General features: G+C 41.8%; 220 protein-coding genes, 21 tRNA genes, 3 rRNA genes, 2 riboswitches and 4 other annotated features (2 of these 250 only partly in view). Of the genes, 63 read left to right on the forward strand and 181 right to left on the reverse strand.

Features of this window, described 5'->3' with window-relative positions; all coding sequences use genetic code 11:
* The 15 genes from H7F25_RS11605 to zapA form a co-directional block, all read right to left on the reverse strand.
* Window positions 1-436, reverse strand: partial view of an aspartate kinase gene (locus tag H7F25_RS11605; RefSeq protein WP_185853746.1) — the beginning only. 800 nt of this gene lie to the left of the window's left edge; only the first 436 of its 1,236 coding nucleotides appear in the window; it begins with the start codon at window positions 434-436; the stop codon falls past the left edge of the window.
* A gap of 133 nt (window positions 437-569) precedes the next feature.
* Window positions 570-747, reverse strand: a riboswitch (Lysine riboswitch).
* A 61-nt stretch (window positions 748-808) separates the two neighbouring features.
* Entirely contained in the window at window positions 809-2,581 is a 1,773-nt protein-coding gene (gene uvrC, locus H7F25_RS11610; protein WP_024423216.1) for an excinuclease ABC subunit UvrC, read from the reverse strand.
* A 139-nt stretch (window positions 2,582-2,720) separates the two neighbouring features.
* Window positions 2,721-3,035: a thioredoxin gene (trxA, locus tag H7F25_RS11615; protein ID WP_007501629.1), complete on the reverse strand. Its 315-nt coding sequence runs from the start codon at window positions 3,033-3,035 to the stop codon at window positions 2,721-2,723.
* Between the two features lie 246 nt (window positions 3,036-3,281).
* Entirely contained in the window at window positions 3,282-4,760 is a 1,479-nt protein-coding gene (locus H7F25_RS11620; protein WP_073206871.1) for an alpha-N-arabinofuranosidase, read from the reverse strand.
* Between the two features lie 75 nt (window positions 4,761-4,835).
* Window positions 4,836-5,813: an electron transfer flavoprotein subunit alpha/FixB family protein gene (locus H7F25_RS11625; protein WP_073206874.1), complete on the reverse strand. Its 978-nt coding sequence runs from the start codon at window positions 5,811-5,813 to the stop codon at window positions 4,836-4,838.
* A 43-nt stretch (window positions 5,814-5,856) separates the two neighbouring features.
* On the reverse strand, window positions 5,857-6,630 hold the full coding sequence (locus tag H7F25_RS11630) for an electron transfer flavoprotein subunit beta/FixA family protein (protein ID WP_024427173.1): 774 nt from the start codon (window positions 6,628-6,630) through the stop codon (window positions 5,857-5,859).
* Between the two features lie 31 nt (window positions 6,631-6,661).
* Window positions 6,662-7,441 (reverse strand): enoyl-CoA hydratase, encoded by a 780-nt coding sequence (locus H7F25_RS11635; protein WP_025092456.1) that lies wholly within the window; start codon window positions 7,439-7,441, stop codon window positions 6,662-6,664.
* A gap of 26 nt (window positions 7,442-7,467) precedes the next feature.
* Window positions 7,468-8,052 carry a fatty acid metabolism transcriptional regulator FadR gene (locus H7F25_RS11640; protein WP_024427175.1) on the reverse strand — a complete coding sequence of 195 codons (585 nt, stop codon included), beginning with the start codon at window positions 8,050-8,052 and terminating at the stop codon, window positions 7,468-7,470.
* A 168-nt stretch (window positions 8,053-8,220) separates the two neighbouring features.
* Window positions 8,221-9,939 (reverse strand): AMP-binding protein, encoded by a 1,719-nt coding sequence (locus H7F25_RS11645; protein ID WP_185853747.1) that lies wholly within the window; start codon window positions 9,937-9,939, stop codon window positions 8,221-8,223.
* A 99-nt stretch (window positions 9,940-10,038) separates the two neighbouring features.
* Window positions 10,039-10,494, reverse strand: a complete 456-nt coding sequence (locus H7F25_RS11650) for an Imm63 family immunity protein (protein WP_185853748.1) — start codon at window positions 10,492-10,494, stop codon at window positions 10,039-10,041.
* Window positions 10,495-10,657: 163 nt separating this feature from the next.
* Window positions 10,658-11,062 (reverse strand): DUF350 domain-containing protein, encoded by a 405-nt coding sequence (locus tag H7F25_RS11655; RefSeq protein ID WP_007501637.1) that lies wholly within the window; start codon window positions 11,060-11,062, stop codon window positions 10,658-10,660.
* Window positions 11,063-11,076: 14 nt separating this feature from the next.
* Window positions 11,077-13,434: an endonuclease MutS2 gene (locus tag H7F25_RS11660; RefSeq protein WP_024423224.1), complete on the reverse strand. Its 2,358-nt coding sequence runs from the start codon at window positions 13,432-13,434 to the stop codon at window positions 11,077-11,079.
* 21 nt (window positions 13,435-13,455) lie between these two features.
* On the reverse strand, window positions 13,456-15,168 hold the full coding sequence (gene polX / locus H7F25_RS11665; protein ID WP_185853749.1) for a DNA polymerase/3'-5' exonuclease PolX: 1,713 nt from the start codon (window positions 15,166-15,168) through the stop codon (window positions 13,456-13,458).
* A 114-nt stretch (window positions 15,169-15,282) separates the two neighbouring features.
* On the reverse strand, window positions 15,283-15,816 hold the full coding sequence (locus tag H7F25_RS11670; RefSeq protein WP_024423226.1) for a CvpA family protein: 534 nt from the start codon (window positions 15,814-15,816) through the stop codon (window positions 15,283-15,285).
* Window positions 15,817-15,823: 7 nt separating this feature from the next.
* The gene (gene zapA, locus H7F25_RS11675; RefSeq protein ID WP_012010831.1) at window positions 15,824-16,081 is read right to left on the reverse strand and encodes a cell division protein ZapA; all 258 of its coding nucleotides are present in this window, start codon (window positions 16,079-16,081) and stop codon (window positions 15,824-15,826) included.
* Between the two features lie 179 nt (window positions 16,082-16,260).
* Here zapA and rnhC point away from each other — a divergent pair, with 179 nt between their 5' ends.
* Both rnhC and H7F25_RS11685 read left to right on the forward strand, forming a co-directional pair.
* Entirely contained in the window at window positions 16,261-17,139 is an 879-nt protein-coding gene (rnhC, locus tag H7F25_RS11680) for a ribonuclease HIII (protein WP_044335331.1), read from the forward strand.
* Between the two features lie 111 nt (window positions 17,140-17,250).
* A protein-coding gene (locus H7F25_RS11685; protein ID WP_185853750.1) for an IS3 family transposase occupies window positions 17,251-18,401 on the forward strand; the annotation gives its coding sequence in 2 pieces (ribosomal slippage) (window positions 17,251-17,524 and window positions 17,524-18,401; 1,152 coding nt in all).
* A 64-nt stretch (window positions 18,402-18,465) separates the two neighbouring features.
* Here the strand turns inward: H7F25_RS11685 and pheT are convergent.
* The 3 genes from pheT to H7F25_RS11700 form a co-directional block, all read right to left on the reverse strand.
* On the reverse strand, window positions 18,466-20,880 hold the full coding sequence (gene pheT, locus H7F25_RS11690; protein WP_185853751.1) for a phenylalanine--tRNA ligase subunit beta: 2,415 nt from the start codon (window positions 20,878-20,880) through the stop codon (window positions 18,466-18,468).
* 15 nt (window positions 20,881-20,895) lie between these two features.
* Window positions 20,896-21,930 (reverse strand): phenylalanine--tRNA ligase subunit alpha, encoded by a 1,035-nt coding sequence (gene pheS, locus H7F25_RS11695; protein ID WP_034624184.1) that lies wholly within the window; start codon window positions 21,928-21,930, stop codon window positions 20,896-20,898.
* Window positions 21,931-22,306: 376 nt separating this feature from the next.
* A complete protein-coding gene (locus H7F25_RS11700) occupies window positions 22,307-23,050 on the reverse strand; it encodes a TrmH family RNA methyltransferase (protein WP_185853752.1) in 744 nt (247 codons plus the stop codon).
* Window positions 23,051-23,163: 113 nt separating this feature from the next.
* Here H7F25_RS11700 and sspI point away from each other — a divergent pair, with 113 nt between their 5' ends.
* Window positions 23,164-23,385, forward strand: coding sequence for a small acid-soluble spore protein SspI (gene sspI / locus H7F25_RS11705; RefSeq protein ID WP_024425725.1), 222 nt, complete (start codon window positions 23,164-23,166; stop codon window positions 23,383-23,385).
* A gap of 43 nt (window positions 23,386-23,428) precedes the next feature.
* On the opposite strand, the gene cstA is transcribed toward sspI, so the two are convergent.
* The gene (gene cstA, locus H7F25_RS11710; RefSeq protein ID WP_024425724.1) at window positions 23,429-25,225 is read right to left on the reverse strand and encodes a carbon starvation protein CstA; all 1,797 of its coding nucleotides are present in this window, start codon (window positions 25,223-25,225) and stop codon (window positions 23,429-23,431) included.
* Between the two features lie 346 nt (window positions 25,226-25,571).
* A complete protein-coding gene (locus H7F25_RS11715; RefSeq protein WP_073206890.1) occupies window positions 25,572-26,660 on the reverse strand; it encodes a M42 family metallopeptidase in 1,089 nt (362 codons plus the stop codon).
* A gap of 179 nt (window positions 26,661-26,839) precedes the next feature.
* On the opposite strand from H7F25_RS11715, the gene H7F25_RS11720 reads away from it, so the two are divergent.
* Complete coding sequence (locus H7F25_RS11720; protein WP_024426127.1) at window positions 26,840-27,244, forward strand: hypothetical protein; 405 nt, start codon at window positions 26,840-26,842, stop codon at window positions 27,242-27,244.
* Between the two features lie 17 nt (window positions 27,245-27,261).
* Here the strand turns inward: H7F25_RS11720 and H7F25_RS11725 are convergent, their stop codons facing one another.
* The 8 genes from H7F25_RS11725 to H7F25_RS11760 all read right to left on the reverse strand — a co-directional run bounded on the left by H7F25_RS11725 (window position 27,262) and on the right by H7F25_RS11760 (window position 32,837).
* Window positions 27,262-27,528, reverse strand: a complete 267-nt coding sequence (locus H7F25_RS11725; RefSeq protein WP_034279690.1) for a DUF1294 domain-containing protein — start codon at window positions 27,526-27,528, stop codon at window positions 27,262-27,264.
* Between the two features lie 63 nt (window positions 27,529-27,591).
* Window positions 27,592-27,951, reverse strand: a complete 360-nt coding sequence (rplT, locus tag H7F25_RS11730) for a 50S ribosomal protein L20 (protein WP_007501659.1) — start codon at window positions 27,949-27,951, stop codon at window positions 27,592-27,594.
* Window positions 27,952-27,982: 31 nt separating this feature from the next.
* Complete coding sequence (rpmI, locus tag H7F25_RS11735; RefSeq protein WP_003216324.1) at window positions 27,983-28,183, reverse strand: 50S ribosomal protein L35; 201 nt, start codon at window positions 28,181-28,183, stop codon at window positions 27,983-27,985.
* Between the two features lie 24 nt (window positions 28,184-28,207).
* On the reverse strand, window positions 28,208-28,723 hold the full coding sequence (infC, locus tag H7F25_RS11740; RefSeq protein WP_024425720.1) for a translation initiation factor IF-3: 516 nt from the start codon (window positions 28,721-28,723) through the stop codon (window positions 28,208-28,210).
* Between the two features lie 71 nt (window positions 28,724-28,794).
* Window positions 28,795-28,926 (reverse strand) — a sequence feature (ribosomal protein L20 leader region).
* A gap of 128 nt (window positions 28,927-29,054) precedes the next feature.
* Entirely contained in the window at window positions 29,055-29,750 is a 696-nt protein-coding gene (gene lrgB / locus H7F25_RS11745) for an antiholin-like protein LrgB (protein ID WP_024425719.1), read from the reverse strand.
* A gap of 14 nt (window positions 29,751-29,764) precedes the next feature.
* Window positions 29,765-30,208 (reverse strand): antiholin-like murein hydrolase modulator LrgA, encoded by a 444-nt coding sequence (gene lrgA, locus H7F25_RS11750; protein WP_024425718.1) that lies wholly within the window; start codon window positions 30,206-30,208, stop codon window positions 29,765-29,767.
* A 137-nt stretch (window positions 30,209-30,345) separates the two neighbouring features.
* A complete protein-coding gene (locus tag H7F25_RS11755; protein ID WP_176966884.1) occupies window positions 30,346-31,083 on the reverse strand; it encodes a LytR/AlgR family response regulator transcription factor in 738 nt (245 codons plus the stop codon).
* On the reverse strand, window positions 31,080-32,837 hold the full coding sequence (locus tag H7F25_RS11760; RefSeq protein WP_041115033.1) for a sensor histidine kinase: 1,758 nt from the start codon (window positions 32,835-32,837) through the stop codon (window positions 31,080-31,082). The genes H7F25_RS11755 and H7F25_RS11760 overlap by 4 nt, the downstream gene beginning before the upstream one ends.
* A gap of 176 nt (window positions 32,838-33,013) precedes the next feature.
* Between H7F25_RS11760 and H7F25_RS11765 the strand changes: the two genes are divergently transcribed.
* Window positions 33,014-33,793, forward strand: coding sequence for an HAD family hydrolase (locus H7F25_RS11765; protein WP_024426132.1), 780 nt, complete (start codon window positions 33,014-33,016; stop codon window positions 33,791-33,793).
* A 53-nt stretch (window positions 33,794-33,846) separates the two neighbouring features.
* On the opposite strand, the gene H7F25_RS11770 is transcribed toward H7F25_RS11765, so the two are convergent.
* The 20 genes from H7F25_RS11770 to H7F25_RS11865 form a co-directional block, all read right to left on the reverse strand.
* Window positions 33,847-34,767 (reverse strand): methyl-accepting chemotaxis protein, encoded by a 921-nt coding sequence (locus tag H7F25_RS11770; RefSeq protein WP_185853753.1) that lies wholly within the window; start codon window positions 34,765-34,767, stop codon window positions 33,847-33,849.
* A 156-nt stretch (window positions 34,768-34,923) separates the two neighbouring features.
* A complete protein-coding gene (thrS, locus tag H7F25_RS11775; RefSeq protein ID WP_024426134.1) occupies window positions 34,924-36,864 on the reverse strand; it encodes a threonine--tRNA ligase in 1,941 nt (646 codons plus the stop codon).
* 45 nt (window positions 36,865-36,909) lie between these two features.
* Window positions 36,910-37,156: a binding site (T-box leader), on the reverse strand.
* Between the two features lie 43 nt (window positions 37,157-37,199).
* The gene (gene ytxC, locus H7F25_RS11780; RefSeq protein WP_024426135.1) at window positions 37,200-38,069 is read right to left on the reverse strand and encodes a putative sporulation protein YtxC; all 870 of its coding nucleotides are present in this window, start codon (window positions 38,067-38,069) and stop codon (window positions 37,200-37,202) included.
* A gap of 60 nt (window positions 38,070-38,129) precedes the next feature.
* Complete coding sequence (locus tag H7F25_RS11785; RefSeq protein WP_025092250.1) at window positions 38,130-38,768, reverse strand: TVP38/TMEM64 family protein; 639 nt, start codon at window positions 38,766-38,768, stop codon at window positions 38,130-38,132.
* Window positions 38,769-38,801: 33 nt separating this feature from the next.
* Entirely contained in the window at window positions 38,802-39,731 is a 930-nt protein-coding gene (dnaI, locus tag H7F25_RS11790; protein ID WP_024425710.1) for a primosomal protein DnaI, read from the reverse strand.
* Between the two features lie 16 nt (window positions 39,732-39,747).
* Window positions 39,748-41,172, reverse strand: a complete 1,425-nt coding sequence (locus H7F25_RS11795) for a replicative helicase loading/DNA remodeling protein DnaB (protein ID WP_024426137.1) — start codon at window positions 41,170-41,172, stop codon at window positions 39,748-39,750.
* A gap of 101 nt (window positions 41,173-41,273) precedes the next feature.
* The gene (nrdR, locus tag H7F25_RS11800; protein WP_003216720.1) at window positions 41,274-41,732 is read right to left on the reverse strand and encodes a transcriptional regulator NrdR; all 459 of its coding nucleotides are present in this window, start codon (window positions 41,730-41,732) and stop codon (window positions 41,274-41,276) included.
* Between the two features lie 4 nt (window positions 41,733-41,736).
* A complete protein-coding gene (locus tag H7F25_RS11805) occupies window positions 41,737-42,123 on the reverse strand; it encodes a hypothetical protein (protein ID WP_024425708.1) in 387 nt (128 codons plus the stop codon).
* Window positions 42,124-42,306: 183 nt separating this feature from the next.
* On the reverse strand, window positions 42,307-42,687 hold the full coding sequence (gene speD / locus H7F25_RS11810) for an adenosylmethionine decarboxylase (RefSeq protein WP_003216492.1): 381 nt from the start codon (window positions 42,685-42,687) through the stop codon (window positions 42,307-42,309).
* A 235-nt stretch (window positions 42,688-42,922) separates the two neighbouring features.
* Window positions 42,923-43,945, reverse strand: coding sequence for a glyceraldehyde-3-phosphate dehydrogenase (locus tag H7F25_RS11815; protein ID WP_024425707.1), 1,023 nt, complete (start codon window positions 43,943-43,945; stop codon window positions 42,923-42,925).
* A gap of 172 nt (window positions 43,946-44,117) precedes the next feature.
* The gene (gene coaE / locus H7F25_RS11820) at window positions 44,118-44,723 is read right to left on the reverse strand and encodes a dephospho-CoA kinase (protein WP_107163245.1); all 606 of its coding nucleotides are present in this window, start codon (window positions 44,721-44,723) and stop codon (window positions 44,118-44,120) included.
* A gap of 13 nt (window positions 44,724-44,736) precedes the next feature.
* On the reverse strand, window positions 44,737-45,369 hold the full coding sequence (gene ytaF / locus H7F25_RS11825) for a sporulation membrane protein YtaF (RefSeq protein WP_034279660.1): 633 nt from the start codon (window positions 45,367-45,369) through the stop codon (window positions 44,737-44,739).
* A gap of 174 nt (window positions 45,370-45,543) precedes the next feature.
* Window positions 45,544-46,377, reverse strand: a complete 834-nt coding sequence (gene mutM / locus H7F25_RS11830; protein WP_185853754.1) for a DNA-formamidopyrimidine glycosylase — start codon at window positions 46,375-46,377, stop codon at window positions 45,544-45,546.
* Window positions 46,378-46,403: 26 nt separating this feature from the next.
* Window positions 46,404-49,043 (reverse strand): DNA polymerase I, encoded by a 2,640-nt coding sequence (gene polA / locus H7F25_RS11835; RefSeq protein WP_185853755.1) that lies wholly within the window; start codon window positions 49,041-49,043, stop codon window positions 46,404-46,406.
* 255 nt (window positions 49,044-49,298) lie between these two features.
* Window positions 49,299-51,041 (reverse strand): two-component system histidine kinase PnpS, encoded by a 1,743-nt coding sequence (gene pnpS / locus H7F25_RS11840; RefSeq protein WP_185853756.1) that lies wholly within the window; start codon window positions 51,039-51,041, stop codon window positions 49,299-49,301.
* A complete protein-coding gene (locus H7F25_RS11845; RefSeq protein WP_024426141.1) occupies window positions 51,034-51,762 on the reverse strand; it encodes a response regulator transcription factor in 729 nt (242 codons plus the stop codon). The genes pnpS and H7F25_RS11845 overlap by 8 nt, the downstream gene beginning before the upstream one ends.
* Before the next feature lie 185 nt (window positions 51,763-51,947).
* Entirely contained in the window at window positions 51,948-52,886 is a 939-nt protein-coding gene (mdh, locus tag H7F25_RS11850; protein WP_008356047.1) for a malate dehydrogenase, read from the reverse strand.
* 34 nt (window positions 52,887-52,920) lie between these two features.
* Entirely contained in the window at window positions 52,921-54,192 is a 1,272-nt protein-coding gene (icd, locus tag H7F25_RS11855; protein ID WP_024424789.1) for an NADP-dependent isocitrate dehydrogenase, read from the reverse strand.
* Between the two features lie 147 nt (window positions 54,193-54,339).
* The gene (citZ, locus tag H7F25_RS11860; protein WP_024424790.1) at window positions 54,340-55,458 is read right to left on the reverse strand and encodes a citrate synthase; all 1,119 of its coding nucleotides are present in this window, start codon (window positions 55,456-55,458) and stop codon (window positions 54,340-54,342) included.
* Between the two features lie 376 nt (window positions 55,459-55,834).
* A complete protein-coding gene (locus tag H7F25_RS11865) occupies window positions 55,835-56,299 on the reverse strand; it encodes a DUF441 domain-containing protein (RefSeq protein WP_024424791.1) in 465 nt (154 codons plus the stop codon).
* A gap of 100 nt (window positions 56,300-56,399) precedes the next feature.
* Between H7F25_RS11865 and ytvI the strand changes: the two genes are divergently transcribed.
* On the forward strand, window positions 56,400-57,518 hold the full coding sequence (gene ytvI, locus H7F25_RS11870; protein ID WP_024426142.1) for a sporulation integral membrane protein YtvI: 1,119 nt from the start codon (window positions 56,400-56,402) through the stop codon (window positions 57,516-57,518).
* 26 nt (window positions 57,519-57,544) lie between these two features.
* On the opposite strand, the gene H7F25_RS11875 is transcribed toward ytvI, so the two are convergent.
* The 7 genes from H7F25_RS11875 to dnaE form a co-directional block, all read right to left on the reverse strand.
* Window positions 57,545-57,934, reverse strand: coding sequence for an FxsA family protein (locus H7F25_RS11875; RefSeq protein WP_024424793.1), 390 nt, complete (start codon window positions 57,932-57,934; stop codon window positions 57,545-57,547).
* 98 nt (window positions 57,935-58,032) lie between these two features.
* Window positions 58,033-59,793, reverse strand: coding sequence for a pyruvate kinase (gene pyk, locus H7F25_RS11880; RefSeq protein WP_024426143.1), 1,761 nt, complete (start codon window positions 59,791-59,793; stop codon window positions 58,033-58,035).
* 27 nt (window positions 59,794-59,820) lie between these two features.
* On the reverse strand, window positions 59,821-60,780 hold the full coding sequence (gene pfkA, locus H7F25_RS11885; protein WP_024424794.1) for a 6-phosphofructokinase: 960 nt from the start codon (window positions 60,778-60,780) through the stop codon (window positions 59,821-59,823).
* A gap of 341 nt (window positions 60,781-61,121) precedes the next feature.
* The gene (gene accA, locus H7F25_RS11890; protein ID WP_024424795.1) at window positions 61,122-62,099 is read right to left on the reverse strand and encodes an acetyl-CoA carboxylase carboxyl transferase subunit alpha; all 978 of its coding nucleotides are present in this window, start codon (window positions 62,097-62,099) and stop codon (window positions 61,122-61,124) included.
* A complete protein-coding gene (gene accD, locus H7F25_RS11895; protein ID WP_024424796.1) occupies window positions 62,084-62,959 on the reverse strand; it encodes an acetyl-CoA carboxylase, carboxyltransferase subunit beta in 876 nt (291 codons plus the stop codon). Before accD ends, accA begins: the two co-directional genes overlap by 16 nt.
* Before the next feature lie 303 nt (window positions 62,960-63,262).
* Entirely contained in the window at window positions 63,263-64,495 is a 1,233-nt protein-coding gene (locus H7F25_RS11900; protein WP_025092260.1) for an NADP-dependent malic enzyme, read from the reverse strand.
* Window positions 64,496-64,636: 141 nt separating this feature from the next.
* Entirely contained in the window at window positions 64,637-67,972 is a 3,336-nt protein-coding gene (gene dnaE, locus H7F25_RS11905) for a DNA polymerase III subunit alpha (RefSeq protein ID WP_185853757.1), read from the reverse strand.
* A gap of 137 nt (window positions 67,973-68,109) precedes the next feature.
* Between dnaE and H7F25_RS11910 the strand changes: the two genes are divergently transcribed.
* The 3 genes from H7F25_RS11910 (at window position 68,110) to H7F25_RS11920 (ending at window position 69,245) form a co-directional block, all read left to right on the forward strand.
* Complete coding sequence (locus H7F25_RS11910) at window positions 68,110-68,451, forward strand: sporulation membrane protein YtrH (protein WP_024424798.1); 342 nt, start codon at window positions 68,110-68,112, stop codon at window positions 68,449-68,451.
* The gene (ytrI, locus tag H7F25_RS11915; protein ID WP_003216226.1) at window positions 68,448-68,951 is read left to right on the forward strand and encodes a sporulation membrane protein YtrI; all 504 of its coding nucleotides are present in this window, start codon (window positions 68,448-68,450) and stop codon (window positions 68,949-68,951) included. The genes H7F25_RS11910 and ytrI overlap by 4 nt, the downstream gene beginning before the upstream one ends.
* Before the next feature lie 108 nt (window positions 68,952-69,059).
* Complete coding sequence (locus tag H7F25_RS11920) at window positions 69,060-69,245, forward strand: YtzJ family protein (RefSeq protein WP_003216400.1); 186 nt, start codon at window positions 69,060-69,062, stop codon at window positions 69,243-69,245.
* Between the two features lie 51 nt (window positions 69,246-69,296).
* On the opposite strand, the gene H7F25_RS11925 is transcribed toward H7F25_RS11920, so the two are convergent.
* Window positions 69,297-70,238 (reverse strand): DHH family phosphoesterase, encoded by a 942-nt coding sequence (locus H7F25_RS11925; protein WP_185853758.1) that lies wholly within the window; start codon window positions 70,236-70,238, stop codon window positions 69,297-69,299.
* A gap of 147 nt (window positions 70,239-70,385) precedes the next feature.
* Between H7F25_RS11925 and H7F25_RS11930 the strand changes: the two genes are divergently transcribed.
* Window positions 70,386-70,688 carry a YtpI family protein gene (locus H7F25_RS11930; protein WP_003216665.1) on the forward strand — a complete coding sequence of 101 codons (303 nt, stop codon included), beginning with the start codon at window positions 70,386-70,388 and terminating at the stop codon, window positions 70,686-70,688.
* A gap of 37 nt (window positions 70,689-70,725) precedes the next feature.
* Here H7F25_RS11930 and H7F25_RS11935 read toward each other — a convergent pair whose 3' ends face one another.
* From H7F25_RS11935 to sppA, 14 genes are all read right to left on the reverse strand, one after another.
* Window positions 70,726-72,048: a CBS domain-containing protein gene (locus H7F25_RS11935; protein WP_034279630.1), complete on the reverse strand. Its 1,323-nt coding sequence runs from the start codon at window positions 72,046-72,048 to the stop codon at window positions 70,726-70,728.
* A 152-nt stretch (window positions 72,049-72,200) separates the two neighbouring features.
* Complete coding sequence (locus tag H7F25_RS11940; protein WP_025092262.1) at window positions 72,201-72,884, reverse strand: metal-dependent hydrolase; 684 nt, start codon at window positions 72,882-72,884, stop codon at window positions 72,201-72,203.
* Window positions 72,885-72,949: 65 nt separating this feature from the next.
* Window positions 72,950-73,705, reverse strand: coding sequence for an SDR family oxidoreductase (locus H7F25_RS11945; protein WP_034624202.1), 756 nt, complete (start codon window positions 73,703-73,705; stop codon window positions 72,950-72,952).
* Between the two features lie 95 nt (window positions 73,706-73,800).
* Complete coding sequence (locus tag H7F25_RS11950) at window positions 73,801-74,706, reverse strand: aminoglycoside phosphotransferase family protein (protein ID WP_172881097.1); 906 nt, start codon at window positions 74,704-74,706, stop codon at window positions 73,801-73,803.
* 118 nt (window positions 74,707-74,824) lie between these two features.
* A complete protein-coding gene (gene argH, locus H7F25_RS11955; protein WP_034624205.1) occupies window positions 74,825-76,198 on the reverse strand; it encodes an argininosuccinate lyase in 1,374 nt (457 codons plus the stop codon).
* On the reverse strand, window positions 76,195-77,406 hold the full coding sequence (locus H7F25_RS11960; RefSeq protein WP_024424806.1) for an argininosuccinate synthase: 1,212 nt from the start codon (window positions 77,404-77,406) through the stop codon (window positions 76,195-76,197). Before H7F25_RS11960 ends, argH begins: the two co-directional genes overlap by 4 nt.
* A 172-nt stretch (window positions 77,407-77,578) precedes the next feature.
* A complete protein-coding gene (locus tag H7F25_RS11965) occupies window positions 77,579-78,094 on the reverse strand; it encodes a MogA/MoaB family molybdenum cofactor biosynthesis protein (RefSeq protein WP_024426150.1) in 516 nt (171 codons plus the stop codon).
* Between the two features lie 105 nt (window positions 78,095-78,199).
* A complete protein-coding gene (locus tag H7F25_RS11970) occupies window positions 78,200-79,384 on the reverse strand; it encodes an acetate kinase (protein WP_024424808.1) in 1,185 nt (394 codons plus the stop codon).
* Between the two features lie 412 nt (window positions 79,385-79,796).
* On the reverse strand, window positions 79,797-80,771 hold the full coding sequence (locus H7F25_RS11975; protein ID WP_185853759.1) for a class I SAM-dependent methyltransferase: 975 nt from the start codon (window positions 80,769-80,771) through the stop codon (window positions 79,797-79,799).
* A gap of 88 nt (window positions 80,772-80,859) precedes the next feature.
* Window positions 80,860-81,360 (reverse strand): thiol peroxidase, encoded by a 501-nt coding sequence (gene tpx / locus H7F25_RS11980; RefSeq protein ID WP_024424810.1) that lies wholly within the window; start codon window positions 81,358-81,360, stop codon window positions 80,860-80,862.
* A gap of 112 nt (window positions 81,361-81,472) precedes the next feature.
* Window positions 81,473-81,925: a GerW family sporulation protein gene (gene ytfJ / locus H7F25_RS11985; RefSeq protein ID WP_007501733.1), complete on the reverse strand. Its 453-nt coding sequence runs from the start codon at window positions 81,923-81,925 to the stop codon at window positions 81,473-81,475.
* A 14-nt stretch (window positions 81,926-81,939) separates the two neighbouring features.
* Window positions 81,940-82,647: a DUF2953 domain-containing protein gene (locus H7F25_RS11990; RefSeq protein WP_185853760.1), complete on the reverse strand. Its 708-nt coding sequence runs from the start codon at window positions 82,645-82,647 to the stop codon at window positions 81,940-81,942.
* A gap of 98 nt (window positions 82,648-82,745) precedes the next feature.
* Complete coding sequence (locus H7F25_RS11995; protein ID WP_024424812.1) at window positions 82,746-83,270, reverse strand: RDD family protein; 525 nt, start codon at window positions 83,268-83,270, stop codon at window positions 82,746-82,748.
* Window positions 83,271-83,284: 14 nt separating this feature from the next.
* Window positions 83,285-84,286, reverse strand: a complete 1,002-nt coding sequence (gene sppA, locus H7F25_RS12000) for a signal peptide peptidase SppA (RefSeq protein WP_024424813.1) — start codon at window positions 84,284-84,286, stop codon at window positions 83,285-83,287.
* Between the two features lie 446 nt (window positions 84,287-84,732).
* On the opposite strand from sppA, the gene H7F25_RS12005 reads away from it, so the two are divergent.
* The 10 genes from H7F25_RS12005 to H7F25_RS12050 all read left to right on the forward strand — a co-directional run bounded on the left by H7F25_RS12005 (window position 84,733) and on the right by H7F25_RS12050 (window position 95,903).
* The gene (locus H7F25_RS12005; RefSeq protein ID WP_024424814.1) at window positions 84,733-85,536 is read left to right on the forward strand and encodes an NAD kinase; all 804 of its coding nucleotides are present in this window, start codon (window positions 84,733-84,735) and stop codon (window positions 85,534-85,536) included.
* 113 nt (window positions 85,537-85,649) lie between these two features.
* Entirely contained in the window at window positions 85,650-87,092 is a 1,443-nt protein-coding gene (locus H7F25_RS12010) for a DEAD/DEAH box helicase (protein WP_185853761.1), read from the forward strand.
* A 190-nt stretch (window positions 87,093-87,282) separates the two neighbouring features.
* On the forward strand, window positions 87,283-88,338 hold the full coding sequence (locus H7F25_RS12015) for a Delta(5) desaturase DesA (RefSeq protein WP_024424816.1): 1,056 nt from the start codon (window positions 87,283-87,285) through the stop codon (window positions 88,336-88,338).
* Between the two features lie 118 nt (window positions 88,339-88,456).
* Window positions 88,457-89,593, forward strand: coding sequence for a sensor histidine kinase (locus H7F25_RS12020; RefSeq protein WP_024424817.1), 1,137 nt, complete (start codon window positions 88,457-88,459; stop codon window positions 89,591-89,593).
* On the forward strand, window positions 89,590-90,189 hold the full coding sequence (locus H7F25_RS12025) for a response regulator transcription factor (RefSeq protein WP_024424818.1): 600 nt from the start codon (window positions 89,590-89,592) through the stop codon (window positions 90,187-90,189). Before H7F25_RS12020 ends, H7F25_RS12025 begins: the two co-directional genes overlap by 4 nt.
* 196 nt (window positions 90,190-90,385) lie before the next feature.
* Window positions 90,386-91,306, forward strand: a complete 921-nt coding sequence (locus tag H7F25_RS12030) for an iron-hydroxamate ABC transporter substrate-binding protein (protein ID WP_024424819.1) — start codon at window positions 90,386-90,388, stop codon at window positions 91,304-91,306.
* Window positions 91,307-91,415: 109 nt separating this feature from the next.
* Window positions 91,416-92,105 carry a response regulator transcription factor gene (locus H7F25_RS12035; protein ID WP_056768201.1) on the forward strand — a complete coding sequence of 230 codons (690 nt, stop codon included), beginning with the start codon at window positions 91,416-91,418 and terminating at the stop codon, window positions 92,103-92,105.
* Window positions 92,105-93,109, forward strand: a complete 1,005-nt coding sequence (locus tag H7F25_RS12040) for a sensor histidine kinase (RefSeq protein ID WP_185853762.1) — start codon at window positions 92,105-92,107, stop codon at window positions 93,107-93,109. Before H7F25_RS12035 ends, H7F25_RS12040 begins: the two co-directional genes overlap by 1 nt.
* 105 nt (window positions 93,110-93,214) lie before the next feature.
* Complete coding sequence (locus H7F25_RS12045; protein ID WP_024426158.1) at window positions 93,215-93,976, forward strand: ABC transporter ATP-binding protein; 762 nt, start codon at window positions 93,215-93,217, stop codon at window positions 93,974-93,976.
* Window positions 93,966-95,903, forward strand: a complete 1,938-nt coding sequence (locus H7F25_RS12050) for an ABC transporter permease (RefSeq protein ID WP_185853763.1) — start codon at window positions 93,966-93,968, stop codon at window positions 95,901-95,903. Before H7F25_RS12045 ends, H7F25_RS12050 begins: the two co-directional genes overlap by 11 nt.
* Before the next feature lie 38 nt (window positions 95,904-95,941).
* On the opposite strand, the gene H7F25_RS12055 is transcribed toward H7F25_RS12050, so the two are convergent.
* The 11 genes from H7F25_RS12055 to H7F25_RS12105 form a co-directional block, all read right to left on the reverse strand.
* Window positions 95,942-97,294 (reverse strand): amidohydrolase family protein, encoded by a 1,353-nt coding sequence (locus tag H7F25_RS12055; RefSeq protein WP_185853764.1) that lies wholly within the window; start codon window positions 97,292-97,294, stop codon window positions 95,942-95,944.
* Window positions 97,295-97,470: 176 nt separating this feature from the next.
* Window positions 97,471-97,647, reverse strand: a complete 177-nt coding sequence (locus tag H7F25_RS12060; protein ID WP_166644691.1) for a hypothetical protein — start codon at window positions 97,645-97,647, stop codon at window positions 97,471-97,473.
* Window positions 97,648-97,663: 16 nt separating this feature from the next.
* On the reverse strand, window positions 97,664-98,416 hold the full coding sequence (locus H7F25_RS12065) for a hypothetical protein (protein ID WP_044334904.1): 753 nt from the start codon (window positions 98,414-98,416) through the stop codon (window positions 97,664-97,666).
* Window positions 98,417-98,669: 253 nt separating this feature from the next.
* Window positions 98,670-99,284, reverse strand: coding sequence for a LysE/ArgO family amino acid transporter (locus H7F25_RS12070; protein WP_185853765.1), 615 nt, complete (start codon window positions 99,282-99,284; stop codon window positions 98,670-98,672).
* A gap of 185 nt (window positions 99,285-99,469) precedes the next feature.
* Window positions 99,470-101,299 carry a DUF2357 domain-containing protein gene (locus tag H7F25_RS12075; RefSeq protein WP_185853766.1) on the reverse strand — a complete coding sequence of 610 codons (1,830 nt, stop codon included), beginning with the start codon at window positions 101,297-101,299 and terminating at the stop codon, window positions 99,470-99,472.
* The gene (locus H7F25_RS12080; protein WP_185853767.1) at window positions 101,283-103,217 is read right to left on the reverse strand and encodes an McrB family protein; all 1,935 of its coding nucleotides are present in this window, start codon (window positions 103,215-103,217) and stop codon (window positions 101,283-101,285) included. The genes H7F25_RS12075 and H7F25_RS12080 overlap by 17 nt, the downstream gene beginning before the upstream one ends.
* Entirely contained in the window at window positions 103,214-104,239 is a 1,026-nt protein-coding gene (locus H7F25_RS12085; protein WP_185853768.1) for a hypothetical protein, read from the reverse strand. Before H7F25_RS12085 ends, H7F25_RS12080 begins: the two co-directional genes overlap by 4 nt.
* A 284-nt stretch (window positions 104,240-104,523) precedes the next feature.
* A complete protein-coding gene (mbcS, locus tag H7F25_RS12090) occupies window positions 104,524-106,101 on the reverse strand; it encodes an acyl-CoA synthetase MbcS (RefSeq protein ID WP_185853769.1) in 1,578 nt (525 codons plus the stop codon).
* A gap of 226 nt (window positions 106,102-106,327) precedes the next feature.
* Entirely contained in the window at window positions 106,328-106,540 is a 213-nt protein-coding gene (locus tag H7F25_RS12095) for an alpha/beta-type small acid-soluble spore protein (protein WP_024424829.1), read from the reverse strand.
* Between the two features lie 89 nt (window positions 106,541-106,629).
* On the reverse strand, window positions 106,630-107,835 hold the full coding sequence (gene thiI, locus H7F25_RS12100; RefSeq protein WP_185853770.1) for a tRNA uracil 4-sulfurtransferase ThiI: 1,206 nt from the start codon (window positions 107,833-107,835) through the stop codon (window positions 106,630-106,632).
* Window positions 107,836-107,839: 4 nt separating this feature from the next.
* Entirely contained in the window at window positions 107,840-108,982 is a 1,143-nt protein-coding gene (locus H7F25_RS12105) for a cysteine desulfurase family protein (protein WP_044335693.1), read from the reverse strand.
* 206 nt (window positions 108,983-109,188) lie between these two features.
* Between H7F25_RS12105 and brnQ (H7F25_RS12110) the strand changes: the two genes are divergently transcribed.
* On the forward strand, window positions 109,189-110,532 hold the full coding sequence (brnQ, locus tag H7F25_RS12110; protein ID WP_024424832.1) for a branched-chain amino acid transport system II carrier protein: 1,344 nt from the start codon (window positions 109,189-109,191) through the stop codon (window positions 110,530-110,532).
* A gap of 213 nt (window positions 110,533-110,745) precedes the next feature.
* Window positions 110,746-112,089: a branched-chain amino acid transport system II carrier protein gene (gene brnQ, locus H7F25_RS12115; protein WP_073206996.1), complete on the forward strand. Its 1,344-nt coding sequence runs from the start codon at window positions 110,746-110,748 to the stop codon at window positions 112,087-112,089.
* A gap of 40 nt (window positions 112,090-112,129) precedes the next feature.
* Here brnQ (H7F25_RS12115) and ezrA read toward each other — a convergent pair whose 3' ends face one another.
* Window positions 112,130-113,833, reverse strand: coding sequence for a septation ring formation regulator EzrA (ezrA, locus tag H7F25_RS12120; protein ID WP_024424834.1), 1,704 nt, complete (start codon window positions 113,831-113,833; stop codon window positions 112,130-112,132).
* Between the two features lie 341 nt (window positions 113,834-114,174).
* Between ezrA and hisJ the strand changes: the two genes are divergently transcribed.
* Entirely contained in the window at window positions 114,175-114,990 is an 816-nt protein-coding gene (gene hisJ / locus H7F25_RS12125) for a histidinol-phosphatase HisJ (RefSeq protein WP_149126379.1), read from the forward strand.
* Here the strand turns inward: hisJ and refZ are convergent.
* Complete coding sequence (gene refZ / locus H7F25_RS12130; protein WP_024426169.1) at window positions 114,960-115,625, reverse strand: forespore capture DNA-binding protein RefZ; 666 nt, start codon at window positions 115,623-115,625, stop codon at window positions 114,960-114,962. The two genes, hisJ and refZ, sit on opposite strands and share 31 nt — an antisense overlap.
* 126 nt (window positions 115,626-115,751) lie before the next feature.
* Here refZ and H7F25_RS12135 point away from each other — a divergent pair, with 126 nt between their 5' ends.
* Together H7F25_RS12135 and rpsD are read left to right on the forward strand one after the other, a co-directional pair.
* A complete protein-coding gene (locus tag H7F25_RS12135) occupies window positions 115,752-116,249 on the forward strand; it encodes a GAF domain-containing protein (RefSeq protein WP_024424837.1) in 498 nt (165 codons plus the stop codon).
* A gap of 303 nt (window positions 116,250-116,552) precedes the next feature.
* Window positions 116,553-117,155 carry a 30S ribosomal protein S4 gene (gene rpsD / locus H7F25_RS12140; RefSeq protein WP_024424838.1) on the forward strand — a complete coding sequence of 201 codons (603 nt, stop codon included), beginning with the start codon at window positions 116,553-116,555 and terminating at the stop codon, window positions 117,153-117,155.
* An 884-nt stretch (window positions 117,156-118,039) separates the two neighbouring features.
* On the opposite strand, the gene H7F25_RS12145 is transcribed toward rpsD, so the two are convergent.
* From H7F25_RS12145 to H7F25_RS12155, 3 genes are all read right to left on the reverse strand, one after another.
* Complete coding sequence (locus H7F25_RS12145; protein ID WP_185853771.1) at window positions 118,040-118,606, reverse strand: cysteine hydrolase family protein; 567 nt, start codon at window positions 118,604-118,606, stop codon at window positions 118,040-118,042.
* A 388-nt stretch (window positions 118,607-118,994) separates the two neighbouring features.
* Entirely contained in the window at window positions 118,995-119,543 is a 549-nt protein-coding gene (locus H7F25_RS12150) for a hypothetical protein (protein WP_024424843.1), read from the reverse strand.
* Window positions 119,544-119,939: 396 nt separating this feature from the next.
* Window positions 119,940-120,581, reverse strand: a complete 642-nt coding sequence (locus tag H7F25_RS12155) for an esterase/lipase family protein (RefSeq protein ID WP_024424844.1) — start codon at window positions 120,579-120,581, stop codon at window positions 119,940-119,942.
* A 207-nt stretch (window positions 120,582-120,788) separates the two neighbouring features.
* Between H7F25_RS12155 and H7F25_RS12160 the strand changes: the two genes are divergently transcribed.
* The gene (locus H7F25_RS12160; RefSeq protein WP_122631869.1) at window positions 120,789-121,145 is read left to right on the forward strand and encodes an antibiotic biosynthesis monooxygenase family protein; all 357 of its coding nucleotides are present in this window, start codon (window positions 120,789-120,791) and stop codon (window positions 121,143-121,145) included.
* Window positions 121,146-121,228: 83 nt separating this feature from the next.
* On the opposite strand, the gene tyrS is transcribed toward H7F25_RS12160, so the two are convergent.
* Window positions 121,229-122,497, reverse strand: coding sequence for a tyrosine--tRNA ligase (tyrS, locus tag H7F25_RS12165; RefSeq protein ID WP_025092286.1), 1,269 nt, complete (start codon window positions 122,495-122,497; stop codon window positions 121,229-121,231).
* Between the two features lie 52 nt (window positions 122,498-122,549).
* Window positions 122,550-122,781: a binding site (T-box leader), on the reverse strand.
* Window positions 122,782-122,839: 58 nt separating this feature from the next.
* Window positions 122,840-124,564, reverse strand: coding sequence for an acetate--CoA ligase (gene acsA / locus H7F25_RS12170; protein WP_024424847.1), 1,725 nt, complete (start codon window positions 124,562-124,564; stop codon window positions 122,840-122,842).
* A 155-nt stretch (window positions 124,565-124,719) separates the two neighbouring features.
* Here acsA and H7F25_RS12175 point away from each other — a divergent pair, with 155 nt between their 5' ends.
* From H7F25_RS12175 to H7F25_RS12185, 3 genes are read left to right on the forward strand one after another with little or no spacing between them, the layout of a single operon-like run.
* On the forward strand, window positions 124,720-125,352 hold the full coding sequence (locus tag H7F25_RS12175) for a GNAT family N-acetyltransferase (protein ID WP_185853772.1): 633 nt from the start codon (window positions 124,720-124,722) through the stop codon (window positions 125,350-125,352).
* A gap of 39 nt (window positions 125,353-125,391) precedes the next feature.
* The gene (locus H7F25_RS12180) at window positions 125,392-126,033 is read left to right on the forward strand and encodes a CBS and ACT domain-containing protein (protein ID WP_024424849.1); all 642 of its coding nucleotides are present in this window, start codon (window positions 125,392-125,394) and stop codon (window positions 126,031-126,033) included.
* Complete coding sequence (locus H7F25_RS12185) at window positions 126,030-127,190, forward strand: acetoin utilization protein AcuC (protein WP_024424850.1); 1,161 nt, start codon at window positions 126,030-126,032, stop codon at window positions 127,188-127,190. The genes H7F25_RS12180 and H7F25_RS12185 overlap by 4 nt, the downstream gene beginning before the upstream one ends.
* A gap of 44 nt (window positions 127,191-127,234) precedes the next feature.
* Here the strand turns inward: H7F25_RS12185 and ccpA are convergent, their stop codons facing one another.
* The 11 genes from ccpA to H7F25_RS12240 all read right to left on the reverse strand — a co-directional run bounded on the left by ccpA (window position 127,235) and on the right by H7F25_RS12240 (window position 138,790).
* Complete coding sequence (ccpA, locus tag H7F25_RS12190) at window positions 127,235-128,236, reverse strand: catabolite control protein A (RefSeq protein WP_024424851.1); 1,002 nt, start codon at window positions 128,234-128,236, stop codon at window positions 127,235-127,237.
* Between the two features lie 452 nt (window positions 128,237-128,688).
* Window positions 128,689-129,765, reverse strand: a complete 1,077-nt coding sequence (locus H7F25_RS12195; RefSeq protein WP_056768228.1) for a bifunctional 3-deoxy-7-phosphoheptulonate synthase/chorismate mutase — start codon at window positions 129,763-129,765, stop codon at window positions 128,689-128,691.
* Window positions 129,766-129,986: 221 nt separating this feature from the next.
* A complete protein-coding gene (gene ytxJ, locus H7F25_RS12200; RefSeq protein WP_024426177.1) occupies window positions 129,987-130,310 on the reverse strand; it encodes a bacillithiol system redox-active protein YtxJ in 324 nt (107 codons plus the stop codon).
* A gap of 34 nt (window positions 130,311-130,344) precedes the next feature.
* The gene (locus H7F25_RS12205) at window positions 130,345-130,815 is read right to left on the reverse strand and encodes a YtxH domain-containing protein (RefSeq protein ID WP_185853773.1); all 471 of its coding nucleotides are present in this window, start codon (window positions 130,813-130,815) and stop codon (window positions 130,345-130,347) included.
* A 26-nt stretch (window positions 130,816-130,841) separates the two neighbouring features.
* Window positions 130,842-131,261 carry a DUF948 domain-containing protein gene (locus tag H7F25_RS12210; protein ID WP_024424855.1) on the reverse strand — a complete coding sequence of 140 codons (420 nt, stop codon included), beginning with the start codon at window positions 131,259-131,261 and terminating at the stop codon, window positions 130,842-130,844.
* 222 nt (window positions 131,262-131,483) lie between these two features.
* Window positions 131,484-132,782, reverse strand: a complete 1,299-nt coding sequence (gene murC / locus H7F25_RS12215) for a UDP-N-acetylmuramate--L-alanine ligase (RefSeq protein ID WP_025092288.1) — start codon at window positions 132,780-132,782, stop codon at window positions 131,484-131,486.
* 303 nt (window positions 132,783-133,085) lie between these two features.
* Window positions 133,086-135,803, reverse strand: a complete 2,718-nt coding sequence (locus H7F25_RS12220; RefSeq protein WP_282102151.1) for a DNA translocase FtsK — start codon at window positions 135,801-135,803, stop codon at window positions 133,086-133,088.
* Between the two features lie 196 nt (window positions 135,804-135,999).
* Entirely contained in the window at window positions 136,000-136,605 is a 606-nt protein-coding gene (ytpR, locus tag H7F25_RS12225) for a YtpR family tRNA-binding protein (RefSeq protein WP_185853774.1), read from the reverse strand.
* A gap of 16 nt (window positions 136,606-136,621) precedes the next feature.
* Window positions 136,622-137,434, reverse strand: a complete 813-nt coding sequence (locus H7F25_RS12230) for a DUF1444 domain-containing protein (protein ID WP_185853775.1) — start codon at window positions 137,432-137,434, stop codon at window positions 136,622-136,624.
* 20 nt (window positions 137,435-137,454) lie between these two features.
* Complete coding sequence (locus H7F25_RS12235; protein WP_024424860.1) at window positions 137,455-137,775, reverse strand: thioredoxin family protein; 321 nt, start codon at window positions 137,773-137,775, stop codon at window positions 137,455-137,457.
* Window positions 137,762-138,790 carry a PTS sugar transporter subunit IIC gene (locus tag H7F25_RS12240; RefSeq protein WP_044332407.1) on the reverse strand — a complete coding sequence of 343 codons (1,029 nt, stop codon included), beginning with the start codon at window positions 138,788-138,790 and terminating at the stop codon, window positions 137,762-137,764. Before H7F25_RS12240 ends, H7F25_RS12235 begins: the two co-directional genes overlap by 14 nt.
* 200 nt (window positions 138,791-138,990) lie before the next feature.
* Here H7F25_RS12240 and H7F25_RS12245 point away from each other — a divergent pair, with 200 nt between their 5' ends.
* A complete protein-coding gene (locus tag H7F25_RS12245) occupies window positions 138,991-139,437 on the forward strand; it encodes a YtoQ family protein (protein ID WP_024426182.1) in 447 nt (148 codons plus the stop codon).
* Window positions 139,438-139,483: 46 nt separating this feature from the next.
* On the opposite strand, the gene H7F25_RS12250 is transcribed toward H7F25_RS12245, so the two are convergent.
* Window positions 139,484-140,557 carry a M42 family metallopeptidase gene (locus H7F25_RS12250; protein ID WP_024426183.1) on the reverse strand — a complete coding sequence of 358 codons (1,074 nt, stop codon included), beginning with the start codon at window positions 140,555-140,557 and terminating at the stop codon, window positions 139,484-139,486.
* Between the two features lie 199 nt (window positions 140,558-140,756).
* On the opposite strand from H7F25_RS12250, the gene H7F25_RS12255 reads away from it, so the two are divergent.
* Window positions 140,757-141,071 carry a PepSY domain-containing protein gene (locus H7F25_RS12255; RefSeq protein WP_003217759.1) on the forward strand — a complete coding sequence of 105 codons (315 nt, stop codon included), beginning with the start codon at window positions 140,757-140,759 and terminating at the stop codon, window positions 141,069-141,071.
* A gap of 41 nt (window positions 141,072-141,112) precedes the next feature.
* On the opposite strand, the gene H7F25_RS12260 is transcribed toward H7F25_RS12255, so the two are convergent.
* The 3 genes from H7F25_RS12260 to trmB all read right to left on the reverse strand — a co-directional run bounded on the left by H7F25_RS12260 (window position 141,113) and on the right by trmB (window position 144,490).
* Window positions 141,113-142,756, reverse strand: coding sequence for an NAD-dependent malic enzyme (locus tag H7F25_RS12260; RefSeq protein ID WP_044332427.1), 1,644 nt, complete (start codon window positions 142,754-142,756; stop codon window positions 141,113-141,115).
* 128 nt (window positions 142,757-142,884) lie between these two features.
* Window positions 142,885-143,733: a YtnP family quorum-quenching lactonase gene (locus tag H7F25_RS12265; protein WP_185853776.1), complete on the reverse strand. Its 849-nt coding sequence runs from the start codon at window positions 143,731-143,733 to the stop codon at window positions 142,885-142,887.
* A gap of 115 nt (window positions 143,734-143,848) precedes the next feature.
* Window positions 143,849-144,490 carry a tRNA (guanosine(46)-N7)-methyltransferase TrmB gene (gene trmB / locus H7F25_RS12270; protein ID WP_024424866.1) on the reverse strand — a complete coding sequence of 214 codons (642 nt, stop codon included), beginning with the start codon at window positions 144,488-144,490 and terminating at the stop codon, window positions 143,849-143,851.
* A 188-nt stretch (window positions 144,491-144,678) separates the two neighbouring features.
* Between trmB and H7F25_RS12275 the strand changes: the two genes are divergently transcribed.
* Complete coding sequence (locus H7F25_RS12275) at window positions 144,679-144,954, forward strand: YtzH-like family protein (RefSeq protein ID WP_024424867.1); 276 nt, start codon at window positions 144,679-144,681, stop codon at window positions 144,952-144,954.
* Here the strand turns inward: H7F25_RS12275 and H7F25_RS12280 are convergent.
* From H7F25_RS12280 to thpR, 4 genes are all read right to left on the reverse strand, one after another.
* Window positions 144,951-145,751, reverse strand: a complete 801-nt coding sequence (locus H7F25_RS12280) for a phosphotransferase family protein (protein ID WP_024424868.1) — start codon at window positions 145,749-145,751, stop codon at window positions 144,951-144,953. The two genes, H7F25_RS12275 and H7F25_RS12280, sit on opposite strands and share 4 nt — an antisense overlap.
* A gap of 284 nt (window positions 145,752-146,035) precedes the next feature.
* Window positions 146,036-146,965: a YegS/Rv2252/BmrU family lipid kinase gene (locus H7F25_RS12285; protein ID WP_185853777.1), complete on the reverse strand. Its 930-nt coding sequence runs from the start codon at window positions 146,963-146,965 to the stop codon at window positions 146,036-146,038.
* A gap of 48 nt (window positions 146,966-147,013) precedes the next feature.
* Entirely contained in the window at window positions 147,014-147,949 is a 936-nt protein-coding gene (locus H7F25_RS12290; protein WP_024424870.1) for a hypothetical protein, read from the reverse strand.
* Window positions 147,950-147,974: 25 nt separating this feature from the next.
* Window positions 147,975-148,526 carry an RNA 2',3'-cyclic phosphodiesterase gene (gene thpR / locus H7F25_RS12295; protein WP_185853778.1) on the reverse strand — a complete coding sequence of 184 codons (552 nt, stop codon included), beginning with the start codon at window positions 148,524-148,526 and terminating at the stop codon, window positions 147,975-147,977.
* Window positions 148,527-148,620: 94 nt separating this feature from the next.
* Between thpR and cysK the strand changes: the two genes are divergently transcribed.
* Window positions 148,621-149,550 (forward strand): cysteine synthase A, encoded by a 930-nt coding sequence (cysK, locus tag H7F25_RS12300; RefSeq protein WP_370880801.1) that lies wholly within the window; start codon window positions 148,621-148,623, stop codon window positions 149,548-149,550.
* 48 nt (window positions 149,551-149,598) lie between these two features.
* Here cysK and H7F25_RS12305 read toward each other — a convergent pair whose 3' ends face one another.
* On the reverse strand, window positions 149,599-150,225 hold the full coding sequence (locus H7F25_RS12305; protein WP_185853779.1) for a Type 1 glutamine amidotransferase-like domain-containing protein: 627 nt from the start codon (window positions 150,223-150,225) through the stop codon (window positions 149,599-149,601).
* A 29-nt stretch (window positions 150,226-150,254) separates the two neighbouring features.
* On the reverse strand, window positions 150,255-151,655 hold the full coding sequence (pepV, locus tag H7F25_RS12310; protein ID WP_125587174.1) for a dipeptidase PepV: 1,401 nt from the start codon (window positions 151,653-151,655) through the stop codon (window positions 150,255-150,257).
* A gap of 94 nt (window positions 151,656-151,749) precedes the next feature.
* On the opposite strand from pepV, the gene H7F25_RS12315 reads away from it, so the two are divergent.
* Window positions 151,750-153,048 carry an NCS2 family permease gene (locus tag H7F25_RS12315; protein WP_024424875.1) on the forward strand — a complete coding sequence of 433 codons (1,299 nt, stop codon included), beginning with the start codon at window positions 151,750-151,752 and terminating at the stop codon, window positions 153,046-153,048.
* Between the two features lie 370 nt (window positions 153,049-153,418).
* The gene (locus H7F25_RS12320; protein WP_008356419.1) at window positions 153,419-153,640 is read left to right on the forward strand and encodes a DeoR family transcriptional regulator; all 222 of its coding nucleotides are present in this window, start codon (window positions 153,419-153,421) and stop codon (window positions 153,638-153,640) included.
* Window positions 153,641-153,709: 69 nt separating this feature from the next.
* Here H7F25_RS12320 and H7F25_RS12325 read toward each other — a convergent pair whose 3' ends face one another.
* Together H7F25_RS12325 and H7F25_RS12330 are read right to left on the reverse strand one after the other, a co-directional pair.
* The gene (locus tag H7F25_RS12325) at window positions 153,710-154,426 is read right to left on the reverse strand and encodes a pseudouridine synthase (RefSeq protein ID WP_024426193.1); all 717 of its coding nucleotides are present in this window, start codon (window positions 154,424-154,426) and stop codon (window positions 153,710-153,712) included.
* Window positions 154,427-154,442: 16 nt separating this feature from the next.
* Window positions 154,443-156,065, reverse strand: a complete 1,623-nt coding sequence (locus H7F25_RS12330) for a putative polysaccharide biosynthesis protein (protein ID WP_087977673.1) — start codon at window positions 156,063-156,065, stop codon at window positions 154,443-154,445.
* Between the two features lie 175 nt (window positions 156,066-156,240).
* On the opposite strand from H7F25_RS12330, the gene H7F25_RS12335 reads away from it, so the two are divergent.
* The 4 genes from H7F25_RS12335 (at window position 156,241) to H7F25_RS12350 (ending at window position 160,035) form a co-directional block, all read left to right on the forward strand.
* Window positions 156,241-157,512 carry a BaiN/RdsA family NAD(P)/FAD-dependent oxidoreductase gene (locus H7F25_RS12335; RefSeq protein ID WP_103132343.1) on the forward strand — a complete coding sequence of 424 codons (1,272 nt, stop codon included), beginning with the start codon at window positions 156,241-156,243 and terminating at the stop codon, window positions 157,510-157,512.
* Entirely contained in the window at window positions 157,509-157,706 is a 198-nt protein-coding gene (locus tag H7F25_RS12340; protein WP_024424878.1) for a hypothetical protein, read from the forward strand. The genes H7F25_RS12335 and H7F25_RS12340 overlap by 4 nt, the downstream gene beginning before the upstream one ends.
* 198 nt (window positions 157,707-157,904) lie before the next feature.
* Window positions 157,905-159,380: a glycine betaine transporter OpuD gene (locus tag H7F25_RS12345; RefSeq protein ID WP_232624233.1), complete on the forward strand. Its 1,476-nt coding sequence runs from the start codon at window positions 157,905-157,907 to the stop codon at window positions 159,378-159,380.
* Window positions 159,381-159,510: 130 nt separating this feature from the next.
* On the forward strand, window positions 159,511-160,035 hold the full coding sequence (locus tag H7F25_RS12350) for a CbrC family protein (protein ID WP_185853781.1): 525 nt from the start codon (window positions 159,511-159,513) through the stop codon (window positions 160,033-160,035).
* Between the two features lie 44 nt (window positions 160,036-160,079).
* On the opposite strand, the gene H7F25_RS12355 is transcribed toward H7F25_RS12350, so the two are convergent.
* From H7F25_RS12355 to H7F25_RS12385, 7 genes are all read right to left on the reverse strand, one after another.
* Window positions 160,080-160,262, reverse strand: coding sequence for a sporulation protein Cse60 (locus H7F25_RS12355; RefSeq protein WP_185853782.1), 183 nt, complete (start codon window positions 160,260-160,262; stop codon window positions 160,080-160,082).
* 100 nt (window positions 160,263-160,362) lie between these two features.
* Window positions 160,363-160,674, reverse strand: coding sequence for a rhodanese-like domain-containing protein (locus H7F25_RS12360; RefSeq protein WP_044332369.1), 312 nt, complete (start codon window positions 160,672-160,674; stop codon window positions 160,363-160,365).
* A 54-nt stretch (window positions 160,675-160,728) separates the two neighbouring features.
* Entirely contained in the window at window positions 160,729-161,412 is a 684-nt protein-coding gene (locus H7F25_RS12365) for a YesL family protein (RefSeq protein ID WP_044332366.1), read from the reverse strand.
* 20 nt (window positions 161,413-161,432) lie between these two features.
* On the reverse strand, window positions 161,433-162,722 hold the full coding sequence (locus H7F25_RS12370; protein ID WP_044332364.1) for a Gfo/Idh/MocA family protein: 1,290 nt from the start codon (window positions 162,720-162,722) through the stop codon (window positions 161,433-161,435).
* Between the two features lie 17 nt (window positions 162,723-162,739).
* Window positions 162,740-163,264: a hypothetical protein gene (locus tag H7F25_RS12375; protein WP_044332361.1), complete on the reverse strand. Its 525-nt coding sequence runs from the start codon at window positions 163,262-163,264 to the stop codon at window positions 162,740-162,742.
* Window positions 163,261-164,373, reverse strand: a complete 1,113-nt coding sequence (locus H7F25_RS12380; RefSeq protein ID WP_185853783.1) for a glycoside hydrolase family 88/105 protein — start codon at window positions 164,371-164,373, stop codon at window positions 163,261-163,263. The genes H7F25_RS12375 and H7F25_RS12380 overlap by 4 nt, the downstream gene beginning before the upstream one ends.
* 18 nt (window positions 164,374-164,391) lie before the next feature.
* The gene (locus H7F25_RS12385; RefSeq protein WP_024424886.1) at window positions 164,392-165,357 is read right to left on the reverse strand and encodes an ABC transporter permease; all 966 of its coding nucleotides are present in this window, start codon (window positions 165,355-165,357) and stop codon (window positions 164,392-164,394) included.
* Between the two features lie 231 nt (window positions 165,358-165,588).
* On the opposite strand from H7F25_RS12385, the gene H7F25_RS12390 reads away from it, so the two are divergent.
* Window positions 165,589-167,889, forward strand: a complete 2,301-nt coding sequence (locus H7F25_RS12390) for a helix-turn-helix domain-containing protein (RefSeq protein ID WP_103132380.1) — start codon at window positions 165,589-165,591, stop codon at window positions 167,887-167,889.
* Window positions 167,890-167,927: 38 nt separating this feature from the next.
* Here H7F25_RS12390 and H7F25_RS12395 read toward each other — a convergent pair whose 3' ends face one another.
* Complete coding sequence (locus H7F25_RS12395) at window positions 167,928-168,299, reverse strand: winged helix-turn-helix transcriptional regulator (RefSeq protein ID WP_003217763.1); 372 nt, start codon at window positions 168,297-168,299, stop codon at window positions 167,928-167,930.
* Window positions 168,300-168,454: 155 nt separating this feature from the next.
* On the opposite strand from H7F25_RS12395, the gene H7F25_RS12400 reads away from it, so the two are divergent.
* Together H7F25_RS12400 and H7F25_RS12405 are read left to right on the forward strand one after the other, a co-directional pair.
* The gene (locus tag H7F25_RS12400) at window positions 168,455-169,642 is read left to right on the forward strand and encodes an MFS transporter (RefSeq protein ID WP_345734160.1); all 1,188 of its coding nucleotides are present in this window, start codon (window positions 168,455-168,457) and stop codon (window positions 169,640-169,642) included.
* A 10-nt stretch (window positions 169,643-169,652) separates the two neighbouring features.
* A complete protein-coding gene (locus tag H7F25_RS12405) occupies window positions 169,653-170,495 on the forward strand; it encodes an aldo/keto reductase (protein ID WP_034279459.1) in 843 nt (280 codons plus the stop codon).
* Between the two features lie 45 nt (window positions 170,496-170,540).
* Here H7F25_RS12405 and H7F25_RS12410 read toward each other — a convergent pair whose 3' ends face one another.
* The 6 genes from H7F25_RS12410 to H7F25_RS12435 form a co-directional block, all read right to left on the reverse strand.
* Window positions 170,541-172,040 carry an extracellular solute-binding protein gene (locus H7F25_RS12410; RefSeq protein ID WP_073207075.1) on the reverse strand — a complete coding sequence of 500 codons (1,500 nt, stop codon included), beginning with the start codon at window positions 172,038-172,040 and terminating at the stop codon, window positions 170,541-170,543.
* A 25-nt stretch (window positions 172,041-172,065) separates the two neighbouring features.
* Window positions 172,066-172,926 (reverse strand): carbohydrate ABC transporter permease, encoded by an 861-nt coding sequence (locus tag H7F25_RS12415; RefSeq protein WP_087976618.1) that lies wholly within the window; start codon window positions 172,924-172,926, stop codon window positions 172,066-172,068.
* 219 nt (window positions 172,927-173,145) lie between these two features.
* On the reverse strand, window positions 173,146-173,898 hold the full coding sequence (locus H7F25_RS12420; protein WP_185853784.1) for an NAD-dependent epimerase/dehydratase family protein: 753 nt from the start codon (window positions 173,896-173,898) through the stop codon (window positions 173,146-173,148).
* Window positions 173,899-173,944: 46 nt separating this feature from the next.
* On the reverse strand, window positions 173,945-174,847 hold the full coding sequence (locus H7F25_RS12425) for an alpha/beta hydrolase family protein (protein WP_122631850.1): 903 nt from the start codon (window positions 174,845-174,847) through the stop codon (window positions 173,945-173,947).
* A gap of 130 nt (window positions 174,848-174,977) precedes the next feature.
* Window positions 174,978-177,392: a leucine--tRNA ligase gene (gene leuS / locus H7F25_RS12430; RefSeq protein ID WP_024424893.1), complete on the reverse strand. Its 2,415-nt coding sequence runs from the start codon at window positions 177,390-177,392 to the stop codon at window positions 174,978-174,980.
* A gap of 97 nt (window positions 177,393-177,489) precedes the next feature.
* Window positions 177,490-177,711: a binding site (T-box leader), on the reverse strand.
* 103 nt (window positions 177,712-177,814) lie between these two features.
* Window positions 177,815-178,144 carry a DUF4257 domain-containing protein gene (locus tag H7F25_RS12435; protein ID WP_008343006.1) on the reverse strand — a complete coding sequence of 110 codons (330 nt, stop codon included), beginning with the start codon at window positions 178,142-178,144 and terminating at the stop codon, window positions 177,815-177,817.
* Between the two features lie 422 nt (window positions 178,145-178,566).
* On the opposite strand from H7F25_RS12435, the gene H7F25_RS12440 reads away from it, so the two are divergent.
* Together H7F25_RS12440 and H7F25_RS12445 are read left to right on the forward strand one after the other, a co-directional pair.
* Entirely contained in the window at window positions 178,567-179,370 is an 804-nt protein-coding gene (locus H7F25_RS12440) for a YtvA family blue-light photoreceptor (protein ID WP_024424894.1), read from the forward strand.
* Window positions 179,371-179,456: 86 nt separating this feature from the next.
* Window positions 179,457-180,155: a sunset domain-containing protein gene (locus H7F25_RS12445; RefSeq protein ID WP_044332343.1), complete on the forward strand. Its 699-nt coding sequence runs from the start codon at window positions 179,457-179,459 to the stop codon at window positions 180,153-180,155.
* Between the two features lie 65 nt (window positions 180,156-180,220).
* On the opposite strand, the gene H7F25_RS12450 is transcribed toward H7F25_RS12445, so the two are convergent.
* From H7F25_RS12450 to H7F25_RS12480, 7 genes are all read right to left on the reverse strand, one after another.
* Entirely contained in the window at window positions 180,221-181,531 is a 1,311-nt protein-coding gene (locus tag H7F25_RS12450) for an ABC transporter permease (RefSeq protein ID WP_024424896.1), read from the reverse strand.
* Window positions 181,521-182,219, reverse strand: coding sequence for an ABC transporter ATP-binding protein (locus tag H7F25_RS12455; protein ID WP_044332340.1), 699 nt, complete (start codon window positions 182,217-182,219; stop codon window positions 181,521-181,523). Before H7F25_RS12455 ends, H7F25_RS12450 begins: the two co-directional genes overlap by 11 nt.
* A 21-nt stretch (window positions 182,220-182,240) precedes the next feature.
* Window positions 182,241-183,227 carry an ABC transporter permease subunit gene (locus H7F25_RS12460; protein ID WP_044332338.1) on the reverse strand — a complete coding sequence of 329 codons (987 nt, stop codon included), beginning with the start codon at window positions 183,225-183,227 and terminating at the stop codon, window positions 182,241-182,243.
* Window positions 183,221-184,099, reverse strand: coding sequence for an ATP-binding cassette domain-containing protein (locus H7F25_RS12465; RefSeq protein ID WP_024424899.1), 879 nt, complete (start codon window positions 184,097-184,099; stop codon window positions 183,221-183,223). The genes H7F25_RS12460 and H7F25_RS12465 overlap by 7 nt, the downstream gene beginning before the upstream one ends.
* The gene (locus H7F25_RS12470; RefSeq protein WP_024424900.1) at window positions 184,092-184,484 is read right to left on the reverse strand and encodes a GntR family transcriptional regulator; all 393 of its coding nucleotides are present in this window, start codon (window positions 184,482-184,484) and stop codon (window positions 184,092-184,094) included. The genes H7F25_RS12465 and H7F25_RS12470 overlap by 8 nt, the downstream gene beginning before the upstream one ends.
* 17 nt (window positions 184,485-184,501) lie before the next feature.
* Entirely contained in the window at window positions 184,502-184,681 is a 180-nt protein-coding gene (locus H7F25_RS12475; protein ID WP_024424901.1) for a hypothetical protein, read from the reverse strand.
* A gap of 142 nt (window positions 184,682-184,823) precedes the next feature.
* A complete protein-coding gene (locus H7F25_RS12480) occupies window positions 184,824-185,099 on the reverse strand; it encodes a YtzC family protein (RefSeq protein ID WP_024424902.1) in 276 nt (91 codons plus the stop codon).
* A 152-nt stretch (window positions 185,100-185,251) separates the two neighbouring features.
* Here H7F25_RS12480 and H7F25_RS12485 point away from each other — a divergent pair, with 152 nt between their 5' ends.
* Window positions 185,252-186,217: a tRNA modification radical SAM protein MnmL/YtqA gene (locus H7F25_RS12485; protein WP_017358356.1), complete on the forward strand. Its 966-nt coding sequence runs from the start codon at window positions 185,252-185,254 to the stop codon at window positions 186,215-186,217.
* Window positions 186,214-186,789, forward strand: coding sequence for a tRNA 5-(aminomethyl)-2-thiouridylate-methyltransferase MnmM (locus H7F25_RS12490; protein WP_087977693.1), 576 nt, complete (start codon window positions 186,214-186,216; stop codon window positions 186,787-186,789). The genes H7F25_RS12485 and H7F25_RS12490 overlap by 4 nt, the downstream gene beginning before the upstream one ends.
* Before the next feature lie 15 nt (window positions 186,790-186,804).
* Here H7F25_RS12490 and H7F25_RS12495 read toward each other — a convergent pair whose 3' ends face one another.
* Together H7F25_RS12495 and H7F25_RS12500 are read right to left on the reverse strand one after the other, a co-directional pair.
* Window positions 186,805-187,884: a tetraprenyl-beta-curcumene synthase family protein gene (locus tag H7F25_RS12495; RefSeq protein WP_024424905.1), complete on the reverse strand. Its 1,080-nt coding sequence runs from the start codon at window positions 187,882-187,884 to the stop codon at window positions 186,805-186,807.
* Between the two features lie 30 nt (window positions 187,885-187,914).
* A complete protein-coding gene (locus H7F25_RS12500) occupies window positions 187,915-188,694 on the reverse strand; it encodes an alpha/beta hydrolase (RefSeq protein ID WP_024424906.1) in 780 nt (259 codons plus the stop codon).
* Between the two features lie 45 nt (window positions 188,695-188,739).
* Between H7F25_RS12500 and H7F25_RS12505 the strand changes: the two genes are divergently transcribed.
* Window positions 188,740-189,255, forward strand: a complete 516-nt coding sequence (locus tag H7F25_RS12505; RefSeq protein WP_024426216.1) for a gamma carbonic anhydrase — start codon at window positions 188,740-188,742, stop codon at window positions 189,253-189,255.
* Between the two features lie 142 nt (window positions 189,256-189,397).
* On the opposite strand, the gene asnB is transcribed toward H7F25_RS12505, so the two are convergent.
* Both asnB and metK read right to left on the reverse strand, forming a co-directional pair.
* A complete protein-coding gene (asnB, locus tag H7F25_RS12510) occupies window positions 189,398-191,296 on the reverse strand; it encodes an asparagine synthase (glutamine-hydrolyzing) (protein ID WP_024424908.1) in 1,899 nt (632 codons plus the stop codon).
* Between the two features lie 148 nt (window positions 191,297-191,444).
* Complete coding sequence (gene metK / locus H7F25_RS12515; protein WP_024424909.1) at window positions 191,445-192,647, reverse strand: methionine adenosyltransferase; 1,203 nt, start codon at window positions 192,645-192,647, stop codon at window positions 191,445-191,447.
* Window positions 192,648-192,842: 195 nt separating this feature from the next.
* Window positions 192,843-192,977: riboswitch (SAM riboswitch) on the reverse strand.
* 226 nt (window positions 192,978-193,203) lie between these two features.
* Here metK and pckA point away from each other — a divergent pair.
* Entirely contained in the window at window positions 193,204-194,790 is a 1,587-nt protein-coding gene (gene pckA / locus H7F25_RS12520; RefSeq protein WP_024424910.1) for a phosphoenolpyruvate carboxykinase (ATP), read from the forward strand.
* A 41-nt stretch (window positions 194,791-194,831) separates the two neighbouring features.
* Here pckA and H7F25_RS12525 read toward each other — a convergent pair whose 3' ends face one another.
* From H7F25_RS12525 to H7F25_RS12550, 6 genes are read right to left on the reverse strand one after another with little or no spacing between them, the layout of a single operon-like run.
* The gene (locus tag H7F25_RS12525; RefSeq protein ID WP_025092385.1) at window positions 194,832-195,074 is read right to left on the reverse strand and encodes a DUF2584 domain-containing protein; all 243 of its coding nucleotides are present in this window, start codon (window positions 195,072-195,074) and stop codon (window positions 194,832-194,834) included.
* 39 nt (window positions 195,075-195,113) lie between these two features.
* The gene (locus H7F25_RS12530; RefSeq protein WP_185853785.1) at window positions 195,114-195,908 is read right to left on the reverse strand and encodes an alpha/beta hydrolase family protein; all 795 of its coding nucleotides are present in this window, start codon (window positions 195,906-195,908) and stop codon (window positions 195,114-195,116) included.
* Window positions 195,905-197,416, reverse strand: coding sequence for a phytoene desaturase family protein (locus H7F25_RS12535; RefSeq protein WP_185853786.1), 1,512 nt, complete (start codon window positions 197,414-197,416; stop codon window positions 195,905-195,907). Before H7F25_RS12535 ends, H7F25_RS12530 begins: the two co-directional genes overlap by 4 nt.
* Complete coding sequence (locus tag H7F25_RS12540; protein ID WP_044332309.1) at window positions 197,413-198,540, reverse strand: glycosyltransferase family 2 protein; 1,128 nt, start codon at window positions 198,538-198,540, stop codon at window positions 197,413-197,415. Before H7F25_RS12540 ends, H7F25_RS12535 begins: the two co-directional genes overlap by 4 nt.
* On the reverse strand, window positions 198,525-199,271 hold the full coding sequence (locus H7F25_RS12545) for a lysophospholipid acyltransferase family protein (protein ID WP_044332307.1): 747 nt from the start codon (window positions 199,269-199,271) through the stop codon (window positions 198,525-198,527). Before H7F25_RS12545 ends, H7F25_RS12540 begins: the two co-directional genes overlap by 16 nt.
* Complete coding sequence (locus tag H7F25_RS12550; RefSeq protein ID WP_024424916.1) at window positions 199,240-199,968, reverse strand: carotenoid biosynthesis protein; 729 nt, start codon at window positions 199,966-199,968, stop codon at window positions 199,240-199,242. The genes H7F25_RS12545 and H7F25_RS12550 overlap by 32 nt, the downstream gene beginning before the upstream one ends.
* A 174-nt stretch (window positions 199,969-200,142) precedes the next feature.
* Here H7F25_RS12550 and H7F25_RS12555 point away from each other — a divergent pair, with 174 nt between their 5' ends.
* Genes H7F25_RS12555 through H7F25_RS12565 form a run of 3 tightly spaced genes read left to right on the forward strand, consistent with a single transcriptional unit; the run spans window position 200,143 to window position 202,711 of the window.
* Complete coding sequence (locus H7F25_RS12555; RefSeq protein WP_024426224.1) at window positions 200,143-201,144, forward strand: ABC transporter substrate-binding protein; 1,002 nt, start codon at window positions 200,143-200,145, stop codon at window positions 201,142-201,144.
* 15 nt (window positions 201,145-201,159) lie between these two features.
* The gene (locus H7F25_RS12560) at window positions 201,160-201,930 is read left to right on the forward strand and encodes an ABC transporter ATP-binding protein (protein ID WP_024426225.1); all 771 of its coding nucleotides are present in this window, start codon (window positions 201,160-201,162) and stop codon (window positions 201,928-201,930) included.
* Window positions 201,931-201,964: 34 nt separating this feature from the next.
* Entirely contained in the window at window positions 201,965-202,711 is a 747-nt protein-coding gene (locus H7F25_RS12565) for an ABC transporter permease (protein ID WP_370880888.1), read from the forward strand.
* Between the two features lie 32 nt (window positions 202,712-202,743).
* On the opposite strand, the gene ytkD is transcribed toward H7F25_RS12565, so the two are convergent.
* Window positions 202,744-203,220: an RNA deprotection pyrophosphohydrolase gene (gene ytkD / locus H7F25_RS12570; protein ID WP_185853787.1), complete on the reverse strand. Its 477-nt coding sequence runs from the start codon at window positions 203,218-203,220 to the stop codon at window positions 202,744-202,746.
* A gap of 248 nt (window positions 203,221-203,468) precedes the next feature.
* Here ytkD and H7F25_RS12575 point away from each other — a divergent pair, with 248 nt between their 5' ends.
* Window positions 203,469-204,080, forward strand: coding sequence for a TerD family protein (locus H7F25_RS12575; protein ID WP_241258030.1), 612 nt, complete (start codon window positions 203,469-203,471; stop codon window positions 204,078-204,080).
* A 22-nt stretch (window positions 204,081-204,102) separates the two neighbouring features.
* Window positions 204,103-204,888, forward strand: coding sequence for an AIM24 family protein (locus tag H7F25_RS12580; protein WP_024424922.1), 786 nt, complete (start codon window positions 204,103-204,105; stop codon window positions 204,886-204,888).
* Window positions 204,889-204,916: 28 nt separating this feature from the next.
* On the opposite strand, the gene H7F25_RS12585 is transcribed toward H7F25_RS12580, so the two are convergent.
* From H7F25_RS12585 to H7F25_RS12600, 4 genes are all read right to left on the reverse strand, one after another.
* Window positions 204,917-205,225, reverse strand: a complete 309-nt coding sequence (locus H7F25_RS12585; RefSeq protein WP_024425787.1) for a hypothetical protein — start codon at window positions 205,223-205,225, stop codon at window positions 204,917-204,919.
* 43 nt (window positions 205,226-205,268) lie between these two features.
* On the reverse strand, window positions 205,269-205,673 hold the full coding sequence (locus H7F25_RS12590; protein ID WP_149126353.1) for a phage holin family protein: 405 nt from the start codon (window positions 205,671-205,673) through the stop codon (window positions 205,269-205,271).
* Between the two features lie 153 nt (window positions 205,674-205,826).
* On the reverse strand, window positions 205,827-206,018 hold the full coding sequence (locus H7F25_RS12595; RefSeq protein WP_024424925.1) for a hypothetical protein: 192 nt from the start codon (window positions 206,016-206,018) through the stop codon (window positions 205,827-205,829).
* 125 nt (window positions 206,019-206,143) lie between these two features.
* Window positions 206,144-206,581, reverse strand: a complete 438-nt coding sequence (locus tag H7F25_RS12600; protein WP_025093663.1) for a Dps family protein — start codon at window positions 206,579-206,581, stop codon at window positions 206,144-206,146.
* A gap of 131 nt (window positions 206,582-206,712) precedes the next feature.
* Here H7F25_RS12600 and ytzI point away from each other — a divergent pair, with 131 nt between their 5' ends.
* Window positions 206,713-206,859 carry a YtzI protein gene (gene ytzI, locus H7F25_RS12605; protein WP_003217544.1) on the forward strand — a complete coding sequence of 49 codons (147 nt, stop codon included), beginning with the start codon at window positions 206,713-206,715 and terminating at the stop codon, window positions 206,857-206,859.
* An 8-nt stretch (window positions 206,860-206,867) separates the two neighbouring features.
* Here ytzI and H7F25_RS12610 read toward each other — a convergent pair whose 3' ends face one another.
* On the reverse strand, window positions 206,868-207,305 hold the full coding sequence (locus tag H7F25_RS12610) for a FixH family protein (protein ID WP_024425786.1): 438 nt from the start codon (window positions 207,303-207,305) through the stop codon (window positions 206,868-206,870).
* Window positions 207,306-207,423: 118 nt separating this feature from the next.
* On the reverse strand, window positions 207,424-207,897 hold the full coding sequence (locus H7F25_RS12615; protein WP_003217624.1) for an S-ribosylhomocysteine lyase: 474 nt from the start codon (window positions 207,895-207,897) through the stop codon (window positions 207,424-207,426).
* A gap of 126 nt (window positions 207,898-208,023) precedes the next feature.
* Here H7F25_RS12615 and yidD point away from each other — a divergent pair, with 126 nt between their 5' ends.
* Window positions 208,024-208,248: a membrane protein insertion efficiency factor YidD gene (yidD, locus tag H7F25_RS12620; protein ID WP_039180891.1), complete on the forward strand. Its 225-nt coding sequence runs from the start codon at window positions 208,024-208,026 to the stop codon at window positions 208,246-208,248.
* A gap of 1 nt (window position 208,249) precedes the next feature.
* Here the strand turns inward: yidD and H7F25_RS12625 are convergent, their stop codons facing one another.
* Window positions 208,250-208,816: a beta-class carbonic anhydrase gene (locus H7F25_RS12625; RefSeq protein ID WP_024424929.1), complete on the reverse strand. Its 567-nt coding sequence runs from the start codon at window positions 208,814-208,816 to the stop codon at window positions 208,250-208,252.
* A gap of 214 nt (window positions 208,817-209,030) precedes the next feature.
* On the opposite strand from H7F25_RS12625, the gene H7F25_RS12630 reads away from it, so the two are divergent.
* Window positions 209,031-210,014, forward strand: coding sequence for a metal ABC transporter solute-binding protein, Zn/Mn family (locus H7F25_RS12630; protein WP_103132322.1), 984 nt, complete (start codon window positions 209,031-209,033; stop codon window positions 210,012-210,014).
* Window positions 210,015-210,091: 77 nt separating this feature from the next.
* Here H7F25_RS12630 and H7F25_RS12635 read toward each other — a convergent pair whose 3' ends face one another.
* Window positions 210,092-210,334 carry a type B 50S ribosomal protein L31 gene (locus tag H7F25_RS12635; protein ID WP_024424931.1) on the reverse strand — a complete coding sequence of 81 codons (243 nt, stop codon included), beginning with the start codon at window positions 210,332-210,334 and terminating at the stop codon, window positions 210,092-210,094.
* A 176-nt stretch (window positions 210,335-210,510) separates the two neighbouring features.
* Between H7F25_RS12635 and H7F25_RS12640 the strand changes: the two genes are divergently transcribed.
* The 4 genes from H7F25_RS12640 to H7F25_RS12655 all read left to right on the forward strand — a co-directional run bounded on the left by H7F25_RS12640 (window position 210,511) and on the right by H7F25_RS12655 (window position 213,355).
* A complete protein-coding gene (locus H7F25_RS12640; RefSeq protein ID WP_024425783.1) occupies window positions 210,511-211,842 on the forward strand; it encodes a cytochrome ubiquinol oxidase subunit I in 1,332 nt (443 codons plus the stop codon).
* A 22-nt stretch (window positions 211,843-211,864) separates the two neighbouring features.
* Window positions 211,865-212,911, forward strand: a complete 1,047-nt coding sequence (locus H7F25_RS12645) for a cytochrome d ubiquinol oxidase subunit II (protein ID WP_185854548.1) — start codon at window positions 211,865-211,867, stop codon at window positions 212,909-212,911.
* Window positions 212,912-212,979: 68 nt separating this feature from the next.
* On the forward strand, window positions 212,980-213,138 hold the full coding sequence (locus tag H7F25_RS12650) for a DUF1540 domain-containing protein (protein WP_008360682.1): 159 nt from the start codon (window positions 212,980-212,982) through the stop codon (window positions 213,136-213,138).
* Window positions 213,139-213,163: 25 nt separating this feature from the next.
* Window positions 213,164-213,355, forward strand: coding sequence for a hypothetical protein (locus H7F25_RS12655; protein ID WP_024424934.1), 192 nt, complete (start codon window positions 213,164-213,166; stop codon window positions 213,353-213,355).
* Window positions 213,356-213,461: 106 nt separating this feature from the next.
* Here the strand turns inward: H7F25_RS12655 and menC are convergent, their stop codons facing one another.
* The 6 genes from menC to H7F25_RS12685 form a co-directional block, all read right to left on the reverse strand.
* A complete protein-coding gene (gene menC / locus H7F25_RS12660; RefSeq protein WP_056766985.1) occupies window positions 213,462-214,586 on the reverse strand; it encodes an o-succinylbenzoate synthase in 1,125 nt (374 codons plus the stop codon).
* Entirely contained in the window at window positions 214,573-216,033 is a 1,461-nt protein-coding gene (locus H7F25_RS12665; protein WP_149126351.1) for an o-succinylbenzoate--CoA ligase, read from the reverse strand. The genes menC and H7F25_RS12665 overlap by 14 nt, the downstream gene beginning before the upstream one ends.
* Before the next feature lie 71 nt (window positions 216,034-216,104).
* Window positions 216,105-216,923, reverse strand: coding sequence for a 1,4-dihydroxy-2-naphthoyl-CoA synthase (gene menB / locus H7F25_RS12670; protein WP_024424937.1), 819 nt, complete (start codon window positions 216,921-216,923; stop codon window positions 216,105-216,107).
* Window positions 216,924-216,943: 20 nt separating this feature from the next.
* The gene (menH, locus tag H7F25_RS12675; protein ID WP_122632228.1) at window positions 216,944-217,765 is read right to left on the reverse strand and encodes a 2-succinyl-6-hydroxy-2,4-cyclohexadiene-1-carboxylate synthase; all 822 of its coding nucleotides are present in this window, start codon (window positions 217,763-217,765) and stop codon (window positions 216,944-216,946) included.
* Complete coding sequence (gene menD, locus H7F25_RS12680; protein ID WP_185853788.1) at window positions 217,747-219,492, reverse strand: 2-succinyl-5-enolpyruvyl-6-hydroxy-3-cyclohexene-1-carboxylic-acid synthase; 1,746 nt, start codon at window positions 219,490-219,492, stop codon at window positions 217,747-217,749. Before menD ends, menH begins: the two co-directional genes overlap by 19 nt.
* Entirely contained in the window at window positions 219,485-220,903 is a 1,419-nt protein-coding gene (locus H7F25_RS12685) for an isochorismate synthase (RefSeq protein ID WP_185853789.1), read from the reverse strand. Before H7F25_RS12685 ends, menD begins: the two co-directional genes overlap by 8 nt.
* 380 nt (window positions 220,904-221,283) lie before the next feature.
* Between H7F25_RS12685 and H7F25_RS12690 the strand changes: the two genes are divergently transcribed.
* The 3 genes from H7F25_RS12690 (at window position 221,284) to H7F25_RS12700 (ending at window position 223,638) form a co-directional block, all read left to right on the forward strand.
* Window positions 221,284-222,222, forward strand: a complete 939-nt coding sequence (locus H7F25_RS12690; RefSeq protein ID WP_185853790.1) for a 1,4-dihydroxy-2-naphthoate polyprenyltransferase — start codon at window positions 221,284-221,286, stop codon at window positions 222,220-222,222.
* A gap of 118 nt (window positions 222,223-222,340) precedes the next feature.
* On the forward strand, window positions 222,341-223,075 hold the full coding sequence (locus tag H7F25_RS12695; RefSeq protein WP_041107397.1) for a TraR/DksA C4-type zinc finger protein: 735 nt from the start codon (window positions 222,341-222,343) through the stop codon (window positions 223,073-223,075).
* Between the two features lie 86 nt (window positions 223,076-223,161).
* Window positions 223,162-223,638: a TspO/MBR family protein gene (locus H7F25_RS12700; RefSeq protein ID WP_044332218.1), complete on the forward strand. Its 477-nt coding sequence runs from the start codon at window positions 223,162-223,164 to the stop codon at window positions 223,636-223,638.
* 76 nt (window positions 223,639-223,714) lie between these two features.
* Here the strand turns inward: H7F25_RS12700 and H7F25_RS12705 are convergent.
* From H7F25_RS12705 to H7F25_RS12820, 24 genes are all read right to left on the reverse strand, one after another.
* Window positions 223,715-223,786: transfer RNA gene (locus H7F25_RS12705), tRNA-Glu, on the reverse strand.
* Window positions 223,787-223,793: 7 nt separating this feature from the next.
* Window positions 223,794-223,884 (reverse strand) — tRNA-Ser (locus H7F25_RS12710).
* Window positions 223,885-223,887: 3 nt separating this feature from the next.
* Window positions 223,888-223,962, reverse strand: a tRNA-Asn gene (locus H7F25_RS12715).
* 6 nt (window positions 223,963-223,968) lie between these two features.
* A tRNA-Ile gene (locus H7F25_RS12720) sits at window positions 223,969-224,045 on the reverse strand.
* A gap of 17 nt (window positions 224,046-224,062) precedes the next feature.
* A tRNA-Gly gene (locus H7F25_RS12725) sits at window positions 224,063-224,136 on the reverse strand.
* Window positions 224,137-224,147: 11 nt separating this feature from the next.
* Window positions 224,148-224,223 (reverse strand) — tRNA-His (locus H7F25_RS12730).
* A 25-nt stretch (window positions 224,224-224,248) separates the two neighbouring features.
* Window positions 224,249-224,321, reverse strand: a tRNA-Phe gene (locus tag H7F25_RS12735).
* Window positions 224,322-224,339: 18 nt separating this feature from the next.
* Window positions 224,340-224,416: transfer RNA gene (locus H7F25_RS12740), tRNA-Asp, on the reverse strand.
* 4 nt (window positions 224,417-224,420) lie between these two features.
* A tRNA-Met gene (locus tag H7F25_RS12745) sits at window positions 224,421-224,497 on the reverse strand.
* Between the two features lie 22 nt (window positions 224,498-224,519).
* Window positions 224,520-224,612, reverse strand: a tRNA-Ser gene (locus H7F25_RS12750).
* Window positions 224,613-224,619: 7 nt separating this feature from the next.
* A tRNA-Ile gene (locus tag H7F25_RS12755) sits at window positions 224,620-224,696 on the reverse strand.
* 4 nt (window positions 224,697-224,700) lie between these two features.
* Window positions 224,701-224,774: transfer RNA gene (locus tag H7F25_RS12760), tRNA-Met, on the reverse strand.
* Window positions 224,775-224,799: 25 nt separating this feature from the next.
* A tRNA-Ala gene (locus tag H7F25_RS12765) sits at window positions 224,800-224,872 on the reverse strand.
* Between the two features lie 8 nt (window positions 224,873-224,880).
* A tRNA-Pro gene (locus tag H7F25_RS12770) sits at window positions 224,881-224,957 on the reverse strand.
* A gap of 7 nt (window positions 224,958-224,964) precedes the next feature.
* Window positions 224,965-225,041 (reverse strand) — tRNA-Arg (locus H7F25_RS12775).
* Window positions 225,042-225,051: 10 nt separating this feature from the next.
* Window positions 225,052-225,137: transfer RNA gene (locus tag H7F25_RS12780), tRNA-Leu, on the reverse strand.
* 12 nt (window positions 225,138-225,149) lie between these two features.
* A tRNA-Gly gene (locus tag H7F25_RS12785) sits at window positions 225,150-225,221 on the reverse strand.
* A gap of 30 nt (window positions 225,222-225,251) precedes the next feature.
* Window positions 225,252-225,334: transfer RNA gene (locus H7F25_RS12790), tRNA-Leu, on the reverse strand.
* An 8-nt stretch (window positions 225,335-225,342) separates the two neighbouring features.
* Window positions 225,343-225,418, reverse strand: a tRNA-Lys gene (locus tag H7F25_RS12795).
* Between the two features lie 37 nt (window positions 225,419-225,455).
* Window positions 225,456-225,531 (reverse strand) — tRNA-Thr (locus H7F25_RS12800).
* Between the two features lie 33 nt (window positions 225,532-225,564).
* Window positions 225,565-225,640: transfer RNA gene (locus H7F25_RS12805), tRNA-Val, on the reverse strand.
* Between the two features lie 520 nt (window positions 225,641-226,160).
* Window positions 226,161-226,276 (reverse strand): 5S ribosomal RNA (gene rrf / locus H7F25_RS12810).
* A gap of 61 nt (window positions 226,277-226,337) precedes the next feature.
* Window positions 226,338-229,268 (reverse strand): 23S ribosomal RNA (locus H7F25_RS12815).
* A 182-nt stretch (window positions 229,269-229,450) separates the two neighbouring features.
* Window positions 229,451-230,686 (reverse strand): 16S ribosomal RNA (locus H7F25_RS12820); it runs 313 nt beyond the window's last position.
* The 16S, 23S and 5S rRNA genes sit together here, the layout of an rRNA operon.

Consider the following 230,686-nt stretch of genomic DNA (forward strand, 5'->3'; position numbering starts at 1 on the left):
TGATATGTAAGTCATCTGCAATTCCTTGGAAGCCTGCCACAACAACGACTTTCCCCGCACTTAATTCCTCTTTTATTCTTGATTCATCAATGTCCACGATTCTTGCATTTCCGTGTACATGCTCTGTTTTCATACCAGCCTGCCAGCCTGTAAAGGAAATGGCATCATAACCTCTTGCTTGGAGCGCCATCGCTAATAATGAAATGGTCACCTGCTCACCCGTTGCGAGCAGCATATCCATTTCTCTTTTGCTTGGATCGTCTGTGAGTTCTTTCGCTAGGTCTACTAGAACATCCGTTGATTTGCCCATCGCTGATACAACCACAACTACATCATGTCCTGCCTCGCGTTCAGCGATCACTCTCTCTGCGGCATTACGAATTTTTTCTGTCGACCCAACGGAAGTTCCGCCAAATTTTTGTACAATTAGTCCCATGTCTACCACCCTTTTTCAAAAGTTCACGTGTGAGAGAAGAGGCAGCTTTGGAGACTGGCCGCTCACTGCAAATAAAAAAGCAATGAGAGAACAAATCTCCCATTGCTTTAAAATCATCATTAAACGATGCAAACAATGAGATAGCCCTCCAAGAAATGAATTCTTGACAGCCCTACATTTCTTCAATGTACAGCCAGCGAATAAAATGAGTGGATTTTATTCACTTCGGCGACGCTCCCCTTTCAGCCCTCTTCTTAGATCCCATCGATCTCCGAAGGCTTACTCTTGAAGTTCGCACCTCTATCTTCAACAAACAACACGTTCATTTATTAAATTAGTCACATCTTAACAGACTTTTGGTAAAAGTACAATCTATTTTTTTAATGCTTCCATTAAAAGTTCAGCCGTCTGTTTCGGAATGCCAGCCTCCTGAAAGTCTTGGATAGAGGCTTCTTTCATCTTTTTCACAGAGCCAAAATGTTTGAGGAGCTGCTTTTTACGCTTCTCTCCGATACCTGGTACATCGTCTAAAATAGACTGGAATGCATTTTTTCCGCGCAGCTGCCGGTGAAAGCTAATGGCGAAGCGGTGCACTTCATCTTGGATGCGCTGCAATAAGTAAAAGGCCTGACTATTTCTCTCCAGCGCAACAATTTCAAGTGTATCTCCCATCATGAGATTTGAAGTCCGGTGTTTTTCATCTTTTACAAGACCTGCGACCGGGACAGACAGATTCAATTCATTTTCAAGCACATCGATAGCTGCGTTGATCTGTCCTTTTCCTCCGTCAATTAAAATTAAATCTGGCAGCGGCAGTTCATCCTTTAACACGCGGGTATATCGTCTTCTAATGACTTCACGCATGGATGCATAATCATCTGGCCCTGAGACGGTTTTTATTTTGTATTTTCGGTATTCCTTTTTATAGGGTTTCCCGTCCTGAAAGACGACCATGGCAGAAACCGGATCTGCTCCTTGAATATTTGAGTTATCAAATGCCTCGATTCTGTATGGCATATAAATATTAAGCGCATCCCCGAGCTGCTTCACCGCACCAATTGTCCGCTCTTCATCACGCTCAATGAGCGAAAATTTTTCTTTTAAGGCGATTTTGGCATTTTGATGCGCAAGTAAAAGCAGATCCTTTTTCTTTCCTTTTTTCGGCTGGTGAACGTTCGTCTCAAGCAATTGCTCAATCATCTCTTGATCGACACTGTCCGGCACCAGAATTTCCTTCGGCAGAAAATGGTTGTTCTTTTCATAAAATTGCCCCATGAACGTGAGGAACTCCTCTTCAGGGTCCTGATACATTGGAAACAGGCTCACGTCACGTTCAATCAATTTCCCCTGTCTGATAAAGAAAACCTGGACACACATCCAGCCTTTATCATAGGCATAGGCAAAGACATCTCGATCTGATAAATCACTCATCGTCATTTTCTGTTTTTCCATCGTTGAGTCGATATAAGCGATTTGGTCTCTCAGTTCTTTTGCCCGTTCAAACTCTAAATTTTCAGCGGCTTCCTGCATCTTTTCGGTGAGTTCTTTTTTGATTTGCTGATGCCCTCCGTTTAGAAACCTTGTGATTTCGTCCACGAGCTGCTTATTCGTTTCCTCGGAAATGTCATACACACATGGCGCAAGACATTGTCCAAGATGATAATAAAGACAGACGCGGTCAGGAAGGGTAGCGCATTTTCTCAGTGGATATAAGCGGTCGAGCAGCTTTTTTGTTTCTCGAGCTGCTTGTACGTTTGGGTATGGACCGAAATATTTTCCTTTGTCCTTTTTTACATTGCGGGTGACGATCAGCTTAGGATGGCGTTCATTCGTAATTTTTATAAAAGGATACGTCTTGTCATCTTTGAGCATGACATTGTATTTTGGGTCATATTTTTTGATTAAATTCAGCTCTAAAATAAGCGCCTCGATATTAGAAGAGGTGACAATGTATTCAAAATCTTCAATTTCACTGACAAGCCGCTGCGTTTTGGCGTCATGTGATCCAGTGAAATAAGAGCGCACCCTGTTTTTTAAAACCTTTGCCTTTCCCACATAAATGATCGTATTTTGTCTATCTTTCATTAAGTAACAGCCTGGTTGATCCGGCAGGACTGACAGCTTTTCTTTGATTAGTTTGTTCATATTTTCATCCGTCCTTGTTTTCCTCTTTCACTCCTTCTAGTGTATCACGAACATTTGTTTTATACCATGCTGAAAGAAAAGCGGCTCTCGTCTTTACGAGAACCGCTTCAATGATTATGCCGCTTGGACATAGATCGGTTTATAGATGTTTGTTGACAAGTTCAGCAAGTGCTTCTTTTGGTTTGAAACCAACAGAAGTTTCTACAACTTCACCGTCTTTTAAAACAAGAAGTGTTGGGATACTCATAACGCCGTATTTACCAGCAGTTTCTTGGTTATCGTCTACATCAATTTTTACGATTTTCATTTTGTCGCCCATTTCTTGATCAAGTTCTTCAAGAACTGGAGCAATCATTTTACAAGGTCCACACCATGGTGCCCAAAAGTCTGCAAGAACAACACCTTCTGCAGTTTCTTGTGAAAATGTTGCGTCAGTAGCTTTTACGATTGCCATTATTCATTCCTCCAATGTAAATTATGCTTTTTAGTATAGCATCTACCAATGTGACTTGCGAATGAAATGCTTACGAATCATTTTTTAGGAAATGAATTAAAAAACAAACCGTATAATCGCACCAATAACAACAATCGCACCGATGATCATTAGAATGGTTCTAAGCATATGACATGACACCCTTTCCGCTTCATTTACAATGTATGATGCCCCAACATTCTTCTCATCAAACATCGAAATATGCAATTAAGCGAGGTCGACAGTTATCATGACCACTGACATTGGCGGCAGCTCCACTGTTAATTCGCCGGACTTTACAGTCATTTGCTGAAAGTCTTTTGGCTGAACAGAATGAGGTTCATCGAATGTATTATGGGCATTCATGCGATCGGCCGTCAGCACACGTCCAGTGACTTTCGTTTGTTCATCAATCCCTGCAATGGCAAGGGATATCTCTGTTTGTTCATGCGGATTCAAGTGACAGTAGCTAATATGCATCTTCCCTGATGAACGCGAGGCTGACACACTGACCTGAGGAATTTTTTCACCTCTTCGTTCATACGGCGGTGAAACGAACTCCACTTCAAGCGCTTCTTCCTCTTGATGCACTTGAAACATGTGAAATACATGATACGTAGGTGTCAGAAGCATCTTTTCGTCCTTTGTTAATACCATCGCTTGCAGCACATTGACCGTCTGAGCAATATTTGCCATATGAATCCGCTCGCAATGGCGATGAAAAATATGAAAATGGAGGGCGGCCACAAGGGCGTCTCTTAGCGTGTTTTGCTGATATAAAAACCCAGGATTTGTTCCTGGCTCTGGGTCATACCATGTCCCCCATTCATCAATAATCATCCCGATTCGCTTGTCTGGGTCATAACGATCCATGATTTCTCCATGGTCTTCGACAAGCCGTTCCATCTCATAAGCCTTTTTCAGCGTGATAAACCATTCATCTTCATCAAATTCAGTCGCTGACCCCTTTTTCTCCCATGTACCAGGTACGGTGTAATAATGTAAACTGAGCCCATCCATCCACGGTGCAGCCCGCTCCATCAATACTTTTGTCCAATTCACGTCATTAGAGTTCGCACCGCAGGCGATTTTATAAATACGCTGCCCTGCAAATTCTCTTACGTACGTTTGATAGCGTTTATATAAATCTGCATAGTATTCAGGCGTCATATTCCCGCCGCAGCCCCAGCTTTCATTGCCTACACCAACATAGGTCAGCTTCCAAGGTTCTTGTTTTCCATTTTGAATGCGCCAGTCTGACATAGGTGTCCCTTTTGGAAATGTCATGTATTCGACCCAATCGGCTAATTCTTGAACAGACCCGCTTCCCACATTGCCGCAAATGTAAGGCTCACATTCAAGCAGCTCACACAATGTCATAAATTCATGTGTCCCAAATGCATTAGATTCAACCGTACCACCCCAGTGGGTATTGACCATCGGCTTTCGTTCACTGAGATCACCTACACCATTTGCCCAGTGATACTCGTCTGCGAAGCAGCCCCCCGGCCACCTCAGCACCGGAATATGTAATGCTTGAAGCGCCTTTAGCACATCGGTACGAATCCCTTCAATATGATCAATCTCTGAGTCTTTTCCTACCCAAATCCCGTCATAAATCCCTCTTCCTAAATGCTCTTGAAAGTGCCCATAAATGTGTTTAGAAATGCGTCCGATCACGTCATTGACTTTTACTGTCCCCTTCACTTGTCAACCGCTCCTTTTCTGCTTGATCACATACAAAAAAACCCAGAATACCTAGGCATTCTGAGTGTATGAGCGTTACGAGTGGATATTCATCTTTTTTAACTCTTCATTCAAAAGCGGTACCACTTCAAACAAGTCACCAACGATTCCATAATCGGCGATTTTGAAAATTTCCGCTTCTGGGTCTTTGTTGATTGCCACAATGACTTTACTGTTAGACATTCCCGCTAAATGCTGAATCGCTCCTGATATCCCGCATGCAATATAAAGATCAGGTGTGACCACTTTTCCCGTCTGACCAATTTGCAGGGCATAATCACAATAGTCAGCGTCACAGGCTCCGCGCGAGGCTCCGACTGCTGCCCCCAGCGTCTCAGCGAGTTCATTCAGCGGTTCAAAGCCTTCCTTGCTCTTAACCCCGCGCCCTCCAGCAACAATGACCTTTGCTTCCGATAAATCTACACCTTCTGACGTTTTTTTAATGACTTCCTTCACGATCGTCCGAAGGTTCTGAATATCGACAGAAACCGGCGTGACTTCTCCGCCTCGTGACGCATCACGCTCAAGTGGTGCCACGTTGTTTGGCCGGATGGTTGCTAGAAGCAGGCGGTCTGTCGAAATGACTTTTTCAAAAGCTTTTCCAGAGTAAATCGGTCTAGTGAAAACAAGATGTTCACCGGTAACGCTTACATCGATCGCATCTGAAATCAAGCCAGTCTGGAGACGTGCAGCTATTTTCGGCGACAAGTCTTTTCCGATCGACGTATGGCCAAAGAGCACAGCATCCGGATCGACCTGATCTAATATGGCTTGAAGTGCCTGCGCAAAACCATCTGACGTATAATATGAAAGGTGCGGATGCTCCACAATCATGACATGATCCGCTCCATAGTAAAGCAGTTCATCTGCTAGGTCTTTGACGTCATCCCCTATTAACACGCCAATGACCTCACCGCCATCTGCCACTTTGTGAGCGGCAGCAATGGCTTCAAATGTCACATTTCTTAATTTACCGTCACGACTTTCTCCAAGTACAACAACTTTTTTACTCATCTTTAAGCTCCCCCTTGTTCTCGTGATATCGTAAAGTGGATGTTTAGATGACTTTTGCTTCATTTCTGAGTAGATCTGTCAGTTCTTTGACTTGATCCTGAAGCTCGCCGCTCAGCACCTTGCCACCCTCTTTTTTCTCCGGTAAGAAACGTTCAATTGTTTTGATTTTATATGGTACATCGTCTTCATCCAGATCTAAATCATCAAGTTCCAATTCTTCTAAAGGCTTTTTCTTTGCCTTCATAATGCCTGGTAATGATGGATAGCGAGGCTCATTGAGTCCTTGCTGAGCTGTGACGACAAGCGGGAGTTCGGCAGAAATGACTTCCACATCCCCCTCTGCATCTCGTTCAATCGATACAGAGCCGCCGTCAATTTGAATACTTGTTATCGTTGTTACATATGAAAAGCCAAGTAATTCAGCAAGACGCGGTGCTACCTGTCCAGAGCCGCCGTCAATTGCTACATTCCCTGCTAAGATCAAGGAAGCCTCTTTGTCTTTTAAATAGTGATAAAGAATGGTAGAAGCTGAATATTGGTCCCACTCTTCTAAGTCATCTTCGACGTTTAATAAGACGGCCCTGTCACAGCCCATAGCAAGCGCTGTTCTCAGCTGTTTCTCTGCATCCTCACCGCCAACTGTCACAACGGTCACTTCTCCCCCGTGCTCATCGCGAAGCTGAATGGCTTCTTCAATGGCATACTCGTCATAAGGATTAATAATGAACTCTGCTCCATCTTCTTGAATTGCACCAGACTGAATCGAAATTTTCTCTTCCGTGTCAAACGTACGCTTCATCAAAACAAATATATTCATTTATTTCTCCCCCTTGTGTCGTACTTATCCCTTATTCCCCTTTAAAGTTCGGTTTGCGCTTTTCTATAAAGGCCTGGATGCCTTCTTTGGCGTCATTTGATTGGAAAACCTCACCAAACTTTTTGGCTTCCAGCTTCATTCCGCCATCATATGAATACAATTTTGTGGCGTTCAATAAATCAAGCACATATTCAAGTGATTTTGGGCTTTTCGCGGCAAATTTCCCCGCAAGTGTTTTAGCCGCTTCGAGCGCTTCTTCCTCTGTTTCTGCCAGCTTTGTAACAAGGCCGCACGTAAATGCTTCTTCACCTGTAATCGGTTCAGCTGTTCCCATCATTTCAAGCGCTTTAGCAGAACCAACGTAGCGAGGGAGGCGCTGCGTGCCGCCGAATCCTGGAATAATGCCGAGGTTTAGTTCTGGCAGTCCAAGCTTTGCATCTTTTGTTGCGATTCGGATATCACAAGACATAGCAAGCTCAAGGCCTCCGCCTAATGCTGCTCCGTGAATCGAGGCAATGACTGGCTTTGGACACTGTTCAATCCGTTCAAAGACTTGCTGTCCTCTATCAGCGAGGCTTGCATAATCAGACTCTTCCTGTAAAGTCGTAAATTCTTTAATATCAGCACCTGCTGAGAAGAATCTGCCTTCTCCGTGAATCACAATCGCTCTTACTTCTTCATTCTGTTCGAGCTTATCGAACATGTCATTAAGCTCAGTGAGCAGCTGAGAGGATAAGGCATTTGCAGGCGGGTTCTGAATCGTGATGAGCGCTGTCTGTCCTTCATGATGTAAGCTGAGTATTTTTTCCATGTCAATCATCCTTTTTCACATTGTCTTTAGGATTGATGTATTCCGTTTAACAGCAGATCATGTACACTTTCTGCGAGTGCAGGCAGATCATATTTTTGATCATTCATGACCCATGTTGTTGCGGTTTCATCAATCGTCCCAAATACCATTTGTCTTGCTAAGCGGACATCTAAATTTTGTCTGAATTCTCCTGTTTTCTTTCCTTCTGTTAAAATCGACTCGAGCATATTTAAATACCCTTTTAGCACCTCATTGATTTTTTGCCGCAGCTCAAGGTTTGACTGCCTGAGTTCAAGCTGTGTCACAAGAGCCAAATGATGATTTTGCGCCAGCATGCGAAAATGCTCCTCAATCAACAGTAGAAGCTTTTCTTTTGCAGACGGCTTCTTTTGAATATCTGTCTCCATCCGTTCGATGAATTGTCCCATTTTTTCTTTGAACAATGAGATGAGAATATCCTCTTTGTTTTTGAAATAAAGATAAATGGTTCCGTCTGCTACCCCTGCTTGTTTCGCAATCTTTGAAACTTGTGATTGATGATAGCCGTTCTCCGCAATCACCACAACTGCTGCATCAATAATTTGCATGTACTTCGGTCTTTTCTGCTTCAATGTGCTTCGTCCCTTTCTAAATTGAATGAGCATTCATTCATAACTTTATGTTAAAAAGAAACGGGTGATTTGTCAAGAGATCTTCTTCCTTCTTTTCAACCTTTATCATACCAGAGCAGACAGTCATCATTCAAATCATCCGGCCGCTCGACCGGATGATGAAGGTCGTTATTTCTTCAATTGATCGACAGGTGTCTCAGATGATGAAGCTTGCTTTCTTTTTTCTTCTTCAATTAATACTCTGCGCAAAATTTTTCCGACAGCCGTTTTAGGCAGTGATTCTTTAAATTCATACACGCGCGGTACTTTAAATGAAGCAATTCTCGTTCTGACAAAGCGATCGAGTTCATCCTCTGTTAAATAAGCATCCTTTTTCGGTACAACAAACGCTTTTACTGTTTCGCCTCTATAAGGATCTGGTATACCTGCGACAACGACTTCTTGTACAAGCTCATGCTCATATAGGGCTTCTTCGACCTCTCTTGGGTAAATATTATAACCGCTCGCAATAATGACATCTTTTTTCCGGTCAACGATATAGAAAAAACCGTCCTCATCCATATACCCAATATCTCCGGTGAAAAACCATCCATCCCTTAATACAGCTGCTGTCTCCTCTGGCTGATTCCAGTAGCCTTTCATAATCTGCGGCCCTTTGACGATAATTTCTCCGTGCTCATACGGCTCTTTAAGACCACCCGTTTCCTCGCAATAAATGCCTGCGTCTGTCCCAGGCCACGGACAGCCAATGCTGCCTATTTTGTTCGCTCCCCATAAAAAGTTAGAATGGGTCACTGGCGAAGTTTCTGAAAGACCATACCCCTCTACTAATCGCCCTCCTGTTAATTTCTCAAAGCTCTGTTTGACTTCAACAGGAAGAGCCGCCGAGCCGCTTAAACATGCAGTGATGGACGACAGGTCATATTTTTCAATGTTCGGATGATGCAGCAAGGCGATATACATGGTGGGTGCACCTGGAAAGAGTGTCGGTTTCTGTTTTTCAATCGTTTTGAGGGTATCAGCTGCGTCAAATCGCGGAAGGAGAATCATTGAATGCCCTTCTTTGACAGCAAGATTTAATACGGTCGTCATTCCGTATACATGAAAAAACGGAATGATGCCAAGGATTCGTTCTTTGCCTCTTGTCGTTTTATACATCCAAGAAGCGCACATTTCAGTATTCGCTAAAATATTTTCATGCGTCAGCATGACCCCTTTTGGTAAACCAGTCGTTCCTCCTGTATATTGCAAAACAGCGACATCCTCTTTCGGTTCAAAGGCAAGCGCCGGAATCTGTTCTTCTGACGATTCTTTCATGATTTGTGAGAAGTGATGAATGGTCTCACTTTTCTCGACTTCGATGACCATTTTATTTTTTCTTTTTTGGACAATAGGAAACAGAATGTTTTTCGGAAATGGTAAATAATCCTGTAGTTTGGTGATGATCAAGTGCTCCATACTTGTCAGCGCTTTCATTTTATAGGCCTTTGGATACAATAAATCCAGTGTAATCAGCACTTTTGAGCCACTGTCCTCCATTTGATATGCCAGTTCTTTCTCCGTATAAAGCGGGTTCGTTTGAACAACGATGCCGCCTGCAATTAAAACAGCATAATAAGAAATGACAGATTGAGGACAGTTTGGCAGCATGATCGCTACTCTGTCGCCTTTTTTCACGCCAATTTTCATCAGGTGACCAGCTAGTTTCAATGCTTCTTCCTGGAGCTGTTCATAGGTGATGTTTTTTCCTAGAAAATGAATGGCTGTATGCTCAGGTGCAGCCTCTGCGGAGCTGAATAAGTAAGATTGTAACGTCTCATTTGGGATGGTGAGTTCGTGGGGAATTTGATTCGGGTAATGCAGAAGCCAACGTTTATCTGACTGCATAAAAACCCTCCTTCCTGAACTTTCGTACTATTTTATTATAGCAAACTTTTCCTTAAGGCAGTTTGCTTTTTTCAAATAGAGCTTGGTTCCATGCCATCTTTATTTCTTCGCTGGTGTTTCGATCGATGCTCTTTTTCCTTCATGATGCCACTGTTCATATAATCCACCAATTGCTCGAAATGACTCATTTACTCTCTCCACGATCTGTTGATGGATACTCGGGTCATTAGGTAAATGCGTCTGGATGTTGTCGACTTGATACTGCCTCATCATGTCTATGTAGACTGTAAGAAAGATCGTGTCTTCTAAAATCCAGTAAATGACTTCACCCGCCGCTTTTGTTCTTTTGTGAAGCATTTGGATTCCTCGTTCATATTGAATGAGAATATAGCCGCTCGAATCGATTTGAATATATGGGCTCAAATCATCAAAAAATCCAGTCGTTTGAAATGGGCGTGCAATATACGGTTCATATATGTCTCTTGGCAGGGATGTCATTTGGAGACATGTATCAATGCGCTTTATGAGTTCGTCTTTTTGCAGAATTTTCTTCATGTGATTCGCCCGCCTTTGGGTGAGATAAAAGCTGCCAAGGAATCCCTGACAGCTTTCTCACTTTGTCTTCTTCATTTCACAGGAACATGTAAACGGCACCAATGACCGCAAAAGTGCAGGCAACTACGATTAATACTTTTGCTAGCTTTTCCATGTCGTCTCCTTAAATGCCGGCTGCTACTACGTAAGACAGCCCAACTGAAATAATGAGTGAAATAAACCCGACCGCTCTATTATCATTCTCAATCTCTTTGTCTACTTTAAATCGCGGTGTTAAAAATTCAAAAATGAAATAGCTGACAAGCAGCATCACAAAGCCGTATACGCCCCATCCAACCATTTGCAGAAGGGAATTGTGCTGTGCGATTGAATGCTGAAACACATTCGCAATCCCAAAAATCTTTCCACCTGTTGCCATGGCAACAGCTAAGTTCCCACGCTGGATCTCTTCCCAGTTTTTATAGGAGGTAACGAGTTCAAAAATGGTTAGAAATAAGACAAGACATAGGACGGCCACGCTGTAATAGGCGGCAATTTCCACAAGTTCATTTTCCCAAAAGGCTTTCATGCGTTTTCTCCTTTTTACTTTAATTCGACGATGGTAACGCCTGATCCTCCCTCGCCTTGTTCCCCAAAACGAGCATTTTTCACACTTCGGTGCTGTTTCAGTAATTCCTGAACCCCTTTTCTAAGGGCGCCAGTTCCTTTTCCGTGAATGATTGACACTCGCGGATAACCAGCTAAGACAGCATCATCTAAATATTTCTCGACTCTGCTTAAGGCATTTTCATAACGCTCGCCCCTTAAGTCAAGCTCAAGCGATACATGATAGTCTTTTCCCTTGACTGCCGTAATGGCTTTTTCCTGCTTAAATTCAGGTGCTGATTTGATAAATTCCATGTCTTTTTCTTTTACTTTCATTTTCAGAATGCCCATTTGGACACTCCATTCTTTGTCACCTGTTTGTTCAAGCAGCGTTCCTTTTTGCCCGAAGGTGAGCACTTTCACTTCGTCGCCTGATTTTAGCTGTCTTGCTGCTTTTTTCACCGGCTCTGGCTTTTTCTTCCGGTCAAACTCAGGGACTGCTTCTTCAAGACGCTTTCTCGCATCGATGAGTTCATGTTCTTTGAATGAGCGATGCTCATTTTTTATCGACCGAAGCTCTTGAATAATATCTTCTGCTTCTTTTGAGGCTTGTTCAATTTTTTCTGCCGCTTTTTGTTCAGCTTCTTCTAGCAGTTTGTCCTTTTGCTCATTCCATTCAAGAATTTGTCTCTGCAATTCTTTATGAAGCTTTTCTGCTTCTTTTCTATAGATTTCTGTCTCATGCAGCTCTTCTTCTGCTTGTTTCTTGCTGTCTTCTAATGAAGCAATCATTTGGTCTACTTCATTATGTTCGGCATGCATATCCGCTTTTGCCCGGTCAATGAGGTGATCTGGCAAACCAAGACGTTTAGAAATTTCAAATGCATTACTTCGTCCGGGCACACCGATGAGCAAGCGGTACGTTGGTGATAAGGTTTCAATGTCAAACTCCACACTCGCATTTGTGACACCTTCTCGGTTATATCCGTAAGCCTTCAGCTCAGGATAGTGAGTCGTTGCGATGACGCGTGCATTTGTTTGATGCACTTCATCTAAGATACTCATGGCCAGCGCGGCACCTTCAGCAGGGTCTGTTCCTGCCCCTAATTCATCAAATAACACGAGTGAGTTAGATGTCAAATTCTTTAAGATATCCACAATATTGACCATATGAGATGAGAATGTACTCAAGCTTTGCTCAATCGACTGTTCATCTCCAATATCAGCAAAGACTTGGTCAAATACCGCCACTTCTGATCCTTCTTCAACTGGAATATGAAGGCCTGACTGCGTCATCAGCGTCAGAAGACCAAGCGTTTTTAAAGTAACTGTCTTACCCCCTGTATTTGGGCCAGTAATGACGATGGTTGAAAAATCTTTACCGAGCTCAATGTCGTTTGCCACAACCTGATCACGAGGCAATAGAGGATGTCTTGCCCGTTTTAAATAAATCTCCCCTTGATCGTTCACAGCAGGCTTTGTGGCTTTTTCTGCCTTTGCATATTTTGCTTTAGCAAAAATAAAATCTAACGTCTGAAGCTCCTTTACATTGTGAAGCAGTTCCTCAATGTGTTCTGACACACTCTCTGTCAGCATTTGCAGGATCTTTTCGACCTCTTGTTTTTCTTTTAAACGGGTTTGCTGCAAGGTGTTATTTAAATCCACGACCACTTGCGGCTCGATAAAAAGGGTTGCCCCAGATGATGACTGATCGTGAACAATTCCGCCGTAATTCGAGCGGTACTCCTGCTTTACCGGAATCACAAACCGATCATTACGAATAGTGACAATCGTGTCTGACAGCATTTTCGAAGCAGATTGTGAGCGAATCATGGATTCTAATTTATCTCGAACTTTTGATTCAAGTGAACGTAATTGTATGCGCAATGAACGAAGTGCCGGGGTGGCATGGTCGAGAACTTCTCCATTATCACCAATACAGCTTTCGATTTCTTTTCTGACTTCAGGCAGTAAAATCAGTGTCTCTGCATATGTATGAAGTCGTGGTATGTCTACACCATCTTCATACATGGACTTGAGAAAATGCTTCATATTCTTCACAGCATATAATAGTCCTGCAATTTCCATGAGCTCAGACGGGCTTAATGTACTGCCGATTTCTGCCCGTTTGACCCCGCGTCTAATATCCGTTAGCCCGCCAAATGGCGCCGATCCCTTTAAGCGGATAACATCCTGTGCTTCTGCTACCTCTTCCAGCAAATGCTGAATGGTTTCTATATCCGTCAGCGGCGTTAAATCCTGCGCTCTTTCTTTTCCTAATGAGGATGCGGTATAGGACATGACTTTTTCTTTTACTTTATGAAATTCTAATGATGCTAACACTTTTTGTTGCAGCATGGTCCAGCCTCCTAACGACTACCTGTCACGCGTTAAAAACTTTTTGATCTCGTTTAGAGAAAAAGTATTCACGACATTTGCTTTTGGTGTCCAGCCTTTTCTTGCAGCTGTTACACCAACTTCCATATGATCCAGCATGGTGATATTGTGTGCATCTGTATTGATCATGATGTTTACACCTGCTTCGTTTGCTTTCATTAAATGCTCTGTTCTCAAATCAAGTCTTGACGGGTTGCTGTTGAGCTCTAGTGCAGTTCCCGTTTTCTTCGCAAGCTCTATAAGCTGATCTATATTTAAGGCATAGCCGTCCCGTCTGCCGATCAAACGGCCTGTTGGATGTGCAATTAAATCCACATGCTGATTCCGCAGCGCATTTTCAAGGCGCTCCATTATGACTTCCTCTGGCTGAGAAAAGCTCGAATGGATAGACGCAATCACAAAATCCATGTCTGATAAAAAGTCATCATCATAATCTAATGATCCATCCGGGAGAATATCCATTTCGACCCCTTTGAAAATGTGAAAATGCTCAAATTCTTGATTCAGCTTGTCAATTTCTTTTTCTTGCAGACGTAAACGTTCTTTTGTTAAACCGTTTGCTACTTTTAAATATTGCGAGTGGTCTGTAATCGCCATGTATTCATAGCCTTTTGCGATACATGCCTCTGCCATTTCGCGAATAGAAAATGCGCCGTCACTCCAAGTCGAGTGCATATGAAGGTCGCCTTTGATATCTTTTAACTCTACAAATTGCATACTTTCTTTATACGTATCAATCTCCGCTCCGGTTTCACGAATTTCTGGCGGAATGAGCGGAAGTTCAAAATGCGCATAAAAAGCGGCCTCGTCTTCAAACGTTTTGACTTCTCCAGTTTCAATTGTTTCCACACCATATTCACTAATACGCTCTCCGCGTTCCTTCGCCAGCTGGCGCATGCGAATATTGTGATCTTTTGAGCCGGTGAAATGATGCAGCGTTGTGGCAAATTGATCTGTTGTCACAAGCCGGAAGTCTACACTGATCTCAAAATCAAGGGCAAGAATGACAGATACCTTCGTATCACCGCTTGCGATAACGTCTTTGACATCATCGAGTGCAACGAGCTGCTCTCTGACTTGTTCAGGATCGCTGGTTGCAATGATATAATCTAGATCTTTGACAGTTTCCCGTGCACGTCTTAAACTGCCAGCTCTTGAAAAACGAAGAATACCCTTCATCTGTTCAAGCGCATGATCAATTCGCTCTGCCACATCTAATGCAAAGCCAATTGGCAGTCGTTCTGGCTGCTTTCCGGCCTCCTCAAGAGCAGCGAGAATCTTTTCTTCTGTTTTTTTACCGAAGCCTGCAAGCGCTTGTACTTTTTCCTTTTCACATGCTTCCTTTAATGACTGTGCATCATGGACTCCAAGCTCTTGATAAAGCTTAGCAATCTTCTTCCCGCCAAGTCCTTGCAATTTTAAGAGCGGGACAAGTCCTTCAGGCACTTCCTTTTTTAATTGTTCAAGTGTTTCTGATTGTCCTTTTTCGATATACTCTGTGATCACAGCAAAGGTTCCTTTTCCAATGCCGGGTAATGCTAATAGATCATCTATTTGAGAAAGGCTGCGGTCGTCTTGTTCCAGTGCCGCTGCTGCTTTACGAAAGGCAGAAATTTTAAAAGGATTATCTCCTTTTAGTTCCATATATACTGCAATTGTTTCAAGAAGTTTGATAATATCTTTTTTATTCATCTCTCATCCTCCAGCCGCTTTGGCATCTTCCTATATTAATATACAAACTTTCCCTTCATCCTACAACTTTCTGTCATGGAATGAGAAAAAACTTCTCCAGGAAAGGAGAAGTTTTTAAACTCCATACGTCGACCAGAGGTCTTTGACAAGACCGGACAGGTAAGGGGTGTTGTTTACGATCACATCTGCTAACATTGATTTGCTCATCATTGTTTGCAGCGCATCTACTGGAAGTAATGCAGCGACAAACAATAGAATAAACACAAATAAATAGGTTTCAAGAAATCCTAAAACACCGCCAAGCAGTTTGTTCACCTGTTTAATCACAGGTATACTTGCAATGGTTGTGAGCAATCCGCCAATGATGGCGAGCAGGATTTTGGTCAAGATAAACAGAATGATAAACGCAATGGTATTATAATAAGCTGTTTCTAGATTCCCGCTAAAGAAAGCGAGCTGCGGTTGACCGCCGCTAAAATTAGGTGCCGGAATCCACGTAAGCTGTGGTGCCAGTGACTGATAAAACATGGACGCCACTAAGATAGAAACAACAAAGCTGATCAATTTAATAAATTGAAGAATAAACCCGCGTTTTAGACCGACAAGCGTTCCCATAAGAAGCAAAAACAAAATGATGATATCGATCACGGTAATTTCATTCCTTTTCTTTTAGCTGAATCTCTAATTTTTCGTATTGCTCTTTTAATTTCAAGTAGTCGTGGACGACATTGACTGCTGTCAGTACAGCTAATTTGTTTATATCAAGGTATGGATTTTTTTCATTTATTTCTCTCATTTTATCATCAACAATTGACGCAACATGCCGCATATGCATCTTCGTTTCTTGACCGATGATCGTATAGGACTGTCCGTATATCTCAACTGTTGTTTTCGTTTTACCGCCGTCAGACAACGTTTCTCCTCCATTCCACGAGAATCCTAGTCTCTATCATAACATGTTTAGACATTGAATGGAAAGACGAGCCCTTACCTGTTATGGTACACTTTAGAAATCAATGATATCAAGGTAAAAAGGAGTTATCCACTGTGCCCCAATCCGTTTTAAAAGCAACATCAGAAGACCTCAAAAAAATGAAGAGCGCGTATGCGCACCATTTAACAGACACTTTGCCGCCAGGCGCCCTATTTCAAGCAAAAGTCCCTGGCTGTACGATTACAGCTTATCGATCTGGAAAAGTGCTCTTTCAAGGACAAAAGGCAGAAGCTGAAGCCAGTCAATTCAGCCATTTACAAGCAGCTGATACGAAAAGTCAAAAATCACCTGCTGTCACAAAATACAGTCCGCCGCCTGGCATTGCTTCCATGTCGGTCGTCGGTTCAGATGAAGTAGGTACAGGTGATTATTTCGGACCGATCACAGTCTGTGCGGCCTATGTTGATGCCAGCCAGCTTGCTTTAATGAAAGAGCTTGGCGTAAAAGACTCAAAAGGATTAAAGGACCCGCAAATTATCAACATTGCCAAGGATCTCATCAAAACCATTCCGTTCAGTCTTCTCGTTCTCCGAAATGAAAAGTACAATACGATGCAGGAAAAGGGCATGAGTCAAGGAAAAATGAAGGCACTGCTTCATAACCAAGTCATCACCTCTGTGCTAGAAAAACTCGATGGAAAGCAGCCTGAAGCCATTTTGATTGACCAATTTGCAGAACCAGGCATTTATTTCAAGCATCTGGCCGGGAAAAAAATTATCCGGGAGCGGACGTATTTTAGTACAAAAGCAGAAGGCATCCATTTGTCAGTCGCTGCAGCTTCCATTATCGCAAGGTACGCCTTTTTAATTGAAATGGACAAATTATCACAGGCTGCAGGCTTTGACATCCCAAAAGGGGCCGGTCCTCATGTAGATAAGGCCGCCGCCAAGCTCATCAAAATGCATGGTGAAGATGCTTTACGTCAATTTACAAAGCTGCATTTTGCCAACACACAAAAAGCGAAAAAAATGCTATAAAAAAAGCTAGGGCCCAGGGACTGACCCCATAAGATGAGACAAATAAAAAACACCTTCAAGTTTGAAAACAGATCGTTGTGATCCGAAATAAAACATGGAGGTGTTTTTTCTATGGGGACAAGAGTGAGTTATCCGGTTGAAGTCAAACAGAAGGCTGTAGAAATGAGATTGGCAGGCGTATCAATGAAAGAGATCTTGCGGGAATTGAATATCAAAAATAAAACGCAGGTTCAGACATGGGTGAGGTGGCATAAGGCTGGGGATACACACCGGTTCGAACAGCCTGTTGGAAAACAATATATCCATAGAAAGGGTCCCGAGTACTCTTCCGAATTAGAGAGACTGCAGGCAGAAAATCGCTATCTGAGTCAACAGAATGAAGTTTTAAAAAAGTACAACGAATTGGAAAGGAAGTTGATAAGGAAACGTCAATCAAACTGGTAGAAGAATTGTGCAAAACAATGACAGTACAGGACATCTGTGTCCATTTAGGCGTCTCACGCGCTTCGTACTATAGATGGAAAAAGAATCTGAATCAGAATCATTCTAAAAGACAACTAGAGAAACAAATCGGCACGTTGTGCCGAGAGCACAAGTATCGATATGGATACCGAAAAATCACAGCCTTACTAAAAGTGAGAATGCGTATTAACCATAAAACTGTTCAACGTATCATGCAGAAAAACCAGTGGCAGTGCCGGGTTAAAATGAAAAAGCGTAAGAAAAATGGGCAGCCCTATGCTGTGGCTGGTAATATACTGGATCGGAACTTTCAGTCTGATCGCCCTCTTGAAAAACTAGTAACGGACATCACGTATTTGCCTTATGGACAGAAACAATTGTACCTTTCCAGTATATTGGATTTATATAATGGAGAAGTGATTGCGTTTACGATTGGTGATAAGCAGGACACAGACTTTATTTTAAACACACTTGATCAGCTCCCAGCACTGCCTGAAAACTGTGTGTTACATAGCGACCAAGGTTCTGGGTATACATCTTACGAGTATCAGAAAGCTGTTCATATAAAAGGCATTACCATGAGCATGTCCCGTAAAGGGACGCCCGCTGATAATGCCTCCATCGAATCGTTTCATTCCTCGCTAAAGTCTGAAACGTTCTATCTTAACAGCATTGATCGAACTACGACCACCATCGTAGAACGCACTGTCAAAGAATACATTTATTATTATAACAACATTCGTATTCAAACAAAACTAAACAACCAATCACCGATCAACTATCGGCAATTGGCTGTATAAAGGTGTTTTGATCCCTGTCTCAAAAACGGGGGTCAGTCCCCCATGAGGCCATAGCTTTTTTTCTTTAACCGCGTAAGACGGCTTGATACGTATCTTCTAGTGCTTTCAATACTTTTGTATGAACAGCTGTGACTTCTTCCTCGGTCAACGTTTGTTCAGGGTTTAAATATTGAAGAGAGAATGCCACAGATTTTTTGCCTTCTTCCATATGTTCCCCTTCATATACATCAAATACAGATAGGTCTGTGAGTAATTGACCGCCTGCTTCATAGATCACACGCTCCAGCTGTCCGCTTGAGATATGCTGATCGACAACAAGTGCAATATCTCTTGTCACAGCAGGGAATCTCGGAATCGCTGTATATTTCATATCCTTCGTTTCAGACGTCATCACATCTGTTAAATCAAACTCGAACACATACGTTTCTTTTAGATCCAATTCTTTTTCAACGACTGGATGCACTGCGGCAACAAAGCCAATGACTTGACCATTTAAGTGAACATCTGCTGTTCGCCCTGGGTGAAGACCCTCACGCTCTGCTTGAACATATGTGATTTGGTCTGACACACCAAGCTTTTCAAACAATCCTTCAGCAATTCCTTTCGCTACATAAAAGTCGACAGCTTTTTTCTCGCCCTGCCAAAGATTCTTATGCCATAAGCCTGTCAGCGCACCAGCGACATGTTCTTTTTCCACTGGTTTTGCCCCTTCAGCTTCTGCTAAGAAAACTGAGCCCGTTTCATAAAATCCGAATGAATCAGCTTGTCTTGCCAAGTTATATGCTACAGAATCAAGTAAGTTTGGCAGAAGACTTTGTCTTAGCACACTGCGTTCCTCACTCATTGGCAGAGAAAGTCTCGTTTTATAAGCTGGATGCAGGGCAAAAGCTGTGGACTTATGCTGATTCGTCAATGAATACGTAATCGCTTGAGAAAGTCCTGCGCCCTCTAAGAAACGTCTGACCTTTCTCCGCTTTACTTGGTATGGTGTGAGACCGCCAACAGTGCCGGCTGTCGCAGGCAGTGTAGATGGAATATTATCGTAGCCATATAATCTTGCAACTTCTTCAATGAGGTCTTCTTCAATCGTAATATCCATTCTGCGGGAAGGAACCGTTACGACAAGAACATCATTTGATTCGCCTACTGTAAAGCCTAGTTTGTTGAAAATCTGAATCATATCTTCTTTTGAAATGCTCATTCCAAGCACCTTGTTCACACGCTCAGTTGATACGTGAATGACATTCATACTTGCTTCAAGGTGATTTTCCTCAACTGTACCACTTAGCACTTCACCGCCTGCATACATACTGATCAATTGAGCTGCTCTTTCTGCTGCCGGTTTCGTACGCTGCGGATCGAGTCCTTTTTCAAATCGTGTGCTTGATTCACTGCGAAGCCCTAAGTCTCTAGATGCTTGACGGACTGTTTGACCGTTGAAATATGCCGCTTCTAAAAGAATCGTCGTTGTCTCATCACGCACCTCTGATTCAAAGCCGCCCATGACGCCAGCTACCGCGTGCGCTTTCGTTCCATTCGTGATGACAAGATGCCTTGATGATAATGTACGCTCTTGCTCATCGAGTGTTTGAATGATTTCGCTATCAGACGCTTTACGTACAACCACCTGCTTTGAACCAAAGCGGTCATAATCAAAGGCATGAAGCGGCTGGCCGTATTCAAGCAGTACAAAGTTTGTAATATCCACGACGTTGTTAATTGGACGGATGCCTGCATTCATCAATCTTGTTTGCATCCAAAGCGGTGCTGGTCCAACCTTTACATTTTTAATGATCTTCGCTGCATAAAGTGGATTCGCTTCTTGATCCTCAATTTTAACAGAAATATAGTCTGCTGCTTTTTCGGAAGAAGTGTCATGTGCTGTATCAGGAAGCTTGATGTCTCTCCCTAAAATGGCGGCAACCTCATAAGCGACACCCAGCATATTCAGGGCATCGGCACGGTTTGGTGTTAAGCCAAGCTCAAGCACCGCATCATCTAATTGAAGTGCTTGGAGGGCATCATCCCCTGGTTTCACGTCATTCGGGAAAACAAAAATCCCTTCTGCATATTCCTTTGGTACGAGCTTGCTCTCTACGCCTAATTCTTGCAGAGAACAAATCATGCCATGAGACTCTTCACCGCGCAGTTTTGCTTTTTTAATTTTAAAGTTGCCAGGAAGGACTGCACCAACCGTTGCGACGGCCACATACTGTCCTTTCTCCACATTCGGAGCCCCGCAAATAATTTGCACCGGTGCGTCTTCGCCGATATCAACAAGACATTTGTTTAATTTATCCGCATTCGGATGCTGTTCACGCTCAATGACGTGTCCAACGACAACTCCTTTGATGCCTTCGCCTTTATATTCAACGGCTTCCACTTCAATTCCGCTTCTTGTGATTTTTTCTGCTAGTTCAGCCGGCTTGATGCCTTCTAAATCGACATAGTCTTCTAACCATTTATATGAAACAAACATGTTGATTTCCTCCTCTTAGTCCTGCTTGAATTGCTTTGTGAATCTAATGTCATTTGTGTAGAAATGGCGAATATCATCAATGCCGTATTTCAGCATCGCAATCCGTTCCACACCCATTCCAAAAGCAAAGCCTTGGTAAGTTTCTGGATCAAATCCGCTCATTTTCAGGACATTCGGATGAACCATTCCTGCACCTAAAATCTCAATCCAGCCTGTTCCTTTACATACAGAGCAGCCCTTCCCGCCGCATTTAAAGCAAGACACATCGACTTCGACAGATGGTTCTGTGAATGGGAAAAAGCTTGGACGCAGTCTAATTTCACGATCTTCCCCAAACATTTTTCTTGCGACTGTCTCCAGCGTTCCTTTTAGATCACTCATGCTAATATTGTGATCGACGACAAGCCCTTCAATTTGCATAAATTGATGTGAATGAGTCGCGTCATCACTGTCACGTCTATATACTTTCCCAGGACAGATGATCTTCACAGGACCTTGTCCTTTATATTTCTCAAGTGTACGTGCTTGTACTGGTGATGTTTGTGTTCTCATCAGTGTATCTTCGGTAATATAGAAACTGTCCTGCATATCACGTGCCGGATGCTCCTTTGGAAGATTCAATGCTTCAAAGTTATAATAATCTGTTTCCACTTCAGGACCTTCCTCAACGGTATAGCCCATTCCGATAAATAAATCTTCAATATCTTCGACAACTATCGTTAATGGATGTCTTGCTCCCATTTTGATTGGACTTGCCGGCAAAGTAACATCGATCGTTTGAGAAGCAAGTTTTTTCTTCACTTCTTCTGCTTCCAGCTGTTCATTTTTTTCAGCAATGGCACTAGCAATCTGCTCTCTTACTTCGTTTGCAAGTGCACCCATTTTCGGCCTTTCTTCTGCGGAGAGCTTGCCCATTCCGCGAAGTACTTCTGTAATCGGTCCTTTTTTCCCTAAATATTGAACACGAATGTCATTGACCTCTTTGAGCGAGCTGGCTGCTTCAACCTTTGCTATCGCCTCTGTTTCAAGCTGTTTTAACGTTTCTTGCATGAGTGTGATCCTCCTTTTGATATACAAAACCGCTCGGATAAACGGCTGTTTGATCGTTTGAAGACAATAAAAAAACTCGTTCCTCCATAAAAGAAGGGACGAGTTGTGGTCGCGGTACCACCCTTGTTAAGCACAAATGCATGTGCGAATAAGCTTCATTGACATAACGGAATCAAACGAATCCGGTTCACCTTTACGCAAAACCTGCGGTCCCGGTGACAACTCCAGAGGTGAATTCCTGTTTCAGCATTCCTTAAATGCACTTTCAGTCTACGATGCATTCTCCCTAAAAGGCCGCTTCTTGAAACAATCTTCCTCTATCATGGTTTTTAAAATATTAGTTTTATTATAGTGAAAATAAACGCATGTTGCAACATTATCCACGCAAATGATAGACAAGAACAGCGGCTGCAACAGCTACATTTAATGATTCTGCCTGCCCATACATTGGCACATATAAATTTTGGTCTGTCATTTGCAGAATCTCTGGATCAATACCTGCTCCTTCATTTCCAACAATTAATGCAAAAGGACCTTCTGCCGTTACGCTTTTATACTCTTTCGCATCTTTTAAGGCACTTCCGTATACAGGTATGCCTCGTTCTTTCAGCTCCGTGATCGCCTGTTGAAGGGTTTGCTTCAAGATAGGCAGGTGAAAATGAGACCCTTGTGCCGAACGGAGCGTTTTTCCGTTAAACGCATCAACTGTTCCTTCTCCTAAGATCACAGCATCAAGACCAGCAGCATCTGCTGTTCGAATGAGTGTGCCTAAATTCCCCGGGTCCTGCACTGCGTCTAATAAAAGAAGCCGTTCAACCTTCTTTTTTTCAAAAACAGGAACTGTACAGACTGCGGCAATGTGCTGAGGCGTTTCTGTTTCTGTCATGGCAGAAAAAGCCTCTTCGCTCAGTTCATAAAGCTCAATGTCAGGCTGGATATGAGAAGGAAGCATATCGGGCGAGGTGACCATTAATTCCTTCACGATCCCGCTCTTTAATGCTTCTTCTACTAAATGTATTCCCTCCACGAGAAACAGCCCCGTTTTCGTTCGTTCTTTTTTCGTATGGAGCTTCTTCCAATGTTTAATGTTTGTGTTTTTAGCTGATTCTATATATTTCAAGCGACGTTAACTCCTTTAATTATCATGAATTTATTATATCTCATGCACACTACATAATAAACCTGTCTTTGAGACAGAATAGGGCTATTACCATCAAAAAAGGAGTGTGGGCAATGGATTTTAATTTAAGAGGCGCAGTCATTCAAAACATTACTGGCCATAATCAAGAACAGCTTGAACATACGATTTTAGATGCTATTCAAAGCGGCGAGGAAAAAATGCTGCCAGGCCTTGGCGTGTTGTTCGAAGTGCTATGGCAAGAAGCATCAGAAAACGAGAAAAATGAGATCCTTGAAACATTAGAACAAGGCTTAAAGCCTCAGCAGCAGCAATAAAAAGAAGCCGGTTTGCTTATAAAAGCAAGCCGGCCTTTTTCATTTAGCCAGTGATAGGCGTTTCCATTCGAAGCGCTGGATCACGCCAGATTTCGACCCATTTTTTTATCGCAAACACAATAATCACAAAACCTAAGATCAGCATGATGATCGACAGCACCGCATTCAGCACGCTGTAACCGGATGCTTCAGGATTGAGATATACATTTGCTACCATCCAATAGCCTGCATAATTCACCGTCACATATAAGTAAGCAAGCGGAATTAAACAAGTCAGCATATATCGCCTTTTATCTGCAATTTTTAATACAACGGTTGCCCCGATGATTAACCCAACCGAGGCCATTAACTGATTTGAAACCCCAAACAGCGCCCAAATAGACCCGATGTCCCCTGAGTAAAGTAAGTATCCCCACATAAAACAAGCAAGCGCACTTGCAAACACCGAACCAGGTACCCAGTCAGTTCGTTTAAGCGGTTTATATGCTTCACCTAAGAAGTCTTGAATCAAATAGCGTGCCACACGTGTCCCCGCATCAATAGCAGTTAAAATAAAGACAGCCTCAAACATAATGACGAACTGGAAGAAGTAAGAAGCCAAATGACTAAAGAACGGAATCCCCGTAAAGATATACGCCATCCCTACCGCTAATGTTACGGCACCACCCGTTCTTCCTTCTAAGTCGAGGCCGATTTCCTTACTCAGCTGCGGAAGGTTTTCGACACTCATACCAAGTGTACGGAACACTTCTGGCGTACTGTTTATCGCAAAATAATCTCCTGGATGCAGAGCAGTAGCCGCAATTAAAGCCATAATCCCAACTAAGCATTCCACAAGCATTGCCCCAAACGCAACAGGCTTCATATCACTCCATCGGTCCAGCATCTTAGGTGTTGTCCCTGAACCAACAAATGCGTGGAAACCAGAAATGGCACCGCAAGCAATGGTAATTGAAATAAATGGCCAGACAGGACCAGCTAATACAGGTCCTCCTCCATTCACAAACTCTGTAAATGCCGGGAATTGAATGGACGGATTCACGACAAAGATTCCGGCAATCAGCGCAATGAATACACCAATTTTCATAAAACTACTTAAATAGTCCCTCGGAGCAAGCAGCAGCCAAACTGGCAGAGCCGCAGCAAAAAAGGCATAGATCGGCAGGGCAAGAGCAAGCGTTTTTGTATCAAGTGTTAAAAAATCACCTAGTGCCGTTCCTTGAATATTTGGCCCAAGGAATACACCAAACATCAGCAAAATAAATCCCGCAGATGTCGCCAGCTTTAAATTGCCTGTTTTTTTATAATACAGACCAACCCCCATTGCAATCGGAATCGTGATTCCAACTGCAAATGTCCCCCAAGGGTTACGTTCTAAAGCGTGAAGCACAACCATAGACAAACCTGCCATTGTGATGGTAATAATAAACAGCATCGCAAGCCCTGTACAAAACCCGGCAACAGGTCCCAGCTCTTCCTTCGCCACCTCTGATAATGATTTCCCCTTTTTTCGCATCGACGCAAATAAGACGACTAGATCATGTACAGCTCCGCCTATGACTGCACCAATTAAAAGCCAAAGGAGACCAGGTAAATATCCAAATTGAGCGGCTAAAATCGGACCCACTAACGGACCAGCAGCTGCAATCGCAGCAAAGTGATGCCCAAATGTGACCCATTTATTTGTCGGCACATAATCTTTCCCGTCCTCTAGCGTGTGAGCCGGTGTAGGATGATCATCTGTGACCTTTAATACCTTGACCATCATAAATGTGCCATAAAGACGATAGGCAATCGCTAAAATACACATAGATCCTATTACAATTGTAACCGCATTCATTTAACCATCCCCTTTGTATAAACAATTTGTTACAAATATAACATAAATTGATTGATTTTTCTTTCTTTTAAAACCAAGTTGACAAATAAGAATAATGTGTTTATTCTTAAGGTAGCTTCACCTACTTCCATAAACTCTCTTTTGACAGGGCATTCTATGGCTCTGTCCTTTTTATTGCTTTCATCTTACAAAAATAAACGCTCGATCACATGTGCCTTATTCACTAGCAAACACTCTCTTCTTTTACCAAAAACAGTTCTTTTGGCTCAACTTGAACACACCGTTCATTTCCTGGGAAATTCAATAAAAAAAGCCTTTCCCTTGTACTGAGGAAAGGCATTCTTACTTAAGAACCGTACGTAATCTGTTCAACGGTTTTTTGATCAAGTCTTTTGATCACTTCTGTTAAAAGCTTCACTGCATTTTCATAATCATCTCGGTGAATCATTGCAGCATGGGTATGAATATATCTGCTCGGAATCCCGATAGATAGTGATGGAACTCCATGACCTGTTAAATGAATACCGCCAGCATCTGTCCCACCGCCAGGCATTGAGTCATATTGATAAGGAATGTTCAGCTCATCAGCTGTTTGGACAACAAAATCACGAAGTCCTTTATGAGAGACCATTGAAGCATCAAATACAACAATCGTTGGGCCTTTGCCAAGTTTGCTAGTTGCTTCTTTCTCAGTGATGCCTGGTGTATCTCCTGCTACACCTACATCAATGGCAAATCCAATATCGGGCTGAATTGTAGCCGCTGCTGTTTTGGCTCCGCGCAGGCCTACTTCCTCTTGGACAGTTGCGACGCTGTAAGCAATATTCTCATGCTGAGCATTGTGTAAGTTTTTCATGACATCAATGGCCACTGCACAGCCAATGCGGTTGTCCCATGCTTTTGCAAGGAGCATTTTTTCATCATTCATGATTGTAAACTCAAAGTAAGGAACGATTTGATCTCCAGGCAGCACGCCCCACTCCATTGCCTGTTCTTTGCTTGACGCCCCAATATCAATAAACATATCCGTAATCTCAATTGACTTTTTACGAGCTTCAGGTGACAAGACGTGTGGTGGCTTTGAACCAATTACCCCAGTGATCTCTCCCTTTTTCGTCACAATGGTGACACGCTGGGCGAGCATGACTTGTGACCACCAGCCGCCGACTGTTTGAAAACGAATGTAGCCTTTGTCATCAATTTTTGTCACCATGAATCCTACTTCATCTAAGTGACCAGCGAGCATAATTTTAGGTCCGTTTGCTTTTCCTTCCTTTTTAGCGATCAAGCTGCCAAGGCGGTCTGTAGAGACTTCATCTGCATATGATTCTATGTATGTCTGCATGACTTTTTTGACATCACGTTCATTTCCTGGAATCCCTTTTGCATCCGTTAGGTCTTTCAGCATAGTTAATGTTTGATCGAGCTTTGTCATTTCATTTATCCTCCTTTATCTTCATGGTGCATTCTTATTATACAAAACCTCTTTCGTTCAATACGATCTTTTTATGAATATTTTTTCGTTTTACGAAATATTTTTTTAAAAAAAGTTGAAACCTTTTGGCGTTTTCATTCGTAGTACATCAGATAACGGTATTGGAGGTGCATCCTGTCATGTTTGTAATCCTCATGAGACTAGCTCTTGTTGCACTGCTTGTCTACATCTTCTACATGGCGGTAAAATTCTTCTCAAACCCGAGAAGAAAGCTGAAACAAGCACAATTAAAAGAAGGCTTTTATTTTATGGACGAACAGCAAAATGCGCGCAAAAATTTTAATTTCGTCTATAAAGGTGTCTTGTTTGAAGGGGAGAAGCATGTTCCTTCTAAGGATCATCCTCTGTTTGTCCACTCCATTTACGTTTGGACGGAGTCACCTGAGAAGCTGAGTGAATTTACATTAGAAGACTTTGAAAAACTGGAGGAAAACATTATCGAGCGTTATCCTCAAACAAAAATTGATTGGGATCAGCCTATTAAAAAAATCAAACAAAAAAAAGGAGCAGACACGCCGTCCTAATGGCGTCTGCTCCTTTTTCAAATAACTTGGATATATCCCAATAGAATCAACTGCAAAATAATTAATAAAGGCATGCCGATTTGAAAGGCAGGATGCTTTGTTTTATGCCGGAAATACTGCATTCCTAGATACGATCCGGCAGCGCCAAAAAGAACCGCAGCACTCCATAAATGCGCCTCTGAAATTCTCCATTTATGTGCTTTCGCCCGGCGTTTGTCCTCGCCCATGAGAAAAAAGCCGTAGCCATTCACTAAAATAAGCAGCAGGATTAAAGCCATATTCATTCATTTCACCTCACATGATGAGAAAAAAAGATCACCCCTCGAAGGAATGATCTTTTATAAAACTTACTTGTCTAGTTGTGCTTTTGCAGCATCAGCAAGCTGATTGAATGCATTTAGGTCATTCACAGCAAGGTCAGCAAGCATTTTGCGGTTTACTTCGATACCAGAAAGCTTTAAGCCATGCATTAAACGGCTGTAAGAAAGACCGTTCATACGAGCTGCAGCGTTGATACGAGTGATCCATAGTTTACGGAAGTCACGTTTTTTCTGACGACGGTCACGGAAAGCGTAGTTTCCAGATTTCATCACCTGTTGGTTTGCTACTTTGTATAATCTATGTTTTGAACCGAAATAACCTTTTGCTAATTTAAGAACCTTTTTACGACGCTGACGCGACACAGTTCCGCCTTTTACTCTTGGCATTGTAATTCCCTCCTATGATTCCTATTCCAAATTACTTGATGTTTGCAAGTTGTTGTTTGATACGTTTGAAATCTCCAGCACTTACGATTGCGCTCTTACGCAATTTACGTTTTTGCTTTGTAGATTTGTTAGCGAACAAGTGACTTGTGTACGCATGAGAACGTTTAAGTTTACCAGAACCTGTTTTTTTGAAACGTTTAGCAGATCCACGGTGAGTTTTCATTTTTGGCATTGGATGTTTCCTCCCTCTGTTACTTTACTTTTCGACTTTTGGTGCAAGCATGAGGAACATGCTGCGTCCGTCCATCTTAGGTTTTGTTTCTACTGTTGCTACTTCAGCGCAAGCTTCAGAGAAACGGTCTAACACGCGCTGTCCGATTTCTTTATGCGTAATCGCACGGCCTTTAAAGCGGATAGAAGCTTTCACTTTATCTCCCTTTTCAAGGAATTTGATTGCATTACGGAGCTTCGTGTTAAAATCATGTTCATCGATTGTCGGGCTCAACCGAACTTCTTTTAAGCTAATGATTTTTTGATTCTTACGTGCCTCTTTTTCCTTCTTCTGCTGTTCGAATCGGAACTTACCATAGTCCATGATTCGGCAAACAGGTGGTTTTGCATTTGCAGCAACTAACACAAGGTCAAGATTAGCTTTAGCAGCAATTTCCAGAGCTTCCTGGCGGGTTTTAATCCCAAGCTGATCGCCATTTTGTCCGATCAAACGAACTTCACGCGCACGAATACCTTCATTAACTAATTGATCTTTGCTAATAGTGAGCCACCTCCATGAGATTTTGAATTGAGTTCACAATTCATTTTGACCATTTCGTTGTATGTTTTACAGGCAAACAAAAAGTGTGGGCATATAAAACACCCACACTGCGAACATTTGCGTGAAAAAATAAATGTACGGTCAACCTGTCAACTACAAACATGTGTCAATCAGGTGAGAAGCGGGTGCTTCTGCTTGTGATATCTATTCAATTCGTTAACTATTCTACACAATTTTCATTTGTCCGTCAAGTAACCGAACTCTTGAAACAACTTTTTCAGTTTAACATGATGAGACGAATTGGGCAAGACTTTTTCACACCATGACGGCATCAAAGAATTAACTGCATAAAGATTGGGATGACGATAACGGTCACAACTCCTACGACTACAACGGCGATACTTGCCATCGCTGCTTCTACTTCTCCCATCTCAATTCCAACAGAAACCCCAAGCGCATGTCCTGATGTACCAAGTGCAAGACCTTTTGCAACTGGGTTTTTAATGCGAAACAATTTTAAGAAGAAGGCACCTAGTGCATAGACAATGACTGCGTTAAATATGACCGCAAAGGCTGTGATATCTGCGATTCCGCCAATATCCTTTGCAATTGGAAGAGCAATCGCTGTTGTCGCTGCTTGTGGAAGCATGCTTTTCATCACAGCCGCATCTAAATGAATTCCTTTTGCTACGAGATATACGATCGTAATGGAACAAAGTGAACCTACAAAAATAGCAGATAAAATTTGCCACCAATATTTTTTAAGCAAGGCTCGCTGCTTATAAAGCGGGATAGCGAAAGCAATCGTTGCAGGCTCTAAGAAAAATTTGATAATCTTGCCGCCCTCATTATAATCTGCGTAGGAAAAACCGCCAACTTTCAAAAATAAAATGCCTAGTACCATCGCCACAAACAGCGGGGTGAACAAGAAGAAGCCTTTTGATTTTTTAAATAAGAATGTCCCTATTCCAAAAGCGACCAATGAGACGACAATGCCAAAATAAGGGCTCATCGTACTTGTACCCATTTTGCATCTCTCCTTTAATGCGTACTTGAAGCTGGTTTATTTGAATGAGAAGGAGCAGATTTACTCTCCTTTGTCTCTTTACGTTTCTGCGGTCTTTCTGATAATTGCATGAGAAGCTGCGAAAACAGCCCTGTCGCTGCAAGTAGCATAATGGTTGCAATGATAATGACACCGACGACTTGCACACCTACTTCTTGCATGACACCTAATGATTGAATAACGGAGATCCCAGAGGGAACAAATAGAAAGCTAATGAGTCCTGTCAATGATGTACCTAATTGCTCCACCTGCTCTAGTTTGACGATTTTCGTTGTTAACAAAACAAATAATAGAACCAAACCAATGACGGATGCGGGCATCGGAATCGGTAAATACATTGAAATGAGATTAGAAACGAACATTACGGTTGCAAAAATAAATGCTTGAGATAGAAATCCATATACTTTCGTGGCACTCATGCCCCTTCACCTCTTTCTTCGACTGCCCTCAGTATAAGGCATGAAATAAACGAATGAAGCGTTTACAATAAAACTCGCTGGATTCAATGACTGAAATGCAAAAAACGAGTATTGAAATACAAACAAAAAAAGCCCTCCTACTCTAGCAGGAGCGACTTCTTTAATTCTTTCGCATATGTACGGCTGACAGGAATGATGGACCCGTCTGTCATATGCAGGTTATATGTCGAATTAAACCACGGCTGGACTTCTTTCATATGAGAGGTATTCACGATATAGCTGCGATGGACCCTCATAAAGTAAGCCTCAGGAAGTTTCTTTTCAATGACCACAAGCGGTTCTGTGACCTCATACATGTGATCCTTTGTTTTCACGACCTTTTTCCCCTCGCTGAGTCCTACATACATGATCTCTTCAACTTGCAGGATCACAATTGAGTCATCGACTGAGATCGCTAATTTTTGCTGGCGGGGCGCTTTCTCATCTGACAGCTGGTGCTCTTGCGTCTCAACAGATTTCCATTTTTTAAACTTCTGGATAGTCTGGAGCAGCCGCTCTTCATCAAATGGTTTTGTTAAGTAATCAAGTGCACTTACCTCAAACGCCTTCAGCGCATATTGATCAAAGGCTGTCGCAAATACAACCGCTGGCGGATCAGACATCCGGTTAAGCCTTTTGGCAATATCAAATCCGTTCTCACCAGATAAATCAATGTCTAAAAAGAGCAGATCCGGCTTATGGTCGACCATCCGGTCAAAAGCAGATTCTATATTTTCTGCTTCCTCTATTTGAACATCCTCTTTCGTTCTTCGTAATAAGTATTTTAATTCATCTCTTGCTAACACTTCATCATCTACGATTAATACTTTCATCAACGAGAATCATCCTTTTTTACATAGTCCATCGGAATGCGAAATGAGATGTCAGTGCCTTGGTCACTATGAATGGATAAAGCGGCTTGTCTGCCAAAAATTCCTCTTAACCGCTGATCTAAATTAAAAAGGGCTGTCCCTGTTCCTTCTAGTGATTTGACAGGCGCTTTTAATAGCTGAGCCATCTTATCATCTTCAATCCCCTGTCCATTATCTGTCACTTTCATATAAACATGCCCATCTTTCATCAAAGCGGATACGATGACTTCACAATTCGTTTGATGTTTAGGAAAAGCATGTCTTACTGCGTTTTCAACAAGCACCTGAAGCACAAAGGGAGGAATCATCACCTGCTCCAGCTCCTTTTCAATTTGAAAGGTCACATGGTACTTATTTGGAAACCTTGCTTGTTCGAGTGATAAATATGCCTCCACATGCTGAATCTCTTTATGCATTGGAATCAGCAGCTGCCGGGCACCTTGCATATTTGAACGAAAATAAATACTTAGCTGCAGCAGCAGCTTCCTTGCCATCTCCACATTGGTTCTGCATAAAACAGAGATGGTATTAATGGCGTTAAATAAAAAGTGCGGGTTCACTTGTGCTTGAAGTGCTTTGATCTCTGCATCTTTTAGCAGGCGGCTTTGGGTTTCCGCCTCCCCAAGCTCAAGCTGTGTGGAAAACAGCATCGCCAAACCTTCTGCAAGCTCCTCTTCCACCCTGCTTAATCCGACCGGAGAATTGAAATACATTTTTAACGTTCCAATCGTTTGACCGTTAGAAGTGAGCGGCAGCACGATTGCGGCTTCAAGAGGGCAATGGGCGACTGAACAATTGATTTCGTCCTTCGAATGTGCCTTCATAATCTTGCCGCTCATCAATACTTGTTTCGACAGCCCCGTAATCAGGCTTTTAGATGGAATATGATGATCTGTTCCATCTCCGACATGCGCTAAAATCTTTTCTGTGTCTGTTAAGGAGACCGCATCTGTTTCAGTCAACCGATGAATGATCTCCGCCACACTTTTACATGACTGTTCATTTAACCCTTGGCGGAAAAAAGGCAGTGTTTGATCGGCGATCGAAAATACACGATGTGTCTGCATCGCTTTTGCCTGCTCTTCTTGCCGAATGACAGACTGTAAAATAGATAAAAAGATAAAGCTGCCGATTCCATTCACAAAGATCATCGGCAAAGCGATGATACTGACAAGCCCCCATGCATCCGCAAATGGCTTTGCAAACAGAAGGATGATGATCATCTGTAATGATTCCATCGCTACACCAAAAAGGGCTGCTTGGCGAGGAGTCACCATTCGATTCCTCCGCTTAAACCTGCTGCCGACATAGCCTGCAATGACACCCGCTAAAATGGAAGAAATCGCACAGCTGAGCGCAGTGCTTCCTCCTAGGGAATAACGATGAATTCCAGCTAAAAGCCCTGCACCAATCCCTACAAACGGCCCCCCGATCAAACCACCCATTTCGATCCCCATAATTCTCGTATTGGCGATAGAGCTTGACGAGCCGAGATGATAAGAAAACTCATGATTCATGACAATTTGCTGCTGGATTTCAATTCCTGTGTAATTGCTGATAATACTAAAAGAAGCAAAAATGAAGACAAGGATTGCCTTTTTCCGAAACCCTTGATTATGTAGCAATAGATTGCGAAAGCCCTTCACATGAGCAAGCACAAATCCTAAAATAACGATGATCCCCACACGCTCGATCATCATGATAATTAAATGAAGCAAACCGGCCACCTCAAATGATGTATGTCATATCTACTGTCTTTCTATTCTATCATGTGCGGTCAATGATCAAAGATCTCTCAAATCTTTTCTTTATTGGCCCCTTCTTCTATTGTAAAATGAACTTGAGCCTGTCACTTGCAGTTGAAGGTAACACATACATAACAAGGGAGAAGATCATGAAAGCCGTATTTTTCGATTTAGATGATACTTTGCTTTGGGACGAAAAAAGCATTCATACAACTTTTCAAGAAACTTGCCGGGAAGCGGAAAAGAAATATGGACTTGATCCAGAATCGTTTGAACAGATTGTACGTGAAGAAGCAAGAAAGCTGTACTCTTCCTATGAAACATATGACTATACTGTCATGATCGGCATTAATCCTTTCGAAGGACTGTGGTCCAATTTTAGTGAACCGATTAGCGAAGGCTTTCAAAAGCTGAACGCCATTGCACCAGAGTATCGTAAAAATGCTTGGACCAACGGCTTAAAGACAGCGGGAATTGACGATGAGGCATTTGGACAATATTTGGCTGATTTCTTTGCAGCAGAACGCAGAAAACGCCCATATGTCTATGAAGAAACATACCCTGTTTTAAACCGCCTGAAAGGCAGCTACGAATTGCTCCTTTTAACAAACGGAGATCCTAGCCTTCAAAAGGAGAAACTGGCAGGTGTTCCTGAGCTTGCCCCTTATTTTAACGAAATCGTGATTTCAGGAGATTACGGGAAAGGCAAACCTGACCCGGGTATCTTTGAGCACTGCCTTCAGCTGTTAAACTTAACAAAAGACGAAGTGATCATGGTTGGAGATAATCCGAAAACAGATATTCTCGGCGCATCTCGCGTTGGCATCCAAACCGTTTGGATCAATCGCCATGGCAAGAAAAATGAAACAGATGTGACGCCTGATTATGAAATCAAAGACTTACATGAATTGTTTGATATATTAAAATAGAACAAAAAAACACCCTTCTCCTGACGAGATTGGGTGTTTTTGTATTTTTAGAGCTATATGATTGCCGCTAGACTTTTCGCTTGCCGGTCTAAGCCGCGTGCTGCTTCTCCTACAACGATGAATTCCTCACTTGCCTGCTTTACAAGATCCCGGTTTGTAAACACGGTTGTCTTTGCCCGGCTTGTTCCGCTGCTGACTTTCTCTACTTCTGCATGGATCGCCTTCACATATTGATCTACCTTGACGATCGCTTCTTTTGAATTTGTCGCAAGCTTTCGAATCTCTGCTGCCACTACACTAAAGCCATTTCCATAGGAACCCGCATGTGCCGCTTCTATTGCTGCATTTAAGGCGAGCAGCTGGGTTTGTGAAGAAATGCTGTTGATGGTTGCCGCAATGGAGCTGATGGACTCTACCTGCTCCGTTAATCCTTTTAACAAGCTCATATTTTGATCGGTTTCGTTTGCTATATGATCAAAGGAGGCATTGACACTTTGACTATGCTGAATGCCAATTTCTGCTCGTTCCATTAATTTCGCAGACATCTCCTTTAGGTCTTCTACGACTTGCTTCATTGTATGTTCTCTCTCCGTAATATCTGTTGCCACTTTCACAACACCCACTACAGTTCCTTCTTCATCATGAACAGGTGAATATGTCGCTTCAAGCCATAAGCTGCTGCCGTTTTTTGTGATCCGCTGCACTTTTTCCTGAAAGACTTGACCTTCTCTCAAACGCTTCCAAAACATGTGATAGCTCGTGTGTTCTATAATATGCGGAGGACAGAACTGTCTATGTTTAAGACCGATCATCTCTTCTTTAGAATATCCCATGGCTTTTGCAAAAATATCGTTCACCCATAGAACTTCACCTGTCACATTAAATTCAATCATTGCCAGCGAGTGCTCTAATGCACGAAGAACAGCTGATTGCTCCAATATATGTGACGAAAAATTGTTTGTTGTTTGCATCATCGCTTTCATTCCCCCAATTTGTCTCGAACCAATAGTACATACTTACCCTTACTTTTGTACTATCTAAACGTCTCTTTTTAGAAATTGGATCACTAGTGGAAGTGTTCTCCAAAAAGAAAAAGCCAGTGATCTAAAGAGAATCACTGGCTGTGCTTATTATTTCTTTGCTTCTGCTACTGCATGTTTCACAAAGGCTTCAAGATCCATTGTTTCTGAATCTTGTTCCCCGTATTTTCTTACATTGACAGCGCCATTTTCTGCTTCTTGATCTCCGACGACAAGCATGTACGGAATCTTTTGCATTTGCGCTTCTCTAATTTTGTACCCAATTTTTTCATCGCGGCTGTCAAGCTCTACACGAAGACCTTCAAGCTGCAAACGTTCTTGTACTTTTTTCGCATAGTCTAAATGAACAGACGGTGAAACTGGGATGACTTGGAATTGTACAGGTGCCAGCCATGTTGGAAGGGCTCCTTTGTATTCTTCAATTAAGAAGGCAACGAAGCGTTCCATTGTAGAAACAACACCTCTATGAATCACGACTGGACGATGGTGCTTTCCATCTTCTCCGATATATGTGAGATCAAAGCGTTCTGGAAGTAAGAAATCAAGCTGTACAGTGGATAATGTCTCTTCTTTTCCAAGAGCTGTCTTCACTTGTACATCAAGCTTCGGCCCATAAAATGCCGCTTCGCCTTCTGCTTCATAGTAGTCGTGACCAAGCTCGTCCATTGCATCCTTCAGCATCGATTGTGCTTTATTCCACATCGCATCGTCATCGAAATACTTCTCAGTATCTTCTGGATCACGATAAGACAAGCGGAATGTGTAGTCATTCAAGCCAAAGTCTTGATACACTTCTTCAATTAAACGAACTGTACGGATGAACTCGTCTTTGATTTGATCTGGACGAACAAAGATGTGTGCATCGTTTAAGGTCATACCGCGAACACGCTGAAGGCCGGATAAGGCACCTGACATTTCATAGCGGTGCATTGTACCAAGCTCTGCAATACGAATTGGCAATTCGCGATAGCTGTGCGGCTCGTTTTTGTAAATCATCATATGGTGCGGACAGTTCATCGGACGAAGAACAAGATCTTCGTTGTCCATTTCCATTACTGGGAACATGTCTTCTTGATAATGCGCCCAATGTCCTGATGTTTTATACAATTCAACACTTGCAAGAACTGGTGTGTACACATGTTCATAGCCAAGACGCACTTCTTTATCGACAATGTAACGCTCAATGACGCGGCGGATTGTAGCGCCTTTTGGCAGCCAAAGCGGAAGTCCTTGACCAACCTTTTGGGAATTCGCAAACAGTTTCAGCTCTTTTCCAAGCTTACGGTGATCGCGTTCTTTCGCTTCTTCCAGCAGACGTAAGTGTTCATTTAAATCTTCTTTGCTGAAGAAAGCTGTTCCGTAAATACGCTGAAGCATTTGGTTGTTACTGTCACCTCTCCAGTATGCACCGGCAAGGCTTAACAGTTTAAACTCTTTGATTTTCCCTGTAGACGGCAAGTGAATCCCGCGGCAGAGGTCAAAGAATTCACCCTGCTCATAAATCGTCACAGCTTCACCTTCTGGAATCGCCTCTAACAGCTCAAGCTTCAATTCATCACCAATCGCTTCAAAGCGCTTTTTCGCTTCTTCTCTTGATACTTCAATTCGCTCAATTGGCAAATTGCTGTTAATGATTTTCTTCATTTCTTTTTCAATCTTTGGTAAGTCTTCAGGTGTGATGGCAACATCGATGTCTACATCGTAGTAGAAGCCATTTTCGATGACAGGACCTACGCCAAACTGAACGTGATGCTCTTTTCCATACAGACGTTTGATTGCCTGCGCTAGCAAATGAGCTGTGCTGTGGCGCATAATGTCGAGTGCTTCTTCACTTTTATCTGTGATGATCTCGATTGTTCCACTTTCTAATAGCGGCGTACGCAGATCTATTTCTTTACCGTTCAATTTACCGGCAAGTGCTTTTTTCTTTAGGCCCGGGCTAATTGATGCCGCGATGTCTTCTGTTGTAGCTGTTTTGTCAAACTCCTTGACTGCTCCATCTGGAAATGTAAGTTGAATTTGTTCTGACATCTCTGGTCACTCCTTTTTTTGGCAATATAAAAACCCCGCCCCCTGGAAAGGGACGAGGTTGAATAAACGGAATCGTGGTTCCACCCTTTTTCCCGTATTTGCAGCTTGCTTTTTCATAAGCAAATACGGCTTGCGGTTCGATAACGGGAATTCCCGTCAGCCATTACTAAAATTTCACAGCTGATGTTCAAAGGTGGTAAAGCAAATGGTCCTCTGCTAGGAAGCTTTCAGCCGCGGCTTCCCTCTCTTTAAGCGGGTGTTCATTTGTTCATGTCCTTATCAATACGGTCTCTGTATGAAGTTACACCGTATTATAAAACGTTTTTTCGTGAAAATCAAGAAAGCTTTTCACTTTTCTTGTTGAAATGAGCATGTACAAATTGAACATTCTGCTCTTGGAATGAATGAGACGGGAACACCTCGACCCTTTCTTGAAAAATATTTTGAATGGTTTGCACCATCGAGTGACCTGTATCATTTGTAAATAGGTCAATTTTTTGCGGTGCAATGGAGACAAGCGGTGCAATCAGCTGCGAATCAATATACATTGGATGCTCTCTTACAAACTGTCTGTCTATGTATTGTTTTTGATCACGCTCAGAAGCGTAGCGAAATTCCCAAATCACCAGGCGGTCCTGATGCACAACATGTACTTTTTCGAGCCTAGGCTCTCTTGCCATCACATAGTCTCGAAGCGATTGAATGAAATTTTGATACTCTTGCTCCATTTTGTATTCTTCAATGGACACTTCAACATAGTTCTTCAGCCTTCGGTCATACTCTGACAGTCTAAATGTCATAAATGAACCAATTGAAAAAACGCCTTGCTGTAAAGAAATCGCATCAAGCTCCTTTTTTAAAAGGGCTTCTCTTGACGGGTCTTGCTGAATGCCGGGAATATCATCTAAATCCCCGTTCATGATACTGTGTGCGATGGAAAGAATTTGGTGCTGCTCTTCAGGATCTTTAAACAAATAGGTGTTTTCAAGGATGCTGCGCATGCGCTCATTTTCTTTGCATTCCAAAAAAAAGTGAACCAATAATGGCCGCACAATGTGCTCAAGTGCTTCTTCGGATTCCTTCGCCTCTATGAGAAGCCGGTCTTTCCCTTGTTGAATTGACATGTGATGCCGACTGTCTAAGTGTTCAGCAAGATGTAAAAAAGCGGCGGTATCATATTCATCTTCAAAGATTATTTCAAGCATGTTTGTCCCCCCTAACGACATCTGTTACATATATATGGGGGGAACATAAAAAATAGACGCCTAAAATAAATCAGGCATCTTTCTTTTTAAAATGAGTGGAACAGAGATAAAGATCAAATAAATCAAACAAACAACCACTAAGGCGGCATAATTTCCGCTGACAAAGCTTGAGCCGAGAACATTTAACGCAATTGTCCCCGGTATTAAGCCTAAAAAGGTGGCTGTCACAAATGCACGATAATTTGCACGTGAAGCAGCTGCCGCATAGCTGACAAAATCAAAGTGAATCGGTGCAATACGCAATAACAAAATATAAAGAAATCCATGCTCCTGAATGCGGGACGTCACCGCTTTCAGCTTTCGGCTGTTTGATTCCGTTTCCTTCTTTTTTGCACGAAAGGTTGAAGCAATCATGAAAGAGCCTGTTGCCCCGGCTGTCGCTCCAATGAGGGCATAAATCGTCCCAAGGACACTGCCGAATGCCAAACCTGCCGCCAAAGAAAAGACCGTAATCGGGACGAGAACAAACGGGCGGAAAAGAGATAAGAAAAGAAAAACAAAGGGAGCCAGCATTCCAAATTGAAGCACCCAATTCTTCACATCTTTTGGCGCCAGCTGAAGATGCTGTTTATTCAGCCACCACAGCGCAGCAGCAAGAATGCCAATCCCAAGAAAAAGCAGCCATTTTCTTTTGTTCATTTCATTTGCTCCTCCTTCAGGTGACATACGCTTTTATAAATGACGGCGGTTTTCTCCTTCGAGCAACACTGGCTCTGCTAAATAGAGAATCCGTTCCATTAAACGAGCGGCTTTGACCTCTTCTTTTTCTCCCCGCTGTGAGTACGTAAAGTGATGCTTCAGCTCGTTTGGTGAGAAATTAGAAGAGAAAAATGTCGGCAGCTGCTCTGCCATACGGTATTGTAAGATCGTACCGAGCAGTTCATCCCGCACCCAGCTTGTCATCGATTCTGCCCCAATATCATCAAGCATTAAAATAGGAGTGGACTTGACCATATTCAGCTTTTCTTCTAGCGTATGATCGGCTAATGAATTTTTTAACTCTCTTACAAATTCAGGCACGTAAACAAGGAGAGATGGGTATTCTTTCTCCGCTAGCTGCTGCGCAATAGCTGCCAGTATATACGTTTTTCCTACTCCAAACTTTCCGTGTAAATACAAGCCTTTTCCTTTTCCAGTCTCATCATAGCTTTGGAGGAATTGACCTACTTTTTGAATGACCTCTTGTCTCCCCACAACGTTCAGATCAGCGAACGTCGCTTGAAGGACATTTTGCGGAATATACATGCTTTTCATCAGCTCTTGCTGTTTCTTCTGTCTATCGAGCCGCAGCTTGACTGGGCAAGGAGAATATTCAATATCAATACTCTGACCTTTGATCACAAGCTTCGGGTGATACCCATCTAAAATCGCATTAACGTTTTCGTCATCTAAGCAGTAAGAGCAGCCCTTCGACTGCTGCACATATTCAAAGAGCCGGTTCAAGCTGCGATTGATCATGTCTTCATGTATCTCTTCTTGATGCTTCTGTAAAAAAGCCTTCACATCTTCATCAGATAACACACTTTCTTTAATCTGATTGTATCTCACGCGAAAATCTACTCGTCCTTTTAGCTGTTCAAATGAACGACCGATCGGTTTCATCCCATCTCACCTCACCTTAATGTGCATTGTACTTTTTCATATTTTTAAACTGATCTAACAGTTTTTCTTTTTCTCGTTCGAGGTCTTCTGTAGACAGATTGTCCGTTTGCTCTTTTGCCGGCTGTTCTTTTGTTTCGGTTTCTTTCATCCAGTCAGGCAGTTTCTCTTCCCGGACAACTTTTCCTGTACCATATGGGCTGCGCTGCTTTTTCTGCTGCGCCCACTCTGTCATTTGTCTGTTCTCTTCTTTGGCAATTTTCATGGCCGCTGCTACGGTTTTAATTTTCTTCCTCACCCAATGAGCGGCGATTTTTTGCATATATGTTTTTGACAGCTTCATATCTGTTTTGAGTAATGTATAGTAGATGAGAACATTCATGACACCTGGCTCTAGCTGCTGCTCGAGCATGATATCTTCGACAATTCTTAAGTCGGCATACGTTGGCTCAATACCATCTGCCATGTCTTTTAGCAGCTCTCTAGGCGAAATATGATCCAGTTTTTCAATCAATTTTGCATCTGGAGTATCAGCCGCCGGCGTCTTTGAAGCATCTTGGCGCAAGTGTCTTGGCTGTTTTTGATCAATCAGCTTTGGCTGTTCGCCTCTGTATTCAATTTGGTACCAGTCTCTTGCTGCTTTTCTCAGCTCTTCTGTTGAGATCATTTGATCCGAACCGCATGCACCTGCTACAATATTTTGCATTTGAAGCGGGGTGATGCCGTATACAACAGCTAACTTCTTAATTGTTTCTTTTACCTGCTTTGTCAAAGCCTTTCTTGGAATCATCATGTCAGACATACCTGCTAATAATAGATCGAAATCAAAGGATTCGTCTGAGAGCGGTGCCGGCTGACTCGATCCAACGGTCACATATTCATAGCCTTGATCAAGCGATGACGCCTGATGAATTTCTTCTGTCATCTTGCGCTCGCCTGGCTGCAATACGTGAAAGACTTCTTCAAACGACCGTGAAATGTTCTTTGCTTCTGCAGGAACACCTGGATAGGAGAAATAATCACGCAGCTGCATATATTTTGCTTTCTCAACCCGATGGTACAGCAGGACATTCAGCATACCATCTTGGAAAAACTCATCTGGTCTTAGCGGCGGTACAAGCTCATATGTAAACAGTCTGCCTTCTTCCGTTTCCTGTTCATATGTGCGGAGTAAGCCGATCGCTTCAAGCTTTAAACGTTCCTCAAAAATATCATTTAAATTCGTCTGCAGCATGACCATGAGCTGCCGATGAGGTGCAGGTTTCCCCCACATACGATTTTGTTCCAGCTCACCCCACAGCGTCATGTATAAGCTGAAAGCGGACATGCCAATAAGCGGCTGATATAAAAGAGTGATGAGCTGTCTATCGATGTCACCGAGCAATGAAGCGCTTTTGACGACATACGGATCGACGGCTAGCACTTCCTTCCAATGCTCTGTCATATGCTGATCCTCCCCATGAATTGCGATTGTTTCCATTGTACACTCTTTTTACGTTTTACGCTTTACGCAGGAAAAAGAGCATGAAGAATCTCCAGCTCTTTTTAGCGTTCTTTCTTTAATAGATCTTTTAATTCATCAATAAAAACATTGATGTCTTTAAACTGCCGATAAACCGAGGCAAACCTGACGTAAGACACTTCATCAATTTTCGCCAGCTCGTCCATGACCATTTCACCTACAAGCTCGCTTTTCACCTCTGACATGCCTTGATTGCGCAGTTCTTTTTCGATATTAAAGCAGACATCCTCCAGCTGCTTTAAAGCGACAGGACGCTTTTCACACGCTTTGATGAGTCCTCTCAGCATTTTTTCCCGGCTGAATTCTTCTCGAATCCCTTCTTTTTTCACCACAATCAGCGGTAATTCTTCTAATTTTTCAAACGTCGTAAAGCGATATTGGCAGCTTTCGCACTCTCTTCTACGACGGATGGATTTCCCTTCATCTACTGGTCTTGAATCAAGCACCCTTGTGCCAAGGTGCTGACATGTGGGACATTTCATTTCATCAGCTCCGATCTATTCTTGGAAGTTGTTTGTCTAGTTCATCATAAAGGGACAGAACGGTCTTTTGACTATAGCCGAAATCTGTTGGCAGGGCCGTTTCTGTTGTCACATTAAAATCGACAGCTGTTTCAAAAGGACGAATTGAAATGACAGTCGCCACGAGAAAGGCTTTTTTCGGCAATCGTATGTTTGCGCTGATTTCACCTCGTTCTGCTGAAACAGATGTCACTTGATAAGAATCGCTTCGGGAAAGAATGGTTTCCACCGCTTGAAAAACTTGTGCATTCGTCGATTTGTAGTAATGGCTTTTCAGTTCTGACACTGGATGCTCGTCAGATGTTTCTGTATGGTTTGACATGAATCGCTTAAACTTTTGTCTTAAAGTCATACACGTATCCCCTTTGCCATAATGCCTCTTTCTTTATTTTATAAAAAAAACCTTTGTTTTCCTAGAACAAAAGTATAGACAAGCTGGGGAATGTTGGATTTTTATCAAAAAAAATATAAAAAGGAGCATAACACAAAGGCATTCAATGCTTTTGGCCAGCTCCCATTGCAATCTTTTTTAAGTTTACAGTGCTTTGGCTTGTGCCTGTTTTACTTGTACAGGACCCATGCCTCGAGGAATTTCGATGTTTTCTCTTGTTTCAGCACCTAATTCATCTCCGATATGATCTGCTGCAATATTCGGATCTAGGTCGCCGCAAGTATAAACATCTATGCTCGCATAACCATGTTCAGGAAAGCTGTGAATTGTCAGATGAGATTCAGAAATAATGACAACTCCACTTACTCCTTGAGGTGCAAATTTGTGAAAAGCAACCTCTCTTACCTCAGCTCCTGATTTCAAAGCTGCATTTACAAACGTTTTTTCAATAAAATCCATGTCGTTCAGTTTATCACAGTCGCATCCCCATAGCTCGGAGATAACGTGACGTCCGATTGTTTCCATCATGGACCCCCCTTTAAACAAGAATGAAAGAGTGAAGTTCTAAGCAGCCGGACCGGACATATACCACGGGGGAAAGTTAGTCCTAAGAGGTCCTAACCCTTTAAGTATACCCGAATGAGTCTGCGAACAAGAAGTTCACGAAAAATAGTATACTTTGTTTAGACCCATTTTGCAAGCTGTGTTTTTAGTGGGATTTTCTCTCATTTCTTGAAAAGGGACGATCGTCTTCTTCATTTCAAACAGCAGACAGCTCTTTCATCTGTGCGCCGACAAATTTCACAAGGTCAACCACTCGGCATGAATAACCCCATTCATTGTCATACCATGCAAGAACTTTTACTTTTCTCCCTTCCATTACCATCGTTGTCAATCCATCAACGACTGCTGAGTAAGGGTTCGTGTTAAAGTCCGTAGAGACAAGCGGCTCATCTGTGTAATCTAAAATACCAGCAAGAGATGTTTTAGATGCATTCGAGAAGGCTGCATTGACTTCTTCTGCTGTGACATCTTTTTTTAAGTCTACAACAAGATCAACCATCGACACATTGGAAACCGGCACGCGGAGTGCAAGCCCATGCAATTTCCCTTTCATGTGCGGAAGCACTAAAGAAAGCGCTTTAGCGGCACCCGTCGTAGTTGGAATAATGGACTGAGCACATGCTCTTGCCCGGCGCAGATCCTTATGCGGGTTATCGATATTTTTTTGATCATTTGTATAAGCATGAACCGTTGTCATTAACCCGTTGTCGATGCCAAATTCATCATCTAACAGTTTCACAACTGGTGCTAAACAGTTTGTTGTACAAGATGCGTTTGAAATAATGACGTGCTTTTCAGGATCAAGATCATCCTCATTGACACCCATCACAATCGTAATGTCTTCATTTTTACCTGGAGCTGTTAGAACGACTTTTTTCGCTCCAGCATCTATATGGCCCATCGCTTGATCTTTTGAATTAAATTTACCTGTTGCTTCAATGACGATATCAATCCCAAGCTCTCCCCATGGAAGCTGCTTTGGATCTCTATTATTAAGCAAAAGCACTCTTTTGCCATTTACAATCAAGGCGTCATCTTCTGCAGTCACATCACATTCGTAACGTCCATGATTTGTGTCATATTTAATTAAATGTGCTAGCGTTTCGGCAGGATAGCTTGCGTTCACCGCTACAATTTGAATTTGATCATCAAGCATTGCTTTTCTGAAGACCATGCGTCCAATTCTGCCAAACCCATTGATCGCTGCTTTTACCTTCATGAACAGGTCACTCCTCTATTATGTGTTATACTCAATAAATTTATTTATGAAATTAGTATATCACATTAGAATGTAATTGCCAGTATATAAACGTATATTTTCTAAAAAGGGCTGTTCTTTTCAAAGGAAATAAGAATAAAGCATAAAAAAAGAAGAGTACGTATATGTACTCTTACTTATCTGTATGTTCCCATTCATTTAATATGTTCTGCAATTGCTTTCTGATAAACGCGAGATCTTGTGTGTTCTCTATCACGTGGTCTGCTTTTTTACATTTCTCCTCAAGAGACTGCTGAGAGTGAATACGATTCAGTGCTTCTTCCTCGCTGAGGTCATTTCGATTCATGAGCCGCGACAGCTGCAATTCAGGCGTTGTATACACCACAATGATGCGGTCGACGAGGCTTTCCAGCTGACTTTCAAATAAAAGCGGGATATCGAGGACAACGAAGGTTTCTTGCTGACTAACTCCTTCATCTCTCTGTTTGAGCATTTCCTTTCTCACTTCAGGATGAACAATCGCATTCAGCTGCTTTCTTTTCTCTTCATCAGAAAAAATGATGGCTCCAAGCTGCTGCCGGTTCAGCTCCCCATTTGGCAGGAGAACATCCTCGCCAAAGGTTTGAACGATTTGTTGAAGAGCTGGTGTACCTTTGGCAACCGCTTCTTTTGCAATGACATCTGCGTCCACGACCCGGATGCCCTGCTCTTTTATCATTTGCGAGACGGTGCTTTTTCCACTAGCAATCCCGCCTGTTAATCCAATGACAAGCGTCAATTGATTTCCTCCTTTACAGCTTCCACACCCCAATTAAAATGAGCAGAAGCCCTGGTAAGCATGCAAGTTTATCGATCCAGCGCCAATTTGCCAAGTAATGACCGGAACGAAGCCCTATACACACAAAGAGAGAGCTCATCACGGCCACAGTGATACTCATGACAATTGGTGAAAAGCCTAGAATCGCAGCGCCAATCCCTGCGCCAAATGCATCAATGGATAAAGCAATCCCAAGAAGCACCGCTTCTATTCCATTAATCGTCCCAGAACGGTCAATATCTGCACTTGTCGGCTTGCGCAAAATTTGAATGACAAGACCAAGTGACTGCACTTCCACATTAAGCAATGTCTTTTCATGAAGTAGCAAATCACGCTCTTTCGCTGGTTTGTAAAATTGATAAAGGACCCAAAGTCCAATGGCAATCAAAATGCCTCCACCAAGTTTATCTGTCACTGAGACAGGGAGGAATGTCGTCAGCAGGCTGCCAATCAGCATAGAAATGAGCAGCACAATCCCTGAACAGCATGCAATAATGACAATCGCTTTAAATGGAATCTTCATTTTACGAAGTCCATACGTAAAGCCTACAGAAAAGCTGTCAATGCTGACTGCAATAGCTAAAAACAGGAGCGAAATCGAAATCATACCTGAACTCTTCCTTTCTGTTCATGCAACGATGATCAAGAGTCTCTAGGCGTCCTTAGACTCTTCTTCACTATATGAAGAGCAGGTGGGCTGTGTGTCAGTCTACACCTTGCTGAAAAATGAATGTTTTTTATCGTATGCACAGTAAAAAGGAAGCATGCTGATGGCTGATTTTTATTGAGGACGTTTTTGGCAGGTTACACAAAAATGTGTGCCGCGCCCTCCGACTACTGTTTTCTCAATGATGCTTCCGCATGTTTGACAAGGCTCTCCCCGCCGGTCATACACAAGAAGCTGCAGCTGAAATGTTCCAATATCACCTTGTGAATTGATATATGAGCGAATCGTGCTTCCTCCTGCATCTACCGCTACTTGAAGTGTATCGATAATATGCATGTGAAGCACTTTACACGATTCAAGGCTGAGCTGATTCGCTTTTGTTTCTGGATGAATGCCTGCTTTAAACAAAACCTCATCTACATAAATATTACCTAGTCCCACGACAATCTTTTGATCAAGCAGCGCTGTTTTGACCACACGAGATGTTTTTTTCAATTGCTCCCATAAATATTCCGGAGTGAATTGATCATCAAAAGGCTCATACCCCAGCTGTGAGAGCGGGAGTTCCTTTTCCTCTTCCCCCGGCTGAAATAAATGCATCGTGCCAAATTTACGCACATCATGATACCGAAGCTCAGTACCATCTGTAAAAGTAAAGACGACGTGTACATGTTTATCGTATGGCTCATGCGCTTCATGTACACGGTATTTCCCTTCCATCCTTAAATGGGAGACCATTACGTAGTGGTCTAAATGAAAGAGCAGGAACTTTCCTCTTCTTTCAATGGTTTGTATCGTTTCTCCTACCATCCTTCTTGCGAACTCTTCCGGCTCCCCAGGACGTTTGATGATATTCGGCCATTTGATATTGACCGTTTCAATCGTTTTTCCTTCGACTAACCGCTTGAGTGTGCGCCGGACGGTTTCAACTTCTGGTAATTCCGGCATGCTCCTCGCTCCTTTTTCTCTCTCTATTATTTTGCGTCGTACCAAGATGGGCCTGAAGCAAAATCAACTTTTAACGGCACATCTAGCTGAAGTGCATTTTCCATGACTTCAGGGACAATTTTTTCGAGTATGGCAATTTCTTCTTTCGGCGCTTCGAAGATCAATTCATCGTGCACCTGTAATAAAAGATTTGCCTGCAAGTTTTCTTCTTTTAACTTACGCGCCATATCAATCATGGCTTTTTTAATAATATCAGCTGCACTGCCTTGGATCGGTGTGTTCATGGCTGTTCTTTCCGCAAAGCTTTTGATATTAAAATTGCGGCTGGTGATATCCGGGATATACCGTCTGCGTTTGAGAAGTGTCGTGACATATCCTTTTTGTTTCGCTTCCTGCACAATCTCTTCCATATAGGTTTTCACGCCTTTAAAGCTTGTTAAATAGCGTTCGATAAAGGCAGCTGCTTCTTTTCTTGTGATCCCAAGATTTTGAGATAATCCATAGTCACTGATTCCATATACAATTCCGAAGTTGACAGCCTTGGCTTGTCTTCTCATAGAGGAAGTCACTTCTTCTTCTGAGACATGGAACACGTCCATCGCTGTTTTCGTGTGAATATCCATATCTTGCGTAAACGCTTCGATCAAATTCTCATCCTGAGAAATATGAGCGAGAACACGCAGCTCAATTTGTGAATAGTCAGCAGCAAACATAAGCCAGCTTTCTTTTGATGGAACGAATGCTTGACGAATCTTCCGTCCTTCCTCTAAACGAATTGGGATGTTTTGCAAGTTGGGATCTGTTGAGCTTAGTCTTCCTGTTTGCGTGAGCGCTTGATTAAATCGTGTATGCACTTTATGGGTATCCTTGCGCGTTACCTTCATTAAACCTTCCACATAGGTCGATTGGAGCTTTCCAATTTGGCGGTAATGCAGAATAGACCGAATGATTTCGTGCTTATCTTCAAGCTTTTCAAGAACATCCGCAGATGTCGAGTAACCTGTTTTTGTTTTTTTAATAATCGGCAGACCTAACTTTTCAAAAAGAATCACGCCAAGCTGTTTAGGAGAATTGATGTTAAACGTTTCACCTGCTAAGCGGTGAATGGTTTCCTCATATTCTTTCAGCTTTTTCGCTAACTCTTCACCCATCTTCTCTAGGCGCTCAATATCTACCTTTACGCCAAGTGATTCCATTTCACCTAAGATGAGGGCAAGCGGCAGCTCTAAGTCTTCATACAGTTCATGTTGATCATTTTTTTCTAGTGCTTCAAGTGTTAAATCATGCAGAGCAGAGATCGCCGCTGCTTTTCGTCCAAGATGTTCCTTCAGTTCATCTTCAGGTGGGATCGCCTGCTTTGCTCCTTTTCCGTACACTTTTTCATCAGAAAATGCGATGTTAAGACCGTATTCCTTCGCCACACTTGCGACGTCCTCATAGGATTTCTGAGGATTGACGACATAGGAAGCGAGCAGGACATCGTTATCGACACCTTTTAGATCGACATCGTGCCATCTGAGAGCGACAACTGCTCTTTTTGAATCGAAGACCCATTTCTTCTTCGTTTCATCCTGTACCCATTGTTTAAATGCATCTGATTGAAGTGCATCTTCTTTCGTGATAAAAAACGCACCATTTTCATTATGGATCGCAAAACCAATCAAATCTGCTTCATGATAATTATCTCCAAGCTGTTCTACCACAAGGGCGGCATGATCTGTCAGCATCTCATCCGTTACTTCGGTCATTTTTTTCACTTCTAATGCTTCTACTTCGACCTGTTCACCTGTTTCTGGTGCTTCTCCTAGACGTTCTAGCAGCGTTTGAAAGCCTAGTTCTTTATAAAGAGAGATCACTTGATCCATATGAGGACCTTCATATGCGAGATCCTTGCTTGATACATCAATTGGCGCTTCTACAAGAATCGTTGCGAGTTTTTTACTCATCACTGCCTGCTCTTTATATTCTTCAAGCTTTTCTTTGAGTTTTTTCCCGCTGACTTCGTCAATATGTTCAAGCAGGTTTTCAACCGTTTCAAACTGCTTTAACAATTTAATCGCTGTTTTTTCACCTACACCTGGCACCCCTGGGATATTATCTGAGGAATCTCCCATCAAACCTTTCATATCGATGATTTGATCTGGGCGCAGGCCATATTTCTCTTCAATATGAGCCGGTGTGTAATATTCTACTTCTGTAATGCCTTTTTTCGTAATTGCTACCGTCGTACGGTCTGTTGAGAGCTGCGTTAAGTCCTTATCTCCTGAGAAAATTTTGACTTCAAAGCCGTCTTTTTCTGCCTCCACAGCCAATGTCCCGATAATATCGTCTGCCTCGTATTGAGGAAGCTCGTACCTTTTCACCTGATAGGCATCTAATAGTTCACGGATAAACGGCATTTGTTCTGATAGCTCTGGCGGCGTTTTTTGTCTTCCGCCTTTATATTCTTTAAATGTCTCGTGGCGGAACGTTGTTTTTCCCGCATCAAATGCGACAAGCATATGGGTTGGCTTCTCGTCCTCGAGCATCTTCATTAAGATCATCGCAAAGCCATAAATGGCATTTGTATGGACGCCTTTATCATTTGATAATAGCGGCAAAGCAAAAAAGGCTCGATATGCGAGACTGTTTCCATCCACTAGTACTAATTTCTTTTTGTCTGTCATGTTTTAATCCTCCATCGGCTGAGCCATTTCAGCCGTCTCTTTCACACATTGTATCATCATTTTATCAAAGTTTATTTTGAAAAGAAAATAGTCGAACCTGCATAAAAAAAGGGACGAAAACAACAAGTGTTTTCGTCCTTACAAAATTGGCTCCTTGGATGAAGGGGTTCCTATTCATCCTACCAATGATTGTTTAACTAAACATGAATCCATTGTAAAGATCATGTAAATTTTAACGTGACTTTCCATTTTTCCCTATTTTGATTTCAGGCTCACTGTAAAAGTTGTTCCTTTGCCTTGTTTGCTATGGACCGAAATCGTTCCTTCATGCGCCTCCACAAGGTGTTTGACAATGGCAAGACCAAGTCCTGTACCGCCTGAATTTCTACTTCTATCTTTATCAATTCGATAAAATCTCTCAAATATTCTTGGAATCTCGCTTTTCTTCATGCCGATTCCTGTATCTGCTACATGAAATTCATAGGCGCCTTTCCGCGGTCTTGCCGAAATGGTGACACTCCCTCCCTCTGGTGTATAGGTAAGGGCATTGTTCACGAGATTGAGGAAGATTTGCTTTAACCTCAGCGGATCTGCCATCACATAGACAGGCTCTTTCGGGATTCGCACTTGTAATTGAATGCCTTTTTCTGCGGCCTTTTGTTTTAAAAGGACTTCAATCTCTTGAATGATTTCTGTCGCATTGGCGTCTTGAATATTCAGTTTGAAATGCTGCTGCTCGATTTTGGAAAGATCGAGTAAATCTTGAATGAGAGTTTCGAGACGGACACTCTCTTTTAGAATGATGGAAAGGAATTGTGTCAGCGCTTCTTTATCATCAATCGCTCCATCAAGAAGAGTTTCAGAGAATCCTTTAATCGACGTAATCGGTGTCTTTAATTCGTGAGACACATTGGCGACAAAATCTTTTCGCATCTGCTCCAGCTGCTTTGTTTCTGTCACGTCATGAAATACAAGGACAATTCCTTTCCATTCATCGTCTGTACTTAAAATGGGAACACCATCCACCTGGAAGTAGCGCCGTTCAATGTCAACAGCCAGGCGTAAAAACTTCCGCACCTTCGTTTCTGTCATGAAAATTTCGTCAATCAGCTCAATAATTTCTTCATGAGTAAATGCTTCATGATACAGCTTGTGCATGTAAATGTGCTTTTGCACTTTAAACTGCTTGCGGAAGGTTCGATTGACTAGGTTGATATATCCCATCTTATCAATCAAAATAATTCCTGCACCGATGTTTTCAATGACTGTTTGCAGACGGTCCCGCTGCATTTCCCCAGTGCTAGTCATTTCTTGAAGGCTTTCTGCCAGGCGCTTCATTGATGTATTAAGCTCACTTGTTTCGATGATGAGCTCTTCATAATGATTGGTATCATAGTTCCCGCGTTCCAGCTGTTTGGCTACCTTTGTGGCATAATCTATCGGTTTTACATATTTCATCGACATGCGGTATCCAAAGAAAACGATAATAATAATCGCCGAGCCAAGACAAACGGCTAATGCGAGCCAAAGCTGGCCGTCAATTTCATTTAAAGGCTGGAATGACGCATGGAGAAATAAATAGCCCACCGGTTTGTTTTGTTTCAGGATAGGGACGGCGTAATGAAACAGCGCATCCTTCTCATCCTCAATGACGACGCCTTTTGTTTGAAGGCGTTCATTGTTCAGTGTGTTTTGAATGATGCCCCTTTGCTCCGCTTGACCTGTTGTATGTATGATATTCCCCTTCAGGTCCACAATTGACGCATTCATATCGAGATGCTGCTTTGCCTGATTGAGGATCTTCTTGTTTTGCTTCGCCTGCAGATCATCACCATCCATGGAAGAAAGAAGAAAGCTCGATTCATTTTCCATTCGTTCCGTTAATTTTGTTTCATAAAAAATATGGAACATGTGATCCAAAAAAAGGCCAAGTGCAACAAACACAATAAAAAGGAGAAAAATAAGGCCCGAAAACAGACGGGTTCTAATTTTACTCATTTGGCTTTGGCTCCTCCAATTTGTAGCCTAAGCCGCGAATGGTTTTAATGTATGTTGGTTTTTTCGTATTCTTTTCAATTTTGTCCCGCAAGTGGCTGATATGTACATCCACAATACGAGTGTCACCTGCAAAGTCATAATTCCAAACGGCACTTAGCAGCAGATCACGTGTGAGGACACGTCCTTTATGCTTGGCCAAATAAAGCAGCAGTTCAAATTCCTTCGGCGTAAGCTCTAGGCGTTCTTCTTGGAAGTAGACTTCGTAGTGTTCTGGTAAAATGCGCAGTTCACCAATTTTGATTTGGTCTGCAATGACCTCTTCCTTCTCCTCTTGCGCGGGGACAGGCTGAGATTGCTGCGCTCTTCTCAAGATGGCTTTTACCCGAGCACCGACTTCTCTAGGACTGAATGGCTTTGTCATGTAATCATCGGCTCCAAGCTCAAGGCCGAGCACCTTATCAAATTCATCGTCCTTTGCTGTCAGCATTAAAATAGGGAACATCATTTTTTGAATTCTCAGTTGTTTACACACTTCAATGCCGTCCATCTTCGGAAGCATTAAATCTAATACAATGAGATCAGGCTGTTCACTTGCTGCTTTTTCAAGCGCTTCTTCCCCATCTCTTGCTGTGACGACATCATAGCCCGCCCTTTCAAGGTTATAGCTTAGAAGTGTTACAATCGATTCTTCATCATCCACAACTAATATTTTTTTATTCATGTTGTGCCTCCAATTAGTGATTTCCCCTGCATCCGTTTTTTTGTATCTTATGTGAAAAGCGAGAAGTCATGCTTTCTCTTTCATTTTAACGAAAGCTTAACAAGAGGACAATTTAAAATTTCGACAAGATTTGTTTTGTAAACAAAAAGAAGGCCCCTCATAAGAGAAGCCTTCTTTTTTTCATATTAAGACAATACTTTCATGACGTTCTTAACAGATTCAACAGAACGGTCAAGCTGACTTCTTTCTTCTTCTGTCAACTCAAGCTCAATGATCTGCTCAAGGCCGTTTCCACCTACGATTGTTGGTACACCAAGGTAAATGCCTTCGTAGCCATATTCACCTTCAAGGTATGCAATCGTTGGGATCACGCGGCGCTGATCTTTTAGAATCGCCTCAACCATTTCTACTAGTGAAGCAGCAGGTGCATAATAGGCACTACCGTTACCTAACAGGTTTACGATTTCGCCGCCGCCTTTTCTTGTTCTTTCAACAATCGCATCAATACGATCTTTTGGAATCAATGTTTCAAGCGGGATACCGCCAGCATAAGAGTAACGAACAAGCGGAACCATGTCATCGCCATGTCCACCAAGGACAAAGCCCGTCACATCTTTGACAGATAGGTTTAATTCTTGAGCAACAAACGTACGGAAACGTGCTGTATCAAGAATGCCCGATTGTCCAATGACTTTTTCTTTTGGTAATCCTGATTCTTTATAAACTGCATATGTCATTGCATCAACAGGGTTTGTTAACACAACAATAATGGCTTCTGGAGAATATTTAACGATTTCGCGTGTCACGCTGCGCATGATTTTTTCATTTGTGGACACGAGATCGTCACGGCTCATTCCCGGCTTTCTTGCAATTCCTGCCGTAATGACCACGACATCAGAACCGGCTGTATCTTCGTAGTTAGAAGTGCCTGTAATGTTCGCATCGAAGCCTTGAACAGGGCTTGCTTCCAGCATATCAAGTGCTTTCCCTTTTGTTGGGTTCTCAAGCTGCGGGATATCAACTAATACGACATCCGCTAATTCTTTTTGAGCTGTTAGAAATGCTGTAGTTGCTCCAGTAAAACCTGCTCCGATGACAGATACTTTTTTACGCTTGTTTGCCATTTCCTTTTTCCCCTTTAACTTTAAAGTTTAAGAATCAAGACAAGTTTTTGATGAGCTCGTCAGCAAACTCAGAACATTTTACTTCTGTTGCGCCATCCATTAATCTAGCAAAATCGTATGTGACGACTTTAGATGCAATTGTTTTTTCAACAGATTGAATCACTAGATCAGCTGCTTCCTGCCAGCCAAGGTGCTCAAGTAAAAGCACGCCTGATAGAAGAACAGAAGATGGATTCACTTTATCAAGACCAGCATATTTTGGTGCTGTGCCGTGAGTCGCTTCAAAAATAGCGTGTCCTGTTTCGTAGTTGATGTTCGCACCTGGTGCGATACCAATTCCACCAACTTGTGCTGCAAGTGCATCAGAGATGTAATCTCCATTTAAGTTCATTGTAGCCACAACATCGAACTCAGCTGGACGAGTTAAGATTTGTTGAAGGAAAATATCTGCAATGCTGTCTTTGACAATGATTTTGCCAGCAGCTTCTGCTTCACTTTGCGCTTTGTTTGCCGCATCTTTTCCATCTTGTTCTACAATACGATCATATTGTGCCCATGTAAAGACCTTGTCGCCAAACTCTTTTTCAGCCACTTCGTAGCCCCAGTTTTTGAAGGCACCTTCTGTAAATTTCATGATGTTTCCTTTGTGAACAAGCGTCACAGATTTACGGCCTTGGTCAATTGCATATTGGATAGCCGCTCTGACAAGACGGGATGTACCCTCTTCAGAAACTGGCTTGATTCCGATACCTGACGTTTCTGGGAAACGGATTTTGTTCACACCTAATTCGTTTTTCAAGAAGTCAATTAACTTCTTCACTTCGTCTGAACCTTTTGCATACTCGATACCAGCATAGATATCTTCTGTGTTCTCACGGAAGATCACCATATCTGTGTCTTCTGGACGTTTCACAGGAGAAGGTACGCCTTTGAACCAGCGAACTGGACGTAAGCATGTGAATAAATCAAGCTCTTGTCTAAGTGCCACGTTTAATGAACGGATTCCTCCGCCAATTGGTGTTGTTAGTGGTCCTTTAATCGCAATTAAGTATTCACGAATGTCTTCAAGCGTTTGCTCAGGAAGCCACTCTCCAGTTTTATTGTAAGCTTTCTCACCTGCATATACTTCTTTCCAAGTGATTTGCTTTTCACCTTTATATGCTTTTTCTACAGCTGCTTCAAGTACTCTTGATGCTGCTTTCCAAATGTCAGGACCGATTCCGTCCCCTTCGATAAACGGGATAATTGGATTATTTGGTACATTCAATACGCCGCCAGTAACTGTAATTTTTTCGCCTTGTGACAATGATATTACCTCCCAGGTTATGTAGTGAATATTTGAAACTTCTTGGCTTGATGTCTGCAAGCAAAAAAGTTTTTCACGTGATTCGTTTTTTGTTGATATAGAGGCTGATTGGCCTTTTGAAATCAGCCCCCGCTTATTCTATAAACATTAGTCTCTTTCACTGATCGGAACAAAGGTTTGAAGATCAGGTCCAATGTAATCAGCTCTTGGACGGATGAGTCGGTTGTTATCATATTGCTCTAGAATGTGAGCAATCCATCCAGAGAATCGGCTGATCACGAAAATTGGTGTAAACAAGTCATGATCAATGCCAAGACTGTGATATACAGATGCAGAATAAAAATCAACATTTGGTGGAAGATTTTTCTCTGATGTCACGATTTCCTCTGCGCGAACAGACATTTCATACCATTTCGGCTCGCCAGTGAGGTTTGTTAAACGCTGGCTCATTTCTTTTAGATGCTTTGCACGCGGGTCACCTTGACGGTATACACGGTGGCCAAAGCCCATAATTTTTTCTTTCTTCTCTAGCTTACCATGAATATAGGAATCTACGTTTTCAACTTCGCCAATTTCTGAAAGCATCTTCATCACGCCTTCATTAGCGCCGCCATGAAGCGGTCCTTTCAGCGCACCGATCGCCGCTGTCACACCAGAGTAGATATCTGATAGTGTAGCAACACATACACGCGCTGTAAATGTCGATGCGTTTAATTCATGATCCGCATGTAGAATAAGTGCCTTATCAATGGCTTCAATTTCTACTGGTGACGGCTCTTCGCCATTTAGCATATACAAGAAGTTTGCAGCATAGCTGTATTCTTCTTTTGGCTGTACAGGCTCAAGTCCTTTGCGAATGCGAGAAAACGCAGCGACTAGTCCAGAAATTTTCGCCTGTAAGCGAATCGCCTTTCTGTAATTCGCTTCTTTGTCCATAATCTCTGATTCGTCATCGAGTAAACCTAGTAAAGATACTGCTGTACGAATCGCAGACATTGGATGAACCCCATCGAGCGAATAAGATTTAAAATGCTCAATGATTTCTTGCGGAATCTGAGCATTTTCATTGAGCTGCTGTTTTAATTCACTCAGCTCCTGCTCATTCGGCAGCTTTAAGTGCCATAACAGGTAGACAATTTCTTCGAATGTAGCTTTTTCAGTTAAATCATCGATATTGTACCCTACATAAGTAAGAGTATCATCAATAATTGAGCTTACGGATGAAGTTGTTGCCACGATACCTTCAAGACCTCTTGTTGCTGTCATGTTCAATCTCCCCTTTTTAAAAAGATTCCCCTTCGTTGCAGAATTCTCACTTTTTGAAAGCGCTATCCAATCCGAATAAGATAGCAGGCTCAGAAAAGAAAATGCTTACATTTACCTATACGGTTAGAGCGCTTTTAGCCTCATATCTCTTGTATGATCAATGAGTTCAAAATTAAGCCTATTCCCATTATAAACAATAATCAGACATTTGTTAAATGTTTAACTATAATTTTTTTTGATATTTTTTTTTCCAGTCTCCCATATCAGGCATGGAATAAAGGGATTTTGCTTCTTTTAATATATTTAATTATGTTTTTTTGCAAAAGCTCACGCAAGAAAAAATTTAAAAAAGAAAGTGGCAGGAACCACTCTCTTTTCACCCGCTGAAAAATTTCACAGCCTGCATCGCCAAATAAGCAATTCCTGCCCCGATAAGCGGCCCAACAGCCACTCCTTTAAATAAGCTGACTGCCAAAATGGTGCCGAACACAAGCGCTGCCGTAATATGCGGATCATTTTCGAGTAGCACAATACCGTTTTTTGCAATTAATGCTACTAATATACCCGCTCCAAGAGCTATCCAAGCATAGGAAGATTTCATCGCTTCTCCAAGCTGCTTAAATCCAATGTCACCTGTTGCAATCGGGACCAGCACAGCAATGGTAATAACGGTGACTCCCCAATTAATGCCTTTAGATTGGAGAACCGGGAAAATTTTTTGATCCAGGCCAATCAGCTTAATCGCGATCAGCACAGAGACCGCTACAATTAACGAATTGTTTTTTGCAATAAGTGCAATAACGAGTAAAAGTACCAAAAATAAATTTGCTTGAGTAAACATACGCCGCTCCTTTCTTTCTTTTTATTGCGACCTTTTCATATTACTAATCTTTTTGAATAAAATGAAGTATCGGACATGCTTGTTTTTTGGAGGGGATTGTGTGAATCACGCCTATGTGGCCATTTTTTTGCGAAGTTTGATGATGATCAGCATTGCTGTTTTTGCTGTTGTCTTTTTATATCAGTCTTTTCCGTTTTTATATCCTTTTTGGATTGCCCTTATTGTGTCTTGTTTGATTCATCCTGCCGTATGCAAAATCGAAGAGATCACCGGAATGCCGAGAGGATTTGTTGTGGTCATTGTGCTCTTGCTCTTTTTAGTCGCAGCTGCCGGGTTAATGACGCTTTTAGTTGCGGAAATCATTTCAGGAAGTGCTTATTTGGCAAAAGTGCTGCCTGGCCATCTTGATCAAATGATTGGTATTTTAGAGCAATTTTTCACAGACAAGATTCTGCCTTTATATCATGATATGACGGCCCAATTTAATACGCTTCAAGCAGGTCAAAAGGAATCGATTTTGGGACAAATTCAAGCACTCGGTGATGAAGCGGCCGCAAAAATCGGGACTTTTCTTTCGAAAACACTCGAGCTTATTCCAGCGTTTTTAGGTCTTTTGCCTGATGCAGCAGCCACTCTGTTGTTTTCTGCTCTCGCAACTTTTTTTATCACGAAAGATTGGTTTACGTTAAAAACATATGGCTCACGTATCTTTCCCGCAAAATGGATGCAGCATACACGCGCCATTTTATCTGAAATCAAAAAAGCCATTACCGGCTTTATGAAAGCCCAGCTCCTACTTGTGGCCATGACGATTGGTATTGTATTGATTGGACTCATCATTTTAAAAGTTGAGCACGCCCTTGTGATTGCTTTATGTATTGGGCTCGTCGATTTACTTCCATATATCGGGAGCGGCACTGTTTTTCTACCGTGGATCATTTATTCTGCTATGACAGGAAATCTTTCCCTTGCCATTGGGCTGGGCATTTTGTATATTGTCGTTCTCATTCAAAGACAAATATCAGAGCCAAAAGTCTTAAGCAAATCCATCGGACTTAATCCTTTAGCAACGCTTGTGGCGCTATTTGTCGGGTTAAAATGGTTTGGTTTTCTTGGACTTGTGATTGGCCCTGCTTCCCTTGTCGTGTGGCAGGCGTTCCGTAATGCAGGAGTTTTCAGAGATATTTATGAGTACATTCGGTATGGCATGCAAAAATAAAAGAGACCTTCAGCCTGAAGGTCTCTTTAACGAATGATCGTGTAGCGGTTACGATTAGACATGTTTCTAAGCCAGCGTTCAAAGAGCGGCTTGATTCCCTTTCTCGTCACCGGAATGAGCAGCAAAGCCCCAATGAGATCCGATAAGAAGCCTGGAATGAGCAGCAGCAGACCGCCGATTAGAATGCAAAAACCATCGACAATCGCTCCCCCTGGCATCTTTCCATATTGCAAATCTCGCTGCACTTTTTGGAAGGCTTCTATTCCTTGTTTTCTTGCGAAATAAGCACCTAAGGCACTTGTCAGCACGATGAGCAGCATCGTTGGCAAAATGCCAATGATTTTACTTGAGATTAAAAATAAACTAATTTCCACCGCAGGGAACAGAATTAATAATAGTAGAAAATATTTCTTCAACCATATCACCTCATGGGGTATCTTTCATGAAAGCTGTTTACTTTTTTTAGTGTAACATAAAAAAAGAGAGGAGTCAGACAACTCCCCTCTAGTATGATTTAAAGGACGCTTGCACGGCCTTTGTAGATCGCTCCGCGTGCTGGATCTACTGTAATCTCTTCGCCTTCTTTTAAAAGTGTTGTGGCGCTGTCAAGACCAACAATCACTGGGATACCAAGGCTTAGTCCAACAACTGCTGCATGGCTTGTTAAACCGCCCTCTTCTGTGATAAGGGCAGATGCTTTTTCTAAAGCTCCCATCATATCACGATCTGTGCAGTTTGCAACTAGGATCGCACCATCGTACATTTTTTCTTCTGCTTCTTTTCCGCTTTGTGCAATGACAACCGGTCCAAATGCAGATTTACGGCCAATCCCTTGACCTTTCGCAATGATGTCACCGACAACATATACTTTCATTAAGTTCGTCGTACCTGTTTCACCAACTGGCACACCTGCTGTAATGACAATTAAATCGCCGTGTCTTACATAGCCTGTTTCAATTGACTTTTCTACTGCATTCTCAAGCATTTCATCAGTAGATGTCGTTTTTGATCCGCTCTTTGCAAATACACCGAATACGAGTGATAGCTTTCTCGCCACTGATTCGTTTGCAGTAACTGCTACGATTGGTGCTTTTGGTCTATATTTTGAAATCATTCTTGCTGTATGTCCGCTTTCCGTCGGTGTCACAATCGCTGCTACATCAAGCTTCATTGCTGTATGTGCAACAGATTGACCGATCGCGTCTGTAATGCTGACTTCTACTTCTTCGCTTCTGCGGGAAAGAATGGCTTTATAGTTTAGTGCTTCTTCTGAACGTGATGCAATGTTGTGCATTGTTTGTACAGCTTCTACTGGATATGTTCCTGCTGCTGTTTCACCAGAAAGCATAATCGCATCTGTGCCGTCAAAAATAGCATTTGCCACGTCACTTGCTTCCGCACGGGTAGGACGTGGGTTACGCTGCATGCTGTCGAGCATTTGAGTCGCTGTAATGACAGGCTTGCCTAAACGATTGCATTTTTTGATCAGCATTTTTTGAACAAGCGGTACTTCTTCTGCCGGGATCTCTACACCAAGATCTCCACGCGCAACCATTAAACCGTCAGATACCTCAAGGATCTCGTCGATGTTATCAACACCCTCTTGGTTTTCAATCTTAGGGATGATTTGAATATCAGTCGCATTGTTCTTTTCAAGAAGCTCACGAATTTCAAGAACATCAGAAGCTCGTCTCACAAAAGAAGCTGCGATGAAATCGACGCCTTGTTCAATTCCAAACAGAATATCATTGGCATCCTTTTCTGTAATACCTGGCAGGTTCACACTGACGCCAGGGATGTTGACGCCTTTTTTGTTTTTGAGCGTGCCTGTATTCATGACTTTAGTGACGATTTCTTTGCGGTCCTTGTTAATTTCTTTTACTTCTAAACCAATCAGACCATCATCTAATAGAATCGTTGAACCTACTTCTACATCATGAATTAAATCTTCGTATGTCACACTAATTTTTTCCGTATTTCCAACAATGTCTTCCATACTCACGATAAGATCAGCACCAGCGACTAGCTCAATTGAGCCGTTTTCAACTGTACGTGTACGGATCTCTGGACCTTTTGTATCTAGAAGGATCGCAATGTCCTTGCCTAATGTTTTACCTGCTTTACGTATGTTTTCAATGCGTGCACCATGCTCTTCAAAATCTCCATGGGAGAAGTTTAGTCTGGCTACATTCATTCCTGCTTCAATCAATTCAGTCAGCTTTTCAATGCTTTCACTTGCTGGACCGATTGTACAAACGATTTTTGTCTTTCTCATTACTGTTCCTCCTAAGGTCTTCTCGTTTTATATAGAGAGCTCTTGTGAAAGTCGGTACATATTTTTATCGACTGTATGTTTTTTATCTAAGATTTCTAAAATATCGTGATGAACGAGTTCATTGCTTTGAATGCCTACACAGCGTCCGCCTTGTCCTTCAAGAAGAAGCTCGACTGCATATGCTCCTAAACGGCTTGCCAGTACACGGTCAAACGCACTCGGAGAACCTCCGCGCTGAATATGCCCTAAGACAGATACACGTGTTTCAAGGCTTGTCTCCTCTTCAATCCGCTTACCAAATTCAACACCGCTGCCTACGCCTTCTGCAACGATGATGATACTATGCTTCTTGCCGCGTTCGTGACCTCTTCTTAACCTAGCAATAATTTCGTCCATGTCATAGTCTGCTTCAGGAATCAAAATAGATTCGGCTCCGCCCGCAAGACCTGACCAAAGAGCAATATCACCAGCATGTCTTCCCATTACTTCCACTACGTATGTACGTTCATGAGATGTGGCTGTATCACGAATTTTATCAATGGCATCAATGACAGTATTCAGTGCTGTATCAAAGCCAATAGTGAAATCAGTACCTGGAATATCGTTGTCAATCGTGCCTGGAACACCTACACATGGAAAACCGAGCTCTGTTAATTTCTTTGCTCCCATAAATGACCCGTCTCCACCAATGACTACAAGTCCTTCAATACCGAATTTTTTTAAGTTTTCAATTCCCTTTTCACGACCTTCAACTGTCTTGAATTCAGGACATCTTGCCGTGTAAAGTTTTGTTCCTCCACGATGAATGATATCGCCTACTGAACCTATTTCGAGTTTCTCAATTTTACCGTTAATTAGACCCGAGTATCCATTATAAATACCGTAAACTTCAACATTATGGTAAATTGCTTTCCTTACAACTGCGCGCACAGCTGCATTCATTCCTGGGGAATCCCCACCGCTTGTTAAAACTCCTATACGCTTCATCTTTTTCACCTCAGAGACCATATATGAATTAAACATACCATTTCCACTGCTTGAAAACAATCATGAGCAAATTTGGATGTTTTCAATACGAATTTCTAAAACCGTACTTATTATACAATTAAATAAACCGTTTTTAAACAAAAGTTAAGAACGTCATGAAAGCAAATCTCTCTGAAATCTGTAAAGGCAAGTGCTATAAACCTTGTCATATCAAGGTTTTCAGACGTTTCAAATTTTATGAAAACAAAAGAAAATTATTTTCAAATAGCGCTTACATGAAGACGGTTTTCATGAAAAAAGATGAAAAAAATAAACGCCAGCCAAAAAGGCTGTACGTTTATTTAGTTTACCCCAATATATTGATTTTCAATCGAGACTTTCCCGATTGCTTTGTATTTTTCATATCTTTGTTCGACTAGTTCTTCAGGCGTTAGTTTGAGCAAAGATGTAAGTGACTGTTTTAATGTTTTTTCCATGTAAGCTGCTTGTTGTTTCACGTCTCGATGTGCTCCACCTTGCACTTCTTTAATAACATCATCTATAATATCTAATTCTTTTAGGTCTGGAGCGGTAATTTTCATTGATTCTGCAGCTTTTTTCGCAAGTGATGAATCCTTCCAGAGCAGTGCTGCTGCACCTTCAGGTGAAATCACTGAATATGTTGAGTTTTCTAGCATGAATAGGTGGTTTCCTACGCCTAAGCCTAGTGCGCCGCCGCTTCCGCCTTCTCCAATGACAATACAGACAACTGGTACACGAAGTCCTGCCATTTCGAATAGGTTTTTCGCAATTGCTTCACTTTGTCCGCGCTCTTCAGCCGCTTTACCAGGATAAGCTCCTTTTGTATCAATAAAGCAAATGATCGGGCGATTAAATTTATCTGCTTGTTTCATCAAGCGCAGCGCTTTACGGTAGCCTTCTGGATGAGGCATTCCGAAATTACGGCGCAAGTTTTCTTTTGTATCTTTACCGCGCTGATGGCCAATAACCGTGACAGGAAGCCCTTTAAACGTGGCAATTCCTCCAACGATCGCTTCATCATCACCATAAAAACGGTCACCGTGACATTCGAAAAAGTTGTCAAACAGCTCTTGAATGTAATCGAGAGTTGTTGGGCGCATCGCATGCCGAGCAATCTGCACTCTGTCCCACGGCTTTAAATTTGTATAAATGTCTGCTTCAAGCTTGCTCAGACGTGTTTCAAGGCGCTCAATTTCTGCACTTAAATCCATTTCTGAGTTTTGTGTGAACTTTTTCAGTTCATCAATTTTCGCTCGAAGTTCAATGACAGGTTTTTCAAATTCTAGTTCTCCAGCCACTCTCGTTCACCTCCTGTGCTGTGTAGTGCTAAGATTCGGCCTAGTGTTTCTTTCATTTCTGCACGATGGATCACAGCATCAAGCTGTCCATGCTTCATTAAAAATTCAGCCGTCTGGAAGTCCTCTGGCAGGTCTTCACGAATCGTTTGTTCAATGATTCTGCGGCCTGCAAAACCAATTAAAGCACCAGGTTCTGCAAAATTGTAATCACCGAGAGACGCAAAACTAGCTGATACACCGCCAGTTGTTGGGTTCGTCATCACAGAGATAATCAAACCTTGATCCTCGCTGAACAGTTTTAATGCTGAACTTGTTTTTGCCATCTGCATGAGACTGAGAATTCCCTCTTGCATTCTCGCTCCGCCAGAAGCAGTAAAGATAATAAATGGCACCTTGTCCGCTTTTGCTTTCTCGATCGCCAGCGTGATCTTTTCACCAACAACGGATCCCATGCTGCCCATACGGAACGTGGCATCCATGACAGCAATCACAGCACTTTGGCCTTCAATTTCACCTTTACCAGTGACAATGGCTTCATTCAAAGATGTTTTTTCTCTGTCTTTCTCAAGCTTTTCTTCGTAGCCTGGGAAACCGAGCGGGTTTGATGAAATGAGGTGCCCGTTAAATTCTTCAAATGTGCCTTCATCTACAAGGCTTTCAATACGCTGTTTTGCATTCATTTGCAAATGTCTGCCGCAATTCATACAAACACGTAAATTTTTATCTAGTTCTTTGGTGAGCATTATTTTTTTACATTGCGGACATTTGGTCATGATGCCTTCAGGCACATCTTGACTTGCCTGTTCAGAGGGTACAGATGCATATTTTTTCTTTTTACTGAAAATATTCTTGATTGACAAATGACTACCTCCCTTTTTGAAGGGTTTTTTCTTTACACGCACATCCACTATTATAGGACATGTCATAACTGTACCGAAACTATTGTACTTTTTTTGTCAAACGCTGTCATCCTTCATTCAATTTTTTCAGTGGGGAATTGATGAGAAATGAGTATGTGTTTGGGGCGCTGAGCAGTTGATATGTTTGAATTGTGAACGTCTACAAAAAAATCTCATTCCGGATGAAAAAATTTTCGCGTAAGAGAGGAAATGGTGCACGTTTTTCTCCAGTTTCAGAAAGAACGTGCACACTTTTCCAGTTGATTATTCGCCGATAATCGTTAATTTTCTTGTTTTTTCAGCGACAGCTTCTGGGTCGACCTTGATTCTTGCAACGCCAGTTTCCATTGCTGCTTTTGCCACCGCTTTTGCTACCGCTGGTGCTACGCGTGCATCAAATGGTGCAGGGATGACATATTCAGCTGACAATTCTTCATCTGAAACAAGAGACGCAATCGCTTCAACAGCTGCGATTTTCATTTCTTCGTTAATGTGAGTTGCACGTACATCTAATGCTCCGCGGAAAATTCCTGGGAATGCCAGTACGTTGTTCACTTGGTTCGGGAAGTCAGAACGGCCAGTTCCTACAACACTTGCTCCTGCTGCATGTGCATCTTCTGGCATGATCTCTGGATTTGGATTAGCCATAGCAAAGATGACAGGATCTTTTGCCATTTTTCCAACCATTTCTTTTGTTAAAGCGCCTGCCACAGAAACCCCGATAAAGACATCTGCGCCTTCAATGACCTCTTCTAATGAACCTTCTTTACGGTCTTGGTTCGTGAATTTAGCTACTTCGTTTTTCACTGCATTCATACCGTTCGGGCGGCCTTCGTAAATAGCACCTTTCGTATCACACATAATGATATCACGTACACCGAAATGATAAAGAAGCTTGATAATCGCAATTCCTGCTGCTCCGGCGCCGTTTGCCACTACTTTAATTGAAGACATGGATTTTCCAGATAGCTTCAGTGCATTCACAAGTCCTGCTACTGTCACAATCGCTGTTCCGTGCTGATCATCGTGGAAAACTGGAATGTTTGTCTCTTTTTTCAAGCGCTCTTCGATGATAAAGCAGTTAGGAGCTGCAATATCTTCAAGGTTCACACCGCCAAAAGTCGGCTCAAGAAGCTTCACTGTTTCAACGATTTTGTCTACATCGTTCGTTGCAAGCGCGATTGGGAAGGCATCTACGCCTGCAAAACTTTTGAATAATACAGCTTTCCCTTCCATTACTGGAAGAGATGCTTCTGCACCGATATTTCCAAGTCCTAAAACAGCGCTTCCGTCTGTGACAACAGCGACCATATTGCCTTTCATTGTATAATCATACACTTTGCTTGTGTCGTCATAAATATCTTTACATGGTTCTGCAACACCAGGTGAATAAGCCAAGCTCAAGTCTTTCGCATTTTTCACTTGTACTTTTGATTTTGATTCGAGTTTGCCTTGATTCTCTTTGTGCATATGTAATGCTTCTTCTCTTAATGACATGTGATGAACACTCCTTCAAGTGGAAAATGATTTAATGATTTGCTAAATTGATAAGCACATACTGGCAGTTTTAAATACACAGAATCTTTAAAATGATAACACAATAGGTGAATTTGTAAAACATATTTAGGCGATTTGTCATCATTTAATCACAACATTTTGTTCACCGAGCAGCTCTTTTAACTGGAAAATCACAGCATGATCTGCATGAACTTTGTATGCATCTGGAAGTCTCATCGTCTTTTTTTGCTTCTCATAATACAAATAGACATCTGCTTCTCCGCTGTGCATCGAAAGGATTCGTTTTACTTGCTCTAGCAGCTCCTGCGTATGATTCTCTTCTTTCACACGAATGTAGACAGACTCTTTTCTTTTTACGTCCATCTCTTCCAGCAAAGCAGCTTCTTGCACGATGATTTGACTGCTGTCATTTCTGACCTCTACTCTGCCTTCAACATAAAGCATGTTGCCCTCCTCAAGTAAGGGGGACAGCTTTCTAAATTGCTCTGGAAAGACGACGCCTTCCATTTCTCCCGTTTCATCCCCAAATGTAACAAATGCCATCGATTGTCCATTTTTTGTCCGAATCGATTTCACTTTTGTCAAAAGACCACCCATTGAGATTTTACGCTTAATATAGGAAGAAAGTCTGATGATTTCCACTGCACCATTCTCTCTTAAGCGGTCTCGGTACGCTTGTACTGGATGATTTGATAAATATAACCCGAGTGCCTCTTTTTCAAATTGCAGGAGATCAACAAGCGGCATTTCTTCTATCTCCGCATATTTTGGCTTAATGGAGAAGGTTGTATCCCCAAGAAAGTCCAGCTGATCCTCTGGATTTAAAAATGACACGTGGTCTAACGCAATATCTATCGATGCTAATAACGAAGCACGATTGGGATAAAATTCATCCATCGCCCCTGAAAAAATGAGCGCTTCAATCGTTTTTCGGTTGACACTCTTTGGTGATACTCTTGCGCAAAAATCAAATAAATCTTCAAACGGCTTTTCCTGTCTTGCTCTGTATATATCCTTTACAGCTGACACTCCGACATTTTTAATCGCTCTTAAGCTGTAGCGGATCTCCCCTTTTTCAACCGTAAATGGAAACTCACTCTTATTAATAGAAGGCTTCAACACAGATATCCCTTTTTCCTTCGCCTCATAGAAATATTGAGCAATTTTGTCTTCATTTCCAATTACACTCGTTAAAAGACCGCACATAAAATATAACGGATAATGCGCTTTTAAATAAGCAAGCTGAAAGCCAATCATGCTATATGCAACAGCATGGCTTCTATTAAAACCATAGTTTGCAAATTTGACGATTAAGTCATAAACGTCATTTGCAATGTTAACAGGATACTCCTTTTTTAGGCATCCTTCAACAAAATGGCTTCGCTCTTCATCCAGGACCTTTTTATCCTTCTTTGAAACAGCTCTTCTTAATAGATCTGCCTCGCCCAGCTGAAATCCAGCCATTTTCGCTGCAATCAGCATGATCTGCTCCTGATAGACGATGACCCCATATGTATCCTTTAATATGTCATACAAATCAGGATGAGGATAGGAGACTTTGACTCTGCCATGCTTTCGGTCGATAAAAAGCGGGATATTTTCCATTGGACCTGGACGATAGAGAGCATTGACCGCCACGATATCTTCTAAACTAGACGGCTTCAGGCGCCTCAGCACCTGACGCATTCCCTGTGATTCAAGCTGGAATATTCCAGTTGTATCGCCCGCGGATAACAATTCAAACGTTTTTTGATCCTCATATGAAATGTCACTAAAGTTAATGTGGACGTTTTCCTGTCTTTCAATCTGGTTTTTAATGGATTCAATTAATGTTAAGTTTCTGAGCCCTAAGAAATCCATCTTTAGAAGTCCAAGATCTTCTAAATAATTCATGGCATACTGCGTTAAATACACACCTTCATGGCCGTCTTGAATTGGAACGACCTCTGTCAGCGGCTCCTCGCTCAGCACAACGCCAGCTGCATGTGTCGAGGTGTGTCTTGGCAAGCCTTCTACTTTTAAAGCAGTTTGGAAGACCTTTCGAAGCTCATCGGATTGCTGAAGCATCGTTTTTAATTCAGAAGATGCAGTCACCGCTTCTTTCAGCGTCGTTCCTGGCTTTGATGGAATCAGCTTGGCAAGACGGTCCGCTGCCTTTGAATCAATTCCCATCACACGACCAACATCCCTTAAAGCAGCTTTTGCTGCCAGTGTTCCAAACGTGACAATTTGCGCCACATGCATATCTCCGTATTTGTCTTTTACATAAGAAATGATTTCATCTCTTCTCGTGTCGGGGAAATCAATATCAATATCTGGCATGCTGATCCGCTCTGGATTTAAGAAGCGCTCAAATAAAAGACCGTGACGGATCGGATCGACATCCGTAATAAACAGAACATATGCAACAAGTGAACCCGCTGCTGATCCCCGCCCAGGGCCTGTGACAATTCCTTTGTCATGCGCATATTTCATAAAATCCCACACAATGAGAAAATAATCACTGAAATTCATTTTTTGGATAATGCTCAGCTCATATTCAAGCCTTTTGACATACATGTCATTTGAAGCAAGCTTTCTTTGCTTCATCCCTTCTGCGCACACTCTGCGTAAAAACTGATCTGCTGTTGATTGATCAGGAGTCGGGTAAGATGGGAGTTTTGTCTGCCCAAGATTTAAATCAACTTCACAGCGGTTTGCAATCTCCACCGTTCTTGTCAGCAGCTCTTGATCATCTCTATACCATTCCAACATTTCTTCAAAGGATCTGAAATGCTTTTCTCCTCGGTCTTCCTCTATCTCTGAAAGCTGCTTACCTGCTTTGATCGCTTTTAAGCACGTATAAGCCATTTTGTCTTCTCGATTGATATAGTGAACATCACCCGTCGCAACAAGAGGAATGTCTGTACTTTGTGAGACGTCCCGCAGTTTGCCGGCGAGCGATTCGTCCTGCTGAAATGGCTGAAGTGAGATATACACATGTCCCTCGCCGAATATATGCTTCAATTGTTTAGCGGCTTCACGCGCTTCTTCTAACTGATCATGCTGCAAAAGCGTTTCAATATACCCAGATGCGCCTGGTGTGATGGCAATGAGCCCGCGGTGATAGCTTTTGAGCCATTTCTCTTTCAATCCAGCTTTTGATTTTGATTTCAGCACACTGCTGATTTTGATTAGGTTTTGATAGCCTTCATTGTTTTTTGCAAGGAGTACCAAGGGATAAGCCTCTGTCTCTTGTTCATCTATGAAGACAGAAGCTGTTAAACCGATAACCGGCTTGATGCCATGTTTTTTACATTCCTTATAAAATTCAACCGTGCCATACATCACATGGTCATCGGTAAGAGCGAGCGCCTTGCAGCCAAGTTCTTTTGCTTTCAGCACAAGCTCCTTTACTTTAGCTGCACTGCTTAACAAGCTGTATCCACTGTGGACCTGAAGATGAACATAAGACATGCTTAATCCACTCCTTTCGTCTAAAGTCATTCTTTCATTATAAAACGCGATGCGATGAGAAACAAATGTTCTTTCTTTTCTGTCCGTTCATACTTGTCCAGAACACGCCATATATTGAATAGAGTGAGGTGGACAAAATGGATGTGAAGGAAGCTTTTATTCCGAATTTTATCAGCTGTTATTTTATCGCCCTAGGGGTCATCTTGGGTGGTGCTATCATAGGCGGTGTTGGTGCGTATTTATCTGGTCAGCCGCCTTTATCCATTATTACTAGTCTTGCCAACCGTTTAAAGATTTGGGCGCTTGTCGCCGCTATTGGCGGAACATTTGATGCTGTTTATAGCTTTGAACGAGGCATTTTTGAAGGAAACACGCGTGATATTTTCAAGCAGATTTTATTAATTATCTCTGCCATGGGCGGTGCACAAACGGGGTATCTCATTATTACGTGGCTCACCCAGGAGCATGTGTCATCATGAGGGTGCCGGAGCTGTATAAACGCCCAGGCTGGCAGCGTTTTTTTGCAGGAATGATGTTTGGTGCGATTGTAAGCTGGCTTATTTTTCTCTTTACATACGGAACCTTTCAGGAAAAGCAAGTGACACTGCTGAGAAGCCAGCAGCATCATATGGACAGTCTGAAAGAACAAATCACACTCTATCGGGAAGATTTGCATAAGTTAAATGAGGATAATAAGAAGCGGCTGCTGATCCAAAGCGTAGATGTTCATCTCGTGAATCGTGAGCAATATAAAATCCCAGAGCCAGATACGCTAAAGTTTGAAGATCAGGTCAAGGAGGATATCTCAGAAGTCATTACAAAAGATATTGAAAGTGTCTATAAAACAAAGGAATTACTAAAACGGACAGTGGAAAATAAAGAATATACCATTCGGGAAAAGGCATATCGCGCGAAAGTGACAGAGCTGACAATTTATACGAAGCTTTCACTTGAAGTACGTATTTCATTTGCTGAATAAAGAGGTTGTGGAATTTTTATGAATTTCTGCCCTCAATGATTTCTTTTCACGCTTCATTTTTATACACTAAAAGTAGAACGAGATCTTAAATAGAAAGAGGTGAGGACAATGGAGGTTTACAGCTATCGTCAAATGGCACGAGACAAAGCAAGCCGGATCAAAGACGGCATGTGTGCTTATGCTGAGACAGAAATGATGGCTCATTTAATTAAAAAAGAATTAAAGCATCAAAATCTCCAAGCCTATGAAGATTCAACAGACATCGGCTGCTGGTTTATCCCTGTATGCAAGTAACCCTTTTCTCCATGACAAAAAAGAGAGAAGGGACTTTATATCCCTCCTCTCTTATGATGATGCTTTACATACTTCCTCTAAATCACGCAAAATCTCATCTGCTACGGCCCAATCATAAATGGACGCACCGGCTGCAAGCGGGTGGCCGCCTCCATGATATTTTTTCGCAATGGTGTTAATGACGACGCCTTTAGAGCGGAATCTCACACGAATCTGATCGTTTTCTTCCACAAAAAAGACCCATGCCTTAATGCCTGCAATATTTCCTAGTGTCCCAACAAGCTGTGAGGCCTGCTGCGCTGTTGTTTGGAACGATTCCAAAATTTCGCGCTTAATGAAAACAGATGCAACCCCGTTCTCTGACAAAGTAATATGTTGAAAAATATAGCCATTTAATTTCACGACATTCAAATCTGTCTCATACAATTGATTGAAAAGATCTGAAGATGAAAATGGATATTCGATAAGTTCCCCTGCATATTTGAGTGTCTTTTTCGTTGTATTTGGGAAAAGGAAGCGGCCTGTGTCTCCTACAATGCCGGCATAGATCAATTCAGCTGCCTTTGTATTCAGCTGATATCCTTCTTCTTTCCCCTCTAAGTACAATTCATAAATCATCTCGCTCACAGAGCTTGCCTCTGTATCCACCCAAAGCAAATCACCATAAGGATCTTCATTCGGGTGATGGTCGATTTTCATTAGCTTATCGCCCATTAAATAGCGCTGATCATCGATTCTTGCTTGATTGGCCGTGTCACAGACAATGACAAGGGCCCCTTTATACAGATCGTCTGGTACCTCATCGAGTTCATATAAAAATGAAAGGGATGGCTCAGGCGTTCCTGTCGCATAAATATTTTTTTCTGGATAGGTGGCACGCAAGATTTCCGTAAGGCCGCACTGCGATCCATACGCATCAGGATCTGGTCTTACATGTCTATGGATGATGATGGTGTCATATAATGATATGGTTCTAATCAGTTCTTTTTTCATAAAAACTCCTTCTCATGCGATACTCTTTTTATTATTAAATCATAATCTATCGTGACGGAAAAGTGAGGAATAGACAATTTATTCTAGTAAGCAAGCCTATTTACGTTTAAAATAGGGTTGTAACCACTTACAATGGAGGCTTGGCACATGCTTGTTTTGATTGTGTTTATTATTTGTTCTGCCATGTTTTATTTATACTACAAAGCAAAAAATGTCCGTACGAACCGGCCAGTCGAGAAAAAATTCTGGTCGGCGAAATCCAGTATGGCCCTTGGCTGCTTTGTCCTGCTCTTCGGTGTGAATCAATTATTTTTAAACCGCTCGTCACTCGCATTTGTCATCGGATTTATTTTTGTTGCTGTTGGTATCGGCAGTACATGGGCTGGGTATAAAGCCTACAAGCATTATCTTCCGCTCTTTTTAAAGGAAGGCGAAAAAGATCACGCGTAATAAGGAAAGGGGCGACATGAGTTCGCCCTTTTTATCATTATCCTCTTTCCATCAGCTGCACCATCAGCATCGCTTTGCCTACGATATTCGATTGGTGATAAACCTCCACTTCCAGCTTTCCAAACTTGCGTCCTACTTCTAAAATATTCGGCTTAATCTGGATGGTGGATTCCATTTGGACCGGTTTTAAGAAATAGACAGAGAGACTCTCGACGATCAGTTCGCCCTTTTTATGAGATTTTAAGAAGCGGTTGGCAGATTCGATTAAAATTTGTGTGAACACCCCATATGAAATGTTTCCAAGCTGGTTCGTCATTTGCGGGGTAACCTCGTATTGATAAACCGCATCCGCTTTTGGTTTCTCTGTATCGGTTTCTTTAAATCCTCTTGAGACAACATCATCCAGCTTTTCTCCGACCTGCGGCTGCTTTTGAATCATTTGGAGCGCCTTGAGCACATCCTGACGGCTGATCATACCGATTAGCTTCGCATGATCATCCACAACTGGCAGCACCTCAATGCCTTCCCACACCATCATTTGTGCAGCTGAGGCGACAGATGTTTTGCCAATGACCGTCAGCGGATTTTTCGTCATCACTTTTTCAATCGGTGTGGAGCGGTCATGCCCCGCAATATCCTTTGAGGTGAGGATTCCGTGAATCTTCATTTGATCATCTGCGACCGGGAAACGGCCGTGTCCAGTTTCATAATTCTTTTCATACCATTTTTCAAGCTTATCCTCTGGTGATAAATACACGGTGCGTTCAATCGGCGTTAAAATATCTTCTACAAGCACAATTTCTTTTTTAATTAATTGGTCATAAATGGCTCTGTTAATGAGAGCCGCTACGGTAAATGTATCGTAGCTTGTCGATAAAATCGGCAGCTCCAGCTCATCTGCGAGCTGAATGATTTCATCATCTGTGGAGAATCCGCCTGTGACCAGCACAGCCGCCCCTGCCTCTAATGCCTGCCTATGGGCATTGATCCGGTTTCCGACGATGAGCAGGTTGCCAGCAGCCGTATAGCGCATCATTGCGTCCAGCTCCATCGCTCCGATAACAAATTTATTTAACGTTTTATGTAAGCCGGCGCGTCCTCCAAGGACCTGACCATCAATAACATTGACCACTTCTGCATATGTGAGTTTTTCAATATTTTCTTTTTTCTTTTGTTCAATTCGAATGGTGCCGACTCGTTCAATGGTACTGACGAATCCTTTATTTTCAGCATCTTTGATGGCCCGGTAAGCGGTACCTTCGCTCACTTTCATTTCTTTCGCTATGCGCCGGACAGAAATTTTCTCTCCGACATCTAATGAATCAATATAAGATAAAATTTGCTCATGCTTTGTCGCCAATCCCGTTCACCCTTTTTGTTTTCAGCGTTTTCATCTATGTTTCATTATAAGGGCAGGAGGCTTTTAATAGCAATTTGTCTTTTCTTTCGGCAGATGAATGAAGGCAAATAAAAAAAGCCGGCATTTGTGTGCCAGCTTTTTTCATATGAGGATTAAATGTCGATTGATTCCCCGCTGTTTAACACATGACCGACGCCGCCATGCAGACTGTCTGCAAACGCATGCGGATCCTGTTCAATTGGCGGGAATGTGCTGTAGTGAATCGGAACGACCTGTTTTGCACGCAGCCATTCTGCTGCGATTCTTGCATCCTCTGGTCCCATTGTGAAGTTATCCCCAATTGGAAGGAATGCGAGCTCAATATGATTCAGCTCACCAATCAGTTTCATATCTGAAAAGAGTGCAGTGTCTCCAGCATGATAAATTGTTTTGCCCTCTGCGGTAAATAAAATACCGGATGGCATCCCTGTATACGTAATTGTTTTCGTTTCTTCATCAATGACAGCTGAACCATGAAACGCTTGCGTGAGCTTCACTTTACCAAATTCAAACTCACGTCCGCCCCCGATATGAAGCGGGTGCGTTTTCACCCCTTGCCAGCTTAAATAAACGGCAAGCTCATTTGGCGCAACGACGAGAGCGTCATTATTTTTAGCAATTTCAATGGTGTCACCAAGGTGATCTCCATGTCCATGTGTCAGTAAAATGACATCCGCTTTCACATCTTGCGGTTTGATCTCTGTGTGCTTATTTCCATTTAAAAATGGGTCAATCCAAATATGATATCCGTTTGTTTCAATGTGTACAACTGAATGTCCATGATATGTAGCTTTCATGTAGTATATCCACCTTTCAATTTTGATCTCATATCATTTATTCCCTCTATAAAAAGCTGAAAAACTTAATGCCTGTGAATCACGTTAAGACCACCTGTTGCTTCAATGACGGTCCCTGTAATGAGATCTGAACGGTCATCACATAGAAATGAGATGATACGCCCTATATCCTCTCCAGTGCCAGACCTGCCTATCGGCGTTTCATCGTCTTTGATTTGACGGGCTTTCTCTATTGTCGATTCTTTCATGTCTCCAACGATTTTGCCTGGACAAACCATATTAGCAGTGATGCCATTTTCGGCTTCTTCAATCGCAATGGTTTTCGTCAATGACGCAAGGCCCACTTTTGCCGCTCCAAAGGCAGATCTGTGCATCCAGCCTGGCGCATGGTCTGCACCTTGGAAGCCATAAGTGATAATGCGGCCAAAGCCTTGTTTTCTCATCGTTGGGATAACCATTCGGAACAAATGGAATACTGCTGATAGGTTGCCTTCTATCATTTGATACCATTCATCTTCAGAGTAATCCGCCAGTTTTTTTCGTTCAAAAATATAAGGACCGGCATTGTTAATCAAGGCATCAATCCGTCCAAATCGCTCTGCTGCCAGCTCTACCATGTTTTTTAAATCTTCTTTTTTTGTCACATCACCTTGGACAAATTGAAGCTTATCTTCGTACTGGTGTAATTCTTCTTTCATCTGCCGGACAGCTTCATCATCACTTCGATAATTCACTGTCACAGAATACCCCATATTTAGTAAAGACTCGGTAACTTTCCGGCCAAGTCCTTTAGAACCCGCTGTTATTAATGCGTGTCGCACACAATCTCCTCCTAAAGCAAAGGTTGCAAGTTCACGTGTTTCTTTTGTTATCTTTACTTTACTATAAACCGGCATCTGGCGCACTTATGAACCCTTTATCGATATGAGTCAAACAGTATAGGGTGATTCATCCACTTTTTCAAATCCCATGAGCCATGGATATCGAGCAGCAGAGAAACAAAACGATAGCACTCTCTCACCTCATGAAGATCACGAGGAAGCGGGCAAATCTCTTCATAGCCCAATTGAACATTGCGGGCAGCTTCTTTCGTCAAAAGGTATTCCAATGCAATAAAATCAAACGCAGCTGGTCCATATACGACATATTCTGTATCAACTAAACTCGTCACTTGATCATCTTTTTCAATATATTGAGACGGATCTAAATCAATTAAAATGAGACTTGCTGAATCAGGGGGCTTTAGCTTTTCCATCTTTTGCAGCACAATTTCTGCATAACAGTGAAATTCATGCTGATCAGCGTAATAGCGGCCTATGAGTTTGAATACAGCCTTTTTTAACACAGCATGGAATTCTCTCAAATGCTTCTTTTCAGCTCCGTAGACTGCACCAAAAAAGTCAGTACGATATGAATGAAGATGTGCTAGTTTCCTCCCATAATCCTTATAAAAGTCTGATGAACGTCCCTCAAAAGATGTACAAGGTGTTCCTTCTACTTTTTCCATTACATAAAAATGTCTCCCTGCCTTCTTCACTTTACGAACAACTTTTGGAATATGAAAGGAATTCGTATGAGACAGCTTTTGATTGATTTGATCGATATGCTCTTCTACAGTACGGTCATCTACTCCATAGATCAATTTGATCCCAGAAACAAATTCACTTTCTTCTCTTGCAGTTTTAGGAGATTTGACTACATATTCCGTTTTATCTTGTAAGGAGATCAGCCACACATCATTAGCCCGTCCGTCATATTGTTCTCCTAACGTTTTCACTGATACGATTGGTTGATGAAACAAAGCCTCAAGCGTTTTCTTCATGATCTGCTGTCACTCCCTCTTCTGCTTGACGCAGGTATGCTTTCATTTCTCCAATGATCATCAATCTCCTTTTTCCATGACAAAAAAACCATCCGTATAAACGAATGGTTATGATAAGTTATGCCAGGCAGGCTTTTGCTTTTTCTAAAGCGAGCTGAATTTGTTTGAATCCAGTTCCGCCTGCACTTGTTCTTTTTTCAACCGCAACATATGGATCAAGAACAGTGTAAATGTCTTGTTCAAAAAGATCGCTTGCTTCTGTGAATGTTTCAAAAGAAAGATCACTTAGATAGATGCCTTTTTGAATACATGTATACACAAGCTTTCCAACGATTTCGTGTGCTTCACGGAATGGCATGCCTTTTTTCGCAAGGTAGTCAGCCACTTCTGTCGCATTTGAGAAATCTTCTTTTGTTGCCTTTTTCATGACATCTTCGTTCACTGTCATCGTTTGAATCATGCCTGTGAAGATTTGCAGGCTGCCAGCGATGGTTTTCACTGTATCAAACATACCTTCTTTATCTTCTTGCAGATCTTTGTTATACGTAAGCGGCAAGCCTTTCATAATCGTGAGAAGCCCCATCAGGTTGCCATACACACGGCCTGTTTTCCCGCGGATTAATTCAGCCATATCCGGGTTTTTCTTCTGCGGCATCATGCTGCTGCCTGTTGCATACGTATCATCAAGTTCAATGAATTTGAATTCTTGCGAGCACCATAAAATGATTTCCTCACAAAAACGTGAGAGGTGCATCATCACAAGACTGCTATTAGACAAAAACTCTAAAATGAAGTCCCGGTCACTCACACCATCGAGGCTGTTTTCGTAAATGTGGTCAAAGCCAAGCTGCTCTGCTGTATATTCACGATCAATCGGGAATGTCGTTCCTGCTAACGCTCCGCATCCAAGTGGAGACACGTTAATTCGCTTTAATGAATCTTGGAAACGCGCTTTGTCACGCTCAAGCATCCAGAAATAGGCGAGCATATGATGGGCAAACGAAATAGGCTGTGCACGCTGCAGGTGCGTATATCCTGGAAAAATCGTTTCAACGTGCTGTTCTGCCTTTTCTACAAGCACCGTTTGAAAGGAAGAGATCAGTTCAATGATATGCTCTACTTGGTTATTCAAATACAAGTGCATATCAGTTGCGACCTGATCATTCCGGCTTCTCGCTGTGTGCAATTTGCCGCCAAGCGGACCAATCTCATCAATGAGCATTTTCTCAAGGTTTAAATGAATGTCCTCATAATCGACTGAGAATTCCAGTTCATCCGCCTCTGCCTTTTTCATGAGCGTATTTAGTCCGTCTTTGATGGCAGCGGCCTCCTCATCACCGAGGATACCGCATTTATTCAGCATACTTGCATGAGCAAGGGAGCCGGTCAGATCTTCTTTGACTAATTGTTTGTCGAAATGAATGGACGCGCCAAACTCATCGACCCATTTTTCTGGTGTTTTTTGAAATCGGCCTCCCCAAAGCTTTTTCATGCTTTAACCTGCTCCTTTTTATTCACGATGCTGTTTACTTTTGTCGGTAAGCCCCAAAGATTAATAAATCCTACAGCTGCATCATGATCGAATTCATCTGCTTTTGTATAAGTGGCTAGATTTTCATCATAAAGTGAATATGGTGATTTACGTCCTTCTACAATGGCATGACCTTTAAATAGTTTCACACGTACAACACCTGTTACGTTCTGCTGTGTTTCTTGTAAGAATGCATCTAGTGCTTCTTTAAGCGGTGAGAACCATAAGCCGTTGTATATTAATTCAGCCATTTTTTGTTCAACGATTGGTTTAAAGTGAGCGACTTCTTTGACTAGCGTTAAGTCTTCAAGCTCTTTATGCGCTTTTAGAAGTGTGACAGCACCTGGGCATTCGTACACTTCACGAGATTTGATGCCGACAAGACGGTTTTCAACGTGATCGATTCTGCCAACACCATGCTGTCCAGCGACTTCATTTAAATGAAGGATGAGATCAGATAATGAATACTGGATACCGTCAATGGCTGTCGGTTTTCCTTTTTCAAACGTGATTTCAATGATTTCAGGTGTGTCAGGCGTTTTTTCAAGTGGATTTGTCAGATCGTATGCACCTTCTGGCGGCGCAGCCCAAGGATCTTCTAAAATGCCACATTCGTTACTTCTGCCCCAAAGGTTTTGGTCGATTGAATATGGGCTGTCTAAATTAATCGGAATTGGAATACCGTGTTTTTGTGCATAATCGATTTCTTCATCACGAGACCATTTCCATTCACGCACTGGTGCAAGAACTTCTAGGTCTGGATTCAATGCTTTAATGGATACTTCAAAACGAACTTGGTCGTTCCCTTTTCCAGTACATCCATGAGCAACTGCTACTGCATTTTCTTTTTCTGCTACTTCCACTAATTTTTTTGCAATAAGCGGACGGGATAGTGCAGATACTAGTGGATATTTTCCTTCATACATTGTGTGTGCTTGTAATGCAGTGAGTGCAAACTCTTCAGCAAATTCTTCTTTTGCGTCAATCATGTATGATTGAACAGCTCCGACTTGAAGTGCTTTTTGTTGAACGAATGCTAAATCTTTTCCTTCACCTACGTCCAGGCAGCAAGCAACGACTTCGTATCCTTGCTCTTGTAACCATTTAACTGCAACAGAGGTATCAAGACCTCCGGAATATGCTAATACGACTTTTTTATTTTGTGACATGATTGAAAAGCTCCTCTCGCTTGTTTTGATTCTGTGAATGTTTTTGCATAAAAATAAGTTTTAATTTATAAACATGCATTTAGTATGTATACACTGTAACAAGGAAAAATTGTTTTTTCAACCCCTTTATGAAAAAAACTCTGCCAAATTTTCTTGGCAGAGTCATTTTGGGCTATTTTTGATCCTTTTCAAGCTCTCGTAAGACATGAGGAAGCTCTGGAATCACGAGTTTGGTCATGGCTAAACGAACGGCTCCGGTAGATCCCGGCGTGGCAAAGACAGCCTTTTGATTGACGACCCCTGCCGTTGCCCTGGATAAAATAGCAGCTGAACCTATGTCTTCTGTATAACTGAGCATGCGGAAGATTTCACCAAAGCCAGGCAGTTCCTTGGAAAAAAGAGGAGTGATCGCTTCAATGGTCACATCCCTTGCGGCAATCCCTGTTCCGCCATTTAACAAGACGGCATCTATTTTCGGTTCGCTTGTTCCTTCCAGCACAGCGTCTTGAATCGATCCTATATCATCTTTTACAATATCGTATGCAAGAACAAGATGTCCCTGTTCTTTGAGCAAATCAATCATCAGACGGCCGCTTTTATCTGTATCTTTCGTTCTTGTATCACTGACCGTAATGACTTTCACATAAAGCCTTTCTTTCGCCTCACGTTTATGTTCTGTCACGCTCATCTTTCGCACCGCTCCCTTTTGCTTCATATTGGACAACATTATAGCATGCTGCTTTCAACAGAAAAAAGCTCTTTTCCTTATTGGAAAAGAGCTTTTCAAACTTGATTACGCTAAACGCATTACGTCTCTTGCAATCATTACTTCTTCGTTTGTAGGGATGACAATCACTTTTACAGGAGAGTGCGGGTAGCTGATGAATGCTTCTTCGCCTCTCATGTTGTTTAAAGAAGGATCCCAGTAAACGCCCATGAATTCTAGACCACGAAGTACACGTGCTCTTACTTCTGAACTGTTTTCACCGATTCCAGCTGTGAAGATGATCGCATCTACGCCATTCATTCTTGCTGCATAAGAACCGATATATTTATGAATACGGCTCGCAAAAATATCAAGAGCAACTTCTGCACGGTCGTTTCCTTCTTCTGTTGCTTCTTCGATATCACGAAGGTCACTTGACAGACCAGACACACCTAAAAGACCACTCTTCTTATTCAAAGTAGAAAGCACTTCTTCAGCAGTATGTCCTGTTTTTTCCATAATAAATGGAATAAGGGCAGGGTCAATGTTACCAGAACGTGTACCCATTGCAACACCTGCAAGTGGTGTAAAGCCCATAGATGTATCGATTGATTTTCCGCCTTCAACTGCTGCAATACTCGCACCATTTCCAAGGTGACAAGAAATCAGACGAAGCTCTTCTAGCGGACGGCCTAATAGCTCTGCTGCACGCTCTGTAACGAACTTGTGGCTTGTCCCGTGGAATCCGTATTTACGAATACCAAAGTTTTTGTAGTAGTCGTACGGAAGGCTGTATAGGTAAGACTGCTCTGGCATAGTTTGGTGGAATGCTGTATCGAACACAGCAACCGCTGGTACGTCCGGCAGAATTTGTTTGAATGCTTTGATTCCTACAACGTTTGCAGGGTTGTGAAGTGGTGCAAGCTCTGAAAGCTGATCAATGTCATTGATCACTTCATCAGTTAAAAGAACAGAATCGCTGAATTTCTCTCCGCCGTGAACAACGCGGTGTCCTACGCCATCAATTTCATTAAAGTCTTTGATGATGTGAAATTCAGTTAGTTTTTCAAGCAGCATTTTGACCGCTACTGCGTGATCTGGAATATCTGTCACTTCTGTTTTCTTTTCTCCATCTACAGAAATCGTGAAGATACTGTTGTCCATTCCGATTCTTTCAACAAGCCCTTTTGTTAAAACGGTTTCTTCTGGCATGTCGAACAATTGGAATTTAAGAGATGAGCTTCCTGCGTTGATTGCAATAATTTTGGACATTACTGTCGCTCCTTTTACTCAGTTGTTATATAAGGTTTCACGTTTTTTCCGGTGCTATATTCAACCTGTTTGACGGGTCTTTTATAGTTTAACGATAAGTCCGAAAAATATCTGACTTTTTCATTTAAACATTGAAAACTTTGCATTTCAAGTGCACCTTCAAACTGTTATCGCTTACATCAATAAGTCGTTATTTTCTGAATAGTAAAATATCCAGATTATTGACAAAGAGATAAAATGATTTTTATTTTAGCTCTTTGTTTTCTTTTCAGCGTGATAGAAAACCTTTGCAGCTCTAGGAAGGGCGAGCATCGGAGCAGAGCGAATTTGGGATTCGTGAGCACCGGAGCGCAGACCTGCGGGCGAATGCGAGGGTTTGTCTACACGCTGAAATAGCCAGAAATCACTCTGGCTATTCTTTCGTTTCTTTTTCTTCTATAAACCACTGGTCTAATTTTCTCATCACACCGACCATTGCTTCCTTCTGTGAGAAAGATGGAAGATTGGCAAACAGCATTCGTTTTGGTGCTTTCAGCCCTTCTTTTTTCTTTTGCATCACAAATAAGCTTTTGGCGTGTTTTTTATCCTTAAACATGGACACTGGCAGCTGAATTAACGCATTCATATACGCATGATCTTTGATGAAATCCTTTAATTGTACGCTCTCTTTTCCTTCAAATAAATCATTTGGAATGATGAAGAATAAGAAGCCGCCTTCTTTTGTGTAGCGAAGGCTTTGTTCAATGAATAAATAATGGGCAAAGGCATGTCCTTCTTTTGCCTTTAGTTCAAAGTCTGCTGCACGCTCATCATTTGGATAATAGCCCACTGGGAGACTGCATACAGTGACATCTGCCGGTGAGATCAGAAGCAGTTCAAGACTGTCCTGGTGGAAAAGCTCGACTTCTTTCTCCTCTAAATTCGCCTGCGCCCAAGCAATTTTAATGAGCACATCATCAATTTCAGACGCAAAGCCGCGTTTTGTTTCTGCAGTGAGATTATTTAAAACAGCAAGAAGTAAGTTTCCTGTTCCCACTGCTGGATCAAAGACTACAAGCTCTTTTTGACCGTCTAAAAATTTATTCACCAAATAGCTGACAAACAGTCCAATCGTATCTGGTGTCATCTGGCGATTTGGATGAGAAATATCCTTTTGACCTTTCAATACGGCGAGCTGAAACGCTTTACGAATCTGCTCATGATCATAAGAAGCAAAATCTGCTTTTTCTATTAAATCCTTTAATAAACCGTTTCGATCATTTGCTTGGAAAAAGGCTTCTCCTGCTTCTGCCAATGCTTCAATATAGGAAATGCCCTGTTCCTTTTTTAATCGAATAGAAGCTGTATCGAGCAGTTCAAAAATAGTACTTACTTGATCTTTCTGCAATGCTTTTCTCTCCTCGCTTTGTTAAAAGCTATATGTTCTCATTGAAAAGAGCCCCAGGATGAAGCCGGAGCTCTTGTCGATGCTGCTTTTATAACAGTGATTTTGCAGCTTCAATGGCTTTTTCATAATTTGGGTGATTCGTTGCTTCACTTACGTATTCAGTGTAAACCACTTTTCCGTTAGGGTCTAATACGAAGACTGCGCGCGCCAATAAACGCAATTCTTTCATATACACTCCGAATGCTTCACCAAATGACATATCTCTGTGATCAGATAATGTTTCGACATTTTCAATTCCGTTTGCTCCGCACCAGCGTGCTTGTGCAAATGGAAGGTCTGCACTAATCGTATAAATATTGACCGGACCTAAACCGGCTGCCTCTTCATTGAAACGTCTTGTTTGTGCGTCACACACACCTGTATCAATAGAAGGAATCACTGAGATGATCGTCACTTTTCCTGCTAAATCAGAAAGTGAAACTTCTCCAAGTGAGTTCGTTAATACCGTAAAATCAGGAGCCTGCTCGCCTACTTTTACTTCATTTCCTACAAGCGTGACAGGACTTCCTTTAAATGTGATCGATGCCAAAACAATTCCTCCCTTTTCAAATGTATGGTTCTATCATAGTAGAGAAAGCAAAAAACTGCAAAGCCTAATCGTCCATTTTGCAAAAAAAGTTAACTGCAACGCAGCTAACTTTTTAAAGGTCTATGTCATCTAGTTTTCGTTCTTTGTGACGGTGCTCCCGCTCATCCTTCTTAAACATGTGCTGAAGACGTTCAATTGCTTGAGGAGCAGAATCCAATATTTTATCGAGCAGATGTGTGTGTTCATCCAAATGAAGCATTCGAACTCCGTTTGTTCCTACAATTAAGAAGGCGATTGGTGTAATCGACACCCCGCCGCCGCTTCCGCCGCCAAATGGGAGTCTCGGTTCTTTTCGTTCCTGTTCATCAGAACGTTTTTCTTTCTTTTGGTTCCCGTTAAATTCACTGCCGCCGGCTGCAAATCCAAAACCAACCTTTGACACAGTGAGGATGACACTGCCGTCAGGGGTTTCGACTGGATCGCCGATGATTGTATTCACATCTATCATTTCTTTTAAGTTTTCCATCGCTGTCTTCATGAGACCTTGGATTGGATGATCTGCCATTTTCGGGTTCCTCCTTAAACAGATGATTCATTCTTCGTTGCTTGAAGAGAGGCACTTTTTCTCGCCTTTCTCCCTTTTAACCAATGGACAAGTAAACGAATGGCTGCAAGCATAGCATGTCCAATACGAAAATAAGCTATACATGTAAACTGAGTCTGTGACACGTTGTGCTGAAAGGCTGGAATGACTTCATATACCGGTTTATGCTTAAAGGTGAGATGCTCCTGCATAAAGGCAAGCAGTGCTCCTTTCACTGACCACACACCGCCGGCTGCTACACCTGTTAAAGCGGCGTCATGAAAGCCGATCCATGTCGACCAGTGAAACGAGACAATTCTTATGTGAATGAAGAATTTGCGCATGATCCGGTTTAAATCGACAACCTCTTTTGTGATGCGCTCCATTTGATGAATAATTTGCTTCATATCACGTTTTCCCACTTTTTTATGCATCGATTCTTTTTCGTGATCAGGCGTTTTAGCGCTCTCCATTTTCTTTTCACGAATATCAATCGTTTGATCTTCTGGATTGACCCTCACCATCGGAATATCTTTTTTGAGTCTGACCAATCCATATAAGGTGATGACCTTCAGTGCAATGTGGTCATTGTCGTTTGTATGCGAATAGTCCAGCGAAATGGTTACTTTCATGAAAATCAACAAGATCACAAGAAGCAAAAACGCTGCGATCCAAACGTAAAGCACTGTGCTCACTTCCTCCATAACAAATGATGCTTCCCCTACGATTATGGCTCTCATTCTGGATTTTATACCCAATCAACAAAAAAGAGTTTGACCGGTACCCGGCCAAACTCCTCAGATTATACGTTTGATTCTGTTTTTTCATATAAATGTTCATGAACGACCACCGTATCGGCAAAGTAATCATGAACCCCTTGCTTTTTCGGTGAGAACCCAACGATAGCATAGAGAATAAAGATCGTATTAATGTAGCGTCCCACAATCTCTCTAAAGAAAATAACATCCCATGCCAGCTTCTTCTCAGGCTGAAGTGAGACCACTTTAATTCCAAACACCATCTTGCCAAGTGTTTGTTGAAAGATTTTCGTCATGATGGCGAAATAAAGGAGGAATACAATCGTCGTTGTGACGGAAAATGGAGAAAACCATCCCCCTCCTTTGGACCAGCCAAACAGACTAAAGATTGGAGAAACCGTCAAATGGTTTACACCCCAGACGACGAGCCAATCAAGAATAAATGCCCAAAATCTAATCCAAAAACCTGCAAACGCCTGTGCTTCAATTGAAGCGCGCTTCACAAAGGCCGGCTTCGATTCTTCCTCTTGGCTGCGGCTTTCGCTTACTTCATCGAATGTAGAATCCATCTATGATCCCTCCTTTATTTTGAATAGAGATACATCGGTTTAGACCCATTTGAGCCCGCCAGTGTTTCTTTTAAATTCAGAAAATCAATTTCGCTTTTAAAGAGCTTGCTTGCACTCATGTTGAAGAGAGAGTTCCAGCCAAAGCTTTGAGAATAGCTGACCACTGTTGCTCCTTTTAAGCCTTTTTCATTTTTCTTCATCGCTTTTAATGCATCTTCATAATACCCAAGCTCATCGACTAATCCGTTCGATTTTGCCTGTGTCCCGTCATATACCCGGCCGTCGGCAATTTTCTTGACTTCCTGTTTTGACATGCCGCGTCCTTCCGAGATTACTTTGACAAATCCTTCATAAGAGTTATCGACCATGCTTTGCATGATGTTGCGCTCATCTTTTGTCATATCACGGTTCGGAGACATGATATCTTTGAATTTCCCGCTCTTAATCGTTTCATATTTAATACCTAGATTATCTGCGAGCTTAGAATAATTCAAGCTTTGCATGATGACCCCTAACGACCCTGTTAATGTTTCAGGTGAAGCAAAGATTTTCTTCGCTGGAGTTGACACGTAGTAGCCGCCAGAAGCTGCCATTGAACCCATAGATACGTAAATCGGCTTCTTCGCTTTTTTCACTTCTTCTAATTTTTTATGTATTTCAGCACTTTCATAGACACCGCCGCCAGGAGAGTTTACGCGCAGAAGTACACCTTTTACAGAAGCATCCTCTTTCGCTTTATCTAGTTCCTTGAGGAATGCACGATGATCATAACCTTCTCCGCCTAATAGGCTCGATGCACCGCCATTATCTTGAATGGTTCCATTAATCTCAAGAACAGCAATCTTGCCTGCACCGCTGCCATTCTCTAGTACCTTCTCTTCTATTTCATCCCCGAATTGATAGCTCATTTTATTGTCATTGAAGCTATCGAACAAGGCCATCGTGACACTAATCACAATTGAAAATCCGAAAACACCAAGTGCAATAATTAGCGCTACCCATCTTTTCGCATTCATCTTTTTCTCCTCCTTTTTTTCTCACTTCATTCATACGAATGCCCACATGAAATGTTTCACAGGAATTGTGGTTTTTTTACATTTCATGTAGGCATATGATAGCACCTCTCTTAAATAACGATCAACTTTACATCGTCTACGTAGATATGCGCATGACGAAAAATTGGCTTTTTTATCCTCTCCCTGCACCTAATAGGCTAGATCTTCACCGCAACGAAACACCTAAACCATTCTTTCATAAGAAAACGGCTATTCAATTATGCTCAGGATTCAGCCATTTCAAATCACTCACATCGACTCATTTCTCATAAAGGCAATCCGATCATCAGGTGGTTCTTTCTAAAGTTTTTACTTTCATATGAAAAAAGTGTAAAATGTGAGCAAGGGTTTTCATGTAAGCCCTTTATCATTGAAAATTATTTTTGACAGCAAAGGGGAGAACGTCAATGACAGACAATCGTCGCAATGTATTTTTCTTTTACAAAAAAGATCATGAATTGGATGGACACATTTCTTCTCTCGAGAAGCTCGCTACCGATCAGGGCTTTCACGTCGTCAAGCGTGCAGAGGATGCCCATATTATTGCTTCAATTGGCGGGGATGGCACATTTCTTCAAGCAGTACGTAAAACAAACTTCCGGGATGACTGCTTGTATGTAGGGGTATCAAAATCAGAAAATACGCACTTATACTGCGATTTCTCATTAGAGCATTTTGATAAAATGATTGATGCCATGAACACTGAACAGCTTGAAGTGAGAAAATATCCGATCATCGATGTAAGCGTTGACAGCACAAACCAGTTCCATTGCTTAAATGAACTGTCGATCCGCTCCAGCATTATTAAAACATTTGTGATCGATGTGTATATAGATGATTTCCACTTTGAAACATTTAGAGGCGACGGCATGATTATTTCCACTCCGACTGGTTCAACGGCTTACAATAAATCCGTGAGCGGCGCCGTGGTTGATCCGATGCTTCCTTGTATGCAAGTCACAGAGCTTGCATCGCTGAATAACAACTCGTACCGTACATTAGGCGCTCCTTTCATCTTGAGCAGTGACCGCAAGCTGACGCTGAAGGTAGTGCAGGATGGAAACGATCATCCAATTATCGGGCTTGATAACGAAGCGCTCGGCACAAAACACGTCAAACAAATTGACATTGGCCTTTCAGGAAAAGTCATTAAAACGGTGAAATTAAAAGACAACTCTTACTGGGAAAAAGTAAAACGCAGATTCCTTTGAGAATTTGTCTGCACGCTGAAAGCTCCTTTACGGGGCTTTTTTTATGTCTTTTCATTCACGGCCATGGTTATGGTATGATGTCACAAGTATGAATGTACGAAAAGGAGAACACGATGACATTACAACATTTTGATCAATATCCATTAAGTGATGAATTGAAACAAGCGTTAGAAGCGCTTCACTTCCATACACCTACACCCGTTCAGCACGAGACATTATCCGTTGCTTTTTCAAAGCAGGATTTAATCGTCAAATCTCAGACTGGCAGCGGCAAGACTGCAGCCTATGGTCTGCCGATTTGTGAAATGGTTGATTGGGCTGAAAATAAACCTCAAGCCCTCATCCTCGTTCCGACACGAGAACTCGCCATGCAGGTCAAACAAGACCTCACAAGCCTTGGGCGGTTCAAACGAATCAAAGCCGCAGCCATTTATGGAAAAGCCTCTTTTCAAGCGCAGAAAGTAGAGCTTTCACAGAAAAACCATATTGTGTGCGGGACACCAGGCCGCATTTTGGATCACCTTGAGAAAGGCACCCTTTCTTTAGAAAATCTCAAATTTTTCGTGTTAGATGAAGCGGATGAGATGCTGAACATGGGATTTATCGATCAAGTCTCTTCTATTATTCAGTATCTGCCGCCAAAGCGCATGTCGATGCTGTTTTCAGCGACAATGTCTGATGATATGAAAAAATTGAGCGAACAGTTTTTACAATCACCAAAAGTCATTGAGATTGCTCGTGAAGAAACGTCTGTACAGCAAATCACCCACACCGTCATTGAAACGGAAGAAGAATCGAAATTCTCCCTTCTTCAGCGTACGATCGTCATTGAAAATCCAGATAGCTGCATTATTTTCTGTAATACACAAGACAGAGTGAATGAACTCACACTGAAGCTGGACGAATGGGATGTGCCCTGTGACAAAATTCATGGCGGCATGAGACAGGAAGACCGCTTTGATGTGATGGATGAATTTAAAAAAGGTGAATTCCGTTATCTGATCGCAACAGATATAGCAGCCCGGGGAATTGATGTCAGTGATATGACACATGTCATTCATTATGATCTCCCTTATGAAAAAGAGCGCTATATTCACCGGACTGGCAGAACAGGCAGAGCGGGAAAAAGCGGGAAAACGATTGCGTTTATGACAAAGAATGCAAAACCGCTCATTGATGAATTAAAGCAGGATGCCGGCATAGACTTTCAAACTCAGCCTTATCCGACAAAGGAAGAAGCAGAGGAGCATGTAGAAAGCTTCGAAGAGAAAATTGAAACGCCTATTCAAAAGGAAAATAAACAGGCAGGCGTTGAGAAGGATATTATGAAGCTTTATTTTAACGGCGGAAAGAAAAAGAAGCTGCGGGCTGTTGATTTCGTTGGGACCATTGCCAAAATAGAAGGCGTTGCATTCGATGACATTGGGATTATTACGATTCAAGACACAAAAACATATGTAGATATTTTAAACGGCAAAGGCCCTCTTGTGCTGAATGCCATGCGCCACACAACCATTAAAGGCAAGCAGTTAAAAGTACATGAAGCACGTTCATAAAAAAAGTGAAGGCCCAGCGCCTTTACTTTTTTTATTTATATTGAAATAAGCTCAAAACCGTATTCCATCAGCCTTTTTGATGACAAACATGACAAATGTCATATTGAATACATGATGGGTGCTACTATGAGCATGACACCTTTCCTTCTATACTTTGAAGTAGAAAGAAACGGAAAGGACTTGAACGTTCATGACGACTTCAACAAACACACAGCAGCAAGCTACTTTAAGAAAACAAGTGGGTCAATTCTCTGGTGCTGATTCGAAAAAAAGTATCATTCAACTCTTTAATACATTCATTCCATTTTTAGGGCTTTGGTTTCTTGCCTATTATAGCCTGAATATCTCCTACCTTTTAACCCTCTTTTTTGCGGTTATTGCAGCTGGGTTTTTAGTACGTGTCTTTATTATTTTTCACGACTGCTGCCATCAATCCTTTTTTAAACAGAAGCCGCTGAATCACCTGTTCGGTTTTTTAACGGGCGTACTCACCCTTTTCCCTTATCTTCAATGGCAACGAGATCATTCCATTCACCATGCCACAAGCAGTAATTTAGACAAACGAGGTACTGGCGACATTTGGCTCCTAACAGTCAAAGAATATCAAGAAGCATCAGCATGGACGAAATTTCGCTACAGATTTTATCGTAACCCTTTTGTGATGTTTATTTTAGGACCGATCTTTGTCTTTCTCTTAAAAAACCGTTTCAACGTCAAAAATGCTCGTAAAAAAGAGCGTTGGAACACGTATTTCACAAACGTGAGCATCATTGCGTTAGCAGCCGCAACATGTCTTCTTTTTGGCTGGCAGGAATTCCTGCTTGTTCAAGGTCCGATCTTCCTGATCTCAGGATCTATCGGTGTATGGTTGTTTTATGTACAGCATACGTTTGAGGACTCTTATTTTGAAGCAGATGAACATTGGAACTATGTGCAGGCAGCTGTTGAAGGAAGCTCCTTTTACAAATTGCCAAAGCTTCTTCAATGGTTAACTGGTAATATCGGCTACCATCATGTCCATCATTTAAGCCCAAGAGTACCGAATTATCTTTTAGAGCATGCCCATGACCAAAGTGAACCGCTGCAAAATGTCCCGACCATCACGTTGAAAACAAGCCTTGAGTCGATGAAATTTAGACTGTGGGATGAGGAAACGAAAGCATTTGTGACGTTTAGAGAAGCACGGCAATCTAAGAAGATGAACGTTCCAGTTATCAAAGGAGACATTCTCAAGAAAAATGCATAATCGGCGCAGGCTCTTTCTTACACGAGAAGGGGCTTGTTGTCATTTACAGGATGCACCAATAGGCTGAATTTGATAAAGTAAGGAAAAACAATGAAAAACGAAAAAAGGTGGCACACGGATGAAAAAACAGTTTAAACTTCAAAAATTGCATGGGATTTCCCCCTATATATGGGCCATTTTTTTCATCCTGCCCTTCTATTTTATCCTTAAGACACCTTCGACTTTAGGTATTGTGATCGGCATTATTTTGAACGTCGTCTTTTTCGCTGTGTATCGTTTTGCCTTTGTTGCAAAAGGCTGGTCATTATATGTCTTTGGCCTATTATTGATCGGTATTTCAACTGGTTATGTGATGCTCTACAGCTATATTTATTTCGCTTTTTGCATCGCATATTTTAACGGACATATTAAACGAAAAGTTCCCTTTTATATCTTGTACTATATCCATCTGGCGAGCGCCGCCGTGGCAGTGAACTTTAGTTTGATCTTAAAAAAGGGCTGGTTTCTCACACAAATTCCTTTTGTCGTCATCACCCTGATTAGTGCCATTCTTCTTCCTCTCAGCATTCGGAGCAGGAAGGAACGTGAACGGCTTGAGGAGAAATTAGAATATGCCAATGAACGGATTGCAGATCTTGTGAAGCTTGAAGAAAGGCAGCGCATTGCACGCGACCTGCATGACACCCTTGGACAAAAGCTTTCTTTGATCGGTTTAAAAAGTGATCTTGCCCGTAAACTCGTGTATAAAGACCCTGAACAGGCTCGTGCCGAACTCAAAAGCGTCCAGCAGACCGCCAGAACGTCTCTCAATGAAGTGCGGAAGATTGTTTCCTCCATGAAAGGCATCCGAATCAAAGATGAAATGTCGAACATCGAGCAAATTCTCGAAGCAGCTGGAATTGAATTGATTTATGATGAAAAGGAAGCACCGAAACACATCTCACTTCTGAACGAAAACATTGTGAGCATGTGCATAAAAGAGGCGGTGACGAATGTCGTCAAACATAGTGATGCAACGGTTTGTAAAATTACCATTCACCAAAAGTCAAAGGAAGCCATCATCACCGTTGAGGACGACGGAACATTTAAAGGCGACTATCCATCCTCTCAAACGAAGGGTCACGGCCTTTTAGGAATAAGAGAAAGATTGGAATTTGCAAATGGCCGCCTGCGGATTGAAACAAAAGACGGGACAAAGCTCATTATGAGCATTCCAAATGATTCAGCAGCAAAAGAAAAGGAGGGTATGAAATGATCAACATCTTTATCGCAGAAGATCAGCAAATGCTGCTTGGTGCACTCGGTTCACTTCTCGATTTAGAAGACGATATGACGGTTGTTGGAAAAGGTACAAATGGCCAAGATGCCATCGATTTTGCCAAAACACATCCTGTTGATATTTGCTTAATGGATATTGAAATGCCGGGAAAATCCGGACTTGATGCAGCGGAAGAGCTCAAAGGATCAGATGTGAAAATCATTATTTTAACGACCTTTGCCCGCTCCGGTTATTTCCAAAGGGCGCTAAAAGCGGGCGTCAGCGGCTACATGCTGAAAGACAGTCCAAGCGAGGAGCTGGCAAGTGCGATTCGCAGTGTGATGAAAGGGAAAAAGGTGTATGCCCCTGAATTGATGGAAGACTTATATAGTGATGAAAATCCTTTAACGGAGCGAGAGAAATCGGTCCTTGAACTCGTCGCAGACGGTAAAAACACAAAAGAAATTGCAAAAGAACTCAGCATCAAAAGCGGCACTGTCCGGAACTACATTTCCATTATTTTAGATAAGCTGGAAGTGAAAAACCGCATCGAGGCCATTACACGCTCAAAAGAAAAAGGCTGGTTTAAATAAGAAAAAAGATCAGGACACATGCTGCCTTGATCTTTTTTTATTGAAAATCCCCTTTTATTTTTTATTACCAGCTATCAAAATGTCATTGACAACAGCCTACAGTCCTATGATATGATATCCAAGTGATAATAATTATCATTATCACTAATACAACCAATATCCGGCTTATGCGCCGATTTCAAAGGAGTCTACATTCATGAAGAAAATATTGTTCCCTCTGATGCTCATCTTTGTACTTGCATTGAGCGCATGTGGCAATAGCAGCAGCTCTTCCTCAAATAAAGGAAATCAATCAGCATCATCAGACAAAATTACATATCAATCTGAAAATGGGCCTGTGAAGCTGCCAGCGCATCCAAAACGTGTTGTTGTGCTCGGTTCTTACACAGGGAATGTCATGTCACTTGGTGTGAACCTTGTCGGCGTTGACTCTTGGTCCAAAAAGAATCCGCGCTTCCAAAAGAAATTAAAAAATGTGGAAGAAGTATCTGATGCAAATGTAGAGAAAATCATGAAGCTAAAGCCTGATGTCATCATTGGCTTAAGCAATACTAAAAATGTAGAAAAACTCAAAAAAATCGCACCAACCGTTTTGTTTACGTATAACAAAGTTGATTACCTTCAGCAGCACATTGAAATTGGAAAAGTTTTAAACAAAGAAAAAGAAGCAAAAGCTTGGGTAAAAGATTTCAAAAAACGCGCAGCTGAAGCTGGAAAAGAAATCAAAGCAAAAATCGGTAAAGATGCAACAGTGTCTGTCTTTGAAAGCGGCACAAAAGATCTTTACGTTTTTGGAGATGCATGGGGCCGCGGAACAGAAATTCTCTATCAAGCAATGAAACTGAAAATGCCTGAGAAAGTGAAAGAAAAAGCATTAAAAGCCGGCTACTACGCGGTTTCACAGGAAGTCATTCCTGAATTTGCTGGAGACTATATGATCATTAGTAAAAACAGCGAAATGGACAATTCCTATCAAAACAGTGAAATTTACAAGTCCATCCCAGCTGTCAAAAAACATCGTGTGTATGAAGCCAATGCAGAGGAATTCTATTTTAATGACCCACTCACACTTGAATTCCAACTATCATTCTTTAAAAAGCACTTTTTAGGTAAATAAGCTGAAGCAAGGGACCTCTTCCCTTGCTTTTTTCTTGTCTGGTTCTAGCGGCAGGTCCTTTTTTCCGCTACAATGACAACAAGCGAATACAAAAAGTGTGGTGCTGATTTTGTTTAAGATTTTACTAATTGAAGATGATACAACCCTCTTCCAGGAAATCAAAGAACGTCTAGTTAACTGGTCCTATGATGTCTATGGGATTCAAAATTTTCATCAGGTGCTTCAGGAATTCACGTCTGTCCAGCCTGATCTCGTCATTATAGATATACAGCTGCCAAAATACGATGGCTTTCACTGGTGCCGGATGATTCGGCATCATTCAAATGTTCCAATCATCTTCCTCTCCTCAAGAGACCATCCAGCTGATATGGTCATGTCAATGCAGCTCGGTGCCGATGATTTTGTGCAAAAGCCCTTCCATTTTGACGTGCTCATTGCCAAAATAAGTGCTGTTCTTCGCCGCGTGCATGATTATAGTGCAGAACCGGCCAGCCTAAAGGTATGGTGCGGCGCTGCGATTGACCTAGAAAAAAATACCGTAACAAATGATCATGGTGAGGTTGAATTAACAAAAAATGAGTTATTTATTCTCAAGGAATTGATTCAGCATAAAAATCATATCGTAAGCCGTGAATCACTCATTCAAGCATTGTGGGAGGATGAACGGTTTGTCAGTGACAACACACTGACTGTAAACGTCAACCGCCTCAGAAAAAAACTAGACGAGATCTCCCTTGGCGCCTTCATTGAGACAAAAGTGGGTCAGGGCTATCTTGCAAAGGAAAAGGATGATCAATGATGCTGCAAGCATTTTTAAAAGAACGAAGAAGCTGGATTCTTTTCTTTCTTAGTTTGCAGCTCCTCATTCTGTTTGTTGCTTATTTGGATACGACCATTCCAATCGCTTCTCTTTTTTATATTGTGCTATTGTCTACGTTTCTCATGATTGTCTTTTTCTTTTTCCGATACCGAAAAGAAACGGCTTATTATGAGAGGTTGAAAGAATGGGATGATGACATTGAACATCAAATACGGCTAACCCCCTCTTCCCCATTTGAGCAGCTCATCCATGATGCAACGTCAGAGCAAATCGCACGCTACCGGCAGATGGCAGCAGAGCAGAAAATCGCTCTCGAAGAAGAAAAAGATGAATTGCTCTCTTGGATACATGAGGTCAAAACCCCCCTTACAGCGATGCGCTTAATGATTGACCGCTTAACAGATCAGCAGCTGAAATCAAATATGACGTATGAGTGGCTCAGAATACATTTATTACTTGATGCCCAGCTGCACCAAAGCAGAGTACGTCATATTGAAAATGATTTATTCATTGAAAAGCTGGACCTGCAAAGCATCATAGCAAAAGAAATCAAAGCGCTCCAATCCTGGTGTATGCAAAAAGGAATCGGCTTTGAGCTGACGCTGGAGGAACGTACCGTATTAAGTGATATAAAATGGTTATCCTTTATGATCAGACAGGTACTCACAAATGCAGTCAAATACAGCCATTCTTCCGATATTGTCATTGAAAGCAAGCAAATAAATGACCAAGTCATGCTGACGATCACAGATCAAGGCAGAGGAATTGATCCAAGAGACATCTCTCGTATTTTTGAAAAAGGCTTTACCTCAACTAGACATCACAATGACACCGCCTCAACAGGAATGGGGCTCTATTTAACGAAAAAAGGAGCAGACGCTCTTCATATGACGATCGAGGTCAACTCCACGATAGATCAAGGGACAACCTTCACCTTCATCTTTCCGAAAAAGAATGATTTTGTTCATATTGCGAGCATGTGACAACAATGTCACATGCTCGTCTGTTTTGTTCGCCAAATCGAAGGACGTTTGGCAGCCTTCTTTTTATACTAGAGATATCAATTAAAAGAAAAAGGGGTTCAGCAAATGAACATTTTAGAAGCTCGTAAAATTTATAAAAGCTATGGAAATAAATTCAACAAACAAGAGGTGCTCAGCGGTATTGATTTAACCATTGAAGCCGGGGAATTTGTCAGTATCATGGGGCCATCAGGCTCGGGGAAAACAACCCTTCTGAACGTATTGTCCTCTATCGATCATGTATCCAGCGGATCCATTCGTATTGCAGATGCTGAGATGACGCAAATGAAGGATCAGCAGCTTGCGGAATTTAGAAAAAAGCAGCTTGGCTTTGTTTTTCAGGATTATAACTTACTTGATACACTCACGGTCAAAGAAAATATTCTTTTGCCTTTATCCATCTCCAAAACGCCAAAAAAAGAAGCTTTTGAACGTTTTCAACAGCTTGCAGAAGACATGGGCATTTATGAACTAAGAGACAAATACCCGAACGAACTCTCTGGCGGACAAAAGCAGCGGACATCGGCGGTTCGTGCCTTTATTCATGAACCAAGTCTTATTTTCGCTGATGAACCTACAGGGGCACTTGATTCCAAATCGGCATCTGACCTGCTCAACAAACTGCAAGATTTCAACCGTAAACGAAAAGCGACCATTGTGATGGTAACTCATGATCCTGTCGCAGCCAGCTATTCAAGCCGCGTCATTTTTATCAAGGATGGACAGATTTATACACAGTTGAATAAAGGCGCTTTAGAAAGAAAAATGTTTTTCGAGGATATTATGAAAACGCAAGGTGTCTTAGGCGGTGTGAAGCATGAACATTAATCAGCTCATCTTTCGTAACTTGAAGAAAAATTTGAAGAATTACTATTTATATGTGTTTGCTCTCGTGTTTAGTGTCGCGCTCTATTTTTCCTTTGTCACCTTGCAGTACTCGCCAGCACTTGATGGTGTAAAAGGCTCCATTAAAGGCGGCGCTTCAATTAAAGCCGCTTCGGTTCTGCTCATTGCGATCGTCGGTATTTTCCTGCTTTATGCGAATAGCATTTTTATTAAACGCAGAGGAAAAGAAATAGGTCTCCTTCAGCTCATCGGCATGACGAAACAAAAAATTGCTAGACTGCTCAATGCAGAAAACTTTATCCTGTACGTGACAGCCATGGTTATCGGCATCATTGCCGGCTTTATCGGTTCAAAGCTGATGCTGATGGTGTTATTTAAAGTGACTGGTGTTAACGCCATCGCCAATCTGCATTTTTCAGGCATGGCCCTTCTGCAAACACTTTTTGTCTTTTTCATTATCTATGGATTGATTATGCTGAGAAATAGGCGTTTTATTAAAAAACAGACGATTTTATCTTTGTTTAGAACAACATCTTCGACAGAACAGCGTGTGAAAAAGATCTCTATCTTTGAAATCATCATTGGTGTTTTCGGTATTGTCTTGATCAGCTCAGGCTATTATATTTCTTCTAAGCTTTTTACCGGCTCATATACGTCGATGTTTGAGTTACTTTTAGCCATGATTTATATTCTAGCCTCTGTCATCATAGGTACCTTTCTTTTTTATAAAGGCTCTGTTTCTTTCATTGCCAATATCGTACGTAAAAGAAAAAATGGCTATCTCGCCATTCATGAAGTGTTATCTTTGTCATCCATTATGTTCAGGCTAAAATCAAATGCACTGCTTTTAACAATTATTACAACCGTATCTGCACTGGCCATCGGTTTGCTGGCTCTTAGCTACATTTCCTATTACTCAGCAGAAAAAACCGCTGAGCAGCAAATTCCAGCTCATTTCGTCATGGGCTCAGAAAAAGAAGCAGCCACCTTCACTCGTGCACTTTCTGACAAACATATTGCTTATGATCAAAAGCAGGTCAAAGTGATTCAAGCGAAATTTGATGCGAAAAAAATCATGGATTCAGAGTTAAAAAGTGTGAATAATGAACCAGGCGTATTGACACTGCCTGTGATCAGTGAGAAAAACGCACCAAATATTCATGTAGAGAACAACGAAGTTATTTTAAGCGGCTACAGTGATTTATTAAAGAAATTCATGCCGATTCAAAGCTCAGGCGATGTGAAGCTTCTCCTCAAGGAGCCTGTTGATTTGAAAGTCATGGATATGAAGAAAGATTATCTCATTTCTTACAACTTCACTTTTGGCGGTCTGCCTGTTGCCGTCGTGAGTCAACATGTTTTTGAGCAGCTCGACAAACAGAAAGATCCAAAGCTGCAGCTTGAGAATAGCCAATATAACGCAGTCAATATAAAAGATGATCAAAATCTTGAACAAGCAAATCGCGTGTTTACATCTTTAAAACTAAGTGACAACAGCATGTCTCAATTAGCTTCAGCTCAGCAGCAAAAACAAACAATAGGACTAATGATGTTTGTGGTCGGATTTTTAGGTCTCAGCTTCCTTGTCACATCAGGCTGTATTTTATACTTTAAACAAATGAATGAAAGTGAAGAGGAACAAAGCTCCTACACGATCTTGCGTAAGCTTGGTTTTACTGAGAAGGATCTATTAAAAGGCATCCGGCTTAAACAGCTGTTTAACTTTGGGATTCCGCTCATCATCGGATTGCTGCACAGCTACTTTGCTGTACAATCAGGCTGGTTTTTGTTCGGCGGAGAATTGTGGACTCCAATGCTTATCGTCATGGCGATTTACACTGCCCTCTATTCTGTCTTCGGATTCCTGTCTGTCCAATATTATAAAAAGGTCATCAAAGAATCCTTGTAAACAATTCCCCATAGGCATCGCCTATGGGGTTATTTTATTTACGAAGGTGTCGATTCAAACTTGTGTGATAAAATATGGTCTCTTGCTGCATAAGCTTTTCGTTTGACCTCTTCTAGGTTCACATCAACAAGCTTTCCGTTTCGTTTCACTGCTTTTCCAGCCACATAAACAGAATCAACATTTGAAGGGTGTGCCGTTTGGACAACCGCGCCAGCCGGATCTGTCATCGGCAGAAGATTCATGCTTGTCCGGTCGATTAGGATGAAATCAGCTTCTTTCCCAGGTGTAAGCGACCCAATTTTATGATCGAGCTGTAATGCACGAGCCCCATTGATCGTCGCAGCCTCAAGCATTTGATGAGCAGACAGCCCAAGTTCAGGCCCCGGCATGATCCCATCCATTAACAACGATTGATTTTGGATCGCGCGCTCTGCTTGAAGCCCGAATTTCATTTGGGCAAACAAATCTCCTCCTGTCGCTGTCACTACGTCTACACCGAGCGTTGGAAGAACACCTTGTTCAATCGCAAGTCCTGTGACAGGATAACCGTGACCCATCATCATTTCAATTTCAGGGGTAATGGATATAGAGCTTCCGCTGTCTGCCAGCATCTTCATTTGATCCGCATCAATTGCATTAATATGCACCATGTTCAAATCCGGTCCGAGTAACCCTGCTTTATGAAGCCGCTCAATCGATCGATCCTCCGCTCCCCAATTCCCAAAGCCGATGTGCATACTACATAGAGCATCTAGAGACCGGGCTGTTTCAATTTCAAATAGCGACGTCTCCCATGAAGAAAACTCTGGACCACGAATCGCAAGTCCCATTGTTAAAAGCTGATCTGATGATTGAAAATGCGCTTTTTTCACACGTGCTGCGTCCTCCATATTAGTGAGCGTACTCTCTCTATCCCAATACTCAGCATCTCCAGAAGAACCAAAAGCAAAAACAGCTCGTATGCCCGCATCTTTTAATCCTCCAATAAGCTCTTCTGTATGATCCAATGAATTGATCATCGTCCAGTCTAAAAACGTGGTCACACCTGCATCTAAAGCTTCTAATGCCCCTAAATAATTGGCGATTCGATCGTCGGATGGGCGTCTCATCGCTCCATAGTTGCCATAATAGATTTTGCTCAAATATGTCTGCAAAGACCAATCTGTTCCTATCCCCCGGATGACAGACTGCCACACATGCCGATGTGTATCTACAAGACCTGGCATGATGACCATATCAGATGCATCAACGATGTCTGCATCACTTACTTCAATTGAAGGTCCTACTTCTAAAATGTATTTCCCTTCAATTAATAAATCTCCCTTTTCAAGAAAACCTACAGTTGGATCCAATGTTAAGAGAGCTGCATCTTTAAACAATGTTTTCTTCATCCATATCCCCCTTTTCAAATGACGAGGATAAATGACCCCGCCTCAATGACATTTTAAAACAGAACAGGATCAAATTAGAAGAAAAGTGACTTATCTCAATATATGAAGAGCTGGCGTTTCTGAAATAAATGAAAAAAGCATGAGCGTTACGCTCATACTAAGGATTTTTTATCTTATTAGTGAAGGGATGCTAAAAGATACGTTATGAAACCAACAATCGGAATGATCGGGATCATTAATTTCAATGTTTTATTCGTATTCTTATATAAATTCCATAGCAACACTGGTATTCCAAATGTTAACGTATCTAAAACAGCAAGAACTACTCCTTTACGCTGTTCTTTATGAGCCATTCTAAATCCCCCCTATTCACCAAACTTTTTTCACACAATAACCGGCCAATCCCGCTGATATACCTCCATTAATCACTGCGCATGCAATACAGCTAGCAGGTCCCGTAAAACAAATATAATAACACGCTCCTAGAACCATTGAACGTAATGGAAGAGATTCATTCGGACCGCTTTTCTTTTTTAAGCAGTCCCAAAACTTGTTCCAGTTAAAACTCGTTTGAATTTCCGAATCATCTATTTGGACAATTTTTTTATTTAATTCCATCATATCTTGCTTTACAGCATTTTCACCATAGGTAAAAGATCCTTTTAAAAACTCCCCTTTTTGGTTGATATGGAACTTATTTTTCAATTTTCCATTTTGAAAGAAATATGAGTGCAAATTCCCTTTCTCATCGTATTCCGCAAGTTGAATATAGTGAGCTTTTATTTGGCTCAGTGAAACTGAAATGAAGGAAACATTGTTAAGCAGCTGATTATCTGACTTCTTTTTTTTCAGATAAAAATAAACAACATCCATTTTAGCAGCTTTCAAATGAACAGCTGCACTTTCTCCATTTAATAGATATCCTTTCTTTTGGGCTAATTCTTTTGCCTCTAAAAATTGAGAGCTTTTTTTTGCCTTTTTTATGAGTTTTTCTGCTGCTTTATCATTTTGTATCTTTTTAAAAGGCTCGTCCTCCTTTACGGTAACAGCGTTTCCAACCGGATATTGTCCTAATAAAAGTGATATGAACAATAACACACAAAACATTTTTCTTATCTTCATCAATAGACTCCTTTAGTAAATTTAATAAAGATTATAATCTTTCAAGGGAAATAATGTAATAGACTAAATTACCAATAAAACCCACTAGTGATAATGTAGCATAAAGCCTACTCTTTATCATTTCCTCCAGGCAATTGCATCTGATTTACCTCTTAAGATCGTACTGACACTGGCTGGAAAGCCTGTCCAATACACAAAAAAAGCGCTGGATCATTACGTCCAAACGCTTCTTTGTTTCATTCTCTATGTACCTTTACACAATCAATTGATACGCAATGTATAACGCAACCAGCCAGATCATGACCGCCGAAGCCTTATTAATACGGTTCATCCATTTGCCGTTTGTATCTAACTTTCCTAACATCTTCCCTAAAAGGGCGAGCCCCATAAACCATAACCAGGACACGATGATACAGGCAAGTGTAAACGCCAGCTTTTCTGCCCCGCTATATTGCAGCGAATTCGTACCAATGACACCAATCGTATCGAGAATCGCGTGGGGATTTAAAAGAGAAACCGAACAGGCAAATACAACTTGTTTTCTTGCAGGCATTAATTTCTGCTTCTCTTGATCACCTGATGATGAGCTTGTGTTCCATACAGACCATCCCATATACACTAAAAAACAAAAACCAATGATATAAAGACCAATTTGCAGCACTGGAATGGTAAACACCACAACAGAAACACCTATGACAGCTAAAGCAATTAAAAGTGTGTCACAAAGAGCAGCCGTGATGACGACAGGCATTGCCCGATATAATCGAGGCTGCAGCGCTCCTTGTTGAAATACAAATACATTTTGAGCGCCCAAAGGTAAAATGAGACCAAAGGCAAGCACAATTCCATGAATGATCGCAATGGACATCTACTAACATTCTCCTTTTTCAGAAATTCCTACATATTTTAACATAAAGCACCCTGCCTGCTTTCAATGAATTTCATTTTCCGTACAAAAAAAGCGCCGGATGCTTCCATCCGAACGCTTTTTATTTAACCTTTATTGAAGTTCATTCAATTTTTTAAATATATTATTTATAGATACAGTTAGTGTTAAGAAGTGAATTGACTTGGCATGATACCATTCTCTTCGGCTTCAGCAATAACTTCGCTAATTAAAGATTCAATACTAAACTTAAATTTTGTAAGATCTGCATTTGGAGTCAGGGGCAAGAATGAAATGCTTCTACCTGCTATTTCCTCTAAATTAATGTTATTTTGATTTTGTTCAGGGTATAGTACCACAACTTTATGAACTGGCCTAATTCTATCTGTTTTTTTTCTACCATAAATAAATTTAGATCTTACATTATCTGCATAACTAGTTAATTGAACCGACTGATTATTCTTTACTTCATTTTGTACAAAATGTCCTGCTCTATATTTTGTGTCTAACAAAATAGTCCCAACATAAATTTCTTTAATATATACGTCTAATCGCATGTCAGGTTTCGTATTCTTTCCTGTTGTATATATAGGCTTATCGTGTAGATCAGTTTTCTCTTGTTTTTTTGGAATCAAACTATTATACAGAACATTTACCACTAAATCCCCTTTAATAAGTTTAAATTTTGTTCCTTCCGGTATAACAGGTATTAATAAATTTTTGCTATTCCCCCAATAAGAATTGTTAAAATAGTCGCTTGGATCAATTTCAAAATTATATTCAGTCTCACTGAGAACTTCTATTAATTGAATAAATCCCCAAATTTCATATAATTGATCAGTTCTTTTCCAATGATAATTCCACTTAGAATCAAAGTCTATATTTTTTTCATTTGAAAACATCAATTTATTTATTTCAATAAATTTTTTGTAACGAAAATCTAAATATACTTTACTGAAATTTAAGAAGGTATTATTTTTAATTTCGATTTCTTTATACCAATTATTTTCTCTCAACTTATTTAAAGAGTTTATCATTTTAGTCGCATCAGCAGAATAATTTTCTAATTCTCGAAATAGTTCTTCCTTTATGCTATTGGGTGTATATTCCGAAAACTTCTTATTATATTTTTGATTTTCTTTCAAACTGTATTTTATGGATTCTAAAAATTTATTTAAAAAATCAACCCAATTTTCTATAATTCTTTTTAATATTATATTTTCAGGGTTGTTATAACTGATTACTTTTTTGAGAGATTTTATATATTGAGTAGCCTCAGGATGTTTAAGTCTATGTCTTATAGAGATCGAATCTATGTTTAAAGGCTGATTTATACTTTTCATCTCGTAATCTTTTTTAATTGAGTGCCTCGGATTTCTAATTAAATTAGTGAGAATACTTCGTATTTCATTAAAATATTGCTTTAAAACAAAGTATTTATCTAGCATTTCCGAATCTACTTTTATATTACTATCTTTATTTTTATTAGGCTGTTTCCTTACAATATCTGTGGCTAGACCTTTTAAGTAAGTTTGTACATCTTCTCTCATAATTGATAAGGAGTCTTCTGTTAAATGTTTTGCTTTGACTTTTATATAAGAATAATAAACAACACCTTTTATTATTACTTTTATTGTATAAATTCCAGGTATATACGGGTAATATCCTTTATCATAATTTGTGTATTCAAACAATTTAACAGTTGTATTTGCAAATATATACTTTTGTTCAAGCACTTCATCATATATTAATGCTTCATCATTTAATATATCAAATCCATCCATATAACAAGTCGCAGATTGATCTTCACTATAAAAAGTTAATTTTAAAGGGGAATTTTCTTCAAATTCAATATATTTTCGAGAGTTTTCACCCAAATCATTTAAATTCGTAAAAAAATATAATTCACTATATTCCTTTGTAGCATGATGTTCCTTTCTTTCAGAGTAAGTTAAAATAATTTTAAATTGATTTTTATCTTCAAATAGAGTATCCATTATAATTTATTTCTTCCACCTTCTGATTTATAATTTCTCTACTCTTATAAAATCTCGAAACATGATCATACTTATCAAATAATTCAATAATTCCACTTTTTTCTTTTGCATTTGTCTCAATCAATAAATTTTTTAATTGGTCGCCAGTTCCCCTTATCTTAGTAAGAATGCGCTGTACGATTTGAATATCAAAAGCCTCTCCTCTTGTTATACTACTTATATTAGGCAGATTTTTTATGTACATATCTATTTGTTTAACTATTCTTGGACCTACTCCTAGTTGCTTATTCGTTATTTGAAACAGATTATGAAGATCCCATAGGAAATCTAGTTCATAATCATTTAATCTCAAATCTGTACCTTGATCCCTGAAAGAATTATAAGTGCTTAGTTTAATTTCATCTGTCCTAGCCCTTTTCTTCTCTTCAGAAATCTCTCTTATCCCTCTAAATGGTAAAACTTCCAAAGAAAGAACATTTGCTCTATCTAAAACTTTATCAGAGAAATGATAAGTTGATTCATCTATATTTACGGTACCTACAAATAGTACGTTGTCCCCTATGGATATCGTTGGTGGAAATTGAGCTGAATTATATAACCTACTTTCTAAATCATCGTTATAAAGCCTTAGAACTCTTTTGCCTTTACTCATCTCTAAAATTGAAAGAAATTGAGAGAAATAATGCTCTACTCTTGCTAAATTCATCTCATCAAAACAAATAATAAACAATTCATCTTTTTCACTACGCTCAGCTTTTATTAAAGTGTTAATTAAACCCGAATCACCAGGTCTATACACCATATTAAGGGTGTCAGCAAAACCAATTAAATCAGAATCTGATGTCCATGATGGGCTAACTGGTATGATTGTCAAATTATCTTTAAGGCCTAATGAATATCCGTAGGTTTCAACTAATTTTGATTTTCCTGTTCCACTCATTCCCGCTAAAATTACTAGCGACGATATCTTCATTGCTGTATGGAAATTAACTAAATCTTCTTCACTATATTGAAGTCCCCATTCCTTTGTTATTTTCATAAACTGCTTTAAAAAGTCTTCTTCTTTTTCTAATATTGTAATTTCTTTAGGAGTAATTGTTTCGTTTAATTGTTCTTTCACAACTTCAATTGGCTCTGGAGTTATTGTTTTTTCATCTTTTTCAATCTCTTCTGTAAGAGTCAAATATTTCTCCAGAGGCATGAAAAGCAAATCAGGGCAAAATTCTCCATAATAGCATTCATCAGCAATCTCTCTCTTTAATACAGATTCTTTTATTCCTTCTTTCTCCTTTAAATTGAACCCACCGTATGCATACTGATGTTGCACAAATTCACCGAATATTTTGAATTCATCAACATCTTCTTCTTTCCATATAATTAATGAAGGAGTATCTTCTGGTTCATGAGATATATTTTCTATTCTTCCTATAAATTTCCCGTTTGATAATTTAAAAAAGAATTCGTCAAAAGTGTATTCATGACTTTTCGAACTAAAAATAGGTATTGGTATCAGATTTAAATCGTTAGTAAAGCTAGGCAACTTGTGAATGATCCTAACATTAATTGCATTATAAACTTCTTGTTGTCTATAAACACCGTCTTGTTGGGTATTATATATTAAACGCCTTTCTACGTTGAATATAAAAAGCTTATCTTCTAGCCAATTTTTTAACTTTTTCTTTCTTTCTTCATCAGTCACTTGTAAATCGTCATTAAAACCCCAATTTTCGAGAGCAGAATTAAAACAAGTAACAGTTTTTACATTTGGAAAACTTGCTGCCCCTTGAGAAATTATTCTAATGTTCATTTGTAAACTATTATGCTTATTTATAAAAATCGAGTCTCTATATTGAGAATCCAATTTTTCGAAGTTGTCTAAAACACCTACTAAATCTGTATTCCATGTTCTTGTACTCATCTATTCATCCTTCTTTCTAATTCTTCTCTTAAAGCCTTAAAATCTTTGAAATCATTTATTAATTGATTTTTTTCAATTTTTATCCTTCTTTTATATTGAGCAGGCACCAAAAAACTTAATATCCATATTTCACTGAAACTCTTAATAAAGTCAGTATTAGAAATTTGGAGAATATCTCTGGTATTCACAACGTTAAGTCCTTTCTTTTTTAAATTATCAGTTATTTCATTTTGTGGATCCCCTAATATTAAAATTTCCGAAAATAAATTTTGAGCCTCCTCTATACTAGATGCAACCTCATTTGAATTAGATAACAATTCTTGTGCTTCTCTTAGTTGTTGATTATAGTGAGCCAATTCAGAATTAATTTCCACCATCTTCTTTTCATTTGCTTTTGATTTCTCTTTTTCAATTTTTAATTCTTTTTTCAATACATTATTACTATCAGTAAGTACTTTTATATCTTCTTTATATTTTTTGCTAAGAGTATTTAACTCTCTAGTTAATTGCTGATTCTTCTTCTTATACTCATCTAATTTTTTTTCGATTTTTTTGACATTCACTTTAATATTTTGCGCATTTCCTGATGGTTCATTAGTGTTACTCATTTCAATTTCAGCTAAGTTATTTTTTTGATACTTATTCAAAATTAAAACTTTAAAATCTTCTGCTTTATTGTGGTGTTCCGTTTTTTCACTTGAAAGTAATGCCCCCAAAATGAAGTGCAAGTTTAATCCGTCTTCATATATGGTTATTAATTTTTCTTTCCCTAAACTCCTTATATCTTCTGAGGAAATTTGTTTACCAGAGTTTATAGGTTTGATATTTAAGTTGTTATAGTATTTAATGATTTTTTCAAAGTTATTCATTAATTGGACTGTTACAATTTTTTTTGAAGCTGAGATATTTTTAGTGTTAAGTTCTCTGAACCCTTTAATTTTGATATTCAAACTTTTAATGATACCAATTAGTTCTGTATCTGGTATAACCCCTATTATTTCTTTCCATAATTTCTTATCCAAAATTATTTCCCTCTCTAAAATCACTTAAATTTTTAAACAAATAACAATGACTATCCTCCTAAAAATTTTCTAATTTAAGAAATTTAAACTTAAATTTTCCATAAAAATTATACATCATCCACAAATTAACATCAACAGATTAATTTATTAACTTCATAAACATCGTGTATCATGAAATTAGCATTAGATTAAAAGAGAAATTTATGAAAAATAAAAAGCCAGCTTTAGGACATAAACTATGTACTTAAGCCGACTTTTTCTATTAATAAGTTATTAAAAAAAGATTATCCTTTTCGTGCAAGCTCTCTTTCTCTCAGCTCTACACGGCGAATTTTCGCTGACGGTGTTTTTGGCAGTTCGTCAATGAATTCGATTTCTCTTGGGTATTTGTACGGTGCTGTTGTGTTTTTCACATGTGTTTGCAGCTCTTTGATCAGTTCATCACTTTGATCAGTTCCATCACGAAGGACAACGTAAGCTTTGACGATTGATCCTCTGATTTCATCTGGGCTCGCCACAACTGCACATTCCTTCACTGCTGGATGCTTAATCAGTGCATCTTCTACTTCAAACGGTCCAATTGTATAGCCTGAGCTGACAATGATGTCATCTCTGCGGCTTTCAAACCAGAAGTACCCATCTTCGTCTTTTTTCGCGCGGTCACCCGTAATAAAGTAATTGCCGCGGCGCTGCGCTTTTGTACGCTCTTCGTCTTTATAGTATTCCTTAAATAAAGCCGGCGTTTCAAGATGGACCGCAATGTCACCAATTTCTCCAGGTGCGCAGACGTTTCCATCCTCATCAATGATATCTACTTCGTTGCCAGGGGTTGGTTTTCCCATACTGCCTGGCTTGATGTCCATTCCTTTTAACACCCCTACGAGCAGTGTGCTTTCAGTTTGGCCATAGCCGTCTCGTACTTCTATATCGAAATGCTTTTTGAATGTATCAATGACTTCACGGTTCAGCGGCTCTCCCGCAGAAACAGCACTATGCAGCTTCGGCAGCTCGTACTGACTTAAATCATCTACTTTTGCCATAAAGCGGTATTCTGTCGGTGTACAGCATAGGACATTGATTTCATTATTTTGAAGCAGCTCTAAGTATGTATTTGGATTGAATTTCCCTCCATATACAAAGCCTTCTGCTCCACTTCCTAACACAGATAAGAGGGGGCTCCACACCCATTTTTGCCAGCCTGGTCCTGCTGTCGCCCATACTTTATCTCCTTCATTAATGGAGAGCCATGCTTTGGCAGCTGTGCGTAAATGTGCATACGCCCATCCGTGTGTATGAACAACCCCTTTAGGGTTCCCTGTTGTACCTGATGTATAGGATAAAAACGCCATGTCTGTGCGCTTTGTCTCTGCCAATTCAAGCTCGTTTGATTGCTCTTCCTTTTGCGCTAGAATGTTTGTCCAGCCATGATCATTTTCGCCGATTGAGAATGTTTTAAAATCGTTTGGTTTTTTGGTTCCGTCGAACGATTGAATGAATGAAGAGTAGACGATCGCTCCTTTTGCTTCTGCGTGTTCAATTCGGTAATCTAAATCTTTCGCACGCAACATTTCAGAACAAGGAATCACAACCATTCCTGTTTTCAAAATTGCTAAATAAATGCTGTATGCCTCGAGCATGCGCGGCACCATCACAATAATTTTATCGCCTTTTTTGAAGCCTGCTTTTAATAAAACATGTCCAATTTTATTTGCCTCTTCCACTAATGCTGCATACGTCACATGTGCTTCTTGGCCATTGCCGTCCTGCCAGTGCAGGGCCATTTTCTCCTTGTCATGACTGAACGCTTCAATCTCACTGACTAAGTTATATTGTTCTGGTGCAATTAAGTCTTCTCTTTTCATGGTACAGCTCCTTTTAGCCTCTTTCTTATGAAACGAAACATGTTTCAATTTACCTATTCTAACACTCATAACTGAAAAATGCTTGAATTAGTACCTACTCCTAGTATTATGCCATAATTTTTTAAATCCGTCTTCATTTTTAAAAATATTCTAACTATTTATATGTACAAAAAGAAAAGAGCGGGAAGGATCCCGCTCATAAGCCATAGCTTTTAAATTGTGTGTCTTAGAAAGATCCGCCACCCATATGTTGTTGAGCGTAAGATACAAGACGCTTAGTGATTTCTCCACCAACTGATCCGTTAGCGCGAGATGTAGTTTCTGCACCAAGGTTTACACCAAATTCAGAAGCGATTTCGTACTTCATTTGGTCGATAGCTTGTGCAGCGCCTGGTACTAGTAATTGGTTAGAACTGCTTTGTCTGTTTTGTTGAGCCATGTGTTCTCACCTCCTTGTGAATATAGAATGTGTAGAAACACATGACTTCATGCGATTGATTTTATGGTAATTATTATGAAATTTTCGTTTTAGAATAAATCAGCGAATTCGTCTGCTGCTTTCTTTTCATTTGTCACAATAATTGTTTCAATTTGCTCTACTGCCTCGTTCAGCATCGGCTCAAAATCAGCAAAGCTTTCGTAGCGTTCTACCTTCTCAAGCTTTGGTTTTGTTTTAGGAGACGGCGGCGTAAAAATCGTACAGCAATCCTCGAAAGGCTGAATGCTTGTATCGTATGTGCCAATTCGTCTCGCTTCATCAATAATGTCATTTTTATCGACAGCAATGAGCGGGCGAATGATTGGTGTATTGGTCACATGGTTAATAGCATACATGCTTTCAAGTGTCTGGCTTGCCACTTGACCAAGGCTTTCTCCGGTAATAATCGCAAGGGCATCGCGCTTTTCTCTTATTTTGTCAGCTATTTTCAGCATCATTCTTCTTGTTGATGTCATCGTATAGTTTTCAGGTACTTGTTTATGAATCAGCTCTTGAATTTTTGTAAAAGGTACGATGTGAAGCTTCACTTTGCCTCCATATGCTGCCAGGCATTCTGCAAGATCAATGACCTTTTGTTTGGCACGTTCACTTGTATACGGCGGGCTAAAGAAATGCACAGCTTCAATTTCAATTCCGCGTTTCATCGCTTGATAGCCGGCAACTGGGCTGTCGAAGCCGCCTGAAAGCATGAGCATCGCTCTTCCGCTAGAACCGACCGGCAGGCCGCCTGCACCTTTGACATCTTTAAATGTAATGTACGTGGCGTGCTCTCTGATTTCAATGCGTAAATGTACATCCGGCTGTTTCACATTGACTGTTAGGTTTTCCGTATTCTTTAGAACATGTCCGCCAATTTCGCGGTTCATTTCATTTGAATCAAGTTCAAATTGTTTATAAGAGCGTTTCGTTGAGACTTTAAATGTATTTCCTTGTTCATATACTTCCTGTACCGCTGTTAGTGCTGCTTCTTTAATCGCATCTAAATTCGTCTCACATTTAACCGCAAGACTAAAGCTCTGAATACCAAATACACTTTTGAGCTGTTCTGAAATCGGTTCAGGGTCTTCTCCGTTTAGCATAATCGTGATGCGGTCTCTATCAGATGCAAGTTTTAATGCTTCAAAATCCTTTAAGACGAACCGAATGTGCTGTCTTAGTTTTTCAATAAATTTCTTTCTATTCTTCCCTTTTGTTGAGATTTCACCAAAACGGACTAAAATATGATCATATTTCATGCTGTTATCTCATTCCTTTTAATTTTTTCACACTTTGTGCGATTGATGTGATGATTTGCGTTGCAAGCTCTGGTCCTTGTCCATACGTCAAGCTGATTCTCATACTGCTTTTGGCTACTTCCTCTGGTTTTCCCATTGCCAGCAGTACACGGCTTGGCTCTTTTTTCTTGGCTGAGCAGGCAGAGGTTGTAGAAACATATATGCCTTCTTTTTCAAGCATATGGAGGAGGACCTCAATTTGAATACCCGGTACTGAAAAATTCACAATGTGCGGCGCACTTTGCGCCCTCGGTGTATTCATCACAATACCTTCTATCTCTCCAAGCTGTTTTTGCAGCTGCGTTTTTAAGTTCAGCATCTCATTATGATACTTGTCAAGCTGTTCAAATGATTGTTTCATGGCTTTTGCTAAGCTGACAGCTCCAGCAGGGTTTTCAGTACCTGAACGAAGCCCTAATTCCTGCTCTCCTCCAGTAATGAAAGGGGCGAGAGTGACATCTTTCTTTAAAAAGAGTGCTCCTGTACCTTTTAATCCATGAATTTTATGGCCTGACATCGTCAAAAGGTCTACATCCAGCTGTTTATTGAGTGCGACCTTGCACATTCCCTGCACCCCGTCGACATGAAAAAGTGCGTTTTCGGCATGCTCACGAATGATGCCAGCGGCTTCTTCAATCGGCTGGATGGCACCGGTTTCGTTATTGACGTGCATCATGCTGACAAGCACTGTATCACGGCGAAGCACTTCTTTTAAATGAGTCATATCTGCATGGCCATGCTCATTTACTTGAATATAGGAGATGTCAAAGCCAAATAACGCCTTCAGCTGTTCAAACGATTCAATAACAGAAGGATGCTCTATTTCTGTGGTCACAATATGCTTGCCCCGGTTCATTTTGGCAAGTGCTGCTCCTTTAATGGCAATGTTATTCGCTTCTGTTGCACCAGAAGTAAAAATAATCTCATATTGTTTCAAGCCCGTGTAGTGAAGCATTTGTTTCCTCGTTTCATTTAACAGCCGGCTTGCATCTATCCCGAGCTGATGAAGTGAAGATGGATTTCCAAAATAACGCTCACTCACTTGCTGATATACTTGTAAAACATCTGGATAAGGTTTAGTTGTTGCACTATTATCAAGATAGATCATATTGTAACTCCTTACAAAAAGCTTAAAAAATAAATGCATTTATATGTTACCATAATGAAGTCAGACAGAGAATTTTCTGAAAATGGCAGTTGACAACTTTTCATTTTCACTATATCATCCATAGTGCAATTGTCACATAAACATTTAAATTGTCAGAATATTTTAATTTGACACACTACACTGATTGAGATTGAGGAGGGACTATTTTGAAAAATAGTTTAAGCATAAAAGAGACACTAGCCATTGGTCTAATGCTTTTTGCATTATTCTTCGGCGCAGGAAATATGATTTTCCCACCTGTTCTTGGACAATATGCTGGTGAGAATGTATGGCTCGCCATTGGTGGATTTTTACTCACAGGAGTAGGTCTTCCGCTTCTAGGGGTAATTGCAGTCGCACTGACAGGTACCGGTGCAAAAGGACTTGCTGATAAAGCTCATCCTAAATTTGGCACCATTTTCACCGTCATCCTGTATTTGTCCATTGGACCATTTTTCGCTATTCCGAGAACAGGTACGGTTTCGTATGAGATAGGATTAGCTCCTTTCCTGTCAAGTGCCCAATCTACTTCATGGGTACCGCTATTCATCTTTACCGTTGTGTTTTTCGCCATTTCATATCTGCTCGCGTTAAATCCTTCAAAGCTGGTTGATCGAATTGGTAAAATTTTAACACCGATCTTATTAACGGTTATTGCCATTATTGTCATTAAAGCCATTGCTACGCCAATGGGAATGATCGGTGCTCCTGATGCAACATATAAAGCAAACCCGCTCTTCACTGGCTTTTTAGAAGGCTATAAAACAATGGATGCTCTTGCTTCTATCGTTTTTGGGATCGTCGTGGTAACAGCTGTTAAAGACAGAGGCATTACGGAGCGTAAATCTCTTGCAGCAGCTTGTATTAAAGCAGGATTCGTGGCTGCTATTGGACTGGCACTCGTGTACATTTCACTTGCTTATGTCGGTGCTTCAAGCCCTGATGCGACGGGCATGGTTGGAGCCAATGAAGGTGGCAAGCTTCTTTCACTTTCTGCCAACTTTTTATTCGGTTCTGCTGGTAACATTGTTCTTGGCGCAGCCATTTTATTTGCTTGTTTAACGACGAGTGTTGGACTTATTTCATCTTGCGGGGAATATTTTTCAAAGCTTTTCCCTAGCTTTTCGTACCGTACAGTCGTTCTAATTGTTTCTTTATTTAGTACACTGGTTGCAAACCTTGGATTGGCACAAATTATTTCTCTATCTGTTCCAGTTCTTGTGACCATCTATCCATTGGCCATTGTCATTATTTTATTGTCATTCCTTGACCGCTGGATTAACGGTAGAAGACTCATTTATATCGTATCTCTCATCTTTACTGGTTTCTTCGCCATCATTGATGGATTATTAGCAGCCGAAGTCAATCTAGGGGGCTTCCCTAAGATTTTAGGTTCAATCGTTCCGTTTTACGATTTAGGGATTGGCTGGATCGTACCAGCTATTCTCGGAGCTGTGATTGGTTTACTTATTTCGATGTTTACCAATCCGCCGAAACAGCTCGCCTCCTAGTTATCGTGAACCAAAACATCCTCTTCTTCTGTGGAAGGGGATGTTTTTTATTGTTCTTCATATACTAAAATAGAAAAATTCATGACTTTTGTACGAAAACACATGTTGACATCAGGCGTACATCCTTTATAATTAGTGAATGTTAATGATGAACGGTTACTTAGCAAGTAATTAACAGAATATTTCAACATAACAATGGAGGCTTTAAATGCAATGAAGGCAACTTTGTCGACGAAAGATACGATTATCATAGGTTTTATGCTGTTTGCTCTATTCTTCGGCGCCGGTAACATGATTTATCCACCAGAACTTGGACAATATGCTGGGCAAAATGTGTGGAAAGCAATGGGCGGATTTTTATTAACAGGCGTCGGTTTACCTCTTCTAGGGATTATTGCGATCGCTTTAACAGGTCGAGATGCGAAAGGATTAGCTGATAAAGCCCACCCGGCTTTTGGAACAGCGTTTACCGTCATTTTATATTTATCTATCGGGCCGCTTTTCGCTATTCCTCGTACAGGAACGGTTTCATATGAAATTGGTGCATTACCCTTTTTAGCAGGTGTACCAGCTTGGCTCTCACTTCTTGTATTCACACTTGTCTTTTTTGGTATTACTTATTATCTTGCTCTAAATCCAACGAAGATTGTGGATCGTGTAGGGAAAGTGTTAACACCGATTAAATTTACAATTATTTTCATTATTATTGTCAAAGCCATTCTAACGCCGATGGGCGTCATTGGCACACCTGATGTCTCTTACAGCAACGGGTCATTTTTCAAAGGATTTCTAGAGGGCTATAAAACGATGGACGCTCTTGCTTCTATTGTGTTTGGGGTCGTTGTCATCAACGCCATTAAAGGACGCGGTGTGACAAGTAAAAAGGCACTGGCTTCTGCTTGTATCAAAGCAGGTTTGATTGCAGCTGCTGGATTAGCCTTCGTTTACCTGTCACTTGCGTATCTAGGTGCTTCTAGTACACATGCCATTGGATTCGTTGGAGATGGAAGCAAAATTTTAGCACAGTCTTCTCAGTTCCTTTTCGGCAGTCTAGGAAATATTGTGTTAGGTGCTGCCATCACAGTCGCTTGTTTAACAACAAGTATCGGTCTTGTCACATCATGCGGAGAGTATTTCTCAAAGTTACTTCCTAAGCTTTCTTATAAAATGGTCGTGACACTTGTTACATTATTTAGTTTCATCATTTCTAACTTTGGACTTGCTCATATTGTTGCTTTCTCTGTTCCAGTCTTAACAGCGATTTATCCGCTTGCGATTGTGATCATCGTTCTATCACTTGCTGATAAATGGCTTGGACATAGAAGACCTGTATATGTCCTCTCATTAATTTTGACAGGGTGCATCAGCTTATTTGACGGCTTAGCAGCAGCAAAACTTCCAATCGGTCCAGTAAAAGACTTCTTCCAAACAGTGCTCCCTTTTTATGACCATGGCATTGGCTGGCTTGTCCCTGCGATACTTGGAGTCGCCATTGGGTTCGTGATCTCCCTTTTCACTTCTTCTGCTTCAGAAGAACGCCAGAAACAGGCGTCATAATACAAAAAAGCTGAAGTCCTATCAATGGACTTCAGCTTTTTTATTGATGTTGATATTCTTTTTCTTGCTGAGCTAATAGCTTCTGAACGGCTCCAGGTGATGCTTTTTCCACAGCAGCTGCTGCTACATCAAATGAACCGCTATAATCGTACGCATAAAATCTTCGCTCTGCCTCTTTTAATTGTTCTGAAAGAATATGATTTTGGCTTCTAAAACGATTGCCGTATTGAATGATTCGTTCAATTTGATCCACTTTAGTGAGCATTTCTTCCGTCTCATCCACAACATGTCTCACTGTGTCAGAGGCTTCTTTTAATTGCTCATTCACGGCTGGCATGTTGAGCGGCAGGTTCTCCAGCTGCTCGTGCACTTGCTGAATCATCTCCTGCGCCTTTTCAGCCTGCTCTTTCATGTCAGCAGGTACACCTGGAATATTGCTTTTTTGCAGCTGACGCACTGTATCTGTCAGCATCGTTTTGAGCTCAGCCAGTGTTTCTCTCGCTTGCAGCTCTTCTTTTCTTAATGATTGAAGATGATCCTTAAATGTATCATGCAATGCTTTTGCATCATCGATAAAGGTCTCAAGCTGATTGATTTCATTCATTAATAGTGAATATGCGACATGATCACGATCAAGCTTCTCGCGAATTTGTTTCATGAGCTTTTCAATTTCTTCTAAGCGTTTTTCGAACGCCTTCTGTTGATCAAGCTCTCCGGCTGTCAGTTTGTAGCTTTCTTTTACAAGAGCTGTTTCTGCCTTTGTTTGGGTGTGATCCTGCTCGAGCTTTTCAAACGCTTCCGTCAGCTCAGGCATTTTGCTTTTGATTTCCTGACCTGCTTCTACTTCCGCTTCCAGCTGATCATACAGCGTCTGAATGGCATCATCAATCATTTGGAGAATGCTTGATGCCTCATCCAGATTGAGTTCATCAATCAGCAGTTTTTCCGCACGGGTCAGCTGTTTGTTTAAATTCTCAAGCTCTTTAGTGATCTGGATGTGCTCGAGCTTGTAGCCTTTGTCTGTCATTTCTTTATATCCGTCTTTCAGCTTCGTCAGCTGGCCTGGTACGGTTTGTTTGCAGTCTGCAATGAGCTTCGGTACATCATTGATATACAGCTGAAGCTGATCGAGTCTGCGGTCTTGCTCAAGCAAAATCTTTCTTGCTTTCATATAGTTGCCGTTTTCTGTCTCTTCCTCGTACTGCTTGATCCCTTCCCAGGCTTCATCTAAATCCTGCTCCATTTTGTCATAAAGGGTGCCATATAAATGGCTGTACGCAAGCAGATTTTTTCGAACTGTTTGATATTGTTCTTTGACCTTTTCAATGTCCTTGCGATTCTGCTCCTCGCTTGTGACAAGGTCTGCAATCTCTTTTAAAATGTCTTCAATGTTCGAATCAGCAGCACTCAGCAAGTCCTCAATGTGCGTAAGAACCTGCTTGGCTTTGGAGAATCGATATTTATCAGAATACTCTTCTGCATCATATAATAGCTCCTCTACCTTTGGAAGATGGGCTGTGACGATATCGTCCCACTCTGCACGCCATCTTTCAAAAAATTGCTCTGTTTCTCCGGTCATTTTTAAATGTTTGATCTTTGAAATTTCTTCTACAATTGATCTGTTTAAAATTTCAATTTTCCATGCTTCCAATCGGTCAATCTCTTTATATATATTTTTTCGCAGGAAATAACCGACTGAAAACAAAGCAAGCAAAATGACAATTAAACCGATGATTAACTCCATAATGAGCCCCCTTGTTGTGATCTAAGTGATGTCAGGGTAAAAGTGTCCCGAGTAGACCTGAGAACCCTTTCGTGTCCGCTTTGCATTTGTTTTTTTATAAGCAGGATCGTATGTTTTCCAATACCATCCATTCACGGTTTTATGTATGTTTTTTCAAGAAAGTATTTGTGCGCTTTCTATCATTTGATCACACGTATCAATGTGACCTGCTTTTATGTATGCGGAAGCTGTCGTTTTCATTGTTATTATGATACCATGTAACCAGCATTTTTGGTCATGATTTTTCATTATTTTCGCTGATAAACATCACGTTTTTCAAAATATCGACAAGAGGTGACGACATGCTGAAACAAGATGCACATCTACATACACCGTTTTGCCCGCACGGCTCGCTTGATCCTTTTCATTCTTATATTGAAAAAGCCATCAAAAAGGGATTTGATTCCATAACCTTTACCGAGCATGCCCCGCTGCCTCCATCGTTTCAAGATCCAACACCTGAGCAGGATAGTGCCATGAAGCTCCAAGACCTTGAAGCGTATATCACGAAACTGGCTCAGCTGAAACAAGAATACAAAGGACAATTAATAGTAAAAACTGGACTTGAGGTTGACTTTATCAAAGAGTATGAAGAGGAAACAAGAACCTTTTTAGACTGCTACGGTCCAGAACTAGACGACGCCATTTTATCTGTTCACTTTCTTCCTGCTGGCGATGATTATATTTGCCTTGATTTTGACGAGCATGCCTTCCAGCAGCTAATAAGCATCTATGGCAGCATCGAACAGGTCTATCAAAGCTACTATGACCAAATTCATTCTTCTATTCTATCATCTTTAGGCCAATATAAGCCAAAGAGAATCGGTCATATCACCCTTGTCCAGAAATTCAAACAGCTTTTTCCATATGAAATGTCACCTGAACTTTGTCAAAAGGTCACCCTTTGCCTTGAAGAAACGGCAAAAAAAGGCATGTCCTTAGATTTTAATACATCAGGTCTTCGTAAAACATATGCCAGAAGTATCTATTTAGATCAATGGATGATTGACCTTGCAAAAAAGAAAAAAATTCCGCTCATATTCGGCTCTGATGCCCATCAAGCGGAAGATCTCGGATATGCGTATGATCAATTCGAGGACATCATGAGGTTTAGATGAGAATCTAGTGCCGGCTCTTTTGGTTCTAACAGATAATGAAGCGAGCGGCTCAGCTCCTTAAAGTACATTTGATAGAAATACGGCTCACTTGGGTTCAAATAAAGCACCTCTGTTAAATATTGCGGCTGTAAATATGGCATCATGAGAAGTGATTTTAGCTGAATCATAAAGGATGCGAGTGACAGCTGCTCACAAATTACATGGGTGCTTTTTCCTTTTTCAATGATAAGCTGAAACAAATACTTTTCTTTTGTTAAATATGTCGACATGATTTCTCTGATGAGTGTCGAATCAATTGTCACCTCCCGATAAACGAAACGGGTTAATTGACGGTGCTTGTGCTGATAAGATAAAATATCAAAAACCACATGTAGTAAGCATTCTTTTGCATGACGGGTTTCCATGTGATGGAGATGTGATTCAATCATGTGAATGTAGCCTTCATAAAAATCGGATACGAGCTGCTCAAGCAGCCCTCCTTTTCCTTGAAAGTAATAAGAAATGTGGGCAACGTTGACGTTTGCTTCCTTCGCAATCTCACGGACAGAGGTTCCAGAAAATCCTTTTTGGTTAAAAAGTCTGATGGCAGCATCCATAATACGATCTTTTGTCTGCACGGTTGTTGATGTTTTCATCCGCTCACCCCTCTTCATGTGTACATACTTCAAGATGAAGGCGGAAGTTCCTTTTACAATTGCTCGACAAATCCCACATGCGAGACGCAAGTTATGTATTTTTAAGATAGAAAGTAGGAGATTTTCATGTTTCATGTCGAAAAACAGTCTGGCGATCCTTCAAAAGACTATCAATTGCTTGTCAAACAGGTTGAAGCCATTACAGATGGTGAACCTGATCTGATTGCCAACTTGGCAAATGCAGCTGCGCTACTCTATCACTCACTTCCTGAAGTCAATTGGGCAGGCTTTTATTTAGCAAAGGGTGGCGAGCTTGTGCTTGGACCATTTAACGGACTGCCTGCATGTGTGCGCATCCCTTCTGGAAAAGGCGTTTGCGGTACAGCCTTTGCGACAGGTGAAGTGCAGCGTATCGCTGATGTCCATGCATTCCCTGGACATATTGCCTGTGATGCCGCATCGCAATCTGAAATAGTCATTCCGCTCAAGGTCAATGGACAGATCATTGGAGTGCTCGATATTGACAGCCCTGTGAAAGACCGCTTCAGTGAAGTAGATGAGACCTATCTTATTCAATTTACAGACATTCTCCAACAGGCGTTATCTGTCTCTACGGATGCGTAATCATTTTGAAAAAGCAGACACATTGTCTGCTTTTTTATGTTTCTTTATATAATGGAGAACGTCACCTCTGCCTCTAAATAGGTTGACTTCTCCTACCCAGCGTCATATAATAGAGTTTGTGTGAAATATGGCAGCCTTTTTGTTCGGCTTTTTTGTATCATTTTGTTCCTTCTATATTATGAAGGTGCATCTTGTAACTCCCTGCTGCTGGAGCGAGGATGCATGAAAACATAATGACGAAAAAGAGGAAGAACAGACGGTTTTTATTTTTCACAAATAAAAACAATAAGGAGGAGTCACATTATGGCTCGCTATACAGGTCCAAGTTGGAAGATTTCCCGCCGTTTAGGCATTTCATTAAGCGGAACAGGTAAGGAACTTGAAAAACGCCCTTACGCTCCAGGCCCACATGGTCCAGGACAACGCAAAAAACTTTCTGAATACGGTTTACAATTACAAGAGAAGCAAAAGCTTCGTCACATGTACGGTGTCAACGAACGTCAATTCCGTACACTATATGACAAAGCTGCTAAACTTCCTGGTAAACAAGGTGAAAACTTCATGATCCTTCTTGAAACTCGCCTTGACAACCTAGTATACCGTCTTGGCCTTGCTCGTACTCGCCGCCAAGCTCGTCAGCTAGTAAACCATGGTCACATCCTTGTTGATGGAAGCCGTGTAGACATCCCATCTTTCTCTGTGAAACCAGGTCAAACGATTGCTCTTCGTGAGAAATCTCAAAACCTTGCAGTAGTGAAAGAATCAGTTGAAGTAAACAACTTCGTTCCTGAATACCTTTCTTTCGATGCTGAAAAGCTTGAAGGAACTTTCACTCGTCTTCCAGAGCGTTCTGAATTAGCGCCTGAAATCAGCGAACAACTAATCGTTGAGTTCTACTCTCGTTAATTTCATTACTTCTCTAAGAGAGAGCAAACAAACCCTAGATCCCTTGATTGTTCAAGGATTTCTAGGGTTTTTTTGTATGTTCTCAATTATACATGAAATCATTTGAAGTCATCTTCCATTTTCAACACTTATTTTCCCCGGCTGCCTGCTCCATTCTTACTTCGATCAAACCTGTCTTGATTTTTAAATACAAATATAGGAAATAATTCATTGAATTGCCTATTTCCTATTGGTACAATAATGATGAATGACATATCAGTCGTATGGTCTTCTATAGTACTTAGATGGAGGAGTTCCATGTTTAGTATCATAATCATTCTATTCTTACTTTTAATCTTATCAGTGATCGCCTATTCTCTTTTAAGAAAAAAACAGGTTATCGATGAGCCGCCCAATAGATTTGCTGCATGTCTGTTTATCTTCCTGCTCTTTTTTTCTATCTGCTTTGTGATCGCGGTTCCATGTGTATTGCTATACATCGCCGTTTTAGGCGTGAATTTTCTTTTTGGAGAAACCATCACGTATGATTCGTTTTTTTCTTTGATCTCTTTCTCTTTGTTCGTGAGTATTATCATCGTTTTTTGGTCACCTTTCCTTCTATTCATAGGCAAAGGACTGGCTTATCTCCTTAAACTTCCTTTATGGCTCATTTATACTTTGGAATGGGTGAGTTCTTGGATCGTTTCACATCTCTCTATCAAGTATGTCCTTTACTTAAACTTAATGAATGTATCGATAGAGGATGACGGCCTATTGATTTTATCATTCTTTCTCAGTTTTTTATTTATTGAGATTGATCTCGTTTACTCACGTATGAAACAACGAAAACAATCGCTTAATACGCAAAAAAGCTCCTAGATATCTTTCTAGGAGCTTTCAATCGTTCATTCTTGACTTGTCCATTTTGTGATAAGCTGCTCTGTTGTCATAACAGTCGCAAATTCATCATGCAGGGTTGCAAGTGAAAGCCGGTGGATCGTTTCTGGGTCAAAACATGTACCGTTTTGATCTGTTAGTCCAAAGGCGGCTGTTGCATCTGAGATCAAGTACGTATCAAAGCCAAGATTTCCGCTCATTCTTGTGGTCGTTGATACGCAGTGAGGCGTTGTGAGTCCTGCAATTACGACCGTGTCAATCTGGTTGGATCTTAGATGTTCCTCTAAGTTAGTACCAATAAAGCTGCTGTTGACTTTCTTTTGTATTACTGTTTCTCCCTCTAGCGGGTTAGCCATATCTTTGAAAAGGTGCCCTTCATTTGCCGGATGAAATACAGAGTTCGGTTTGTCGGATGTATGCTGAATATGAATCACTTTCCAGCCTTTCTCTCGCCAAAACGTCAATAGCCGGCTGATATTTTCCTCTGCCTCTAGGTTATTGCGTTCTCCCCACTTTTCATGCTCGAACGCTTTTTGTACATCTACAATGATGAAAGCCTTTTGATTCGTTTTCACAAACGCCCACCTCCGAATATTCACATTCACTACATGTAGTGTAAGGAATAGCGGACGTTTTGTACATGTTTTTATTAAATTGAAAAAAGAACCTAGAAGTCATTTGCAGACTTACCAGCTTCTTTTTCAATGAATTTAATTTATTCTATTAGCATCTTTAAATTTGGAACGAAGTAAAAAAACAAAAAATACACTGACAATTATATAATATATTCCAATGATTGATGTACTGTTAGAAAAAACATCAAATAGTTTATCTGATTTGACCATAAACATCCATATGAAATAGATGATGAAAAAAGATAAAGGAAAATAAAGGAAATAACCTAAGAAATATAACTTTAGTTTTTGCATCATTGTCTTCCTCCTATTATATTAAGCCGGTTAATTATGCCCATGGACCTCTTCCCTCCATGCATTTAGCTGAATACCAAGTAAGGAAGGCTACTAAACCGATAACATTTCCCCCAATGCCAATCTTCAATAAAAGCTTAGCAGCTTCTTTATAAGCCTTCTTTTCAAGATAGCTCCAAAGACCACCAGTTAAAGCCACTTCTATCATTGCCACCCCAAAATGATCCTTTAATGAATCAATCATACAATCGCCCCAAGTTCCTTTAGCATCCTGAGTTTTTAAATCTGAAGACTTTTCTAATTGAATTCCACTTTGTTTTATTTCATTTTCTAAGATTGTAAATTCTTTTGTATCTCCAAATCTCTCTCTTAATTTTTCAAAATTAAAGCCAACCAACTGATTATTTTGATCATATATACTAGCTGTCTCCATTAAAAATTTTAAATCTTTAGCCAGTAAATTCACACTTTCTTCATTAGAGTTTGATTTGGCAGCTGCGATTGGTGAAGCAATAACGGAAAAACCCAAAAATAATGCTATCATAATAAAAGTTGTTTTTTTAAAGAATAATTTGTTTCTCATTATATCCCCCTTGAAATGCAATATTTAAAAATCTATATGTAATCTAAAGAGTGAACTTCTTAGATGAAACATTCGCTTCCCCCCTAACATCTACATACTATAACATCCTTTTCCATTCATTTATTGAGATAAAAGTTTTATTCTATAATGTATTATTTTCATATTTATATGCTCATACTAAAATTAAACCAATCAGCAAGTATAGAGCACCTCGTACATATTATTTATTAAACATACTAGTTATTAATCACTAGTCAAAACAACTACTATTATAATGATATTGTTATTACAAAGCGGGACTTTAATCTCCCTCTAGATTCATATTAAATATAAAAAACAATCTTTTTTCACCGTTAACAAAAAAAAGACAGCATATGCCGCTGTCTTTTCGTTTTTTTAATTCGTATTCTGTCCTCCGCCGTTCAGTCCTTCTTTAATGTAGCCTTTCACTTGGCTTGAGGTTAATAGACCGATATGGCCAACGCCATGGATCAGAACGTTTCTTGCGCCAATTAAACGAGAGAGGCTGTTGACGACGATGAGATCAGCTGAGCTGTAGACAGATGTGTAAAGAATTTTTTGATTTGGATCTGTGCCTGGTAATGCTCTGCTTGAAACGAGTCCGTTTGCTCCACCAATTGTGACAACGTTTTCAATTTTATCGCCGCCATCTAGATTCTTAATATAGTATAATGTGTTCGCTCCGCCCATACTATGAGCCACAATATCTACTTTTTTGGCACCCGTTTTATCTAACACATCTTTGACGAATCTGGATAGACGCGGACCATTGTTGCGGTTATTTCCTGTTTTGTCTATGAAATCGATAGCATACAATTGGTTTCGATCCCAGCCTTGTGTGGCCAAATAACTTTTAATAGAAAAAAAGTTATAAGAGGCACCGCCAATGCCGTGTACCATCACAACCGGATTATGCTCAGCCGCCTTCACCTCTTTCGGCTGGATAAAAGCCATTGAACCAATCACCAATGCAAGCGCAATGAGAATTTGCAAACTCCTTTTCTTAACAAACATCACTTTCATTCCCCCTTATTCATCTTATACGACTCTATTTTATACAAGAAAAATATGTCAGAAAAGTGAACAAGGTAATGTTTATGAGATGATTTTACAAAAATATAAATAATCAAAAAGCACCTTGGACTTTTTTAAATTCAAACAAAAAGACTACGAGACCTTCTTTCTTTCATATATAATATCAATAGACTAAGGAGGTTCTACTAGATGCTATTTACTCAAACACCTGCACCACCCTATTATGCCGTGATTTTCACATCAAAACGAACAAATGTCGAACAGAAACAATACGATGCGGCTGCTCAAAAAATGGAAGAATTAGCGAAAGATCTAGATGGATTTCTTGGAATAGAAAGTGTACGAGATGAACATGGTGTTGGAATCACTGTCTCTTACTGGGATTCATTAGAAGCCATCAAAGAATGGAAAGCACATACAGCACATCAGCGTGTTCAAAAAAAGGGGAAAAAAGATTGGTATGAATCCTATACAACCCGAATTTGTAAGGTAGAACATGCTTATACAAACAAAGATTCACACCTTGAACAAGAAGCAGACGAATGAGCTACTTCTACATAAAAAAGAAAAACACCTCAATGTATACGAACATTTGAGGTGCTTTTCCATGATGCTTACTGTTTCATACTTTATTTATACGTTACGAGGAAGTATTTCTTTTTCCCTCTTCTTAAAACGGTAAATTGGTTTTCAATTCGGTCGTCAGCGGAAAGAACATAATCTTTATCCGTTTGTCTCTCTCCGTTAATGGAGACAGCACCATTTGTGATATCTTCACGTGCTTGACGCTTTGATGGAGACAGCTTTGATTCCACAAGGATATCGACTAGTGTTAATTCTTCTGTGCTGCTTTTCTCCATTGATGGAACATCCTTAAAGCCTACTTTCACTTCTTCAGCTGTAAGAGATTTGATCTCACCTTTAAATAGCGCATTTGAGATGTTAACAGCCTGTTCTAGTGATTCACGGCCATGTACAAGTGTTGTCACTTCCTCTGCTAAACGGCGCTGCGCTTCACGCTTTTCAGGTGCTGTTTGCACTTTTTCTTCGTACGATGCGATCTCTTCTTTTGATAAGAACGTAAAGTATTTTAAGTATTTCACGACATCACGGTCATCTGTGTTGATCCAGAATTGGTAGAACTCGTATGGAGACGTTTTTTCTTTATCTAACCAGATGGCGCCGCCTTCTGTTTTACCAAACTTTGTGCCGTCTGCTTTTGTGACAAGCGGCATCGTCAGACCAAATGCTTTTGCCCCTTCTGCTTCAGACTTACGGATCAGCTCAAGTCCAGATGTGATATTTCCCCACTGGTCACTTCCGCCAATTTGCAGCTTACAATTTTCATTTCTGTAAAGATTTAAGAAGTCTAAAGACTGCAGGATGACGTAGCTGAATTCTGTGTAAGAAATCCCTGTTTCGATACGTGAGCTCACGATATCTTTTGCCAGCATGAAGTTTACACCAAAGTTCTTTCCAACATCACGAAGGAACGTGATGACATTCATTTGGCTGATCCAGTCGTAGTTATTCACGATAACGGCTGGATTCTCCCCTGCTTCAAAATCAAGAAATTGAGACAGCTGTCCTTTGATTTTTTCTGACCACTGTTCGACGATTTCTGCTGGGTTGAGTGAACGTTCTGCTTTTTTGAAGCTAGGGTCGCCGATTAGTCCAGTTGCGCCGCCAACAAGAGCAATCGGATGATGACCTGCTTCTTGGAATCTGCGTAATGTTAAAATTGGCAATAGATGACCAATGTGTAAGCTGTCAGCTGTCGGATCAAAGCCGGAGTATAGTTTGATTTTTTCTTCTGCTAATAATTTTGTTAAACCTTCTTCATCTGTTTGCTGCTGAATTAATCCTCTGAACGATAGCTCTTCCATCAATTGACTCATTTTCAAATCTCCTTTTTTTACAATTCAACAAAAAAACGCCCCTTCGAATGAACGAAGGGACGATATATATCGCGGTACCACCCTGCTTAAAAGACAAAAAATCTCGTCTTTTCACTTACACTGATAACGGACAGATCCGTTCTTTCACTAATCAGGGCATGCTCCTTTTCGTAAAAGCGGTTCGTGAGGGTAATTCGAATATCTCTTTGTACTGACTCGCACCAGCCGTCAGCTCTCTTCAACAGGGAAAGATCATTCTACTGAATCTCAGTCAAAACCTTTTCATATTCAACTAATGTCATTTTTAACACACTTTTGATATCAAGTCAACTGATGAAAAAATTAATCTTCCATTGTCGAAAGGTCGCCAGCAGGTAAATTCAGCTCCCACGCCTTTAGCACACGTCTCATAATTTTTCCGCTTCTCGTTTTCGGCAGTTTGTCTTTAAACTCAATTTCTCGCGGTGCCGCATGTGCTGCGAGTCCTTTTTTCACAAATGTACGAATCTCTTCTTTCAGCTCATCTGTCGGCTCATATCCGCTTCTAAGCGCTATAAATGCTTTAATAATTTCACCGCGGACCGGATCTGGCTTTCCAATGACACCAGCCTCCGCAATAGCTGGATGTTCGACCAGTTTACTTTCCACCTCAAATGGACCGACCCGCTCTCCTGACGTCATGATGACATCATCGACACGTCCCTGGAACCAAAAGTATCCGTCTTCGTCCATATAAGCTGAATCTCCTGAAACATACCAATCTCCCGGCATAAAGTAAGATTCATATTTTTCAGGATTGTTCCAGATCGTATACATCATAGAAGGCCAGCCTTTTTTAATCGCAAGGTTGCCCATCCGGTATGGCGGAAGTTCATTTCCTGCATTATCGACAATTGCCGCTTCTACGCCTGGAATTGGTTTTCCCATCGAGCCTGGCTTGATGTCCATGCATGGATAATTACAAATCAGCTGGGCACCGGTTTCTGTCATCCACCAAGTGTCGTGAATTCGCTTGCCAAAAACAGCATCTCCCCAGCGGATGACTTCTGGATTAAGCGGCTCTCCCACACTTAAAACATGACGGAGCGAGCTGAGGTCATATTTTTGAATGAGATCATCCCCTGCCCCCATGAGCATTCTAAAGGCGGTCGGGGCACTGTACCAAACGGTTACACCGAGTGATTCAATGGTTTCATACCACGTATCAGGATTAAACCGGCCGCCTAAAATCACATTCGTCGCCCCATTTAACCACGGTGAAAAAATACCGTACACTGTGCCTGTAACCCAGCCTGGATCAGCTGTACACCAGTAAACGTCATCCTCTTTCAAGTCAAGCACCCATTTACCAGTCTGGCCTTGCTGGACCATTGCACCATGGACATGAAGCACACCTTTTGGCGTACCAGTAGATCCTGATGTGTAATGAAGCAGGAAGCCGTCTTTTTCATCCATCCATTCAATCTCAAGCTCCTTTGCTGCCTCCTCAAACGCCTTTTCATAGTGAATTGTCCGCACACCATCGACGTCTTCGTTTTCACCGCCGACAATGACGACAGATTCAAGCTTCGGAAGCTCTGCAAATGGAATTCGCTCGAGCAGATCAGGTGTTGTCACGATCACCTTTGCCTCGCTATTCTCTAAACGGTCTTTGACAGCACCTTCCATAAATGCCTCAAATAACGGGCCAACGATCGCTCCAATTTTAACTGCACCAAGCAGAAGAAAATAGAGCTCAGGTGATCTTGGCATAAAGATAAACACGCGATCCCCTTTTTCTACATGTGCCTTTTCTCTGAATAGATTTCCCGCTTTGTTTGTGTTGATTTTCATATCCCTGAACGTATACTTTTCATCCCGCTGTGAATCTTTGTAGTGAAGCGCCACCTTGTTCTGACGAAACGAGTCCGCATGTCTGTCAATCGCTTCATAGGCTGCATTTATTTTTCCTGTTTCATACCAGGAGAAGTTTTTTCTAGCTTCCTCCCATGAAAAATCTTTGTATGCCTGCTCATAATCATTTAAATGATAATCCCCTTTTACTGATGGTAGCGTTTCCAATTTCATCAAACAGTCCCCCTTTGCATACGTTTACAATGACCATTATAGTATAGATGACTTTTTTTCTCAATTTTTAAAAAACTTCTGATGAAACCGTTTTAATTATTGCAAGATTTAAGATAGAATAGAGACGACTCACTAGAATTAGGGGCGGTGGATACGTGGAGCATCCTAAAACTTATTATTCAAAAACCATTGAGCGAGAAACAGGTTCCATCCTGATTGAAGGACCGGTACCTGCATCAGAGCTTGCGAACTATACGTTTCATGAAGGACTAACGGCATTTCGCACGCCTGAGGAACAGAAACAAGCACTTGTTGAAATAGCAGATCTTCCAGAAGGACGTATTATCATTGCAAGAGCGAATGAGCTTGTCGTAGGCTATGTCACGTATTTGTATCCTGATCCACTTGAGCGCTGGTCAGAGGGCAAAATGGAGAATTTAATTGAGCTTGGCGCGATTGAGGTCGCTCCTCCATTTAGAGGATGCTCACTTGGCAAGCATTTGCTTGATGTGAGCATGATGGATGAGCAAATGGAGAATTACATCATCATTACAACTGAATATTACTGGCATTGGGATTTAAAGGGGACAAAGAAAAACGTTTGGGAGTACCGCAAAATGATGGAGAAAATGATGAACGCAGGCGGTCTTGTCTGGTTTGCAACAGACGAGCCAGAGATTAGCTCACATCCAGCCAATTGTTTAATGGCCAGAATTGGGAAACATGTGAGTCCTGATTCGATCGAGCGTTTCGATCGTCTTCGCTTCCATCAGCGTTTTATGTATTAACGTTCAATTCGTTTTTTTGGCAAAGGGGATTGGTAAATAATGATGATTGAACAAATTATGGAGCGTGATGTGATCACGCTGCGAAAAACCGATACGATTGAAGAGGCCATTCAAAAAATGAGTGCACACCACATCCGGCATATTCCGATCGTATCTGATCAAGGATCTGTCATTGGGATGGTGACAGATCGGGATATTAAAAATGCCAGTCCAAGTATTTTTGAAACAGAGAAAAGGAAGCTCTTTATTCAGCGGCCGGTAGAAGAGATCATGGTATTAGAGACGATCACGGCTCACCCGCTTGATTTCGTTGAGGAGATATCAAGTGTCTTTTTTGAGCACGGAATTGGCTGTCTTCCAGTGGTGAGACGCGGCAAGCTTGTAGGCATTATCACAAAAACAGATCTGCTTCGTACGTTTGTAAGACTGACAGGTGCAGATCAGCCTGGGTCGCACTTAGAGGTTGAAGTCGAGCAAATGACAGAAGGCCTCGCAGACATTACGGCCATTTTAAAGGAGCAGCATATTCAATTGCTGAGTGTGCTTGTGTATCCGCATGCCAATGAGGCATCTAAAGTACTCGTCTTCCGCCTTCAAACCATTCATGCAGATCATGTGACGAAGCTGATTCGCGCAAAAGGCTATAAAGTGCTCTGGCCTATGGAGCAGACGATCAAATGAAGGAAGCGACCTTTGTTTTTTCACCATCTTTTCAAACGTACCAATTTAACCAAGATCATCCCTTCAATCAGCTTCGGGTCTACTTAACTTATGATCTTCTTCAAAAAATGAAGGCGTTAACAGAGGATGAGATCGTCGCACCGCGTATGGCTACTCTGGAGGAATTAAAGCTCGTCCATACAGCAGATTATATCCAGGCTGTGCAGCGGGCAAGTGAAGGAAAGCTGTCTACAGCAGAGGGTGAACGCTACGGTCTTGGCACTGAGGATACACCAATGTTCGCAGGCATGCATGAGGCGGCATCTCTTCTTGTTGGCGGAACATTAACAGCGGTTGACCAAGTGATGCTCGGGCATTCGCAGCATGCCCTCAATCTTGGCGGCGGGCTTCACCACGGATTCAAAGGGCGTGCATCTGGCTTTTGTATTTATAATGACAGCTCTGTGGCGATTCAATATATTCAAAAGACATATGGCGCTAGAATTTTATATATTGATACGGATGCTCATCACGGCGATGGTGTCCAGTTCAGCTTCTATGACGACCCAGAGGTATGTACAGTCTCCATTCATGAAACGGGACGCTACTTGTTCCCTGGAACCGGACAAGTACAGGAAAGAGGCCACGATAAAGGCTATGGCTACGCCTATAATATTCCGCTAGATGCATTTACGGAAGATGAATCGTTCCTCGAAGCATACCGAACAGCAGTGACTGAGATTGCTGCTTTTTTTAAACCAGATGTGATTTTGACGCAAAATGGGGCAGATGCACACTACTATGACCCGTTAACTCATTTATCTGCCACCATGAAAATATATGAAGAAATTCCTAGACTTGCTCATGAGCTTGCGCATCAATATTGTGACGGCAAGTGGATCGCTGTTGGCGGAGGGGGATATGATATTTGGCGCGTCGTTCCAAGAGCGTGGAGCCGCATTTGGCTTGAGATGAAAGGCATTACACCGCCAGATGAGCTCCCTCAGGACTGGATTCAGGCATGGAATAAGCAATCGCCTGTTACCCTTCCACCTACATGGAAAGATCCTGACGATTTATATCCACCGATCCCAAGAAAAGCAGAAATCACAGAAAAAAATGCTCAAACAGTAGAAAAAGCACTCATGCCTGTTAGAAGAGAAAAGAAAAAGGCATAAGAAAAGCAGGCTTTCCCTCATAAGGTAAGCCTGCTTTTTTTGTTTTATTTTGTTGATTGTCTTTCTTCAATTCTGTGCGGAAGCTCAACAATTTGATCGTCCACTTGTTCTTTGTTCATCAGTTTTGTGAGCAGTCTCATGGCAACAGCACCAATATCATATGTCGGCTGAACAACTGTTGTCAGCTGAGGACGCACCATGAGTGAAAGTCTTGTATTATCAAAGCCAATCACTTCTAAATCTTCAGGAATGGAGACCCCTCTGTCTTGTGCTCCGTGAATGACACCTAGCGCCATTTCATCTGTAGCTGCGATAACAGCTGTCGGTTTGTCAGACTGCTCAAGCAGATGAGCAAGTGCTTCAATTCCAGAGTCATAAGAGTAATCACCTTCAGCGACAAGTGCATCGTCAAACGCGATACCTGCTTCTTCAAGCGCACGCTTATAACCTGCAAGCTTTCTCACGGAATTAATTGGCTCTGACATTGGACCAGAAACAAACGCAATTCGTTTATGTCCTTTTTCAACTAACAGCTGAACGGAATCATAAATCGCCTGCTCATAGTTGATGTTAACCGATGGTGTTTGAGCCTGTTCTTCAACAGATGCTGCAAGCACAATCGGTACAGGAGAGCGCTTAAATTCTTCCACATGCACATCTGTGATGTTTCCGCCCATAAAGACAATTCCGTCTACTTGTTTGCCCAGCATCGTATTTAACAAATGAAGCTCTTTATCCGTATTTTGATCTGAGTTACTTAAAATGATGTTGTATTTATACATCGTGGCGATATCTTCAATACCGCGTGCTAATTCTGAATAGAAGATACTAGAAATATCAGGGATGATGACCCCAACTGTCGTTGTTTTTTTACTTGCAAGGCCTCGTGCCACTGCATTTGGACGATAGCCAAGGCGATCAATCGCTTCAAGCACCTTTTTTCTTGTTGTTGGTTTTACGTTTGGATTACCATTTACTACGCGTGATACCGTTGCCATACTTACATTTGCTTCTCTTGCTACATCATATATTGTAACATTATTCACATAAATCACTCCTTCAAATACACTTCATATCTATAGCATTCACCAATTGGATAGAGACATGTCAGATACGAGGAAAATAATATCCTATTTGTCATTAAAACGATGAAAAGAGACACATAATTTTTCAATCTACATCAAAATGACATTCTTTTATGAAATTATACACGTTTTTTTGTCATATGAAAACGTTCCCTTTCTTTTTATAACTAAATTAAACAAACTTTAATCAGCTTGTTACCTGTAATTTGAATCATATTTCATAAAAAAGCATCGAGAACGCCAGCTATGACAATGATCTTAGCAGATTCTATCGAATTTTAAAAATGAAAACATTGTGAACAAGCACTTTTTGGGCTTGCAATGTGCTTTCTTCCTTTCATTCCCAAACCTCATGGTATTTTTTCCATAAAAAAACCGCCGGGCAGTCATCCGGCGGCTATTTCTATCTATGATTACGCGTGAATGTTGACAAGTGGTCTTAACGCATCTAACCATTTTTCGAATTGTGGAATGTCCATTTGCTGCGCTGAATCAGATAGAGCAACAGATGGATCTGGATGTACTTCTGCCATGACACCGTCTGCTCCAATCGCAAGAGCTGCTTTTGCTGTTGGAAGGAGAAGATCTCTACGTCCAGTTGAATGCGTCACATCAACGAAGACTGGTAAATGTGTCTCTTGTTTCAAGATTGGCACTGCCGAGATATCTAGTGTATTTCTTGTCGCTGTTTCGTATGTGCGGATACCGCGCTCGCAAAGGATGATTTGATCATTTCCTTGGGCGATGATGTATTCAGCTGCATTGATGAATTCTGAAATGGTCGCTGCAAGACCGCGTTTTAAAAGAACTGGTTTCTTCACGGAACCGGCTTCTTTTAATAGCTCGAAGTTTTGCATGTTACGTGCCCCAATTTGGATGACATCGATATGCTCAATCGCTTCTTCAATATGAGCAGGATTGACAATTTCACTAATGACAGCAAGACCGTATTCATCCGCTACACGCTTTAGAATCTTTAGACCATCTACACCAAGTCCTTGGAAATCATATGGACTTGTGCGAGGTTTAAATGCGCCACCGCGAAGTAGTTTTAATCCCTGCTGTTTTGCTGCTGCCGCTACTTCTGCGACTTGCTCGTAGCTTTCAACGGCACATGGTCCAACGATGAAACGCTGCTTTCCATCACCGATCGCTTCCCCATTGATATTCACGATTGTGTTTTCTGGTTTTTTCTTACGAGAAACAAGAAGTGCTTTGCTGTGGTCATCTTCTTGAAGCTCTAGACCTGCTTTGAAAATCTCTTTGAAAATATGTTGAATCGTTGAATTTTCAAATGGCCCATCATTTTCTTCAAGAATTTGGTTCAGCATTGTGCGCTCTCTGACAGGATCATAACGGTTGACACCTTGCGCTTCTTTCGCTTTTCCAATTTCTTTGACAATGTTTCCTCTGTCATTGATCAGTTTTAAGATTTGAAGATTTAGTTCATCTGCTTGCTGCCTCAATTTTTCTAATTCATTGTTGCTCATTTTTGTCATCCTTTCCTCTGCCTGCTCTCGCTTTTTATTTTTTCATTCTTGCATGATAGGGTTTATTATAAACAAAGATTTCGGAATTGTCACGAAAATTTTCTTTATTACCCAAACGCTTTTAAGCGGTAAAGTATCGTATGTAAGATTATAGCATACTTTTTGTTCAAGTAAACCTTTTTTATAAAAAAAACGTCAGCCGCTGCTGACGTTTCTTTCTTTTACAGATTATGTTCAAGCGCTTCTTTTGTAATGCTTGAGTGAGAAGCATGCCATTTTACTTTTCCACCGCTAAAGATGAGTGCCTGCGGACTTTCATGCTTTACTCCAGACTTTTCCGTCACATAGGATGAAAGCTCTCTCGTGTTTTGAATTTGTAAGAAATACGCAGGTACATCTTCATGTGCAGACGCAAATGCTTCAAACTCTTGAAAAGCCGCTTGGCTGATCGGACATGTCAAACTGTGCTTAAAAAAGACAAAGGTCCCATCTTGATTCGTTAGTTGATCAAACTGTTCTTCTGTTTCAATGAGTTGTTTTGACATGATGTTCTCCTTCTTCACTTCTTAGCAGTGAGCGTTAGCCTTTAGTAGATTGTTCTACTTTTTCTTTGACATCTTTGATGCCGTCTTCAATTTCTGACTTTGCTTCTTGTGCTCGTACTTTTGCTTCATCTGCTGCATCAGATGCTTCGCTTGCCAAATCCGCTGCCGCATCTTCTGCTTCACTTTTCACTTTATTAGCTTTTCCAGCTGCTCGCTCTTTTATGTCTTTCACTTTGTCTAAAATCTGGTTTGACTGCTCTGCTACAAGCTGAGACAATTCAGACGTTTTATCTTTCGCAATCGTCACATATTCAGTGCCTCTTTCTTTTGCATCTGTTGTGAGCCGGTCTGTTTTTTCTTTTAACGCATTCGCTTGGGTGTTCAAATCATCGCGAAGCTCTTTCCCTGACTTCGGTGCTAAAAATAATGCTGTTGTTGCACCAACAATTCCACCAATAAGTGTTCCGATCAAAAAGTCTTTGCTATTGATTCCGTCTTTGCTCATGATTATTCCTCCTATGCGAATATGGTTTATTTTTGGTGTTTACGCTGTTTCCATTTTTTATAAATTTCAAGTGCTGCGTTACTCCAGCTAACCACATCCGTCACTTTTTCTTGATTTCTTTCAACGGATGAAGAAACCGCACCAGCTGCCTGCTTTATGCTTGTATTAAATTGGTTGATCGAGCCGCCAATTCCCTGCACCGCATCCACAACTGTATTGAGTTTTGCTGATTTGTCTTGAATATCTTCAGCAAGCTGATTCGTCTTATGTAGCAACTGTGCTGTCTCTGTGGTGATGCCTTGCATCTGACCTTCAAGACCTTCTAAAGTTGATGCAACATTCTTTAATGTCAGCTGTAAGGATTTTAATGTTTTGGACAAATAGATGACAAGAATGAGGAAAGCAATTGCGATCAGTGCAACGCTTAGATATAGAATAATAATCATCTGATACCTCCTTTGCTGCGGGCATATTCAATTCATTACCCTCTCGTTGTATCATTCAAACATCGCCTAGAATGACCGATTGAATAATAATTCTACACTTATTCGCTAATTCCTGTCCACAGCGAACGAAAAAAAGCGGCACATGTTGACACATTTAGCCCTTTTGTCACATTTTATTCAAAATAAAAAAAGTGCCGTTTGAAACGGCACTTTTTTAAGCATTTATACAGCGACTTTTTCATAAGCACGCAAATATTTCTGAATGTCTCCTGCTCCCATAAAGATCAGAATCGCATCTTCGTGCGTTTTCAGCACAGATGTATCTTCTTCCTCAATTAATTGGGCCTGCGGGATTTTTTCTCGTAAATCTTCAATGCTCAGCTTCCCAATGTTTTCGCGGGCTGAACCGAAAATATCACAAAGGTAGACATAGTCGGCTTTCTTTAGACTGTCAGCAAATTCACTTAAGAATTGCTGTGTACGTGTGAACGTATGCGGCTGGAAGACAGCCACAATATCACGGTCCGGATATTTTTGGCGGGCTGCTTCAATCGTGACTTCAATTTCAGTTGGATGATGTGCATAATCGTCAATTAAGACCTGCTCACCGACCACTTTTTCATTAAAGCGTCGTTTCACACCGCCAAATGTCGTTAATGCGCCTTTGATAAGTTCTACATCAATGGACTCATAGTGACATAATGCGATGACAGCTAACGAGTTGAGGACATTATGATTTCCATAGGCAGGAATGTAGAAGGTATCATAAAACGTATTGCGTACAAATACATCAAATGTAGTGCCTTCCGTATTTTTCACAACATTGCGAGCTTGGAAATCATTTTCTTCGTTGAAACCGTAGTACACAACAGGTACCTTCGCTTGAATTTTTGGCAAGTGCTCATCATCACCACAGGCAATAATGGCTTTTTTCACTTGAAGCGCCATGTTTTGAAATGCATCAAACACGTCATCAATATCCGAGAAATAATCAGGGTGATCAAAATCAATATTGGTCATGATCGCATAGTCTGGATGATAGCTGAGGAAGTGTCTGCGGTATTCGCATGCTTCAAATACAAAATACTCGCTGTTTTCTTTCCCCATTCCAGATCCATCACCGATTAAGTACGAAGTAGGTTTGGCTGCCTGCATGACGTGAGCAAGCAGTCCTGTTGTCGATGTTTTTCCATGAGCACCAGTAATCGCAACGTTTGTGAATGAATCCATGTATTCTCCAAGGAATTTATGGTAGCGAATGACAGGAATCCCTTCAGAAAGGGCACGTTCAATCTCAGGGTGTGTATCAGGGAATGCATTTCCTGCGATGACCGTCATCCCTGGCTGAATATTGTCTGGGTCAAATGGTAGAATTTTAATATTTCGTTCTTCTAATGCTTTTTGTGTAAAGATATGTTTTTCGATATCCGATCCTTGGACAGTATACCCAGTATCATGAAGAATTTGGGCCAGTGGACTCATACCTGTCCCTTTTATTCCAACAAAATGATAAACAGTCATAATTGTACCTCCAACAAACGTCTATCTGACTTACAGTATATGACGCTCATTTCAATTTGCAACTTGTGATTTTTGCCTCTAGCTGATCACAGATCGCAGCTCCAAATAAAGATTTTTTTCCGATCTTCCTATTCTAATCAATATTAACTATGATTAGTATCCGACAACTTTCCCATTTCTAACACCTGTTTCCGCTTATTTTACATTAAAAAGCGTTCTGGCAGACATGCGAAAAGTGTCCAATTACAAAATTGCACCTATGTGCTATCATACCATGTTTACGAAAAAAATGAAGTGGTTTGTTTAGATCAACTGTTCTAAGTCACTCAGTGTCATGAGTACTTCTCTTGGCTTACTGCCTTTCGCACCAGATATCATGCCCTCGCGTTCCATCATGTCAATCAACCTGGCTGCACGATTGTAGCCAATTCTAAATCTTCGCTGCAAACTTGATGTACTAGCGCTATTCTGCTCGATGGCAAAACGGCAGGCATCCATAAACAATTCATCTTCGTCTGTAATCGCAGAGCCTTGCAGCATTAGTTCCTCCTGTTCAAAAAGGAACACGGGCTTACGCTGCTTTCTCACATGTGCTACCACTTGATCAATCTCGCGGTCTGATACAAAGTTCCCTTGAAGCCTTGTCGGCTTGCCAGAGCCATTTTCTAAGAAGAGCATGTCTCCTTTTCCGAGAAGCTTTTCTGCACCTGCCATGTCAATGATCGTTCTTGAATCCACCTGACTTGAAACAGAAAACGCAATTCTTGTTGGGATATTGGCTTTAATGAGACCTGTAATGACATCAACAGAAGGTCTTTGTGTCGCAATCAATAAGTGAATGCCGCATGCTCTTGCTTTCTGTGCAATTCGGCAGATGCTTTCTTCGACTTCATTTGGTGCGACCATCATTAAATCAGCCAGCTCATCGATCACCACGACGAGATAAGGCAGTTTTTCACCCATTTGTTTTTCTTTCACAAGCTCATTGAATCGTTTAATTTCTCTCACGCCAGAGTGTGCAAATAGTTCATAGCGTCTTTCCATTTCATCCACTACCCATTTCAAAGCAGCTGTTGCTGTCTTGGCATCAGTAATGACGGGACTCACAAGATGCGGAATGTGATTATACGGCGCTAATTCAACCATTTTAGGGTCAATTAAGAGCATTTTCACTTCATCTGGTGATGCTTTAAACATTAAGCTCACTAAAATCGTATTAATGCAGACACTTTTTCCTGAACCAGTGGCTCCAGCAATTAATCCATGCGGCATTTTTTGCAGATCAACCACGACAGGCTGGCCTGAAATATCTAATCCGAGTGCCGCTGTTAAAGGAGATGGATTGTCTCTAAACGCACTGCTTCTGATCATTTCTCTTAAGAACACCATTTTACTGTGCAGGTTTGGCACTTCGATCCCGATTGTGTTCTTTCCTGGAATCGGGGCTTCAATTCGAATATCCTTTGCGGACAAACTAAGTTTAATATCATCTGACAGGTTCGTGATTTTGTTCACTTTGACACCTGGTTCTGGATGTACTTCAAACCTTGTTACAGAAGGTCCCTGTGTGACATGAACCACACTTGCTCTTACGTTGAAATTTTTAAGTGTCGCATTGAGCAGCTCAGCCCGCTCTTTCACCCATGTCCCGTCCTCTTCTTTTTGAGCTGGCGGTACGTCTAAAAGGGCGAGACTTGGAAAAACATATCCTTGTGTATCGGCTGCTTTCTTTTGCCCTTGCAAGCGCTGGTCGCTTTTTAACATCATGACATTAAAAGGAACCGTGGAGGTTTGACCGCTTGTGCGTTGTGGCTGCGGAGATGTCTGTTTTGGTTCTTCTTTCTTGACTTCCTGCGTTTGTTCTTGCTGCTCTGTCAGTTCTATGACCGTTTCTGCCGGTTCAGATGCAGTTTGTTCCTCTCTTACTTGCTCTACTGGCACCGCTTGATCTTCTTCAATTTCAGCTTCTTGAACCAGCTGCTCTTCCTGCAGGTCATGTTTGACTGGCTCAACTTCTTCAAATGCTGCCGCTGGCGTTTCTTCTTGTTTGTCTTCTATTGGATCAGCTTCTACTTCTTCCACCGGATCTGCTGAAATGTTTTCTGTTAACACCGCTTCTTCTGCTGGAATGTCTACTTCCATTTCAATTGCCGGCTGCGAAGGTTCCGGTGTTTCAAAGGTCAACATCTCTATTTCCTCAGTATGGTCTCCAAACTGATTGACAGGCTCGTCTTTTATTTCTTCGTCATTGCTTGAGGCAGCCTGTTCTGTCTCAGACTCTACCGGCTGCTTCTGATAGACTTCGGCTTGCTGCTTATGTAAATCAGCTTCATGATGATCTTCTGGCTCGATGAAAGGCTCGTCAGTTAAACGTTCCATCGTCGATTGAACATGATCTTGATAAGCGAGTTCCTCTTGTAATGTATGCGGGGTTACTGCTGGCTCCTTATCTGCTCTCTCTTCTGCTGACGCTGAAACCATTTCCTCGATACGTTTTTCTTTCTGTATTGACGGGATGTTCATTTGCTGTCTGACATTCCGTTCACGCTCTGCCTCTTCTGATAACAGTGTGACACGCTGCGCCGTTTCTTCTGCTGCTTTCCTTTGAACTGAAGCTGTTTCTTCTTTTGCATCTGCCCGTTTTGGACGCATATCCTGATGATAGCCATAGATCGGTGATGGAATTTGCTCTGGTTTGAATGGCTTTTTATTCATATCAGGCTGAAGCGTTTGTTTAGGCTGATAGGTTGTTTGTCTGGTCTTTGACTGGCTTGGTTTGGCGCGTCTTCTCTCCGGCTTCACTCCATCGCGCTGAGGTTCATCTGGAACGAGCGGAAAGCGAAAGTTCCCTTTTGGATATTCATAATACACTTTCGTATCTTCGATTTTTTTATATTCTTTATGCGGTTCAAAAGCTGGCTGCTTTGGTGCAGCTAGATCTTCTTCAGGTCTTGCAGCTTTTTCTTCTTTCTTTTCTTCTCCTAAAAATACACTAAAAAATTTATCTAACCAACTCATCATTTATCACTCACTTTAACTCCCCTTACGTTTTCTTGGGCGATTTTTAGTATACCATTGCTTTTTCATGCAGAAAAGCGAGAAAAGTGCCGCTTTTTACTGTTCATGCTGTCTGTAGATGAAAAAAAGTCACTAAGTACGTACTTAGTGACTTTTGGTATAACACATTCTTCGCTCCTATGTGCCCGTTTATGGGAGGTTACGCTTTAAAGGGTTCGCCAGCTTGATGGCTTCCATCTAAAACAAGAATCCCTTTTTCAGCAGGTGCGTCTGGAAGATCTAACTCTTTCGCTGAACAGATCATGCCGCTTGATGGAACGCCTCTAAGCTCAGCATCTTTGATGACCATACCGCTTGGCATCACTGCACCGACCTTCGCCACCACGACATATTGGCCTTGGTCAACGTTTGGTGCACCGCACACGATTTGTAAGGTTTCATCGCCCACATCAACTTGGCAAATGTTTAATTTATCTGCGTTCGGATGCTTTTCTTTTTCCTTCACATAGCCGACAACAAATTTTGGTGATAGATCCACAGTCAACGTTTCACTGACACCGTTGCGGTTTAAAATTTCATTGATATCTTGAACAATGGTTTCAGAAAGCGGGACAGATCCGTTTTCTTCAATTTTCATGTATGTGGATGCATTGAAGATATTAAAGCCTGTTGTTTCTTTTGTTTCTTGATTGAAGATTCGTACAACATCTCCAAACGTCTCATGACCTACTTCTTTTCTCGTCACATCTTTCAATGAAATAAGGAGTGTGTCGCCTACACCTTCTGCATTATAAAAAACGTTCATTCTTCAAAATTCCCTTCTACTGCTGTTTTGGTCTGCTTTTTGCAAGTATAAAGATCGGTTCAAGCTTCCCCTCATCATATAAAAATGATAATGCGGTAATCGGAACCGTACCGCTGGCGAAGAAGCTCATCGACATCTGTCCTAAAATATCATAGCCTGAATCATTGCGAACATCAGCAATGATGAATACATCTTGATGGGGAACAGAAATCGCCATTTGTCCTTCTATTTTTTGCGCGTATTCTTGTAATAACGATTCATTTAAAAGTCTGCTGGCGTCATATCCGTCATTTGCACGGAAGAAATAAAACCGGTTGCCTGCCACTTCATCCATTTTCACTACAGTTTCTAGCGAACGGACGTTGAAGCTGGCGGTTTCTCTAATTCGCTCTTTTGTCCAGTTTTCCTTTTGAAGCATCTTTTCATCAATTAATCGGTAGGTGCTTCCAAGATCAAGTGCATAGTAGATTCTCGTTTCTGCTGTATGCTCATCAAACACGAGGGGAATTCCATCACTTGATGCCTCAGGAAAGGAAGTGGAACGAATGACTGGATAGATCTGCTTTTCTTTTCCAGAAATGTGCTGCGCTTCGCCTTTCATCGCACTCAGCGCTTCTTTCACATAATAAACGATCTCATCGATGGTTTCATCAGGCTTTACTTCCCACTTTGCAATAATTGGCGGGAGCTCTAGTGTGATGCCTTTGCCTGTTTGTTTATCTTCAATACGAAGCGTATCTTTTTCCCGGTCAAACTGGTGTGACCAGCTGGCGTTCGTCAGACGGCTTTTGAGTTCATTCGCAAGCTGTCTTGATGTCATTTTTGCCATCGTTTTAGACTCTCCTTTCGTTATTTAGAAAGAGAATCTGTTAAAAATGCTTCAATCTCTTCCTTTGTCTTACGATCTTTGCTGACAAAGCGGTTAATCTCTTGTCCGTTTTTAAAGACTAAAAAGCTTGGAATGCCGTAAATTTCCCACTCTGCACAAGTGTCAATGAACTTGTCTCTATCAACATAGAAGTACTCAAATTCTGGGTAGTTTGCTTCAAGCTCTGGCAAGAATGGCTCAATAAATGTGCAGTCCGGGCACCAGTCAGCTGAAAATAGCAATACTGTTAAGTCTTCTTGAATCACTTTTTGTAATTCTTCGTTTGATTCAATTTTTTTCATGTTTCATTCCTCCAGTTTGTATGGTTAAATCTCCGTATTGTATGTAGCCTTTCTTTCTCATCCATTCTGATACTACCAAACTAATCACTGCCGGGCCAACGATATGCAAGAGAGCTATCGCCAGAAACACAGATGGATGAAACCCCATGACGGTCAGGGTCATGAGCTGTCCAACAAGGCCGCTCGTTCCCATTCCCGCTCCTGCCGCATTATTGACCATCCCAAAGCCAATAATACCAATTGGCGCGAGAATCAGACCAGCAATCGTCGGCGGAATCAGGATGAGGGGATTTTTCACAATGTTCGAAAGCTGCAATTTTGACGTTCCAATGCCGACAGCCGCAAGACCGCCAAAGCGATTTTCTCTAAAGCCTGCAGCAGCAAAGCCAACCATTTGAGCACAGCAGCCAATCGTTGCAGCACCAGCAGCGGTTCCGCTTAAGTCAAGCATAAGCGCAAGTGCAGCACTTGAGATCGGAGAACTGAGGGCAAGTCCAACAATGGTCGCTACCAGCATGCCCATGATCAGCGGGCTTTGGTCTGTCCCCCACATAATGAGCCTGCCGAGCCCTGTCATCATGGCTTCAATCCCAGGTCCGATGAAAGCAGCGGTGAAAAAGCCAGTGATAATGGTGACAAGCGGCGTTAAAATAATATCAATTCTTGTCTCACCACTGACCAGCTTGCCGAGTTCCACACCAATTAATGCTGCGGCAAAGCTTCCAGCAGGACCCCCAAGCTCTGCTCCAGCAGCACCTGAGACAACACTTGCAAAAATGATTAATGGAGAAGCATTTAAGCGATAAGCAACTGCTACGCCAATTGCCGGTCCCATCAGTCCCATAGCAAGCGTACCCATTTTCACAATGAGAGAAAGTGATAACAGACCGCCTGCTGTTTTTAAAATCAGACCTACCACTAATGTAGCAAATAGACCTAAAGCCATATAAGAAAGTGCATCAATGAAATACACCTTTAGTGAAAGGGATATCCCCTTTCTTTTCAAATAAGTCATCAACGTCGTCTTCCTGCTTTCTCATAGGAAAGACGAAGAGGCCTGTCCTTCCCATTATATGTAGTATTCTTACGATGAAAAATAGTCTCTACCATGAATATCATAATCATATTTTTTTTGCTTTATCAAGCACTTCTTGTGTAACATGAAAAGAAACAGGACAAACCTTTACTAAGTTTGTACAAAAGGAGGAGATCGTTATGCAATTAACTGTCTATTTAGCTGGAGAAATTCATAGCCAGTGGCGTGATGAAATCAAGGAGAAAAGCCAATCTTTGAAGCTGCCAGTGACATTTGTCGGTCCAATGGAGAATCATGACCGCTCAGATAACATCGGTGAGGATATTTTAGGTGAGCAGCCGAATGCCATTTTCAAAGATGATGCAGCTTCTGATTTGAACAATTTTCGTACTGAAATTTTATTAAACAAAGCAGATGTCGTCATTGCACGCTTTGGTGAGAAATATAAACAGTGGAACACAGCCATGGATGCATCTGCTGCGATTGCAAAAGGGAAACCTCTTATTTTAATCCGTCCAAAAGAGCTGCACCATCCGTTAAAAGAACTCTCAAACAAAGCAAATATCACTGTGGAAACCGTAAACCAAGCGATCAAGGCGTTATCTTATGTGTTTGAACAGCAATAAGAAAAAAGGCTGCTCTCATTGAAGAAGCAGCCTTTTTCTATTCTATTTATACTTGTTGGTAAATAGTATCCACTGTACTTTGATCACAATTTTTGACAAGGCGGACAATTAACTCTTTAGCCGCTGCGTAATCATCCACATGCAAAACAGAATGACTTGTATGAATGTAGCGTGCGCAAACCCCAATGACGGCAGAAGGCACACCTTGGTTTGAAATATGAACACGTCCAGCGTCCGTACCACCCGGTGATACGAAATATTGATATGGAATGTTGTTTGTCTCAGCAGTATCAAGCACAAAGTCTCTCATTCCGCGGTGCGTAATCATTGTCCGATCAAAAATACGCAGAAGTGCACCTTTTCCAAGCTGGCCGAACTGTGTTTTGTCACCTGTCACATCGTTTGCAGGACTCGCATCTAAAGCGAAGAAAAGATCTGGCTGAATCATATTCGCAGCTACCTCAGCCCCTCTAAGCCCAACTTCCTCTTGAACAGTTGCTCCTGAGTACAGCTGACATGAAAGTGTTTCGTCTTTTAATTCTTTTAATAATTCAATTGCAAGGCCGCAGCCATAGCGGTTATCCCAAGCCTTCGCTAAAATCTTTTTTGGATTCGCCATTGGGGTAAAAACCGTTGCAGGAACGATTTGCTGTCCTGGACGAACGCCAAGCTCTTTTGCCTCTTCTTCACTATCTGCACCAATATCAATGAGCATATCTGACGGCTTCACAGGCTTGCTTTTTTGTTCTGGCGTCAGAAGGTGAGGAGGTGTACTAGAGACGACACCAGGAATCGGCCCGTGATCGGTATGGACGTCCACACGCTGCGCCAGCATGACTTGACTCCACCAGCCGCCAAGTGTTTGAAAACGAATCATCCCGTTTTTCGTAATCGATGAGACCATGAATCCGACTTCATCCATATGACCCGCTACCATAATTTTCGGTGCGTTTTCCTGCCCCTTGCGTACGCCAAACACTCCGCCAAGACGGTCTTGAATGAGTTCATCAGAATATTTCTCAAGTTCCTTTTTCATAAAAGCACGCACATGGTGCTCATTTCCTGGAGTTCCCTGTAATTCTGTTAAATTTCGGAAAAGCGACAATGTTTCTTCGTTCATTCTACAGTTTACCTCGTTTCTATGTAATGACCATATATATTCCTATAAAAATAACACTCACTTTATACTATAAGAATTCTTTCGGTTTTCCAAGTATCTCTCCAGAAATTTTGAATATGCTTTCAAGTATTCGGATTCCTTAACATCAATGGACAAGTTTTGTATAATGGAAAAAACAGCAATACGGAGGTGCAGCACGTTGAAGTTAAAACATGTTCTGATTGGTGCGAGTATTGGCGTAGCCGCTGCAATTGTTGCAAAGAAAGTATTTTTCCCTACGTATATCTCATCTGAAAAAGCATTAAAAATTGTGAAATCTGCTTTTAAACAGCGCGGCCCTATTGATGGCTCTTGGATTTATACTGTACCAGAACCGTATACCGTAAATGGTGAAACGATTGATGTGTACAAATCTGGCATCACCCGCTCTGCCTTTGGCGAGCTTGAACAGTATGAAGTGATGATTGATGCCAAAACTGGCATGATCGTGGATGTCATTGATTCTGTTGCTTGATCAAGAAAGCTTCGCAAAGACGTGTCCTTGCGAAGCTTTTTTTATATGGCTTTGATTTTTTTGTACACAGGATGCCACATAGCGTCCTGCACAGCCTGAATAAGATCATCAGGCGTTTCTTCTGCTATTCCTTCATCAATTGCTGCCTGCGCCACACGGACGGCCACTGTCGCTGAAACGGTTCGAAGCTGATCAACACTTGGCAGCATCGCTGCACCCGGCTTCCCAACATTGACCATGCTTGCAATGGCTTCAGCACTCGCAACAAACATACTGTCTGTCATCAACCTGGCTTTTGACACAATTGTGCCTAGACCAAGTCCTGGGAAGACAAGGGCATTATTCGCTTGTCCAATTTCATATGTGACACCGCCATACTCGACAGGATCAAATGGACTTCCCGTTGTCACAAGGGCACGTCCTTCAGTCCACTCGATCAGATCTTGCGGCTTTGCTTCTGAAAGAGGGGTCGGATTCGACATCGGTAAAATCGCAGGGCGCTCCACGTGTGACGCCATTTCTTTTACAATTTCCTCTGTAAAAGCGCCTCCGACCGTCGAGGTGCCAATTAAGATTGTTGGTTTCGCCTGCTTGACGACCTCTAATAGATCAATCGAATGCTTTGGACCATTACGGGCATAATCCTTTACTTCGTCAGAACGTCTTGCATACGGCTTTTGAAATGGCTGAATGTCAGGTGAATCATCTGTGAGCAGCCCCGTTTTATCAATACACCAGAAATGATCGTAGGACTCCTCTTCTTTGACTCCGTCTCTGACGATCGCATCACGGATTTGCTCGGCTATGCCAATACCTGCCGTACCCGCTCCAAAAATAACAATACGGTGATCTTTCAGCGGAACTTTCGAAGCTTTTGCACATGCTAGCACTGCAGCAAGTGAAACGGCGCCAGTCCCTTGAATGTCATCGTTAAATGTACAAATACGATCCTTATATTTTTCCAATATCGCACGGGCATTCTTTGTCCCAAAGTCTTCCCAGTGAAGGAGGGCGTTTGGGAAAGTAGCGCGGGCAAGCTCGACATATTGATCAATGAACTGATCATAGCGCTCTCCTCGAACGCGGGAGTGCTGATTTCCAACATAAAGCGGATCATTCAAGAGACTTTCCTGGTTCGTTCCGGCATCAAGCACTACTGCCAGCACGCGGCTGGGATCAATGCCTGCTGCAGCTGTATAAACAGCAAGTTTCCCAACTGAAATGGCAATCCCGCCAACGCCCCAGTCTCCAATACCTAAAATGCCTTCTGCATCAGTTGCAACGATTAAGTCGATTGATTCATCGACACCATAAGAGGCAAAAATCTCTTCCATGCCTTCCAGATCATCAATCGATAAATAGAGCCCTCTTGGCTTTCGATACTCATGGCTATAACGCTGAATTGCCGTTCCTACAGTCGGCGTGTAGACAATTGGAAGCATTTCCGCCAAGTGCTCATTAAGTAATTTGTAAAAAAGCACTTCATTTCTATCATGAAGTGATGTTAAATACACATTTTTCCCTAGATCATCCGGCTGTGCCTTGAACTGCTCATATGCACGCTTTGCCTGATCCTCTAAGGTTAAGACCTTAGGCGGAAGAAATCCCTTTAACCCGAGCTCCTCCCGCTCTTCCTTTGTAAATGCAACCCCTTTGTTTAAATAAGGGACTGACATGACTTCCATCCCTCTTAATGGTGTTTCGATCACATCACCATGTACACGATAAAATTGGTTCACCTGCACTCTTCCTTTCACAAGTTCATTTTGTCGTTATTTTGTGTGAAAGGCGAAAAAAACATACAGATGATCTTTTATCTTCCTGTTTCTCTTTTGATTTCGTGTGTGATCTGCCCGTCTTCGTCCCATTTTACAGCACGATAAATGGCATCATGATAAAACAAGTACCACGCATTTTTTTCTTCTGCAAATGCCTGCCACTTTTGCTTGGCTGGAATCGAGGTCATTGGGTAATCATCATATGCCAAAACCCAAAGTGGATTTTTATGAGCGTGTGTTGGCATGATATCAGCTAAATGAATCGCTGTTTCGCCCTCACTTGTGAGCGTTAAAATGCTATGACCATTGCTGTGTCCGCCTGTATGATGCAGCTCGATGCCTTCTGTCACTTCGATGCTTTCTTCAAATGTGACCACTTGGTCTGCTACAGGCTCCCAGTTTTCTTTCCAATATGTATTTCTTGAGCGAATGTTCGGCGCTCTCATTTCATCCCATTCGATTTTCGATGTGATGATTTTTGCCTGCTGAAAAACAGACACGAGCTTATCGCCTTCACGTTTTGTTAATCCGCTGGCATGATCGAAGTGCAGATGTGTCATTAATACGTAATCAATATCTGATGGGCGCAGGCCAATCGCCGCTAGAGATTCTTCCAATTTGGTTTCCTCTGTCACGCCGTAATTGCGTTTTTGTTTATCTGTCAGCTTCCCTGATCCGATGCCGGAATCCACTAACAGATGAAGACCCTTCCACCGAATAAGAATTGGATCACATCGTAATTCAATTTGATTGCGGTCATTTACCGGGTATTTTTTTGACCATAATGGCTTTGGCACGACACCGAACATCGCACCGCCGTCCATGTGCGTATCTCCCCCGTTTAACCAAAACAGTTCCATTTCACCTATTTTCATTGTCTCCATTGCTGTCATCCCTCCTTTTTCTATCGTAGCAAATACAGCCAAAAATCGCATGCACCAATCTTTTCATAAAAAAGCTGGCTGCCATTTTTCTTTGCAGCCAGCTTGATGTCACTTGTTATTCTGGGAATTTGACTTCTGATCGATAGATCGGTTGTCCCATAGACGAGAATTTCTCTTCATATTCAGTCATCACGTTTCCTTCTAAGCCGTCCTCATGTAAATCTAGGCTGACATACGTTAAAAGAAGACCATATGCAGAAAAACTTTTTAAGGAATATTCAAATAACCCGCGGTTATCTGTTTTGAAATGTAATTCACCGCCTGGACGAAGAATATGTTCATATCGCTCTAAAAAGGTTTTAAACGTCAATCTGCGCTTTTCGTGTCTTGCTTTTGGCCACGGATCAGAGAAATTCAAATATACCCGGTCAATCTCATTTTCCGCAAACACATCTGTCAGCGTCTCAGCATTGATATTCAAAAGCTTTACATTTTCAACATCTGTCTCTTTGATTTTATCTACTGCTGTCACAATAACACTTTTAAATAATTCAATGCCAATATAGTTGATATCAGGATGAAGCTTGCCCATTCCAGCAATAAAGCTCCCTTTTCCTGTCCCAACTTCAATATGGATTGGATGATCATTTCCAAACAGCTCATGCCATTTCCCTTTATATTGCTCGGGACTTGCTAAAGCAATATGAGCATTCTCAGCTAAGTAATCATCAGCCCATGGTTTATGTCGCATTCTCAATTTGATACACCTCTATTTTCTTTACATTTTATCAAGATACCATGAAACATAAAGACCCGCAAGACAGCATCTTCTATGTCCATATAAAAAGACCAGCCCTTCGCTTGAGCTGGTCTGCCGCATGTATAAATTGGGCGCTGAATGCACAGTTTAACCTCATAAATGACACGCAGGAAAGGAGCATTTGTATGGGTTTAAACCGTCAACATCAGCTTCAATTAATCAAAGATATTTTAACCGATCACCAGCTGGATTGCTGCGGGACTGTTGCAGAATATGAACAGGTGGGACGCGTGATTCAATTAATGCTGGCAAAAGAAGATCTGGATGCTGACATTCGTCAGCTGTTAACAGATATTTATGATTACAGCCAAAAGGGCACCTCTGTCAGTTCAATTGATGCACATATTGAGGAGCATCAATCACATCTGTCTGAGTGGGTCGAGAACATTCCACTGTCTTAATGGATGTTTAACCGTTTTAAGAGTGCATTTAGCTCCGCTTGCACCTCTTTTTGCGCCTTTTCATTCCCTTTTCGTTTATGCCAAACGACAAACGATACGGTTTCAGCGAGCACGTACCACGCCATGCGCTTTCGCAAATTGTCCGTCAGCGGGGCGCCGTACATAGAGAGCCAGCTTTCCCAGTTCTCTTCCTCAACATAATGGTATAAAAGCGGTCCAAGATCAATCGCTGGGTCTGCAATCATCGCCCCATCCCAATCGATCAAATAGAGCTGGTTTTCATCTGTCAGCAGCCAATTATTATGATTGAGATCGCAATGACAGACGACCTTGTCCTCAAAATGGACAGCCTCCACATGCTTCTCTAAATACTGGATGGCACGCGAAATGTCTTGTGAATCAATTTGCTCGTTTAATATGGACTGTTTCAGATGCATCAGAATGGATTCTGGGTCTAGAGAGTGCTTCTCTAATCGTTTCAGCATATCGAGCAATTCTTTTGATGTATGAATTTTTCTTAGCTGCTCTGCTACAGGACGATCATTCATGTCCTTTGGCTTCAGCTCTCTGCCGCTCAGCCAGTGCTGTGCAGTAATCACATCTCCATTTTCCATCCGTTTTGTCCAGACAAGCTTCGGCACAATGCCTTCAGCTGACAAAACCGCAAGAAACGGTGACGTATTGCGTTTTAAAAATAGCTTTTGGTCATTGTGTGTTGCGAAGTACGCATCTCCCGTAGCGCCTCCAGCCGGAGAGATGTGCCATTCGCTACCTAATATTTGTCCCAACCAGTTCATATCAATTTTCAACCCATCATTTCTTAAAATATTTTAAATCTTGCTTTTTTAGTCGACAAAATTCAGCCGATTGAGGATCAATTGGCTGTTTCTTTTTTTATTTATATGATCATAAAAACAAAAAGGACAGCTATTGAGAATGAGATGCTAAACAATAGCCGTCCTATAGATTTTATCGTTACCTTCTTATACTCGTCAAGCAAAACTAAAAAATCAGGACAAGAACCTTATGAAAAAGAAGGCTTTTTTCACGGTTCTTTGCCTGCGGATATACCGCAAGTTATTTAAGCACGTAATTTTAAGGATCGTTCACTTGCCTTTACAAAGACAGGCGTTGCGCCGATCACTTCTCCATCTGCGTGAAATAAGATTTTTTCATCTGCTTCTAAAAACGCTTCCTCATGCTGAAAAAGGGTAACCCCCTTCATCCCAAGGTGCTTCCGAAACACCATTGCACTTAGAAACAAGAGGACTTTGAATGGATTCAAATCTGTGACAACCATCGTTTGAAAACCTGGCTGCCTTGCACTCACTTCCGGCGCTGCTTCCAGCCCTCCCCCATAATACGGGTGATTACATACGATCACAAACCACACTTGGCGAAAGACTTTCTTCTCATTTTCAATAAATAGCGCAAGATCAAACGGCTTAAACGACCATAAAGAATGGAGAAATGACAGAGGATAGATGATAAAGCCAAGCCCCAGCCGTTTCAGCCACTTCTTCCCTCTAAAATGCACCGTTTTCCTCAGTACATGTGCGTCAAACCCCACACCGATATGATTGAGAAAGAGAACAGATTGCGGACTTTCGGCATGATCTTGAAAGGAGCCGAGAGAAAATGTTTTGGTGAGCATTCTCTTTTGCTTTCTCACTTCTTTTTGGACATCATGACGATGGATACCGAGACCCTTCGCAGCATCATTCCAATGACCAGCAGGGACAAAACTAAGCTGCACATGATCGACTTCCTTTAAGCCATTCAGTACTTCATGAATGGTGCCGTCACCGCCGATAACAATCAAGCGCTTCAGCCTGTCATCCTGCATGGCACTGATTTGTCTTGCCAAAACTTCGGCATGGCCTTCATGCTGGGTGAGAAATGATCGATAAGAGACCTCCACCTTTTGTAATTCTTTCTCTATGCTCCTCCATGTGCGGAGTCCTTTTCCATGTCCTGCTTCTGGATTAACGATAAAGTACCATTCATTCATATATTAGCTCCACTCAGGTCTCATTTTTCGTGACCTTCCATCATGCCTTTAATCGAGCCATTCCTGTCTTCTTTTGCTGTCTGATTCACCATAAGCAAGCAATGCCTTTGTCGCCTTAAATTGCTGATGCTTTGTCGGCGCCGTATTTTTCCGCTGCTTTTCAAACCACTCTTCTGCCTTCTTCTTATCGATAACCTCCATCCCATATGGAACTTCAGGTAAATCAATATAAGAGGTTCGGCTGATGAGGATTTTCTTCACAGGAAGGTCTACACCACTTTGCTGTAAGATCTTTGACACGACGGTGCCAGAGCGCAAAAGGCTTGCACAAGGATTCAAGACGGACTGAACAGCTTTCCCAGTCGCCCGTTTTTCCCAAAAACGTTCCTTCGTTCCAATATAGACGCTGTCTGGCTCGGCCTCTAAGAAGGATAAACAGATCACTTCGAGCGGCGTGATGAGTATCGGACATAATTCCATCTCAGCTTTTTGAATGAGCAGCACCGGCTTGTACATCACAAAATAAGAATCCGGAAGCTGCCTTGCAAGCATCCGCAGCTTTTCATCATACCGAATATGATGGGAAACGGTTGAAATATGTGAAATCGTCGAACTCGCCCATTTTAATTGCACTTCAAAGAGATGATCCTTAAAAAAGTGAATCAGCTTCGTTTCATCGGTAGGAACGTTTCTGAAAACCCCTTGCTCTATATCTGTCGGCTCGTTAAAAAGACTCAGGTCCCGTTCCTTTTTCATATCGGCTTCTTTTTGCTTTCTCTTTAAGGAGAATTTCTTTCTCTTTTCTTCCTCTTGTTCTGGCGCTTGTTGAGGAATTTGATCAAACGGTTGCTGCGCCTCCTCTTTTGAAGCCTTTTTTAACTCGTCCCATCTTTGTTTTTTCAACCGATTGAATTGATTGATATAGTGATGCGGGTCTTGTTCATATCGTGATATATAATCTTGAATTTTGATAATTTGCGCCATCTGCTGCTCACTCCAACTTCTAGAATCATTTATGTAGTGTAAATTGTTTGATTGCGTGATAACGAGGGGTTTCCTTCGGACGTATTTCAAATAAAGTGATACGAGAAACCTCCATCACATATGGCTCTTTGCGTAAAGGTGCTTGCTTTTCATAAGGGTCATCCGCATTCCATTTGCGTGCAATCGTCATATGCGGATGAAACGGTCTCTTTTCAACAGGGTGTCCTGCTGACAAGACGGCTTCCTTTACCTTTTCTCTTAAATGCATGAGCGGCTCACATTCATGAGGCTTTGCAAAAAAGACTCTCGGGCGTTCCTTCGCACCAAACTGCCCTACCTCATTCAGCTCTAGTGGAAATGCAGACGCTTCATTTGAAAGGATGTCAAGCAGGTGGATGATCTTTTTTAAACGCTCTTCTGGAATGGCGCCTAAAAAGATAAGGGTCACATGATAATCATGTGGTGCTGTCCATTTTTGAAAGAACAGTCCGCTCCTTTGATCAATGTCTTGTTTGATTTGATGCGCAAGTTGTTCAGGGATGTGAATCCCTATAAAATAATGACGGTTTTCTGACACAATATCACCTGTCCTTTTTTAACAAACTTTACGAATCCCCATTGATGATAGTATAACTAAAGAAATGCCGAATGAGAAGAAAGGGTGTCATCTGATGAAAGTTGCACAAAATATAGCTGAGCTGATTGGCGATACACCGCTTGTCAAATTACAGCGGCTCCAGCCAGAAAATGCGGCGGCTGTTTACTTAAAGCTGGAATCATTTAATCCCAGCGGAAGTGTAAAAGACCGCGCGGCTTACAATATGATCATTGAAGCAGAAAAACAAGGGAAACTCACAAAAGGAGCAACCATTATTGAGCCTACGAGCGGGAATACAGGGATTGGTTTAGCCATGAATGCCGCCGCAAGAGGCTACAAAGCCATCCTTGTCATGCCTGATACGATGACAAAGGAAAGAATCAATATTTTGAAGGCATACGGGGCGCAGGTCGTCTTAACCCCAGGAGAAGAAAAAATGCCAGGCTGCATCCGCAAGGCTGAGGAACTGGCTGCTCAAATTCCTCATAGCTTTATTCCCATGCAGTTTGACAATAAAGCGAACCCAGATGCACATAGAGGCACAACAGCAGTCGAAATTATGGAAGCTGTGAAACAACTTGGACAGCCCCTTGGAGCCTTTGTCGCAACAGCTGGAACTGGCGGTACTATTACAGGAACTGGAGAGGAATTAAAAAAGGCATTCCCTCATTTAACCATCCGTGTGGCAGAGCCTAAGGGTTCCCCTGTCTTATCTGGCGGGAAACCTGGGAAGCATAAACTTGTTGGCACAAGCCCAGGATTTATCCCCCATATTTTAAACGAGCATATCTATGATGACATCGTGCAAGTAAGTGACGAAGATGCTTATCACATCACACGGCAGCTCGCTAAGCTTGAAGGAATTTTAGTAGGCCCATCCTCTGGGGCGGCTTGCTATACAGCCATTGAAACAGCCAAACAATTGCCGACAGATCAAATTGTGATCTGTATGACAGCAGATACTGGCGAACGATACTTATCAAGTGATGTTTTTCAAGATTAAAAAAGGAACAGGGCGATGAATCCCTGTTCCTTTTTCTTCATTTCACAGTTAAGATATTTTGACAGATTTCACCTCAGCCTGTTCCCCTCTGATAAGTAAAGCCTGTTCATCAGTAAGCGGACATAAATCGAGCGTCTGCTGATACTTCTCTGTGATTTGCTGCGCAGCCTCGCCTAAATAGACATTATGCATATGCGGTACTGGATAGCAGCTTATTTCATTGACACCTTGAAATGATGAAAGCTCCGGCGCCTTCTTTTGTTCATCCATCAGGGAGAAATATTCAATGCTTGGCGCCATGATGATACTCCCCGCAGATTCTCCGATGTACAGCTTGCCGTTGTTGATTTCTTCTTTCAACACGTCATCGAGACGATGCTTTCTTAACTCTTGCAATAAATAAAAAGTGTTGCCTCCTGAAACGTAGATCACATCATTTTGTTTGATCATCTGCGCGATCTCTTCAGCGGACTGTTCATCTATCTGCACAGTCTCAATCTGCATCCCTAATTGCTGAAAGGCTTCCTTCGCTGCCTCTACATAGTGCGTGACTTCTTCTACAGCACTTGCCGTTGGAAAGAAAGTCACGCGCTTTCCTTTTAAAGATTCACCGGCAAAGTCAGATAAGAGAGAATAGCTGTCTTTGAATGAAGAGCATAAGAACATTTTTTTCACTGTGAATCCCCTCTTCTCTTTTCCAATTTCTATTTTGCTAATTCATACATGGCTTGTGCATAAAGAGCTGTTGCTCTCAGTAAGTCATCAATTTCAATATATTCATCCTTTTGATGGGCGCAGTCTGGTCTGCCAGGAAATAGAGGTCCGAAGGCAACGCCTGCTTCTAAAGATCTCGCATACGTTCCTCCCCCAATGGCAATAAGGTTTGCAGGATCTCCCGTTTGTTCCTCATATACCCGCTGCAAGGTTTTCACAAGCGGATGATCTTTTGAGACGTGATGCGGAGGACTGTCTTCGAATTTTAGAAGAGCCGCCCCTTTGATGCTTTCAATTCCTTTTTTGACGTCCTTGCCGCTTGCTGTCACTGGATAGCGGACATTTAACCCTAGCTTTGCTTCCTCATTCTGTTTATAGCGGATTGTCCCAACATTCAACGTCAAATCTCCACTAATCTCATCTTTGCAAGCAATTCCCAGCTTTTGTCCTCTTGTATCCTGATCAAATAAAACGTTGATTTGGGAAGTAAAGGCAAGTCCCTGCTCATCTAATTCGTGTCCGCATAAGAAATTCGCCATATGAATGCCCGCATTTGTCCCATGCGCCGGCTCCATGGCATGAACAGATACCCCTTTTAATGTAAAATGCAGTCCATCCGCTGCGCTTTTTACCTCACCAGATAATTGATGATCAGCAAGATAGGCTTCGAAAGCTGTTTTTATTAATTCAGCATCGTGTGCCTGTGCAGCAGTCACAGTAGCAGCTGCCTCATCTGGCACCATATTGAGCCTCATACCCGATGTAAATTGCTTCAGCGTATAGCGCTGATGATTCGCTGTTTGTTGATATGTAAATGACAGGGTGGCATCAATAATCCCTTTTTCCGCATGAATAATCGGAAAATCGGCGTCTGGTGCAAATCCGATTTGCGGCATCGCCTCATGCTTGAAATAATGGTCCACACAGCGCCAATCGCTTTCTTCATCTGTTCCAATGATCATTCTAATTTTTTTCGACAGCTGCAAACCAGTATCTTTTAAGATCTTCAGCGCATAAAATGCCGCCATGGTTGGGCCTTTGTCATCAATAGCCCCGCGTGCAAAGATTTTATTTTCTCTGATGTCAGCTGAAAATGGCGGGGTTGTCCAGCCGTCGCCAGCAGGCACCACGTCCACATGACACAGCACACCTACAATGTCTTCGCCTTCCCCGTATTCAATATGACCTGCATAGCCGTCGACATTCTTGACTGTGAAGCCTTCATCTTCCCCTTTTTTCAGCATATACTGCAGGGCATCATCGACTTTTTCACCAAATGGCTTTCCTTCTTTGCCGCCTTCTTCATCAAGGACACTTTCAATTTGTAAAAAAGATTGTGTGTCCTGAATTAAGTCGTCTTTTTTTCGTATTACTTCAGCTTCCCAATTCATTTTTCCATTCCTCCTTGAAAAAAGGTTGCAATCCACCCTTAAAACGAATATTATATTAATTGTTTTGTAATAATGTTCGTAAATGGAGGATTTTATGTTTCAGTTAAAAGAAAATCAAACCAACATAAAGAAAGAAATAATCGCTGGTATGACGACATTCTTTACTATGGTCTATATTGTTGCCGTCAACCCGGGAATTCTTTCAAAAGCAGGTATTCCTTTTGACCAAGTCTTTACTGCAACAATCATCGCTGCTGTTGTCGGTACGCTCTGGATGGCACTATTTGCAAATTATCCGATTGCCATTGCACCAGGCATGGGGCTGAATGTCTATTTCACCTTTACCGTTGTCGGCGGTGGCGGCATCAGCTATCAAACAGCGTTTAGTGCGGTATTTGTTGCTGGTATACTCTTTATTATTTTATCGTTAACATCCCTTAGAAAACAACTGATTCAAGCCATTCCAGATAATTTAAAGTACGGTATTACAGCAGGAATCGGGCTTTTCATTGCATTTATCGGCCTCCGTCAGTCTGGGATCATCGCTGCTGATCCAGAAAACCTTGTGAAGCTTGGCAATTTAAGCTCGCCTGTTGTCATTTTAACGCTTGTCGGCTTAATGATTTCGGTTATTTTAATGGTGCTTCAAATAAATGGTGCACTGTTTATCGGCATGTTAGCGACCACATTGATTGCGCTCGCAACCGGCCAGCTTCATTTCCCTAAAACACTGATGGATATCCCTGCACTGCCTGAAGGCATGCTGATTACAAATCCAATCGCTGCCTTTGGTGACGTGTTCTCTCATCATTTGTATGCTGTCGTCTTCTCCTTCTTACTGGTGACGATTTTTGATACAACAGGCACGATGATCGGCGTTGCCGAACAAGCGGGATTAATGAAAAATGGCCAGCTGCCAAAAGTGCGCAGAGCCCTGCTCGCTGACTCTGCTGCAACAACGGTTGGTTCTATGTTTGGTACAAGCCCAACCACTGCTTATATTGAATCATCATCAGGAGTAGCTGCTGGCGGAAGAACTGGGCTGACGTCTTTAACGGTCGCTGCACTGTTTATTGTGGCATTATTTTTCGGCCCGCTCGTTCAAGCTATTTCTTCTTTACCATCGATCACATCACCTGTTTTAATCATTGTTGGCTGCTTGATGATGAACTCGGTGTCACGCATTCGCTGGAACGAACTAGACGAGGCATTCCCTGCTTTCCTTGTTATTCTTTCGATGCCGCTGACTTCTAGTATCTCTACAGGAATTTCACTTGGATTTATTTCATATCCGCTTGTGAAATTGGCAAAAGGGAAATGGAGAGAAGTACATGTGCTTGTTCTCATCTTTGCGGTCTTATTTTTCATTCAGCTCTTTTTCTTAGAAGGATAACAGAAACAAAAAAGGCACATCCTCACATGGAATGTGCCTTTTTGCCTTCACTGAATTTTTTATTTTGTAAATTTTCTGTGTTTATTTTTCGGAATTTGAAAATGTCAGCTTCAATCGCATCTCTTATCATTATTGGGTTGTAACCGGATTCAAATCATGATATATACCATATTTTATTTCATGAAGACAAGTTTAAAAACACGTAAAGTTGACTTTTTGGTGGAACTAGATGCATAATAACGTGTATAATAGAATAAAACATTAAGAAACACGAACATTTACCATTGTTGCTTGTCCTTATTTCGCAGTTTTAGTGTAGTAAGTTGTGGTTAGTCAAGTCCATCCGATCTTATTGATAGGGAGTGGTTTTTTGAAACCTTCAACAAACCGTATGATGACTCGAATCAAATCAGTCTATATGTTCATTCAAGAGAAAGGTCTTGTGACGACACAAGAGCTGGTTGATGAATTCGGGATCACACCTAGAACCATTCAAAGAGACTTAAACGTGCTTGCCTATAACGATCTTGTTCATAGTCCAAGCAGAGGCAAATGGGAAACAACGAGAAAAAAAGTAAAAATATCATCTTAAGCGTATAATGAATTGTCCATATAACAAAAAGAACCGGCGATATGCCGGTTCTTTTCTTTTGTTCTTACGTTATTCACGATTCATTAAGCTGTCTAATTCTTCATCCGTCAATTCACGGTACTCTCCGGGTGCTAGATCTTCATCTAAAGAGACAGCCCCCATCGAGAGCCTTTTTAAAAAGATCACTTCATTTCCCACCGCTTGCGCCATCAGCTTCACTTGATGGTACTTCCCTTCAGTAATCGTCAAACGGATGCGTGTATCCTCCTCTTCATTTGCATCTACTTCCACCTTCGCCGGCTTCGTGTGATAATCATCTAAAATGACAACGCCCTCTTCAAGACGCTTAATGTCTTGATCTCCTAAAGGATTTTTCAAATGAACCTCATACGTTTTTGGCACATGCTTTTTTGGGGAAAGTAATTGATGAGCAAGCTGTCCATCATTTGTGAGGAGAAGGAGACCGACCGTATCCTTATCCAGTCTCCCCACAGGGAATGGCTCCCTTGCGATATCCTCCGGCTCAAGTAAATCGACAACCGTTTCATCCCGCAGATCTTCAGTTGCCGAGATCACCCCGTCTGGCTTGTTCATCATTAAGTAAATGAATTCTTTATATTCTACACGCTCTCCGTGTACGAGTACTTCATCATTTGATGGATCAACATGATCTTTCACCTGCTTTGCCACTTCTCCATTCACTGTGACCGCCCGGGCTTTGACAAGCTTTTTCACATCTTTTCTTGAACCAAAGCCGCTGTTAGCAAGTAATTTATCAAGCCTCATGAATATCTACCTCTTCTTAACTCTTTTTTCTTAAAAATTTCGGCATACGGCTGCCCAGTACACGCTCTAGTAATCCCACCTTATAAGACAAGTACATATACACACCGCCACCAGTGATCATAGAAATCAAAATGACGATACCCGCTTGTAAAATTCCGTCTTCATAAGAAATTACTTGGTTCACAAGCTGACTTGTCAAATATGCCACGACAGCCATGATCGCCGTTAAAATACCAATGAGAATAAAACGTTTGAAAATTCTGCGGAACGAATAGCCGGCATGGCGTTTAATCATGATAAACATATACAAGATGGACGCACTGTAGCCTAATGCTGTTGCCAATACAGAACCATTTCCTTGCAGCCAGCTGATCAGCGGGATGTTCAGAACCGATTTAATAATGATCCCTAACAAAAGACTGACGATCGCAAATTTTTGTTTGTTGATCCCTTGCAGAATCGCTGCATTAATGGTGAATAAAGAAAACAATAATGCAACAGGTGCATACCAAAACAAAATGGAGATCCCAATCTCAGGATGAACAGACGGATAGAAAAACCAATAAGCCGGTCCAGCCAATGCCGAGATACCAAATGAAGCAGGCAGCACGAAAAATAAAATGACTTGCATCGTCTGATCAATTTGTCTATTGAGCAGCTTGTAATTACGTGCTGTAAATAATTCCGTAATCGTCGGAATCAATGTTAAGCCAAACGCTGTGGCAAGTGACACAGGAATCATCACGACCTTCGGTAAATATAACGTCACAATGGACAATACCGCTGTACTAATATCCTGATGTCCGGATGCAATCATGGCTCTGTTAATTGTGTTTGTATCGATATAAGAATAAATAGGAATCGCAAGTCCAACAAACACATACGGCGCCGCATAGCTAAACAGCTCTGTAAACATTTGCTTATAAGATAAATCAGAGTGAGCGCCTGTATTCGGCTGCATGGCTAAGAGCCTGTCCTTCCGCTTCAGCCAATATAAATAAAGCGTGAATAAACCGCCAAATGCACCGATCAGAGCCGCAAATGTTGCATATCCGACAGCAATGACAAGCCCGCCGTCAAGCACCTTTAAAATAATAAACGTTGCCGTTAATAGGAAGATGATTCTGACAAGCTGTTCAATCACTTGGGAAACAGCTGTCGGTCCCATCATGGAGTGTCCTTGGAAGAACCCGCGTACAAGACTCATGATCGGTACAACCAAAAGACCTAAGCTGACCATTCGAATCACATATACTACTTGATCGACAGTCAAACCGCCTGTTTCATTTGATCCGCCAAGCTGAATCTTGGCAAAAATCGGTGCGGACAAATATAAAATAGAAAAGGCGATCATCCCGGTGACAAGCATGACCGACATACCCGCCCTGAACATTTTTCTTGTTGTCTCATAATCGCCGATCGCATTATATTTGGAAACAAATTTTGATACCGCTGTTGGAAAACCAAGCGTAGCGATACTTAAAAAGATCGTATACTGATTGTATCCATATTGGAATAGCGCACCACCAGTAGCTCCAACCATTGCGCTAAATGGAATTAAATAAATCATACCAAGAATACGAGAGAGATACGTCCCTATCGTTAAAACCAACGTACCACGAAGCAGTTTATTAGACATGCGCTTAACCACCATTTTTCTAATGAATATTCAACTTAACTATTTTACCACATCAATTCAATACACAGGTAACAAATCCAATACGGAAGTCACAAAACCAATCAATTCATATTTCAGCCTTCCCTAATCTTCGTTATAATAGAAAAATGACTGAAAGTAGAAAGAGGAATGTAACATGAAACATTATGATGTCATTGTCATTGGCGGCGGACCTTCTGGGCTGATGGCCGCGATTGCATCAGCAGAGCACGGTGCGACTGTTCTGTTAATTGACAAAGGAAACAAACTTGGCAGAAAGCTGGCCATTTCTGGCGGCGGACGCTGTAACGTCACCAATCGCCTTCCAGTAGAAGAAATCATCAAACATATTCCCGGAAACGGCCGTTTTCTATATAGTGCATTTTCTGAGTTCAACAACGAGGATATTATTTCGTTTTTTGAAAACCTTGGCATTGAACTAAAAGAAGAAGACCATGGACGTATGTTCCCTGTCTCAAACAAAGCACAATCTGTTGTGGATGCCCTTCTAGACAGGCTCCGAGCCCTCAATGTCACCATTCGAACGAACGAAAAAATTAAAACAGTTCTGTATCAAGACGGACAAGCAGCTGGAATTGTTACAAATAATGATGAAAAAATTTCAAGTAAGTCTGTCGTCATTGCTGTCGGCGGAAAAAGTGTGCCGCATACCGGCTCTACTGGTGACGGCTATGCATGGGCAGAAGCAGCCGGTCATACCATTACAGAGCTCTTCCCAACAGAGGTACCGGTCACATCCGATGAACGATTTATTAAAGAAAAAGTGCTTCAAGGTCTTTCTTTAAGAAGTGTGGCTGTCAGTGTTTTAAATAAAAAAGGAAAACCCGTCGTCACACATGTCATGGATATGATATTTACTCACTTTGGTTTATCAGGTCCAGCTGTTCTTAGATGCAGCGGATTTGTTGTGAAGGAATTGAAAAAACAACCGACAGTCCGCCTGCAAATAGACTTATATCCGAAGCTGAATGACGAGGAGTTGTTCCAGAAGCTTCATCGTGACCTTAAAGATGAACCGAAGAAAGCCATTAAAAATGTCCTCAAGTCTTGGATGCAAGAACGCTATTTATTGTTTCTGTTAGAACGGAACGGGATTGATCCACAAGACACATTCTCTGGTCTAGCCAAGGATAAACTGCGTGCATTTGCCCATGATTGCAAACATTTTATTGTGCATGCAAATGGTACGCTATCCTTGGACAAAGCGTTTGTGACAGGAGGCGGCGTTTCTGTGAAGGAAATTGAACCGAAGAAAATGGCGTCTAAAAAAATGCCCGGTCTTTATTTCTGCGGAGAAATTTTAGACATCCACGGCTACACAGGCGGCTACAATATCACTTCAGCACTTGTGACAGGCAGGCTTGCCGGCATGAATGCTGCACTAGAAGCAAAGGAGAGAGTTCAATGATCAGACGTGCATTACCGATTGTTCTTGCGGTCGTTATCAGTTTGACAGCCGCTGTTTTCTTGAAGCTGTCCATTACTCCGTTAAAAGTCGCCATTGTTTTGGCGTTTACTATTTTCGCAGTATGTTTAAAAGAATATGTCTACCGTCTTCGCAAACGAATTGAGGAAAAATCGTCTTCCCATATCGATAGTTGATAAATGGAAGCAAAACATGTTACGGTAAAGTAGAGGTCGAGTGAGAAGCTCGCCTCTTTTTGTTTGAAATAAGTTGAGTTAGGGGATATTAAGCAAAAGTCCTCTGCTTAAACGTGTAGAACAACAGGAGAGTGAGATGGTGTGAAAAACGTATCAAGTGTATTTTGGATTGTGATTGCGATCACATTTGTTGCCGTGATGTGGGGAGCGTTTTCTCCAGAGTCATTGCAAAATGTCACAGATCAAATTCAAACATACATTACAAATGACTTTGGCTGGTATTACTTGTTAGTGGTATCACTGCTTGTCGGCTTTTGTCTATTCTTTATTTTTAGCCCAATCGGTAAAATTACGCTAGGAAAACCGGGGGAAGAGCCTGAATTTGGTTTATTTTCTTGGTTTGCTATGCTATTTAGTGCCGGTATGGGAATTGGTCTTGTTTTTTACGGAGCAGCTGAACCGATCAGCCACTATGCTATTCAGTCACCAACAGGGGAGACTGAAACTGCGCAGGCCTTCCGCGATTCCCTTCGCTATACATTTTTCCACTGGGGGCTTCATGCATGGGCTATTTATGCCATTGTTGCACTTTGCATTGCTTACTTTAAATTTAGAAAAGATGCACCTGGTTTAATCAGTGCAACGCTGCAGCCCGTTTTAGGAAATAAAATTCACGGATGGATCGGTAAAACCATCGATTGTATTGCGGTATTTGCAACCGTGGTTGGTGTTGCGACAAGCCTAGGATTAGGCGCGGCACAAATAAATGGTGGATTGAATTACCTTTTTCATATTCCAAATACCTTTAGCACACAATTGATCATTATTATCATTGTGACGGTGCTTTTCCTTGCATCTGCTTTAAGAGGGATTGGAAAAGGCATTAAATACTTAAGTAATATCAATATGGTATTAGCAGCTGTTCTGATGTTTTTCTTACTTTTGGTAGGTCCAACTGTTTTTATCTTAAATTCATTTACTGACTCGATTGGACAATACTTATCTAATATTGTTCAAATGAGCTTCCGTCTATCTCCCAATGATCCTGAAAAGAGAGAATGGATTAATGGATGGACGATCTTTTATTGGGCATGGTGGATTTCTTGGGCACCATTTGTCGGGATCTTTATCGCTAGAGTGTCACGCGGGCGAACGATTCGCGAATTTTTAGTGGGTGTCTTAGTCGCTCCTTCCATCCTAGTCTTCCTATGGTTCTCGATTTTCGGTGTATCTGCAATGGACTTACAGCAAAAGAATATTGTCGATGTTGCAGGCCTTTCAACTGAAACGATGCTCTTCGGTGTACTGAATGAATATCCGCTGGCGATGATTACATCGATACTAGCACTCATTTTAATCGCCGTATTCTTTATTACATCGGCTGATTCAGCTACATTTGTGCTTGGAATGCAGACAACCTACGGATCGTTAAACCCTCCTGGCAGTGTCAAAGTCAGCTGGGGCATTATCCAATCGGCTGTTGCTGCTGTGCTTTTATTTTCAGGGGGACTTGAAGCCCTGCAAAATACAGCCAAGCTCGCAGCCTTGCCGTTCTCCGTTGTCATCATATTGATGATTGTTTCGCTGTATAAATCACTAAATGATGAACGAAGAATTATCAAACAAACCAATAAAGTCAATAAACCAAGAAGTCCAAGAGTAAAAAAAGCATAATCGCAACCGAGAAAAAGCCGTTCCTCATCCGAACGGCTTTTTTCTATATATACAATTTAAGATTGTCTCGAGCTTGAGGATTCCTTTAAAATAGTGATGAATCATCACTTTCTACATAATGGAGGTTTATATGACGTTACCTACGTTCAAGTACAACCCAGATCCAGTTTCGTTAAACGTGATCAAAAAAGAGCATACGACATGTCCTGTTTGTGAGAAAGAAAGAGATTATGTGTACCAAGGCCCTTTTTATACTGTTGAAGATGTGGAGGGAATTTGTCCCTGGTGCATTAAAGATGGATCAGCGGCGAAAAAATACAATGGAACCTTTCAAGACGATGCGAGCTGTGATGACGTCGATCAAGAGGAATATATCGATGAGCTGATCTTCAGAACGCCAGGCTATCGCGGATGGCAGCAGGAATATTGGTTAAGTCATTGCGGAGATTTTTGCGCAATCGTCCAGTATGTCGGCTGGAAAGAGATTGAACATCTAGAGGAAGAACTCACCGAGGATATCGAAGACATTTGCAGCGGCGAAGGATTAACAAAAGAGAACCTAAAGCAATGGCTCGTCAACGGAGGAGACTTACAAGGCTACCTTTTTCAATGTGTTCACTGCAACAAGCATCGTTTATATATTGACGCCAGCTAACCAAAGAAATAGGACCCTTCAAGCAGGTCCTTTTTTGATGCCGTCTATTTTTTATATAAAATGAGTGCAGAAAAACAGTAGAGCTGTTCCCCTCCCTGCTCACAGATCACCGCTACATTGTACTTGATGTCAATGATTTGGTCGTCCTCCATTCCTTTTAAAAAATGATTGATTTCGCTCTGCAAATCTTTCTCATGCTCTTCATCAAATACAGCTACCTTTAGCACCTATGCCACTCTCCCTTCTCTCGCTACTCTATCTTTATGCACATAGAGAGAGGCATATGAACAAAAAAACCTTTCATCGTTAAGATGAAAGGCCTTCTAATTACAGCTTCGGTTTTGTTTCTCCTGTCCAAGCCAGCATCCCGCCAACGACATTTGTCGCTTGGTAGCCTTGATCTTCTAGGTAATAGCAGACATTTTCACTACGTTTACCAGAACGGCAAATAATATAATATTCCTGCGTTTGATCGAATGCATCCAGCTTCTCAGGGATATCGCCCATTCGAATGTGGATGGCTTCCGGGATCATCCCTTCTGCTACCTCTTCATCCTCACGTACATCGACAAGCTGAATGGCATCTTCCTGCTGCAGCTTTTGTTTTAATTCTTCTATTGAAATTTCTTTCACTGACACGGCTCTCATCTCTCCTTTTCATTACGGTGACACCATTATAGCAAATGATTCACTTCACTGCGTATTCACCCGCTTCGATTGAAGGAAAGACGGCAGCCGCTTCTTCACTTCGGCTGTCTCGTGCTCAATTTCAAACTCTACCTTTTTAAAGACTTGATAGGCCAGCCACATATGCCCGTAGGCGAGTATGCTCACACTAAAAAACGGCACGATACCCGGTAAATAAGCAAACAGAACAAACAGCACAGCCGAGAAAACAAGCATAGAGAGTGTATATTGCAAGTATGAGATACCGAGCAGAAGAGAGAATTTCAGATAGAGATGTTTTTTCCAATCGTAATGAGCAAGCAGCGGAAAAATATAAAATAAGCTCACAATAAACAGAAAACCGAAAATATATATAGCAAAGCGAAGCACATGTAAGAGCCAGCTCGTCGGATAAATATAAGCAAGGTCGACATAAATAATCGTTCCAATGATGAATAGCACCACTCCAATGATGTTAGAGCGTACAAACTCCTCCCTGAATACCTTCCAAAAAGTGCGGAATACATTGACTTGCTCATGACCTTGAATCCACTTTCTCATCACGGAAAATAACGCAGTGGTCGCGGGCATCAAGCCAAAAACGCCAAGCCCTAGAATGGTGAACAAAAGCCATAACAAATTCGTATAGGCGAGTCTCATCACCCACTCACACATCCTCAGCATTCTGCTCATTGAACCATCATGATCCATCTCTTTCCCCTCCTCTCTCTTTACACCTTCTCTTTATGAAACAATTCATCGATTTCAATTGGGCGTTTTTCTGTGACAGAGCGCCACATGCCTTCCCCAAGAGCAATCGAATAAGCACCAGCCTCTGCTCCTGCTAAGATGTCATAGTGAATCAAGGGATCTTTTCCTATAAATAAATCAGCCAATAGCAGAGGATCTCCGCCGCCATGTCCGCCTGGCTGCTTTACAACTTCAATCGTCTCCTTTGATCCAAACATCGGGTAATAAGAAATTGTTTGTTCTGGGAATTGAAATGGAATTCTTGATGGCACATGAAACTCATTTGTTTCAATACGCCCCTTCGTCCCATTAATGGCCAGACGATAGCCTTCATATGGGGCTGAGAATTGAATCGAATAGCTGAGCAGAGCCCCTTGATCATAAGCGACTGACGCCACATATGTATCCTCAATATCTATTTCCTGATCAAAAATGCAGGCATCCGGGCGATAGTTTGAGTACTGCTGCGTTTGCTCCTGACCGGATTCAATATGGTCGTCCTCCACCTTCGAGCGCTCAACCCGCGGATTCCACCTTGCTTCATAGTGACATATATCCTTCACATGACATGTTCCACAAAATCTATTTTCCTCCCCCTGCAAGGGATTCCAAGGGCTTTCGCTGCCGTAATAGTTCAGCGCCCCGTAGGCAAATACTTGTTTCGGCTTTTGATCAATCCACCAGTTGACCAGATCAAAATGATGCGTCGACTTATGAATGGACAGTCCGCCAGAGAATTGACGTGTACGGTTCCACCTTTTGAAATAACTAGCACCATGATACGTATCAATAAGCCAGCTCAGTTCAACAGATGTGACCCTTCCAATTTTCCCGTCTAGAATCAGTTCTTTTACCTTTCGATGGAAAGGATTGTAGCGATAATTAAAGGTGACCGTGACCTTCCCTTTACTTTCTGCCTCTTTTTCCATCACTTTTTTGGCGTCTTTTGCTGTTGTCACCATCGGCTTTTCGGTGATGACATCTAGATCATGGTCAAGTGCCTGCATGATATATGTGACATGTGTGTCATCCCTGCCTGCCACAATGACGATATCTGGTTTTGTTTCTTTGACCATCTGATCAAATGCATCTTCATGAAAAAACGAAACGCCCCGGAGTGATGGAAAACGCTCCTGACAAAGTGTATACCGCTGAAGATCTATATCTAGGAGCCCTGTAATCCGATAATGCTCATTGAAATCCTCTGTGAGCGGTTGAATAAACATATTGAACGCACGATGGCTCAGCCCGCAAATCACGACCCGTTTCACATTCCCCACCCCATTTTCTATTGGTTTTCACGAAGCTGTTTTATGAGAGACAGTGCCTCTTTCGACTTGTCAGCATACACGGGAATGAAAGCAACCATATCTCGGTGTAATTGAAAGGTATAGCCGTTGAGCTTTTTCGTTCCTTTATTGATTTGAACCGCATAATCAACAGTTTCCCCTGTCTTTTTGTCCTCGACCGTATATGATCCTGCTGCTTGATCACTTATTTTCATCTCTTCCAGCAGCTGAAAACTTTCAGGATCATCATACGTTCTAAACATTTCTTCTGGGACAAGCATCACGTCCCCCTCTTTTGAGGTAATTTCAACAAGAAGCTTTTCAGGAATCGCCGGAAAGATGTGGACGCTATAAGTCTCTTGTTTCGGCTGAAAAGCCTTCTCTACTAATTGATCCTTCATTCCCTTTGACATATCAGAAAAAATCAAAACATCGATCCCGTTTGTTTTCTCCTGACAGGCAGATAAACAAAGAGCAGCGATGAAGCTGATGAGCCATACGGCGGCTCTTTTTTGCCTCCTCATGCCTTTTGAAAAACAGACAGCTTTTCTAGCTCAGTTAACGCCATAATAAAAGCGCCTGCCCCGTGCAAGTCATTTGTGCTCCGCTCTCTTCCAACGTAATAATCATAAAATCCCGCAGATGTTCCAATACAAATATCGTTGATGGTAAAATCACCATTTTCTTTCTCAGCCGTCTTATGCTGAATCAAGCCTTGATATGCTTTGACCACATGATCAACATAACGGAGGCTCACATACCCTTCATTCATGGCCTTTGCCATGGCATACATGAATAAACACGATCCCGAGCTTTCAAGCCAATTGTCACTGTGATTTCCTTTATCAATGATTTGATGCCAGAGACCTGTCTTTTGATCCTGGTACTTTGCCACACTTTCCAGCATGTCTGTCAGCGTTTCCTTCCACACCTTCCGCCTTTCATGATGCTCGGGCAGATCCTCGATCATATCTGCTAATGCAAGGACATACCAGCCAAACGATCTTGCCCAAAATTCTGGGGAACAGCCGGTCTTTTGATCAGCCCATGGCATCGTTTTTCGTTCATCCCACGCGTGATAATACAGACCTGTTTGTTCATCTTTCGTATGCTTTCTCATGAGATGCTCTTGATGGATAACCATATCCACTAGTGACTCTTCACCTTTAAGCTGAGCATACTTTAAGGCAAAAGGACCGCCCATGTAGAGACCATCGAGCCACATTTGATAAGCATAATTGTCTTTATGCCAAAATCCGCCCTCAGACGTGCGATTTAGCGTACGATAAAGTCCGCGCAGCTTCTCGGCTGCCAGCACATACCGATTCTCTCTCGTTCGTTCGTAAAGAGGGAATAAAATGAGTCCTGCTTGAATGGCATCAAGCTCATCCCTGCGAAATAACAGATTTCCGTACTCATCAATGAGTGAGTCCGCATAGTTTTTCACATAATCGAAATACGCCTCGTTCCCTGTTGCCTCATATAGCTTCATGACGCCGCAAAGGAAAACCCCTTGATGATAATGCCATCTTCCAGCTGGTGGCAGCTCAATCGGTGAATACGCTTTCATAATGGTTTGTGCTAATTTCTCTGCATGCTCAAGCGGTGATCCCTTTTCAATCGATAAAGTCATTCTTCCTCATCTCCCTTTTTAATAAATACCTTCTTCCCCGAATTTCTTCGCTAAACGGTTTGCCAGCATGACCAAAATAAGTCCAACGGCTGCTTTAAATAAACCAACAGCGGTACTATAGCTGAATTGTCCTTGCTTAAGACCTGCTGTATAAACGTACGTATCAAAAATCTCTGCTACTTCCCGGTTCGTTGCGTTCAGTAATAGATAGACATGCTCAAAGCCAAGCTCAAGCGTATCACCGATTTTTAAAATAAGCAGAACCACAATGACACTTTTAATGGCAGGAAGTGTGATGTGCCACATTTGTCTCAGTCTCCCGGCCCCATCCATTTTTGCTGCTTCATATAGCTGCGGATCTACCGCTGTAATCGCCGCAAGGTAAATGATTGTTGACCATCCTGCTTCCCGCCAGATTACCTGTAAAATGTACATCGGTCTAAACCATTCCTGACTAAGAAGGAAGTTAATCTTTTCTCCTCCAAAGAAAGCAATCAATTCATTCATTAACCCGCCATCTACTGTTAACAAAACAAAAGATAAGGACACGACAATCACCCATGACATGAAGTGAGGGATATAAATCATCGTCTGTACAAATTTCTTAAACAATGCCAATCTCACTTCATTTAAAAGAAGGGCTAATAAGATCGGAATTGGAAAGAAAATCACGACATTCATGGCAAATAAAATCAGTGTATTTTTTAATAAGATGAAAAATGTTGGTTCTGTAAACAATCGAATAAAGTGTTTGAAGCCAACCCACTCACTGCCAAGAATGCCGAGAAACGGCTGGTAATCTTGAAAGGCAATGATGAGCCCCCACATTGGCACATATTTAAAAACAATAAAATAAATGAGCCCCGGCAAAATCATTAAATACAAAAATTTTTGACTTAGCAATTGATTAAGTAAGCGCTTTCTTTTTTCACTTTTCAAAGCTGCCGCAGGCACACCCTTGGCAGTGACATCCTCTGTTTTCATTAATAAAGCCTCCCCTCATGCTCATGCATGTGTTAACTGTATCTTAAGGATGAAAAATCCGTCTACAATCATATCAACAGATCATATTTTCATAGGTGATGCTACTCAAAACGTTACATAAAACATAAGAAAATGATCCTAATCTCAGAAAATGATTATTGACAAACCTACCAGATTTTTGGATTAATAAATTAAGGGGAAAAGATTGTTTTGTTTGAAATGGGGGGTTTTATGAAAAGAAGGCAGTACAAATTTTATTACAAGCTAGTGACGTTTTTTTTCATACTTAGTACAATTCCTGTTATCATTGTCGGCATTTTTTCTTATCAGCATTCGCAAAAAACAGCACTTGAAAATATCTCAAATGAAAAGCTCGACAGCGTCAAACAAACGCAATCCAATATTGAGCATATTTTAAAAACTGTTGATCATTCTCTCACTCACTATGTCAGTTCGCCGCCTCTCCTTCAAACACTGGCAGAACCTTTAAATCCAGACCAATTCCAGCTTTATAATCAAGTACAGCAGGAACTGAACTACCTGCAAACCTTTGACACCGATCTTTCCAATATTACACTCGTCAGTAAAATGGAAGACTGGTACATGAACAATTCGGGGCTTTATCATGTCACAAGCGAAGACCAAGAAAAAGCGCTGACCTCTTACCTCAATATACCAAGTCACTCCAGCTGGGCACTTGAAGAGAATAATCCACTTGTTGCGACAAAAGAAGGAAAAGCATCCTTTTGCAAGTACAATGTGAATTTAATCAAACAACTGCCTATGAACAGCGTTCAAAAAAAGGGAATCGCTGTCGCCAGCATTCCAAGCTGCGTCATTGCTGATAACATGCCTGACTTCTCTCAATCGGATAGTATGTTTGTGATCGATACAAACGGAAAAGTGCTGCTACATAATCGCAAAGAACAAATTGGTGAATCGCTGAAACATCAAGATATCGTCAAACATGTGCTCTCACTTGAAAAACGATCAGGCCAATTTGATATGAAGATCGACGAACTCAACTATCAAATCACATTTCAAAAATCTGATTATAATGAATGGACGTACCTATCCTTTGTTTCTATTCCAGAACTTAAGCAGCAAACGAAATCAATCGGGTGGATTACCTTTATTATCTGCACTATTTTGTTAGCGCTTTCATTACTATTTTCATGGTTCGGTTCTAGACACTTTTATAAACCAATCCGCTTATTATACGAGTCATTTGCACGCAATGAATCATTTTTGCAAAAACAGCCTTTTCGAAATGAATTTGAGTTGATTGAATCGAGTATTAAACAAATGAAAGATCAAAACAATGATTTAGAGGAACGGATTGAGCAGCAAGTGACACACTTACAGCAATACTTTATGGTACGGCTGCTGCTTGGAAAGCTGACAGATGAAGAAGTTAACAACCGGTTCCAAAGCTTAGGCTTTCCTCAGGGCTGGTCTCATTTGTCCATGCTTGTGACCCAAATCGATACATTAAAAGGAACACCTTATGAAAAAAAAGATGCTGACTTGCTTTTATTTGCGATCAATGGACTGATCGAGCAGATTATTCCGCAAGAGGAGCACCTTCAGCCAACCGTAGTCAATCAGCATCAAACAACGATTATCCTCAACCACTCAAAGTCAAATGAAGAGTTTACTGAATATTTAAACCAATTAGCAGAAACCATTCAGCAGCGTATCGAAGAAGAGCTTGGTTTATCAATCAGCATCGGAATCAGCCGCCAGTTTAAGGAGCTCACGATGGCAAAACATGCTTACATTGAAGGAAAAGAAGCCTTAAAATACAGACTCAAAGCAGAGAAAAAGTCCATTATCTTATATGAGCATATTCAGCAAGGAAAGACGTTCAAAACCCATTTTCCAAAGCAGCTGCAACATGATTTATTTGATGCGATGAAAGCTGGCGATCAAGGTAAGGCGGATCACTATTTACATGTGCTCCTGCAATCCATTTTTTCTAAAAATGCAGGACCGCACGAATACCATATCGCCCTCGCTCGTTTTTTAAACAATTTAATTGAGCTGATGCATTTGCTGGGCATTGAATTATTTGAGGTTGAAGATAACAAAATGCTCTATGATACGATTTTTGAATTTAAAACCTTTGAAGATACAGAAGCATGGCTGAAACATGAAATCATCCGGCCAATTATTGACCAGCTTGCTGCACGTGAAGACTCACAATACAAAAACATCTCAGAAAAAATCATTCATATTATTCATCAAGAATTCGACTCAGATCTCACATTGGATGAAATCGCCACACGCCTGCATTACAATCCCAATTATTTAAGCAGCATTTTCAGAAAGGAAATGGATATCTCCTTTAGTGAATATCTCTCTTCCTACAGACACCATGTCGCTAAAAACTGGCTAGTAGAAACCGATATGTCCGTCAAAGAAATTTCGGAAAAACTGAAATATAAAAACCCGCAAAATTTCATCCGGTCCTTTAAAAAGCTGGAAGGTACTACTCCTGGGAAATACCGCGACCAGAAAAAAGGCATGTAAGACAAAGAGTCCCGCTCTCACAAGAAAGCGGGACTCTTTTATTTAAACTGTTCATTTAAGATGCTGTCTTCCAGCACGGAAAGCGGCTCTCCATACACACGTTCAATATGAGCTGCTCCCCAATCGCATAGCGCATTGAGAATTCTTTCGAGCGACTGTCCGTATTCACTTAATTCATATTCCACTTTAGGCGGCACCTGTTCATAGACAATCCGATTAATGACCCCATCACTTTCAAGCTCTCTCAGCTGCTGCGTCAGCATTTTTTGTGTGATGTTTGGCATGAGCCGCTTCAATTCGCTCGTCCGTTTTTTCCCGTGTGTCAAATGACATAAAATCACACACTTCCACTTCCCGCCTATGACCTCAAGCGTTGCTTCCACAGAGATATTATATTTTTTCTTTTCCATCGAATGTTCACTCCTCTTTGTACGAACAGGCACTTTTTAGTACCTATATTACAAAAAAGTACGTACTTTTTTTTTCGTCATCTATGTTAGATAATAACTCTTGCCGATCGGCTTCGTCTATCAAAATGTCATCACAGAAGGATGTGAACTTACTTATGAAAAAAAAGCAAAACCATTTTGCTCTTCTCGCACTAGCGATTAGTGCTTTTGCTATAGGAACAACTGAGTTCATTAGTGTCGGTCTTTTGCCAATGATCTCAGAGGACTTTGGAGTGAGCGTCAGTCAGGCGGGCTGGACTGTCTCTTTATATGCACTTGGTGTGACATTTGGCGCGCCTATATTGACTTCTCTTACTTCCACGATGAAAAGAAAGACATTGCTTTTGCTCATTATGCTCGTCTTTTTGATTGGTAATACACTTGCCACCATTGCCCCGACTTTTTCAGTGCTGTTAATCGGCCGGGTGATTTCAGCCTTGTCCCATGGAATCTTCATGTCCATCGGTTCTACGATTGCTGCAAGCCTTGTCGTGAAAGAAAAACGGGCAAGCGCGATTGCCTTTATGTTCACTGGTTTAACAGTAGCGACTGTGACAGGTGTGCCATTCGGGACATTTCTTGGTCACGAGTTCGGCTGGCGGACATCATTTGGTGTGATTGTGATCATTGGTCTGATCGCACTGATATCCAACTATTTTCTTGTGCCGTCTCAATTAAAGCAGGGTGTGAAAACATCTTTTAAAGATCAAGCTGTCCTATTAAAAACAAAAAGAATTTTGCTTTTATTTGTCATTACAGCCACAGGGTATGGAGGAACCTTTGTCGTCTTCACGTATCTATCTCCTCTCTTGCAGCATGTGACAGGGCTTGCGCCTGGGGCTGTGGCCTTGATCCTGCTTTTATACGGAATCACGATCGCAGCCGGAAATGTCATTGGCGGAAAAGCTGCTAATGAACAGCCAATGAAAGCACTGATCTATATGTTTATTATCCAAAGCATCATCTTGTTTATCCTTAGCTTCACTGCAGGATGCACAGTGTTAGGCATTGGAACTGTCATGCTGATGGGGCTGTTTGCTTTCATGAATGTGCCTGGGCTGCAAGTAGCCGTCGTTGATTTTGCAGAAAGATACACACCTGGAGCGGTCGACGTCGCATCTGCCATGAATATCGCTGCCTTTAATGCCGGTATTGCCATTGGCTCATTTTTAGGAGGCATCGTGACAGATACACTTGGTCTTGTGCATACAGGCTGGGTCGGCGGCATCATGGTCCTCATCGCAGCCATTCTTACGATGATCAGTTATCAAAAGGAACAAAAAGAACAAACACAAACCATTTAAAGGAGTTTTTATGATGGAACATTTACAAAGTACAAAAACATTAAACAATGGGGTCCTCATGCCAGGCTTTGGCCTTGGTGTATTCAAGGTGGAAGATGGAGCTGAATTAGTTGATGCTGTCAAAACAGCCATTCAATTAGGCTATCGCAGTATTGATACAGCGGCTATTTACGGAAATGAAGAAGGTGTTGGACGAGGCATACAGCTTGGTTTAGCAGAAACAGGACTGCGCCGTGAGGACATCTTTGTCACCTCAAAAGTGTGGAATGCCGATTTAGGATATGAATCTACTCTAAATGCATACGAAGAAAGCTTAAAAAAGCTTCAGCTTGACTACCTTGATCTGTATTTAATCCATTGGCCGGTTGAAGGAAAATACAAAGAAGCTTGGCGTGCACTGGAAACCTTGTATCGTGAAGGAAAGGTCAGAGCCATCGGAGTGAGCAACTTCCAGCCGCATCACCTAGACGAGCTATTAAAAGATGCAGACATCAAACCAGCGATCAACCAAGTAGAATTTCATCCAAAGCTAACGCAGGAAACACTCTCTACGTATTTGAACTCTCATGGCATTCAAATGGAAGCTTGGTCACCGCTGATGCAGGGTGAACTACTGCATCACCCGCTGATCACAGAGCTCGCAGACACATACGGTAAAACACCTGCTCAAATTATTTTGCGCTGGGATGTACAAAAAGGTGTCATCACCATCCCAAAATCAACGAAAGCACATCGTTTAAAGGAAAACGCTGATATATTTGATTTTGTCTTATCTGATGAAGATATGAAACGTCTTTCTGACTTAAATGAAAACAAACGTATCGGTCCAGATCCAGATAACTTCGACTTTTAATGAAAACACCCCCGCTTTTTTACTTTGCGGGGGTGTTCCTATTGGTCATTTTGATTTTTTAAAGGAAGCTTCATATTCTTCTATGATTTTATTCCCACCATTGGATTTCCACTTCTCTACATCCTTCTGAAATTGATCTTCACTGATGTCACCAAGGATGAACTTATACGTCGCATCATCGATGATTTTCTTCAATTCGTTTCCACGCTCTGATGCTGTTTCTGAATACAGGCTTTCAGCAGGATTGGCAACGATGATGTTTTGATTGTCTTCTTCTAGCTCTTCATATTTAGAACGAACTGCATCCCCTTTATTTTTTAAGTAACGTTTATCAATTCCTACAAGACTGACAAGCGGCTGTACATCTGTCTGCCAGCCTTTCACTTGGCTTTCTTCCCTGACAAATGTATTTCCTTCTTCTTTCTTATAATGCTTGCCATCTATACCGTACGTCATGAGACCATATACATCTTCTTCGGCAATACGGTCAAAGAAGGCCAAAATCCGCTTTAATTCCGCCTCTGATTTCACGCTTGTTTTAGGGAATGCGAAGATGCCATTATGCCCCCCTGATGCCCACACACGTTCTTTGCCATCTGGGCCTTTGATTCGGTTGATAATATCTACTTTCATGTTTTTATCTGTCGCATCATCTCTCAGGTTCACGGCATCTACCATATTTCCAACATAGATACCTGCTTTTCCTTGTGAGAATAATTCCTGCTGCTGTGTTTTGCTTGTCACTGGGAAGTCTTTGTTGATATAGCCATTATCGCGCAGCTTTTTCATGTATTTCATTGTATTCATGTACTCATCTGTCATAAAGTCCGGCGTGAATTTCCCGTTCTCTTCTTTCCAGTCTGTTGGCATTCCTTCATATGAACCAAGTGTTTTAAATGCGCCATAAATTAAATCGTTCCGATCCGTAAAACCAATTGTATCGGCTTTTCCGTTTTGATTCGGGTCTTTTTCCGTAAAGGCTTTGGCTACTTCATACAGATCATCCAATGTTTTTGGAGTATCCAAATTTAAATTTTCAAGCCAATCCTTTCGAATGACAATCCCTTGTCTTGAAAGTGGTCTTTCTCTATAGATGCCATAAAGCTTGCCGTCTATAGAAGCGTTTTTATTAATCAGTTCGTTCATCTTACTTAAATTTGGATAATCCTTTAAATACGGACCGACTTCCCAGAACATGCCAGATCTGAACGCATTAATCGCAGACGAATTTTTAATGTCTTGAATCGTCACAATTTGCGGCAAATTCCCTGCTGCAAGTGCGGAATTTAAACGATCTTCCTTCACAGCATCAGGTACCCATGTAATATCAAGCTCTGTATTTGTGAGCTTCTCAATCTCTTTTAAAACGGAATCCTTCGGCGGCTGCTGATGATATAAAATCGCCATCCATGTCAGCTTTACCTTTTTGTCTAGATCAACCTTCTCATCTGATGAGTTTGCCCCTTTACTTGAACATGCTGACAGAATACCGCTTGCTGCAAATAACAGAACAAACGCAATCAGCCATAATTTCTTTCTCCCCATAAGATCCCTCCGTTGTTCCATCTTTTTAACCCTTTACAGAACCTAGTAATGCCCCTTTGTTGAAATGCTTTTGAATAAATGGATAGACAAGCAGAACCGGAATGGTTGCCACAACAATTACAGCCATTTTAATCGTCTGGTCTGGCGGTGGGGTGGATGAGCCCATATCCGACATATCTCCCTGCATTCCGCTTGAGACAATGACAATCTGTCTCAGCAGCACTTGAATCGGCCACTTCACTGAATCATTTAAATACAGAATGGCAGTCATATACGTATTCCAATACGTCACGGCATAAAAAAGTGAAATAGTAGCAATGGCTGGCAAAGAAAGTGGGAGCACAATTTTAAAGAAAATCCCTAAATCGTTACAGCCGTCCATCTTCGCTGATTCCTCAAGGCTCGCCGGTATGTTTTGAAAGAAGTTTTTCAAAATGATTAAGTTGAACGCATTGATTGCAACCGGGAGAATAAGTGACCAATACGTATCAAGCAGACCAAGTGTTTTCACCACAATAAACGTCGGAATCATACCTCCGCTAAACAGCATCGTGAAAACAACGAGAAACATCAGTGTTCTTCGGCCTTTTAGCTCCTGACGAGACAGCCCATATGCCATAAGCGAGGACAAAAACATGCTGACAGCTGTTCCAACGAGCGTCACAAGAATGGACACAATGAGGCTGCGATACACAATATCTGTAGAGAAAATGTATCGATATGCCTCTAGAGAAAACGTCGTCGGGAACAAGATAAATTTCTTCGTGATGACCTCTTCTACTGTTGCAAAAGAGGCGGCAATGACATGGATGAACGGAAGCACACATATTAATGCGAACATGAGTAGAAAAGAGTAATTAAATAAATTGAACAATCGGCCTTTAATAGAACGATCTATGTTCATCACGCCCTTTCTTTGAAAGCGTTATCATTTCATCTGAAAGTAAGCTGCAGCCTGTGACGATATCGTGATTAAAATGTAACAAACGGGGGAAGAAAGCGTCTATAATCATTTTGACAGACCAACTGGATAGATCATGTCAGCCGTGCTTTTATGCTCATGAAACAAAAGAATAAGATCATTAGCTCATGACATGATTATGCCTTATACTCGATCATTTTCTTCGAGGATTTCCGTCGTATTGACATCTGGTTCATAGCCTAACTCCAGCTTCGTTTTCTCAGTAGACCACGGCTTTTCTTCATTCTCTGATACTGCATAATAGGTCCCAAAGGGAATATCTGATTCAACCGCTGCCTTTATCATACCTGTAAGATCCTCGTGTGACAGCAGAGTTCTTTTTGTTCTTTGCTTTTTGTGCAATGCCTTCATCTCATCTGTTACAACTGTTCCAATTCTTAAATTGATGACAGACATTCCCGATTGATCGTGAAACAAACGTCCCAGCTGTTCGGAAGCAAACTTTAAAATGCCATAGACATTTTTAGTCGCAGGCACATCGTCAGTTGTAATCTGCCGTCCAAGTAAGGAGCGTCCATCCTCTTCATAACGATCCGTCACATGGTTGCTGCTTGCAAAAATGACTTTTCGTATGCCAAGCCGCGCGGCTGAACGAAACATATAATAGGTACTCCTCCAAAAAATATCAGTCATTTTTGCAAATTCTTCATGATCCATCACATCATGCGTCATGTCCATGTTTAGAAGATGCAAGATGACATCTGTATCCCGCGGAATTGCCTCATATACATTCTGTTCATTCGCTGCATCGGCTAAAATGACTCCTTCTACACAGCTTGTTAAATCAATAATCGTGACGCTGTACTCAGCAGAGAGCGCTTTTGTTAAAAGACGTCCAATCACACCGCATCCGCCAATGATGGTGATTTTTTTCATCTGTCTCCTCCTTTCTTTTGACGTAGTATGTCCAAGCGTTTCTTGATTACAGCCACTTTTTCAAAAATCGTGTCGCCTCGTGACGCATAGCGGCTGTTTCAAAATGACCTGCATGAAGACGGGTAAGCTGATAACGTTCTTTCAATGAAGCAGCTTGATAGGTTTGATTCAATACCTTTTGAATCCTTCCAACGCCTTCAGCAGGCGTGAGCTGATCAAGTTTTCCAACTAAGCTTAAATGCGGTCTCGGAAAAATCATTTCTTGAATGTCCGCTGCTGTAAAATGCTTCGCCAAGCTCGGTACATAGTAATAATAGCCATGTCTGTCCAAATTGTTCGTTTCAATTAATGTATGATGGTCCACCTGTGCACAAAGATCAATACACACACTGACCCTCTCATCAAGTGCAGCCGTCCACCAGGAAAGAAGACCGCCCATTGACATCCCAAAGACAGCTAACCTGTCCGCCAGCACATCAGATCGAGACAGCAAATAATCAATCGCACACATACTTTCATACAGCATCATGCCCCACATCACTTTTCCTGTTAAAAGCATTTCCTTAAAAATTTCACTTTCTGTTCTCCCTCTTCTCTCACCAAACCCTGCATGATCAATGGCCAGTACACTATATCCTTTAGACGTAAACTCTTTTGCATATGAAGGCGTTTGCAAATAATGAGCACCTTTTAACAGCTCTTCCTTGCCATTCACGTAATTCCCGCCATGTGAATGCTGGAACAGCACAACGGGTCTTTTTTTCACCGTATCCTTCGGTTTCACAAAATAAGCAGGGACTTCCTCTACACCATTCATAGAGAGAATGAGAGTTTCCACTACATATGATTCACGTTCTTCCATTTTTAACGTATAAGCCTCCACGCGATGACGTTCTGGCATTTCTCCTAACAGACTGAGCAGTTGTTCACGTTTGCTTTCCTTTTCCATTGACGTCACTCCTCATTTTCTTGATCACCTGTTAAAATACGAGACCGATGCGGGAATCACCTTGTTTTCGACAAAATTATGTCCCGGGAAATAAAGAACACCCACCGGTTCATACCGATGGGTGTCATCATTAGTTCGCAACAATATTGACAAGCTTCCCAGGAACTGCAATCACTTTACGAATGGTTTTCCCTTCAAGCTGTTCTTTTACACGTGCATCATTTTTCGCAAGCTCTTCTAACTGCTCCCTTGTTGCATCAGCAGGAACGGTTAATTTTGCTTTTACTTTACCGTTAAGCTGTACAACAATTTCTACTTCATCGTCGACAAGCTTTGACTCATCATATTGAGGCCATGCTTCATAAGAAATAGATCCTTCATGACCAAGTTTATTCCAAAGCTCTTCTGCTAAATGCGGTGCAATTGGAGAAAGAAGCTTTACAAAACCTTCTGCATATTCTTTCGGCAGTGTATCCGCCTTATAGGCATCGTTGATAAACACCATTAATTGTGAAATTCCTGTATTGAAACGCAAGCCTTCATAATGATCCGTTACCTTCATAACTGTTTCATGATAGCTGCGTTCTAATGCGCCGCCAGATTGCTCTGTCACTTTATCACTGAGTGAACCATCTTCATTTGTAAAGAGACGCCATACACGATCAAGGAAACGACGAGCGCCATCAAGTCCTGTTTCAGACCAAGCAATTGATGCATCTAAAGGTCCCATGAACATTTCATAAAGTCGTAATGTATCCGCACCATGAGATTCTACGATATCATCTGGGTTGACCACATTTCCTTTTGATTTACTCATTTTTTCATTGTTTTCCCCAAGAATCATACCTTGGTTGAACAATTTCATGAAAGGTTCTTTTGTTGGAACAACACCGATATCATACAAGAACTTATGCCAGAAGCGTGCATATAGAAGATGCAGTACAGCATGTTCTGCTCCGCCGATATACACATCAACTGGAAGCCATTTCTTCAGCTTTTCAGGAGAGGCAAGCTCTTCTGTGTTATGAGGATCAATATAACGTAAGAAATACCAGCAGCTGCCTGCCCATTGCGGCATTGTATTCGTTTCGCGGCGGCCTTTTTTACCTGTAACAGGATCTACAACCTCAACCCAGTCTTTAATATTGGCTAACGGTGATTCACCTGTACCACTTGGCTTAATCTCTGTCGTCTTAGGCAAGATCAGTGGAAGCTCTTCTTCTGAAACAGCTGAAGATGTTCCGTCCTCCCAATGAATGATTGGAATCGGCTCACCCCAGTAGCGCTGACGGCTGAACAGCCAGTCTCTTAAACGATATGTGACTTTCTTTTCACCTTTTTGATGTTCTTCAAGCCATGCAATCGCTTTTTCAATCGCTTCTTCTTTTCCTAAGCCATTTAGGAAATCAGAGTTAATGTGCTTTCCATCACCTGTGTAGGCTTCTTTTTCAATGTCTCCGCCTTCTACAACTTCTTTAATTGGAAGATCAAAGGTTTTGGCGAATTCATAGTCACGTTCATCATGGGCAGGAACCGCCATAATGGCTCCAGTTCCATAAGTCGCCAGCACGTAATCGGCAATCCAGATCGGCATCTTTTCACCATTTAAAGGATTGATGGCATACGCTCCTGTGAAAATACCTGTCTTCGTTTTAGCAAGATCTGTCCGCTCTAAGTCACTCTTTGATTGAATCTCTTTGATATACGCTTTGACAGCTTCTTTTTGAGCATCTGATGTAATTTTTTCAACAAGTGCATGCTCTGGTGCAAGTACTGCATATGTAGCGCCAAATAGTGTATCAGGACGCGTTGTGAAAACCGTAAACTGTTCGTCATGTCCTTCTACTTCAAAATGAACGTGCGCACCTTCAGAGCGTCCGATCCAGTTACGCTGCATATCTTTGATGCTTTCAGGCCAATCAATGTCCTCTAAATCTTCTAACAGCCTGTCCGCATATGCTGTAATCTTTAGCATCCACTGCTTCATAGGACGTCTTTCAACAGGATGGCCTCCGCGTTCACTTTTTCCATCAATGACTTCTTCATTTGCAAGCACTGTGCCAAGCGCTGGGCACCAGTTCACTGGTACTTCATCGATATAGGCCAATCCTTTTTCGTACAATTTTAAGAAAATCCATTGTGTCCATTTATAGTAATTCGGATCTGTTGTGTTGATTTCTCGATCCCAATCATACGAGAACCCTAGTGATTGAATTTGGCGGCGGAAGTTATTGATGTTCTCTTCTGTAAAGGCCGCCGGGTCATTTCCTGTATCAAGTGCATACTGTTCTGCCGGGAGACCAAATGCGTCCCATCCCATTGGATGAAGAACATCATATCCCTGCATACGTTTCATGCGTGATAGAATATCCGTTGCTGTATAGCCCTCAGGGTGCCCGACATGAAGCCCTGCTCCTGATGGATATGGAAACATATCAAGTGCATAAAACTTCGGTTTATCTTCCGAGTCAGATGTGGCGAATGTTTTATGTGTCAGCCAATAATCCTGCCACTTCTTTTCAATTTCCCGATGCTGAAAACTCAATGTGAAAACCTCCTTTAATATGTACGGCTTTATCTGCTTAGATGACCACTGCAAGAATTCAGATTTTTCTAAAATCAACAAAAAACCCTCATCCCTGGAAAGGGACGAGAGATTTTTTGGTTCCCGCGGTACCACCCTTGTTAGCGTAACATGCTGTTCATACGCTCACTTAATATCTTTAACGCAGACATGCGACAGAAGCTTTAACGCAACTGCAACTCTGAGGCGAGTTCAGAAGCAGATTTGATTGACTTTCACCAGCCGTCAATTCTCTAAAGACAAATACTGCTTTCCTACTACTCCTCTTCACTGTTCTTATCGTAACCGTCATCTAAGTAGTATTTTATAGAATTATGATCATAAGTGCAAGCAGGTTTGTATACAATGGGAATGTACCCTAGACTAGGGTAAAGTAGAGGATATTATTCGTGTGGAGATCGGTTATGACGGTTGGAGCCTGCATCCTGTGAACGTTCTTCTCTCACAAAATCGAAGCTTCGCAGAACTGCTTCTCCTCCGTAACCTGAAATAATGGATAAGATGATCAAGTGCAGACTAGATTCGGGATTTGAGGATAAGACAAGCAGTGTAGCGGCAATCATCCCAACGAGCCAATCTTCAATAAACCCTAAGTAAATAAACTTTTTTGTCATTCTGGGCTTCTCTAGCCTGCCTTTTTTCTTTACGTGACCGAGAATGCCCATGACCCCTCCAATGGCGCAAGCAATAATGACTTGTTGCAGCATTTTCATCACCTTCCTAAAGCCCTTAGAATAGTAAAGCGACTTCAGGCTGTCCAGCCCCCTGTAATGCCATTCTGCTGTTCCGTCATAATCCATGTAAAAGGTCTATTCTCTCTAACGAAGAAAAAAAGCTTGTTTCTTCCATTATATGTGAATGACCTAAAAACAATCTTGATGCATTGGAATCATTTTCACCTAATCCATATTAACTATTTTTGTCATTTTATGAATGATGAGTAATTGATTCCTTCTTTTTCTAATGAAAAGTCTCCTTACTTACTCTATTCTAATGGAGGACAAACTATGATGACAAATTTAACAAAGCGTTTGCAATCGTTGAAACAGAACATATGTTATGTTACGTTTAAAAGGATTCATTTGGTTGAAAAGACAACCATTTGATATGTCTTATAGCAGCAAAGGAGGGTAATATGGTCAGCTCGAACATTTTCGGCTTTCAAAAACAGCTTGAACTCATCAAAAAAGCGCTGGATCATGCGCGGATCGGTGTTGTCATTACAGACCCTTCCTTAGAGGATAACCCTATCGTTTATGTGAATCACGGCTTTACACAAATGACTGGATACAAACCAGATGAGATTCTTGGTCGTAATTGTCGATTCCTTCAAGGAAAAGACACGGATCAAAAGCAGCTTGCTTTAATTCGTCATGGAATTCAAAACAAAACACCTATTACCACACAGCTAAAAAATTATAAAAAAGACGGCACTTTTTTTTGGAATGAACTCAATATAGATCCTCTATACATTGAACAAGATGACAAAACATTTTTCATTGGTTTTCAAAAGGATATTACGAAACAGAAAGAATATGAACAGCTCCTAGAAGATTCCTTACAGGAAGTCACCTCTCTTTCGACGCCAATCGTCCCAATCAAAAATGGTGTATCTGCTCTTCCGCTTATCGGAAAATTATCTGAAGAACGCTTTGATGCCATTGTCGCTAAGTTAACCTGTATATTAGATGATTCAAAGGATGATTATTTAATTGTCGACCTTTCTGGTTTAATCGATGTCGATGATTCCGTCGCAGCACGCATTTTCAAACTGCATCATCTTCTCAATCTAACTGGAACCGAACTGATCATCACTGGGATCAAGCCGCAGCTTGCGCTGAAAATGAAAGACCTGGATACAGATTTCCAGAATACGATCACTTATTTGACAGTAAAAGAAGCCATAAAAGGATTACCATTAGCTGAAAACCCTGTGTAAACAGGGTTTTTTTAATTGAACCGCTCCCCAAAATGGAAAAATGAGGTATGATAGGTGTAAATAGCAATTTAGGGGGGCTGCTAAATATGATGTTACTCATCATAGGTCTTTTATGTGTTTGTTTTGCCATCGGATATGCTGTCAATTTCTTCTTACTCAAACGCAAGAACGAGCTGATTTTTTCAAAGAAACTTTTTTATCCTTTTTTGATCATTGGTCTCTTCTTTTCCATTATGTCATTACCTCTTACTGCTGGAAATGCGCCAAAGGCACAAGCCGATCCATCTTCCGAACAGCTGTTAAAGGATCAAAAGGAACTCTCATCTGACATTTCGCGCTTAAAAGCTGATAAAGAGTCGCTTACCTCCTCTTTAGAAGATGCGGAGAAGGAAAAAGAAAAGCTGGAAAAAAAGCTAGAAACCATCACCTCAGAAAAAGAAACGGTCAAACAGCAAGAGAAGACCATTCAATCGCTTGAAGAGAAAATAGACAAGCTCACCTCCAGCAATGAAACACTCAAACAAGAAATCAAGAATAGCAGCAGCGATACGAAGTCTTCCACCGTCCAGCGCTCCGCACCTAAAGATGAAGGAAAAAGCACAGGCGGTCATGAATCACAAAAGGAAACAAAAAAAGAATCGGCTGCCTGTAACATTAAAGGGAGTGTCAACGGTATTTACCACACACCAAGCAGCAGATACTACTCTAGAACAAAGAATGTAACCAAAATGTTCTGCTCAGTAGAAGAAGCAGAGCGTGCCGGATACAGGGCACCTAAGCAATAGCGATGTTTAATTAAGATAAAAAAGAACCTCCTGAGCGCCCAATCGGGTTTACAGGAGGTTCTTTTTTAGATTTCTCTTCTTAAAGCTGCTAATACATTCGTTTTTGTTGCCTTACGTGCCGGGTTAAGCCCTGAAATGATCGCTACCCCTGCGCTGATCACTGTCGCTGTAATCACAAGGCTGAGTGGAATATAGGAAAAAGTAATCGAGAATTGATCGCTTGATCCTCCCTCAGACATGGACGACAAAATGGCTGGGATGATTAAATTAACGGCGAAACTAATCAAATATGAGATGATAATACCGATGATTGATCCGATGACTCCAATATAAGCACTTTCCATTAGGAACATCCGCTTGATAATGGATGGATTTGCGCCAATGGCTTTCATAATCCCAATCTCTTGTGTTCGCTCTGTTACCGCCATGGTCATCGTATTGAAAATTCCGATGGCAGAAATAATGACTGCAATACATCCGACAAAAATGAGTCCAATTTTGAAGACCGTAAAGAACATATCCATTCCTTCAAGCTGGTTCGTCACAGAGATGACTTGATAGCCCTCATCTGTCAGTTTATTCGTGAGCGTACCGACATTGTCGAATTTATCTGCATAAACAGAAGTCATTTTCTCGACATTTCCTGCTTCAGGAGACAGGTCGAGTATTTGACCAAATTCTTTTTCATAAGCATTCGGAATCAGAATTTTATGATCCTCCTGCCACTCCAAATTCGGCTTTTTCAAAACACCTACTACACGGAAATCAAATGTTTTTTCTTTAACGACTTCCCCTTCTTCATTTAGTTTTGGCACTTTGATTTGAATCACTTTATTTAAAATATCCTTCGTGTAGCCTTTTGGCTCCTTCGGTGTTTCTTCCCCATTTGACGTCTGGTTTAATTCTTTTTCATAGGCTTCGCGTTCTTTTTTTGTCCACAGTTGCTGCGCCATATGATATCCAACCACAATTTCGTTCGCTGATGTTGGGACTTTTCCTCGGTCTAGTTCAAGCCCTGCTTCTTTTTCTTCTTTCATATCAGTCAAAGCAGCCTGCGTTTCACTTGAACGGTTATCGAGCTCGACGTTAACCGATGGATTGATTGCCGTTCTTGAGACGACAGATTTCACATGATCATATTTCTTTAAATCATCAATCTTAACGTCTCCTTTTTCTTTTCCTAACACTTTAATTTCAGTGATGATTTGCTGTTTCATAATTTCATCTTGAGCTGATTTTTGCAAACCAAAACCGACAGACGCTAGAACGATTAAGAAAGAGCATGCCATTGTCGTCGCAAGAATGGTCATAAACACACGCAATCTATTTTTCTTCATATTTCTTCTAATGAATTTGACCTGATCTCTAAATTTCAATGGATTGTTCCCCTTTCTTTAATACACCGTCGTGAAGCTGGAACGTTGTGTCTGCGATTGAAGCGACTTCATCGTCATGTGTAATGATGACAAATGTAATTCCTTTTTCGCGATTGAGCTGCTGGATAAAGGCTAAAATTTCTCCTTCAGTTTCTGAATCCAGACTACCTGTTGGTTCATCCGCTAAAATAATAGATGGATTTAAAATCAAGGCTCTTGCAATACTCACACGCTGCTGCTGTCCGCCTGACAGCTCATTTGGGTAATGTCCTGCGTGATGTTCAAGTCCTACTCGTTTCAGCATTTCTTTTACTTTCACTTTTCGTTCAGACGGCTTCACCCCTTTTAAAGTGAGCGGAAGTTCAACATTCTCATACGTTGTTAAGCTCCCGATCAACTGAAAGCTTTGAAAGATAAAGCCAAAGTGATCTAAGCGAAAGTCTGCCCATTCTTTTTCATTAAAGCCGGTCACATCGGTGCCATCAATGACAATTTTTCCGCTCGTTGGCGTAATATAGCCTGATATTAAGTTCAATAAAGTCGATTTTCCCGAACCACTTCGTCCAACAATACAAGCAATATCGCCTCTTTTGATGGACAGGTCAATCCCTTTCAGCACAGGAATTTCATTTTCCCTGCCCTTTTTACCAATTTTAAATACATGATCTAATGCTTGAATCTGAATCATCTCTACTCCCCTGCTCTCTGTTTATCTTTTTCTATAGATTAAGAAATAACTCGTTAAGGCGCCTACGACTCCACCGATGAGCATGCCAACGATATAACCAAATATGGAATTATCTGAAGAAAAACCAAACCATCCAAACCCTAGAACACCGAAGACAATGACCATAATCTGAATAGGTCTATCCATACTTGAGTAAAGGAAGAAGCGGCCATTTCTTTCAATTGGATGTTTTATAAAGCTAAACAAACCAATCAGGTAAAATATGACCATCATGACAAGTGGAATGATGAATGCTTCACCATTAAACCAATGCTGATATTCTTGTTGAAAAATGTCATTTGTAATATAAGTAATTGGTGAAATAGGCGATATCAAATAATTGAGGCTCGTATCTATCCACCTCTCACTTGTTCTAAAGATAAAATCTAAATGAACGATCGGAAGTCCAATTAACAAAAATGGTAGAATGGACGTACTGAATCCAACGATTGTTTGGGATATAGCACTTCCTGTTAATGTACCTGCTGCAAAAAATAAACTGTAGATCATCAAAGCTGACAACAGTGCATAAAAATAACGACTGTTGAACTCAGGTGTTTCTATTGGATGAAGGCCTAATTTGAGTAAATAAATGATAAGATATGAGACAACATGAACGCCTGCGATGATGCCAGCACCTAAGAAAAACTTGGTATGAAAGATAGCACTTCTGCTAAATGGCAAGGATAATGTAAAGTCCATCTGCCCTTTATTTCTCTCAAATCCTAGCTGAACCACAGCAAAAAATATTCCCATTAACCATGATAGTGAGAGAAATGCATCCTTCTTAAACAGATAAGTGAATGTTGTTGAATCCAGTATACAGTCTGGATTTTTCAAACAATCTTGAAAGGTTGAGTAATCCATTAAGAGGGATAATGGCGTCGCAAAGACCGCAACAAGCATCACTAAAATGAATGTCAGCTCAGATTGCTTCCACTCCTTATATAATAATTGCCGCTTTACCATCTGCGTTTCCCTCCAAACTTCGCAATGAATACTTCTTCTAAATTCACAGGCAGTTCATGCCATACTTTTGGCTTCAGTGACTTCAAGTACTCTTTAGCTTCTTCGTCGGTTTTTAGAACAAGCGCTGTATAGAAAACGCCCGCTTGATCCAAAATCGCAACGCCATTTTTTCGAATACTTAAGTTCATATCTTCTTCAAAGGCCATTTGGATTTTGACATAGTCATTCTTTAATTCATCTAAATCCATGACACTTGTGAGTTCATTTCCTTCTAAAAATCCAATTCGATTACACATACGCTCAATGTCCTCTAAGCGGTGAGATGTAATTAAAATCGTTGTTTGTCGTTCTGCCACCTCGTCAATCATCAGCTGAAGAACGTCATTTCTTGTGACGGCATCAATACCATCAGTCGGCTCATCTAATAAAATGACCGCTGGTTTGATGGCAAAGCTTAAAATTAATGACAGCTGTTTCTTTAACCCTGTCGACAATTCACGATACTTCACTTTTTCCGGAATTTCATAGCGGTTCACAAGCTCATTGGCATAGGTCACGTCAAACTTTGGATATATATGCTTTAACAGCTGGACAAGTTGTCCGTAATTGTATCTGTCAAAGTAAGGATTCACGACTGGCATGAATACAATATTTTGCTTTACTAAAGGGTGGTCTTTCACCAGTACGTCTTTAAAATAAATCTCTCCTTCATCCGGAAGAAGAATTTGCTGAATCAATCTGAGAAGTGTTGTTTTCCCAGAGCCATTCCGGCCAAGCAGACCGAAGATCTCACCTTCGCCTATTTTGAAGGAAACGTCGCTGAGTACTTCGCGTCCATTTAATTTCTTCGATACATTTCTGACCTCAATCAACTTGTTTTCCTCCTTTTAGACTTGAGCCGATCTCTTCCAGCCATTCCTTGAGCTGATGAATATCAATACCAGCATGATGAGCTTCTATGATGAGTTGTCTTAACTGTTCTTTCATCTCGAGCACCTTCCCTTCATTCAGCTTTAACTGAGCACCTTCTGTTACATACGTACCGCGGCCCCGCAGAGTTTCAATAATCCCTTCCCGCTCCAGCTCTTTATACGCTTTGCTGACGGTGTTTGGGTTGGCAATAATAATGGTGGCGAGCTCTCTGACAGAGGGCAGTTTGTCACCTGGCTTCATCACGCCTTTTAAACATAAAATTTTGAGCTGCTCAATGATTTGTTCATATATTGGCGCAGCGCTTCTTGGATCTATTTGAATCATGATGACTCCCTCTTTCCTCATTCATGCTTTTGCAGTCCTATCGCTTGATCATGTCCTTGCATTAAAGGAACTGAATTGGGTATCAAATCTTTTTGAACTTCAAAACCAATGAAAACAAGAACGAAAAAAAATGTACATGCTAACGCAACAGCCAGCACCATCCACTTCAAATTGATTGGCTTTTTTTCTTTTTTCATGGTCGAACACCTTTCTCCACTTTTTAAGTGTCTGTAGTGTATTAGTTGATGTAGTACACTTAATACAATATAGACACCCAGTATAAAAGTCAATAGCTTATTAAAAAATAAAAAACAGACCCTTAAAAGAAGGATCTGTTCATCATTCATTATCGTAGGAAATCCCTAAAATCATTTGATTTTGCAAGCTCTGAATTTGAACACGCGCCCTGTCTAACCGTTCTCTTTGCTGGTCATTGGCGACATCTTTTAATTTTTCTAATTCGTTGACCGTATTCTCAAGCATGAGCTGTGCTTTTGAAAACTCTTCCTCATTATAATGTTCCTGACGTGAGCTCAAATCAAATTGTTCATTTGCAAACTCAAGGGTTTCCGTACTTTTTTGGATAAATTCATCGATCGACTGCCTTGTTGCCATCTTACATTCCCTCCATTTCATCATCGCTCCCGCCTATTTTGCCCATGTAAAGCTTTTTCACTAAAGAAAATGTTGGACAGATTCAATTGTCCTCCTTCGTAATTTTTGTTAAACTTTAAGGATGCCTATTATTATGCAAGGAGGTTACTGACTTGGATCAGCATAACCCTTTTTTATATTCAAACAGCGAAAAACGTTATCACACGTGGAACTACCATTTACGTGAACACTTTGGTCATAAAGTATTTAAAGTAGCCTTAGACGGCGGCTTTGACTGCCCAAACCGGGATGGTACCGTAGCCCACGGCGGCTGTACATTTTGCAGTGCCGCTGGATCTGGTGATTTTGCAGGAAACAGGGCTGATGATCTCATCACTCAATTTAACGAAATCAAAGACCGGATGCATACAAAATGGAAAGACGGAAAATACATGGCGTATTTTCAGGCGTATACAAACACACACGCGCCGCTTCCTGTCCTAAAAGAAAAATATGAAACCGTCATGAATCTGGATGGTGTCGTAGGTCTATCCATTGCAACAAGACCTGACTGTCTGCCGGATGACGTAGTGGAGTATTTAGCCGAATTAAACGAACGCACTTACCTATGGGTAGAGCTTGGTCTTCAAACGGTACACGAACGGACAGCTATGCTCATCAACCGTGCTCATGATTATGAATGCTACGTTGAAGGTGTAGAAAAACTGAGAAAACACGGAATTCGTGTCTGCTCACATATCATCAATGGATTGCCTCTTGAAAATCGGGACATGATGATGGAAACAGCAAAAGCTGTTGCGGATTTAGATGTGCAGGGAATTAAAATTCATTTGCTTCACCTTTTAAAAGGGACTCCAATGGTCAAGCAATATGAAAAAGGAAAGCTTGAGTTTTTAAGCCAGGAGGAATATGTTCAGCTTGTTTGTGATCAGCTGGAGATTCTGCCGCCAGAAATGATTATTCACCGTATTACAGGTGACGGCCCAATTGAATTAATGGTTGGTCCAATGTGGAGTGTAAACAAGTGGGAAGTACTCAATGCCATTAATGCTGAGCTCGAAAGACGTAACAGCTACCAAGGGAAACGTTTCGTCAGATTGGAAGAAGCAGCCAAATGATTTTGAAACGCATGCTTCCTTTTAGTAAAGAGCTGTTAGAACGCGCTTGTCAAAAAGGCGACATCGTTATAGATGCAACAATGGGCAACGGCCACGATACACTCTATTTAGCTGACCTTGTAGGAACTGATGGACAAGTGTTTGCATTCGACGTGCAAGAGGAAGCCTTGCAGCAGACAAGCAAAAGGCTTGGCGGTCAATATCCTTACGTTCACCTCATCCATGATGGACATGAAAAACTGGCGGATCATCTTCCGAAGGATGCTTATGGACAAATATCCGGTGCAGTGTTTAATCTTGGGTATCTGCCCGGAGGCGATAAAGCCGTCACCACTCAGGCTCATACAACCATTGAAGCCATCAAGCAGCTCCTCGAATGGCTCAAACCCGGAGGTCTGATCGTCCTTGTGATCTACCACGGACATCCCGAAGGAAAAAGAGAAAAAGAAGTGCTTCTCGACTATTGCAGATCACTGCCTCATGAAGAAGTACAAGTTTTATCATATCAATACATGAATATTCAAAACGACCCGCCGTTTGTGGTCGCCATTGAAAAAAAGCTCAAATCCTAATGGATTTGAGCTTTTTTATGATGATTTCATCCAAGGCATTTTCTGATAGGTCCGATAGGCTCTTCCGTTAATATAGAAAAAGAACGATGTTTTCCCGCTTGATTTGATCAGCCGCTTTGCCAGCTTGTTCATCTCTTTTTGGGCTGTCACTTTTTCATCAGACAAATAGACCGCCAGTAATCCTCTGTTAATCAATTTGTGAAAGTTTTCATGCGGAATACCTTTCAGCTGCTCATCCGCTTTTTCGATAAAATGCTGAAGTCTATCCATCATCTCATGATGAGAATCATAGTATGAGCAAAAGTTCAGATCTCCCCCAAGCCGGTCCTCTTCTTGGTCTATTAAATAATCGAGTAAAATGTGCAGACCTTGAATATAAGGGAAATAGCTTTCGTAAATTTGCTTCGCCTGCTTTTCTGTAAAATCAGGCTGCAGCGCATACGCCACAAGACAGAATATTCCTAACGTTGATCCCGCACAAGCTGAAAACTCATACCATTCCATCTTCGGCAAATCTTTTTCATATTGGCGGAACCATGACTCTAGCCGTGGTACACGCTCATGGGGAACGACGTGCTTATGTACTTGCAGGTCACTATAGTAATCACACAGCGTGTGTAAATATGGCTGAATGATCGGATAATGCCGAACGCGCGTAAGCACGTCTTGACATGTGCGGACAAGCGCATGTAAATATCCATGATCCTCTTGATCATCACGGAATTGATAGTATGGCTTGAGCTCAGCATGAATATCAAGCGCATCTCTCATCGCTTGATGCAGCATATGAAAATCCTTAGGATCAAGCGACGTGCTGCGGTCACATAGGTTATCTAAGTAGTCACTGATGGTTTGATACGCCACAATGAATTCAATGCACGTTTCTTTCTCTTCACCTGCTAGAAGAGATAAAATGCCTCCGCCTTCACAGTGAAACGTTTTACTCGATATGCTCGCTAGTGCCTGCGTTCTCAGTTCTTCATTTTCAATCATTTCGGCATGAGCCCGCCACTTTTTCAGCTCCTGATGAACAAGCGGAAAAATATCTTTATACACCTTTGTCATCAGTGCAAAAGGACGCTCTGGTACTGACAAATCACTCCACCCCCAACTTAAAGCTCACAATCAAATATATTGATCTGTAAAGGCTCTTGCCGCCTTAAACACATCTTCTCTTTCTGGTTCATTAAAAATTTCGTGATACAGCTCTTCCCATTCACGGTATGATTTATTGGTTGATTCTATGCCATTGAACCATTTAATCACCCTCGTTTTATCGACGATCTTATCATCTCCCGCCTGCATTAAAAGGAGCGGGATCGATTTAAAGACATTCGTCGGCTGCATCGCCGCATCGATATTTTTGATCAGCTCTCTATACCAGCGAACCGACACCTTTGTCACGTATAGAGAGTCATTTGAGTCTGCCTCAATGACCGCCTGATTTCGTGTCGCTAGTTCAATCGACAGACCTGACTCCACTTTAAAAGACGGTGCCAGCACATTTAGACCTTTTGACGCAAAATCCATCAGCTTCTTCGGTTTAAATTGCAGACCTAAACAAGGTGATGATAAAATAAGGCCATTCAACTTCGTATGGGTATACTGCTTCATCCACTCAATTGAAATGAGTCCACCCATACTGTGTCCAAGTAAAAAAGTAGGAAGTCTGAATGATTTCGCATGTTCGATCCATTCATCGACTGTATCAATGTATTCTTGAAACGAACGAATGTGGCCTCGCGCACGTGTCGATGTGCCTTGTCCAGGCAAGTCACCCATGACGACGTGATAGCCTGCATTCCGCCACATTTCAATCAGCCATTTATATCGGCCGTGATATTCACTCGCACCATGTACAATGACAATTGTACCAACTGGTCTTTCAGCATGCCAAGTCCACAAAGTAAACACCTCACAAATGTTGTATTAAGAAAGGAAGTCGAAAAAGTGATTTATCCATATCATCAGTTTACACCTGAGATTCATGAATCGGTCTTTGTCGCAGATAACGCCACCATTACCGGTGATGTCACAATTGGAGAATATTCGAGCGTGTGGTTTCAAACCGTCATCAGAGGCGATGTTGCACCTGTGAGAATTGGAAAGAACGTCAATATTCAAGATTTATCGTGCCTGCATCAAAGTCCTGGAAAAACACTTCTTATTGAAGATGGTGCTACCATTGGACACCAGGTCACATTACATAGCTCAATCATTCGAAAAAATGCCCTCATTGGCATGGGGTCTATCATTCTCGATGGTGCGGAGATTGGCGAAGGCGCCTTTATCGGTGCAGGAAGTCTTGTCCCTCAAGGAAAGGTCATCCCAAAAGGATCACTCGCTTTTGGCCGTCCAGCCAAAGTCGTTCGGCTGTTAACAGATGAAGATATCCAAGACATGGACCGAATCCGCAGAGAATATGTAGAAAAAGGACAATACTATCGTTCCCTTTTATCTCGTTAACATCATACGTGTATCTTCACTTTATCATGTTTTTTTCAGGATATTAAGCAATAACTATGAACCGCTAGTTATTTTACCCTTTTCCACCCCTTTCTATCATGACAAAAAAGGTTTTCAGCACAAAGCTGAAAACCTTTTTTCATTAACTGAAGATGACTTCTTTCGGTTGATGATTCAATTGCTCTGGATCAATACTGCGCTCGACATAAATGCTGTGCCAAATCATAAAGATCAGGACAGTCCAAATCTTACGGCTATGATCTGCTTTACCAGCACAATGTTCATTTAATAAATCAAGCACATACGCTTTATTAATATATTCGTCAGTTTGACTGTTTTTAATGATGTCTTTCGCCCAAGCGTTCATCTCATTTTTCAGCCAATGACGAATTGGAACAGGGAAGCCCAGCTTCTTGCGGTTTAACACATGGTCAGGCACAATGCCTTCTGCTGCTTTACGCAATAAATATTTCGTTGTGCCATCTTTTGTTTTCAGCTCTTCTGGAATTTTAGAAGCCGCTTCAAATACGACCTTATCAAGGAAAGGAACACGAAGCTCAAGAGAATTCGCCATTGTCATCTTATCTGCTTTTAGTAAGATGTCCCCGCGCATCCACGTATGAATATCAACATATTGCATTTTGTTAATATCACTGTAGCCTGCACTTTCCTCGAAGTATGTCTTCGTCACATCACGATACGTAATGTTCGGATCATACTGCTTTAAGAGGTTTTTCTTTACTGGCTCTTCAAAGATTTTCGCATTACCGATATAACGCTCCTCTAATGGTGTACAGCCGCGGACGATAAAGCTTTTTCCTTTCATTCCTTCTGGCATTAAGCGCGCCAGACGAAGAAGAAGCTTTTTCAGCATAGATGGTACAGATTCAAATGGTTTAAGAGAAAGCGGCTCACGGTAAATATTATATCCACCGAACAGCTCGTCTGCTCCCTCACCAGAAAGAACAACCGTCACTTGTTTCTTCGCTTCCTTTGCCACGAAGTACAATGGAATCGCCGCCGGATCAGCTAAAGGATCATCTAAATGCCAAACAATTTTCGGAAGCTCATTCATATATTCCTCAGGAGAAATCACGGCGCTGAAGTTTTGTAAGCCAAGCTTATCAGCCGTTTCCTTCGCTACATCAACTTCACTAAAGCCATCCTGCTGGAAGCCAACAGAAAACGTCTTCAGCTCAGGATGAAATTCCTTTGCGACAGATACGATGAAAGAAGAATCGATACCACCTGATAGGAATGAACCAACAGGTACATCACTTCTCATATGAATTTTCACAGAATCATAGATTGCATCGCGGACTTCTTCAATCAGTTTTTGTTCTTGTGTTTGCTCAGGCTTGAATTGAACTTTCCAGTAAGTCTTAAATTCAATCTCCTGTCCTGGGCGTAAAGTAAACTGATGGCCCGGCTCTACTTTGTGCACCTTTTGATCAAGTGTATTTGGCTCAGGTACGAACTGGAATGACATATATTGCTGTAAGGATGTCTCATCAAATAAAATGTTCTCGCTTACTGCCATCAAGCTTTTGCGTTCAGACGCAAAGTACACTTGCTCATCCATTTGTGTAAAATAAAGCGGTTTGATGCCAAAAGGATCTCTTGCGCCATATAATAATTGCGCTTCCTTATCCCAAATTAAAAATGCAAACATGCCGCGAAGCTTTGAAGCCGCTTCTTCTTTATAATGACGGTATGTGGCAAGAAGTACTTCCGTATCAGAATCTGTGCTGAACGTATAGCCTTTTTTCACAAGCTCTTCCTTCAGCTCCACATAGTTATAAATTTCTCCGTTGAAAATAATCCAATACTTTTCATCTTCATAAGAAAGCGGCTGCTTTCCGTGCTCAACATCTATAATACTTAAACGTCTAAATCCAAATCCTACATGCTCATCATGAAAGTAACCCTCATCATCCGGACCACGATGAACGATGAGACGGTTCATTTGTTTAATTAGCTCTTCCTGTTCAGTAGTTTCGGACAATGGACGGTGATTAAATACACCAACAAACCCACACATATTATTGCCTCCACGTTATGTTATTTCTTAAAAGTAGACCTATAATTAGACAGTATTTTGTCCGATTTTGTTTCACATTTTTTCGCTTTTTGCAGATTTTTTTTTAATCAAAAGGAAAACCGCTTAAAATAAGCGGTTTTTTATGTTGTTATTGTCCCAATGCTTCTTTGCGAAGTGTATCGGCTTTATCCGTTTTTTCCCACGGAAGATCTAAGTCGTGACGGCCGAAATGCCCGTATGCAGCTGTTTGTTTGTAGATCGGACGGCGCAGGTCAAGCATTTTAATAATGCCAGCTGGACGAAGATCAAAGTTTGCACGAACCACTTCAATTAATTTTTCTTCTGAAGCTTTTCCTGTTCCGAATGTATCAATTGAAATCGATACAGGCTGTGCAACCCCAATTGCATAAGCAAGCTGTACTTCACAAGAATCTGCAAGGCCGGCAGCTACGATGTTTTTCGCTACGTAACGTGCAGCGTATGCCGCAGAACGGTCAACCTTCGTTGCATCCTTACCTGAGAAAGCACCGCCGCCATGACGAGCGTATCCGCCATACGTATCAACGATGATTTTACGTCCAGTTAAACCAGCATCCCCTTGAGGTCCACCGATCACGAAACGGCCAGTTGGGTTAATAAAGTATTTTGTCTGTTCATCAATCAGTTCACTTGGAACGACAGGACTGATGACATGCTCTTTTAAGTCACTTTGAATTTGTTCAAGCGTCACTTCTGGTGCATGCTGCGTAGAAATAACCACTGTGTCAATACGAACTGGTTTGTTTTGCTCATCATATTCAACTGTAACTTGTGTTTTTCCGTCTGGACGAAGGTATGCAAGTGTTTCATTCTTGCGTACTTCTGTTAAACGGCGAGATAATTTATGCGCTAGTGAAATTGGCAGCGGCATGAGCTCTTCGGTTTCGTTATTGGCAAAACCAAACATCAATCCTTGGTCACCTGCACCAATCGCATCAATTTCTTCTTCAGTCATTGTTCCTTCACGTGCTTCAAGCGCTTTGTCTACACCTTGCGCAATATCAGCAGACTGTTCATCAATTGATGTAAGTACCGCACATGTTTCCGCATCAAAACCATATTTCGCACGTGTGTAGCCAATTTCCTTAATTGTGTCACGCACCGTCTTTGGAATATCGACATAAGTAGACGTTGTAATTTCACCGCTTACTAATACGAGACCGGTTGTAACAGAAGTTTCACAGGCAACACGTGCATTTGGATCTTTCTTTAAAATTTCATCCAAAATGCTGTCTGAAATTTGATCACAGATTTTATCCGGATGTCCTTCTGTCACTGATTCTGAAGTAAATAAACGACGATTTTGACTCATAATGGCTATTTCCTCCTGTACAAGACCACATCATCCCAAGATGAGGCCTCCAATATGATACGGAACTCGTTCCCTCTTATATTTGAAAACGTTTATATTAGAGATGTTATTGGCAATTTGTTCATATGATATCCCAAAAATAAAAAAACCATTTCCTTCATTGCGAGGAAAGGGTCTGAGATCGCATGCCTTTCACTCTTATCGCTCAAGGTGTTCTTGTACCTTGCATCAGGTTAGCACCTTGGTTTCTCAGCATTTTCATGCCTTTTTCATAAGAAACCGGTTGCTGGGCTTCATCGGGCCTGTCCCTCCACCAACTCGGGATAAGAGTATCCGTTCAATAAGATATCTTATCTTAAACCCTTGCGTCATGTCAATGCTTCATAAGAATTATCTCCCTCTTTTTTCTCCTCACCATTAGCATCACCAAAAAGCATATTTTCATAGCAGAAATGAAAAAACACACACAAAAATTTTTAAATAGTATAGACTATTATTATTAATGTGTTATACTAATCGAAACAAACAAATTCAACGGTAAAGGAAGGGTTTTTTTATGAACTCAGTGGATTTAAAAGAAGATTTGCAGTCATTGCTCTCATTAGAAAATACGCACCAAAATTTATCTGTTCCGAAACTTGTTGAAAAGATTTTGGCACGTAATGAAGGCGTTTTAACATCAACTGGAGCTGTCCGCGCTACAACTGGAGCCTATACAGGACGTTCGCCTAAAGATAAATTTATCGTCAAAGAAGAAAGCTCTGAACATAAAATCGATTGGGGTCAAGTAAACCAGCCGATCTCCAAAGAAGCATTTGACCGTTTATATACAAAGGTTGTGTCATACTTAAAAGAACGTGATGAACTATTCGTCTTTGAAGGGTTTGCAGGCGCTGATGAAAGATATCGTATGCCGATTACAGTTGTAAACGAATTCGCATGGCACAATCTTTTTGCCAAGCAGCTATTTATCAGACCTGACGGGTCAACACCTTCTTCAAACGAAAAACCTTTCACCATCTTATCTGCACCGCACTTTAAAGCAGATCCTGCAACAGATGGCACAAACTCTGAAACGTTTATCATCGTTTCTTTTGAAAAACGCACGATACTTATCGGTGGAACAGAATATGCAGGAGAAATGAAAAAGTCCATTTTCTCTGTGATGAACTACCTGCTTCCTGAGCAAGACATTTTATCCATGCACTGCTCAGCAAACGTAGGTCAAGAAGGCGATGTGGCCCTATTCTTCGGACTTTCAGGTACGGGGAAAACGACGCTTTCTGCAAGCGCAAGCCGCAAGCTGATCGGAGACGATGAACACGGCTGGTCTGGCACAGGGGTCTTCAATATCGAGGGCGGATGCTATGCGAAATGTGTGAACTTAAGTGAAGAAAAAGAACCGCAGATCTACAAAGCGATCAGCTTCGGATCAGTTCTTGAGAACGTTGTGCTTGATGAAGAAACACGTGAAGCGGATTATGATGATACCTTCTTTACTGAAAATACACGCGCTGCTTACCCAATCGAAATGATTGATAACATCGTGAAACCAAGTATCGCAGGACATCCATCTGCTATTGTCTTCTTAACAGCTGATGCGTTTGGCGTCTTACCTCCAATCAGCCGTTTAACAAAAGAGCAGGCAATGTACCATTTCTTGAGCGGGTACACAAGTAAATTAGCTGGAACTGAGCGAGGTGTCACATCACCAGAAACGACATTCTCTACTTGCTTCGGTTCACCATTCCTTCCGCTTCCAGCTCACGTCTATGCTGAAATGCTTGGCAAAAAGATTGATGAGCACGGTGCAAAAGTATTCCTTGTGAATACAGGCTGGACTGGCGGTGGCTATGGTACAGGCAAACGAATGAATCTCGCTCATACAAGAGCAATGGTGCAGGCAGCAATCGAAGGTGACCTTGACAATGCCGAGATGATCACTGATGACATCTTTGGATTACACATCCCGCTTCATATTCCTGGTGTACCAGATGAAGTGCTTCAACCTGCTAAGACATGGGATGACCAAGAGGCTTATCAAGAAAAAGCACACTTCCTAGCCAATGAATTTAAAAAGAACTTCCAAAAATTCAGCCACGCGGCAAGTGACATTGAAGCCAAAGGCGGACCACTCGTATAACCAAATGAAAAAAGCTGAGGAGATTCAATCCCTCAGCTTTTTTAGTTGGTTGAATGCAATGACACAAGACGGTACGTCACCTTCGTGACATTGTCTGTCAGCTCCAGCTTTTCAACATGTGCTGTCCCAGTTTTTTCTCCGTCTTTCGTTTTGCGCACCTCAAGTGGAATATTTAATGGATAAATGCGGTATCCATCCTTCATGAGTTCAAATACATTTTCTTCAATTCTTGTCTCTTTTCCCTTTGTGACAATCATTGTATTAAATTCAACAGGCATTCCCATAATGAAAATCCCCCTACTTTCTATATTTCGTTATACTGCTTATTTTACCACATTTCCGCTTTTTCGGCTGTGCATCCATGTGGTCAGCCTTCTCACAATTTCTCGATTATGCTGCGGCGGGAAATAGTGGTTGTATCCGTGGAAATACCATGTCTCCACGGACTTTCCGTGCTGGCGCAGCGCATCTTCTAACAAATACGCATGCTCAATCGATACATTTTGATCTTCTTCTCCGTGGATGATAAGGACAGGTGCTTCAATTTTGTCCACATCATTTAAAGGGGTTCTGTTCTCATATGCCTCTGGCACCTTATGCGGCGGTCCGCCAATCACACGCTTCATCATCCGTCTCATATCCACACGCTCTTCATAAGTCAGTTTCATGTCACTGACGCCTCCCCATGTGACAAAGGAAGCCGCATCCTGTTTCATTTCAACAGCGGTCCAAATGCCCATAATACCGCCTCGCGAAAAACCAAAGATATGAATGCGGTCCTTCTTCACTTTTTTGTGCTGTTTTAACAGCTGAAAGGCAGCGAACGCATCTTTTCGATCTTCTCCGGCAAAATCTTCGTTCCCTTCGCCTCCTTGGTTTCCTCGGTAAAAGGGAGCAAAGACGACAAAGCCCTGCGCGGCAAATTGCACAATCCGGCCTGGTCTGACCATCCCCACATTTTTAATGCCGCCTCGTAAATACAAAAAGCCGTCGTAGAAACCTTCTCCGGCCGGTTCAGCGAGCAGCCCTTTCATCCGAAGTCCATCTGCCTCATAGGTCACTGTATATAAGTGAATATGCGGATGGGGCGACGGAAACCTTCTTTTTTCCACAATCACTCGATTTCTCTCCTTTTCATCTTTGAATACGTCCATTGCTTCAGCATCGCTTCTGCGACAAGCTGGCCTGATTTTGTCACCATCGGCGTGCCGCCGCCTGGATGACTTGTTCCTCCAACAAACCAAAGTCCTTCAATATCTTTTGACTGATTATTGATGCGAAAGAACGCCTGTTTGAACGAGTTTGAAGACATGCCATAAATGGCTCCGCGATATGCCCCCGTTTTCTGCTGCAGATCGAGCGGGGTTTGAACCGCTTCATATTCAATAAGCTCATCCAAATCAAAAAGACCTTTTTCCATTAATTTGTTTTTTACATGCTGACGATATGTCTCCTTTAGCATGTCCCAATCTTGCTCATTTGTCACATAAGGTGCATTGGCCAGTACAAACAGATTGCTTCTTCCCGGTCCTCCGCTTAAAGCTGGTTCTGAATGACCTGAATAGCATATGTAAAGCGTCGGATCTTGAGGCAGTTGTTTTTTCTGAAAAATATCCTTGAATTCTTGCTCATAATCCTCAGGGAAAAACACATTGTGATGAGCCAGCTGTTCATAGACTTTAGGTACTCCTAATAAGAGAACAAAGCCCGACAACGACGGTTCAATGCCAGACAATTTTTGATTTAAAAAACGAGGACGGTCTTTTTCATCTATGAGATGACGGTATACAGTCAGCGCATCTGCTCCTGCAATGACTTGATCTGCCTCATACATCTGCTGATCCGTCTCCACTCCTTTGATCCGCCGATCCTTCACATGAATCTTGTTCACTTGTTCATTGAGATAAATCTGAACGCCTAATTCTTTTGCCAGCGTCTCAAATGCCTCAACTAAACGATATGTACCGCCCTGTATTCCATAAATCCCTTTCTCTCCTTCTAAATATGCCATCATATTAAAAATAGCCGGCGCCTCGTAGGGAGAAGAGCCAATATAAGTGGCATACCGTCCAAACATCGCCAATGTATGGGGATGACGGAAATATTGACGCAGCAGGCGCTGAACCGATGTGAATGGTTTGACAGCAAGAAGTGCTTTCATCAGCTTTACATCCGCCTTATCCTTCCAGCTCAATAACAAACGATTTAAAAACTGCTCCTCTGCCTTTTGAAAAAGCGTCTTTGATTCCTGTAAAAATGCGCGATATTGCTTCGCATCTTCAGGACTGAATGCAGCAATTTGTGATTCCATTTGCTCAATATTCGGCGTAAACTCGACCGTATGTCCATCTGGAAAAATATTTTTGGTCAGCGGAGAAATCGGATAAAAGGTCACATAATCCTCCATCCGTCTATGACAGGATGTAAACACTTCTTCAAAATAGGCCTTCATTGTAATGGTGCTCGGTCCTAAATCAAAAGAGTAGCCTGCCTCGTGATGGCGTTGCAATTTCCCCCCTAAAGCCGCTTCTTTTTCTAAAATGGTGACCTGAACCCCGCGTGACTGTAGACGGATCGCGGCTGATAATCCGCCAAGTCCGCCGCCGATGATGATCACTTTTTTCATTCGTACCTTCTCCCTTTCCATTCATACCCTTCTTTTTTGAGACCGATTTTCATAGAAGCAAAGCCAATGGCGATCAGGCTTAAAATACTGACCGGCAATAAAAAAGCCATCGCAGATGTCCGCCCATTTTCAGTATCAATTGCTGCTTTAATCGATACACCCAGCCCATAGCAAAGAATGGCTAAGCATATGCTCAAAACATCCAGCTGAAACAATGCGATCATGAAACAAATGACAGGAACCAAATAAAGGAGGGTGTATAAACAAAAGACACTGCTTAACAAAGCAATGCTTCGATTCACGCCCGGGAACAAATTTTTGCGGTAACCTTCCCAAACCTCTTGTCCACTTTCATACATTCTCATATACACAAATGGATGAATGCTTGCAAGTGTGAACGGAAAGCCTTTTTCCTTCACCCTTCTAGCCAAGGCCATATCATCAACGAGTGAATCCTTGATCGCTTCATGCCCGCCGATGTCGTGATAACAATTCTTTTCAATGGCAATAAAACCACCATGTGCTGCGGCAAAAGCGGGGTTCTTAGATTTTCTTACCCATTTCACTGGCAGATGACAGCCAATGGTAAACATCATCATAGGAACGACAAGATGCTCAAAAAATGTACCTGTTTTTTGTTCTGGAAAACCTGACAGCATGCCCGTTTTTTGCATACATAACTGCTTGTATACTGATTCAACTGCCCCTTTTTTTAACCGGACATCCGCATCTAAAAATAGCAGCCAGTCAGAATCTGCTGCCTCTGCGAGCTGAGAACAGGCATATGATTTACCAAGCCAGCCCCGCTTTAATGGCTGACCTGACTGGACTCGAATCCACGGATATGTTTCTGCGAAGCGCTCTACCAGCGCTCTTGTCTGATCTGTCGAATGGTCATCAAGGACGATAAGCTCTTTCGGGTAAAGACGTTGATCAACGATCGACTGAAGACAAGCTTCTATTCGGTTTTCCTCATTTCTCGCTGGAATCAGAATTGATAATGAAATAGGTTCACCCGGCGAAAAGGGTACTGGCTTTAAAACAGGAAGCTGCTTCATATTCCATATGGTGAAAATAAACTGACAGAGCAAGAGTACACTGATTACGATTAAGAAGACCGCCATGTTTTCACCCACTTTTTAAAGGAATCAAACGCATCACTTGTTGACTGACTTGTCCTCGTCATCTGTCTAAATTCTTGATTAGTTGTAAAATCAGGATCTGCGATGACCTGTGCTTGATGTGCATTTAGCTGCGTTTCAAGCAACTCTCTAAGCTGATGCGTCACGTCCTTGCTTCGAAGTTCTCCGCCAGATAATAAGGTATCTTCACCAAACACAGCAGATACTGTCGGCTTTTGAAATTGATTAAATGTATAATGCAATGTCACAGGCTTCACCACAACTTGCTCAAATTGTCTCACTAAAAATGAAGCCCCGCCCTCCAATTCAAGCGGCCGCATATCCTGATGCATGATTTTCCCCTGCGGGAAAAGCCATACAGCCCCGCCAGCCTGCATATTCTCTTTTGCCGTCATTAATGCTTGCTTCACACTTTTCAGATTCTTTTTCTGAACCGGAAAGGCACCAAGCTTTCGGAAAAAGGCATATTGCTTCAGCTGTTTCTCCTCCATCATCATATAATGATCGAGTTCGGACGCTTTTTCTGTTAAAAGAAAGATGATCAGTCCATCCCACCATGAGCTATGATTGGCGATATAAAGAACAGGCAGCTTCTCGTTTGGATCCACAGTGCCTTTCATCATCACACAGCGGAAATGTTTATGAAGTAAATACCGCTCAAGATAAAGAGAAAATATACGTCTAAACGATCGGCTTTTGTCGCTTTCTTTCAAATTGAACCCTTCCTTCACACAAAATAACAATGATCAGTGCTAAATAAAAAATGACATCAAGCCCGCCCTTTAATGCCAGCACACCAAAAAAGAACACCATTGCCTGATAAATACGGCTCGTCCAGCTCAGAGCCTTTTGATCAATCTGAACAAGCGGGAAGAGAAAGGAAAGTCCTGCTCCAATCATACCCCAGCTCACAAAATTCTCAAAAGGAATACCATAAAAACCACCGCCGTCATACCACACCCAAAATTTCCGTTCAGCCGCTACTGGGTCTAATATGAGGTCAAGCAAGACAATCCATATCCCCGTTTCGACAGCTCGTTTCCATTTCGACTGCTGATTGGCTAAAAAAAGGCTGTTTAAAAACACACCAACCCATGCAAAAGCAATGGTTAAAGGCACCCCTGCCACTAGAAAACCTAACGTCGGATAATAGTCATAGGCCCCGAAAGGAAAACCGGTTGTGATCCCTATCCATTCAACCGTAAATGTCAGCACCCCGACAATAGCTGCCCTTTTGATCACAAACCCCCATGAACCATAAATATTTCGCCCAATTTCTATCACACAGCAGGCATACAGCACAAGGAAAATGCCATTTGCAAACTGAAGCCATGCTGGCACTTCAAAAGAGACCATTAATATGAGTCCTACTAAATACCATCCAAGAAATACCCAACTCACTCTATACACGAAACCGCCCCTTTATTTCTGCCAAATTCAAGAAAGTATTCATGCTTCTAGTATAGAAAAAAAGACACGTTCTATAAATAAACAATGCGCTTCTTATTTTCATCTAGGCACTCACCAAAAATCCCTTTTGACATACTTTAATTAGTGATCTAGAACAAAGGAGGCGAATTACTCTTGAATCGTTCCATCAAAGTCAGACTGGCATTCATCGTCGTTGTCCTGCTCTTTATTCCATTTGTCGCCTGTAAAAAAGAACAAGAGCAGACCGTACAAGTAGCCGAGGTGACCCATTCGGTTTTTTATGCTCCGCTATATGTTGCCTTATCTGAGGATTTCTTCAAAGAAGAAGGGCTAGAGGTTGAATTAAAAACGACTTGGGGCGGCGATAAAACGATGACAGCTCTCTTATCCGGCGGTGCAGATATCGCCCTGACCGGATCTGAATCCTCTATCTATGTAGAGGCTCAAGACACAAAAGACTCTGTCATCAACTTTGCACAGCTGACACAAACAGACGGTACATTTCTTGTTTCAAGGGAGAAAGTGAGCGAATTCTCTTGGGATCAATTAAAAGGAAAAGACTTTCTTGGACAGCGGAAAGGCGGCATGCCGCAAATGGTCGGTGAATATGTCCTGAAAAAGGAAGGCATTGATGTAAAAAAGGATCTCCGCATGATTCAAAATATTGATTTTGCCAACATTTCAGGTGCTTTCTCCTCTGGAACTGGCGATTTTGTGCAGTTATTCGAACCGACAGCATCCTTAATTGAAAAAGAAGGCAAAGGGTACATTACCGCCTCCTTTGGAGAGGCTTCCGGAAAGGTGCCGTATACCACCTTCATGGCAAAGAAGAGTTACTTAGAGGAAAACAAAGAAACAGCTGAAGCCTTCACTCGCGCCATTTATAAAGCGCAGAAATGGGTAGAAGCCAAGCAGCCGGAGGAGATTGCCAAAACCATTCAATCTCATTTTCCTGACACAGAACTTGATGTTTTATCAACTGCCATTAAACGCTACAAACAGCAGGACTCCTATGCAACAGATCCCCTTCTGAATGAAGAGGAATGGAACAAATTGCAGGAAATCATGAAGGAGAGCGATGAATTGCCGAAATTTATCCCGTACAAACAACTTGTCAATTCATCCATTGCAAAGAAGGTCACAGAACACAAATAGAATAGGAGGTAGCACATGTCTTTCCTTCAAATTGACCATGTGACCCACACGTACTTCTCTTTAAAAGAAAAAACAACGGCCATACAGCACATCAATATGGAGATAGACCAAGGAGAATTTATCTCATTTATTGGTCCCAGCGGCTGCGGAAAAACCACCCTGCTGTCTATCATTGCAGGAATAACGCCGCCCTCTGAAGGCCGAATTTTAATCGAAGGAAAAGAACCGAATCAAAAAGAGCATCAAATCGGCTACATGCTCCAGCAAGATTATTTGTTTCCTTGGAAAACCATCAAGGAAAATATCATTCTCGGGTTAAAAATTACCAAGCAAGATTCACATGAAGCCACCTCCGCCGCTCTTGGCTTACTGCCTAAGCTTGGCCTTCATGATGTAGAGGAAAAATACCCGAAGGAGCTGTCAGGCGGTATGAGGCAGCGTGCGGCTCTCGCCCGAACGCTTGCAGTGAATCCCGGTCTGCTTTTACTAGATGAACCCTTTTCAGCTCTAGACTATCAAACCAAACTCACTTTAGAGGATCTCGTCTTTCATACACTCAAAAACTATCAAAAAACAGCGGTCCTTGTGACACATGACATTGGCGAAGCCATTGCGATGAGTGACCGCATTTTCTTATTCTCTAAGCATCCTGGCTCAATCAAGAGGATTTTTACCGTTCCAGATGAACTGAGGACTCTTTCTCCTTTCGATGCCAGACAGACCCAGAGTTTCCAAGAGCTCTTTCAAACGATTTGGAAGGAGCTGAAAACAGTTGAAACACAGTGATCTTTTACATGAAGCCTATCGCAAAAAATACCGAATGGAAAAACGCATGACCCGAATCTATCAGTTCATTATTTTCGCCAGCTTCTTTTCGCTTTGGGAGCTTGCCAGTCATTTTCGTCTTATCGATCCACTGATATTTAGTTCACCATCAGCAGTCTGCCAATTGTTTGTACAAAAAATATCCGATGGGTCTTTAATGAATCATATGAGTATTACATTATTTGAAACGGTGCTCGGATTTCTACTTGGTACCTTTTGCGGCATTTTGCTCGCTGCCGCCTTATGGTGGTCCACCCGCCTGGCAAACGTTCTTGATCCTTATTTAGTCATTTTAAATGCCATGCCAAAAGTTGCCCTCGCTCCGATTTTAATTGTTGCCCTTGGGCCTGGCATGATCAGCATCGTTGCCATGGGCGCAATCATTAGTGTAATCATTACGACGATCGTCATCTATACAGCCTTTCAAGAGGTCGATGAGAATTATTTAAAGGTGATGAAAACCTTTGGTGCGAAAAAAAGCGTCGTCTTTCGCGAGGTCATTTTGCCAGCTAGTATTCCAACGATGATTTCTGCCATCAAGGTCAATGTCGGCCTTTCTTGGGTTGGGGTTATTGTAGGGGAATTTCTTGTTTCCTCAAAAGGGCTCGGCTACATGATCATTTACGGCTTTCAAGTCTTCAACTTTACACTCGTGTTCTTAAGTCTTTTCATTATTGCCGTGTTTGCGACCATCATGTACCAGCTTGTGGAATGGCTCGAACGCCGTTTTCTTCAAAAATAAAAAAGCACAGGGATTGTCACCCCTGCGCTTTTTTAAAGAATCAAACCGTTCTTTTCTAAATAAGCAAGACTTTGTCTTAACACATCATCTTTCATAATAAAACTGAAATTCTTATTTTTGGCGATGGATCTTGGCAAGTCTGCGAAAAGAACGGGTCCTTTCGTTTCAAAATACGTGTCTTGCTTCACTAGCTTTTCAATATCAGCGAAATAAATATTCTTGACAATGACCTTTTCTCTGCCCAGCACCTGATATTGACCAATATACGTTAATTCACGAACAACAGCACCCGTCTCTTCTTGAATCTCCCGTATAGCGGCTTGGTCTGCTTCTTCATCCGGCTCAACTTTCCCTCCTGGAAACTCATAGCCCCGATCCTCATGTTCAGTGAGCAGCCATTTCCCTTGGTAGCGGCAGATGGCCCAAACATGCTTAGGATGACTTGAAAAAGGCTTCTCCTCAAAAGAGAGCTTGACCGTATTATGATAATAGTCTTTAAATACATGCATGTGAAATCCCTCATATCCTGTCCTTGCTTCTTGTAAAACATCATACCACAGATCACATTTATCTGAAGAATTTTTATCAAAAGTGAAACAAACGAGTGGTTCTAACTCGTCTGTATCTAAAATGAGGTATTGTTGCTAAAACCTTTTTATCATCTCCAACTTCACCCAATTTTAATCATGAAACCTTTTATCCCTATATGACGTAAATGAATCAGTGTTTGTCCTATGACAACGAGGAGGAAATCAGCATGAGTATAAAAAATGGGTCAAAACAAAACGCGTCCCATGAGGTGATCAAGAAACACCTCTTGAAAGGGCAAAAGTTAGATTTAACAAAAGACAATCCAGCGGCCGACCAAATTCATATCGGGCTTGGCTGGGACCTGGCTGGTCAGCCAATTGATTTAGATACGCAAGTGTTTCTTTTAAATGAAGAGGACAAACTGTTGTCTCCTAAGCATCTGATCTATTATCACCAGCAGCAAAGCTTAGATGGAGCTGTTCGTCACCTTGGTGATCATCAATTTGGCGGAGGGTATCGAGACAATGAAATGATTATTATGCAATTAAGCAGAGTCTCACCTGATATTCATAAAATTGTCGTCACAGCCACGATACATGATGCACACGAACGCCAGCATCATTTTGGACAAGTCACCAATGCCTACGTGCGACTTACGAATCAAATCTCGCAGCAAGAGATTTGTACCTTTCAGTTAACAGATGATTATTCGTATTGTACATCCATTATATGCGCTGAACTCACGAGAGATCAGGAGGAATGGAAAATCACGGCGACCGGGCAAGGGACTACTCTAGATTTAAATGATTTATGCCGCATCTACGGATTTACATCTTGACGCAGGAAAGGAGCCGGCACCTATGGGATTTCATTTCAACACGATAGAAGAGCTTACCTTACAAGCAGAAGGCAGCGGAATCTTTTTTGCCAAAAAAGGCGCCATGATTGCTGATCAAGGAAGTTTCCAATACCGCAAGCGATTACTTGGAACGAATAAAGGAAATATGGTCAGCCAAGTATTTAACCATATCAGCAGGAAATTCACAGGTGAAAACCTTGAGATGATGGAAGTGAGTGGACAAGGTACTTGCTACTTGGCGGATGCAAGCGAGCATGTAACAGTGATTAATCTTGAGCCAAGCGGTCCTTGGCAGCATGTAAGTGTAGAAAGTGAAGATTTACTTGCCTTTACTGAGGAATGCCATTACGGCGTCACACCAGTAGGCGTTGGTATTTTATCACAGAAAGGACTGTTTACATCAAAACTCTCTTATCAAGGGCACGGAGCGCAAGTCGCTATTAAAACGAATGGAAATCCGCTCATTTTAAAAGCCCCCTGCCGTGTAGACCCTGACGCAATTGTTGCTTGGACAGGCAAAGCACCGAAGGTCAAACTCGATGTGAACTGGAAAACTTTCATTGGACAAACATCTGGCGAATCCTACTTATTTGAGTTTCAGGAACAAGATCAAATCGTCATTATCCAGCCATCTGAGCGCACATCTGGCTTACGGGTGGGCTTAGATGATAATCGCTACAAACCTCAGAGCCAGAGCTCCTCTCATGAATTCACCAATTCACAGCAAGAAAATAGAGGCGGCGGGATCAGTGATTTGATCGGAGGCATTTTACAACCGCGAAAATAAAGCATGTAGAGATTCTCTACATGCTTTTTCAATTCATCAAACCATTTGTCTCAATAAAGCTCCTTGTTTCTTCATTGCCGAGCTCATAAATCATTGTGTAAATCTCTTTTCTTTTTCTATCCATTTCATCATTTGGACTATCATAATGATATTCAAGAAACGGAACATGCGCCCGAAAGAAGCCTTTCCAATCTGTCATATACTGTTCATCGAAGTAGTCTCTCAGCTGCAAAATTTGATCATCATCTGCTTCTATTTGAAATTGCCAAGCCGCTGCATCTCTATGCTGCGATATCGATCCATCTTGTACGGATACATAGTATGTGTGTCTCGCCATCCGAATCATCCTTTTTCCTTTAGTATGACCAGATATGAGGAAATTACGGCTTTTTGCGCAATTTATTTTTCAACATGTCCAATACATCAATAAACAACTGTGGAATGGGAACTCCAAGGGCTCTGGCTGTCGAGACGATTTGGTAAGATTCATAAATAATATAAAAGATGATCGCTAAATCCTTAATCGTCCCAGTTGTCTTCAGCATGACATCGAAGAAATGTGCCATAGATATTAAGGAGACGGTCACGACCTTTCGAACAAGCCGCGTTAAAAACCGCTTCATTGTGAGCTGCCCAGTCAAAGATTCTCTTAGGCTTGAACAAATTAATTCAATAGCCATCAACGTCACTAAAATCATCAGTAAATATCCTGCTCCACCAAACAGAAAGCCCATCGCCGACAAACTCACTGTAACCAACGAAAAGATGCCTAAATCCTTGCTCACTTGGCATCAACATCCTTTCAAAGTGGAACTCCTTACCTCAATAGTATATGCCGAATTCTCGCAATAGCTTGGACGACAAAAAATAAAGGCGCTGTTATGTATTCAGGGAGACGAATGAGACCAAAAAAGCCGCCCATGAGGCGGCTTCTCTTTTTAGACTCTGACATCAATAAATGAAGCATCTGAATCCTTTGGCTGAACAGCTTGAGGCTGCTGCTGCACTTGATCCAGCATCACCATAGCTTGTGCTGTATTCGTAGCAAGCTGTGAATTCAACAAACTAATATTGAGTGTCTTTTGAATGCTCGCTACTTGCTGACTCATCATTCCTGCAATAGAAGACATCTTCTTCCCTCCCTTCTCTTTTCTCTTCGGCTGAAAGCCCTATGATTTCAATGGGCTGTCTGTCCCGATTCCAATAAAAAAAGAATGTCGGTCTATTGATGACCGACATTCTTTTCATACATGTATTATCCTAAATATGCTTTAAGCATCCAGTTGTGTTTTTCAATGGATTGATGAATCGCAAGCAGCATATCACCTGTAGTTTCATCGCCAACCTCTGCAGCCAGCTCCATTCCTTGCTTTAATTCCTCAGCGATATTGGAGAAATCATCATATAGATTTTTCACCATTTGCTCCGCTGATTCATTGCCTTCTGCTTCTTGAATGCTGGAAATTTCTAAGCACTCTTTCATTGTGGCAACAGGCTGTCCATTTAAAGCAAGCATACGCTCAGCCAAATCATCAATATATGTAGCTGTTTCTGTATATAGTTCCTCAAATTTCTCATGGAGTGTAAAGAAATCTTTTCCCTTTACATACCAATGATAGTTATGTAATTTCACGTAAAGCACAGTCCAATCAGCTACTTGTTTATTAACGACGTTTAATAATTGTTCAGACATATTTATTCCTCCTTATGTAATTGCGTTTAGTATGAGAATACCCTTTTCTTATTATACTGAAACCTGCCGTCAATTTCTTCTATTTTGACTGCATGAAATATATGTTAATATGGAAATAAGGAGGGAGTTAGATGCTGTTACTTGGGATTATCAGCTTTATCATTATCTCAATCGTTGTCTTTTTATCATTGTGGACGACATCTAAGGCTTATGAATATAAGCATAAAGTCGATTCACCACAGGATGCAGAACCAAATCAACGTCCTAATCCAAAATAAATCCGCTTTTAATGATGTGAGGTTTCTTCTTCTGCAGTAGTTGAACTCTCTTTTTTCACCTCACCTACGTGGATGTTCGTTTTCGGCATATTATGCTGCTGTTTAGCTGTCACATGGACTTGTATGATATAAAGGCCATCTTTTTTGAAGGCGGTGTGCAATTCGTATACACCCTTGTTTTCTTTCTTTGGCTGAATCATCTTGCTGTTATCCTTGTCGCCATCTTTCCACACTTCAAATTGAACATCATCTGCATCATCAACAGGCGTATCACCGTATGTGACAGCTGCTTTTACTATAACGCTTTCATTTTTCTCCACTTGCTCAGGTCCTGTGAGCTTTACTTCTAACAGCTCAGGCACTTCCCCTTTGCCGCTATTTGCTGCAGAGTTTCCACATGCACTCAATAACGTGAGTATCAGAATCATTCCCAACATTTTTCGCATCCTGCGTTTCCCCCTTCTTTTACTGACATGTCCATTTTAACAAATATCCCCTATTTTGACATCTCTGTTTGAATTCAAATAAAAAACCGGACATCTCAATGTCCGGTTCAAAATTCTATTAACCAAATACTTTTAAAAGCTCTTCTTGATCCTGAGAAAGCCAGAAACGCATTAAACGTTTTGCCCCTTCAAGATCATGAAGCTTCGCTTGGCCGCATTGCTCTTCGTTTGCAGCAGGAATTTCTGTTACTTCAACCGCATCCTTGAATGTTGCATCAAGAAGTTCAACGATCTCTTTTGGAGTTGGTGCACCACTGACAACTAAATAGTAGCCTGTCTGGCAGCCCATTGGAGAAATATCGATGATATCAAAATGATCATATTTCTCTGAGTGTGTTCTAATATTAAACGCAAGCAAATGCTCTAATGTATGAATCGTATCAGGTTTCATCGCCTGCTTGTTGGGCTGACAAAAACGAATATCGAATTTATTTACTTCCCCATCTGATCCCACTTTATGAACGCCGCAATGACGAACATATGGCGCTTTTACAGCATTATGATCAAGTTCAAAGCTTTCGACTGAAGGCATAATCACCACTCCTATAATTGCAATTTCCTATATTATAACATATTTCTCCGACCAGTTTAGTTTATAAAACTTTCCTTCCTTGTTCTTTTTTCTTATACTGTGGAAGACAGACAAGGAGGAACCTCTATGAAACAAATTTTTATCGGCATAATACGCTTTTATCAAAAATGTATTTCCCCTCTGACACCGCCAAGCTGCCGGTTTTATCCAACATGCTCAAACTATGGACTAGAGGCAATCAAAACGCATGGAGCGATCAAGGGCGGCTGGCTCACCATAAAACGGATTTTGAAATGTCATCCGCTTCACCCTGGCGGCATCGATCCTGTCCCGCCTAAAAAGGAAAAGTAACTTACTTTTCTTCATATCCGTTGACAACTAAGTCAAGCTTCCCTGTTCCAGGGTCAATGACAAGCCCGTGTACAGGTACATCTGATGGAAGAAGCGGGTGATTTTTTACTACAGACACACTGTCCTTCACGCTCTCTTCAACTGAACTAAAGCTTTTGAGCCACTGTTTAAAATCAATTCCTGAGTATTCCAGTACTTCAATACGTTTTTCTGGAATACCGCGCTCAACGGCTTTATTTAAAAGTGTCTGGCTGTCTATTTTACTCATCCCGCAATCATGGTGCCCAATGACATATACCTCGTCAGCATTTAATTCGTAAACAGCAACTAAAATACTTCGCATAATACTTCCAAATGGATGAGAAACAAGCGCCCCAGCACTTTTGACAATCTTAATATCACCATTTTTCATGTTCATGGCACGCGGAAGCAGTTCAACAAGTCTTGTATCCATACACGATAGAATGACAGCTTTTTTCTGTGGAAACTTTGTTGTTGTAAATTCTTCGTATTTCTTTTCTTCAATAAATTGTTGATTATATTCGATGATTTCATCTAAAAGTTTCATACGTTTGTCCATTCCTTTATCTTTTTTTAAAAATAAATATAGCACAATGTAAGAAATTTCGTCACGTGTTGCTGCTTATTTTTTTAGAGGAAACATCTGCTGACGAAAATTTTTTATTTTCCTCTTTTCAAATCGTAATTATTACGATACAATAACTCAGGACATTAAATCGTAATCATTTCTATCTATTAGATTGAGAGGAGACATTTTCTACATGAAAAAAATCTTTTTTATTTTAACAGCTGCTTTATTCGCGATCGGTCTTGCCGCTTGCTCAAGCAGTGCGGGCACTAATGCTTCAAAAGGAAAGGCAGACGGGAAACTAATCATTTACACCACGATCTTCCCAATTCAAGATTTCACTGAAAAAATTGGCGGCTCTCACGTTCATGCTCAAAGCGTGTATCCTGCAAATGCAGATGCACACAGCTTTGAACCAAGTTCAAAAACAATGGTTGAAATGGCTGAAGGTGATGCCTTTATCTACAGCGGCACAGGGGCTGAAGCATTCGCAGACAAAACTGCTGCCACTTTAAAAGACCAAGGTGTGAAAACAGTCAAAGCAGCCGAAGGCATCAAATTGTTATCGACAAATGAAGAACATGCACATGAAGAAGGCGAAGATCATGACCATGAAGGTGAAGACCATGATCATGACGGGCACGATCACGGAGATAAAGACCCTCATGCATGGTTAGACCCGGTTTATGCACAGCAAATGGCGAAAAACATTAAAAACACACTCGTCTCTTTAGATCCAGATCATAAAGACGAATACACAAAAAACTATGAACATCTAAAAAAAGATTTGCAATCGTTAGATCAAGAATTTAAAACAACGTTATCTAAAGCGAAACATAAAGAAATTCTTGTTTCTCACGCAGCTTATGGTTATTGGGAAAAGCGCTATGGCATTGAGCAAATCAGTGTTTTAGGGTTATCCGCTTCTGAGGAGCCATCACAAAAACAGCTCGAAAACATTGTACAAAAAGCGGAAAAGCATCACATTCAATACGTTATTTTTGAAAACAACGTCAGCAGCAAAGTATCAGATACAATCCGCAGTGAAATTGGGGCAAAAAGCTTGACCCTTAAAAATCTAGAATCCATTACTGAGGATGATGTCAAAAATGGCGAAAGCTACGTCAGCTTAATGAAACAAAACTTAAAGACCTTAAAAACTGCATTAAATGATTAATGCTTTGAACCCCGGGTGATCAACCGGGGTTTTTTGCTGTAAAAAAAAGCACACCGTTATCAGGCGTGCTTTTTTGATTACATTTGATATTTTTTCTTAAACTGCTCAGCTCTTCCGCCTTTTTCTCCGAATTTTTGACGTCCTGTATAAAAAGGATGCGTATCAGAGCTTGTTTCTACTTTAATGACAGGATACGTTTTCCCATCTTCCCACTCTACTGTCTCATTTGATGTCTTTGTTGATCTACTCAAGAAGCGGTAACCGCTGTTTACGTCCATAAATACAACTTCATGTGAGGTTGGATGAATATCTCTTTTCAATGTCAAAACTCCTTTCGTTAATAAAACGTAATGGTTACGTTTTATATTTATATTCTACTCCCTCTTTTACAACTTGTCAAAAAACAAGCTTTCTTAGTCAGGAAGAATAATCTAAAAATGGTGGAGAATAATAAGCATCATGAAAAAGAGAAGCGATAAGAAAGGCGGAGAAAAAATTGACTGATCTCGTTTTAGCTAGAAGCCTGTTCGGCACAACCATGGGCTTTCATATTATTTATGCCTCGCTTGGCGTTGGCATCCCGCTAATGATTTTGTTAGCTGAACTCATCTTTCAAAAAACGAAGGACCCGCATTATGCCATCATGGCCAAGCGGTGGACAAAAGCACAGGCTGTTCTGTTAGGGGTCGCCATTCCAACAGGTACTATTGCTGGTACGCAGCTTGCCCTTTTATGGCCAGGTTTTATGGAGGTCATCGGAAAGGTCATGTCACTGCCATTCCAGATTGAAATCTATGCGTTCTTTATAGAAGCATTATTTATGTCTATTTATGTGTACGCAGCGGATCGCCTATCAAATGCAATGCGCATCATTACGGTTATTTTTATCGTCATTGGTGCAGCTGCATCAGCGATTCTAATTACAAACGTACATGCTTTTGAAGGGACACCTGCCGGCTTTCAGATGGTGAATGGAGAAATCACAAATATCGAGCCTTGGAAGGCCTTTTTCAATCCAAGCTTTGCTGTAACTGCTACACATGTTGTGCTGTCTGCTTTTACAACAGGTGCTTTTGTGATTGCTTCAGTTGCAGCTTTTAAAATGCTCAAAACGAGAAAAAATGAGAAGCTCTATACATTTCATCGAAAAGCCCTTTTTCTTGGACTCATTGTAGGAGGACTTTTCTCTTTTCTAACAGCCTTAAATGGCCACGAATCCGCTCAGCTTCTGTATGAATATCAGCCTGAAAAGCTGGCTGGAGCTGAAGGTTTATTTGAAACGCAATCACATGCGCCTCTTGCAATAGGTGGTTTTACGGATGCTGATTCACAGGAAATTAAAGGTGCGATCGAAATTCCTTGGGCGCTCAGTTTTCTGGCAGGAAATAGCTTTGATACAGTGGTCAAAGGCTTAAATGATTTTCCTCGTGACGAGTGGCCGCCTTTATTTATACACACATTATTTAACGGCATGGTCATTATTGGATCGGTGCTCATTCTATTTGCGGTATTAGCACTACTTTACCGTAAAATTTTAAAACGGGACAAATTTCCGAAGTGGCTTCTTTTTCTTTACTTATTCGGCGGGCCTCTTAGTCTTTTGGCTATTGAATTTGGCTGGATCTTTGCTTGTACAGGCCGCCAGCCATGGGTTATTTATCGAATGCTCAAAACCTCAGAGGTTGTCACATCATCAGGCTCGATCGGGACACTTTTTATCCTTTTTGCCATTGTCTATCTCATCTTAGGCATAGCAACCGTTATTGTGCTGACTTACTACTTTAGAAAACATTCGATTGAAGAAGACCTACGGTTAACAGAATCTTAAAAAGGGAGCGATCTTGATGCAAATGGATGTTACAACTGATGCGCTCATTGCAATCACCATCTTATGGGGATTCGTTTTTATCTATGCAGTGATGGCATCAATGGATTTCGGCGCAGGATTTTGGTCGATGATTTATATGAATAGAGAACAAACAAAGGCCGCTAATATCGCAAATAAGTACCTTTCTCCAACATGGGAAGTGACAAACGTCTTTATTGTCGCCATCGTTGTCGCATTGTTCAGCTTGTTTCCAGGTGCGACCTTTGTACTTGGTACCGTTTTATTAATACCCGGCAGCATCATTTTATTGCTTCTTGCACTGCGAAGCGGGTTTCTCGTGTTTTCTCATTCACTGCCTAAGAAATACCGAAAAGCGGTGACGTATATTTCAGGGATCAGCGGCTTTATCATTCCGTCCATCCTGATCATGGTTCTCCCAATCACCCATGGTGGCTTTATCTTTCAGGAGAACAACGTCTACTCATTAGATCTTGGACTAGTCTTTACAAGTGCAAATGTCTATTCTTTTATCGGCTTTGCCATTTTCAGCACCCTTTTTCTTTCGTCCTTGCTTTTAGCTGATTTCTCTAATGTTGCTGATGAAGATGAAGCTTACAGCATTTATAGAAGAGGAGCGCTCATTACGGGTCCACTTTCACTCATGATGGCCTTTTTTATCATGCTGACATTACGAAGCGAGGCCAATTGGCTGTTCACAAAAATGATGCAGAACATTCCTATTCTTCTTGTATCTCTCTTAATGTTTTTGCTCGCAGGACTGGCTCTATTTTTACCAAACAGCCGGTTTAAGCATCGGAAAGGGAGACCACGCCTTGCCGTCATTGCGATTACCATTCAATATTTCTTAGCAAGCTATGTGTATGGGCGTGCCCATTTGCCTTACATGGCTTATCCAAATATTACAATCATGTCTGGATTTACAGACCCTGTCACATTTAGGGCATTATTTATCACCTATATTGTAGGGTTTATCATCTTGTTTCCCGGATTTTATTTCTTCTGGAAATTATTTATGAAGGATAAGCGCTATATTCGTCAGGAAGATTAACATGAATGGACAAGCATCATTTCGGTTACATTATAGATGAAAGACATACTCAAAAGGAGGTCATCTGTATGAGTCAAAAAATCCTTTGTGAAGTCAATAACTGTTCCTATTGGAATGCTGGAAACCGCTGTGGTGCAGATGCAATCTATGTCGTCAGCCACACAGGAAATACGGCTGAGAAAAGTGAAGAAACGGATTGTAAAACGTTTAAACCACAAGACCTTTAAGTCTCATTAAAGGAGGCGCTTCAATTTGAAACACGATCGGCTGCTTCAAACGTTTTTTGACGAAATTCATGACGCGGATGAAGCCGCATTCCACCAAGCCGCTCACTCCTTTTTAAATCTTTGGGATTATGAATATGGACATGCATCAAACATGCCAAGTGAAATTCATCAGTATATCGGACAGCTTGCTTATGACAGCGAGCTGGTTGAAGAGTAAGAAAGAGCGGATCACCGCTCTTTCTTTTTTGTTCAGACAGGAAGGAAAAACTTTCTCTCACTATACCTAGATTCTATTTGGGATGCAAAAGGTGATTCCTTCGTTTTTATCTCACAAAATCATGTTTTGTAAACACGTCGATTTTATCAGAAAACGAACGGAGCGCTTGGTAATCAACTTCCACGCCCATTCCTGGTGAACGAGGCACCTCAATAAACCCATTTTCAACCTTAATTTCAGGAAAAATGATATCCTGCTCCCAAAATTTTGACGAAGCTGAAATATCACCGGGAATCGTAAATTGAGGAAGCGAAGCAAGTGCTACGTTCTGCGCTCGGGAAATACCTGTTTCAATCATCCCTCCGCACCATAACGGAATTTGATGCTCCTTACTGAACGTATGAATTTTAAGAGCCTCTGTCAATCCGCCAACTCGTGAAGGCTTCACATTAATAATTTGACAGCTGCCAAGCTCTACAGCTTTTCTAGCATCATCTAAAGAACAAATACTTTCATCTAAACAAATCGGCGTTTTTAAATGCTTTTGCAAATGGCGGTGGTCCACAATATCATCTGCTGCTAAAGGCTGTTCAATCATTAATAAACGAATATCGTCGAGCTGCTTAAGCTTGCTGATATCTTTTAATTCATAAGCAGAGTTTGCATCTGCCATTAATGGCAGATCAGGAAAAGACTCTCTGATCTTTTGAAGAAGTCCAATATCTTGTCCAGGTTTAATTTTCACCTTCACCCGCTGATAACCTTGGTCAACAAATTGCTGAATTTGCTCAAGCATATCGTCAATAGGGCCTAACCCCGCCACAACACCAGATGGTATTTTATCTTTTGTACCGCCTAATACATCGCGTAAAGACTTATTCTCACGCTTCGCATAAATATCCCAAACAGCCGCTTCAATGCCTGCTTTCGCCATCCTATTGCCTTTAAATTGATACAGACTGTCAGGGATTTCTGAAGGATGTGTAAAGGTGCGCGTCAGCACGTTCGGGATAAAGAAAGCTCTCAGCATATGATAGCAAGTCTCAATTGTTTCTTCTGTATACCACGGAGAAGAAAAAGCAGAGACTTCTCCCCATCCAGTCAATCCTGTCTGATCTTTGACTTCAACAATAATAAACTCACGCTCTGAAATGGTTCCAAGACTTGTTGTAAATGGCTGTTTAAGCTTCATCGTGACATGATATAAAATTACTCGTTCAATTTGAATCATTTGAAAACCCCTTTGATCTGAGTCTGTGCCTTTGCAATTTATTCGACGCATTTCTTGGCAGCTCGTCCACAAAGTGAAAAGCGGCGGGCCATTTATATTTGGCTAAATGCGACTCACATAAAGCATAGAGCTCATTCTCCGGTATCTTATCATCTGTTACAAGGAAAGCAGCAGGTACCTCTCCCCATCTATCATCATACATACCCGTTACTCCGGCTTCCTTGACATGCGGATGTGTTAGCAGAACCGCTTCAATTTCCGCAGGATAAATATTTTCTCCGCCAGAAATAATTAAATCTGAACGGCGGTCAAGCACAAATAAGAACCCTTCCTCATCCACATAGCCAATATCACCCGTTTTCAGCCAGCCCTCATCAAAGGCAGCCGCGGTCGCTTCTTCACGGTAAAGGTAACCTTTCATCACATTTGCACCTTTCACCATAATTTCGCCATGCTCAAAAGGACGGCAAATGCGATCTCCATCTTGAATTTTCAGCTCACACCCAAAAAGAGGTTTTCCCGCTGACCCAATCTTCTCTACACTAAATTCGGGCGCAAGGGTCACAATTTGTGAACAGGTTTCCGTCATCCCGTACGATTGAAAGACAGGAAAGCCCTTCTCTTTGCTTTCTTGAAGCATCGCATAAGGCGCAGGTCCTCCGCCTAATAAAAGACAGCGCAAAGAAGACGGACATTCTGCCAATCTGCTTAACAAACGAGATAACATCGTCTGCACAACAGAAATCATCGTTACACGATGCCGTTCAATAGAATCCTTTACTTCATCGACGTCAAACTTCTGATGAAGCACGACTGTCATTCCATATATCACAGACTTAAATAAAGCAGATAAGCCGCTAATATGAAAAAGAGGCAGGGCAATGAGCCAGCGGTCATCCTCTCTGAGACCCAGATTCAGTGCAGAGGAAACAGCACTATGAAAATGATTGCCAAACGTTTGCTCTACCCCTTTTGGACGTCCTGTTGTCCCAGATGTATACATGATGGTCGCTGTTTCATTCAAATCAAATTCACTCTCGATCTTGTTGACATGGCCTTGCCCTGGTTCAGGTAAAGTTTCCATTGTATAAACGGGTAAATCACCCTCATGATCGCTTGCATAACTAGATTCTGTTAATAACGCCGCGGCTTTTGCATCTTCTAGCTGATAGCGCCTTTCAGCTTTTGTCAGCTTATTATTCAATAGCACAATTTTTAACCCTAATAAAAAACAGGCATTTACAAGCATCACCATTTGAGGATGATTGTTCATCAAAAGCGCAACCGTTTCCCCTTTTTTCAATGATGCCTGAGCAAGTCTATTTGAAAGCTCTTCCGCTTCTTGAGCTAATTCGTGAAATGTCCACTCTTTCTCTTGATAAATGAGTGCGACTCGATCTGGCGTTAAATAGGCACGGTGCAGCAGCCAATTAGGTTGCTTCATCATGACACCTCCTTTTCGTAAAAGAAAACAGCTTAGTCTGATGCACTAAGCTGTTGTTCATTGATATCATTGAATCAAGGGAAACGCGGGAACTGGCCGAAGTCCGGCTTGCGTTTTTCCTTAAAGGAATCGCGTCCTTCTTTTGCTTCATCTGTTGTGTAATAAAGAAGTGTCGCATCTCCTGCAAATTGCTGAATTCCAGCTAATCCATCCGTATCTGCGTTAAATGCAGCCTTCAAGAATCGTAAAGCAGTCGGGCTCTTTTCTAGCATCTCCTCACACCACTTCACCGTTTCTTCTTCAAGCTGATCTAATGGCACAACTGTGTTAACAAGTCCCATATCAAGCGCTTCTTGTGCATTGTATTGACGGCATAAGTACCAGATTTCTCTTGCTTTCTTATGACCAACAATACGTGCAAGGTAACCTGAACCATAACCAGCATCAAAGCTGCCTACTTTTGGACCTGTTTGTCCAAAAATTGCATTATCTGCTGCAATCGTCAGGTCACACACAACGTGAAGAACGTGGCCTCCGCCAATCGCGTAACCTGCTACCATTGCGATAACTGGTTTTGGAATGACACGAATCAAACGCTGCAAGTCTAATACATTTAGACGTGGAATTTGATCGTCTCCTACATAACCGCCATGGCCGCGAACTTTTTGGTCTCCACCAGAACAGAATGCTTTTCCGCCAGCACCTGCAAGTACGATCACACCAACTTCTGAATTATCACGAGCCCGTGAAAATGCATCAATTAATTCACTAACAGTCTTTGGGGTAAACGCGTTATGTACGTGCGGACGATTAATCGTAATCTTTGCGATCCCATTGTACGTTTCATATAAAATTTCGTCATACTGACGCTCAGTTTGCCATTCAATAGCCATCAATATTTCCTCCTCTAATCTTACGCTAAAATAAACTCACTTACTATTTTACCAAAAAAATGTGGTTGTTCCACATGAACTGTATGCCCAGCATGCTCAGCCACTATAAATTGACTTCCTTTCAGCTCCTGCTGCATACGTTTCCCGATATGGCAGAACTTTTCATCAAGCGTTCCGCAAATGAACAATACAGGCAAATGAATATGCTTTAATGCCTTCCAAACAGATGGCTGTGAACCTGTTCCAATTCCTTCTAAGCTGCGAGCCAGCCCAAGAGGATTGGCCTTCAGTCTTCCCTCTCTCAGCTCAGTCTGCCTTTCGGCTGATAAAGTTTTCTGCGAAGCAAACAAAGGAATGCTTTCCCAAAAATCCACAAACTTCACTAAGCCCTCATGTCTGATTTTTTGAGCGAGCTGATGATCATGCTTCAGTCTTGCCATCCGCTCTTTAAAAGTGCGTAGCCCAGGAGATGTACTCTCAAGAATCAATTTATTGACACGATCTGGATAACGAGCGGCAAATGATAAAGCAATACGTCCTCCCATAGAATATCCGAGAATATTCACTTTGTGAAGCTTTAATTGGTTTAAAATCTCTACAAGATCTGCCAGCTGCTGAGACATGGCATATCTTCTCACACTTTCTGGCGAGTCCGTACGCCCATGTCCAAGCAAGCTGATCTGAATCAGTCTTGTATTCTCCAAATAAGCATTCAAGAACGTCCAAGACGCTGCACTTCCAGTGAAGCCGTGTAAGCATAATGTGGCATTTGCTGCCGAAGGGTCCTGGTCCACCACTTCGTACGCTACCCCATCACGCATTCTTATGATGAGAGAAGGCATTCTTTTTTCACTTCTTCCAATATGTCATCCATCATTTGACGATGCTTGTCTACACGGGAATGACGATCTGTTTCAATTTCAATTAAATGAAGCCCTGGTTCATCTATATGCGCCATGTACACATCATGTAACTCTTGTTTCGTTGACGGTTTCGAATAGGTTCCCCCATATAACTTCGATGCATACTCAAAATTCAGTCCTGTCGGCGTACCGAAGAGCTTTTCATAATAAGGTTTATCAGACGCCTGCGGAAGGAAAGAAAAGATACCTCCCCCATCATTGTTTATCAAAACAACTGTCAGCGGAATGTCCATCAGCTTAGCTGCAAGCAGACCGTTCATATCATGGTAAAATGATAAATCTCCAATGACTAAAGTGACTGGCTGCTTCAAGGCTGCATACGTGCCAAGTGCTGTGGACACAACGCCGTCAATGCCATTTGCTCCGCGATTCGCCATCATTCGAAAAGGCTTGGACTGAGTCTCAAAAAATGTATCTACATCACGAATCGGCATACTATTACCGATAAAAAGGACACTCTCCTTTGGCAAGAGGTGCTGAAGCTGACGGTACACATTCCCTTCAAAGGACAAATCCTCATCTGAATAGCGGGCTGCATGCGTTCTGAATGAAGAATTAGCATTCTGCCAGCAGTTTAAGAAACTTGTCTCTTTACGTTGTACTGCTTGATTTAATGCTGCTTCTCCAAAAGCAGAGACAGTACTTTCAATGACGTATGAAGCACTTAACCCAGGATCACGAAAACCTCCGGCTGCATCTACAACAATCTGCTTTACTTCCGCATGTTTTTCCAGCCACTTGAATAAGGGCTTAGATACAGGCATCGGTCCAAAGCGAATGACCATATCCGGCAATAGGTGCTGCTGCAATGCTTCATCTTTCAATAAAGAATCATAAGCGTCGATAATTAGCTCTTTATTCTCATGCCCGTTGCGCAAAAGAGAAAGCGGGTCAGCTAAAATAGGTAAATGCAGAGCTTTTGAAAGGCGTAAAACTGCCTCTTTTTCTTCCTGTGTATGAAGTTCACCAGCCACAATCAGTCCCTTTTTTGATTGATTCATGACGGTTACGATTTCAGACATCACTCGATCATTTGGGAAAGCATGACCTGATGCTAATACCTTTTTCGTGTCTGATTCTTCTCGCGCGAAAGGGTCAATAGACAGATCAGGAAGCAATGGTTCTCTCAGAGGTACATTGATCTGAACAGGCCCTTTTGGCTCCTGCATCGACATGTGATTTGCTCTCGCAGCTGCTGTCTGAACATAACGCAGCATCGTTTGACTTTCCTCTGGCAATGCTAAGTCTGTGAACCATTTAACAAACTTACCGAATAAGAATTGCTGATCAATCGCTTGAGGTGCCCCAACTTCCCTCAATTCGTGCGGCCGATCAGCAGTTAAAACAATAAGAGGTACACGAGAATAATGCGCCTCTACAATGGCTGGATAAAAGTTAGCAGCTGCTGTACCTGATGTACAAATAAGCAGCACTGGTGATTGACTTGCTTTTGCAAGACCAAGCGCATAAAAAGCAGCAGACCGTTCGTCCACTAAAACATGGACATGGATGTCTTGATGAGCAAGGGCCAGCATCGCAAGCGGAGTTGAACGAGAACCAGGACAGACAACTGCCTCTTTCACACCACCTTGGACGAATTCATCCATCAATCTGCCTATATATGTTGTCATGATGTGATTATTCAATAGGATGACCTCCAAGAGCAGACAGCATTGGTCTTAACTTCACTTGTGTTTCCTCATACTCCTGCTTTGCAAGGGAATCCTCTACAATTCCGCAGCCGGCGAACAAACGAACACGATCTTCCTCAATAAGACCTGACCGAATGGCTACAGCAAATTCTCCATTATCCTGAGAATCAATCCAGCCTACCGGCGCTGCATACCAGCCGCGCTTAAGCGGTTCGATTTCACGAATCACTTCAACCGCCTTTTCCTTAGGATATCCGCCTAATGCCGGCGTCGGATGAAGCTGCTCAATTAATGAAAAGAGGGAACAGCTGCTTTTGATTTCTCCCACAATCGGTGTAAACAAATGCTGAATGTTTTTTGTTTTATAAAGACTTGGTTGATTTGGTTTATGCACATGAAGGCAATTCGCTTTAAATGCTTGCTCAATCATATTGACGACAATTTGATGTTCAATCAAATTCTTCTCATCATGCAGCAGTTCCTCGCCTAATGCGTGATCCTCCGCTTCATTTTTTCCGCGAACAATGGAACCTGCTAAACAGGATGAAAAGACCTCTCCACCGCTTTTTTTCACTAAGCGTTCCGGCGTGGCTCCGACAAATGCTTGTCTTCCCTGTTCAACCGCAAATACATAACTCGTTGTTTGGTGCTTTAATAATTCTGCTAATAGTGGAGCAAGTTCAATTTGATTTTTATAGTGAAGCAAGACTTCTCTTGCTAAAACAACCTTTTCATATTCGTTTGCACGAATGTGGTCTGTCGCTTCTTGGATCGCCTTCATCCATTCGTTCACATCCAGCTCTTCCATATGAACAAGTTCAGCTTGTCCACCAGTCCGTACTGGCAATGTCTCGAAACGAGAGGCTTTTTGTTCTAATTCTTGAATAAGCTGATGAACATTCCCGTCCATCTGCTTCCACTCATTGATCGTGAGAAAACTGCCTTCTTTTGAGACAGTCAGCATGATCGATGGCACAAAAAAATGAGCTTCGCCAAATGCTTCCCAATGACGTGCCTTCTCTTCGTGCGGATCAAACGAGAATCCTCCAAATAAAAGCGGACCAACAGCCGCTTGCTTTAACTCCTTCTCATCATGAAAATGGAACATGTGCTGTTTTAGCTGTTCCCATTCTTGATGGACTATATCGAATCGTTCCTTGCCTTGCTCAGATGATTTAATGACGGCCGCTCTGCCAAGTCCAGAAAATATCATTTGGCTTTCTGGATCAGACCAAAAAAACCGCTCGCCTAAAAAATCAGCTTCGCCGCTTTGGAAAAAGGCAAGAGGATCCAGATCGTCAACTCTTCTGGAGTAGCTTATCAAAACAGCATGGTTGACGTTATTCGCTTCTTCTAATGTCGCGAGCGCTTCCTGCCGGAAAGTACTTTGCACTGTTGTCACCATGATACATTCCTCCAAAATCCATGAAATAACATAAAAAATAAAACCATAACAAAAAAATACATGAACATTCGAATATGTCGAATGACCTGCTTTTCTATTATAAACCTTAACAGATGAACTTAGTAAAGAAAACAGCTTTTAAAACCTCGAATCCTTATTATATCACGCTTTCAAGATTTTTTCGCTCCTGCTTATTGAAACGAGAGCATCAAAGGTAAAATGGCAGGTCCTGTTCTAAAATCAAGCTTTCCTTCGATATGGCAACGATTAGCAAACATCTTTTTCCCGATTCATCGCATCAATATATTGACACCTTTTTGAACTTTGCTAAACTGGAATTTGGACGTGTACGTATTTTTTTATTTAAAGGAGTATATTTTATGCAGCATCAATCGATATCAGATCAGCTTTCACCAATAAAGCCTGATAAAAACTGGCGAATTTGGTGGAATTTACTACGACCGCATACACTAACAGCGGCATTTATTCCCGTTACTTTAGGAACTGTTTTAGCACTTCCAAGTGATCAAATACATGTTGGGCTGTTTTTAGCCATGCTGTTTGCATCTATGTTTATCCAAATCGCAACAAACATGTTTAATGAGTACTTTGATTATGTTCGCGGGCTTGACAACGAGAAATCTGTCGGCATCGGCGGAGCCATTGTAAGAAACGGTGTGAAGCCAAAGACAGTCCTCAGCCTCGCTTATGCTCTATTTGCACTTTCTTTATTGCTTGGGGTATATATTTGCATGATGTCTAGCTGGTGGATTGCACTAATAGGACTTATTTGTATGGCAGCAGGCTATTTCTATACTGGCGGCCCTGTACCAATTGCATATACACCGTTTGGAGAACTTGTTTCAGGTGCTTTTATGGGATTAGGAATCATCCTGATTAGTTTCTATATCCAAACTGGCACACTGACGTCTAAAGCGGTTCTCATCTCACTACCAATTTCTATTTTAGTTGGTGCCATCTTACTATCGAACAATATCCGTGATTTAGACGGGGATAAGGAAAATGGACGAAGAACCCTTGCCATTCTTGCTGGACGCAAAGCTGCAGTGAACATTTTACTTTCCATGTTTTTGGTATCATATGTACTCATTTTTGTTTATATCTTCACAGATATCGTCGGTCTTTGGAGTCTTCTTGTTTTACTGAGTGTGCCAAAAGCCTATACAGCCATTAAAGAGTTTAAACAAAAAGAAAAGCCGATTGAATTAATGAATGCCATGAAATCTACAGCTCAAACCAATACATTTTTTGGTTTTCTGCTGACGATCGCTTTGATCTTACAATACTATATCGCGTAACAAAGAACGCCTGCAGCCGCAGGCGTTTTTTTAATAAGGAATTGCTTCAAATTGGAACTAGTCTTACATACAAAATTGCTCATACTAACAATATGTTTGATATGAAAGGATGATCGCTTTGTTGTCTAAAGACGAATTACATCATTTGAAGCAGCGCCTTCTCGATGAAAAGAAAGAACTTGAAGCCAAAAGCCATGACGATGAACAGAAAGTATCCTTTCCCTACGATTCAATCGGTGAATTGTCTGCCTATGATAACCACCCTGGTGATCAAGGGACAGAGCTGTTCGAGCGTGGGAAAGATATTGCTTTAAACAGCTTGGAACATGAACATATGTTAGACATCAATGAAGCACTCCAAGCCATTGCAGACGGCTCTTATGGTCTGTGCAAGGTCTGTAAAGCCCCTATTCCAAAGGAACGCTTAGAAGCCTTGCCTACTGCCGTCACATGCACAGAGCATTCAAAAGAACAGACCGTTTCACAAAACCGTCCGATTGAAGAGGATTTATTAAGTCCTCCCGCGGGACAATTTGAAAATGAAGAAAGTGCTGCGTACGATGGAGAGGATGCCTACCAAGACGTAGAACGCTACGGAAACTCTGAGACCCCGTCTGATATGGAATTCCCTCCTCTGACATACGATGATGTATATACACAATCAGAAGATGAAGATTATGTAGAGGACTACGAAGGATTCGCAGCTGCTGATATTGAAGGAAAAGCAAGCAAGGTGTATCCGAACAAAGCACACGAGGCCTATGAAGAAGCACTAGACGAAGAAGGTGTCATGACGGTATTTGGTGACTTGAAACCGTACGAGGAAGAACCTTATACAGAAGAAAATCATTAGTCCCCTCATATTGGGGGCTTTATGTTTATATCATGTAATTATTGGGAAATCATTTTAAGAGTGAATTTGATTGGAGGAGATTCTTGATGGCTAGAAAAAGTATCATTTGGGCGATTGTCGTCTTCTTTATTACATACGCACTATTCTCTATTGCCGGATTCTTGTTCCCCGTCGACAGAGAATGGTATGACGCATTGAATAAACCAGAATGGACGCCTGGTGGCGGTGTGATCGGTGCTGTGTGGGCTGTCTTATTTGCACTCATCTCATTGTCCGCAGCGATCATTTATGGAAAATATGGATTCCAAAAAATCACTTTACCATTTTGGATTCTTTTCCTTTTAAATTATGTTTTCAATCAAGCCTTTAGCTTTTTTCAATTTACACAAAAGGATTTGTTTGTAGCTACAATCGACTGCCTTCTCGTCGCACTGACAGCACTTGCACTTGTCATCGTCTCACGTAAACTAAGCAAAGTCGTTCCAATTTTACTGATTCCATATGTCTTATGGGGCTTCTTTGCCACATACTTGTCTTATACGATCTATTCCATGAATATGTAAAAAAAGACCGCCATGATGCGGTCTTTCGTTTTGGAGAAAATAAAAAAGAGATCTTTGACAAGATCTCTTTTAAAAATGACCCGTACGGGATTCGAACCCGTGTTACCGCCGTGAAAGGGCGGTGTCTTAACCGCTTGACCAACGGGCCATATCAATGGCGGAGAAGGAGGGATTTGAACCCTCGCGCCGCTTACGCGACCTACACCCTTAGCAGGGGCGCCTCTTCAGCCACTTGAGTACTTCTCCATTTGGCTCCGCAGGTAGGATTCGAACCTACGACCGATCGGTTAACAGCCGATAGCTCTACCACTGAGCTACTGCGGAAGATCATGGTGGGCCTGAGTGGACTCGAACCACCGACCTCACGCTTATCAGGCGTGCGCTCTAACCAGCTGAGCTACAGGCCCATGAACAGATATACAAATGGAGCGGGTGATGGGAATCGAACCCACGACATCAGCTTGGAAGGCTGAGGTTTTACCACTAAACTACACCCGCAAAAATATGTATGGGGCGATTGATGGGAATCGAACCCACGAGTGCCAGAGCCACAATCTGGTGCGTTAACCACTTCGCCACAACCGCCATACTATGAATATTTTTATAAAAGTGGCTCGGGACGGAATCGAACCGCCGACACACGGATTTTCAGTCCGTTGCTCTACCAACTGAGCTACCGAGCCAAGTATTCTTTTGAAAAATGGCGGTCCGGACGGGACTCGAACCCGCGACCTCCTGCGTGACAGGCAGGCATTCTAACCAACTGAACTACCGGACCATTTTGGTTGCGGGGGCAGGATTTGAACCTGCGACCTTCGGGTTATGAGCCCGACGAGCTACCGAACTGCTCCACCCCGCGATGATATGGGTTTTAAAAAATATGGCGGAGGAAGAGGGATTCGAACCCCCGCGGGCTTTGACACCCCTGTCGGTTTTCAAGACCGATCCCTTCAGCCGGACTTGGGTATTCCTCCGTATAGATGGTGGACCTTGTAGGACTCGAACCTACGACCGGACGGTTATGAGCCGTCTGCTCTAACCAACTGAGCTAAAGGTCCTTTATAGCGGCGGAGGGGATCGAACCCCCGACCTCACGGGTATGAACCGTACGCTCTAGCCAGCTGAGCTACACCGCCATGATCAAATTAATCTTTTAAAAAGTGGAGCCTAGCGGGATCGAACCGCTGACCTCCTGCGTGCAAGGCAGGCGCTCTCCCAGCTGAGCTAAGGCCCCATAAAAGATGGTCGGGAAGACAGGATTCGAACCTGCGACCCCTTGGTCCCAAACCAAGTGCTCTACCAAGCTGAGCTACTTCCCGATCTTAATGGCGCGCCCGAGAGGAGTCGAACCCCTAACCTTTTGATCCGTAGTCAAACGCTCTATCCAATTGAGCTACGGGCGCTTATTTATAATGCCGAGGGCCGGACTTGAACCGGCACGGTAGTCACCTACCGCAGGATTTTAAGTCCTGTGTGTCTGCCAATTCCACCACCCCGGCGTGGATGGTATAAGCGGAAGACGGGATTCGAACCCGCGACCCCCACCTTGGCAAGGTGGTGTTCTACCACTGAACTACTTCCGCATTACAGGATTTCTTTATTTTATTTGGCAATGCGGGTGAAGGGACTTGAACCCCCACGTCATAAAGACACTAGATCCTAAGTCTAGCGCGTCTGCCAATTCCGCCACACCCGCATGAAACATGGTGAGCCATGAAGGACTCGAACCTTCGACCCTCTGATTAAAAGTCAGATGCTCTACCAACTGAGCTAATGGCTCGCTTTAAAAGCGACTTGTCTATCTTACCATATGAAAGTGGTGCCGGCAAGAGGACTTGAACCCCCAACCTACTGATTACAAGTCAGTTGCTCTACCAGTTGAGCTACACCGGCTTTATCTATCCTAACATTATGTAAGAATAAATATGGTGGAGGATGACGGGCTCGAACCGCCGACCCTCTGCTTGTAAGGCAGATGCTCTCCCAGCTGAGCTAATCCTCCACTATGTAGGAATCTCTCGATCCGACAAAGATTATTATATACAGGTTTTAATCATTTGTAAAGGCTATATTAAAAAAATTTTATTTCAATTTTCATTGCGTATTTCTTTTAACAAATGATCGTCATTTCACCTATTCAAACAGCTGCTGTTCCGTTCAGCAGCTGAACTTCTCTCTTCTATATTCTCTTTTAAAACGTTCGATTCCTTCAGAAATATTAGCAGTCCCTCATTTTTATACTTTAATGATATATGTAATCTCTTTAGCCGTAAGCATTTATAAAAATCATATAGGCTTATACACATCTTTAATTTCCCTATATAAGCTGATACTCTGTCTCTCTATTGTTTTTATAGCTAATGTTTTATGCGATAGGCTCATTTTCCTCTTTATATCCAAGTATTTCACACGCTGCTTCTGGACATAAAATGAAGCCACGATCTTTTATCAAACAAGTGAATGTATGTACCCTCAACTTGCACAAAAAAGACCAGTTCCGACTGGAACTGATCCTTATAGAAGCTTGGCGGCGTCCTACTCTCACAGGGGGAAACCCCCAACTACCATCGGCGCTGAAGAGCTTAACTTCCGTGTTCGGTATGGGAACGGGTGTGACCTCTTCGCTATCGCCACCAAACCTGATGGAGAGAATGTTCTCTCAAAACTAGATAACAATGTTCATGCTTCACATTAGAATATAGGTTAAGTCCTCGATCTATTAGTATCTGTCAGCTCCACGTGTCACCACGCTTCCACCTCAGACCTATCAACCTGATCATCTTTCAGGGATCTTACTTCCTTGCGGAATGGGAAATCTCATCTTGAGGGGGGCTTCATGCTTAGATGCTTTCAGCACTTATCCCGTCCGCACATAGCTACCCAGCGATGCCCTTGGCAGAACAACTGGTACACCAGCGGTGCGTCCATCCCGGTCCTCTCGTACTAAGGACAGCTCCTCTCAAATTTCCTGCGCCCGCGACGGATAGGGACCGAACTGTCTCACGACGTTCTGAACCCAGCTCGCGTACCGCTTTAATGGGCGAACAGCCCAACCCTTGGGACCGACTACAGCCCCAGGATGCGATGAGCCGACATCGAGGTGCCAAACCTCCCCGTCGATGTGGACTCTTGGGGGAGATAAGCCTGTTATCCCCGGGGTAGCTTTTATCCGTTGAGCGATGGCCCTTCCATGCGGAACCACCGGATCACTAAGCCCGACTTTCGTCCCTGCTCGACTTGTAGGTCTCGCAGTCAAGCTCCCTTGTGCCTTTACACTCTGCGAATGATTTCCAACCATTCTGAGGGAACCTTTGGGCGCCTCCGTTACATTTTAGGAGGCGACCGCCCCAGTCAAACTGCCCACCTGACACTGTCTCCCTGCCCGATAAGGGCAGCGGGTTAGAAGGTCAATACAGCCAGGGTAGTATCCCACCGATGCCTCCACCGAAGCTAGCGCTCCGGTTTCCAAGGCTCCTACCTATCCTGTACAAGCTGTACCAACATTCAATATCAGGCTGCAGTAAAGCTCCACGGGGTCTTTCCGTCCTGTCGCGGGTAACCTGCATCTTCACAGGTACTATAATTTCACCGAGTCTCTCGTTGAGACAGTGCCCAGATCGTTGCGCCTTTCGTGCGGGTCGGAACTTACCCGACAAGGAATTTCGCTACCTTAGGACCGTTATAGTTACGGCCGCCGTTTACTGGGGCTTCAATTCGCACCTTCGCTTACGCTAAGCGCTCCTCTTAACCTTCCAGCACCGGGCAGGCGTCAGCCCCTATACTTCGCCTTACGGCTTCGCAGAGACCTGTGTTTTTGCTAAACAGTCGCCTGGGCCTATTCACTGCGGCTTCTCGGGGCTTTAACACCCTAAGAAGCACCCCTTCTCCCGAAGTTACGGGGTCATTTTGCCGAGTTCCTTAACGAGAGTTCTCTCGATCACCTTAGGATTCTCTCCTCGCCTACCTGTGTCGGTTTGCGGTACGGGCACCTCTCACCTCGCTAGAGGCTTTTCTTGGCAGTGTGGAATCAGGAACTTCGCTACTAAATTTCGCTCGCCATCACAGCTCAGCCTTTACGGGAAACGGATTTGCCTATTTCCCAGCCTAACTGCTTGGACGCGGATATCCAATACCGCGCTTACCCTATCCTCCTGCGTCCCCCCATTGCTCAAATGGTGAGGAGGTGGTACAGGAATATCAACCTGTTGTCCATCGCCTACGCCTTTCGGCCTCGGCTTAGGTCCCGACTAACCCTGAGCGGACGAGCCTTCCTCAGGAAACCTTAGGCATTCGGTGGACGGGATTCTCACCCGTCTTTCGCTACTCATACCGGCATTCTCACTTCTAAGCGCTCCACCAGTCCTTCCGGTCTGGCTTCACAGCCCTTAGAACGCTCTCCTACCACTGTTCGTAAGAACAGTCCGCAGCTTCGGTGATACGTTTAGCCCCGGTACATTTTCGGCGCAGAGTCACTCGACCAGTGAGCTATTACGCACTCTTTAAATGGTGGCTGCTTCTAAGCCAACATCCTGGTTGTCTAAGCAACTCCACATCCTTTTCCACTTAACGTATACTTTGGGACCTTAGCTGGCGGTCTGGGCTGTTTCCCTTTCGACTACGGATCTTATCACTCGCAGTCTGACTCCCAAGGATAAGTCATCGGCATTCGGAGTTTGACTGAATTCGGTAACCCGGTAGGGGCCCCTAGTCCAATCAGTGCTCTACCTCCGAGACTCTTACCTTGAGGCTAGCCCTAAAGCTATTTCGGAGAGAACCAGCTATCTCCAGGTTCGATTGGCATTTCACCCCTACCCACACCTCATCCCCGCACTTTTCAACGTGCGTGGGTTCGGGCCTCCATTCAGTGTTACCTGAACTTCACCCTGGACATGGGTAGATCACCTGGTTTCGGGTCTACGACCACGTACTCATGCGCCCTATTCAGACTCGCTTTCGCTGCGGCTCCGCATCTTCTGCTTAACCTTGCACGGGATCGTAACTCGCCGGTTCATTCTACAAAAGGCACGCCATCACCCGTTAACGGGCTCTGACTACTTGTAGGCACACGGTTTCAGGATCTATTTCACTCCCCTTCCGGGGTGCTTTTCACCTTTCCCTCACGGTACTGGTTCACTATCGGTCACTAGGGAGTATTTAGCCTTGGGAGATGGTCCTCCCGGATTCCGACGGAATTTCACGTGTTCCGCCGTACTCAGGATCCACTCTGGAGAGAACAACATTTCAGTTACAGGGCTGTTACCTTCTTTGGCGGGCCTTTCCAGACCTCTTCGCTTATATCATTCCTTTGTAACTCCGTATAGAGTGTCCTACAACCCCAAGAGGCAAGCCTCTTGGTTTGGGCTGTTCCCGTTTCGCTCGCCGCTACTCAGGGAATCGCATTTGCTTTCTCTTCCTCCGGGTACTTAGATGTTTCAGTTCCCCGGGTATGCCTTCTCATACTCTATGTATTCAAGTATGGATACTACTCCATTACGAGCAGTGGGTTTCCCCATTCGGAAATCTCCGGATCAAAGCTTGCTTACAGCTCCCCGAAGCATATCGGTGTTCGTCCCGTCCTTCATCGGCTCCTAGTGCCAAGGCATCCACCGTGCGCCCTTTCTAACTTAACCATTTCTTACTTTAGAAAGAATCACTATGTGTGATGAACTTTGCATTGCATTCAATGTGAATGTATTACTTATTGTTATCTAGTTTTCAAAGAACAATCCTGTCTCGCTAGAGACATGTTCTGAAGGAATGATCCTTCAAAACTAAACAAGACGAAAACGCACGCTGCTCCATATATCCTTAGAAAGGAGGTGATCCAGCCGCACCTTCCGATACGGCTACCTTGTTACGACTTCACCCCAATCATCTGCCCCACCTTCGGCGGCTGGCTCCATAAAGGTTACCTCACCGACTTCGGGTGTTGCAAACTCTCGTGGTGTGACGGGCGGTGTGTACAAGGCCCGGGAACGTATTCACCGCGGCATGCTGATCCGCGATTACTAGCGATTCCAGCTTCACGCAGTCGAGTTGCAGACTGCGATCCGAACTGAGAACAGATTTATGGGATTGGCTAAACCTTGCGGTCTCGCAGCCCTTTGTTCTGTCCATTGTAGCACGTGTGTAGCCCAGGTCATAAGGGGCATGATGATTTGACGTCATCCCCACCTTCCTCCGGTTTGTCACCGGCAGTCACCTTAGAGTGCCCAACTGAATGCTGGCAACTAAGATCAAGGGTTGCGCTCGTTGCGGGACTTAACCCAACATCTCACGACACGAGCTGACGACAACCATGCACCACCTGTCACTCTGTCCCCGAAGGGAAAGCCCTATCTCTAGGGTTGTCAGAGGATGTCAAGACCTGGTAAGGTTCTTCGCGTTGCTTCGAATTAAACCACATGCTCCACCGCTTGTGCGGGCCCCCGTCAATTCCTTTGAGTTTCAGTCTTGCGACCGTACTCCCCAGGCGGAGTGCTTAATGCGTTAGCTGCAGCACTAAGGGGCGGAAACCCCCTAACACTTAGCACTCATCGTTTACGGCGTGGACTACCAGGGTATCTAATCCTGTTCGCTCCCCACGCTTTCGCTCCTCAGCGTCAGTTACAGACCAGAGAGTCGCCTTCGCCACTGGTGTTCCTCCACATCTCTACGCATTTCACCGCTACACGTGGAATTCCACTCTCCTCTTCTGCACTCAAGTTTCCCAGTTTCCAATGACCCTCCCCGGTTGAGCCGGGGGCTTTCACATCAGACTTAAGAAACCGCCTGCGAGCCCTTTACGCCCAATAATTCCGGACAACGCTTGCCACCTACGTATTACCGCGGCTGCTGGCACGTAGTTAGCCGTGGCTTTCTGGTTAGGTACCGTCAAGGTGCGAGCAGTTACTCTCGCACTTGTTCTTCCCTAACAACAGAGCTTTACGATCCGAAAACCTTCATCACTCACGCGGCGTTGCTCCGTCAGACTTTCGTCCATTGCGGAAGATTCCCTACTGCTGCCTCCCGTAGGAGTCTGGGCCGTGTCTCAGTCCCAGTGTGGCCG

This window comes from Bacillus sp. PAMC28571 (assembly GCF_014250435.1).
GTDB classification, from domain to species: Bacteria; Bacillota; Bacilli; order Bacillales; family Bacillaceae; genus Bacillus; species Bacillus safensis.

Excerpts from the sequence above, each read along its gene's own strand:
- uvrC (WP_024423216.1), bottom strand. The coding sequence starts at position 2,581 with ATGAACAAACTAATCAAAGAAAAGCTGTCAGTCCTGCCGGATCAACCA.
- trxA (WP_007501629.1), bottom strand. The coding sequence starts at position 3,035 with ATGGCAATCGTAAAAGCTACTGACGCAACATTTTCACAAGAAACTGCA.
- H7F25_RS11625 (WP_073206874.1), bottom strand. The coding sequence starts at position 5,813 with ATGAGTAAAAAAGTTGTTGTACTTGGAGAAAGTCGTGACGGTAAATTA.
- H7F25_RS11630 (WP_024427173.1), bottom strand. The coding sequence starts at position 6,630 with ATGAATATATTTGTTTTGATGAAGCGTACGTTTGACACGGAAGAGAAA.
- H7F25_RS11635 (WP_025092456.1), bottom strand. The coding sequence starts at position 7,441 with ATGGAAAAAATACTCAGCTTACATCATGAAGGACAGACAGCGCTCATC.
- H7F25_RS11645 (WP_185853747.1), bottom strand. The coding sequence starts at position 9,939 with ATGCAGTCAGATAAACGTTGGCTTCTGCATTACCCGAATCAAATTCCC.
- H7F25_RS11650 (WP_185853748.1), bottom strand. The coding sequence starts at position 10,494 with ATGAAGAAAATTCTGCAAAAAGACGAACTCATAAAGCGCATTGATACA.
- H7F25_RS11655 (WP_007501637.1), bottom strand. The coding sequence starts at position 11,062 with ATGAAAGCCTTTTGGGAAAATGAACTTGTGGAAATTGCCGCCTATTAC.
- polX (WP_185853749.1), bottom strand. The coding sequence starts at position 15,168 with ATGAATAAAAAAGATATTATCAAACTTCTTGAAACAATTGCAGTATAT.
- rnhC (WP_044335331.1), top strand. The coding sequence starts at position 16,261 with ATGAAGAGCGCGTATGCGCACCATTTAACAGACACTTTGCCGCCAGGC.
- pheT (WP_185853751.1), bottom strand. The coding sequence starts at position 20,880 with ATGTTTGTTTCATATAAATGGTTAGAAGACTATGTCGATTTAGAAGGC.
- pheS (WP_034624184.1), bottom strand. The coding sequence starts at position 21,930 with ATGCAAGAAACGTTAAAACAGCTTGAAACAGAGGCGATAGCAAAGGTT.
- sspI (WP_024425725.1), top strand. The coding sequence starts at position 23,164 with ATGGATTTTAATTTAAGAGGCGCAGTCATTCAAAACATTACTGGCCAT.
- cstA (WP_024425724.1), bottom strand. The coding sequence starts at position 25,225 with ATGAATGCGGTTACAATTGTAATAGGATCTATGTGTATTTTAGCGATT.
- H7F25_RS11715 (WP_073206890.1), bottom strand. The coding sequence starts at position 26,660 with ATGACAAAGCTCGATCAAACATTAACTATGCTGAAAGACCTAACGGAT.
- H7F25_RS11720 (WP_024426127.1), top strand. The coding sequence starts at position 26,840 with ATGTTTGTAATCCTCATGAGACTAGCTCTTGTTGCACTGCTTGTCTAC.
- H7F25_RS11725 (WP_034279690.1), bottom strand. The coding sequence starts at position 27,528 with ATGAATATGGCTTTAATCCTGCTGCTTATTTTAGTGAATGGCTACGGC.
- rplT (WP_007501659.1), bottom strand. The coding sequence starts at position 27,951 with ATGCCAAGAGTAAAAGGCGGAACTGTGTCGCGTCAGCGTCGTAAAAAG.
- rpmI (WP_003216324.1), bottom strand. The coding sequence starts at position 28,183 with ATGCCAAAAATGAAAACTCACCGTGGATCTGCTAAACGTTTCAAAAAA.
- lrgB (WP_024425719.1), bottom strand. The coding sequence starts at position 29,750 with ATGGGTACAAGTACGATGAGCCCTTATTTTGGCATTGTCGTCTCATTG.
- lrgA (WP_024425718.1), bottom strand. The coding sequence starts at position 30,208 with ATGAGTGCCACGAAAGTATATGGATTTCTATCTCAAGCATTTATTTTT.
- H7F25_RS11765 (WP_024426132.1), top strand. The coding sequence starts at position 33,014 with ATGAAAGCCGTATTTTTCGATTTAGATGATACTTTGCTTTGGGACGAA.
- H7F25_RS11770 (WP_185853753.1), bottom strand. The coding sequence starts at position 34,767 with ATGATGCAAACAACAAACAATTTTTCGTCACATATATTGGAGCAATCA.
- thrS (WP_024426134.1), bottom strand. The coding sequence starts at position 36,864 with ATGTCAGAACAAATTCAACTTACATTTCCAGATGGAGCAGTCAAGGAG.
- ytxC (WP_024426135.1), bottom strand. The coding sequence starts at position 38,069 with ATGCTTGAAATAATCTTTGAAGATGAATATGATACCGCCGCTTTTTTA.
- H7F25_RS11785 (WP_025092250.1), bottom strand. The coding sequence starts at position 38,768 with ATGAACAAAAGAAAATGGCTGCTTTTTCTTGGGATTGGCATTCTTGCT.
- dnaI (WP_024425710.1), bottom strand. The coding sequence starts at position 39,731 with ATGAAACCGATCGGTCGTTCATTTGAACAGCTAAAAGGACGAGTAGAT.
- H7F25_RS11795 (WP_024426137.1), bottom strand. The coding sequence starts at position 41,172 with ATGACAGAGCATTGGAAGGAAGTGCTAGCCGTCGATCCGTATGTCGTC.
- nrdR (WP_003216720.1), bottom strand. The coding sequence starts at position 41,732 with ATGAAATGTCCCACATGTCAGCACCTTGGCACAAGGGTGCTTGATTCA.
- H7F25_RS11805 (WP_024425708.1), bottom strand. The coding sequence starts at position 42,123 with ATGACTTTAAGACAAAAGTTTAAGCGATTCATGTCAAACCATACAGAA.
- speD (WP_003216492.1), bottom strand. The coding sequence starts at position 42,687 with ATGGAAACAATCGGACGTCACGTTATCTCCGAGCTATGGGGATGCGAC.
- H7F25_RS11815 (WP_024425707.1), bottom strand. The coding sequence starts at position 43,945 with ATGAAGGTAAAAGCAGCGATCAATGGGTTTGGCAGAATTGGACGCATG.
- ytaF (WP_034279660.1), bottom strand. The coding sequence starts at position 45,369 with ATGATTTCGATTTCGCTCCTGTTTTTAGCTATTGCAGTCAGCATTGAC.
- mutM (WP_185853754.1), bottom strand. The coding sequence starts at position 46,377 with ATGCCGGAATTACCAGAAGTTGAAACCGTCCGGCGCACACTCAAGCGG.
- polA (WP_185853755.1), bottom strand. The coding sequence starts at position 49,043 with ATGACAGACAAAAAGAAATTAGTACTAGTGGATGGAAACAGTCTCGCA.
- pnpS (WP_185853756.1), bottom strand. The coding sequence starts at position 51,041 with ATGAGTAAAATTAGAACCCGTCTGTTTTCGGGCCTTATTTTTCTCCTT.
- H7F25_RS11845 (WP_024426141.1), bottom strand. The coding sequence starts at position 51,762 with ATGAATAAAAAAATATTAGTTGTGGATGATGAAGAATCGATTGTAACA.
- mdh (WP_008356047.1), bottom strand. The coding sequence starts at position 52,886 with ATGGCAAACAAGCGTAAAAAAGTATCTGTCATCGGAGCAGGTTTTACT.
- citZ (WP_024424790.1), bottom strand. The coding sequence starts at position 55,458 with ATGACAGCAACAAGAGGTCTTGAAGGTATCGTGGCAACAACTTCATCC.
- H7F25_RS11865 (WP_024424791.1), bottom strand. The coding sequence starts at position 56,299 with ATGTTTACTCAAGCAAATTTATTTTTGGTACTTTTACTCGTTATTGCA.
- pyk (WP_024426143.1), bottom strand. The coding sequence starts at position 59,793 with ATGAGAAAGACAAAAATCGTTTGTACAATCGGTCCAGCAAGTGAAAGC.
- pfkA (WP_024424794.1), bottom strand. The coding sequence starts at position 60,780 with ATGAAGCGTATAGGAGTTTTAACAAGCGGTGGGGATTCCCCAGGAATG.
- H7F25_RS11900 (WP_025092260.1), bottom strand. The coding sequence starts at position 64,495 with ATGTCATTAAGAGAAGAAGCATTACATATGCACAAAGAGAATCAAGGC.
- dnaE (WP_185853757.1), bottom strand. The coding sequence starts at position 67,972 with ATGTCTTATGTTCATCTTCAGGTCCACAGTGGATACAGCTTGTTAAGC.
- H7F25_RS11910 (WP_024424798.1), top strand. The coding sequence starts at position 68,110 with ATGGATGTGAAGGAAGCTTTTATTCCGAATTTTATCAGCTGTTATTTT.
- ytrI (WP_003216226.1), top strand. The coding sequence starts at position 68,448 with ATGAGGGTGCCGGAGCTGTATAAACGCCCAGGCTGGCAGCGTTTTTTT.
- H7F25_RS11920 (WP_003216400.1), top strand. The coding sequence starts at position 69,060 with ATGGAGGTTTACAGCTATCGTCAAATGGCACGAGACAAAGCAAGCCGG.
- H7F25_RS11925 (WP_185853758.1), bottom strand. The coding sequence starts at position 70,238 with ATGAAAAAAGAACTGATTAGAACCATATCATTATATGACACCATCATC.
- H7F25_RS11930 (WP_003216665.1), top strand. The coding sequence starts at position 70,386 with ATGCTTGTTTTGATTGTGTTTATTATTTGTTCTGCCATGTTTTATTTA.
- H7F25_RS11940 (WP_025092262.1), bottom strand. The coding sequence starts at position 72,884 with ATGAAAGCTACATATCATGGACATTCAGTTGTACACATTGAAACAAAC.
- H7F25_RS11950 (WP_172881097.1), bottom strand. The coding sequence starts at position 74,706 with ATGAAGAAAACGCTTGAGGCTTTGTTTCATCAACCAATCGTATCAGTG.
- argH (WP_034624205.1), bottom strand. The coding sequence starts at position 76,198 with ATGAAAAAGCTTTGGGGAGGCCGATTTCAAAAAACACCAGAAAAATGG.
- H7F25_RS11960 (WP_024424806.1), bottom strand. The coding sequence starts at position 77,406 with ATGTCACAAAATAAAAAAGTCGTATTAGCATATTCCGGAGGTCTTGAT.
- H7F25_RS11965 (WP_024426150.1), bottom strand. The coding sequence starts at position 78,094 with ATGAGCGTGACAGAACATAAACGTGAGGCGAAAGAAAGGCTTTATGTG.
- H7F25_RS11970 (WP_024424808.1), bottom strand. The coding sequence starts at position 79,384 with ATGTCCAAAATTATTGCAATCAACGCAGGAAGCTCATCTCTTAAATTC.
- ytfJ (WP_007501733.1), bottom strand. The coding sequence starts at position 81,925 with ATGGCAGATCATCCAATCCAAGGTCTCATGAAGACAGCGATGGAAAAC.
- H7F25_RS11990 (WP_185853760.1), bottom strand. The coding sequence starts at position 82,647 with ATGGAGGAAGTGAGCACAGTGCTTTACGTTTGGATCGCAGCGTTTTTG.
- H7F25_RS11995 (WP_024424812.1), bottom strand. The coding sequence starts at position 83,270 with ATGGATTCTACATTCGATGAAGTAAGCGAAAGCCGCAGCCAAGAGGAA.
- sppA (WP_024424813.1), bottom strand. The coding sequence starts at position 84,286 with ATGAATGCGAAAAGATGGGTAGCGCTAATTATTGCACTTGGTGTTTTC.
- H7F25_RS12005 (WP_024424814.1), top strand. The coding sequence starts at position 84,733 with ATGACAGACAATCGTCGCAATGTATTTTTCTTTTACAAAAAAGATCAT.
- H7F25_RS12010 (WP_185853761.1), top strand. The coding sequence starts at position 85,650 with ATGACATTACAACATTTTGATCAATATCCATTAAGTGATGAATTGAAA.
- H7F25_RS12015 (WP_024424816.1), top strand. The coding sequence starts at position 87,283 with ATGACGACTTCAACAAACACACAGCAGCAAGCTACTTTAAGAAAACAA.
- H7F25_RS12020 (WP_024424817.1), top strand. The coding sequence starts at position 88,457 with ATGAAAAAACAGTTTAAACTTCAAAAATTGCATGGGATTTCCCCCTAT.
- H7F25_RS12025 (WP_024424818.1), top strand. The coding sequence starts at position 89,590 with ATGATCAACATCTTTATCGCAGAAGATCAGCAAATGCTGCTTGGTGCA.
- H7F25_RS12030 (WP_024424819.1), top strand. The coding sequence starts at position 90,386 with ATGAAGAAAATATTGTTCCCTCTGATGCTCATCTTTGTACTTGCATTG.
- H7F25_RS12040 (WP_185853762.1), top strand. The coding sequence starts at position 92,105 with ATGCTGCAAGCATTTTTAAAAGAACGAAGAAGCTGGATTCTTTTCTTT.
- H7F25_RS12045 (WP_024426158.1), top strand. The coding sequence starts at position 93,215 with ATGAACATTTTAGAAGCTCGTAAAATTTATAAAAGCTATGGAAATAAA.
- H7F25_RS12050 (WP_185853763.1), top strand. The coding sequence starts at position 93,966 with ATGAACATTAATCAGCTCATCTTTCGTAACTTGAAGAAAAATTTGAAG.
- H7F25_RS12055 (WP_185853764.1), bottom strand. The coding sequence starts at position 97,294 with ATGAAGAAAACATTGTTTAAAGATGCAGCTCTCTTAACATTGGATCCA.
- H7F25_RS12060 (WP_166644691.1), bottom strand. The coding sequence starts at position 97,647 with ATGGCTCATAAAGAACAGCGTAAAGGAGTAGTTCTTGCTGTTTTAGAT.
- H7F25_RS12065 (WP_044334904.1), bottom strand. The coding sequence starts at position 98,416 with ATGAAGATAAGAAAAATGTTTTGTGTGTTATTGTTCATATCACTTTTA.
- H7F25_RS12070 (WP_185853765.1), bottom strand. The coding sequence starts at position 99,284 with ATGTCCATTGCGATCATTCATGGAATTGTGCTTGCCTTTGGTCTCATT.
- H7F25_RS12075 (WP_185853766.1), bottom strand. The coding sequence starts at position 101,299 with ATGGATACTCTATTTGAAGATAAAAATCAATTTAAAATTATTTTAACT.
- H7F25_RS12080 (WP_185853767.1), bottom strand. The coding sequence starts at position 103,217 with ATGAGTACAAGAACATGGAATACAGATTTAGTAGGTGTTTTAGACAAC.
- mbcS (WP_185853769.1), bottom strand. The coding sequence starts at position 106,101 with ATGAAAAGAGAAGACTTAATTGCACCAGAACAATATAACTTAGTCAGT.
- H7F25_RS12095 (WP_024424829.1), bottom strand. The coding sequence starts at position 106,540 with ATGGCTCAACAAAACAGACAAAGCAGTTCTAACCAATTACTAGTACCA.
- thiI (WP_185853770.1), bottom strand. The coding sequence starts at position 107,835 with ATGAAATATGATCATATTTTAGTCCGTTTTGGTGAAATCTCAACAAAA.
- H7F25_RS12105 (WP_044335693.1), bottom strand. The coding sequence starts at position 108,982 with ATGATCTATCTTGATAATAGTGCAACAACTAAACCTTATCCAGATGTT.
- brnQ (WP_073206996.1), top strand. The coding sequence starts at position 110,746 with ATGAAGGCAACTTTGTCGACGAAAGATACGATTATCATAGGTTTTATG.
- ezrA (WP_024424834.1), bottom strand. The coding sequence starts at position 113,833 with ATGGAGTTAATCATCGGTTTAATTGTCATTTTGCTTGCTTTGTTTTCA.
- hisJ (WP_149126379.1), top strand. The coding sequence starts at position 114,175 with ATGCTGAAACAAGATGCACATCTACATACACCGTTTTGCCCGCACGGC.
- refZ (WP_024426169.1), bottom strand. The coding sequence starts at position 115,625 with ATGAAAACATCAACAACCGTGCAGACAAAAGATCGTATTATGGATGCT.
- H7F25_RS12135 (WP_024424837.1), top strand. The coding sequence starts at position 115,752 with ATGTTTCATGTCGAAAAACAGTCTGGCGATCCTTCAAAAGACTATCAA.
- rpsD (WP_024424838.1), top strand. The coding sequence starts at position 116,553 with ATGGCTCGCTATACAGGTCCAAGTTGGAAGATTTCCCGCCGTTTAGGC.
- H7F25_RS12150 (WP_024424843.1), bottom strand. The coding sequence starts at position 119,543 with ATGAGAAACAAATTATTCTTTAAAAAAACAACTTTTATTATGATAGCA.
- H7F25_RS12160 (WP_122631869.1), top strand. The coding sequence starts at position 120,789 with ATGCTATTTACTCAAACACCTGCACCACCCTATTATGCCGTGATTTTC.
- tyrS (WP_025092286.1), bottom strand. The coding sequence starts at position 122,497 with ATGAGTCAATTGATGGAAGAGCTATCGTTCAGAGGATTAATTCAGCAG.
- acsA (WP_024424847.1), bottom strand. The coding sequence starts at position 124,564 with ATGAAATTGGAAACGCTACCATCAGTAAAAGGGGATTATCATTTAAAT.
- H7F25_RS12180 (WP_024424849.1), top strand. The coding sequence starts at position 125,392 with ATGATGATTGAACAAATTATGGAGCGTGATGTGATCACGCTGCGAAAA.
- H7F25_RS12185 (WP_024424850.1), top strand. The coding sequence starts at position 126,030 with ATGAAGGAAGCGACCTTTGTTTTTTCACCATCTTTTCAAACGTACCAA.
- H7F25_RS12195 (WP_056768228.1), bottom strand. The coding sequence starts at position 129,765 with ATGAGCAACAATGAATTAGAAAAATTGAGGCAGCAAGCAGATGAACTA.
- ytxJ (WP_024426177.1), bottom strand. The coding sequence starts at position 130,310 with ATGTCAAAACAACTCATTGAAACAGAAGAACAGTTTGATCAACTAACG.
- H7F25_RS12205 (WP_185853773.1), bottom strand. The coding sequence starts at position 130,815 with ATGAGCAAAGACGGAATCAATAGCAAAGACTTTTTGATCGGAACACTT.
- H7F25_RS12210 (WP_024424855.1), bottom strand. The coding sequence starts at position 131,261 with ATGATTATTATTCTATATCTAAGCGTTGCACTGATCGCAATTGCTTTC.
- murC (WP_025092288.1), bottom strand. The coding sequence starts at position 132,782 with ATGACTGTTTATCATTTTGTTGGAATAAAAGGGACAGGTATGAGTCCA.
- H7F25_RS12220 (WP_282102151.1), bottom strand. The coding sequence starts at position 135,803 with ATGATGAGTTGGTTAGATAAATTTTTTAGTGTATTTTTAGGAGAAGAA.
- ytpR (WP_185853774.1), bottom strand. The coding sequence starts at position 136,605 with ATGAACGTTTTTTATAATGCAGAAGGTGTAGGCGACACACTCCTTATT.
- H7F25_RS12230 (WP_185853775.1), bottom strand. The coding sequence starts at position 137,434 with ATGGCAAAAATGACATCAAGACAGCTTGCGAATGAACTCAAAAGCCGT.
- H7F25_RS12235 (WP_024424860.1), bottom strand. The coding sequence starts at position 137,775 with ATGAAAAAAATTGAATCAAACGAAGAATTACAAAAAGTGATTCAAGAA.
- H7F25_RS12240 (WP_044332407.1), bottom strand. The coding sequence starts at position 138,790 with ATGACTTATTTGAAAAGAAAGGGGATATCCCTTTCACTAAAGGTGTAT.
- H7F25_RS12245 (WP_024426182.1), top strand. The coding sequence starts at position 138,991 with ATGCAATTAACTGTCTATTTAGCTGGAGAAATTCATAGCCAGTGGCGT.
- H7F25_RS12250 (WP_024426183.1), bottom strand. The coding sequence starts at position 140,557 with ATGAACGAAGAAACATTGTCGCTTTTCCGAAATTTAACAGAATTACAG.
- H7F25_RS12260 (WP_044332427.1), bottom strand. The coding sequence starts at position 142,756 with ATGGAAGTCATGTCAGTCCCTTATTTAAACAAAGGGGTTGCATTTACA.
- H7F25_RS12265 (WP_185853776.1), bottom strand. The coding sequence starts at position 143,733 with ATGGAGACAATGAAAATAGGTGAAATGGAACTGTTTTGGTTAAACGGG.
- H7F25_RS12275 (WP_024424867.1), top strand. The coding sequence starts at position 144,679 with ATGGGTTTAAACCGTCAACATCAGCTTCAATTAATCAAAGATATTTTA.
- H7F25_RS12280 (WP_024424868.1), bottom strand. The coding sequence starts at position 145,751 with ATGAACTGGTTGGGACAAATATTAGGTAGCGAATGGCACATCTCTCCG.
- H7F25_RS12285 (WP_185853777.1), bottom strand. The coding sequence starts at position 146,965 with ATGAATGAATGGTACTTTATCGTTAATCCAGAAGCAGGACATGGAAAA.
- H7F25_RS12290 (WP_024424870.1), bottom strand. The coding sequence starts at position 147,949 with ATGGCGCAAATTATCAAAATTCAAGATTATATATCACGATATGAACAA.
- cysK (WP_370880801.1), top strand. The coding sequence starts at position 148,621 with ATGAAAGTTGCACAAAATATAGCTGAGCTGATTGGCGATACACCGCTT.
- pepV (WP_125587174.1), bottom strand. The coding sequence starts at position 151,655 with ATGAATTGGGAAGCTGAAGTAATACGAAAAAAAGACGACTTAATTCAG.
- H7F25_RS12315 (WP_024424875.1), top strand. The coding sequence starts at position 151,750 with ATGTTTCAGTTAAAAGAAAATCAAACCAACATAAAGAAAGAAATAATC.
- H7F25_RS12325 (WP_024426193.1), bottom strand. The coding sequence starts at position 154,426 with ATGAGGCTTGATAAATTACTTGCTAACAGCGGCTTTGGTTCAAGAAAA.
- H7F25_RS12330 (WP_087977673.1), bottom strand. The coding sequence starts at position 156,065 with ATGTCTAATAAACTGCTTCGTGGTACGTTGGTTTTAACGATAGGGACG.
- H7F25_RS12335 (WP_103132343.1), top strand. The coding sequence starts at position 156,241 with ATGAAACATTATGATGTCATTGTCATTGGCGGCGGACCTTCTGGGCTG.
- H7F25_RS12340 (WP_024424878.1), top strand. The coding sequence starts at position 157,509 with ATGATCAGACGTGCATTACCGATTGTTCTTGCGGTCGTTATCAGTTTG.
- H7F25_RS12345 (WP_232624233.1), top strand. The coding sequence starts at position 157,905 with ATGTGGGGAGCGTTTTCTCCAGAGTCATTGCAAAATGTCACAGATCAA.
- H7F25_RS12350 (WP_185853781.1), top strand. The coding sequence starts at position 159,511 with ATGACGTTACCTACGTTCAAGTACAACCCAGATCCAGTTTCGTTAAAC.
- H7F25_RS12365 (WP_044332366.1), bottom strand. The coding sequence starts at position 161,412 with ATGGATCATGATGGTTCAATGAGCAGAATGCTGAGGATGTGTGAGTGG.
- H7F25_RS12375 (WP_044332361.1), bottom strand. The coding sequence starts at position 163,264 with ATGAGGAGGCAAAAAAGAGCCGCCGTATGGCTCATCAGCTTCATCGCT.
- H7F25_RS12380 (WP_185853783.1), bottom strand. The coding sequence starts at position 164,373 with ATGACTTTATCGATTGAAAAGGGATCACCGCTTGAGCATGCAGAGAAA.
- H7F25_RS12385 (WP_024424886.1), bottom strand. The coding sequence starts at position 165,357 with ATGAAAACAGAGGATGTCACTGCCAAGGGTGTGCCTGCGGCAGCTTTG.
- H7F25_RS12390 (WP_103132380.1), top strand. The coding sequence starts at position 165,589 with ATGAAAAGAAGGCAGTACAAATTTTATTACAAGCTAGTGACGTTTTTT.
- H7F25_RS12395 (WP_003217763.1), bottom strand. The coding sequence starts at position 168,299 with ATGGAAAAGAAAAAATATAATATCTCTGTGGAAGCAACGCTTGAGGTC.
- H7F25_RS12400 (WP_345734160.1), top strand. The coding sequence starts at position 168,455 with ATGAAAAAAAAGCAAAACCATTTTGCTCTTCTCGCACTAGCGATTAGT.
- H7F25_RS12405 (WP_034279459.1), top strand. The coding sequence starts at position 169,653 with ATGATGGAACATTTACAAAGTACAAAAACATTAAACAATGGGGTCCTC.
- H7F25_RS12410 (WP_073207075.1), bottom strand. The coding sequence starts at position 172,040 with ATGGGGAGAAAGAAATTATGGCTGATTGCGTTTGTTCTGTTATTTGCA.
- H7F25_RS12420 (WP_185853784.1), bottom strand. The coding sequence starts at position 173,898 with ATGAAAAAAATCACCATCATTGGCGGATGCGGTGTGATTGGACGTCTT.
- H7F25_RS12425 (WP_122631850.1), bottom strand. The coding sequence starts at position 174,847 with ATGGAAAAGGAAAGCAAACGTGAACAACTGCTCAGTCTGTTAGGAGAA.
- H7F25_RS12435 (WP_008343006.1), bottom strand. The coding sequence starts at position 178,144 with ATGAAAATGCTGCAACAAGTCATTATTGCTTGCGCCATTGGAGGGGTC.
- H7F25_RS12440 (WP_024424894.1), top strand. The coding sequence starts at position 178,567 with ATGGTCAGCTCGAACATTTTCGGCTTTCAAAAACAGCTTGAACTCATC.
- H7F25_RS12445 (WP_044332343.1), top strand. The coding sequence starts at position 179,457 with ATGATGTTACTCATCATAGGTCTTTTATGTGTTTGTTTTGCCATCGGA.
- H7F25_RS12455 (WP_044332340.1), bottom strand. The coding sequence starts at position 182,219 with ATGATTCAGATTCAAGCATTAGATCATGTATTTAAAATTGGTAAAAAG.
- H7F25_RS12460 (WP_044332338.1), bottom strand. The coding sequence starts at position 183,227 with ATGGTAAAGCGGCAATTATTATATAAGGAGTGGAAGCAATCTGAGCTG.
- H7F25_RS12470 (WP_024424900.1), bottom strand. The coding sequence starts at position 184,484 with ATGATTCAAATAGATCCAAGAAGCGCTGCGCCAATATATGAACAAATC.
- H7F25_RS12475 (WP_024424901.1), bottom strand. The coding sequence starts at position 184,681 with ATGAAAAAAGAAAAAAAGCCAATCAATTTGAAGTGGATGGTGCTGGCT.
- H7F25_RS12480 (WP_024424902.1), bottom strand. The coding sequence starts at position 185,099 with ATGGCAACAAGGCAGTCGATCGATGAATTTATCCAAAAAAGTACGGAA.
- H7F25_RS12490 (WP_087977693.1), top strand. The coding sequence starts at position 186,214 with ATGATTTTGAAACGCATGCTTCCTTTTAGTAAAGAGCTGTTAGAACGC.
- asnB (WP_024424908.1), bottom strand. The coding sequence starts at position 191,296 with ATGTGTGGGTTTGTTGGTGTATTTAATCACCGTCCATTGTCCGAAACT.
- metK (WP_024424909.1), bottom strand. The coding sequence starts at position 192,647 with ATGAGTCAAAATCGTCGTTTATTTACTTCAGAATCAGTGACAGAAGGA.
- pckA (WP_024424910.1), top strand. The coding sequence starts at position 193,204 with ATGAACTCAGTGGATTTAAAAGAAGATTTGCAGTCATTGCTCTCATTA.
- H7F25_RS12525 (WP_025092385.1), bottom strand. The coding sequence starts at position 195,074 with ATGGGAATGCCTGTTGAATTTAATACAATGATTGTCACAAAGGGAAAA.
- H7F25_RS12535 (WP_185853786.1), bottom strand. The coding sequence starts at position 197,416 with ATGAAAAAAGTGATCATCATCGGCGGCGGACTTGGCGGATTATCAGCC.
- H7F25_RS12540 (WP_044332309.1), bottom strand. The coding sequence starts at position 198,540 with ATGGCGGTCTTCTTAATCGTAATCAGTGTACTCTTGCTCTGTCAGTTT.
- H7F25_RS12560 (WP_024426225.1), top strand. The coding sequence starts at position 201,160 with ATGTCTTTCCTTCAAATTGACCATGTGACCCACACGTACTTCTCTTTA.
- H7F25_RS12565 (WP_370880888.1), top strand. The coding sequence starts at position 201,965 with ATGGAAAAACGCATGACCCGAATCTATCAGTTCATTATTTTCGCCAGC.
- ytkD (WP_185853787.1), bottom strand. The coding sequence starts at position 203,220 with ATGCATGTATTTAAAGACTATTATCATAATACGGTCAAGCTCTCTTTT.
- H7F25_RS12575 (WP_241258030.1), top strand. The coding sequence starts at position 203,469 with ATGAGTATAAAAAATGGGTCAAAACAAAACGCGTCCCATGAGGTGATC.
- H7F25_RS12580 (WP_024424922.1), top strand. The coding sequence starts at position 204,103 with ATGGGATTTCATTTCAACACGATAGAAGAGCTTACCTTACAAGCAGAA.
- H7F25_RS12585 (WP_024425787.1), bottom strand. The coding sequence starts at position 205,225 with ATGGCGAGACACACATACTATGTATCCGTACAAGATGGATCGATATCG.
- H7F25_RS12595 (WP_024424925.1), bottom strand. The coding sequence starts at position 206,018 with ATGTCTTCTATTGCAGGAATGATGAGTCAGCAAGTAGCGAGCATTCAA.
- H7F25_RS12600 (WP_025093663.1), bottom strand. The coding sequence starts at position 206,581 with ATGTCTGAACAATTATTAAACGTCGTTAATAAACAAGTAGCTGATTGG.
- ytzI (WP_003217544.1), top strand. The coding sequence starts at position 206,713 with ATGCTGTTACTTGGGATTATCAGCTTTATCATTATCTCAATCGTTGTC.
- H7F25_RS12610 (WP_024425786.1), bottom strand. The coding sequence starts at position 207,305 with ATGCGAAAAATGTTGGGAATGATTCTGATACTCACGTTATTGAGTGCA.
- H7F25_RS12615 (WP_003217624.1), bottom strand. The coding sequence starts at position 207,897 with ATGCCTTCAGTCGAAAGCTTTGAACTTGATCATAATGCTGTAAAAGCG.
- yidD (WP_039180891.1), top strand. The coding sequence starts at position 208,024 with ATGAAACAAATTTTTATCGGCATAATACGCTTTTATCAAAAATGTATT.
- H7F25_RS12625 (WP_024424929.1), bottom strand. The coding sequence starts at position 208,816 with ATGAAACTTTTAGATGAAATCATCGAATATAATCAACAATTTATTGAA.
- H7F25_RS12630 (WP_103132322.1), top strand. The coding sequence starts at position 209,031 with ATGAAAAAAATCTTTTTTATTTTAACAGCTGCTTTATTCGCGATCGGT.
- H7F25_RS12645 (WP_185854548.1), top strand. The coding sequence starts at position 211,865 with ATGGATGTTACAACTGATGCGCTCATTGCAATCACCATCTTATGGGGA.
- H7F25_RS12650 (WP_008360682.1), top strand. The coding sequence starts at position 212,980 with ATGAGTCAAAAAATCCTTTGTGAAGTCAATAACTGTTCCTATTGGAAT.
- menC (WP_056766985.1), bottom strand. The coding sequence starts at position 214,586 with ATGATTCAAATTGAACGAGTAATTTTATATCATGTCACGATGAAGCTT.
- H7F25_RS12665 (WP_149126351.1), bottom strand. The coding sequence starts at position 216,033 with ATGATGAAGCAACCTAATTGGCTGCTGCACCGTGCCTATTTAACGCCA.
- menB (WP_024424937.1), bottom strand. The coding sequence starts at position 216,923 with ATGGCTATTGAATGGCAAACTGAGCGTCAGTATGACGAAATTTTATAT.
- menH (WP_122632228.1), bottom strand. The coding sequence starts at position 217,765 with ATGCCTTCTCTCATCATAAGAATGCGTGATGGGGTAGCGTACGAAGTG.
- H7F25_RS12685 (WP_185853789.1), bottom strand. The coding sequence starts at position 220,903 with ATGGTGACAACAGTGCAAAGTACTTTCCGGCAGGAAGCGCTCGCGACA.
- H7F25_RS12690 (WP_185853790.1), top strand. The coding sequence starts at position 221,284 with ATGCAGCATCAATCGATATCAGATCAGCTTTCACCAATAAAGCCTGAT.
- H7F25_RS12700 (WP_044332218.1), top strand. The coding sequence starts at position 223,162 with ATGGCTAGAAAAAGTATCATTTGGGCGATTGTCGTCTTCTTTATTACA.